The following is a 191,236-nucleotide window of genomic DNA, read 5'->3' on the forward strand; positions in this document are numbered from 1 at the left end:
CTCGTCGGTGGTCATCTGCACGTCGCCACCGTTGCGCAGTCGTGCCACGATCCGATGACCTCGCGTGCCGTCCCCGGCGATGAAGCCAACGTCATCGCCGGGCTGCGGATCTGCGTGGTCGCTCATGGCAGTGAGGGTAGATCTGTTCCTCTCTGCTACTCAACTCAGCGGCGGAACAGCAGTGCTCGCTTGACTTCCTGGATGGCCTTGGTGACCTGGATGCCACGCGGGCACGCGTCCGTGCAGTTGAACGTGGTGCGGCAGCGCCAGACACCCTCGGTGTCGTTGAGGATGTCGAGGCGGTCGCCCGCACCCTCGTCACGGCTGTCGAAGATGAACCGGTGCGCGTTGACGATCGCGGCGGGGCCGAAGTACGAGCCGTCGGTCCAGTACACCGGACATGAGGTCGTGCAGCAGGCGCACAGGATGCACTTGGTCGTGTCGTCGAAGCGCTCGCGGTCGGCCACGGACTGGATCCGCTCACGTGTCGGCTCGTTGCCGTAGGTGATCAGGTACGGCTTCACCGCGCGGAACGCTTCGAAGAACGGCTCCATGTCGACCAGGAGGTCCTTGCGGGCTTCCAGGCCCTTGATCGGCGCGAGCGTGATCGTGGTCTGCTTGCCCTTGCGGGCCAGCAGGTCTTTCACCAGCACCTTGCACGCCAGCCGGTTGATGCCGTTGATCTGCATCGCGTCCGACCCGCAGATGCCGTGTGCGCAGGACCGGCGGAAGGTCAGCGTGCCGTCGATGTACCACTTCACGTAGTGCAGCAGGTTCAGCACGCGATCCGTCGGCAGCGCGGGGATGTCGTACGTCTCCCAGTGCGGCTCGTCGTCGACTTCCGGGTTGTAGCGCAGGATCTTCAGTGCGACCATGACCGCGTCCTTGGGGACGACGGGAACTTCGCCGCGGGTGCCCGAAGTGGACTCAACTGTTGCGGTCATCAGTACTTGCGCTCCATCGGCTTGTACCGGGTAAAGGTCACGGGCTTGTAGTCAAGGCGGATGTCCGCGGTCAGCGAATCGCCCTGCTTGTAGGCCATGGTGTGCCGCATGTAGTTCGTGTCGTCCCGGTTCGGGTAGTCCTCACGGGCGTGTCCGCCGCGGGATTCCTTGCGGTTCAACGCTCCCACGACCAGGATCTCGGCCAGTTCGAGCAGGAAGCCGAGCTCGACCGCTTCGAGCAGGTCGGTGTTGTAGCGCTTGCCCTTGTCCTGCACCGTGATGTGCGCGTACCGGGCCTTCAGCGCCTGTACGTCGTGCAGTGCCTGCTTGAGCGTGTCCTCGGTGCGGTACACCGAGGCGTTGGCGTCCATTGTGGCCTGGAGTTCGGTGCGGATGTCCGCGACGCGCTCGCTGCCGTGCTCGGACAGCACCAGCGCCAGCTGGTCCTCGACGAACCGCGTCGGGGTCTCCGGCAGGTCGATGTGCTCGTGGGCGTTGGCGTACTCCGCCGCCGCGATGCCGGCGCGGCGGCCGAAGACGTTGATGTCCAGCAACGAGTTCGTGCCGAGGCGGTTGGCGCCGTGCACCGAGACGCACGCGCACTCGCCCGCCGCGTACAGGCCGGGGATGACGTGGTCGTTGTCGCGCAGCACTTCCGCGTGGATGTTGGTCGGGATGCCACCCATCGCGTAGTGCGCGGTCGGGTACACCGGCACCGGCTCCTTCACCGGGTCGACCGCCAGGTACGTACGGGCGAACTCGGTGATGTCCGGGAGCTTGGTCTCCAGCACCTCGGCACCGAGGTGCGTGCAGTCCAGCAGCACGTAGTCCTTGTTCGGCCCGGCGCCGCGGCCTTCCAGCACCTCGAGCGCCATCGAACGGGCCACGATGTCACGTGGCGCGAGGTCCTTGATGGTCGGTGCGTAGCGTTCCATGAACCGCTCGCCGGACGCGTTGCGCAGGATCGCGCCCTCACCGCGTGCGCCCTCGGTCAGCAGGATGCCCAGCCCCGCGAGGCCTGTCGGGTGGAACTGGTAGAACTCCATGTCCTCCAGCGGCAGGCCCTTGCGGAAGATGATGCCCATGCCGTCGCCGGTCAGGGTGTGCGCGTTCGACGTGGTCTTGAAGACCTTGCCGAAGCCACCCGTCGCGAACACCACGGACTTGGCGTGGAAGACGTGGATCTCGCCGGTCGCCAGCTCGTAGGCGATCGCACCGGTGCACACCGGGTCGCCGTTGGCGTCCGGGGTCAGGCAGATGTCGAGCACGTAGAACTCGTTGAAGAACTCGATGCCGTGCTTGACGCAGTTCTGGTACAGCGTCTGCAGGATCATGTGACCGGTGCGGTCCGCCGCGTAGCAGGCACGGCGCACGGCGGCCTCACCGTGGTTGCGCGTGTGCCCGCCGAAGCGCCGCTGGTCGATCTTGCCTTCCGGCGTCCGGTTGAACGGCAGACCCATCTTCTCCAGGTCGAGCACGGCGTCGATGGCCTCCTTGGCCATGATCTCCGCCGCGTCCTGATCCACGAGGTAGTCGCCACCCTTGATGGTGTCGAAGGTGTGCCACTCCCAGTTGTCCTCTTCGACGTTGGCCAGCGCGGCGCACATGCCACCCTGGGCGGCGCCCGTGTGCGACCTCGTCGGGTACAGCTTGGTCAGCACAGCGGTCCTGGCCCGCTGGCCGGACTCGATCGCGGCGCGCATGCCGGCGCCACCGGCACCGACGATCACCACGTCGTACTTGTGGAACTGCATTCGTTGATTCGCCTTCGTGGTGGGGGTGGATCAGGCGTCGAAGTTCGGGTCGAACGTGAAGATCACGAACGTGCCGAGCGCGAGGATCAGCACCATCGAGACGTACAGCAGCACCTTCAGCCAGAACCGGGTGGCGTCCTTGCGGGCGTAGTCGTTGATGATCGTGCGCAGGCCGTTGCCGCCGTGGATCTCGGCGAGCCACAGCATGGCCAGGTCCCAGAACTGCCAGAACGGCGACGACCAGCGGCCGGCCACGAAGCCCCAGTTGATCCGGTGCACACCACCGTCGAGGATGTTCATGATCAGCAGGTGGCCGAGCACGAGGACCAGCAGCGCGACGCCGGACACGCGCATGAAGACCCAGCTGGCCAGCTCCCAGTTGTTGCGCCGGGCGGCGGGGCGGCGCGGTGTCCGCGGCTTGTCCAGAGCGAGTGTCATCACGAGCCCCCGAACATCTCGGTGACGGTCCGGACCAGCATGAAGTAGGCGCCGGGCACCATCACCAGCAGCCAGACCACGAGGATGCCCCAGAGCATCTGCTTCTGGTAGCGCGGCCCCTTGGCCCAGAAGTCCACGAGCATCACCCGCACGCCGTTGAGCGCGTGGTAGAGCACCGCGCCGACCAGGCCGACCTCCATCAGGTTGACCAGAGGCGTCTTGTACGTCTCGATGATCTCGTTGTAGGCCTGCGGCGACACCCGGACCAGCGCGGTGTCCAGCACGTGGGCGAACAGGAAGAAGAACGTGAGCACACCGGTGATCCGGTGCGCCACCCAAGACCACATACCCGGGTCACCGCGGTACAGCGTCCCGCGTCGGCTGGGCCGCGACACCTCAGCGGCTTCGGCGGACATCGGCTCTCTAGCCTCCAACATCGCTGGCTCCGGCTGGGATGGGCTGGGAGTCCAACCGGGACGGTTACCCACCGCGCCTTGACCCGAGGGATGCTAGTCCGGTCGTCCGCGGCTGGCCCAACCAGCGGCTGGCGTCTGTGACCCACCGAACACCCCGGTTGCGCCAAATGCCCGCAGGGCCGCCTCCGCGGTGACAGGCTGTCGGCCGTGGTCCCTCTGATCGGTCTCGTCCTCGGCGTCGCCGCCCTCCAGCCCGCTGACGTGCCCAAGCTCGACGTTCCGGCGGCCATCAGGGCGTTGGAGACCCAGCAGGTCTACCGGGCTCCCGGCGTGGTCACGCACATCGACGTCGACGTGGTGAAGCGCGAGATGGGGCCGGACACGAAACTGCTCATCGCGCCGTTCGAACAGGGCTACAAGGACGAGGAGCACTACGAACAGGTGTCCGAGCCGCTGAAGAAATGGGCGGACGCCAGGAAAGTGCGACTGATCACAGTGGAGGGCCTGTACACGAGGTGGGGGCCGTCGACACTGCCCGAGTTGCGCCAGCAGACGGCGTACATGGACATCACCGGCCCGGCTTTGGCTTCGGTCAGGGAGATCAACCGGGTTCCGGTCGGCCGGGCCTACCCGGCGTACCAGGTGCTCGCGCCCACGCAGGCGCAGGTCACGGACCTGGCCGGGAAGTTGCGGCAGGACCGCGTGTACAACGCGCCGGGCCGGGCCGACAGGTTCACGCTGTCGACCAAAACGATTCAGCAGAAGACAGGTCTCACCATCCGGGTCGCGGCGCTGCCGGCGCTCAACCCGGGCGAACCGTTCGTCGACTACGCGCCCGCACTGGCGCGGGAATTCCCTGACGACATCGTCTTGGTAGCCCAAGGCTATTGGGTTGAGGTCGCGGGCAAGGACAAGGAACGCATCGACTCGGCGCGCAACTACGCCTTCGGCCGGTACGAGATCGGCACCTTCAGCAAGGGCGGGACGGTCGACGGCCGCGTGGCCACCATCCTCACGCGACTCGACGAACTCAGCCGTCGCAAGCCTTTCGGCCGCCCGCAACCGGAGACCTACGACCCGGCGCGGACGATCGCCCGCTACACCCCGCTGGCGTGGGGCGGGTCGGCGGTGGTGCTCGGCGGCGGCGCGCTCACCGGGTTCGCACTGCGCCGCAGGCGGCGTCAGCAGCGCGAAGAGGCGGCGTTGCGGAAGGCGAAAGCCAAGGCGTACGCCAGGATCAGCGAACTCGGCACGGCGGTGGCCGGGCACGGGTCACCGGAGGCGGCCGAGCGGTACACGACCGCGCGTGACCTGTTCGAGCAGGCGCACACCGCCGAGGCGATGGCCGAGGTGGAGCGCATCGCGGACGAAGGGCTGGCCCTGCTGTGAACAAGCGCGAACAGGGCCCGGTCGAGCGCTTCCTGTGGCGTGATCGGTACTTCGGCGTACCGAGGTGGGTCGTCGGGGGCGTGCTGGTCGGCGTGATCGTGTGCGTCGCACTGGTACGCGGTCAGGTCACGATCACCGACCGGGTCCGCGCGGTCGTCGAGGGGTTCCGGCACAGCTCGGTGTACGTGGAGCCCGGCGCGCCGCCGACGGTGAACGCGGACCACGTCCGGCAGGTGCTCGGCGACCGCCCGATCGTGGTGGCGATCCTGTCGGAGGAACCGATGCCGCCGTCCGGCAAGCCACTGGTCACCGCCGGGCTGAAGCTGTGCGACGACATCGCGAACCTGGTGCCGACCAACCTGGTGATCGTCTACGGCAACGAGCCGGGCAAGGGCTACAAGCCGGCGTTCTGCGTGGGCCCCAAGTTCACCAACGAGGACCACCCGGTCAACGCGTCCAACTTCGACTTCGTCCTGATCGCCAAGGCGGAAACGGCGTGGAAGTACCGGGCGTCGCCCGCGGACCTGACCCCGCAGGTCGAGGAGTACGTCCTGGCCTACGACGCGCAGGCGGCCAAGGACTACCCCGACAGCGTGCCGCGACGCGGTGCCGTGCCGGACAAGCTGGCGACGGGCGAGATCGTGCTGTCGCTCGGTGGGATAGTCGCGGCCTGTGTCGCGGTGTTCTTCCTGCTGCACCTGGCGGCCAGGGCTGTCGGCAGGCGCACCCCGCGCAACCGCAGGCAGTTGGCGACGGGAGCCCGGCTGAGCAGGATCGGCGAGTACGTGATGTCGGCCGATCCGCAGGGCGCCGAGCAGGCGGAAGTGGCCAGGCAGTACGTGCTCGTGTTGCAGGGGCACGAGTCCGGCGCGAACGTGGAGCGGCAGGTCGAGGAGTTGGAGAGGCGGATCCGGTGACGTGGGTGCTGATCGCGGGCGCGGTCGCCCTGCTGGGTGCGGGCGCGCTGGTACCCGTGTTGCTCGGCAGGCGCGAACACAGCAGCAACGACGAGGCGATCGCGGCGAGATCACGGCACAACCAGCTCGGCGTGCACGTCGAGGTCCTGCCGCCAACTGCTGACGAACGCGCGGTCGCCCTGCTCAAGCAGGCCAGGGAACGCTGGGTCACCGCAGGTGGCGTGCTCGCCGAAGCCCGCACCGAGGAGGAGTTCGACCTGGCGGAGCGGATCTGCCTCGAAGGCCTCGACCTGGTGGCCCGAGCCGGGCGCTGAGCGCGCACCCGGTTCGCCGTCCCCGGAAAGCGCCGACGCGATCGGGTGATCACTGCCAAAGTGGGTGGGGTGGTTCCCCTGATCGGCCTCGCGCTCGGCCTCGCCGTCCTGCAACCCCCGTCGCCACCCGGAAAGCTGGATGTCGCCGCCGCGATCAGCGCGTTGGAGACGCAACCGGTGTACCGAGCGCCCGGGGCCGTCGCCGACGTCGACGTCGCCGCGGTCACCCGTGAGATGAAGCCGAACATGAGGCTGGTCATCGCACCCTTCGCCACCAATGACTGGCAGTACGTCGACAACGTGTACAAGCCGTTGCAGAAATGGGGCGACAGCAAGGGCATACGTGTGATCACGGTGACGGGTTTGCTGGGCTGGCGCCAACCGCCGGGCGTGACGCAGTTGCGGCAACAGACGGCGTACATGGACCTCACTGGGCCCACGCTGAGCTGGATCCGCGAGGAGGCCAAGGCGCCGATCGGCGAAGCGTGGCCGTCCTACCGGGTGATCCCGCCGACTGCGGACCAGGTCGCTGATCTCGCCGAGAAGCTGCGGCGCGATCCTGTCCACAACGCGGAGGGGCTGACGGACAGGGTCACCCGGAGTTACGGCTCCACCCGGGTCGTGGTGTTGCCCCCGCTCAAGGCCGGTGAGCCGTTCGTGGATTACGCGCCCGCACTGGCCAAGGAGTTCCCCGACGACATCGTCCTGGTGGCACAGGGCTATTGGGTCGAGGTGGCGGGTGAGGACCAGGACCGCCTCGTCGCGGCGCGGAACTACGTCTACGCCGAGTCCGAGCGAGGCTTCATGTTCGAAGGGTCGACGGTCGGCAGCCGGGTCGACAGGGTGCTGAGCCGGATCGCCGAACTGAACCACCGCAAGCCTTTCGGCGCGCCGCCCGCGGCGCCCCGCGGCTTGGCGCAGCGGATCGCCGACTACGCGCCGGGGGTGATGGGTGGCGCGGCCGTGATCCTCGGCGCCGGAGCCTTGGCCAGCGCACTCACCCGGCGCAGACGGCGTCGAAGGGCGGACGAAGCCGCGCTGCGCATGGCGAAAGCAACGGCGTACGCCAGAATCACCGAGCTGGCCGCGGCACTGGACCTGATCACCCGTCCCGACGCGGCCGACCAGTACGCCAGGGCACGGGACCACTTCGCGCAGGGGCGTGTGGCCGAGGCGGAACGCGCGGCCGAGAAGGGGCTGGCCCTGCTGTGAAACGCTTTCTGTCGCGCGAGAAGTACTTCGGTGTGCCGCGCTGGCTCGTCGCGGGTCTGCTGGCCGGTGTGATCGCGTGCATCGCCTTGCCGCAGCCCGAGGGTGCCACCGGCCAGGTGAGCGCGATCATCGAGGGGTTCCGGCACGGTCCGGTGTACGTGGAACAGGACGCGCCCGCGGTGGCCCCGGATCGGATCCGGCAGGTGCTCGGTGACCGGCCGATCGTCGTGGCGGTGCTGTCGGAGAAGTCACCGGTACGGCACCAGCTGCCGACCGGTATGGACGCGCTGTGCGGCGAGGTCGCAGCGCTGCTGCCGGGCAATGTGGTGGTCGTCTACGGCTACAGCTGGAACTACTACCGCTTCACTTCGTGCGCTGGCACCGGTTTCCGCGCCGACTTCGGTGCCGACGTCGATGCCGGGGCCAAGAAGGTCCTGGAGTTCCGTGTCCCGCGCCGGGAAACAGCCGACGAGCTCAAGACGATCCGGCCGGATGTGATCACGACGCAGGTGGAGGAGTTCGCCAGGTCCTTCGACGCCGTGGCAGGCAAGGAATTCCCGACCAGCGTGCCACGCCGTGCCGCTGTACCCGAGGAGCCGACGACAGGCGCGTACGTGCTGTCACTCGCCGGGGCCCTCACGGCCTGTGTGGTGCTGTTCTTCCTGCTGCACCTCGTTTTCGTCGCGGTCCGTCACCGGCGTCGGCGCGACCGCGGACACGCGGAGCGGGAGGTCAGACTGCGCAAGCTCGGCGACTACGTGGTGTCGGCCGACCCGGGCGAACCCCACCAGGCCGAACTGGCCAGGCAGTACGTACTCGCTTTGCGGGCGCACGAAACAGGCACGAACGCGCACAGCCACGTCGAGCGGTTGGAGTGGCTGATCGACAACCCGGGCGCCGACCAGGCCGACCGGGTTCTCTGAGTCCGCGGCCCGCCCTGACCAGGGCCGTTCTGGTACGAGCGTGCCAAATGGATCACCCTGTGTGTTCGGGCGGAATCCGAGCGGCGTAGACGGCAAACGATTAGGTTACGCCCGGCCAGTGGTGTGCTGACCTGGTCAACGGGACGGGTACGGTTCGCCAATTCGCAAGTTCCCGGCGAGTAGGGCCGGGGTTCGTCGCCGCTCACCGAGCGGGGAGGGAGACACGTCGTGCGTCGATCGCGCGTTACCACGTTGGCGGCCGTCGCGCTGACCGGTGCTCTCGCACTGGCCGGCTGCGCCAAGGACACCGGGGGAGGCTCCACCCCGCCCGCCGGAGGCGGCAACCAGGCCGCGGGCTGCAAGCTCAGCCCGGTTCCGCAGGGCGGTGGCGCCACATCGGGCAGCGGCACCGCGCCCGGCGCCAAGGTGGACGCCAGCGCGCTGAAGGTCGGCCTCGCCTTCGACATCGGCGGCCGTGGCGACGCGTCGTTCAACGACTCCGCCGCCGCCGGGCTCGACAAGGCCAAGACCGACTTCGGTCTCAAGGAGGCCAAGGAGCTCACCGCCGCGCCGAACGAGACCGAGGACGCCAAGCAGAGCCGTCTTCGCCAGCTCGCGCAGGAAGGCTTCAGCCCGATCATCGCGGTCGGTTTCGCGTACGCCAAGTCGGTCGAGGCGGTCGCCAAGAGCTTCCCGAACGTGAAGTTCGCGGTCGTCGACGACGACACCGTCAAGCTGCCGAACGTCACCGGCCTGGTCTTCGCCGAGGAGCAGGGCTCGTTCCTGGTCGGCGTCGCCGCCGCCCACAAGAGCAAGGGCTGCCACGTCGGCTTCGTCGGCGGCGTGAACGTCCCGCTGATCCAGAAGTTCGAGGCGGGCTTCAAGCAGGGCGTGAAGGCCGCCGCCCCGGACGCCAAGATCGAGTCCGAGTACATCACCCCGGCCGGTGACTTCACCGGCTTCCAGGACCCCGCCAAGGGCAACGTGGTCGCCGCCGGTGAGATCAGCCGTGGCGCCGACGTCGTCTACCAGGCCGCGGGCGCGTCGGGCAAGGGCGTGTTCGAGGCCGCGAAGTCCAAGAACGCGCTGGCCATCGGGGTCGACTCCGACCAGTACAACCAGAAGACGGTCGAGAACTCCAAGGACGTGATCATCACGTCCATGCTCAAGCGTGTAGACGTCGCGGTGTACGACTTCGTCCGCGCCGTCGCGGGCAACACGCTGGACTCGCTGCCCAAGCGCTTCGACCTGAAGGTCGACGGCATCGGCTACGCCACCTCCGGCGGCAAGGTCGACGACATCAAGGCCACGCTGGACGCGTACAAGCAGCAGATCATCGACGGCAAGATCACAGTCTCGGACAAGCCGTCCAACTGAAGTCCGTACAAGCTGGTGAACCTCGTGAGTGTTGTCCCGGGTTAGAACCCGTGGAAACACTCACGAGGTTTTTCCTGGGAGGCGAAGATGGCTGACGACCTGGCCGTTGAGCTGGAGGGAATCACCAAGCGATTCCCCGGGGTGGTCGCCAACAGCGACATCCACCTCGCAGTGCGCACCGGCGAGGTGCACGCGGTCTGCGGCGAGAACGGCGCGGGCAAGTCCACGCTGATGAAGATCCTGTACGGGATGCTCCACCCGGACGAGGGCACCATCAAGGTGAACGGCGAACCGGTGCGGTTCCGCAACCCGTCCGACGCCATCAAGGTCGGCGTCGGCATGGTGCACCAGCACTTCATGCTCGCCGACAACCTGAGCGTGCTGGAGAACATCGTGCTCGGCGCGGAGGGCCTGCACGGCATCGGCGCCAAGGCGCGCAAGCGGGTGGCCGAACTGGCCAAGCGGACCGGGCTGACCGCCGACCTGGACATCGCGCTCGAGTACCTCGGTGTCGCCGACCGGCAGCGGGTCGAGATCGTCAAGGTCCTCTACCGCGGTGCGCGGATCGTGATCCTCGACGAACCGACAGCGGTCCTCGTGCCGCAGGAGGTCGACGACCTGTTCGACACCGTGCGGCAGATGCGCGGGGACGGCTTCACGTTCATCTTCATCTCGCACAAGCTGGACGAGGTGCGCACCATCGCCGACTCGATCACGGTGATCAGGCGTGGCACCACGGTCGGCACCGCGGACCCGAAGACGACCAGCTCGCGTCAGCTCGCCGAGATGATGGTCGGCAGTGAGCTGCCGAGCCCGGAGACCCGCGAGTCCACCGTGACCGACAAGGCCGTGCTCACGGTTTCCGGCCTGCGGCTGGAGGAGGCGGGATCGGCTCGTGCCGTGCTCGACGACATCGGGCTGGTCGTGCACTCCGGTGAGGTGCTCGGCATCGCCGGTGTCGAGGGCAACGGCCAGACCGAGCTGGTCGAGACGATCATGGGCATGCGCCGGGGCAGCGCGGGCACGGTCACGCTGGACGGCAAGGACATCACCAAACTCGGCACGCTCGCCCGCCGGGAAGCCGGGATCGGCTACGTCGCCGAGGACCGCACCCGGCACGGCCTGTTGCTGACACAGCCGTTGTGGGCCAACCGGGTGCTCGGCTACCAGACCCGCAAGCCGGTCTCAAGGGGACAGTGGCTGGACATCGCGGGCGCGAGGCAGGACACGCAGCGCATCGTGGACGCCTACGACGTGCGCACCCCGGGCATCGACGTGGCCGCGGCCGCGTTGTCGGGCGGCAACCAGCAGAAGCTCGTGGTCGGCCGTGAGCTGTCCGGTGACCCGAAGCTGCTGATCGCCTCGCACCCGACCCGCGGCGTCGACGTCGGCGCGCAGGCGCTGATCTGGGAACACATCCGCCGGGCCAGGGCCGACGGTCTCGCGGTGCTGCTGATCTCCGCGGACCTCGACGAGCTGATCGGCCTGTCCGACCGGATCGTGGTGATGCTGCGCGGCCGTCTGGTGTCCGAGGAGGATCCCGCGACGGTCACCGCCGAGGACCTGGGCTCCGCGATGACCGGCTCCGCGGCAAGGGAGGCTAGCTAAAGTGAAGACGACCCTGCGGGGCAAGCTGCTGCCGCCCGCGCTGGCGATCCTGTTCTCGGTCCTGCTGTGCACCATCGCGCTGCTGATCTCGGGCGACAACCCGCTCGACGCGTTCGGCGCGATGCTCGGTCAGCTCTTCCGCGGCACCACCGCGATCGACACGCTCAACAGCGGCGCCGTGTACTACCTGGCCGGTCTGGCCGTGGCCATCGGCTTCCAGATGAACCTGTTCAACATCGGTGTCGAGGGCCAGTACCGGTTCGCCGCGGTGATCGCGGCCATCGTCGGCGGCGGGACAGTGCTGCCGCCCGTGCTGCACACTCTGTTGATCATCATCGTCGCCGTGCTGGCCGGTGCGTTGTACGCGCTGGTCCCGGCGTTGTTGAAGGTCTACCGCGGGGTGTCCGAGGTGATCTCGACGATCATGCTGAACGCCATCGCGATCGGCCTGATCGCGTACCTGGTCAGCACGGACGCGTTCGGTGTGCAGATCGGCAACAACATCGCCACCAAGCCGATTCCGGAGTCGGGCTGGATGCCGGGCATCCCGTTCGGCGAGGGCGGCACGCTGTTCGGGTTCGTGTTCGTCGCCGCGCTCGTCGGCATCGGCTACTGGGTCCTGCTCAACCGGACCAGGTTCGGCTTCGAGCTCAGGGCCAGCGGCGAGTCGCCGACCGCGGCGACTGCCGGGGGTGTGGACGCCCGCAAGATGATCCTGACGGCCATGCTGCTGTCCGGCGGTGTCGCCGGGCTGACGGCGTTGCCGGAACTGCTGGGCCGTGACCACGAGTACCTGCAGACTTCGCCTGCCGGTTACGGGTTCGCCGGTATCGCGGTCGCGTTGCTGGGCCGCAACCACCCGGGCGGTATCGCGCTGGGTGCCGTGCTGTGGGCGTTCCTGGACAAGTCGGCGGTGTCGCTGGACAACGTCGGTGTGCCGCAGGAGATCACGACGATCATGCAGGGAGCGATCGTGCTGTCCGTGGTCATCGCGTACGAGATCGTGCGCCGGATGGAACTGGCCGCCGAGCAACGCCGTGTCGGCCGCCAACTCGGCAGGGACACGAGTGACGTCGCTGCCGGAGGGAGTGTCTGATGGCCGCCGGTATCGCGGACAACCCGGTCACCGGGCCGGTCCACGTCGCCCCGCCGCCGAAGCGCCGCAGGATCCCCGGCTGGCTCACCGGTGTGCTCTGGGCCGTCGGGGCGATCGCCGTGCTGGCCACGGCTTCGTACCTGACCGGCAACGTCGACCTGACGTCGTCGACCACCACGCAGACCGCGCTGCGGCTGGCGCTGCCGATCCTGCTCGCCGCGCTCGGTGGCTTGTGGGCGGAACGCGCGGGCGTGGTGAACATCGGTCTCGAGGGCATGATGATCCTCGGGACGTGGGGTGCCGCGTTCGGTTCGTACTACGGCGGGGTGTGGGTCGGCCTGCTGGCGGCGATCCTGTTCGGCGCGGTCGGCGGTCTGCTGCACGCCATCGCGACCGTGACGTTCGGCGTGAACCACATCGTGTCCGGCGTGGCGATCAACCTGTTGGGCCTCGGTGTCGCGAAATACCTGGCGCACCTGGTCTTCCAGCCGATGTCGGGCAACCCGCGGCAGTCGCCGGTCGTGCCGAAGTTCGACACGTACTCCGCGACCGGGATCACCAGCTGGCTGGCTGATCTGGAATCCGAGCAGCGCGTGGTCGTGTCGGACGTGGCGGGGATCCTGCGCGGCCTGCTGACCCAGGTCGCGCCGCTGACGATGATCGCGATCCTGCTGGTGCCGATCAGCTACCTGATCCTGTGGCGCACCAGGTTCGGCCTGCGGCTGCGGTCGTGCGGTGAGAACCCGACGGCGGCGGAGTCGTTGGGTGTCAACGTGTACGCCTTCAAGTACACGGCGGTGCTGATCTCCGGCGGCCTCGCCGGTATGGGTGGCGCGTCGCTGGTGCTGCTCAAGGACGGCGCCGACTACCTGGAGAACCAGACCAACGGCCGGGGCTACATCGGCCTCGCGGCGATGATCTTCGGCAACTGGCGGCCTGGTGGTCTGCTGGGTGGTTCGGCGTTGTTCGGCTACACGGACGGTTTGCAGCTGTCCGGTCGTGGCCCGGCCGTGTTGGCGTTGCTGTACGCGGCGGTCCTGCTGCTTGTGGTCGTGGTCGTCGTGCAACTGTTCCGCCGCAAGTGGTTCGCTGCGGGCGCGGCTGTGCTGGCCGCCGGGTTGTTGTACGCGATCTACTACTCGGTGGACGAGTTGCCGCGTGACCTCACGCCGTACGCACCGCACTTCGTCACGCTGATCGTGCTTGCCGTTGCCTCGCAACGGTTGCGCATGCCTCAAGCGGACGGGTTCATCTACCGCCGGGGCCAGGGCACATGACCCCGGACTGGGACAAGTTGCGGGCGGCGGCTGTCGAAGCCGCCGCCCAGGCGTACTGCCCGTACTCCGGTCTCCAGGTCGGCGCGGCCGCGTTGGTCTCGGACGGCCGGACCGTGGCCGGGTGCAACGTCGAGAACGCTTCGTACGGCTTGGGTTTGTGTGCCGAGTGCACGATGGCGGGACAGTTGCAGCTGACGGGCGGTGGCCGTTTCGTCGCCGTGGCTTGCCGCAGCGGCACGGGGGAACTGCTGATGCCCTGCGGCCGGTGCCGTCAGATCATCTACGAGTTCGGCGGCCCGGACTGCCTGCTGGACACGCCTCGCGGGATTCTGCCTATGAGCGAAGTGCTTCCGGACGCTTTCGGTCCCGAAGACCTGCCCGGTCGAGGAGGATGACCGGGACGGCGACCAGGGCCATGGCGGCGCCGATCAGGCTCACGGACGTCAGCGCGGCGCCTTGCGTGAGCGACACCGCCGCGAAGACGGGCGTGAGGCTGATCCCCAGTTGGAACGCGGACACAGTGGTGGCCCCGGCGAGCGTCGGCGCGGCGGACGCGATCGCGAAGACCCGCCCGTAGATCGCCGGGTTCAGCAGGAACGCGCCGACACCCAGCAGGAACACCACGGGCACCACCACCAGGACGTGCTCGATCCCGGCCACCAGGACGAGCGACAGCACCACGGTCGACGCCGCGCCGGTGAGCAACGCGAAGTGCGGGCGCCGGTCGGAGATCCTGCCGCCGATCGACAGACCGGCGAAGGCACCGACGCCGAACAGGGCGAGGACGGCCGGGATCCACACCTCGGGCACGCCCGTGATGCCGGCGAGGATGGCCGCGAGGTAGTTGAACGTGATCATGTACGCCGCCGTGGTCAGGATCGTGATCGCGAACATGCCCCAGAGCCGCGGTTCGCGCATCGTGGCCAGCTCACGGGACACGCTCGGCCGTGCCGCGCTCCTGGTCGCGGGAAGCCCGAGCAGGCACCCGGCCATGCCCGCGGCGGTCAGTGCCACCACGACCCAGAAGCCGCCGCGCCAGTCGGTGAAATGGCTGATCAGCGTGCCCACGGGGCCACCGGCGACCATGGCGACGCTCAGGCCGCTGACCACGACTCCGGACGCGCGGGCGTTGCGGTCCGGCGTGACCAGGCTGATCGCGGTCACGGACGCGACGGCGAAGAAGCCGGCGTAGGCGATACCCGAGATCACCCTCGTGACCAGCAGGGTCTGGTAGTCGCCGAGCAGCCCGACGGCGACACTGGCCGCGAACACGGCCTGGCTGGCGACCAGTGCCGTGCGACGCGGCCAGCGCAGGCTCAGCACCGCGAACGGCGGCCCGCCGACCACGACACCCAACGCGAACGCCGTGATCAACATCCCGGCCGACGACAACGTGACCTCCAGGTCCGCCGCGACCGCCGGGAGCACCCCGGCCAGCAGGAACTCCGCCGTGCCCATCGCGAACAGGCTGAACCCCAGCAGGTACACCCCGACCGGCACCCTCTTGTCCATTTCGGATCACCTCCACCGGAAGGATCGGGACAGCGACCGACTTCCGGCAAAGGGCGTTGCCGATTCCGGGATACATTGGTGGCATGGACGGCCAGCCGACAGTCGACGCCGTGATCGAGCAGATCGCCCCGCGCCTGCGCCGCGCCCGGGAGAAGAAGGGCGTCAGCCTCGCCGACCTCACACGGGTGACCGGCATCTCGACCAGCACGCTGTCCAGACTGGAGTCGGGACAGCGCAAACCGAGCCTTGAGCTGCTCCTGCCGGTCACGGCGGCGCTGGGCATCCCGCTCGACGAGATCGTCGCCGCGCCCCGGATCGTGGACCCGCGGATCCCCCAGCAGCCGTCGAAGTCGGGCGGCCGGGTCCTGATCCCGTTGTCACGCCACCAAAGCGAGCCCCGCGCGTACAAACTGACCATCCCCGCGCACGACGAGGAACCGCATCTGCGGGTGCACGCGGGTTACGAATGGCTCTACGTGCTCTCCGGGAAACTCCGGGTGCGGCTGGGCGAGCAGGACTTCGTCATGGGCGCGGGCGAGGCGGCGGAGTTCGACTGCCAGATCCCGCACTGGTTCGGTGCGGCCGGGCGCGGCGGCTGCGAGGTGCTCAGCCTGTTCGGCAAGCAGGGTGAACGCATCCACCTGCGGACACAACGCCGCTGAAGGACAGGTCGGCAGACCTGTCGAAAGCAAAGGGTGACCGGTGCCTTCGGGCAGCGGTGGGGGCAAGGTGATTTCCATAGCGTCGAATGCATGGAGGAAATCGCCAACACTGCCGCCGAGGCGATCATCGGTGGATTCGTTCTGACTTACGCGATTGTCTGGTTCCGTGCACGGCGCCAAGGCCCGGCGCGGATGTCGCTGGCGGTCGTCGCTCCGCTGATGGTCGCGTTCGCGTACCTGGTCAGCGAGGTCCTCAAGGTCCTCGTCAAGGAGGAACGGCCGTGTCGCGGACTCGCGGCCTGCCCGGAGGTCGGCGACTGGTCGTTTCCGAGCAATCACGCCACAATCGCCGGTGCCGCCGCGGTCGGGCTGATATTGGTGCATCGAGTACTCGGCGTTGTTGCCGTCGTCCTGGCGGTTCTGGTTGCTGTGGCCCGTGTTGTCGAGGGCGTGCATTATCCGCACGATGTTCTCGTCGGTTTGCTGTTGGGTGCGGGCGTTGCATTGGTCGCAGGGCCGTTGGCGCGGGTGATGACTCCCGTTGTGGCACGAATGCGGGCGCGGTCAGGCGGCGCGCTGCTGTTGGGGAGATGATGCAGATCGTGCGTGCGTTGAGCCTGTGGGTACTGACCGCCCTGCCGGTCTTGTGGGCCGTGGTGACCTCGTTGCCTGGGCGCATGCCCGTGTGGGAGGCGATCGCGTACTTGGCTGTGCTCGCGGCGTGCGTGGTGCTGGTTCGCCGCAGGCCCGTTGCTGTGGTCGTCGTGGCGCTCGCCGCGTGGCAGGTTTCCTTCTTCTCCCGGGTGTCGGTGGACAGCACCGTGAGCACGTTCACGCTGTCCTTCGGGCTCATCACGCTCAGCTTCCTCGCTGGCAAGCACGCGACAACCGGTCATCAGGGCGTTGTCGCGTTGTCGGCAGCCGTTGCCACCGGGGTGCTCGGCGGCCTTGTGTGGGGTGGGGCGGACACGTCCATCGCCGCTGTGGCGGGTACTGCGGTGTTCGGCGTGGTGCCGTGGTCGATCGGTCGCTATCGACGCCGGTACGCCGAGATGGTCCAGGCAGGCTGGGACCGCGCCGAACAGTGGGAGCGGGAGGCCGACCAGGCGCGTATCCGGGAACGGGCACGGCTCGCCGCGGAGATGCACGACCTGGTCGGCCACGAACTCGCTCGGGCGGCGGTGACGGTCGGGGCGCTCGAGGTCTCGGCCAGCCTTCCCGCTGAACAGCGTGCGGCTGCCGGTGCGGCACGGGCGAGTGTCACCGCGGCTGCGGAACGCCTTGCCGACGTCGTCCGGTTGCTGCGCGCCGAGAGCGACGACGTCGTCGAGTCCGTTGAGGACGTCGTGGACCGCGTACGGAAGTCCGGGGTGGACATCGACCTGACCGTAACCGGCGCAGGACAACCGGATGCCGTGATCGCACGCACGATCCACCGAGTGCTCACCGAAGCACTCACCAACGCGATCAAGCACGCCCCCGGCTCCGCTGTCGACGTGTCCCTGCGGTCCACACGCGACGGCATCGACCTGAACGTCGTTAACGAACCAGCACAACGGTCCGCCGACACGACGGGGAGTGGCTATGGACTGCTCGGGCTCGCGGAGCGAGTCACGCTCGTCGGCGGCCGGTTCGACGCGAGACCCACGTCCAATGGCGGGTTCGCGGTCGTCGTGCACCTGCCGGACGAACCCGTCACAACGATCACGTCGACCAGTCACCGCAGGCTCGTGGAACAACGAGTGCGGCACAGCGCCCGGCGCACGATGTTGCTCGCCGCCGGGATCGCCGGTGCGCTGGTGATCCCGGCGCTGGCCTACCTCGTGTACGACGCGGTGTCCTCGACGCTGGCCCCCGCCGACTTCGAACGCCTGCGGATCGGGCAGCCCGAGGCCGAGGTCCTCGACCTGGTGCCGTCGAGGACCAGGGTGGACGACACAGCCAACCCGACCTGTCGGCACTACGGCACGCACGTCAACCCGTTCGACGAGCGTCGCCTTGACTTGTACAGGCTGTGCTTCCGTGACGGTGTCCTCGTGGACAAGACCCTGCTCGTACGAGGTCCATAGGATGTGAAGATGATCCGAGTCGTGCTCGCCGACGACGAGCCTGTCGTACGCATGGGTGTACGCACGATTCTCGCGTCAGCCGGGGACATCGAGGTCGTCGCCGAGGCGGGCACCGGGCGTGCCGTGGTCGAGCAGGTGCTGGCGCACCGGCCGGACGTGGCCGTGCTCGACATCCGGATGCCCGACCTCGACGGGCTCGATGCCGCCGCCGAGATCCGCGAACGGGACACCGGGACAGCGGCGTTGATCCTCACGACCTTCGCCGATGACGCCAATGTGTCCCGCGCGCTCACCGAGGGCGCGAGCGGGTTCGTGCTGAAAACCGGCGACCCGCACGAGATCATCGCGGGCGTCCGCGCGGTCGCCGCCGGTGCCGCGTACCTGTCGCCGCTGGTCGCCCGGCGTGTCGTCGACCACCTTTCCGGTGGCGGCCCGCGGCTGCGGACGTCCCAGCAGGTCACCAGGCTGACCGAACGGGAACGCGAGGTGCTCGGTCTGATCGGCACCGGCATGTCCAACGCCGAGATCGCCGGGCACATCCACGTGGTGGAGGGGACCGTGAAGGTCTACGTGAGTACGATCTTCAAGCAGCTCAACGTGCGCAACCGGGTACAGGCGGCGATCGTCGCCTACGAGGCGGGACTCATCCCGCCCAGCGTCTAGGGTTGACGGTCATGAGCCGAGAACGACTGTCCGCTGTGGACGTTATCAGGGCCAAGCGGGATGGTCACCGCCTGACCGACGACCAGATCGACTGGGTGGTGGACGCGTACACCCGCGGTGTGGTGGCCGACGAGCAGATGTCCGCGTTGGCGATGGCGATCTTCCTCAACGGGATGGACACCGCGGAGGCCGCGCGGCTGACCCAGGCGATGATCGACTCAGGGGAACGACTCGACCTGCGGGTCGACCGGCCGACGGTGGACAAGCACTCGACCGGCGGCGTCGGTGACAAGATCACACTTCCGCTGGCCCCCTTGGTCGCCGCGTGCGGCGCGGCCGTCCCCCAGCTGTCCGGGCGTGGCCTCGGCCACACCGGCGGAACGCTGGACAAGCTGGAGTCGATCCCGGGCTGGCGCGCCCAGCTGTCGACCGACGAGATCACCAGGCAGCTCACCGAGGTGGGCGCGGTCGTCTGCGCGGCGACCGACGGCCTGGCGCCCGCCGACAAGAAGCTCTACGCGCTGCGGGACGTCACGTCGACGGTGGAGTCGATCCCGCTGATCGCCAGCTCGATCATGAGCAAGAAGATCGCCGAGGGCGCCGACGCGCTCGTGCTGGACGTGAAGGTCGGCTCCGGCGCGTTCATGAAGAACGTCGACGACGCCCGCGCACTGGCCGAAGCCCTTGTCGGAATTGGCAAGCAGCACGGCCGCAAGGTGACGGCGTTGCTGACGGACATGTCGGTGCCGCTCGGCCGCGCGGTCGGCAACGCCGTCGAGGTCGAGGAATCCGTCGAGGTCCTCAAGGGCGGAGGCCCGCAGGACGTCATCGACCTGACGGTGGCTCTGGCAAGGGAAATGCTCACCCTGGCGGGAATCGGCACAGACCCAGCCGAGGTCCTGGCGAACGGCGGGGCATACGAAACGTGGGCGCGAATGATCAGCGCCCAGCGCGGCGATCCTGAAGCCGCGCTCCCGAAAGCGAAACACGTGCACACCGTGACCGCCCCCGAGACAGGTGTCCTGGCGAACCTGAACGCCTACGCCGTCGGCGTAGCGGCGTGGAGACTGGGAGCGGGACGAGCCCGCAAGGAAGACGCCGTGCAGCACGCTGCGGGCGTCATGTGCCTCGCGAAGCCCGGCGACCAGGTCGCCCAGGGCGACCCGCTCCTGGAACTGCGCACGGACACACCTGACGCTGTTTCAGCCGCACTGGAAGCGCTGGAAGGCGCGTACAGCATCGGAAACGCGCCAGCCGAGCGGAAACTCGTGATCGACACTGTCCGCTGAACACCCGGCTCAGCCCTCGTGAGTGTTTCACGGGTTCCAACCCGTTTTCCACTCACGAGAGCTGAGCTGGGGTTTGTCAGTTGTCGTCGCCGGAGTCGGCTTCCTCGAGCTCTTCCATGCGCGGCTTCTCGCCGTTGACCTTCTTGCTGCCACGGGCGCGGCGCTGCTGACGAGGCAGCGTCGAAGGCGGAGCCGCGGGCATGGCCGGGCCACCACCCATCATCAGCTCGGCAAAGGTAGCCATGGCCTCGTCGAGGTGACCGCCGATCCGCCGCTCGGTCTCCTCGTTGCTCTTCTTCACCAGCGAGGTGACCACGGTGGTGTCCGGCTGAGCGGCCAGCGTCCCCTGGACCTTGGTCAGGCTCTGCTCCAAGGTCCCGCCGAGCTCACCGAGGCGGGCCGCGAAGCCGTCCTCCACGGTGTCCAGCCTGGTCGCCATGTCGTCGAGACGGCCGAGAGCCTGCTCCAGGCGCTGCGCGAGGGCTTCGAGCCGGTCGCTGGCGTCCATCGTCTCCTTGGTCTCCTCCAGCGCGGCGTTGAGCGCGGTGCGGGCCTCGTCCAGGGAGTGGGTGATTCCCGCGCGGGTGTCGCCGAGCGAGCTCACCAGCGAGTCGCGAGAGTCGGTGACAGCCGACGAAAGCGAGTCGTGGGAGTCGCTGACGGCCGACGAGAGCGAGTCACGCGACTCGGCGACCGCGGAGTTCAGGGCTTCGCGGGAGTCGGACACGGCCGAAGTGAGCTTGTCGCGGGTCGAGTTGACCGTGTCGCGGGTCTCGTCGAGCTTGTGCGCGAGCCCGTCGTTGACCTCGGTGACATGCCGGTGCAGCGCGTCCTTGGTGCCGTCGAGGTGCTCGTGCACGCCTTCGTCGACCTCGTCAAGACGGCCGCGCAGCGCGGTTTCGAGCGTGTCGATGCGCTCCTTGACCGGCACGTGGACCTGGCCGGGCAGGGTGTCGATCCGGGCGTCCTGCTTGTCGAGGTGCCCGTCGAGGGAGTCGATCCGCCGGTGGATGTTCGCCAGCTTGTCCTCGAGACCGTCCATCCGGCCGACGACGCCCTCCATCTTGCCGACGACGCCGTCGAGGCGGCCGTCGAGCTGGGCGAAGGGGGTGGCCAGTTTGTCGACGATCGACTCGACCGCACGCGCGAGACTGGCGATGGCCGTGTCCTGGGCCTCGAGCTTCGCCATCGCCTCGTCCAGGCGCTCGGCGATCACGCCGACCTCGGTGCGGTCCGGCAGCTCGGACAAGCGTTTGCGCACCGAACCGAGCGAGTCCAGCGGCGAGAGCCGCGCGTGGATCTCGTCCAGTGCGTCGAACACCTGCTGCTGTTCGCTTTCACGGATCTCGGCCGCGCGCGTCAGCATGTTGCGCATCCGGTCGAACGACACCGTGGCGTTGTTGTTCTCGTTCACGGAGGTGACCTTCGTCCTGGGGAGGGGAGACGCAGGGGAGCCTAGCCAGTCCCAAAACGCGTCCATACACCACCCGTTAGTTTCGTGTTAGATGATCTCGGCCGATTGGGCCGTTCGGCGGTACGGCGCCCGGTACGGGCGATGACCGAGTGGACACAGTACGTGGGCACGGTTGGACACGATCGGGTGACGGCAGGGGCGGGTAACGTACTGGCATGTCGAACCCGAACCCGGTCACCCCCGACGCGATCAGACGTGCCCCCAAAGTGTTGCTGCACGACCATCTGGACGGCGGCCTGCGGCCGAGCACGGTGATCGAACTCGCCGACGCGTCAGGCTATGTCGATCTTCCCACGACCGACGAGGCCGAGCTGGGGCAGTGGTTCACCGAAGCGGCCAACGCGGGCACGCTCGAGCGTTACCTGGAGACTTTCGCGCACACGTGCGGGGTGATGCAGAGTGAGGAAGCCCTCGTTCGGGTGGCATCCGAATGCGCACAGGACCTCGCGGACGACGGTGTCGTCTACGCCGAAGTCCGCTACGCCCCCGAGCTGTTCACCGAGAAGGGCCTGAACCTCGACACGGTCATCCAGGCGGTCGAAGCGGGCTTCCGCGAGGGGGAGAAGGCGACCGGCGGCAAGATCAGGATCGGCACGCTGCTGTGCGCGATGCGGCAGAACGCCCGCTCGGCGGAGATCGCGGAAATGGCCGTGCGGTACCGCGACCACGGCGTGGTCGGGTTCGACATCGCCGGGCCGGAAGCCGGGTTCCCCCCCACGCGCAACCTGGACGCCTTCGAGTATTTGCGCCAGCAGAACGCACATTTCACCATCCACGCCGGTGAGTCGTTCGGCCTGCCGTCGATCTGGGAGGCGATCCAGCACTGCGGCGCCGAACGGCTCGGGCACGGCGTGCGGATCATGGACGACATCAAGGTCGACCCCGACGGCACGGCCCACCTCGGCAGGCTGGCCAGCTACGTGCGGGACCGCCGGATCCCGCTGGAGATGTGCCCGTCGTCGAACATCCAGACCGGTGCGGCGGCGTCGATCGCCGAGCACCCGATCGGCCTGCTGACCGAGCTCCGGTTCCGGGTGACGGTCAACACGGACAACCGCCTGATGAGCGGGTGCAGCGTGTCCAGCGAGATGGCCGCGCTGGTGGACACCTTCGGCTACGGCTGGGCCGATCTGCGGTGGTTCACCGTGAACGCGATGAAGTCGGCGTTCATCGGTTTCGACGAGCGGCTCGACCTGATCAACACCGTGATCAAGCCCGGCTACGCGGCACTGGTCGACGAAGCGAGCCGCCACCCCTCCGAGGCCTGACCCCCTGCCAGTTGTGCAACGAAGGCCACATTGGTTGCGTCTGGTGCACCCAATGTGGCCTTCGTTGCTCAAACCTCAGTGGGTTTCGAGGCGGTCCTCGAACGCGTTCACCAGCGCCTGCCACGCCTCGACCTCGGCGTCGAACGGCGGGCTCGGCACCAGCCTGGTCGGGTCGGGCGAGAGCACGAACGACACCAGCCAGCCGAGGGTCTCCGACTCGGCGAGCGCCTCGTCGACGGACTTGTCCTCGGCCCAGTCGGCGGCGTCCCGCAGCAGTTCGACCGCGAGTTCGAGCTGGGTCGGGTCGATCGAGTTCGGGCCTTCGGCCAGGTCGTCGGCCAGGCCCTGGAACACGTAGGTGTTCTCCTCGCCGACCTCGATCTCCAGCGCGCCGTCGGTGGCCTTCGTGACCACGTCGTCCCAGGTCGAGACCTCGGCGAGGTCGTTGTCGCCGATCTCACCGGACGCGATGTACCGGCCGAGTGCCCGTGCGGTCGGGAAGACGTCGATCTTGCCTTCGCTGCCGAGGAAGATCGGCTCGTCGTCGAGGTAGCAGCGCAAGGTGTAGTGCTCGGACCCGTCGGTGACGATCTTGATCGGGTCGATGCCGACCTCGCCCCAGAAGCCGACCGGCTCCGGCTCGGCGTCCTCGTCGTCGACCGCTTCGGCTTCGTCGTCCTCGACGTCCGCTTCCTCGGCCGCCTCGGCCTCGGCCTGGATCTTGGCCAGCTCCTCGGCCGCGACGGCCAGCGTGGCCTCGTCCACCTCGGGCACGGCGACCACGTCGTCGATCGCGTCGAGGACCTCGTCCCAGCGCTCGACGATCGTCTCGGCCAGTTCGGTCCAGCGCCGCTCGCCGTCCCGGCCGGTGAACGCCAGGGTGCCCTGGTCGAGCACGTCGAAGCCCTCGGCGGCGCCCAGGACCTCGTTGACCACGTCGAGTTCGCACACGTCCGCGAGCGAACGCACGATCGCCACGATCCCGGCGAGTTCGTCGAGCGTCCACGTGTCCGGCTCCTGTGCCGCCAGCTCGGGCACGCCGACCAGGTCGTACTGGTGCTCCTCGTCGGGCAGCAGTTCGCCGACAGTCAGCTTCGGCACGACCGGCCACGCGGGGTGGTCGATCAGGTCGTGCTCTTGTGCTGTCCTTACGAACGCCGCGAGGTGAGCCGCGTCTGGGAACCCGTACAGGTCTTCCTCGTCACCGAGGAACGCCTCCCAGTCCTCGCCTTCCTCCCGCCAGCGCGGTGCCCAGAGGGTGACGACGTCGCCCTGGGGCAGCCCGAGCTCGATCGGGACGATGTCCTGAGCCATTGGCCCTCCGCCTTCTCCTGCACGATCCCAGTCGATCCCGCCGGTGCGATTGTGGGCACACCGGTCGCGGGCAGCCTACGGGTTTTGGCAATACCGTCGATCACCGGTCGCTGCGCAGCGACGAAGGATCGAACGTGAACACGTCGTCGTCCTCTTCCTCGACATGGGCGGGCCCAGCAGGCGACCTGGCAGTTGTCCCTGGGTACGACGGGGTGGCCGGGGCTCGGTCGCCGATGACGTCCCAGCCGGCGGCGCGTGCGGGCGCCACGCCCATCGCCCCTTCCAGCTGCGCCGCGGCGTCGTCGCCGAGGACGAGCGCGAGTTGGTTGAGGCTGCGTTGCCTGGCGAACTCGGCGGCCTGGTGCGCTGTCGCCATGATCGTCTCGGACAGCCAGCGGACGCCCCGGTGCAGCGCGGCCTGCTGCAGGCGCAGTGACTTCAACTCGCCGCTTGCCGTAGTGGTCGCCTCGACAAGGCCTTCGGGGTCGCGTGCGGTCGCGACGATCGAGGCGACCCGGCGCTGCAGGTCCGCACTGGCCCTGCGGCGCAGTTCGGCCTGCTGGACGAGTTCGTCGACGGGCGGCTCGGTCACGACAGCACACCGCCGAACTCGTCGGGCTCGTGCTCGTCGTGGGGCAGCGGCTCGTCCGGCATGCCGAGCTCGGCCAGGTTCCGGCTCGCTGCCGGGCTGACCACCTGGCGCATCGACGTGTGCATCCGGTTGTTGGCGATCTTGGTCGCCTGCGCCGCCAGTCGCATCACCTCGCGCGCGACCTCGTCCGCGTGCCTGGCGAGCACGGCGGGCTGCAGGTCGACGGCGCGCAACATCCCGCCAGGGCTGACCGACACGCTGATCGCGTTGTCACCGGAGGCCGCCTTGCCGATGATCGGGCCGGACCGGCCGACGACGGCGGCGACGCGGTCCCCCGTCTCGGCGACGCTGCGGCCGAGCCGGTCCAGTTCGTCCTGGACGTGATCCTCATTCCCCACACGCGGAGTCTATGGCTCGCGGCGTTCCCGGCGCAGGCAAAGCCCCGTTTGCGCTAGCCCGCGCCCGGCTCGGTCCGGTAACCTGGGCGACGCGCTATGACTGCCGCGCGGGGGAGGCGATCCAGCTACTCAGGCAGTCAGAGGAGCCCTTGTGGCGACTTTCACCCTGCTCGTCCTGCTCATCTTCCTTGTGGTGGAACAGATCCTGGCGTTGCCCGGACGCGAGTTCCACGTGCGGATCAGGCTGCTGCCGGTGCCGTCGATCGAGGTCGGCGGTTCCTCACGCGGCCAGGACCGCCTCCAATTGGCCCGGCCGGGCGTTCGCCCCGGTGAGCACGACCGCGACCCGTTCACCGGGGACACCGCCGACGGCTGCGAGGCCTGCGGCGCCCGAGGGTTCGAGGAGGATGCCGAGGCCGCGTAGTGCTTGTCCCATCGCGGTGAGGATCGCGGAATCGTCGACGAGCACCATGTCGTCGACGAGTTCGTGCACCCACCGCACGGATTGCGGCAGCGGGTCGCCGATCGCGATGCCTTCGGCGATCGTGTCGGCCGGGTGCGCGACGGACCTGCCCGCCCGCCAGCTCCGCACCATGGCGGGCGCGCCGGTCGAGCCGACGCCGATGACCTGTGTGGACGGTGAGTGGGCCTTGACCCAGCGGGCGATCCCGTTGATCAGGGCCCCGTCGCCGACCGGAACCACCACTGTGTCCAGTGGCCCGGACCGCAGCAGTTCCACGCCGATGGTCCCGGCGCCTTCGGCGATCAGGGACTCGTTGCCGTCGCGGACCATCAGCCGGTCGGATCGTTGGCCCGCGTACTCGTGGGCGTTCCGCTTGGCGGCGTCCGTGTCCACTCCGGACAGGTGGACTTTCGCGCCGAAGGAGCGGATCGCGGCGAGCTTGGCCGGGTTGACGTTCTCCGGCAGGAACACCTCGATCGGGATTTCCCTTCGGCCGCAGGCGTAGGCCATCGCCTGGCCGAAGTTCCCGCTCGACGCGACGATCACGGTGACGCCCCACTCGACCGAGTCGACGAAGGCGAGCGCACCACGGCCCTTGAAGCAGCGCAACGGGTTCATCGTCTCGACCTTCAGCAGGACGTCTCGTGTCCCGAAGGTGGCGGTGAACTGCGGGCTGTCGCGGAACACCGGGTCGAGGGTCTGGGCGAGGCGTTCGATCTGGTCGAGTCTGAGATCCATGGCCGTGACGCTAGCCAGCGCGGACGTGATCGCGATTGAAAGTTTTCGCGCCGAGACGCAAAATTGTTGCGTGACGCTGGACGACATCGACCGCCACCTGCTGACCCTCCTGCAGCGCGACTCCACCCAGACTCTGCACGACCTCGGCGAGCGGGTCGGGCTCTCGCCGAGTGCGGTGCAACGCAGGATCACGCGTTACCGCAAGGAAGGGCTGATCGCCAGGCAGGTCGAGGTGCTCGACCAGGAACGGGTGGGCGGCATGCTCGCGCTCGTGCTGGTCACGATCGACCGCGAGTCGGTCGAGCACCACGCGGAGATCCGCGACCGGATGACCGCCGACCCGAACGTCCAGCAGTGCTACGCGACCGCGGGCGAATGGGACTACGCGGTCATCCTGGCGTGCGACAGCATGGCGCACTGCCGTGACCTGGTGCGCGGCATGTTCCTCGAGGACCCGAACGTGAAGCGGTTCGACACGATGCCGGTGTTCGACCTGGTCAAGGTCAGTCTCGAGCTGCCGTTGTGAGCAGCTCGCTGCCGACGTCGTAGAGCGCGATCAGCAACGGCCGCAAGGCAAGCCCGCGCTCGGTCAGCCGGTAGCCGGTGTGCGTCGGGAAGCCGGTGGTGCGGGAACGTTCGGCGAGCCCCCGGTCGGCCAGTCCGTGCAGCCGCTCGCTGAGGACCTTGGCGGACAACGAAGGCAGCCGTGATCGCAGCTCGCTGAACGACAGCGGTCCGTGCATCAGCTCACGCAGCACCAGCGTCGTCCACCGGCCGGAGATCGCGTCGAGCGCGACCTCGACCGGGCAGTCCGGTGACGGCCGGTCGGTGCGGCCCCGTGTGTCGGGAACCAGCGCGGAGTCCCAGGTTTCCATTTGGTGACCTGCGTACGCGTTCGCTTCGCTGTCCACATGACCAGTGTCCACGAAGCAGCCGACATGCCGCACGCCTTCGCGCGTGCCTTCAACTCGTTCGACCCCGACGAGGTCGAACGGCTCTACGAACCGGATGGCCTGCTGGTGATGGCGGGCAAACCGTTGACAGGAGCCGCCCGTGCGCTGGCGAACGCCGAGCTGCAGGCGCTGGGCAAGCCGATGACGGTGGCGCCCCGCGACGTCCACGTCCGCGGTGACATCGCACTGCTGATCGTGGACTGGGCGATCCCGGACGCGGGCGTGTCCGGCACCGCGACGGACGTCGTCCGCCGCGGCCCGGACGGGTGCTGGCGTTACGTGATCGACAACCCCGGTGTCGCGACTCAGCCGGTCGGCCGGTAGAAGCCCATGAACGGCATGCCGATGTTGGACGTCCGGATCGGGTTGATCTGCACCGGGTCACCGGCCTCGATCATCTGCCCGTTGCCGATCACCATCGCCACGTGGCCCTTCCAGACCACCAGGTCACCGGGGAGAAGCTGGCTCTGATCCGGTACGGAGGCGCCGATCGCCTGCGCGGACGAGTGCCGTGGCAGCTCCTGGCCCGCCGCGGCGTAGGCCCAGGACGTCAGGCCACTGCAGTCCGTGCCGGATGGCGGGTTCGACGCACCCCAGACGTAAGGCGTGCCCAACGCGGACAACGCCTGCCGGACCGCGGCCGCGGCGACCTCGTTCGGAGCTTCGACCGACGCACCGCCCGGCAGGTTGATGCCGACACCGCTGCCCGGCTGCGGGGGGATCGCGACGGGCAGACGTGGACCGACGGGCGTGCCGCCGCCTCCGCCACCACCGCCGCCTCCGCCACCGCCACCACCGTGGCCGCCGCCGGACCCGGAGCCACCGTGGCTACCGCTTTGCGCGGACTCGATGCCGCTGCGGCCGTCGGAACCCGCGCTGGCGGTGGAGGTGCCGGTGTTCGGCGCGCCGACGCCACCGCCGAGCGAGCCCATCGCGCCGGTGTCCACCTTGGCCAGCCCGTTGAGCTTGCCGACCAGCGGCGTCAGCTGGTCCTTGACGTTCTGCAGCTCCTGCGCGGTCTTCGTGGCGTAGTCGTCGGCCTTCGCCTTGGCGTCGGCGGCCGCCTGGCCCCACGCGGCCTCGTTGCCCGCCTGCTTGGCCACCTCGGCGGCCTGCATGAGCGGGGTCGCCCAGCCGACGAACTCGTCGATCAGGCCCTGGATCTTGGTGCGGCCGCCGGTCACCGCGGTCGTCGCGCTGCTGGCCGCCTGCTGCGCGGCGGTGCAGTTGGCGCTCAACGTGTTCATCGCGTTGGTGAACGCGGCCGACTTGCCCTGGAACGCGTTCGCCTGTTCGCCGTACCAGCCCTGCATGGTCGACTTGGCCTGCGACTCCTGGCGACTGGACATCTCGGTCAACGCGGTCGCGCTGCGGCCGAACGACTCACCGGCCCTGCTGCCGGAGCCGGTGTCGCCGTCCAGTTTGGCCAGGTGCTGCTTCATCGGCTCGACCAGGCTGCCGACGAACCCCGCCGCGCTCATCAGACGTTCTCCGAGCGCCGGATCGACTGCGCGGTGTCCTTCTGCTGGTTCTGGTAGCCGACCAGCGCGTCACCCACGGCCTTCGCCAGGTCGGCGAGACCCGTCGACGCCGCCTTCACGCCGTCCAACTGGGCCGTGGCGGCCTGCTGGAACGCGGCGTTGAGCCCGACCTCGGCGCCGATCTTGCCGAAGCAGTCGCCGGGCAACGCGTTCACGCCGCTCAGCGTGCCCGTGCCGACCGTGCCGATCTCGTTGGACAGTGCGGTCATCGTGGTCTTGTACGCCTCGAGCGCCTCGGGTTCGACCCTGAAGCCGTCCGGCATGTTCTCCCCCCGTGCAGTCCTCTGTGCTGGCCTCACTCTGCCCTACGACGCACGCGGGTGTTGCCCAGTTCCCCCTAATTGAGGTAGTCGGACAGGCCGCGCAACAGCGCCCACGACTTGACCGTACCGCTGCCGCCACCCCAGTCCAGCTCGTCGGCGAACCCGGGAAAATGGTCGGTGACCTGCGCGTTGTTCACCGTCACCTCGGTCGCCTCGACCCCGCAGACCCGGCTGCACGTGGTGAACAACCAGGTGGGGCGTTCGGGTAACCGCCCGCCGGTGGCCAGCCACTCCGCCACGATCATCGTCGGCGGATTCGCGGCGACCCGTTCGTCGAACCCCTCCGGCAGACCGTGGAAGTTGCGGGTGACCACCGGCCCGGCCAGGATCTCGCCGCTCGGCACAGCCCGCCGGACCACGACCCCGGTCAACGGGTGATCGGGCTGCCGCAACGCGATGAACAACGGCAGCACGTAGTGCGTCCAGGCGAGCACGGCCTCGCCGACCGGGTGGCTGCCGTCGCGGCTGACGCCGACCGACCGGTCCCACGCGTATCCGCCCCACTGGGGATCGCCGACGCCGATGAGCACCTCGACGAACGACTCGTCGTGCTGCATCACGCCACCGACCTCGATCCGGTACCCGAGATCGGGGAGTTCGAGCACGTGATCGCGCCGCACGGATTCGGTGGCGATCATGCTCGCGATGAACTGGGCGACCTGTTCCGGTTCGAACTCAGTCACGGCGGCGCAACACCACCCACGACTTCACCGTGCCGCTGGCCTCGCCCCAGTCGAGCACGGCGTCGAATCCGGGGAAGTCGTCCGTTGCCGAGGCGTTGTTGACGGCGACGTCCCTGACCGCTTCGCCGTCCGCCATGCCGGACATGGTGTAGAGCCACGTCGGCTGGCTGGTGAGCTCGGTGTCGCGCAACAGCCGCTCGGCCACCAGCAGACTGGGCGGGTCGTCCGCGAGCACCTGCTGGAACGACTCTCCCGGCTGACCGAACATGCGCATCATCACCGGCGCCGCAAGCAGTTCGGCTTCCGTGCCCGCCGTGTCTTTCGTGTTCATCCGGAAGATCGGGCCTGCCAGCTCGTTGTCCGGGTCCCGCAGGGCGATGAACAGCGGCAGCACGTGGTGTACCCAGGCCAGCAACGCCTGCGCGAGCGGGGGCGTTTCCTCGCCTGCGACACCCACTGCCTGGTCCCAGGCGAGCGTCGACCACGCCGGGTCACCGATCCCGACCGGCAACTGGACGAGTTGGCCGTCGTGGTGCCAGATCGGCTGCCCGACCTCGACCCGTAACGCCAGTTCGGGCAGTTCAACGCCGTCGCCGCGCTGAACCGCCGCGATGCCATGACTTTCGGTCAGCATCGCGGCGATCAGTTCGGCGATTTTCTCAACGGTCGTCATAGCGGCCACAGCGTATCGCCTTGACCGCACCGTTGTTGATCAATCGGTCGGTCAGACGCCCATCGGATGCCAGACCGTCTTGGACTCCAGGTAGGCGCGCAGCCGGGAGATGTCGGGCTGCTTGGTCCAGTCCGGTTCGTCGACCGGTGCGCGCAGCACGCGCTTCACGGTCCCCGCCGCGGCTTTCTCCAGTTCGGCGCGCAGGATCGTGGGTGCGCCGGTCAGGTCGAGCGCGTTCACGTCGGCGTGCGACGCCAGCCACGGCGCCAGTTCGACCGCGCTTCCGGTCAGGATGTTGACCACACCGCCCGGCACGTCCGAGGTCGCGAGCACCTCGGACAGCGTGATCGACGGCAGCGGCCGGTCTTTGCTCGTCACGACGACGGCCGTGTTGCCGCTCGCGATCACCGGCGCCACCACGCTCACCAGCCCGAGCAGTGACGACTCCTGCGGTGCGAAGACGGCCACGACACCGGTCGGCTCGGGGACCGTGAACGAGAAGTACGGCCCCGCAACGGGATTGGCCGCACCGAGCACGGTCGCGATCTTGTCCGTCCAGCCCGCGTACCAGACCCAGCGGTCGATCGCCGCGTCCACGGCGGACTGGGCGCGCTTGACCGGAATCCCTTCACTGGCAGCGACTTCGCCGACGAACTGGTCCCGGCGGCCCTCCATCAGCTCGGCGACCCGGTAGAGCACCTGGCCCCGGTTGTACGCCGTCGCACCCGACCACTTGCCGAACGCCTTGCGCGCGGCGGCGACCGCTTCGCGCGCGTCCTTGCGGGACGCCTGCGCCGCGTTGGCCAGGAACTTGCCCTTGCTGTCGTTCACCGCGTACGAACGACCGGACTCCGAACGTGGGAACGCTCCGCCGATGTAGAGCTTGTAGGTTTTCGCCACACCCAAACGGTTCTCAGACATCGAGGTACGCCTCCAGCCCGGCCCGTCCGCCCTCGCGGCCGAAGCCCGACTCCTGGTAGCCACCGAACGGCGCGGTGGGATCGAAGCGGTTGAACGTGTTGGCCCAGACCACACCGGCCCGCATCCTGTTCGCCATGTGCAGGATCCGGGAGCCCTTCTCGGTCCAGATACCGGCCGACAGCCCGTACGGCGTGTTGTTCGCCTTGGCCACGGCCTCCTCCGGGGTGCGGAACGTCAGCACCGACAGCACCGGGCCGAAGATCTCCTCGCGGGCGATCCGCATCGCCTGGCTGACGTTCGAGAACACCGTGGGGGCGAAGAAGAAACCCTTCTCCGGCAACGGGCACGGGCTGGTCCACCGGGAAGCGCCCTCGTCGTCGCCCGCCTGGGTCAGTTCGCGGATCTTGGCCAGCTGCTCACCGGAGTTGATCGCGCCGACGTCGGTGTTCTTGTCGAGCGGGTCACCGACGCGCAGCGTCGACACGCGGGTGTGCAGCTTCTCGAGCAGTTCGTCCGCGATCGACTCCTGGACCAGCAGCCGTGATCCGGCGCAGCAGACGTGCCCCTGGTTGAAGAAGATCCCGTTGACGATGCCTTCGACGGCCTGGTCGAGCGGCGCGTCGTCGAACACGATGTTCGCGGCCTTGCCGCCGAGCTCCAGGGTGAGCTTCTTGCCGGTTCCGGCCAGCGAGCCCTGGATCAGCTTGCCGACCTCGGTCGACCCGGTGAACGCGACCTTGTCGACCTGCGGGTGGTTCACGAGCTCGGCGCCGATGCCCCCGGCGCCGGGGATGATGTTCACGACACCGGGCGGCAGGTCCGCCTGCTGGATGATCTCGGCGAGCACCAGCGCGGTCAGCGGCGTCGTCTCCGCGGGCTTGAGCACGACCGTGTTGCCGCACGCCAACGCCGGCGCGATCTTCCACGCGGCCATCAGCAGCGGGAAGTTCCACGGGATCACCTGGCCCGCGACGCCCAGCGGCTGCGGCGACGGGCCGTAACCCGCGTACTCCAGCTTGTCCGCCCAACCGGCGTGGTAGAAGAAGTGCGCGGACGCGGTGGGGATGTCGGTGTCGCGCGATTCCTTGATCGGCTTGCCGTTGTCCAGGCTCTCCAGCACCGCGAGCTCACGGCCGCGCTCGGCGATCATCCGCGCGATCCGGAAGATGTACTTGGCCCGTTCGACGCCGGGCATCCTGCCCCAGACCTTGTCGTACGCCCGCCTCGCGGCCTTGACCGCTGTGTCCACATCGGCCGGTGACGCGGTCGAGACCTCGGCGAGCACTTCCTCGGTCGCCGGGTTGATCGACTTCAGCGGTTCGCCGGTGCCCTCGACGAACTTGCCGTCGACGAACATCCGGTAGCTCGGCTTGAGGTTGGCGATGTCCCGTGACTCGGGGGCGGGTGCGTAGTCCCAGGTAATCATTTCTCAGTCCACCGTCACATAGTCCGGGCCGCTGTAGTGGCCTTCGAGTTGGGTCCGCCGCTGCATCAGCAGGTCGTTGAGCAGGCTGGACGCGCCGAACCGGAACAGCTTCGGGTCGAGCCACTGCGGCCCGGCGACCTCGTGCACCGCGACCAGGTAGCGGACCGCCGTCTTCGTGTCCCGGATGCCGCCAGCGGGTTTGACGCCGCGCAGCTCACCGGTGGTGTTGTGCCAGTCGTGCACGGCCTGCAACATCACGTGCGTGACCGGGAGCGTCGCCGCGGGCGAGACCTTGCCGGTCGAGGTCTTGATGAAGTCGCCACCGGCCAGCAGCGCCAGCCAGGACGCGCGGCGCACGTTGTCGTACGTGACCAGCTCGCCCGTCTCCAGGATGACCTTCAGGTGCGCGTCGCCGCACGCCGCCTTGACCGCTTTGATCTCGTCGAACACCTGACCGTAGCGGCCGGACAGGAACGCGCCCCTGTCGATCACCATGTCCACTTCGGACGCACCGGCGTCGACGGCTTCCTTGACGTCGGCCAGTTTGATCGCCGGGGCGACCCGGCCCGCGGGGAACGCGGTGGCCACGCTCGCCACCCCGATCGGCGCACCGGCCAGCGCCTCGACAGCGGTCGCGACGAGGTCGGAGTAGACACACACCGCGGCGACCTGGGGAACGTCCGGGCGCTCGGGGTCGGGGCGCCGAGCCTTCGCGCACAGCGACCGCACCTTGCCCGGGGTGTCCGCGCCTTCCAGCGTGGTCAGGTCGACCATCGCGATGGCCATGTCGATGGCCTGCAGCTTGGCCGCCTTCTTGATGCTCCGCGTGGCCAGGCCCGCCGCCCGCTGCTCGACGCCGACCTGGTCCACACCGGGCAGCCCGTGCAGGAATCTGCGCAGGGACGTCTCGTCACGTGTCGCGTCGGCGAGTTCGGGCGGTAGCCCCGCGTCCGACCTCGCTGTCGTGGGTGTGGCCATGCCAGCGAGTCTATGTGCTCGCAGGTCGGACGCCGGTTGACTCCGGTGCGGCTCAGTCCTCGATCTCGCGGCGGTCGCTGCCCCTGAGGTGCCGCTTCTTGGGTGGCTTGACCTCGACCGCGCCCATCATGGCGAAGCCGGTGATCCGCACGACCGGGCGGCCGGGCGCCTGCGCACCCATCGACTTGTCCTCGAACGCGCCCATGAAGCCGAAACCGTCCACGATGACGTGGATGTCCTCGGGGACGTAGATCTCGATGCCGCCCATGAAGGCGAAGCACTGGATGGTCGTCTCCGGGGCGGTGAACCGGGCGTGCGTCAGGTTGATCTCGACACCGCCCATGACCGCGACGGCGTTGTGGCGCTCCGGCACCACCCAGTCACCCTTGCGTTCGACGCCCGACATCACCGCGATGGAGTTGCCGGGGCCGGGCATCGCGCCGGGCACGATCCGGCTGCCCGAGACCGGGCTGTACACCGGTGCGGGCGCCGACGGCGGCCGTGGCACCGGGGTCGACGTGACCGGCAGGTCGCGGGTGATCGGTTCGAGGTCGGCGAACGTCTTCGCGGCGTACACCGCGTCCAGGCGTTCCTCGAGCTCGGCCACCTCGATGCGGCCCTCGGACATCGCGTTGTGCAGTATCTGCGCCACCCGCTCGCGGTCCTCGTTCGAGATCCGGATGCTCAGGTGGTCCCCCGGCTGGTCTTGGCTCACGTGCTGCAGGGTAGTACTGCGGACCACGCGTGGGGAGCGGCTGCCAAGTACGGTGTGCCGCATGGACGTCGTCGAGGTCGATCACCCGCTTGCGAAAGCCCGTCTCACCACCATGCGGGACGCACGCACCGACAGCGCCGCCTTCCGCGCCGCGTTGCAGGAACTGACACTGATCCTGATCTACGAGGCGTTGCGCGACGCGCCCGTGCGCGTCGAGCGCATCCACACCCCGGTCGCCCGCACCGACGGCTTCTGGCTGGCGAACCCGCCGCTGCTGGTCCCGGTGCTCCGGGCCGGCCTCGGCATGGCCGACCAGGCGCAGAAGCTGATCCCGGACGCGCAGATGGGCTTCGTCGGGATGAGCCGCGACGAGACGACGCTGCAGCCGACGCCGTACATGGAGTCGCTGCCGGACGACCTCGCCGGTCGGCCCGTGTTCGTGCTCGACCCGATGCTGGCCACCGGCGGCTCGATGAAGCACACGATCGAACTGCTGACCACGCGCGGCGCGACCGACGTCACGGCGGTGTGCGTGCTCGCCGCGCCGGAGGGCATCCAGGCGCTGGCCGAGTCCGGGCTCCCGGTCCGGTTGGTCACGTCGAGCGTCGACGAACGGCTCAACGACTCCGGCTTCATCGTGCCCGGCCTCGGCGACGCGGGCGACCGCCAGTACGGCTCGGTCTAGGCCCTCGTGAGTGGTTCGTCCGGTTGGAACCGGCCAAACCACTCACGACAGTCAGCTAGGCGTAAGGACTCGCGGTTCGCTGCATGGCCACCGAAATACTGAAGCCGGCCAGTCCTGCGCGCAGTACGCGCTCGACGTGGCCGGCGTCGGTGAGGTTCCCGTTCAGTTCGAGGGAGACCAACCCGTGCACGAGTCCCCAGACCGTCATGGCGGCGGTCTCGGGGTCGGGTAAGCCCGCCAGGCGGCCGACCTCGACCATCGGCCCCAGCACGTGGGCCGCGGTCTCGTTGTCCGGCTCGAAACCGGCGACCGCCTTGGTGAACATGATCAGGTAGAGGTGGGGCTCGGCCAGCGCGGCGCGGCGGTAGGCCAGGCCGAGTTGGACGAGGTCCTCGGCGGGATCGCCGGAGAGGCTCACTTGCGTGAGTCTGCTGCCGAACCTGTGGAACGCATCGACGTACAGCTCTCGCACGAGCGCGGGCTTTCCCCCGAACAGCGAGTAGACAGCTGTGGTCGACGTTCCGACGTCGGCTGCGAGTCTGCGTAAGCTCAGCGCGTCTGGGCCTTCACCGGACAACAGCTCCCCGGCTCGGTCGAGCAGACGAACGCGCAGAGCGTCGTCATGTGTCTTTGGGCGCGGCACTTGTCGAGATTAGCCCGGTTTCCCGTAGTCGGAACCGACTGTGCACAAAGGGGCAAACTGGAGGGCAACGGCCACAGCCCCTCTGCTTTTCGAGATGGAACCGTTAAGATGCCTCGGTGGCCATGACCTTGCGCCTGAGTGACGAGGAGAGCGAGCAGCTGGAAGCGCTCGCCGAGGCCGAGGGACGCTCCTCCGAGGAGATCCTCCGGCTGGCACTCTCCGAACGATGGTCGAAGCTGCACAAACAGCAGCAGATCGGCGACGTACTTGAACGCATTCTGCCTCGCTACCAGGGGCTGCTGGAGCGACTCGGGACCGGCTGACGATATAAGTCTGCGGTGATCACCTACCTGGACGCCAGCGATTTGCTGGTGCTCGCGGCGGCGGTGACCGGGGGAGATCTGGTGGTTCGCGACCTCGGCCTGCTCGATTCCGCCGCTCACCGGCCCCAGGCGACCGTGCTCGGCGTCGAAGCGTACGGAACCCTCTGGCTGAAGTCGGCCGCGCTGATGGAGTCCATCATCCGGAACAGGCCGCTCGCCGAGGGCAACTGGCGCCTCGGCTGGGTCGCGGCCGTCACGTTGTGCGACATCAACGGCTACTGGGTGGACGCGGACGAGGACGCCGCGCTCGACCTGGTCCGCGAGGTGGACAGGGGCGCGATCGACATCGCCACGATCGGCGCGCGGTTCGAGGGGTGGAGCCACCCACACCAGTGACACCGGGCAATGAACTTGACCTGGAGTGCACTCCAGGTTCTAGCGTCGAAGGGTGACATACGCGATCGCCCAAGCTGCCGAACGCAGTGGGTTGTCGATTGACACCCTGCGTTACTACGAACGGATCGGCCTGGTCGAGCCCCCAGCCAGGGACTCGGGTGGCAGGCGCAGCTACACCGACGAGGACCTGGCCTGGCTGGAGTTCCTCACCAAGCTGCGCACCACCGGCATGCCGATCCGGATGATGCGCGAATACGCGCAGCTGCGGATGCGCGGGCTCGGCACCCGGGCCCGCCGCCAGCAGATCCTCGTCGACCACCGCACGGACGTGCTCAACCGGATCGCCGAGTTGCAGACCTGCGTGGCGGCGCTCAACTACAAGATCGGCATGTACGACGAGCAACTCCAGGAGGAGGCCACCGCATGACACTGCCCACCCGCAAGCTGGGAAACCTCGAGGTGAGCGCCCAGGGCCTCGGCTGCATGGGCATGAGCCAGAGCTACGGACCGGCTGACCGCGACGAATCCGTGGCCACGATCAACGCGGCCCTCGACGCGGGCGTGACGCTGCTGGACACGGCGGACGTCTACGGCCTCGGCCACAACGAACAGCTGGTCGGCGAGGCGATCAGGTCCCGCCGTGACGAAGTCGTCCTGGCCACCAAGTTCGGGTTCAAGCGCGTCCTCGACCCGGAGGACGGCGGCGTCCGCGGGGACGCCGAGTATGTGCGCTCGGCATGTGAAGCCTCGTTGCGACGGCTCGGCGTCGACCACATCGACCTTTACTACGCGCACCGCGTGGACCCGACCGTGCCCGTGGAGGAGACCGTCGGTGCGATGGCCTCGCTGGTCGAGGCGGGCAAGGTCCGCTACATCGGCCTGTCCGAGGTGGGGCCGGAATCCCTTCGCCGGGCGTACGCCGTGCACCCGGTGACCGCGTTGCAGAGCGAATGGTCGCTGTGGACCCGGGACATCGAGGGCGTCATCCTCGGCACGTGCCGCGAACTGGGGATCGGGATCGTGCCGTTCTCCCCGTTGGGACGTGGTTTCCTGACCGGGCGCCTGAGCTCGACCGAGTTCGGCGACGGCGACATGCGCGCGAGCCTGCCGCGGTTCACCGGCGAGAACCGCGACCGCAACCAGGCCATTGTCGACGCGCTGACGTCCGTCGCGGCCAAACTCGACATCACCCCAGGTCAGCTGGCCCTCGCGTGGGTACAGAACCAGGGCGGCGACGTCGTGCCGATCCCCGGCACCAAGCGCCGGACCTACCTGGCCGAGAACGTCGCCGCGGCGACGATCGACCTGAGCGGCGACGACCTCGCCGCGATCACCTCGGTGGCGCAGGACTTCGCAGGTGCGAGGTACACGCCTGAACTGTCCAAACTGGTCGGCAAGTAGCCCGAGAACTACCCGGCGGCGGCGTTGCTCAGCATCGGTGGGCATTCGCCGCCGGGTGTGGTGGCCAGTTCGATGTGCCACATCTCGTTGGAGTAGATCTGGCACAGGCCGTACGCGGCTGCTTTCCGGCTGAACCAGTCGGCGGCGTCGGTCGGTCCGATGTCGACCGCCTTGCCGTTGACATGGGTCGACTTCTCCGGCGTGTTCACGAACTTCCGGGCCTCGTCGAGGCTGCCGTACTTCTCGACGGCCTCGTCGAGCAGCCGCTGCTGGTACTGCCTGCTGCGCCAGCCGGACGTGATCTTGGCGTCGATCCCCCTGGTGGCCTTGGCTTCCTTCGCCGCCTGCCGGACAGCGTCGCGCAGCGCCGGGTCGAGGTTGCGGATGGCCGGGTGGTCGTTGTCGAACGGCGAGATGCCCCCTTTCTCGATTTCACCGTCCGCCTGCGTGGCCGCGGGGGCGGCCTGCGCGCTGCACGCGGCGGAAAGGACGAGGACCAGAACGACGAGAGCCGATTTCACAGCGACGACTCTCGTGTGCTGGTGTCCTCGTCCGATCCGTGGAATGTCCGCGTTCGGTAACAGCTACCTGATGGCGTAGGCCCGGACGACCGTCTCGGTCACCGAGTTGCCCTCGATGTCACGCGCGGTGGCCCGCAGCGACGCGAATCCGGCTTGGCCTGCCGGGAGTTCCACGCGGTCGCCGTGGGCCTTGACGCGCTGCCAGGTCCTGCCGTCGTCGAACGAGATCTCGACCGCCGTGTCGATGATCCATGACTGCCTCGCGCCCGGCTGATGGGTCGCACTGACCTTGCCGGACACCGGTTTGCCCGCCGTGGCGGTGTTGTTGTCGTCGAGCGGCAGGTCGAAGCGGATGTCCAGCAACGGCAGCGCTGTGCGCTCGGTGTTGCCCGCGGGGGCGTTGAACGTCCACTCCGCGCGGGTGCGTGGCGACAGCGGCGGAACCAGCAGTTCCGACTGCGGCCGGTTGGCATCCGCGACCAGCTTGAACCTGCCCGGCCCTGCGGGAACGGCGAACTCGCCCAGCGCCGGGCGGTCGTCGCGCCGCCCGATCTCCTTGCCGTCCTTGAGCAACACCGTGCTGCCCGCGTTGGTCTTGTCGAACTCGGCCGCGTTGCCGGGGTCGCTGTCGGCGAACATCGGAATCGCCAGGGTGACCTTGTCCCCGATCCGGTACGCGGACGGGACAGGCTTGCCGTCCTGGCGGCTGGCCGGAGGCTGCGTCAGCTCCGGGCCGAACGGAGCCGCGAACAGCTCGGACGCCCGCCGCTCACCCGGCTTGAGCTTGACCGGAAGCGTCACCTCACCACCGAAGCCGCCGTGTTCGAAGATCCCGGCCACCGAGAACAACGACAGCTCCGCGCCCGCGGTCACGTAGTCGGTGCGGCGCTGCGGCCACTTCGTCTCCACGTCCATGTTGGCGATCAGCCCGTTCGCGACGAGCGACGCAGGCTGGTAGCGGTACGTGCCCTTCGGCAAGGTGTTGTTGATCTGCCGGTCGATCCGGCCGAGTGAGTCCTTGTGGAACCGGAAGTCGTGCCCGGTCGGCACGACGCCCCGCACCACGTCGCTGACGAAGTACGCGACCGGACTGTTGGGTCGCGTGGTGAGCGTGAGCTCGACCGGGCGCTGTTTCATCAGGTTCTGCAGGGCCTGCATGTCGTCCGGCCGGAACGCGAGCAGCGTGTTCAACGCGGGTGGCGCGGGGTTCTCGATGGCAGGGTTGAAGAACGAGACGACAGCGCGTGCGCCCTTGCTCTTCAACAACTCGATCCCGTCGCGCAACTGGGATTCCGGCGGGTAGACCGGGGCGTTGTAGTCCTTCGGCGTGATCAACGCGATCGCGCCGGTGACATCACCGGCCTTGGCGATCGACTCGGCATCGGCCTCACCGACGTCGGCCACCCGCGCGGTCACCTGCCCCGGCAGGTCGAGGTCGAAGGGGGCGTAGGCGTCGCGGAACTCGTAGCCTCCTTCGCCGTTGGCCGTGATCCTTGCCCACGGGTGGGTCCAGTAGAGCGAGGTGTTCAGGCTCAGGCCCCGCATCCGCTGGTCGCCGAGGGTGTACAAGTTGTGCGGCGGCCCGCCCCACAGCACAGCCGCCCCGAGCCGCGGCCCGGTGTCGTCCACATCGGACAAGATGCCGATACCGCCGCCGAGCTGCGGGCGGGCTTCGGGATCGTCGATGCCCGCGGTGACTGCCTTGCCCTGCTTGGTGTCCACCACGAGTTCGGTGTTGCCCGCGACGTTGACCGGGATTGCGAACATGGTGGTCGCGAACGACGGGTCCACGATCTGCCCGAGCGCGCGGTACTTGCCAGAGGGGAGCTCGAACTTCGCTTCGCCGGTGCGCGTCACGACGGCGTCCGACACGCCGGTTTCTTCGTTCTGCACGATGACGAGAGCGGAGTAGGGCGCGCCTTCCCTCGATGGAACCTTGACCGTCAAGGTGTTCTTGGCACCCTTGAGGTTCGCGGTCAACGGCGTGGTCAGCACGACGTCGTCGGCCTGCGCGCGCAGCACGCCGTGGAGCTCACCACCTGGCTGCTCGGTCGCTTTGGCGGTGACTGCCACCGTCGCGGTTGCCTTGGCGGGAACGATCACGGACTTGTCTGTGGCGAACAGGTTCGTGGACCCGCCGTACTTCTTCTGCGCGTCGATCGTCAGGGTGAGCTGGATGGGCTTCGAGCTTTCGTTGGTGTAGGTGACCTTGCGGGTGGCGTCCTGCTTGCCCCACACGTTGCCGAATGCGAGCAGGCCGTCCGCCCTGACCTGCTGGCTGACGCCTCGGGCGATGTCGAGCCGCCCGGATCCCTGTGCGTGGGTGTCGATGCCTGACAAGCGCCTGGCCGTGCCGATCAGGGCGCTCTTGACCTGCTCGCCGGTCCACTGTGGATGCTGTCCGGCCAGGATCGCGGCAGCCCCGGCGACGTGCGGGGTGGCCATCGAAGTGCCGGAGATCCTGGCGTACTTCTCGTTGACGGAGAACGGGGTGAGGGTGCCTTCGGCGCGTGCGGCGACGATGTCGGTGCCGGGTGCGGAGATCTCGGGCTTGAGCCCGTAGTCCCCGGCCCGTGGGCCTTGGCTGGAGGTGACGCTGAGCTGGTCGGACTTGGTGACGTTGGCAACCGTGAGCGCACGGTCGGCGGCACCGGGAGACCCGACGCTTTCCGGCGCACCGTTGTTGCCCGCCGCGATGACGAACAGGGCGCCGCTGGACGCCGAGAGTTCGTTCACGGTTTGGGACATCAGATCGGTGCCATCGGTGACGCCGCCACCCAGGCTCATGTTCACCACTTTGGCACCGTTCTCGACGGCCCAACGCATGCCGTCGATGATCCACGACTCCCGGCCGCCGTATTCGCCGAGTACCTTGCCGACCATGAGCCGCGCCCCAGGCGCGACGCCGGTGTACTTGCCGTTCGACGCCGCCCCCGTACCCGCGATCGTGCTGGCCACGTGCGTGCCGTGACCCGAGCGGTCCCGGTCGTCCTCGTCGGTGAAGTTCCGCGTGGCGTCGACTTGGGACTTGAGGTCCGGATGGCTGAGGTCGACACCGGTGTCGAGGACGGCGACCTTGACGCCGTCTGCCCGTAAACCCCGCTCCCACGCCTTGGGTGCGCCGACCTGCTTGACACTCTGGTCGAGGGTGGGCTCAACCCTGCCGTTGAGCCAGACCTTCTGTGAATCGGAAGCCCGGTTCAGTGACGCCCACGCCCTGGCGGCATCAGCCTTGGGAACGTCGACGGCCTGCGTACCGCGGTTGGCCCCACCCGTGACGATGGTGGGGACGACGGAAACCCTTGCGTCGTCGTAACCCTGCCGGACAAGCCCGGTGACGTCGAACAACCGCTTGTCCAGGGTGTTCGCGGAAACCCGGAGCATGGCGTCATCGGGAACGGCGTAGTCATGGCCGTTCAACTGGTACCGCCACACCCGGACATGCTCCCGGCCCTTGGCCATCCGCACCCCGGCAGCCCGATCACCCCTCACCCGGACCTGATCCCCGGTGATGAGAGTGACCGTCCCCGACGACTCGGCGGCATCACCCGGCGCGGGCGCGGCGACCCCGGAAACAGGTGAAACCACCAACCCCGCAGCGGTCAACGCGGCTGTCAGGACCGCGCACTGCTTTCTGCCCATGGAAGTCCTCAGCTAGACGTAAGCCGACGCCCACCGCCGGCACACATCTGCTCACGCCCCGTAGCCTCACAGGGTTGCATGGTCAGCGAGCTTCCAGAGCGGTGACGAGACAGCTGCGAAGCTCCCGGACCAGGCCAGTGGCCAGGATCCAACGAGCAGTGGGGCTTTCGAATGTCGTGATCGCCTTGCCGACTGCCCTGGGGAACAGGTCTGCGCCGGTGTGGAGTTGGCCATGGAAGCCGACGAGTGGGTACCCCTGAGCGCGAACGGTGACGGCACCCTTGCGCAAGGCGGGACAGAGCTTGAGCGACAGGGGAACGCAGGCCCGGCAGATCGGAGGTTCGGTGACCGCCATGGCCTCCGGCCAGCCGACCCAGTCCTGCCGGTGGTCCTGGAGCAGCCACAGCACTCCTGCTTCTGTCCGGTCAGCTGGTCCACCGCACACCTGACACAGCAGTTGCCGCATTGCGCGGCGTTGCCGCATCGGATGGACGATTCCGTAATCCGGTTTTCCCTGCCCAGGGCAATACGCCGTTCGCGCCCACAAGTTCCCTCGGGAGTCTCGATCGGTGAGCGTTTCATCCGGATACGCAACACCGCCAAGCGGGTGTGTCACCAGTTTGGGGCAAACAATCGACTCAGCGCTCCACGCCGTGACATACGGCACGGTGAACTGAGGAAGAGGACGTGACTTCTGTGAAACGATCACCTGTCGGTTCTACCGCTTGTGGCCATCACCTATGCTGATTTGAGCGTCCACAAACGTCCACAAAGTCGGTGATCCATGAACGGTCTCGGCGGGGTCATGCGCAGTGCTCGTACGGCTGCGGGCCTGAGTTTGGCCAAAATGGCGGAGCGGGCGCACTACTCCAAGACTCTCCTGGCGTACCTGGAGAGTGGTGAGAGAACCATTCTGCCTGAACACGTCCGGGCGTACCAGCGAGTTCTGGGAGTTGATCTCGAACGTCTGGCAGCCATAGCCGTGAAGCCGACGCGGGTGGACCTCGCCAGTCTGGAACACATCGCCTCGATCCTCGGTGCGACTCGCCGTCTTGAGGACACCGTGGGACCCGCGCTCGTGCGGTCAACTGTGCGTGGCTTGCGTGACCTTTCACTCGCGGCGGTCCATGAGGCAGGCAGCAGGCTGGACAGGTCAACGAAATCACTGGCCAGTGAGGTGAGCCAGTATCTCGGCTGGCTGGAATTGGCCAATGGCAACGGGCACGCTGCTGATCAGAACCTTGATCGAGCGGTCGCACTGGCCGAGCAAGCCCAAGACCCGGACCGCTTGTTTCATGGTTTGAGTTTCAAGGCGTACACGGCGCAGTTTCACAAGAGAGGGTCAGAAGCCTGCGACTACGCCGAGGCTGCTTCTCAGATCAGGGGCGTGCACCCACGTCTGCGCACGTATAACGAATACGACCTTGCCAGGGTGCTTGCGGACAAAGGTGAGCGCGGTGCCGCACAGAGACGCCTCGTTCTTGCTGACCGGACTGCGGATGCGGCATCGGTGGAACAACCACCTTCGTCTGGTTACTGGTATACGGATGGATTCTGGGGTCTGGAGCGAGGCCACGTATTGGGGATCCTCGGATACGAAGAACAAGCTCGCAAGGAAGCCGAGGATGGCTTCTCGGCCTTGCCGAAAGAACATCGCACTACCGATTGGGCGGTCGACCTCGTGAAACGGGTACAGCGGGCCGTCGAAGACCGCTAAGGAGCAACTGTGGCAGACCCAGCGGCCGAGATCGCGGCCTTCGGATACGAGCTCGGCTTGCTGAAGCGGATGCGGCGTACCGGTTGGTGGCACGTGGGAGTCCGGGATCCGGAATCCGTCGCCGAACACAGCATGCGAGTGGCGCAGTTGGCCGGTTTGCTCGCCGCGGAAGAAGGTGCTGATCCAGCGAAAGCGGCCTATCTGGCGTTGTGGCACGACACCCAGGAGACCCGGACGGGCGACGTGCCGCACACCGCGAGGCCATACATGGACAAGCCCGATCCGCGAAGGATCACGGCTGACCAGACAGCGGGTCTGCCAGACCGGGCGCGGGAATCGGTTCGTCGAGCTGTCGACGAGTACGAAACTGGCGAATCGGCGGAAGCGTTGTACGCCAGGGACGCGGACAAGCTGGAGATGTTGCTGCAGGCAGTGGAGTACCGCGATACAGGCGCGCTGCGGGTGGACGGGTGGATCGAATCCGCTCGCAAGAGTCTGCGCACCGACACGGCGAAGCGGGTCGCTGATGCCGCGACCTCGGTGTCGCCTTTGGCGTGGCGCGAACGTTAGAGCAAGGCAGAAGCAGTCACCTGTCTTCGTTCGGTGGGGTGCGTTGCTGCGTGGCCCGTGAAGCCGTGGATCGGTTCAACGGCACGTCCACGTTGCCGTCGACGATATCGGCGCGTAGGCGGTTGGTGGTCTTCCAGCCGTCCAGTGCGCGGTCCGGGTCGGTCGCGGCCACGCCGAGCAGCAGTGCGTCGACGATCAGCAGGTGTCCGATCTGGGTGCTGGGCAGCAGGTCCTCGGTCGATGGGGCGACGAGGACAGCCGCGACCCGGTCGGCGAAGTGGCTGGCCAGCACTTCGGTGATCAGGATGACCGGGCAGCCGATCCTGGCTGCTTCACTGATCGCGACGTCGTGTTCACGTACGTGGCGCAGTGGGGCGACGAGCACCAGTGCGGAGTCGGTGGTGAGCTGGCCGAGTTCGTCGGCGAAGTTGTAGCCCGTCAGGTTGGTCGCGCCCGCGGTTCTGCCGATGCGCCTGAGGCCGAGCGACAACGAGTCGGCAACCGGCCAGGCGGATCCGTAGCCCACGACCAGGGTTCTCTTGGCCTCCACGAGGATTCGTACGGCGGTCTCGAGCGCTTCGGGGGGCAGCGTTGACGGCAGGGTCCTGGCTATGCGTGCCGCGTCCACGCTGATCTTGGCGACGAGTTGGCTGGTGTCGTCGGACTGCGTCAGCCGTTCGGCCAAGGTCTGCTCCGGGTCGCGGACCGGGTTGAGCATCGCTGCCGCTGCGCGGCGCAGTTCGCCGAGGCCGCTGTAGCCCAGCTGTTTGACGGTACGGATGACCGTCGCGTCGCTGACGTCTGTCTGGCGAGCGATCTCCTGCGCGGAGAACACCGACGCGTCCGCGGGGCGCAGGGCGAAGAAGTCGACCACCCGGAGGCCGCCCGCGCTCAGTTGGTCCCTGACCTGGGCGATTCGCTTCATCAACGACGGTTCCATCTAGTCGCCACTAGACTTTCGAGATTTCACGAAGTACACACTACATCACGCAAGCCGATACGACGCCGAGTTGGCGGCGGAGGTGGTGAAATGCGACAAATCCCCCAGATGGTCACGTGGTCGCTGGTGATGGTGATGGTGTTGACCGGATGCGCGTTGAGTGCGACGGACCACGCCGACTCCATGCTGGTGGACCGTCCACAAGGGCGCTGCGATCCGGTTCTGGCCTCGACATTGCCCACGCCGATCCGCCAAAGCACCGTGCTCAAGGTCGCGATGGTGCCGAACACGCCCCCGATGGCGTACCACGCCGAGGACAACACGACCATCGTCGGCTTCGACCGTGACATGAGCCAGGCGATCGCCGACGTCCTCTGCCTTGTCGCGCAACCGATCTCCACCGGGATCGACGCGATCGTCCCCGGCCTGGCCGCCGGGCGCTACGACGTGGCACTCGCGTCGCTCAGCCCGACCGAGGAACGGCAGCGCAACGCCGACTTCGTCACCTACTACAAGGGCGGGCAGGGCTTTCTCACCAGAAGCGGCACGACCTTCCCGGTGACCACCTACCTGGACCTCTGTGACCGCACGGTCGGCGTCATCATGGGGTCCGTCCAACAGGGACAGTTGGAGCAAGCGGCCGGCACCTGCGAACGGGCCAACCGCCCCTCGTGGCGGCTCAACCTCTTCCCCGATGGATCAGCCGCCGTGCTCTCGTTGCGCAGCAGCCGTATCGAAGTGCTGTACGCCTCGATTTCGAGCACGCAGTACGTGGCACACAAGGCGCCCAACCTGTTTCGCCTGGCCGGTCAGTACAAGCGGTCGCTTGTCGCCGTCGCGCTGGCCAAGAACTCACCGTTGACCGTTCCCGTCCACCAGGCCGTCCACGCGCTGATGCAGGACGGCACCTATCGCAAGATCCTTGAGAAATGGGGCCTTCAGGACAATGACCTCGACACCACGGACATTCTGAACGGAAGGTCGTGACAATGACGTCGGACACCGCGACCTCCCGCAACGAGGTCGTCCCAGACCAGATCCTGGCCAGAAAGCGGTACGGGAACTGGATCGCGGGCGCAGCCGTCGCGCTCCTCGTCCTCCTCGCCGTCAGATCGGCACTCACGAACGACAACTTCGCGTGGCCGGTGTTCGGCCGCTACCTGTTCAGCTCCTCCGTGCTGCTCGGCCTCGCCAGGACTGTCGAACTGGCCGTGATCGCGATGGCATTGTCCATTGTGGTCGGCGTGGCCCTTGCCATCATGCGGCAGTCGTCCAACAAGGTGCTGAACGTGGTCTCGGGCGCGTACATCTGGTTGTTCCGGGCAACGCCACTGCTTGTGCTGCTGCTCCTGCTCTACAACATGGCCGCGCTCTACCCGACCATTTCGCTTGGCTTGTTCACCATGGAAACCAACCAGGTCATCACGGTCACCGGTGCGGCCATCATCGGGCTCACGCTGCACGAGTCGGCCTACTGCGCGGAGATCTTCCGAGCCGGGCTGATCTCGGTCGACCACGGCCAGCGGGAAGCGGCGGAGGCGTTGGGCATTCCCGGCGGCCTGATGATCCGGCGGATCGTTCTGCCCCAGGCGATGCGGGCGATCGTGCCGCCGTTGACGAACCAGTTCGTGAGCGTCGTGAAGACGACGTCGATCGTCAGCGTGATCTCGATGCCGGAGCTGCTCTACAGCGTCCAGGCGATCTCGGCGCGGACGTACGACACGATCCCGCTCCTGCTGGTGGTGACGTTCTGGTACCTGGTGCTGACCGCGGTGCTCACCATCGCCCAGCGCTACGTCGAGCAGTACTTCAACCGCGGCAGGGCGGGAGTCTCGTCGGCCGCGTCCCGGAAACTGTCCCGGCTGGCGATGGAGGCGGGCCGATGACCGCGGCGGTCGATGTTCGGGGTGTGCACAAGCTCTACGGGCCGCTGCACGTGCTGCACGGGGTGGATCTCGTGGTCGAACCAGGCGAGGTCGTCTGCCTGATCGGGCCGTCGGGATCCGGCAAGAGCACCCTGCTGCGGTGCATCAACAACCTGGAGAAGATCCAGGCCGGGATCATCCACGTGAACGGCGAACTGGTCGGCTACCGGTGGGTCGGCCACGACCTGGTCGAGGCGACGCCACGGCAGACGCGCATGGCACGCCGGAACATCGGGATGGTCTTCCAGCAGTTCAACCTGTTCGGCCATCTCACGGTTCTGCAGAACATCATCGAGGCGCCGATCCACGTCCTCGGCACGCCGCGTGCCAAGGCAGTGGAGCGTGCCAAGACGTTGCTCGCACGAGTCGGCCTCGCGGACAAGCACGCCGACTACCCCGCACAGCTGTCCGGCGGTCAGCAGCAGCGAGTCGCGATCGCCCGTGCGCTGTGCATGCAACCGAAGTTGATGCTGTTCGACGAGCCGACCAGCGCGTTGGACCCCGAGCTCGTCGGCGAAGTGCTCGACGTCCTGCGCGACCTGGCACGCAACGAGATGACGATGGTGATCGTGACTCACGAGATCGGGTTCGCCCGCCAGGTCGCGGACACCGTCGTGTTCATGGACCAGGGGCGGATCGTCGAGCACGGCCCGGCCGCGCAGGTGCTCGATTCACCCCGGCACGAACGCACCCGACGTTTCCTGGAAAGGGTCAGCTGACATGGTCGAGTACGTGGTCATCGGCGGAGGGGTGGTCGGCGCGGCCACCGCGTGGAGTCTCGCCAGTCGCGGCGCGGAAGTCACGCTGCTGGAAGCGAACGAGCTCGCGTCAGGAGCCTCGGGCGGACCCGGCCGCCGAGGTGTTCGCGCCAACGGGCGTGACCTGCGGGAACTGCCGCTGGCACGCCGGGCCCTTGAGCTGTGGCCGGAGCTGGACGGCATCCTCGGCGCCCCAACGGGTTACCGCCGCAACGGACTGCTGCGGGTCTACGACGTGGAGATCGCAGGGGTTTCCGGTTGGCAGAGCCTGCCCGCGCGGGTCCAGGCGCAGCGGGCGGCCGGTGTGCCGTGCGAGATCGTCGACCGGGCAAGGCTCGACGAGATGCAACCGGGAATCGCCGAACAGGTGCGCTTCGCGCTCTACGCGCCCAACGACGGCACAGCCGACCACCCCGCGACGACAAGGGCGTTCGCCAAGGCGGCGGTGGAACTGGGAGCCATCATCATCGAGCAGTCCATGGTGGACAAACTCGCTGCGGGCCGTGACGGCTCGGTAGTGGTGCACCTGGCCACCGGCGACCGGTTGCGGGCGACTCGCGGGGTGATCCTGGCGGCGAACCGGTCGGCCCCACGCCTGCTGGGTGACTCGGCCGGGCTGAGCCTGCCGATGTGGGAGAAGGCCACGCAGATCACGTTCGTGACGGCACCGCCGGGATTCACGCTCAACCACCAGATCGGCCACAGCCGGCGGTCGCTGTCGGTGAAGATGACCGACGAAGGCCACGTCATGCTCTCCGGCGGACGGCCCGGCGGCTGGGACCCGGTCAGCGGCGTCGGAACCCCCGATCCCGAGGTGCTCCGCAGCACCATGGCCGACGTCGCCGCCACCCTGCCCGCGTTGGCCGACGCGGAAGTCGTCGCCGTGGACAACAGCCGCGCCGACACCAGCACGATCGACCTGATCCCGGTGATCGACACCGTGCCGGGGATGGAGTCCGTGTTCGTGGCGGCTGGTTGGAGCGGGCACGGGTTCGCGCTGGCTCCTGCCGTGGCCGAAGCACTCACCACCTGGGCACTCGACGGCACGCGGCCAGAATCACTTCGGCCGTTCACGCTCGACCGGCTCGGCGCGGCCAGCCGGAACTGAGCCGATTCAGGGCATCAAGCTCGCGGCGACGGTGGCACCGAGTTCCCAGCAGGCCTCGGTGTCCTGTTTCGTCGGTGTGCCAAGGACATTGACCGGTTCGGTGGCCTTCGCCCACCCCAGCGCGGCCGCGATCGACTCGACGGCGCGAACGGCACCCTCCGTGCCTTCGTTGCCGTGGATGTAGAGCGCGTACGGACGACCACGGGTGGAATCGAGGCAGGGGTAGTAGATCTGGTCGAAGAAGTGCTTCAACGCTCCGGACATGTAACCGATGTTGGCCGGAGTTCCGAGGATGTAGCCGTCCGCGTGGAGCGCGTCCGACGCCGAAGCGGCCAAAGCCGCGCGGCGAACCACTTCGACGCCTTCGATCTCCGGCGCGGTCGCGCCGGAGACGGCGGCTTCGAACATCGCTTGTGTGGCTGGTGATGGCGTGTGGTGCACGATCAACAGGCGTGGCATGCTCAAGCTCCCAGCAGTTGTGAGATCTCCGCCCGCAGTTCGCCCATTTTCGCCTGTGCGGCGGATCGCGCGGTGACCAGGTCGGTGTCGACGAGGGTGACGATCTCCAGGTACGCCTTAGAACCAGTCTGATTCATCGGGGTCGGTCCGTTCAGGCATCGGCTGCCACTCGACAGACGTTGGCCGCCGCGCCGTTGCCATGAATTCTTCTGCCGCTTGGCGCACCGCCACGATCGGGATTTCAGAATCAGACGGATATGCGGTGTCTGACCCCATGTAGTAGTAGAGAACGTCCGTCTCGTCTGTTGTCGCCTGGCCCTTGCTGTAACAACCTTCCTGGTGGTCCGTGCCCGTGTAGTACAGGGCGCCTCGGTCGCCGTTCATGCCGACATCAAGGAAGGCCACAGGCTTGTCCTTAGGCGCCGCAAGCTGTGCAAGCACACGACCGTGTGTTGACAGATCGTGCACCTGGTCCAGGATCGTGCGCAACTCGGTTGCGGTCCGGACAACCACCGGTTCATCGTGTTCATCCCGCCAATACGCTTCTAGCGCCACCACGGTTCCGCACCTCCTGTGTATTTTTTGTAAAAAGTCCGGCCGTCTGTATATTGACCATGAACAGTTAGACTATAGCCCGTGGGTAGTATCACCGGAACGAGCGTGTCACAACCCATCCGGCCCTTGCACGGTACATGGTTAATGACAACCGTCGCATGTTTCGTGCCGGTTGTTCGCTGCCAAGCGGCTGTTTTCATTTCAACGTCACTCGCGCGCTGCGGCTTACCAGGGCTACCCATTGAGGCCAGGATGGAAATGACCTTGTCTGACATCGAATCCTTACCGCTCACCAGGTTCCTGACTTTGTCGCCAACAACGAGGCGGCCGTGTGTCTTGCTGCCCACGCCAGAGGTCACAGGCGGAGGGAGCTCTTCGCGAAGCTGTTTGATCTTCTCCGCAGGGACAGGGCCGAAATCGGTGCCCGGCGAAGACGGGGCCGCCGCAGGCTCAGGGGGCGCGCGGCGCGTGGCTTCGGCGGCGGCAGCCCCAGGCCCGAGGCGCTTGACGTAGTCCTCCAAGATCTGTACAACGCGGTCCAGGTGATTCGACACCATGGCCACGATGTCGAGCGCTGCCGTGTGTTGCTCAATGACTTGACCGGCTTCCGGTGCGCTAGCTCCCTGCATTGCCCCCTGAGCAATAGACCGAGCTTCGTCCACGTGCGCCGTCACCTCGGCGAGAGTGGCCCGACCAGCTACGATCTTGTCCTTGATTTCACGCACGTCATTGCGCAATCCGCCAATGGACATTGCCGATCATCCTACGCAGGCCGTCATAGGCGAGCACAATACGCAAACGGAGCGCCCGAACTTCCTCAGGCGCCCCGGTGGCGTCACCGCTCAGGCGTGTGGTGCACGATCAACAGGCGCGGCATGCTCAAGCTCCCAGCAGTTGTGAGATCTCCGCCCGCAGTTCGCCCATTTTCGCCTGTGCAGCGGATCGCGCGGCGGTCAGGTTCGTGTCGACCGGAGCGACGATCTCCAGGTACGCCTTCAGCTTCGGTTCCGTGCCCGACGGGCGCACAACCACCCGTACTCCGTCGCCCTTGAGCCGCAACACGTCCGCCTCGGGAAGCAAGTCCTCGGCGGTGACCGGCACCCCGGCGAGTGTCGAGGGCGGGTCGGCCCGCAGCTTCGCCATCAGACGGCCGATCAGCGGCAATTCGGTCACCCGCAACGAAACCTGGTCAGTCAGGTGCACGCCGTGCGCCAGGGCCAGGTCGTCGAGGACGTCCAGCAGTGTCCGCTCGGACGCCTTCAGGGTCGCCACGAGGTCGCAAGCCACCACGGCCGCTGATATCCCGTCCTTGTCACGCACGTAGGACGGGTCGACGCTGTTGCCGAGGGCTTCCTCGTAGGCGAAGACCAGGCCGTCGCCCGCTCGGACCAGCCATTTGAAGCCGGTGAGGGTTTCGGTGTACCTGGCTCCGTGCGCCGCCGCGATCGCGCCGAGCATCGAGGACGAGACGATGGTGGTCGCGACCAGTGCGTCCGGCACGCCGGCCGCGAGGATGTGCTCTCCAAGCAGGACGCCGGTTTCGTCGCCGCGGAGCATTCGCCATTTGCCGTTCTCCGGCACGCCCAACGCGCACCTGTCCGCGTCCGGGTCCAGTGCGATCGCCAGGTCCGCGCCTGCTTGCTCGGCCGCGGCCAGCAACAGGTCCGCCGCACCTGGTTCTTCCGGGTTCGGGAACGTCACCGTCGGGAACGCGGGATCCGGCTCGGCCTGGGCCGCTACCAGTGTGACGTCGGTGAAACCGGCCTGGTGCAAGGCCTTTGTCGCGGTCTCGCCGCCGACGCCGTGCATCGGCGTCAGGACCACCTTGATGTCCTTGGCGGTTCCGCGTGGCAGTGTGGCCACACGGGACAGATAGGCGTCGACGACGTCCTGGCGGGTCGATGCCGGGGCTTCCGCCCGGGGGATCGACACCGCCGGTGATGCGTCCCGGATCGCCGCTTCGATGATGCGGTCGTCCGGCGGCACGATCTGGGTGCCGTCCGCGTCGTAGAGCTTGTATCCGTTGTCCGCCGGTGGGTTGTGCGACGCCGTGATCTGGATCCCCGCCACCGCACCGAGGTGGCGCACGGCGAACGCCGTGATCGGTGTCGGCAAGGGCCCGTCGAGCTGGCAGACCTGGAATCCGGCCGCCGTCAGGACCCCGACCACGTCGCGGAAGAACTCCGCCGAGCCGGTGCGGGCGTCCCTGCCGACGACGACAAGACCGCCGGTGTGTCCCTTGTGGACGAGCCAGGTCGCCACGCCGTACGTGGTCCGCACGACCACGGACCGGTTCATCCCGTTGACACCGGCGCGGACCGGGCCGCGCAGCCCGGCCGTGCCGAACGTCAGCGGGCCGGACATCCGGTCTTCCAGTTCGGCCAGTGCTTCCGGTGCGCCGCCCATGGCCCGAGCGAGCACTTGCTGCAACTCGGTGCGGGCGGCAGGGTCGACGTCGTCGGCGATCCAGTGGAACGTCCTGTCGCGCAGTTCCGGCGTCAGCCTCACGCGCGGACCACCAGTTCACGCAGCAGCTTGCCGGTCTTCGTCGCGGCCTGCTTGCCCGCTTCCAGCACCTCGAGGTGGTTGAGCGGCTCACCGCTCAGCCCGGCCGCCAGGTTGGTCACCATCGACAGGCCGAACACCTCCATCCCGACGGCACGCGCGGCGATCGCCTCGAGCACGGTCGACATGCCGACCAGGTCCGCGCCGAGCACGCGGAGCATCCGGATCTCCGCCGGGGTCTCGAAGTGCGGACCCGGCAGACCCGCGTACACGCCTTCCTGCAGCGACGAGTCGATGCCGCGGGCCACGTCGCGCAGCCGCGCCGAGTAGAGGTCCGTCAGGTCCACGAACTGGGCGCCCACCAGCGGTGACGCGGCCGTCAGGTTGAGGTGGTCGCTGATCAGCACCGGCTGGCCGACCCGGTAGCCCTCACGGATTCCGCCTGCCGCGTTGGTCAGCACGATCGTCTTGCAGCCTGCCGCCGCCGCGGTGCGCACGCCGTGCACGACCTGGTGCACAGCGTGTCCTTCGTAACGGTGTGTCCGGCCCAGCATCAGCAGGACCCGCTTGTCGCCGACCTCGACCGACCGGATGGTCGCGCCGTGCCCCGCCACCACGGGCGGCAGGAAACCGGGCAGGTCGGCAACCGGTATCTCGGTGTCGTCCGCGCCGATCTCGTCGGCCGCGGGCCGCCAGCCCGAGCCGAGCACCACGGCGACGTCGTGCGCGGCCGAGCCGGTCCGTTCGGCCAGCGCCTCGGCGGCCGATTTCGCGAGGATCTGAGGGTCTTGCTGAGTGCCGGTCACGGCCGCGAGCCTACGTCAATCCGCGGGCGTTCCCTTGCGGACTGGCGCACCGCGACGAAGACGAGGAACCCGATGGGCGCGAGCAGGATCGTCAGCACCAGGATCGGTGCCATCACCAGCGGGTGCACCCGGCCGCGCGACTCGAGGTACATCCACCGGCCCACGAACAGGACATCACACCAGCGCTTTCTCTCTCGTGCGGACGGCTGCCGCGCCCGCGCCCGCGGATCCGATCACCAGTACTGCCAGTGCACCCAGCGTGAGGCCGTCCGGCGCGATCAGTGACTGCCCGCGCAATGCCTGCCACAGCAGCAGAGCGAGCAGACCGGCGTAGCAGACACCGCCGATCAGCACGAGTCGGGTGCGCACCAGGTCCGACTCGAACCGTTGCCGCAGAAGCAGCGCCAGCAACGGAAGTGCCTGCATGGCGTGGATTCCGATGAAGTGCGGGATGCGCAGGTCGCCGCCGACCGTGCTCCAGCCGGTGATCGGCATGCTCGGGCCGCCGTCGGGGACGCCGACCGAGTGCGAGCCGATCATGCCGGGCTCGACGTCGTTGCGCAGCAGTTCGAGTTGCTCCGGCGTCGGCGTGGGCATCAGGAACGCCACCGCCATGCCGATCAGCGCCAGCACGAGTCCGATTCGGATCGCCCAGCGCATCGGCGCGTCCAGGACCCGTTGCGTCATCAGCATCACCGCGATCACGACGTTGGCCACCCACAGCGCCGCGATGGCGCTGCCCATCACCGAGAACACGAACCCGTCGAAGCCCGGCGACGAGTTGAAGTGGCTGGGCACGCCGCGGACGGTCTGCAGGACCAGCGCGACCATCTCGAGCACCATCGCGGCCACGGTCACCCAGATCATCACCGTGGCGACCCGTTTCCCCTTGTGCAGCAGGGAAATCATCCAGGCGAGGGTGGCGGAGTACACCGCGATGGACACGGCGAACTTGAACGGCTTGAGCCAGATCGGGTCACCGATCAGGACTCGGTCGTCGAACAGCAGCCCACCGGTCGACAGCACCAGTTGGACGACCGCCAGGCAGGCGAGCACGAGTAAAGGCCGGTTCCACGTGCGGATTTCCTGTCGTAACGACATCAGGTTCCCCTCAGAACACGAATATGGACAGCGTTTTAGATAGTAAAGCTATCCGCTATCGATATGTACACTATCCATCCTGAGGGGTACCAGCAAGTCCCGGAGGCGCGGATGCGGATGGCCGAACTGAGCAGGCGGACCGGGGTACCGGTTCCGACGATCAAGTACTACCTGCGTGAAGGCCTGCTGCTGCCCGGCGAACGGACCAGTCCCAACCAGGCTTTCTACGACGAGTCCCACATCCGCAGGCTGCGGATGATCCGGGCGCTCGCCGAGGTCGGCGGCCTGCCGATCGCCAAGGTCAGAGACGTGCTCGACGCGGTCGACTCACCCGAGGAGCCGTTCGAGGTGCTCGGCGCGGTCCAGCACAGCATCGAGCCGCCGACCGGGAACCGGGAAGGCGTCCACTGGGAGGCCGCGACGCGGCGGGTCAGCCAGTTGCTGGCCGACCACGGCTGGCGGGCGAACGTCCACAGCCCGCCCGCGCAGACGTTGATCGCGGCACTGGCGTCGCTGCACGAACTGGGCCGTGACGACCTCGCCGACCTGATCGAGCGCTACGCCCCCCACGTCGAGAAGATCGCCGAGGAGGACGTCAAACGGGTGGCACGGGGCCGCGGCATCGAGGACACGGTCGAAGGCGTCGTGATCGGGACCGTCCTCGGCGAGACCATGCTCGGCGCGCTGCGCAGGCTGGCGCACCAGCACGCCACCGCGAACGCGCTCGGCGTCTCCGCCGACTACGAGGACCGCAAGCGGTCAGGGAGCGGTCGTGAATGACGGCGCGACCTGGTCGAACGTGCCCTTGCCTGTGTCTTCCTCGACCGTCGGCACAGTCAGGCTGACCACCCACAGGTCCGTGGTCATCGGGATCATGTCGCTGTAGGTCGTCCGCCGCGACGACCCGGCGTCGACGGTGGCGTACTTCAGGTACTGGCCCTGTTCGGACCCCGACCCGGCTTGGATCGGCTGAGGATCGCTCTGGTTGAAGGCGTCCTTCGGCCAGTTCGACGCCAGCGCGGACACGTAGTCCTTGACGATCTTGCGGGTGGGGTAGAAGCCGGGGTAGCGCTCGACCGAGAGCTGGTACCGGCCGTCCGGCGACAGGTAGATCACGCGGGTGCTCTCCGGGAGCGTCTTGGACGGCTTCTCCTGCACGACGAACTCCTCCCAGCCGGGCGGCACCTTGATGTTGAAGGTCCCGCCCGCCTTGCCCTTCACCGTCGCCGCTTCGCCGGTGCGGACCGCGAGGTCACCGGCGGGCCCCGGCGTCGGCGGTGGCTCGACGACCGGCTGCTCGATCACCGTGGGCTTGGCGGGTAGCAGGGGTTTCCCGTTCGCGTACCTGGCCGCGGCGAACCCACCGCCCGCCGCTGCCACGAACAACACGAACGCCGCGGCGTAGACCAACGGCCGGGGAACGCCGCGGCGGGCCTTGGGCTCGTCGACGTAGGTCATCGGGGTCGGGGTGAACGGCAAGGGCCCGGGGTCCGCGGCCAGCGACGGCCCGGTCCCGTCGTCCGGCTGGACCGCGGGCACCGGAACCGGTTCCGGCTCGGGTTCGGGTTCCGGCTCGGGCTGCTTGTGCTCCGGGACGAAGTTGTCCGCCTGCGCGAGCTGCTCCATCGAGAACGGTGACGTGCCGGGCTCCGGCAGCAGACCGTAGATCCGCCTGCGGACCTCGTTGAGCGGCATCCGCCCGGACGGTTCCCTGGTCATCAGCCCCGAGACGACGTCGGTCATCTCCCCGGCCGACTCGGGCTGCGGGATCTCGCCGTTGACCACTTCGAGCAGGGTGGCGATGACGTCGCCGTTGGGGTCGTACGGCGCGCGGCCCTCGAAGGCCGCGAACAGCGTCGCGCCGAGGCTCCACAGGTCCGCGTTGAACGTCACCTCGCCGCCGGAGGCCACCTCCGGCGCGATGTACGCGGGCGATCCGAGCGTGATCCCGGTCTTGGTCAGCGTGTTCTCGGAGATGTTGCGGGCGATGCCGAAGTCGGCCAGCTTGATCCGGCCGTCCGTGGCGACCAGCACGTTCGCCGGTTTGACGTCCCGGTGTGTGATGCCCGCCTGGTGTGCGGCCTGTAACGCGGCCGCCACCGCGTCGGCGACGGCCGCCGCCTGGGTCATGTCCAACGGCCCCAGCGAACGGATCAGGTGCGCGAGGCTGCTGCCGGGCACGAGCTCCATCACGACATAGGGGTCGCCGTTCTCTTGCGCGATGTCATGCAGGGTGACCACGTTCGGGTGCGAGAGCGAACCGATCGCGCGTGCTTCCCGCAATGTGCGCTCACGGACCTCGTCAGCGTGCTCCTCGGGCATGCCAGGGGGCAGGCGAACCTCCTTGACCGCGACCGGGCGGTGCAGGAACTCGTCGTACGCGCGCCACACCGTGCCCATCGAGCCGTGCCCGATCTCGCTGACCAGGCGATAGCGCCCAGCGATCAGCCGCTCGTCTGGCTGCGTCTGCTGCGCGTCGGTCTCGGACACCACGTCCCCCATTGTGCCGACACCCCAATCCTTGCCCCTGAGATGGTCTGAGTCACATGCTCGTGCACCGAACCGTCGTTAGCATCGCAAGGTATGAGTCAGGCGCCCGAGCTGGAAGAGCTCGTCCTCGCCGCGCAGTTCCCCACGGCCCAGCACGCGCAGTGGCAGGAACTGGTCGCGGGTGTGCTGCGCAAGTCCGGACGCTTGCCCGCCGACTTCGACGGCGACGCTGCCGGGAAGATCGCGACGAAGACCTACGACGACATCCTTGTGCACCCGCTGTATACACGGCAGGACGCGGCGCCCGCGGCAGGCATGCCGGGTCTGGCGCCGTTCGTACGGGGAAGCCGTCCGGAAGGCGCGGTCGACACCGGCTGGGACGTCCGCCAACGGCACGCGCACCCCGACCCGGCGGCTGCGAAGAAAGCCATCCTCGCCGACCTCGAACACGGCGTGACCTCGCTGTGGCTGGTTGTCGGCGACGCTGGGCTGCCCATCAACGCGCTGGCAGACGTGCTCGACGAGGTCTACGTCGACCTGGCCCCGGTCGTGCTCGACGCGGGACCGGACTTCCTGGCGGCCGCCGACGCCCTGCTCGAGGTGCACTCGGACAAGGCTGTCCCGGCCAGCGCGGTCGGCGGGAACCTGGGGGCCGACCCAATTGGCCTCTTCGTGCGCACCGGCGACGACCATCCCGTCGCCGACGCCGTCCAGCTCGCCGTACGCGTGTCCGGTGAGTTCCCGAAACTCCGCACGATCGTCGTGGACGCCCTGCCCTACCACCAGGCAGGCGGATCCGACTCGCAGGAACTGGGGTTGTCCATCGCGACCGGTCTCGTGTACCTGCGGGCGTTGACCGACGCGGGGCTGACCGTCGAGCAAGCCGCCGACCAGTTGGAGTTCCGGTACGCCGCGACCGCGGACCAGTTCCTCACGATCGCCAAACTGCGTGCGGCACGACGCCTGTGGGCGCGGGTGCTTGAGGTTTCCGGGGCCCCTGCCGTGCCGCAACGCCAGCACGTGGTCACGTCGCCGGTGATGATGACCCGCCGTGACCCCTGGGTGAACATGCTGCGGACCACGCTGGCCTGTTTCGGCGCCGGGGTCGGTGGCGCGAACTCCGTGACCGTGTTGCCGTTCGACGACGCGATCGGCCTGCCCGACGCGTTCGCGCGGCGGATCGCCCGCAACACCCAGGCCGTGCTGCTGGACGAGTCCAAGGTGGCGGGGGTGATCGACCCGGCGGGCGGCTCGTACTACGTCGAACGCCTCACCGACGACCTCGCGCACGCCGCGTGGGCGTTCTTCCAGGAGACCGAGCGCATGGGCGGGCTGCTGCCCGCCCTGGTCAACGGCCTGGTGGAGGACCGGCTCGGCGAGACGTGGGCGCGTCGGTCCAAGAACCTGGCCCGTCGCAAGGACCCGCTCACCGGCGTCAGCGAGTTCCCGAACATCACCGAGAAGCTCCCGGTCCGAGAGCAGGCGCCCGCCGGGCCGTCCGGTGGGTTGCCGCAGGTCCGGCTGGCCGAGGCGTACGAGGAACTGCGCGACCTGGCCGACGAGCAGCCGCAGCGCCCGAAGGTCTTCCTCGCCACGCTCGGCCCGGTCGCCGCACACACCGCCCGCGGCACCTTCGCGGCGAACCTGTTCCAGGCGGGTGGGATCGAGACACCGAACGCGGGCGCCACGGCCACAGCCGACGAGGTCGCCGAGGCGTTCGCGGCGAGCGGCACGTCTGTCGCGTGCGTCTGCGGACCGGACACGCTGTACGCCGAGCGCGTACCGGACACCGTGCGAGCGCTGCGAGCAGCGGGCGCGAAGAAGATCCTCCTGGCGGGCAAGGGCGAGTACGAGGGCGTCGACGGGTACATCCACATCGGCTGCGACGTGCTGACCGTGCTGCGGGATACCCTCAGGACGTTGGGAGTGGGCGCATGACGATCCCCGATTTCACGAACGTCTCACTGGGCGAGCCGACGCCGGTCGGCCTGGGCGAGTGGCAGGCCGCGCTGGCCGAGTCCACCGGCAAGGGCGCGGACGCGCTGGTCTGGGAGACGCCGGAGGGCATCGGGATCAAACCCGTGTACACCGCCGAGGACCTCGACGGACTCGACTTCCTCGACACGTATCCGGGCATCGCGCCGTACCTGCGTGGCCCCTACCCGGCGATGTACGTGACCCAGCCGTGGACCATCCGCCAGTACGCGGGTTTCTCCACCGCCGAGGAGTCCAACGCGTTCTACCGGCGTAACCTCGCGGCCGGCCAGAAGGGCCTCTCGGTCGCGTTCGACCTGGCCACGCACCGCGGCTACGACTCCGACCACCCGCGCGTGACCGGCGACGTCGGCATGGCCGGTGTCGCGATCGACTCCATCTACGACATGCGGCAACTGTTCGAGGGCATTCCGCTCGACCAGATGAGCGTGTCGATGACCATGAACGGCGCCGTGCTGCCGGTGCTCGCGCTGTACGTGGTCGCCGCGGAGGAGCAGGGTGTGCCGCCGGAGAAGCTGGCGGGGACCATCCAGAACGACATCCTCAAGGAGTTCATGGTCCGCAACACCTACATCTACCCGCCGGCGAACTCGATGCGGATCATCTCCGACATCTTCGCCTTCACCTCGCAGCACATGCCGAAGTACAACTCGATCTCGATCTCCGGCTACCACATGCAGGAAGCCGGGGCCACGGCCGATCTGGAGCTGGCGTACACGCTGGCCGACGGCGTCGAGTACATCCGGGCGGGCCGGGCGGCCGGACTGGACATCGACAAGTTCGCGCCGAGGCTGTCGTTCTTCTGGGCGATCGGGATGAACTTCTTCATGGAGGTCGCCAAGCTGCGCGCGGCGCGGCTGCTGTGGTCCAAGCTCGTCGCCCGGTTCGACCCGAAATCGCCGAAGTCGTTGTCGCTGCGGACGCACAGCCAGACTTCCGGCTGGTCGCTGACCGCGCAGGACGTCTACAACAACGTCGTGCGCACGTGCGTCGAAGCGATGGCGGCGACCCAGGGCCACACGCAGTCGTTGCACACCAACGCCTTGGATGAGGCGTTGGCGTTGCCGACGGACTTCTCCGCGCGCATCGCGCGCAACACCCAGCTCGTGCTGCAACAGGAGTCCGGAACGACGCGTGTGATCGACCCGTGGGGTGGCAGCGCGTTCGTCGAGCGGTTGACCTACGAGCTGGCCCGCAAGGCGTGGGGGCACATCTCCGAGGTCGAGACCGCGGGCGGGATGGCCAAGGCGATCGACGCGGGGATCCCGAAGTTGCGCATCGAGGAAGCGGCGGCGCGGACCCAGGCGCGGATCGACTCCGGCCGCCAGCCGGTGATCGGCGTCAACAAGTACCGCCTCGACACCGAGGAGCAGATCGACGTCCTCAAAGTGGACAACGCGGGCGTGCGGGCCCAGCAGCTGGCCAAACTCGAACGGCTGCGCGCCGAGCGGGACGCCGGAGCGGTCGACGACGCGTTGCGGCGGCTGAAGTCCGCCGCGGCGGGCGACGGCAACCTGCTGGAGCTGGCGATCGGCGCCGCGCGGGCGAAGGCGACGGTCGGCGAGATCTCCGGGGCGCTCGAGCAGGTCTGGGGCAGGCACTCCGGCCAGATCCGTACGATTTCCGGTGTCTACCGCGAGGAGGTCGGAACCGGCGTGTCCAATGTAGACGCCGCGCGCGGTGTCGTCGACGAGTTCGCCGACGCCGAGGGCCGCAGGCCGCGCATCCTGGTCGCCAAGATGGGCCAGGACGGCCACGACCGCGGCCAGAAGGTGATCGCGACCGCCTTCGCCGACCTCGGCTTCGACGTGGACGTCGGCCCGCTGTTCCAGACCCCGGCCGAGGTCGCCCGCCAGGCGATCGAGGCGGACGTGCACGTCGTCGGCGTGTCCTCGCTGGCCGCCGGTCACCTGACGCTGGTGCCCGCCCTGCGCGAGGAACTGGCCGCGCACGGCAGGCCGGACATCATGGTCGTGGTCGGTGGCGTGATCCCGCCGCAGGACTTCGAGGCGCTGCACGAGGCGGGCGCGGCCGCGATCTTCCCGCCGGGCACCGTGATCGCGGACGCGGTCGTGGACCTGCTGGGCAAGCTGCGGGTGCAACTCGGGCATGCCTGACACCGGTGACTACGCGCGCGCCGTCCTCGCGGGCGAGCGCGCCGTCCTGTCCAGGGCGATCACGCTGGTCGAGTCGACCCGTGCCGACCACCGCCACCAGGCGCAGCAGATGCTGGTCGAGCTGCTGCCGCACGCGGGCGGCGCGCACCGGGTCGGCATCACGGGCGTGCCCGGGGTCGGCAAGTCGACGTTCATCGACATGCTCGGCACACGGCTGACCGAAGCCGGGCACCGCGTGGCGGTGCTGGCTGTCGACCCGTCGTCCAGCCGGACCGGCGGCAGCATCCTCGGCGACAAAACCCGCATGGCCCGGCTCGCGGTCGACGAGAACGCGTTCATCCGGCCGTCGCCGACCTCCGGCACGCTCGGCGGTGTGGCCCGTGCCACCCGCGAGACGATCGTGCTGATGGAGGCGGCCGGGTACGACATCGTGCTGGTCGAGACCGTCGGCGTCGGGCAGTCGGAGATCACCGTGGCCGGGATGGTCGACTGCTTCCTGTTCCTCACGCTGGCCAGGACCGGCGACCAGTTGCAGGGCATCAAGAAGGGCGTACTGGAGCTGGCCGACGTCGTCGCGGTGAACAAGGCCGACGGCGACCACGAGAAGGAAGCGCGCCGCGCGGCCCGTGAGCTCTCCGGCGCGATGCGGCTCCTGCGCAGTGGCGAGGAGCTGTGGACGCCGCCCGTGCTGACGTGCAGCGGCCTGACCGGTTCGGGGCTCGACGAACTGTGGGGCGAGGTCAAGCGGCACCACCAGACGCTCGACGAGGCCGGGGCGCTCGCCGCCAAACGCCGCCAGCAGCAGGTCGACTGGACGTGGGCGATGGTCCGCGACACGCTGATGACCCGATTGCGTGACGCCGCCGAGGTCAGGTCCATCGCTCCCGAGCTGGAACAGGACGTCCGGGACGGGCGGCTGACGCCCACACTGGCCGCTGAGCGGATCCTCAAAGCGTTCGGTGTGCGCTAGCCTCAAGGAATGATGCGAGCTGTGGTCGCTTGTGTGCTCGTTGTGCTGTTCTTCCTGCCCGTCGGGGCAGCAACGGCTGCACCAGCCCAACTTGCTCCGTACGCGCAACAGGCCACGACCGCGCCGTCCGGACCCGACATCAGCCCCGCGCCGACCGAGCAGGACTCCGCCAACTCCAGGCAGCGTCTTGTGATCGGAATCGCCGCTGCGGTGCTGCTCGGCATCGTGATCCTCGGCCACCGGGCGCGCCGCAAGCGGGCGAAGAAGTCGTGATCGGTCGTGGTTCAGCCTGACTGAATTCTGTCAACCGTTTGGCGCAGTCGCGCTACCGGCGACCGGTCTGATCATCTGTTTCACCACCCCCACTTGAGCCCGGTGGTGCAAGATGGTGGTGAGTGGCACTTATGTTGCGCCGACCGTGCACGATGTTCACTCAAGAACCTGAAGCTCAACCCCGGTACCACTGATTCGTTGGTTTGTTTCCGTGGTGCTGCCGCGGAGGTGCGGCATGACTGTTCTGGACTCGCACGCCCAGGAGGGCGATCCTGACGTGCTGCTGGCGGATTCCGGCGTCAGTATGCCCACTGTGGATGACATCGGCGCCGGTCGCGGGCCGTCCTGGTTGGACGGTTGGCTTGCGGGCAACATCGGCGACATCGTCGCCTGGTACCGCCACATCCATGCGCACCCCGAGCTTTCGCGGCAGGAGTTCCAAACGACTCAGCTGCTCGCGACGATGCTGGCGTCGGCGGGTCTCCAGCCGGTCATCGGTCCAACCGGAACGGGCCTGATCTGTGACGTCGGCACGGGTGACCGTTGCGTCGCGCTGCGTGCGGACATCGACGCTTTGCCGTTGCACGAGGCAACTGGACTGCCTTTCGCGTCCAAGGTGGACGGCGTGGCGCACTCGTGTGGACACGACGCGCACACGACGGTGCTGCTGGCAGCGGGACTGGCGCTGGCGTCGGCGCCGGAACTGCCCGGCCGGGTGCGGCTGATCTTCCAGCCCGCCGAGGAAGTCATGCCAGGTGGCGCGCTCGACATGATCGAAGCGGGTGCGCTCAAGGGCGTCGAGCGGATCTTCGGCCTGCACTGCGACCCGCGCGTGGAGGTCGGCAGGGTCGGGACCAGGGTCGGCGCCATCACCTCGGCCGCGGACCTGCTGGAACTGCGCCTGACCTCGCCGGGCGGCCACACGTCCCGCCCCCACCTGACCGCCGACCTGGTGCACGCACTGGGCACGGTCATCACAGGGCTGCCTGCGCTGCTGTCCCGCCGCGTCGACCCCCGCTCCGGAACCGTGCTGGTCTGGGGCGCGGTACACGCAGGTGAGGCGCCCAACGCCGTGCCCGAGGAAGGCGTCCTGCGCGGCACGCTGCGCACAGGCGACCACGAGGTGTGGGAAGACCTGGAGCCGCTGGTCGCGGGCCTGGTCCAGTCCCTGGTGACGCCGCTGGGCGTGGGCTACGAGCTGCACCACCGCCGTGGCGTGCCGCCGGTCGTCAACGACGGCGAAAGCACCGCGATCCTGCGTGCGGGCATCGAGTCCGCGCTGGGTGGCGACGCGCTGGCCGGTACCAAGCAGTCGTCCGGCGGTGAGGACTTCGGCTGGTACCTGGAGCACGTCCCGGGTTCGTTCGCCCGCCTCGGCGTGTGGCCGGGCGACGGAATCATGCGTGACCTGCACCAACCCACGTTCCAATTGGACGAGCGCGCCCTGCTGACGGGGACCAGGGTGATGGTGCACACCGCGCTGACCGCGCTCGCCTCCTGAGTTATCCCCAGGCGGACTACTCTGCGCTAGCTGTCACGCGGCGTACGCGGGACGCAACGAATGCCGCCTTGGTTGCGTTTTTCGCAACGAAGGCCACATTGGTTGCCAATAGTGCAACGAAGGCCACATTGGTTGCGGTGGCCTGCTCGTCGGTGTCTTGGTGTCAGGGGCCTATGCCCTGGCAGGGCCTGATTCGCAGGTCGGCGACATAGTCCGCTGGTGCTCCGGCGGCCTCGGCCGCGTCGGCGACCACGCCCAAGTAGCGAGCGGAAGGGAGACCACCCTCGTACGCGTCGAGAACGTAGAGCCAGGCGACGACCGATCCTTCCAGCGTCTGTACCCGCAGTCGGATCTTCTTGTACAGACCCAGCGCGCCTTCCCAGCGGTCGAGCCGGGATTCGTCACGGGGACTGACGTCGTAGAGCACGCAGAACACCTGCGACTCGTTGTCCTCGACCACGGTGGCGAGCGCGCCCTCCCAGCTGAGGTCTTCGCCCCCGAAGGTCAAACGCCAGCCGACGAGCCACCCTGTACCCGCCATCGGCGAGTAGGGCGCTCGCTCGAGCATCTGGCTGGGATCCATGTTGGACCCGTACGCGGCATAGAGCGGCACCCGGACAGCGTAGCGACCCGACACATCCCGCGACGGGACGCGGGCCGGGGAGTCGCCCCACGAACGTGGTCATGATCCAGGCCGGGGTGGCGTTCGGGGCCTTGCGGTCCTCGGTCGGGAATCTCCCGGCTGTGGGTGCCGGAACGATCCAGCGTACGGTTTACGTGGATCAGATCGTGCGGTACAGGAGGAGCGAGCGCGTTGACCCGGATCGTGATCATGGGTGGTGGCGTCGGCGGTTACGAGGCTGCGCTTGTCGCGGCGCAGCATGGCGCTGACGTCACGATTGTCGAGCGGGACGGGCTCGGTGGCGCGTGCGTGCTGTACGACTGTGTTCCGTCGAAGACGTTCATCGCGTCAGCTGGTGCGCGTTCCGCGTTCCGCAACGCTGATGAGCTGGGGATCCGGACCAACGGTTCGCAGGCCGAGGTCGAGGTGCCGGTGGTGCACGGGCGGGTCCGTGGTCTTGCCCTCGCGCAGTCGGCGGATATCCGGGCGCGGTTGCAGCGGGAGGGCGTGCGGCTGATCGCGGGTTACGGCCGGTTCGTCGACGACCGGCCAGGGATGGCCGAGCACCGCATCGGGGTGACGCCGCACAGCGGTGAGCCCGAGGTGCTCGCGGCGGACGTGACCTTGATCGCGACGGGTGCCACGCCGCGTGTGCTGCCGGGTGCTGTGCCCGATGGCGAGCGGATTCTCGACTGGCGGCAGCTGTACGACCTGACCGAGTTGCCGGAGCACCTGGTCGTGGTCGGTTCCGGTGTCACCGGCGCTGAGTTCGCCTCGGCGTACATCGAGATGGGCGTGAAGGTCAGTGTGGTCTCCAGCCGTGACCGCGTGCTGCCGCACGAGGACGCGGACGCGGCGGCTGTGCTTGAGGACGCCTTCGCCGAGCGTGGCACGACGTTGTACAAGCACGCGCGGGCCGAGAAGGTCGAGCGTGTGACCGACGGGGTCGTCGTGCACCTGCAGGACGGGCGCAAGATCGAGGCCAGTCACGCGCTGATGACGGTCGGCTCGATCCCCAACACCACCGACATCGGCCTGGAGAAGGTCGGGATCGAGCCGGGACCCGGCGGGTTCATCTCGGTCGACCGGGTCTCGCGGACGGGCGTGCCGGGCGTGTACGCGGCCGGTGACTGCACCGGCGTGCTGATGCTCGCCTCGGTCGCGGGCATGCAGGGGCGGATCGCGATGTGGCACGCGCTCGGTGAGGGCGTCGCGCCGATCAGGCTCAAGACTGTCGCGGCGAACGTGTTCACGCACCCGGAGATCGCCACCGTCGGCATCAGCCAGCAGGCGATCGACTCGGGTGAGGTGCCCGCCCGCACGATCATGCTGCCGCTCGCCACCAACGCGCGGGCCAAGATGGTAGGCCTGCGCCGCGGCTTCGTGAAGCTGTTCTGCCGTCCGGCCACCGGTGTGGTGATCGGTGGTGTCGTGGTGGCGCCGACGGCGAGCGAGTTGATCCTGCCGATCGCGATCGCGGTGCAGAACCAGCTCACGGTCGAGCACCTCGCGTTGACGTTCTCGGTGTACCCCTCGCTGTCCGGGTCGATCACCGAGGCAGGCAGGCGGCTGATGAGGCACGACGACCTGGACTGAAACTTCTTCGAAACTCGGGGCAACCCGGAGATCGGCTCGGGCGTGTGTGGTGCGAAGGCATGAACCCGCCTGAACCCATGAAAGGTCTCCGATGCGTATTCGCTCCACTGTGGCCGGTGTCGTGTTCGGCGCAGCCGTCCTGATCCTCGGCGCGCCGATCGCCATGGCGAACAACGACAACGGCTCCACTCAGCCGGCGCCGGGTGCACCGTCGAGCCAGGTCACCACTTCGCCGGGCGCACCGGTCAAGGTGCCGACGACGGCACCGGCGCCGAAGGAAGCCGACATCCAGAAGAAGCGTGAGGCCGAGCAGGCAGGCAAGCCCACGGTCGTCAAGCCGAAGGGTGCCCCCGAGACCGGTGGTGGCATGGAGGACTCGTCGACGAACACCGGTGCGCTGGTGATCGGCGGCTTCGCGCTCGTCGCTGTCGCGGGTGGTGGAACGGTCGCCCTCCGGCGTGCCCGCAAGCAGAACTGATCGCTGATGCGGACATGGCTTGGTGCCGCGGTCCTGGTGTTCGCACTGGCCGGATGCGGCAGCGACGCGGGTGAGCAGAAGCAGGCCGCACCGCCTGCTCAGGTGTCCACAGGGGACTCCGCGTCCGCCGCGCAGGGCGTTGCCTCGTTGCCCGCGTCGACACCGACCGAGATCTCCATTCCGAAGATCGGCGCCCGCTCCTCGCTCGTCCCGCTCGGCCTGAACGCGGACCAGACCATCCAAGTGCCACCGGTCGACCAGCCCATGCAGGCCGGCTGGTACGACAAGGCGCCGACGCCGGGTGAAGCCGGTCCCGCGGTCATCCTCGGCCACGTCGACGGCAACAAGAAGCCGGGGATCTTCTACCGGCTCAAGGAACTGGCCGTCGGCGACGAGATCGCCGTGTCCAGGCAGGACGGCAAGACAGCGCAGTTCAAGGTCACGCACGTCGAGCAGATCGCCAAGCGCGAGTTCCCGACCGACAAGGTGTATGGCGACACCCATGGTTCGGAACTGCGCCTGATCACGTGCGGCGGCCAGTTCGACCACGCGGCCCACAGCTACAAGGACAACATCATCGTCTACGCGACCCTGATCACCTCCAAGTCCTGAGTGGAGCCCGGATCGTGATGATCCGGTGTGGGGCCCCACACCGGATCACGCGACACTGGGCGGCCCTTGGTCGACACGCCGACGGATCGCGTCCGCGTTGTCGAGCAGCTCGCCGAAAGGCATGCGCTCGTCCCACCACGTCACGCCCGCGTCGGCCAACTGCTGGAGCACCGGCCACTTGCCGCCCGGGCTGGACCCGCCGATGATGAAGTCGAACGGCTGGTCGGCCAGCCCGGCCTCTTCACGCGCGGTCTGTAAGAACGTGCCCGCCGCGGTGACCTCGTCGAGCGGCGGCGGTTCCGCCTGCCATGCGCCGGACAACATCGGCATCGCCCCGTCCCACCTGGCCGCGCGGCGCATCGGCGGCAGGTTGGGCCACCTGCCACCCACCCAGATCGGCACACGCGGCCGTTGCACCGGCGTCGGCCGGAAGATCACATCCCGCACTGTCACGTGCTTGCCTTCGAACGTGGTGCGTTCGCCCGACCAGAGCCGGTCGAGCACCGTCAGGCCTTCGTCGAGCCGCTCGGCCAGCACCCGCCGGGACGTCGGTTCGCCGAACGTGCCGTACTCGTCCTCCACCGGCTCGCCGAGGCCGACGCCGAGGACCATCCGACCGCCGGTGAGCCGGTCGAGCGTGGCCACTTCGCGGGCGAGTTTCTGCGGTCTGCGGCGGGCGACCGGGGTGATCATCGTGCCCAGCCTGATCCGGCTGGTGACCATGGCCGCCGCGGTGAGCAGGATCCACGGATCGGCGATCTCCCTGACCAAGCCCTTCTCGTGCACGACGTGGTCCCAGACGAACAGCGCGTCCCACCCGGCGTGCTCGACCGCCTGGGCGAGGACCGCGACGGCCTCCGGGTCGGCGAAGTCGCCGAAGTTGGGGATGTTCACCGAGAATCGCATGCCTCACACCATGCACCCACCCACCGACAAAACTGCGAGACTGGGTCGCATGACCGTCCGCACGCTGCTGATACTCCGGCACGCCAGCGCCGCGAACGCGGTGGGCCTCGCCGACGTGGAGCGGCCGTTGACGCCGATCGGCCGCGAGGAGGCCACGAAGGTGGGCCGCGAGCTGGCGTCGATGCGCCCCGGGCACGTGCTGTGCTCACCGGCGCTGCGGACAAGGCAGACCTGGGACCGCGTGCGTGCCGAGTTGCCGAACCAGCCCGGGGTCACGTTCGACCAGAGCATGTATCTGGCTGGAGTGGACACTCTGCGCGAACTGGTCTGGCAGACCGGCGACGAGGTGACCACGCTGCTGCTGATCGGCCACAACCCCGCTGTGCACGAGCTGGCCTGGGCCCTGCTCGGCGAGCTGGCGCCACAGCGCTTCCCACCTGCCAGTCTCGCGGCGGTCGAGTTCGACGGGGACTGGACGCAGCTCTAGCGCGACGCGCGGCACCGGGCGAGGTTGCTGAGAAATTCCTGCCAATTCTTTTGCCTGCCCCACGCAACGGGGTCACAGCTCGGTACGTCTTCATGAGTGCGAAAAGCAAACAGGCAGAAATCAAAGGGGACTTTCTCATGCGCAAGAACACTCTCGCCGGTGCGGTCGCTTTCGGTATCGCTGGTCTGTTCATTGTCGGCGGCGTCGCGAATGCCGACCAGGGGCCGGGGACGGACGTCGTCGGCAAGGTCAGCGTCGACAAGAAGTCGTACAAGGCGGGCGACGTCGTCGACGTGAGCGGTGAGTGCCACAAGGCCGGTTCCAGGGACTACACGGTCACCTCGCCCGCCTTCGCGTCCGCGGTCAAGGTCGTCGACCCGCAGACCGACTTCTTCGCCGGGAAGACCAAGGTCGGCAAGGACGTCAAGCCCGGCTCCTACGCGGTCAGCTTCCAGTGCGGCGGCCAGGCCATCAGCACGAAGGTGACGGTGGTGGCGACCGAGAAGAAGCAGGTCAAGCCGGTCGAGACGACGAAGAAGGAGAGCGGCCAGGTCGCCGTCAAGCCGAAGGGCTCGGCGAACACCGGCGGGGGTGACGTGGTGGCGGCCCCGGCGCAGGAGTCCGGTTCGAACACCGGCCTGTACGTGCTGGGCGGCGCCGGTCTGCTGGCTGCCGGTGGTGCGGGCGCGTTCATGCTGCGCCGCCGCTCGCGTACCCAGAACTGAAAATCGACCGCACGCTGGGTGGCCCTGTCCCGGGGAAGGGGACAGGGCCACTTTTGTGTGTGCGGCCCGGCCCGAGGTTGCTTCGAAAATCCGACTTTTATGTGTCGATCCTCGGGCAACCGGCAGGCACCCGGGGCGTCTTTATGGGTGAGAAAACGAAATGAAGAACTTCGAACCTGGGGGAACCCGAAATGCGCAAGAACACCTTCTTTGGCTCCATTGCTCTCGGAATCGCCGGCCTGGCGCTGGCCGCGCCCATGGCGAACGCGGCGACCGCGAAGGGCTCGCTCGCCTTCGACGCCGACCCGTTGATGCCCGGTGACAGAGTGACTCTGATCGCCCGCTGCGACGCGCCGGGCTTCACCGGCGCGAAGGTCGACTCGACCGCGCTCGCGCCCAGCGAACTCACCCCCGGCGACCAGTTCGGCAAGGGGTTCTACGCGCTGGCCCAGATCAAGAAGGACATCAAGTTCGGCACCTACCCGGTCTCCTTCACCTGCGGCTCCACGCGTGTCACGGCCAACCTGACCATCAGCGACAAGGGCCGCAAGCCCGCCACGGAGCTGGAGAAGACCACCACCAAGCCCGCTCCGGCGAAGCCCGCCCCGGTCAAGAAGCACGAGCCCGCTCAGGTTGCCGTGAAGCCGAAGGGTGCCGCGGACACGGGCGAGGGTGACGTTGCTCCGGTCAACACCGCTGCGCCGGTGCAGGAGTCGGGTTCGAACACGGGTCTGTACGTGCTGGGTGGTGCGGGTCTGCTGGCTGCTGGTGGTGCGGGTGCGTTCGTGCTCCGTCGCCGCTCGCGTGCCTGATCAGTCAGCACACGCAACGGAACTGCGGCGCACACGTCATAGGAAGTACGGAAGGGAGTGAGCGTCATGCGGAAATGGCTGGGTGGCGCGGTTGTCGCGTTGGCCTTGGTGCTGGGTGCTTGTTCGGGGGAACAGGCAGCGGCGCCGCGACCGGCGGAGACCACGTCCGCTGATCCGTCTCAGGGGGCGCAGACGGACCAGCAGGGAGCGACCGCGCTGTCCGCCTCCACGCCGACGGAGGTCTCGATCCCGAAGATCGGGGCACACTCCACATTGGTGCCGCTCGGCCTCAATCCCGATGAGACAGTGCAGGTCCCGCCTGTGACGCAGCCGATGCAGGCGGGCTGGTACGACAAGGCGCCGACCCCGGGGGAGGTCGGGCCCGCCGTGATCCTCGGCCACGTCGACGGCGACCACAAACCGGGAATCTTCTACAAGCTCAAGGACGTGGCGCCGGGCGACGAAGTCCTGGTGTCCCGCAGCGACGGGGTCAAGGTGCGGTTCGTCGTCGACCGGGTGAAGCAGGTCTCGAAGGACGACTTCCCGACCGACGAGGTGTACGGGGACACCACGAAGCCGGAACTGCGCCTGATCACGTGTGGCGGCGTGTTCGACAAGTCCGCCCGTAGCTACAAGGACAACATCATCGTTTTCGCGACGATGAAGCAAACGGCGCGTTAGCATGCGCGGCATGATCCGTGCATTCGTCGCCGCTGTCGTGGTGATGGTCTCGTCGGCTGTCCCCGCCGCAGCGGCGTCTGCTTCGTATGGCGAATACTCCCTCATGTTCGGCCGCAACGCCGGACAGGTGTGGTCAGGCGACCAGGCCGCGAGCCAGTGGGCGTGGAAACCGCTGGGCCCGAACGAGTCGGAGATCAGTTGGGGGTCACCTGCGGCGTGGCCGCCGGGCGGCGGAGAACACTTCGTCAAGGATGGTGACTGGGTCCTGTTGAACGGGTACTTCGACCACACCAACAACGCCTTCAACACGCAACGCGTCACGGCGGAATATATCGGGGACGCGAATTGCCAGAACCTCAAGCCGATCGAGTCCAACGGCGGCCGCCAGCACTACGTGCGCTGGACGATTCCGGCAACGGGTTACTGCCTCAAGGCGACGGGCACGATCACGGTGGGAGCCAACGGAGTGGTGGTGCGGTTCCAGCACGACCAGATCTGGTCCCCGCCCGCGCCGTGCAGCAATCAGTACTTCGGTGCGCAGACGTGTATCAAGCAGCGCGAGCGCTGGTCCGACGACAACGGGCACCCGTTCTCGTTGTCACTCGAACGTGACCAGTACATAGCGAAGGGCCTCGGCATGGCCTTCAAGATCGACCACTTCTTCGACCGCAAATGGCCTGCGGGCCACCCGGCGTGGCACGCGGCCTTGCGCTACGCGTGGACTTGGTGACCGTCGCGGAAGTTGAAGCCGGTGCCTGATCAGGCACCGGCTTGATCCGGCGGGGTTGCCGGGGTGATTCAGTCGGTCACCCAGTCGAAGGTCTTCGTCACGGCTTTCTTCCACTCGCCGAACAGCGCTTCGCGCTTGGTTCCGTCGAGTGCCGGGTCCCATTGCTTGTCCTTGGCCCAATTGTTGCGGATGTCGTCTTCTCCCGACCAGAAGCCGACTGCCAGGCCTGCCGCGTAGGCCGCGCCCAGTGCCGTCGTCTCCGCCACCACCGGGCGGATCACGGGCACGTCCAGGATGTCCGCCTGGAACTGCATCAGCAGCTCGTTGGCGACCATTCCGCCGTCCACCTTCAGCGCTGTCAGCGGCACGCCGGAGTCCGCGTTCATCGCGTCGATCACCTCACGCGACTGGAACGCCGTCGCCTCCAGCACCGCGCGGGCCAGGTGTCCTTTGTTGACGAACCTGGTCAGGCCGACGATCGCACCACGCGCGTCGGACCGCCAGTACGGCGCGAACAGGCCGGAGAACGCGGGCACGAAGTAGCAGCCGCCGTTGTCCTCGACGCTGCGTGCGTGCTCCTCGATCTCCGCCGCTGACGTGATCATCCCCAGGTTGTCGCGGATCCACTGCACCAGCGAGCCCGTCACGGCGATCGAGCCTTCCAGCGCGTACACCGTGTCGTTGCTGCCGATCTTGTAGCAGACCGTTGTCAGCAGGCCGTTCTCGCTCATCACCTTCTCTGTTCCGGTGTTGAGCAGGACGAAGTTGCCTGTTCCGTAGGTGTTCTTCGCTTCTCCCGGCGACAGGCACGCCTGGCCGAAGGTCGCCGCCTGCTGGTCGCCGAGGATCCCGGCGATCGGCACGCCCGCCAGCGCGCCCTTCTCGCGCACGTTCCCGTAGACTTCCGAGGAGGACCGGATCTCCGGCAGCATCGACAGCGGGATGCCCATCTCACCCGCGATCTCCGCGTCCCACTGGAGGGTGTCCAGGTCCATCAGCATGGTCCTGGACGCGTTCGTCGGGTCCGTGACGTGCACGCCGCCTTCCGGGCCGCCGGTCATGTTCCACAGCACCCAGGTGTCCATGTTGCCGAACAGCAGTTCGCCGCGCTCCGCCCGGTCGCGCGCACCGTCCACATTGTCCAGGATCCAGCGGATCTTCGGCCCGGAGAAGTACGTCGCCAAGGGCAGACCCGTCTTGGCGCGGTAGCGTTCCTGCCCGCCGCCCAAGCCACCCAGTTCGTTGACGATCTTGTCCGTCCTGGTGTCCTGCCAGACGATCGCGTTGTAGACCGGTTTCCCGGTCTTCTTGTCCCACACCACCGCCGTCTCGCGCTGGTTGGTGATCCCGACCGCCGCGATGTCCGACACGTGCAGGTCCGCTTTCGCGACCGCGCCCGCGGCCACTTCGCGGGTGTTGCGCCAGACCTCCTCCGGGTTGTGCTCGACCCACCCCGCCTTGGGGAAGATCTGCTCGTGTTCCATCTGGTCGACCGAGACCACCCGGCCGTCGTGGCTGAAGATCATGCAACGGGTGGACGTCGTGCCCTGGTCGATCGCGGCCACGTACTGGGCCATGTTGAACGTCCTTTCCTGTCAGACGGGCAGTACGAGGTAGAGAAGTCCGGCGAGCAGCGCGCCGATCAGCGGGCCCACGATCGGTACCCACGAGTACCCCCAGTCCGCGCTGCCCTTGCCGCGGATCGGCAGGATCGCGTACGCGATGCGGGGGCCGAGGTCGCGTGCCGGGTTGATGGCGTAGCCCGTCGGCCCGCCGAGTGACGTACCGATCACCAGCACGACGAACGCGACGCCCGCGTAACCCAGTGCCGAGTTGCCGAACTGCGGCACACCGTCCGTGCCCGCGGCCTTGGCCGCCGGGCTCAGCAGGATCCAGCCGACCAGCACGAACGTGCCGATCACCTCGGTCACGGTGTTCCACAGTGGATTGCGCACGGTCGGCGCGGTCGAGAAGATCCCCAGCGTGTTCTGCGGTTCGGGGTGCGTGTCGAACTGCAGCTTGTACGTCAGCCAGCACAGCGTCGCGCCGATGATCGCGCCGACCAGCTGGGCGAGGACGTAGATCGGCACGTCCGCCCACTCGGTCTTGCCGGTGACCGCGAGACCGAGCGTGACCGCCGGGTTGAGGTGCGCACCGCTCGGCGCCGCGATGCTCGCACCGGTGAACACGGCGAACGCCCAGCCGAAGTTCACGAACAGGAATCCGGTCCCACTGCCGAGCGTGTCCCGCAGCACGTGGTTGGCCACCACGCCGGTGCCCAGCAGGATCAGTACCGCGGTGCCCAGCATCTCCCACAGGAATATCTGACCCGCGCCCATCGCCACCTCCAGCGTTCGCCCACACGGACCAGGGCAGACGGCGCGGCCCTGAGAAGGCAACGCTGCCGGACCCTTGGTGACCAGCGACGTTAGTGTGCGCTGACAACGATGTCCATGATCCAATTGGACGCAATCCTTCTCACCTCGGGACACGGCGCGAGTGTCGCCGGTTGGCGGTAGCGTGAGGGACGAAGAGGACTACCGAGCCGGACAGGGAGGCACTTCGTGGCCAGCCGCAAGCCCGGGCAACCGGTCCGCACCGCCGATCCGGTGACCGTCGCCGGTCGCCTCGGACCAGCCGAACGCGAGGATTCATGGCGCAGACTCGGCGAGGAGACGTTCGACCTCGTCGTGATCGGCGGCGGGGTGGTCGGCGCGGGCACCGCGCTCGACGCCGCGACCAGAGGCCTGCGCGTGGCCCTTGTGGAGGCTCGTGACCTGGCGTCCGGGACGTCGAGCCGATCGTCCAAGCTGTTCCACGGCGGGCTGCGCTACCTCGAACAGCTCGAGTTCGGCCTGGTGCGCGAGGCGTTGCGGGAACGCGAACTGATGCTCACGAGGATCGCCCCGCACCTGGTGAAACCGGTGTCCTTCCTCTACCCGCTGACCCATCGCGGCTGGGAACGGCCGTACACCGCGGCCGGGCTGTTGCTCTACGACACGATGGGCGGCGCGCGGTCCGTGCCCGGTCAGAAACACCTGACCAGGGCCGGTGCGCTGCGGATGGTGCCCGCGTTGAAGCGTGACGCGCTCATCGGCGGGATCCGGTACTTCGACGCGCAGTCCGACGACGCGCGGCACACCATGACGGTGGCGCGGACGGCGGCGCACTACGGCGCGGTGGTCCGGACGTCCACGCAGGTCGTCGGCATGGTCAGGGAAGCGGACCGGGTGTCGGGTGTGCGCGTGCGCGACGTCGAGGACGGCAGAGAAATCGAGGTCCAGGCCAACGCCGTGATCAACGCGACCGGCGTGTGGACCGACGAGCTGCAGCGGCTGTCCGGCAGTCGCGGCCGGTTCCGGGTGCGTGCCAGCAAAGGCGTGCACATCGTGGTCCCGCGTGACCGGATCGTGTCGGAATCCGGGCTGATCCTTCGCACAGAGAAGTCGGTTCTGTTCGTGATCCCCTGGGGGAGTCACTGGATCGTGGGAACGACCGACACGGACTGGAATCTCGACCTGGCCCACCCGGCCGCGACCAAGGCGGACATCGACTACATCCTCGACCACGTCAACACGGTCCTCGCGACCCCGCTGACGCACGACGACATCGAAGGCGTCTACGCCGGACTGCGTCCGTTGCTCGCCGGGGAGAGCGAGGAAACCTCGAAGCTGTCCCGGGAACACGCCGTCGCGCGCGTCGCCCCGGGTTTCGTGGCCATCGCCGGTGGCAAGTACACGACGTACCGCGTGATGGCGGCGGACGCCGTCGACGCGGCCGCGGTGGACCTGCCCGGCCGGATCCAACCGTCCATAACGGACAAGGTGCCGCTGCTCGGCGCGGACGGCTACCACGCGCTGGTCAACCAGGCCGATCAGCTCGCCACGAAGGCGGGTGTGCACCCGTACCGCGTGCGGCACCTGCTCAACCGGTACGGCTCGATGGTCCACCAGGTGCTCGCGTTGGCCGAGAACCGGCCGGAGCTGCTCAAGCCGGTCACCGCGGCACCGGACTACCTCCAGGTCGAGGTCGTGTACGCGACCAGCCACGAAGGCGCGCTGCACCTGGAGGACGTGCTGGCCAGGCGGACCCGGATCTCGATCGAGTACGCGCATCGCGGTGTGGACGCGGCCGAGCAGGTGGCGGGGCTGATGGCCGAGATCCTCGGCTGGGACGACGCGACCCGCAAGCGTGAGGTCGAGGTGTACGCCGCGCGTGTCCAGGCCGAACGCGACTCGCAGACACAGCCGAGCGACGAAGCCGCGGACGCGTTGCGGTCCAAGGCGCCTGAGGCCCGTGCGGAGATCGTCGAACCGGTCAGCTGACGTCGTCGGCGTGCAGTTCGGTCAGGTGGTGCAGCAGTCGTTTGTGGTCGGCGGGTGAGATGGTGGTCCACGCCTCCCCGCCGCCGGACTCCTTGCGGACCTGCAGGTACCGGCCTGCCTCGGTGTCGAAGAAGCTGATCACGCGGGGTGTGCGGACGCGGCGGCCCCACTTGTCCCTGGCGGCGCCGCCGAACTGGCCCTGGCGCACCACGTCGCCGATCATCTCGCGCAACGCCTCCGCGTCGTGCTCGCGCAGGCCCCTGCGGCGCAGCGCGGCCTCGAACTCCTTCGGCGCGGCCGACTCCCGCGCGGCGACCTCGAAATCCTTGGTCGGCAACGTGACCGAGTGCCCAGGGCCGGCTTTCTCCTGCGGCAGAACGGACAGCACCTGCCTCGGCAGGCCGAGCCCGTCCGCGCCCCGGAACGTCAGCCGGTCGTCCTCCTGGACCGCGAGCACACCCGCGTCCCCTTCCGATGCCGCGAAGACCCGCACGGAACGGCCGAGCCACAGCCTGCCGTCCAGTTCCCGGTGCGGCCGTGCCACCAGGCGCAGCAGCCCGGCCAGCCGGGGATCGGGGCTGACCCGGTCGGCGAATCCCTTGGCTTCGAGCGACTGCCACGCCCGCGTCACCAGTTCGGCCCGTTCGGCATTGGTCCGGCCCGGTGAGGGGACTTTCAGGATGAGGGGCATGTCGCCGAGGTCGAGGTGCTCCCACAGCACGTCGAACTCCAGCGGCGTCAGGGTGAACGGTTCACCCAGGCCGCCGCCAGCGTCAAGTCCGGTGAACATCGTCATGGACGATACGGCCCGCCGCCGACCACGAAAGAGGCACCTCCCAAGCTCGTGAGTGGTGGGTTCACGCGTCAGGCGACGGCGACCCAATGGAGTAGCCGGACCCCTTGCTGCACGCTCTCCCCGGTGAGCTCGAAGCCGCACTTCTCGGCCACCCGCCGGGACGCGGTGTTGTCCGCGTCGTGCTGGTAGCCGATCCTGTCGAGTTCCAGCGCACCGAATCCGAAGCGCACGGCCGCGGCCAGCGCCGTGCTGGCCACGCCCCGGCCGCGGTGCTCGGGGTGCGTCCAGCACGCCGCCTGCGGATCACCCTCGTCGAGCCCGCGCAGGTCGACCTCGCCGAGTAACGCCCCGGTGGTCGGCTCCGCCACGGCCCATGAGCACCGCGCGCCCCTGTCCCACTCACGCGCGCGCCGCTGGACGTAAGCACCCGCGTCGGCGAGGTCGGCGATCCGGTAGTCCGCGACCCAGCGCCGCATCTCGGCGTCCGCGAAGGCACCGAGGATGGCCGGCCGATCGTCGAGCAGGTCGTCCGCCCGCAACGCACGCAGGTAGAACCCGCCTGCGTTGATCTCGATGGGCTCCATGGCAAGAACGTTAGCGTGCCGCATCGGCCGTCGTGGTCGGCAGAACTCCCCGCAGTGTCCGACTGGTCACGCAGAACCAAGTGGTCTGGACGAAAGGGTCGCCCGGCGTCGCGATTGGGCAACGAAAGAACGGATCGTCGGTTGTTCTCGATAGGTTCGCCAGGTGAGGCTGCCCTGGAGAAGTGCCCCGCGTGCGGCACTGAGCAGCCCTGTGACCGTCGTGGTGGGGGTCGTGACAGGGCTGGTCCTTGCGTTCGTTGCCGCGGCGACCGTGTTCTACGCGTCCGCTTCGGGATCCGCCGCGACGCAGTACGCTGTCGACCACCGGTGCGCGGCGCAGAACGGGCTGCAGCTGACCATGTCGAAGAACGACATGCCCGCCGACGACGCCACCAACGCCGCTGTCCGGCAGATCGCGCAGAGCCACGGCGGTGACGCGCTGCGAACGCGGGTGTACACAGCGCGTGGGCCGGTCGACCCGGTGAACCTGGTCGCCAGGGACGGCGGCTTCGACAACGTCCAGGTGCTCAAGGGCGGCGATCGCGACGGTGTCTGGCTGCCGGACAACGTCGCCAACCAGTTCAAGCTGAATCCCGGTGACACCTTCACGATCGCGCGCAAACCGGTGCCCGTCGGCGCGGTGTACCGCAAACTCTCCGACCCGGTGCCGGAGTTCTGGTGCACCGACCGGGGGTACATGAACCCGCCGTTGCACGGAGGCTCCAACGACCCGCCGTGGCCGGTGCTCGTGTCGCAACCCCTGCTCGACCGGTTGATCGACGCCGGCGGGCTCGCGGTGATCGGCACCCATGTCGACGTGTTCACCAAGACCCTGCCGACGACCAAGACCGAGATGGACGCGTGGGCGGCCGCCACGGCGGCGATGCGGCCGCGACTGGTCGACGCGCTGAAGGCGACACCGGTGGTCGACGACTACGCGGCGTTGAGCGCACGCACGGCGAGTCGCACGCAGGAAACCGTCAGCACAGCGGTGTTGCCGTTGACGTTGATCAGCGTCGTGGCCGGGCTGCTCGGTGTCGTGGGGCTTGCCGCGCAATGGGTGCAACGGCGTGGCGCCGAGGTCCGTCTGTTGTGGACACGCGGCGTCAGCTCCCCGGCCATCGGTGGCAAAGCTGTGCTGGAGATGGGCGGGCCGCTGCTCGCCGGTGCCGTGCTCGGTTGGGCGACGGCTTGGGTCACGAGCCCGATCCTGGCGCCCGCACCGCGATTGGACCCGTGGGCGCCGTGGCGCGCGGCGCTGCTCGCGGCCGCGACCTGGCTGGTTTCCCTGGCAGTGCTGGGAATCGTGACGTCGCTGCGCGTCCGGCGGGAGTTCACGGCGATCGAACGCGAACCGCGGTTCCAGTGGGCCCGCAGGATCCCGTGGGAGGTGCTCGCCGGGGCGGGCGCGGTGGTGGTCTGGCTGACCGGTGGCGATCACGCGGTGCGGGTGGACGCCAGTGACCTGGTTCCCGACGTCGGACTGTCCGCGTTGGCGTTCCCCGTGTTGGTGATGGTGTTCTTCGTCGGCGTCGTGGCGCGGCTGGCCGGATACCTGTCCAGGGCGAGTCACCGGCTGCGCGGCTGGCGCAACCCGACAGTCCTCTGGGCGTTGCGGCGCACGGCCGCGCAACGGAAGGTCGCCGTGGCGCTGCTGGCCGTCGCCGGGCTCGCGATCGGCGTGATCGCCGCCGGTGTCGGTGTGTCAAGCACGGCACGGGAGTCGTTGGAGGACAAGAGCTGGACGCGGATCGGCAGCGACCACGCCATCCCGCTGGTCAGCAGTGCGGCCGAGTCCGAGGCGTTGCCCGAACAGGTGCGCGGCGAGGCGACGAAGATCGCCTTCACCCAGCTGTACGTCGAAGGCAACATCGGCGCCCGGATCATGCTGGTCGACCCGCAGACCTTCGCGGACGGCGCGCGGTGGCGTGACCGGTGGGCCGACAGGGACATCGCGGACCTGATGGCCGCGCTGCGCGCACCGCAGGCGGACGGCACCATCCCCGTGATCGTCGTCGGGCAGCACCCGCTGAACCAGTTCATCAGCCAGGGCGACTACCTCAAGAAGATGAAGACGGTCGCCACCGTGCCGAGCTTCCCCGCCATGGGCCAGTACGAGGGAATGCTGGTCACCTCGTGGCAGTCGCTGTCCCCCGGCCAGCGCCGCGGTTTCATCCAGCAGGTCCTCACCACACGGGATCCCCGGCATACCGTGGACGTCCTGAGCGCGGCGGGCCAGCGAACCGGCCCGGTCGTCGACGCGAAGGGCGCGACCGAGGAACTGCCGTTCCTGGTCGTGGCCTGGATCTTCGCGTTCTTCGTCGTGCTGGGTTTCGCGCTCGCGGCCGTCGCGGTGGTCACGCTGCTCGTGTCCGTCGAGACGCGCAGGAGGTCCACGGCGGTCGCGCACGCGCTGCTGGCCCGAATGGGCTTGCGCGCCAGGGCTTTGCTGGCCACGCACCTGGTCGAGCTGGCGATCCTGGCAGGCACAGCGACCGCGGTCGGTGTCTTCGGCGGCTGGTTCGTCCTCGAGCTGATCACCCGGAAACTCGACCCGTTCCCCATGCTCGCCCCGGTTCCGCAGCCCGCCAGCCTGCAGGGCGTCGGCCTGCTGACGTTGGGGGTGGCGATCACGGGTGTCGTGCTGGTCGCCGGATATGCCGTACGCGCGGCGAGACGCGCCAAAGTGAGGGAGCTGCTCCGTGCCTGACCTGGTGTACTCCGTGCGCGATGTCGTGCACCGTTACCGGACGCCGTCCGGTGACGTCACCGCGGTACGGGAGGCGACGTTCGACATCCCGGCTGACGGGCTGACCGTCCTGGCGGGGCCGTCCGGCTCGGGGAAGTCCACTTTGCTCAGACTGCTCGGCATCCTCGAACGGCCGACCAGCGGGGAACTGGCGTTGCACGGCAACGACACCGTGCGGCTGACCGAGCGGGCGCGCAGGGCGCTCAGGCGCAAGGTGCACCTGGTTTTCCAGAACCCGGTCGACAACCTGTTCGGGTGCCTGGACGTCCGCGACAACCTGCGTGCGGCGGCCCAGCTGTCCGGTGCGGGCGAACCGGACATCGGGATGCTCGACCGGCTCGGCCTGCCCGGTACGGCGGACTGGGCGATCAGTGCGCTGTCGGGCGGGCAGCAGCAGCGCCTGGCGTTCCTGACCGCGTTGGCGGCCAACGCTTCCGTGGTGCTCGCCGACGAGCCGACGTCCCAACTGGACAGCAAGTCGGCCCGGCTGGTCATCGAGACGATGCTGGACCTGGTGGAACTGGGAGTCACCGTGGTGGCCGCGTCCCACGACGACGCCGTGCTGGACGTGGCCGCGCGGGTGTACGACCTGGGGGGAAGATGACCACGCTGCTCAGCGTTTCCGGCCTGTCACGCCGGTTCAGCACCGACGTGCTCAAGGACGTCGGCCTTGAGCTGGCCCGGGGCGAACTGGTCACGCTCGTCGGCCGCTCGGGGTCGGGCAAGAGCGCGTTGCTCGCCCTGCTCGCCGGGTTCGACCAGCCCGACCGGGGATCGGTGCGGATCGCGGACCTGCCGACCGGTACACCACCGCCGTGGTCGACGATGGCGGTGCTGCCGCAGAGCTTCGGCCTGCTCGACGAGCTGACCTTGGAGGAGAACGTCGCCTCGCCGATGCTGTTCGGCGGCGGGGCGGTGGCCGACGCGATGGCCAGGGCCGGTGATCTGCTCGCCCGGTTGGGGATCGGCGACCTCCGGCGCCGCTACCCCGGGGAGATCTCGATCGGCCAGCGCCAGCGGGTGGCCTTGGCGCGGGCCGTGGCGGGGCGGCCGAAGGTGTTGCTGGCGGACGAACCCACCGCGCACCTCGACCACGCCACGATCGACCTGGCGGTGCGGCTGCTGCTCGAGTTCGTCGGCGAAGGCAGCGCGTGCCTCGTCGCCACCCATGACCCGACGCTCACCGCGCGGGCACACCGCCGGTTGGAGCTGGTCGACGGGCGGATCTCGGAGGTTCAGTAACGGCCGCGGTAGCGCCTGTGGTCGTGCTTCCACTGCTCACGGTGGCGGCGCTGGTTGCGTCGCTCCTCGTGCCAGTCCGCGCCCCAGATCCGGGCGCCCGCGATCATCACGAAGACCGGCAGCAGGAAGACGAACGGCACCTTGGTCGCGAAGAACGCGATGACCGCCAGCACCCACACGACGGGGATCAGCGCGGCGTAGGTCTTGAGGGCGGTCCGTGACCCCGACCAGCGCTGTGGCGGCGCGGGAGCGGACATCGCCGGGACGGGCTGCGGCTGGGGCGGCACGACCGGCTGGGCGATGAAGGTGGGTTTCGGCGCGGGCAGGTCCTTGAACAGGTCGAGGAGATCTCCGCGGGTCTTGGAAGCCGCGACACGGGCGGTGCGCTCGCCGTACTCGTCGATGTCGAGCCGCCCGGCACTCATGTGGTCACCCAACGCCCGCAGGGCTTCCTCCCGCTCGGCGTCTCCCACGCGAATCTCCGGATCGTTCACACCCCAATCGTACGGCCGCGAAGCTGAGAGAACCCCTGACATGAGTCCTGTATCTTGCCCCGATCACCCCGAACTTCCGGTGAACCGCGGGCCAACCGGAATCCGCGTCACGAGGCGATGGCCAGCACGACGACGATCAGGAACGCCGGGATCAGCGCCCACCACTCGCCGAGGATCGCGGTCACCGTGACGATCGCGACAACTGAGAAGATCACGAACCCGACGATGATGGCCTTGGCGTTGCCACCGCTCTTCTCCACGAGCGGCGCCGTCTGGGCGGGCACCGGGACAGCGGCGGGCTGGGGAGCCTGCCCGCGCATCGGGTTGGGTTCGGGCAGGTCCTCGAACAGAGCCGCCAGCTCGCCCCGGGTCTTCGCGGCCGCGGCGAAGGCGCAGCGCTGGTCGTACTCCTGGACGTCCAGGCGCCCTTCGCTCATGTGCTCGGCCAACGCCCGGACAGCTTCCTCTCGTTCCGAGGTGCCGATCCGGACGTTGCCGTCACTCTGTGCCATGGGGCAATTGTAGGAACGTCAGTCCTTTATTTCACACAGGACGCTACCTTGTGTGACCGTTTCGCCACTGGTAACGGCGAGGCCCGTGACGGTCCCCGACTTGTGCGCGTTCACCGGGTTCTCCATCTTCATCGCCTCGAGGACGACGATCAGGTCACCGGCCTGGACCTGCTGGCCGTCCTCCACCGCGATCTTGACGATGGTGCCCTGCATCGGCGCGGCCACCGCGTCGCCGGAGACGGCCGCGGCCCCCTTCCCGCCGCCGCGCTTGCGCGGTTTCGCCTTGGCGGCGCCACCGCCACCGCCACCGCCGACGGCGGAAACCGCCAGGTCACCGGGCAGGGAGACCTCCAGCCTGCGGCCACCGACCTCGACGACGACCGTCTGCCGCGGTTCCTCCTCGGTGATCTCACCCGGTGCGGTGAACGGTTCGATCTTGTTGTCGAACTCGGTCTCGATCCACCTCGTGTGCACGGTGAAGTCCTCGGCGAACGCCGGGTCACGCACGATCACGCGGTGGAACGGCAGCACGGTGGCCATGCCTTCGACCACGAGCTCGTCCAGCGCGCGGCGGGCGCGGCGCAGCGCCTCCTCGCGGTTCTCGCCGGACACGATCACCTTCGCGAGCAGCGAGTCGAACTGGCCGCCGATCACCGTGCCGGACTCGACGCCCGCGTCCACGCGGACACCGGGGCCGTCCGGGGCGACCCACCTGGTCACCGTGCCGGGCGCGGGCAGGAAGTTGCGGCCCGCGTCCTCGCCGTTGATCCGGAACTCGAACGAGTGCCCGCGCGGCTCGGGGTCCTCGGTGAAGCGCAGTTCCTCGCCGTCGGCGATCCGGAACTGCTCGCGGACCAGGTCGATGCCCGTGGTCTCCTCGCTGACCGGGTGCTCGACCTGCAGCCGGGTGTTCACTTCGAGGAACGAGATCGTGCCGTCCTGGCCGACGAGGAACTCCACCGTGCCCGCGCCGGAGTACCCGGCCTCCTTGCAGATGTCACGGGCCGCGGTGTGGATGGTCTTGCGCTGCTCGTCGTTGAGGAACGGCGCGGGCGCCTCCTCCACCAGCTTCTGGTGGCGGCGCTGCAGCGAGCAGTCACGGGTGCCGACGACGACCACGTTGCCGTGCTGGTCGGCCAGGACCTGGGCCTCGACGTGCCGCGGCTTGTCCAGGTAGCGCTCGACGAAGCACTCGCCACGGCCGAACGCGGTGACCGCCTCGCGGACCGCCGAGTCGAACAGCTCGGGGATCTCCTCCAGCGTGCGGGCCACTTTCAGGCCGCGCCCACCGCCGCCGAACGCGGCCTTGATGGCCACCGGCAGCCCGTTCTCCTTGGCGAACGCCACGACCTCGTCCGGCCCGCCGACCGGGTCCTTGGTACCCGGTACGAGCGGGGCGCCTGCCCGTGTGGCGATGTGCCGTGCGGTGACCTTGTCGCCGAGGTCCCTGATGGCCTGCGGGGACGGACCGATCCAGACCAGGCCCGCGTCCAGCACGGCCTGCGCGAAGTCGGCGTTCTCGGACAGGAAGCCGTAGCCGGGGTGGACGGAGTCCGCGCCCGAGCGTTTGGCCACGTCGAGCACCTTCTCGAAGGACAGGTACGAGTCACCCGGGGTGGCACCACCCAGCGCGAACGCCTCGTCGGCCAGCCGGACGAAAGGTGCGTCCCGGTCAGGATCCGCGTACACGGCCACACTCGCCAGGCCAGCGTCCTTGCACGCCCGGATGACCCGGACGGCGATCTCGCCGCGGTTGGCGATGAGTACCTTGTGCAGCACGCCCTCTCCTCCTTGTCCGAGAAACCCTGGAGCTTCGTGGCAGTTTACGGCGCGATCTCGTCGCTGAACTGCGAGCAAGGCCACGCTCGGACCCCTACCCTTGTGCCGTGGGGCATGGTCGGTCAGTGCTGCTAACGGTACTGCTTTCGTTACTCGTCGCAGCCGGAGCTGTGGGCACGTCTGCTTATCTGCGCACGCGCGCGGACCAGCCGACACCTGGGTCGACGACGACGTCGAATCCGTCGGCGCCCGCGATCTGCAGGCAGGAGCCCTGTCAGACGATCGCGGCGACCACGCTGGCGGATTCGAGGATCGAGCTCGTCGTGGACGCGAACGGCACGGGGGCGCGCCTGAAGATCGGGGCGGACCGCGTGGTGGAGTCCCGGCTGCCTGGCCGTCGTGCCGTGCTGGGGCCGAAGTCGCTGAGCTGCGTGGCGTCGGCGCTGTCGGCGTGCCTGATCAAGGGCAGCCTGGCCAACGGTGTGGACAGCGGCACGATCGGCGAGGTGATCGTCAGCCGCTCGGGCAAGTGGAGCACGACCTCGCCGATCTACTACACGACGACCGAGCACCAGTCGCTGGTGAACGTGACCGGTGACGGCGCGCCGGAGCTGGTGGCGGTCCAGCGCGGCAACTCCGGCTACTACCTGCAGGCCTTCTCGCTCGACGGCTCCGACCTCGGCTGCACGCCGACGGTGCCGAAGCTGGACCGGCTGCCGGGCTGGCCGGAGCCGAAGCCCGACCAGCACCAGCTCAAAACCTGCCCCTGAGCAAGTCAGACACGTGCCGGTGCGGTGTTGAGCACCTCTTCGTCCAGCAGGTCCTCCTGCCGGGCGACCAGCACGGGCACGGTGATCTGGCCTGCGACGTTGGTCGCGGTCCGGGCCATGTCCAGGATCGGGTCGATGGCGATCACGATCGCCAGACCGGTCGCGGTGACCTCGGGCGGCAGGCCGATCGCGCTCAGCGTGAGCGTGAGCATCGTGAACCACCCGGTCGTCCCGGCGGTCGCCAGTGAGCCGAACACCGCGACCAGCACGATGCCGATGTACTGCACCACGCTCAGCTGGATGCCGGCCAAGTTGGCGATGAAGACCGACGCCAGCGCCGGGTAGAGCGCCGCGCAGCCGTCCATCTTGGTCGTCGTGCCCAGCGGTACCGCGAACCCGGCGTACCCGGGGGAGACGCCGAGGTCGACCGCGCTCTGGCGGCTCAGCGGCAGGGTGGCGCCGGACGAACGGGACACGAACGCGAACTGCAGCGCGTTCCACGACTTGGCGAAGAACTGCCGCGGGTTGATCCTGCCGACGAACCGCAGCAGCAGCGGGTAGACCACGAACGTGATCAGCGCCGTACCCAGGTAGACCGTCCAGACCAGGGAGAACAGCGGTTTGATGAACTGGTTGCCGTAGGTGGCGAACGACTTGCCGATCAGGCCGAGCACGCCGATCGGCGCGAGCAGGATGATCCAGCCGAGCACTTTCTGGATCACGTCGAACACGGCCTGGTTGACCGTGACGAACGGCTGGGCCCGCTCGCCGAGCGCGTACGTGGCCGCGGCGACGATCAGGGCGAGGAAGACGACCTGGAGCACCTTGCCGTCGGCGAAGGCCTCCAGGAAGTTGTCCGGGACAAGGCCTTGCAGGAACGTCCACCAGTTGCCGACCGCGCGGTCCTCGATCTTGGCGATGTTGGCCTTGGACGGTGTGACCTGGACGCCCGCGCCGGGCTGGACGATCAGGCCGATGATGATGCCGAGCAGCACAGCTATCAGCGACGTGATGGCGAACCACATGAGGGTCCTGCCGCCGAGCCGGGTGGCGGTGCGCGGCCCGCCGAGGCCGCGCAGGCTGTTCACGCCGACGACGATCGCGGTGAACACCAGGGGGATGACGGTGAACTGCAACAGGTTCGTGAAGATGGTGGCGATGGTGGTGAGTGCCTCGGACAGCCACTTGATGCCCGAGTCCTTGGCCAAGAAGCCGAGTAAGGCGCCGATGACGAGGGCGCCGAGCGTGATGAGACCGAAGACTTTGGGTTTGGTGTAGGTGCGGACGACGGACATGCGGTGCTCCAGCTGGTGTGGGCGGACAGGACTCGCAGAGCAGTCCGTGCCGTCACATGGAGCTGGCGAGCCGACCCTGGTCGAGGTAACGACGCTGCGTCAGTAACAGGGCACCACGCACAGTGATGACGTCCTTTCCGAAGAAACCAGTGGTCCAGAACAATCCACTGGTGACACATCTTCCGGAACGTCCCACGGTGTGACCAGCCTTACCAGAATGTGGTCACGCTGATCCCGGTCTCCGCGAGCAGCCTGCGGGTCAGCGGCAGGCTGATGCCGATCACGCTGCCGTGGTTGCCGTCGATCCCGTCGACGAACCAGCTGCCCTTGCCGTCGATGGTGAACCCACCGGCGACGGTCAACGGCTCACCGCTGGCGATGTACGCGTCCAGTTCGGCCTCGGTGGGCTTGCCGAACCGGACAACCGTGCTCTCCCAGTCACTCGCGTGCCTGGCCGGTTCGCCGTTCTCGAGCACGATCACCGCGTGGCCGGTGATCAGTTCGCCGCTGTTGCCCGCCATCGAGGCCCACCGCTGCCTCGCGCGTTCGGGCGTGCCCGGCTTGCCGAGGATCTCGCCGTTGATCGACAGCATGGAGTCGCACGCCACGATCACCGCGTCCCGTTCGGCCGTTTGCTCTGCCACGGCTTGCGCTTTGGCACGGGCGAGCGCGGTTACGAGTTCCTGGTGGCTCGCGTCCGGAAGGCCCGCGGTGACGGCGTCCTCGTCCACACCGGACACATGCACGAGCGGGTCGATCCCGGCTTGGCGGAGAACACCGAGGCGGGCTGGTGACTGTGAGGCGAGAATGAAGCGCACACCGCAGCGTAACTAGTGTGCGCCTACTAGCTCGCCGCGCATCCGTGCCGCCGTGAACGCGGCGCCGAGCAGCACGAGCGCGGGCAGCAGCATGGTGATCCGCGCGGCGTCGACCAGGTCGGTGGACGCGACCTGCATGAGCAGTCCGGCGGCGGCGCTGCCGAGGACGTTGCCCACTTGGCGCGCCATGTTGTAGACGCCCGCGCCCGCGCCGATCAGCCGCGGTTCGAGGCCCGAGATGGTGGTGCTGCCGAGCGGCCCGAAGATCGTGCCGATTCCCACGCCGCACAGCACCAGGCCGGGCACCAGCGCCCACGCGTCGAGGCCGGGCTGGGCGATCACCGCGACGCTCCCGATGCCCACGGCGTACGCGACCAGACCGCCGATGACGATGTACTTGCCGTCGACGCGGTCGGACAACCGTCCCGCGAACGGCGCGAGCACGGCCGACACCACGGACATGGGCCCCATGAAAAGCCCGGCCTGCAACGGACTCATGCGGAGCGTGGTCTGCAGGTAGATGATCAGCGGGATGAACATCGCGGCCATCGCGAACCCGATCAGCACGCCGGTGAGGCTGCCGAACGAGAACGTCCGGCTGGAGAACAGCCGCAGCGGCAGCAGCGGCTCGTTCGGATTCCTGCGCTGCCACCACAGGAAGGCCAGGACGAGGACGACGCCGGTGGCGAGGACGGCCGCGACGGTGGTGTGGTCGAACAAGCCGCCGTTCTGGATCCCGAACACCAATGCGAACAACCCGAGGGAACTCAGCACGATCCCGGGAACGTCGAAGCGGTGGCTGTGCCCCGGCCGCCAGTCGGGTACCAGGGCGAGTACGAGCACGAGCGCCATGACCCCGACGGGTACGTTGACGAAGAAGATCCATTCCCAGCCGAGGCTCTGCGTCAGCAGCCCGCCGAGAGCGGGACCGGTGACCGTGGCGAGACCGGCGACCGAGCCCCACACGCCCATCGCGGCACCGCGGTTGGTGGGGAAGAGGTGGCTGATGAACGCCATGGACTGCGGAGTCATCGCGGCCGCACCGAGTCCCTGCACCGCGCGGGCGGCGATCAGGCCGTCGGCCCCGTCGGCGAGCCCGCACCACAGCGAGGCGGCGGTGAAGATCACCAGCCCGGCCAGGTACAGCCTGCGCGGGCCGAACCGGTCACCGAGCCGCCCGGTGAGCAGCAACGGCACCGCGAACGTCAGCAGGTACACGCTGTTGACCCAGAAGACCTCGTTCAAGGTGGCGGGCAGGCCCGTCATCAGGCTGGGCACCGCCACCTGGACGATCGTCGAGTCCACCAGGATCATGAAGAACCCGAAGCACAACGCGAACAACGCCGCCCAGTTCTTCTCCATTTCGCGAACCTACGGGCGCGCCCGCAACGGTCCCGCAACACGCAGGTCAGACCCACCGGACATAGGTGACCGGTCGCCCCGGCCGTCAGCCGTGCCACGCTGGGTTCCAGGCGATCGGGAGGTGGGGAAGACGTGGCAAGCCGGTTCGGCACGCTGTTGCGGCGGCTGCGCCTGGAAACGGGGCTGACGCAGCAGCAACTGGAGGAGCGGTCCGGCGTTTCCGTTCGCGCGATCAGCAGACTCGAAGCCGGTCACGGCGGCAACCCCCGCGTGATCACGGTGCGGCTGCTGGCCGACGCCCTGCCGTTGGAGGCACGGGAGCGGGACAAGCTGCTGGCTGCCGCCACCGGTCCCGGAGCCGTCGAGACCCGCTCAGGCAACGGTGAGACGGCCAGGCAGTTGCCCGCGCCGCCGACTGCGTTCGTCGGACGGGAAGACGCGCTGGCAGCGTTGGACAAGGGGCTCGACGGGACCACCGAGTCGGTCGGGATCTGCACGATCAGCGGCGGCGCGGGGATCGGCAAGACCTGGCTGGCCTTGCGCTGGGCGCACGACAACGCCGACCGTTTCCCGGACGGGCACCTGGTCGTCGACCTGCGCGGGTCCCGTAACGATCCCATGGATCCCGCGGCGGCGGTGCGCGGTTTCCTCGACGCGCTCGGCGTCGACGCGATGCCGGACAGCCAGGAGGCCCAAGTCGGTCTGTACCGCAGCCTCACCGCGGGCAGGCGGATGCTGATCCTGGTGGATGACGCCGCCGACGCCGACCAGGTCGGCCCGTTGTTGCCCGGCAGCCCCACCTGCACAGTGATTGTGACCAGCCGCGACAGCCTCGCCGGGCTGGTCGCCGCGCACGGTGCCCGGCCGATCCTGCTCGGCGCGCTGAACGCCACCGACGCGCGCGAGGTGCTGACGTGTCGTCTCGGCCACCAGCGGGTGGCCGCCGAACCCGCTGCTGTGGAGGACATCCTGGCCCGCTGTGCCGGGCTTCCCCGTGCGCTGAGCGCGGTTGCCGCCCGCGCTGTCCTCCAGCCGGGCGTCTCGTTGGCCGAGTTGATGAATCCCGACGCGCGACCGCGCAGGTCCGACGACCTGCCGGTGCCGCGGCAGTTGCCGCTGACCATCAGGGACTTCACCGGTCGCGCCGAACACCTGGCCGCTCTCGACGCGCTCGCGCTCGGCCGGGGCGACTCGGTGGTGATCACCGCCATCGACGGCACCGCCGGGGTCGGCAAGACCGCTTTGGCGGTGCACTGGGCACATCGGGTGCAGCACAGGTTCCCCGGCGGCACCCTGTACGCCAATCTGCGTGGCTACAGTCCCGGCGTCCCGGCCACACCGGGCGACGTCCTCGCCTGCTTCCTCGGGGCGTTGGGCACACCGCCGGAGCGGATCCCGGCGGATATGGAGGAACGGGCCGGGTTGTTCCGGTCGGTGCTGGCCGACCGGCAGGTGTTGATCGTGCTCGACAACGCGGGCAGCGCCGCGCAGGTCCGCCCGTTGTTGCCGGGCGGAGCCGGATCCGCCGTGGTGGTGACCAGCCGGGCGCACCTGTCCGGGCTGGTGGTCGGAGAAGGCGCGAACCGGATCACGCTGGACCTGTTCACCGAGTGCGAGGCGCTGGATCTGGTGAACGCCCTGCTCCGCCCGCTGCGAGCGGGCACCCAGCCCGGTGCGGTGGCGGAGTTGATCAGGGCGTGCGCCCGGTTGCCGTTGGCGCTCCGGATCGCCGCGGGCCGCGCGGTCGCCCAGCCGCACTCGACGATCGCCGACCTGGTGGCCGACCTGGACAGCGAACAAGGCCGTTGGGAGGCGCTGCGGACCGCGGCCGACGAGCACACCGCGGTGCGGACCGTCTTCGACTGGTCCTACCACCGGCTCACCGGCGATCAGGCGCGGATGTTGCGGCGGCTCGGCCTGAACCCCGGACCGGAGTTCAGTGTCCACGCCGCGGCGGCGGTCGCGGGCACCGATGTGGCCGCCGCACGGCGGTTGCTCGCGGTGCTCGCCGAGGTGCACCTGATCGAACCCGTTGCCAGGGACCGGTACCGCTTCCACGACCTGCTGCACGCCTATGCGGCCGATCGCGCCGAGCGGGACGACAGCCCTGTCGATCGTGACCACGCTCGGCGCACTCTGTTGGGCTGGTACGCCCACCACGCCAAGATGGCGTACCTGACCGTCGTCCCCCGGCTCGCCGACTGGATCGTCGGCGCGGGCGTGGAAACGCACGCCTGTCCCGAGATCGTCCTCTCCGGCCCGGTGGAGGCGTGGGCGTGGGGCGACGCCGAGTTCGGCAACGTGTCCGCCGCGAGTCGTGTCGCCGCCCGCCACGGTCTGCACGGGCTCGCCGTCATACTGGCTGGCACGTCCGCCGCGGCTCTTTCCCTGCAAGGGCTTTGGAATGACGTGTTCGACGTGTTCGATCTCGGCCTTGCCTCCGCCCGGCACACCGGCGACCGGACAGCGGAGTGCCAACTGCTCAACAGCATCGGGTGCGCGCTCCAGTGCATGTCCAGGTATCAGGAGGCCGTCGAGCGCGTTCGTGCCGCGATCGTCCTGGCGGGTGAACTCGGCGACCGGGGGCTGCAGGCGGTGGCGCACAGCCACCTCGGTTGGATATGCGTCGAGCAGGAGCGGTACGCCGACGCGGAAGATCATTTGCGGGCCGCTCTCCGGCTCGGAGACGGCTCGCGGCACGGGTATCTGAGGGGTTTCGTCGAGTACAGCCTCAGCGCGGTGTGCGACCACGACGAAACCCTGTGGCGGACCGACTTCATCCACCGCGCCGTGTCCTGTTGGCGGATCGCGATGGAAACCTACGACAGGCTCACCGATCCCGGTACCGCGGAACTCCGCGTGCGGCTGGCCGAACTGGCGGTGAGAACGGGTCGATGACCCGCCGACCTTACCTTGACTAACCAAGGCAGCACGCCATACCTTGAGTGCTCAAGGTATGGAGGTGCTCATATGGTCGACCTGACGATCTGGCGTGACGACACAACGCTGCGAGGCACGGCCATCGGTGACGGCCCGACCGTTCTCCTGCTCCACGCAGGCGGCGAGCGCCGTGGTGTCTGGGCGCCGGTCGCGGAGGCGCTCAGTCGGTGCGGGCTTCGGACCGTGGCCTACGACTTGCGTGGCCATGGGGACAGCACGGGGCAAGCGACGACACTGCCGTTGGTCGCGGATGACGTCGCTGTGATGATCCACGGAGAACGGGCGCCACTTGTCGTGGTCGGCGCTTCCCTGGGCGGGTTGGCGGCGATCGCGGCCCTCGCCGACCCAAGCGTGGCACAACGCGTCGCCGGACTGGTGCTCGTCGATGTCGTGCCGGATCCCGATCTGCCGGAGGTGCGCGCCTGGCTGGACGAACACGGCCTGCTCGACACCCAGCCCGAACTCGTCGAGGACATCCTCGCGCGTGGGCCCGACCTCCTGGCGGTGACCGCGAAGATCGAGCCACCGATCCTGCTGGTGCGTGCTGGCCCGGACTCGCCGATAGGTGATGCGGAGGTGGAACGGCTCCGCGCCGCCAATCCGGGGGTCACGGTCGACCAGGTGACCTCTGCGGGCCACCTGGTCGCGCGTGATGCACCCGACGAACTCGCCCGCATCCTCGCGGACTACGCGTCGGCGTGTCTTGTTAGCGCAGTTGACCAGGGGTGATGTCGTCCTGGACCCGCGTTGCCTCCAATGCGGGGTGTGTCGTCGCGCCCTTCGGCAGCGTGCCGATGATCGGCACCTGGATCGACGTCTCGGCCAGGTGCACGGTGATCTGGGGCAGTTGCGACGGGCTGGTGGTCGCGGACGAGTCGGTCGGCGCGATCACCAGCGCCAGCCTGTGGTTGCGCGGAACGACGTAGTCCGTGGCGTACAGGCGGAAACTCATCGTGTACTTCGTGCCGGGCGTCAGCGTCCGCGGTGTGCTCAGCGACGAGTAGTTCGCCAGGTCCGCCCAGCCCCTCGCGACGACGGTGGCGTCCACAGTGGACGTCGTCGCTTCCGTTTCCCTGTAGCAGGCGTCATCGCCGGGCCGGTTCTCGCCCCAGCACGTCTCGTTGGTCAGGGTCCGGACGCCCTCGCCCGATGTGCCTCGGATCGTCGCGGGGCCGTAGTCCACAAGGAACGCGGACAGGTGTGCGGTCGGTTTGGACGGCGTCACCGCGACCGTCAGACGCGAAATCCCCGCGATGCGGACGTCGGAGGTCAACGGGCCGGTGCTGTAGAGGACACGCCGTGCCGAAGTGGAGTTCGGCGAGGCGATGAACGACGACGCCGTGCCGGAACCGCTGTCGGTGAAGGACGAAGTCGACGAACCCGGCATCTGGCTCAACGTGCCGACACCCGCGACGGACCCGGGGACCGGGTACAACCGTTGGGACTGCACGCCGGACGGCGGCCAGGTCGGCGAGTCGGCCCACTGGTTCACGCCGCGCTCGACCGACACCTGCGGCTCGTGCTCGATCCCGTTCTGGACGTCCAGCAGCCAGCGGTCGAACCAGCGGTGCAGGGTGCGCACCCACTCGGCGCGGCGGAAGTCGAACGGGTCGACGTGCCCGGTCTGCGACAACCACAGCTTGCGGGGCACCGACGCGGGAATCGACTCGAGCCACTGGCCCCAGTTGATCGGCTTGACGTTCAGGTCCGCGCGGCCGTTGACCGAGAAGACCGCTGCCTTGACGTTGCCCGCGTTGCGCACGAAGTCGCGCTGCTGCCACATCGCGGTGTAGTCGCCGTTCGACGGTGCGCCGTTCGTCATCTCCGTGCGCACCGCGCCGCAACGGGACTTGGCGTTGCTGTTCTCGAAGCCGGACGCGAGGCTCGTCGGCGTCCCGAAGCCGCGCAGCGAGACACCGTCCGATCGGAACCAGTCGTACCATGAGCTGATCCCCGCGATCGGCACGATCGTGCGCAGGCCGTCGACGCCGGTCGCCGCGACACCGTGGGTGATGCTGCCGTCCCACGACTTGCCGATCATCGCCGCCGCGCCGGTCGACCACGACGCGGCTTTGGTCGTCCCGCCCGACGCGGCCGAGTACCCGGTCGCGCGGCCGTTGAGCCAGTCGATCACGGCCTTGCCGGAGGCGATCTCGGAGCGGCCGCCGGTGTCCATGCAGCCGGTCGACCGGTTCGAACCGCTGAAGTCGACCAGCGCCACCGCGTACCCGCGTGGCACGAAGTAGTTGTCGTAGAACAGGGGGAACTTCACCGGCACGCCGTTGGAGTACGTCTTGACCTCGGACTCGTTGCCACGCCCTGCCGTCGCGTAGTACGGACTGGCGTCGATGATCACCGGAACGCGGTCGGTGGTCGCCGGGCGGACGATGTCGGCCGCCACCCGGTCACCGACGCCGTTGTTGTCCAGGTCCAGCCCGATGTCCACCCACACGGTCTCCCGGACGGCGTCCGCGAGCGAGTGGACCGGCTGCGTGACACCCTGTTTCACCACGAACGCCGGTTGCGCCGCACCCGCGGGCGCAACGACCAAACCCGACACCAAGCCGACAAGCCCGGCCGTCAGCCAGCCACGAATCGCCATGCCGATCACGCTAAAACGCGCCGCGGGGAGGCGTCAGGGCCGAAAGGTGGCAAAGGGTTCCCAGTTAAGGTTCACCTGTCGGTCACGCTCGGCACAGGGCACGGCATTCGGTCGGGCTGATCCCGTGGAAGCGCTTGAACGCCGTGCTGAACCCGAACGCGTCCGCGTACCCGACGCGGTGCGCGACCGCCGCGACCGTCGACGTGGACTCGGCCAGCAGGTCCGCGGCCAGCGTCATCCGCCAGTCCTTCAGGTACGTCAGCGGCGGCTTGCCCACGACCTTCACGAACCGTTCGGCCAGCGTCGTACGCGACACACCGGCCTCGCTGGCGAGCGCGGCCAGCGTCCACTGTTTGCCGGGCGCCGCGTGCATCGCCCGCAGCACCGGACCCAGCGTCTCGTCGTGCCACCCCACGGGCGCCGCTGGCTGCTGGTCGAACCAGGCCCGCAACGTGCACACCAGCAGCCATTCGAGCAGGCGGTCCTGCACGACCTGTCGGCCGGGCGCGTTCGCGGTGAACTGGGTGACCAGGTAGTCGCGGATCGACGAGCAGTCGTCCTCGTCCGGCAGGACCAGCATCGGCGGCAACACGTCCAGCAGCCGCCGTTCGACGGCGCCGCGCACGGGATAAGCACCGACCAGCAGCAGGCTGTACTCGTCCGAGCTGGCGGTGAACGGGCCGCGCACGACCGCCGTCTCACCGACGCTGACAACCCCGTCCGGCAGCGTCACCGAGCCCTTCAGCGGTGCGAGCAGGGTCAGGGCCGCGTCGCAGGTGAAACGCCACGGCGCCGCCAGTTCCTCGATGCCGACGTCGGCGCCGTCCGACCGGATACCGCGCAGCAGCTCATCGACCGGATCCATGCACCCAACTCTACGGACGAACGGACATGTCACCCGGACGGCGAACCATGGTCGTCGCACGCAGCGGGCGGTTGACTCGCTGCCATGACGATTCTGGTGCTGGGTGGGACGGGCAAGACCGGGCGTCCGCTGGTGGAGAACCTGCGGGCGCGCGGTGCGGACGTGCGGGTGGCGACCCGCAGGAGCGGAACACGGTTCGACTGGTCCGACCAGGACACATGGGCGGCGGCCGTCGAAGGGGCGTCGACGGTCTACTTGGTCGCGCCGTACGAGCCGGAGTCCGCCGCGATCTTCGTCAAGCAGGCGGTCGAGGCGGGTGTGCGCCGGTTCGTCGCACTGTCCGGACGCGACGTGGACCGGTTCCCCGCCGAGTACTTCCAGGGCATGGCAGCGGGGGAACGGGCCGTGCGCGACTCGGGTGTGGAGTGGACGATCCTGCGGCCGAACAACTTCAACCAGAACTTCGACGACCCGGACATCTGGCTGGCACCGCTGCGGGACGGACGGCTGGCCCTGCCGATCGGGGACACACCCGAGCCGTTCATCGACGCCAGGGACATCGCCGCCGTCGCCGCCGTGGCGTTGACCGAGGACGGCCACCACGAGCAGGTGTACACGTTGTCGGGGCCACAGGCGCTCACGTTCGGCGCGGTCGTGGACACCATCGCCAAGGCATCGGGACGGTCCATCCGCTACGAGGAGCTCACCCCGGAGCAGTACCGGGACGAGCTCCTGGCCCAGGGAGCCCCCGAGGAGGCCGCGGCCGAGATCAACGCGATGTTCACCGAGATGCGCGGCGGCCTCTACGCCGAACCACGCGACGGCGTGCAGCGCGTGCTCGGCCGCGACCCGATCGATTTCGACTCGTACGTCTCCGCCACCGTCACCGCATGGCGCTAGCTTGGCAACCAATGTGGCCTTCGTTGCGGAAAACGCTACGAAGGCCACATTGGTTGCACACAACAGCGTCAGTGGGGGAAGCCGGACGCGCGCCAGGCTCCCGGGCCTGGCCGCACCTGGGCACGCATCCGTGAAGCCGGATCGCCCCAAGCGGAGCGCTGTTCGGGCTCGGCTTCCTCGGCCGGTCCGGGCAGTGAAGCCACGACAGCGGTCAGGGCCGCGAGTTCCGCGTCGTCCGGCGTGCCGCGCACGATCCGCAGCAGAGGCCTGTCGTCCGAGCTCATAGCGGGATGTTCCCGTGCTTCTTGGGCAACGACGTCTCGCGCTTGTCACGCAGCATCCGCAACGCGCGTGCGACATAGCCACGCGTGTACGAGGGCGGGATGACGGAGTCGACGTAACCGCGTTCCGCTGCCGCGTACGGGTTGAGCAACGTGTCCTCGTACTCCTGCACGAGTTCCGCGCGCAACGCTTCGACGTCCTTGCCGTTGTCGGCTGCCTTGGCGAGTGTCTTGCGGTGCACGATGTTCGCGGCGCCCTGTGCTCCCATGACCGCGATCTGGGCGGTCGGCCACGCGAGATTCATGTCCGCGCCGAGGTGCTTGGAGCCCATGACGTCGTACGCGCCACCGAACGCCTTGCGCGTAATGACCGTCACCTTGGGCACGGTCGCTTCGGCGTACGCGTAGATGAGCTTGGCGCCGCGGCGGATGATGCCGTTCCATTCCTGGTCGGTGCCTGGCAGGAAGCCTGGCACGTCCACGAACGTCAGCACCGGCACGTTGAAGGCGTCACACGTGCGCACGAACCGGGCCGCCTTCTCCGACGCGTCGATGTCCAGGCAACCCGCGAACTGGGTCGGCTGGTTGGCCACGACACCGACCGCGCGTCCTTCCACACGGCCGAAGCCGACCAGGATGTTCGGCGCGAACAGTTCCTGCACCTCGAGGAACTCGCCGTCGTCGAGCACGCGCGTGATGACCTCGTGCATGTCGTACGGCTGGTTCGGCGAGTCCGGGATCAGGGTGTCCAGCTCGTGGTCGGTGTCGGTCAGCGTCTCGGCCAGCGAGCCGTCACCGGTGTCCGCACCGGGGAAGACGGGCGGGTCGGACAGGTTGTTCGAAGGCAGGTACGACAGCAGGTCCTTGACGTACGCGATGGCGTCGTCCTCGTCACTGCTCATGTAGTGCGCGACGCCGGACTTCGTGTTGTGCGTGCGCGCCCCGCCGAGTTCCTCGAACGTCACCTCCTCGCCGGTCACCGTCTTGACCACGTCAGGTCCGGTGATGAACATCTGCGAGGTCTGGTCGACCATCACCACGAAATCCGTCAAAGCGGGCGAATAGACGTGCCCGCCCGCGTTCGCGCCCATGATCAGCGAGATCTGCGGGATCACGCCGGACGCCCGGGTGTTGCGCATGAAGATCTCGCCGTAGAGGCCGAGCGAGACCACGCCTTCCTGGATGCGCGCCCCGCCGCCCTCGTTGATGCCGATGATCGGCCGGCCGGTCTTGATCGCCAGGTCCATCACCTTGACGATCTTCTCGCCGTACACCTCGCCGAGGGCGCCGCCGAACACCGTCACGTCCTGGCTGAACACGCACACCGGACGGCCGTCGACGGTGCCGTAACCGGTCACCACGCCGTCGCCGTACGGTCGGTTCTTCTCCAGCCCGAAGTTCGTCGACCGGTGCCTGGCCAGCTCGTCCAGCTCGACGAACGAGCCGGGATCCAGCAGCAGGTCGATCCGCTCACGGGCGGTTTTCTTGCCCTTGGCGTGCTGCTTCTCCACGGCGCGGGCCGAGCCTGCGTGCACGGCCTCGTCGTTGCGGCGGTAGAGATCCGCCAGCTTGCCTGCCGTGGTGTGGATGTCGGCGGACGTGTCTGCACCGGGTGGCGGCCCGAGGGGTTGTGACGCACTGCTCATGAAGAGGCAGCCTAGCCACGCGCGCCCCGGCGCGGTTTCCTCACGTTGCTCACGTCACGCCTTAATGTCATAGGTGTGGACGGCGACTACCTTGCCCAGCGTTTGACGCAGCCGACCGGACCCTATGCGGGGCTCACGGTCGTGGACAGCACCGAGTCGACCAACGCGGATCTGGACCGGCAGCGGCCACCGGACCGCACAGTCCTGATCGCGCGGCAGCAAACCGCTGGTGAGGGCAGGCGTTCGCGGTCGTGGACGTCGCCACCGGGCGGGCTGTACGTCAGCATCTACTACGCACCGGGCGTACCGGGGCACCGGTTGCCGTGGCTGACGCTGCTGGCCGGGGTCGCCCTGGTGAACGTCTCCATGTCGACAGGCGTGCCCGCGGTGTTGAAGTGGCCGAATGACCTGCTGCTCGGCCCCGACCGCAGGAAGGGCGCCGGTGTCCTGGCGACGACCAGCCAGAACGGCGTCGTCCTCGGGATCGGGCTGAACGTCCAGCCGGTGGCGGCCGAACTGGCCCCCGGCGGTCTCCAGCCGACCTCGCTGGCAGCCGAAGGCGCCGACGAGCTCGACCTGACTGTCCTGGCGGAGCGGTTGCTGGTGGAGCTCGACCGCTGGGAGGCGCCGTGGCGTGCGGCGGACGGCGACCCGTTCGCCAGCGGCCTGCACGAGGAGTACCGCAAGCACTGCGTGACCCTCGGCCAGGAGGTGCGCGTCGAGCTGGGCGACGGCTCGTTCGAGGGCACCGCGCGGTACCTGGAAACGGACGGAACGCTCGTGGTCCGCGACGCCGACGGGCACGACCGGTCGGTCCCCGCCGGTGATGTCGTGCACCTGCGGGCGGCTACTTAGGTCGAGATCCGCCGTCCTCGCCACTGGACGGCTCCCTCGCCGGTACGGTAGGCGCGTCATCGTCGGGTACGGGAGGAACACCGTGGCCTATCCAGACGACCTGCTCAGCACGAATGAGCGTGTCGTGATCCACAAGCACCCGCACTGGAAGATGCTGCTGGTGCCGTACATCGTCCTGATCGTCACCCTCGGTGCGGCGATCTGGCTGGCCGTCCTCGCGCAGGACTTGTCGTGGAGCACGATCGCGTTCATCCTGATCGGCGCCGTGGCTCTGATCCTGATCGTGTGGCTGTTCATCGCGCCGTTCGTCCGGTGGCGCACGACGCACTTCATCGTCACCACGGACCGGGTGATGGCGCGCGAGGGCGTGATCAAGCGCACCGGGATCGACATCCCGTTGTCGCGGATCTCGAGTGTCCGGTTCGAGCACGGGCTGGTCGACCGGATCGTCGGCTGCGGCACGCTGATCATCGAGTCGTCCAGTGAGGAGCCGCTCGAGTTCGACGACATCCCCCAGGTCGAGAAGGTGCACTCGCTGCTGTACCGGGAGATCAACGACAACCCGGACGACGACTTCATCCAGCAGCAGCCGACCCAGCAGCACCAGCAGAACCCGCCGACCCAGCAGCTCCCGCCGCAGGGGTACTGACTTGGTCGCCAAGGGCCTGCCGGACACCGTCGCGTCCCGCGCCGACCTCCCGGCCGAGATCACCATCTGGGAGGTCGGGCCGCGCGACGGCCTGCAGAACGAGAAGTCCGTTGTGGACGTCGACGTCAAGCTGGAGTTCATCTCCCGCCTGGCCGACGCGGGCCTGACCACGATCGAGGCGACCAGTTTCGTGCACCCCAAGTGGGTTCCGCAGCTGGCCGACGCCACCGAGTTGCTCGCGGGGATGACCAGGCGCGACGGCGTGCGGTACCCGGTGCTCGTGCCGAACGACCGAGGGCTCGACCGCGCGCTGGAGGCCGGGGTCGGGCACATCGCGATCTTCGCGAGCGCCACCGAGTCGTTCGCGCGCAAGAACCTCAACCGCACGTTCGACAGCCAGTTCGAGATGTTCGAGCCGGTGGTGACCAGGGCGCGGGCCGAGGGCCTCGAGGTGCGCGGCTACCTGTCGATGTGCTTCGGCGACCAGTGGGAGGGCCCGGTGCCCCGCACGCAGGTGGTCGCGGCGGGCAAGCGTTTGCTCGACATGGGCTGCTCGCAGCTGTCCCTTGGCGACACGATCGGCGTCGCCACCCCCGGCCTGGTCGAGGCGCTGATCGCGGACTTCGGCTCGCCGGACCAGCTGGCCGTGCACTTCCACGACACCTACGGGCAGGCGTTGAGCAACACCCTCGCCGCGCTCCGGTGTGGAGTGTCCACCGTGGATTCCTCGGCCGGTGGCCTCGGCGGCTGCCCGTACGCGGAGTCGGCGACGGGCAACCTCGCCACCGAGGACCTGGTCTGGATGCTCGACGGACTGGGCGTCGCGCACGGTGCCGACCTGACCAAACTCGTCGAGACCAGCGCGTGGATGGCCGACCGGCTCGGCCGACCGAGCCCGTCCCGGGTTGTCCAAGCGCTGCGGGGCTGACACGCTTCTCCCACCATGCGTGTCGTCGAACTGACCGAGAGGACTTGGCCCGCCCAGGAACGGCTCTTCGGTCCACGCGGTGCGGTCCAGGGGTGCTGGTGCATGTTCTTCCGGCTGGCAGGCGCCGACTTCCGGCAGGGCAGCGGGGAGGCCAACCGCCACGCGGCGCGGGAACTCGCCCGATCGGGCGAACCTGTCGGGTTGCTCGCGATGGACGACGGCAACGCCGTCGGCTGGGTCGCGGTCGCGCCGCGGTCGGCCTACCAGCGGCTTGAGCGGTCCATGGTCGCCGCGCCGCCGACCCCCGACGAGGACCTCACCGGCGTGTGGTCGGTGACGTGCTTCTACATCCACCGGACCGCGCGGGGCCGGGGGATCGGCGCCGAACTGCTCGACGCGGCCGTGCGGTACGCCACCAAGCGCGGCGCGCGGGTCGTCGAGGCGTACCCGGTCGACACCCGGGGCGCGAAAACCACGTCGGCCGATCTGTACCACGGCACCCTCTCGATGTTCCTGGACGCGGGGTTCGTGCTGGTAGAACGCCGTGGTGTGCGGCGCGCGCTCGTTCGAAAACCCGTCGGATGACAGGTGGAACCAGATCGGCGGGCGCCGCGTCCAACGCGTGACCGGGCTTGTACGCCGAGGGACAACCGGAGGTGGCTGTGGCTTCCGATCATCGGGCGCAGGTCGAGGAACTGCTCGCCGACTACCGGCGCAGCCGCGACCAGCTCGTGTCCATGCAACAGTCTCTCGCGGCCATCAACGAATCCGTCACCAGCCCGGACGGCACGGTCGTCGCCACAGTCAGCGGCCGCGGCACGCTGGCGGACCTGACGCTGTCCGACGACGCCTACCTCCGGCACCGGCCGTCGGACCTGGCGAAGCTCGTCCTCCGGACGGTCACCGCGGCCGTGGCCAAGGCGTCGGAGACCGCCAACCGGACCGTCAGCCCGCTGCTGCCCGTGCAGACCGACCCGGGTGCGCTGCTGGCCGGCGAGGCCGACCTGACACCGGCCGAGCTGGCCCCGGCCCCCTCGCGGCCCAAGCACGCCGCCGACGACGACAGCTACGAAGAAGTGAGCTGGCTGGACAACCCGAGGGGGCGAGCGTGAAAGACGGCTTCCTCACCGACCACGAGCGGCTGGCCCGGCACGCGGGCGAGTTCGGCGGCCTGGCCGACCGGGCCGCGACCATCGCGGCCGAGCTGGCCAGGACGCTCGACTCGCTCGGCCGCCCGTGGGGCGAAGACGAAGTGGGACAGAGCTTCTCGGCCATCTACTCAGGACCGTCGACCGAGACCCGATCCGGGGTGGACGCGGCGTCCGGCAGGCTGCGGGACATGGGCGACCGGTTGACGGCGATGGCGAAGGCCTACCGCGACGTCGAATCGTCCGCGGCCGACGGCTTCGGCAAGGTCTGACATGGGAATCGAACTGCCAGCGGAGCTCGCCGACATCGCGGCGAGAACCGGTGTGAAGTGGCCGTCCGCCGACGAGGACAAGATGCGCGAGGTCGCGCAGGCGTGGCGCGACACCGGCCAGAAGATCAACGCACTGATCAGCGAAGCGGACACCACGGCACGGTCCGCGCTGAACACGACCGAAGGCGCGAGCGCGGACTCGGCGCGGCGGCACTGGAGCACGTTCGTCCAACCGGACACCGGGCACCTGACCAAGCTCGCCAAGGGCTGCGCGTCCCACGCGGACAAGCTCGACCACGCGGCGAACCAGATCGGCCAGGCCAAGGTCGCGATCGTCCGCGAGCTCACCCCGTTGGCCAAGAACGTGAACGTGGCCGAGCACGCGGCACAGGCCGGTGATCCGACCGCTCTGCTCGGCCTGGACACGGCGATCCGGGGCGCGTCGGCCAACCTGGCGGGCCTGCATTCCACTTTGGTCAGCGCGGTCCAGCCGGTCAGCGGCGTGGCCGTGGAGACGGTCGAACCGCTGGTGAACACCAACCCCGGCGCGTCGGGCCCGAGTCTGCTTGCGCCGGTCGCGGGCCTGGTCGACGGTGTCGGCAAAGGCGTGGTCGATCCGGTTGTCAGCGGTACTTCCCATGCGGCGCAGACGATTGCGGGCAGCCCAGGTGGCGTTCCCGGTGTCGCGTCGTCGATTGTGGGCGGTGGCGGCCACGGGCCCGGCGCGCTGCCGCCGGTGGCCGACTCCGTGGCCGGTGCGGTGCCGTCGATCGGCGGCGGTGGCCACGGGCCGGGAGCCCTTCAGCCGGTGGACGGTGTCGCAGGCGGCGGTCACGGGCCAGGCGTCTTTCCCCCGGCCGACGGCGGGCCACCCGGCGGCGGGCACGGGCCGGGTGGGGTTGCCGGTGTCGTCCATCCCGGTGTGGTTCAGCCCGGTGTGGTTCAGCCCGGAATCGGTCCCGACTTCGGACCGGGCACCGGGCACAGCCCAGGTGCGCCGGGTTTGGGTCATTCGGCCGACCCGGTGACCGGTCCGCTGCCCATCCTCGGCGACGCACCCACGCCGCCGTCCGGTTTCCAACGGCCCGACCACAGCGTGCACCTCGCGGGTGCGTCTGCGGTGTTGGACGCACCGCCACCGCCCACGCAAGCGCCTGCGCAGCAAGCACCTTCGGGGATTCCAGCACAGGCTCAGGTCGGCCAGTCACCGGTCGGGCCGCCGCCCGCTCCGGCGGGGGCGTTCGGCGGTGGTGGCCCGGTTCCGCCGCCCCAGGCCACCGCGTCGCCCGTCGGTGCGCCCCAACCGGCGGCGCCGCCCCAACAGCAAGGCCAGCCACAGAACCAACAGCCACAGGCATTGGGGCCAAGGGGGCCGCTGCCGCCCGCGGCGGTCCCGTTGGCCTCCGCTGTCACCGCCGAGCCCGGTCGCCAGCAAGCCGCACCGCCTGTCGCCGTGGCCGGTCCGGCACCGGCGAAGCCGGAGCAGGACCCGGATTCGGTGATCGCACTCTGGCTGGTCCGGATGTTCCCGATCGGCCACATGCCGGTCGCCACCAGCCGCCCCGCACGCCAGTTGCCGCCGCCGTCGGCCGAGTTCGACTACGCGGCGGGCATGCGGTTCGAACCGGGGGACCACCCCCGGTCGGATCTCGTCGACGACTCGGACGCGCTGGCGCTGGCCGGTGGTGACGAGGTCGTGCCGGGACCGTCCATTCCGGCCGGTGACGTGACACTCGGCCACGACCCGTTGGCGGGGCAGAACGAGCGGGACTGGGCACGCCGGTTCGTCGTCCGCGAGGGCAGCGGACGGGACACGGCGGACACCGAGTACGCCTGGCCGCCGAGCGAGTTGTTCCCGGAGGGGGCGACGGCACCGGGCGAACCGGAAGTCCTCGAACCGGGAACGCTCATCGACCGCTTCGGCTCACCGGACGGCCGCGTCTTCGCCGAGGCGGGCACGCCCTTCGCCCAACGGTCGCTGCCGCCGTCGCACGTGACCGCCGAATACCGCCGGTATCAGGTTCTGCGGCCGCTTCCGGTGTGGCGCGGGATCTCGGCCGCGTGGTTCGGCCAGGTCGGTGGCGGCGTGCGCATCCGGACCACACATCCGGCGCTCGACCTGGTCGCGCTCGGGTACATCGCCGAGGAACCAGTACAGGAGACAGGCAATGAAGGCTGAGTCGATCACCGGCTGGCTCGGCGCGGTCGGCATCCCCGCGGAACTCGTGTCGGTCGGCGCGGAAGCCGACAACGCCTGGTGCCTCATCCGGTCCGACGACCCGGACGAGAACGGCGTGATCAGCTGGGAAGTGTTCTGGCGCGAGCAGGGAAACCGCTACGACTGGGCGAGGTTCACCAACGAACAGGTCGCGTGCCACTACCTGTTCGGCCGGTTGACCTGGGCCCAGGTCGCACGTGGCGCGGTTGGCCTGATCAAGGCGGACCAGGACTAGGGCTGGGGCGTCTCCAGTTGCTCCAGCACGGCGTCGTGCAGGTGGCCGTTGGTCGACAGCGCCGAGCCGCCGAGGAAGGTGTCCGTGCCCTTGAGGTCGGTGAACCGGCCGCCCGCCTCCTTGACGATGATCTCGATCGCGGCCACGTCCCACGGGTTCACGATCGCCTCGGCGGCCACGTCGATCACGCCTTCGGCCACCAGGCAGTGCTGCCAGAAGTCACCGAACGCGCGGTTCTCCCAGCACGCGTCCACGAGCCGCAGGTACGCCTCCCTGGAGTGGAACTCCACCCACGACCCGAGGTGTGTCGTCGACAGGTAGGCGTCTTCGAGCGCCGTCACCCCGGACACGGACAGCTTGCGGCCGTCGTCGGTGTACGCGCCCTCGGTCGCCTCGGCGAACCAGCGCTTGCTCAACGCGGGGGCGCTGACCACACCGGCGACCGGGTGGCCGTCGATCACCAGCGAGATCAGCGTCGCCCACGCGGGCACGCCGCGCAGGAAGTTCTTCGTCCCGTCGATCGGGTCGATCACCCAGGTCCGGCCCGTGCCGATGGTTCCGCCGCGCTCCTCCCCGGCGACGTCGTCGTCCGGGAGACGCTCGGCGATCATGGCGCGGATGGTGTCCTCGACGGCCGTGTCGGCGTCGGTCACCGGGGTGCGGTCCGGTTTGCGGGCGACCTTCAGGTCCTGGGCGCGGAAGCGGGCTGAGGTGATCTCGTCGGCCGCGTCGGCGAGGCGCAACGCGAAGTCAAGGTCGGATGACACGGTCCTGATGGTGCCAGGCCTACAGTGGTCCCCGTGAGTGTGGTGCTGCTGGCCGAGGACGACTCGGCGATCGCAGACCCGTTGTCACGCGCTCTGCAGCGTGAGGGCTACGCCGTGGAGGTCGTCACGGACGGGCTGAGTGCGTTGGAGTTCGCCGACGCGGGTCGTGCCGACCTCCTGGTGCTCGATCTCGGGCTGCCGGGGATGGACGGGCTGGAGGTCTGCAGGCGACTGCGCCAGTCGGGGCGTGGCCTGCCGGTGCTGATGCTGACCGCGCGGGCCGACGAGGTGGACTTCGTCGTCGGTCTCGACGCGGGTGCCGACGACTACGTGGCCAAGCCGTTCCGTCTGGCCGAACTGCTCGCCAGGATCAGGGCGCTGATGCGCCGCCAGGCGCCGGGAGCGGTCGAGGTCAACGGCGTGAAGATGGACATGGCGGGCCGTGTGGTCACCGTGGACGGCCAGGAGATCACCCTTGCCAACAAGGAGTTCGAGCTGTTGCGGGTGTTGATCCAGCGCGCGGGCCAGGTGGTCACGCGTGAGGAGATCCTCGCCGAGGTGTGGGACGACGCCCCCGAGCGCAAGACGAGCAAGACTCTGGACATGCACATGTCCTGGCTGCGCCGCAAGCTCGGTGACATCGGCCCGCGCGGGGCGACCGAGCGGCGGATCGCCACGGTCCGCGGTGTCGGCTTCCGGTTCAACTCGGACTAGGGTTTGATCCATGCGCAGGCGGATCCTGCTGGCCATCCTGCTGGCGGTCGCGGTGACCACGCTGGCTCTCGGCATCCCGCTCGGGTACGTCGCGCTGCAGCAGGTCGAGACGCTGACCAGGGAGGAGCTGCAGACCCGGGCGCAGCAGATCGGCGTGGTGCTCGACGACGACCTGGCCAACAACCGCGAGCCGGTCATCGACGACGTGGAGTCCCTTGTCCCGCCGGGCGGCAGGCTGATCGTGACCCTGCCGGGCAGGCCCGCCCAGTCGATCGGCCCCGACCTCGGCGGCGACATGCTGGCCGAGTCGATCAAGATCGTGCGCGACGGCACGGTCATCATCCAGCTGCCCGCAGGCCCGACGAGGACACGCCAGACCCAGGTCGCCGGGCTGGTCGTGCTGGTCGTGGTGATCACGATCGCGATCGCCAGCGGTGTCGCGATCGTGACGGCGAGGCGGCTGGCGCAGCCGCTCGGTCACGTGGCCGACCGCGCGGGAAAGCTGGGAGCCGGTGACTTCAAGCCGGACGCGCGCCGCTACGGCGTCGCCGAACTGGACCGGGTCGCCGAGGCGTTGGACACGTCCGCGGGCGCGTTGGCGGAGTTGGTGCAGCGCGAACGGGATCTGGTCGGTGACGTCTCGCACCAGTTGCGCAGCAGGCTGACCGCGTTGCAGCTGCGGCTGGAAACGTTGCAGCTCACCAGCGACCCGGAGAACGCCGCCGACGCGGCGGCCGCGCTGGAGCAGGCCGAACGGCTGGGTGACGTGCTCGACGAGTTGCTCGCGGCGGCCCGTGAGGCCAGGGCGACCGACGCGGAACCCGTCGACCTGGCCGCCGCCTTGCCCGAGATCGCGAAGGAGTGGCGCGAACCGTTGCGCGCCAACGGTCGTGCGCTTCGCGTCCGGGTACACGGCAGGCCGTTGGCGAAGGCGACGACCGCCCGGCTGCGTGAGGCCATCGGGGTGTTGCTGGACAACGCGATGCGGCACGGCGCCGGTCCGGTCTCGGTGACGGTCCGCAGCAGCGAGGCGACTGTGTCCATTGAGGTCACCGACGGCGGGAACGGTGTGCCGGACGAACTGGTCGCGCACATCTTCGACCGCGGTGTCTCCGGGGTCGGGTCGACCGGTGTGGGGCTCGCGCTGGCCCGCGCGCTCGTGGAGTCCGACGGCGGACGGCTGGAGTTGTCGGTGCCACGGCCCGCGACGTTCACGATCTTCCTGCCAGTGCCCAGGGTGGACGACTTGCGCGGGGTGCGGTGGCCCGCTGAGCGGTCGCCGAGGTAGTCCGTTGCCGTAGGAGCGGTGTTACCGGGAATTCTTCCCGGTTCGGTCGGGTGTCTGCCCTCATCTCGTCGTGCGGTGTACCGACCACGATCGGCTTCGAGCCGGTGGTGACCGGCGATCCGACGGTGCTGGAAGGGCGTTGAGGGGATGCGAAGGAGATTTGCGATCGGGAACGCGGTTCGGTGGAGGGCGGTGAACCGGCTGGTCGGCAGTGGTCTGGTGGTGTCGCTCGTCGTCGGGCTCGTGTCGGCGCCGCCCGCGTCGGCCGCGCCGGTGACCTTGCCGGAAGCCCAGCTGACCGCGACGTTGTTCGGGGCGGCGGTCCGGGTGAAGGACTCCGGGTTCGACTACGACAAGACCGTCGTCGGCAGCGCGGAACTGGTCGACTGGCGGGAGAAGAACCCCGGCGCGACAGCCGCGCAGGCCGCCGCGCACGCGGCCGGGATCACCAAGAGCCTCAACGACAACTTCTCGGCGACCGACGCCCAGCTGCCGGGCAACGAGAAGCAGGCGCGGCTGATCGAGATCGTGCAGAGCACGCCCGGCGCGGTGTTCACCGGCCCGCAGGTCACCAAGCTGATGGCCGTGCTCACCGCGCGGGATCTCGCGCCCGGCACCGTGAGCCTCCACATCGGACAGCGGCTCAGCGGTGCGCAGCAGCGCTTCGGCCTGGACATGCACTACTCGATGGTGTCCGGTGACTTGTGGACCGCGGTGCGCGACAAGGCCCTCACCGACCAGGTGCTCAACGACGCGTGGCGCGGCGAGTTCGGCAAGCCGTCCGAGAAGCACCCGACCGGCCTGTTCGCCAACTGGACCCTCGCGGACTTCAAGAAGTTCGGCGTGCTGAAGGACCTCGTCGACATCGACGCGATCCTGCGCGCGGCCAAGCTCGGCGAGCCGCAGCTGTACGACGAACTGCGCAAGCAGTTCAACAAGATGCGCGACAAGCTGTGGGACGAGAACGACAAGACCTACAAGGGGATCAACGACCTCGCCAAGGCGATCGGCCTGCCGGGCGCGCCGAACGGCGGCCCCACCAAGGAACAGATCGACGCCGCCCGCAAGGCGGAGAAGGAACGCCAGGGCGTCATCGACGGGATCAAGGGAGGGCTGGACGTCGCCGTCGGCATCGCCAAGGTGCTGCACCCGGGGTTCGCCAAGCACCTCAAGTCCTTCGCCGAGTCGATCTACGCGTTCGCCACCGGCGTCAACACCCTGGCGACGTCGTTGATCACCCTGGCGACCGCGACGGGTATCGGTGCGAGCACCTTCGGCGCGATCGGTGCCGCGATCGGCGCGGTGATCGGGATCATCCAGACCTTCAGCGGCCTGATCAGCGGCCCGGACCAGACCGCGGAGATCCAGCTGGCGATGATGAAGGAGATCCGCAACGGCTTCCGCACGCTCAACTCGTACATGGAAACCATGTACGAGACGATGAACAAGCGGTTCGACCGGATCGAGCTGGGGCTGGACACGATCTACAAGTCCATGATCGAGAACTTCAACCTGGTTCTCGTCGAGCTGGACAAGGTCGACAAGAAGCTCGACGTCATCCACGACCGCGTGCTGACGCTCATGTCCGACCTGCAGGGGTTCAGCCTGCAGTTGTTGCAGCAGGGCACCGATCACGACCGGGACGCCTTCTTCGCGGCGGCCGACTTCTACACCGACTACGAGCACGTCAACAAGGTCCCGCTGTCGAACTACGAAGGCGACCCGAGCTTCACGAAGGCTGCGGGCGGGTACGCGCACGCGGCGAACAACGTCAGCCGCTACGCCAGCCTGGTGTTCACCAACCCGAACGAGCGCAACCTGGATCTGGCACTCAAGAACGGCCCGGCAGGCGCGATCGACTACCTCTCCGGGCGCGCGGGACTGCCCGGGTTCGGCGTGGTCGTGCCGAACGCCGACTTCTGGGCGGAGGCGGCGCGCGCGTACGCGATCCTTTCCATGCAGAACCCGGCGCACGCGACCAAGGAGACCGGCGCGACCGGCAGCGAGCGGATCAGGAAGATGCTGGCCAACGCCGACCTGATCCAGCAGGCCGCCGCCAGGATCAGCCAGCCGCTCAGCGACCCGGACAAGGCGACGAATCCGATCTTCCAGAACCTGCTGGCCGACTACCAGAACAAGGTCAACGCCTTCGTCGAAGAGCTGAAGACCATGCAGAAGCGGCCGGAGACGATGTCGCAGGGCCACCAGTTCGACCTCTTCGGCAACTACGACCAGCCGGTGGACGTCAACACGCTGCCGGCCCCGCCGGACACCGTGCCCAGTTGCGCGGGCCCGCAGGAGAAGGTGATCAAACGGCCGGACTTCCTCACCGGCAAGAACCTGCCGCCGGGCGCGCGGTTCGGGCTGTACGCGACCGCCGACTACACGTCGCGGTGGACCTATCAGCCGTGCTGGACCTCACCCCGCTGGGACCGCGATCCGTACAACAAGATGATCAGGTCCCGGACGGTGAACCCCGGCACGGAGGACGTCTACATCGAGTACACGATGCAGCGCCTCGCGCCGCACCGCGCGAACTTCGTCGAACAGGTGCGGCTGCCGAACGGCGACTTCGTCAGCACCCAGACCACTTCGGGGCTGCGCGACATCCCGCTGTGCACGTGGAAGAGCATCGACACCATCGACCTCAACACACCGGCGGGCTGCCCGGAACGCGGCGACGCCAAAGCCGCGATGAGCGACACGTGGGGCAGCCCCAGACTGGAAGCGTGGGGCGACCCGACATGGGCCGCCATGCAGCTGCTCAACGAGCGCAGGGCCATCTACTACGACCTGGTCGCCGCCCAGTTCAGCCAGCCGGGCGGCATCCAGTCGGCGAAGGACCTCAGGGACAGCGCCCGGCTGCTGGACGCCTACACCAGGGTCGGCTTCGCCCGGTCCTACGAGTCCGACGACCAGCTGCGCGCCTTGCTCGCCGGGGCGAACTCGGTCACCAACCTCGCGGCGATCTACACCGAGGAAGCGAAGAACCTCCGAGCGGACAAGCGACCGGCACTGGACAACCCGTTGCTGGACAACGAACAGCCCGACGGGTGCGAGCAGAACCGGTTGCCGGAACGAGACACCATCGCCCGATGCGTGCAGGCCGACCTGACCGGCCGCAAGGACCGGCTCGCGGGCCGCTACGAGATCCACTCGCGCAACCTCAGGGAAGGCAAAGCCAAGCAGGACCTGCCGTTGGTCGCTGAGGCGGCACGCAACCTCAGGATCATCGACGCCTACTACCGGGCGCGGTTCACCGGCTAGGAGTGCCCCAGATCCTCGTCCCCCGGGTCGGTGCGCACGATCCGGGGGCGGGCGTTCGCCTGGGGGAACACCCAGCGGCGGAAGCCCCAGAACCGGAAGAACATCGCCAGCAGCATGCCGATCACCGACCCGGACATGAAGTCGGCGACCTCCTGCACCCAGCGGTCGACGTGCGGCACCTGAAGGTCGAGCACGTACCGCGAGATGTACGGCGGCACCAGGTTGATCGCCACACCGCCGCCGCTGATCAGGAAGAAGAGGGCGGCCTCGTGGTGGCGTTCGCGCCCGCCGCGGGTCCGGAACGACCATTCCCGGTTGAGGATGTACGACACGATCGTCGCGATGATGATCGCGATGGCCTTCGCCGTGATCGGCTTGCTCTCCAGGACGGTGAGCTTCATGAAGAACCAGATGCCGTTGTCGATGACGAACGTGGTGCCGCCGACGATCGCGAACTTCAACAGCTCGCGGTGTTTGATCAGGATCGAACGCAGCGGCTCGGGGACCTGAGCCAGCACGCTCTCGACGATCGACACTTTCGCAGTCTACGGAATACCGGTCAGGCCGCCTTGCGGTCTTCGTCGTCATCGACCGCGTGCAGTGTGCGTCCGGTCTTCGTGGTCCGGCCGCGGACACCCGCCTCCGGGAACACCCACTTCTTGAAGGCCCACCAGCGGAACACCATCGCGATGAGGGTGCCGAGGATCATGCCGCTGAAGAAGTCGGCGACCTCCTGGGTGACCAGGCTCACATTCGGCACCATTAGGTGGAAGAAGTAGCGGCTGATGAACAGCGGGGTCGAGTTCAGCGCCACGCCGATCCCGCTGATCAGGAAGAACAGCGCGGCCTCGTGGTGGCGTTCGCGCCCGCCGCGGGTGTGGAACGACCACTCGCGGTTGAGGATGTAGGACACGATCGTCGCGATGATCACCGCGACGGAGAGGGCGGTGACGGGGTGCGCGTTCAAGATCGTAAGCTTGAGCGTGTAGTTCACGGCGGTCGTCACGGCGAAGCAGATGCCGCCGACAACGGCGAATCTGAGCAGCTCGCGGTGCTTGAGCATGATCCGGCGTACCGGTTCAGGGAGGCGCTTGAGAACGCTCTGCACGACGGCCATGGCGGCAAAGCCTACTGATCCACTGGTGGGGCCTTGACAGCAGTGCCGCGCAGTGTGCGCCCGGCCACGCCCATACCCGGAGCTTCGCCTCATACCAGACATATCTCACGCCGAAACCGGTGGTCCGGCGTGAGCTACGGCGGGCAGCGGCCGGTGAGCACGGCCAGCAGCCGTTCCACCGCTCCCAGTCGTGAGCAGTAGTCGCTCGGCGGCGGACGCTCCTCCGAACGCGGCGGGGTCGTGGTCTTGGGTGTGGTCGTCTTCGGTGTGGTCGTCGTGCCGGGCTTCGACGTCTCCTTGGCCGGGGGCGTGGTGGTCGTGGTCGGCTTCGTCCCCGTGTTCGGCGGTGTGGTCTTCGTCGTCTTCGGTGGCGTCGTCGTGGTGGTCGGGGGTTTCGTCGTGGTGGGCTTCGGTGGCACCGGCCAGCTCCACCACGGCAGCTTCACCGTCGTACTGGCGCTCGCGGTTCCGAGCGACGCGGTCACCAGGACCTTGCTGTGCTGCCAGAACGGCTGGTGCCCCCGGTCGGCGGGCGGCTCGACCTCGCCGGTCGGCTTGGTCAGCCGGACCCGCAGGTAGAAACGGTCACCCGGGTTCAGCGCCGCCGACGTCACACAGCTCGTGGTCGCGCCGTTGGACGTGCAGGACGCCGCTGGCCATGCCGTCAGCAGCTTGGCCGGCTGGTCGAACGTGACCGTCACCTGCTTGGTGCTCTCACCGGTGTTCTTGGCCACGGCCTGCAGGCTGGGGTAGTGCCAACGGCCGGGTGCGGGGATGCCGAGCCAGTCCTGGAAGGCGTAGATGGACACGCCGTCCTTCTTCGGCGGCGGCTGGACCTCCACGTTCACCGAGATCTTCACGCTGACCGCGGTCCCGGCGCTGACGGTGCCGGTGATGGTCCCGCCGGTGCTGGTCGGCGCGGCGACGATGTGGAACACCAGTGTCACCGACTGACCGGGCTGCAGACCCGACTCGGTGCTGCACGTGACGGTTCCCGTGCCACCAGGGCACGTCACCGTGCTGGGCTGACGCGCGCCGTTGAGCCGTAGGAGACCGGGGCCTGCCATCTTGTCCGCGCCGATCGCGCTCACGCCAGGAGGCAGGTTGAGCGCCGCGATCACGGCCTCCGAGACGCTTCCGCCGTTGTTGGTCACCGTCAACGGCAGGTTCACGGGGCCACTGCCGGGCACCAGCGTGATCGGCGGCGGCGACGGCACCGTCAGGTTCGGCGGCTGAGGTGCGGGTGGCGCTGGTGTGCTCGGCGCTGTGCTCGGCGCTGGGCTCGACGGCGCCGGACCAGGCGTCGGCGCCGGGGGAGGCGGCGGTGGCTCCTGCGTCGGTGGTGCGCTCTGCGGCGGAGGTGGAATCGGTGGTGGCGGCGCCGGCGGGTTCGGTGGGTTCGGCGGCTGCCGAGTCGGCTGGGTCGGCGTCGTCGGCAACGGCTGGGCCGCGGGGAGGTCGGGGGCCTCGGCGGCCGTCAACGCAAGCGCGACCGCGGCCGCCACCGCCGTGACGGACGCGGCGACACCGATGAACTGCCGTGGCAACGACGACGCGGCACCACCAGCACCTGCCGCTGTTCCACCCGCGGCCCCCGCGGCGACACCGGCGACGACCGCCGATCCCGCCTTCGCGGTCGTGGCGAGGTACCCGACGGCGCCGACACCGAGCACGAGCGGCGCGACGAACACGCGCATGCCGCTGTTGACGTCGGCCAGTTCGGCGGCGAGCGCACGGCAGCGTTCGCACTCGTCGAGGTGGGACTCGACCTGCGCGGTCTCGCGCTTGGACAGGCCGCCACGGGTCCACGCACCGAGCCGTTCCGCGGTGGCTTTGCAGCGCTCGCCCGTCGACTCCGCCAGGTGCACCTGCAGATACGCCTGCCGCAAGCCTTCCCTCGCGCGGTAGGCGAGCGCGCTCACGCCGTTGGGCGTCAGCCCGAGCAGGGGCGCGACCTCCGCGGGCGTCTGGCCCTCCACCTCGGTGTGCCACAGCACGGCCTGCCACCGCTCCGGCAGCCGCGCGAACGCCCGCGCGGCGAGCGACCGTTCCAGGCCCGCCACGGCTGTGTCGGAGAACGGGACAGCCGTGTCCGCGCCGGAGACGGTGGTGACGTCGTCGGACAGTTCGACGCGCTTGTCCCGCCGGGTCTTGTCGTAGGCGGTGTGCCGCAACGTGGTGAGCAGGTACGCCCGAAAGGCTGAATCTGGGCCGCGACCGGCCCGCAGGGTGTCGAGGACCTTGGCGAAGGCCTCGGACACCAGGTCGTCGGCCTCGGCCTGGGAACGGGACAGCTGACGGGCGAGGTTGTACGCGGCTCCGACATGCCGCTCGTAGAGCGACCCGTACGCCGCGACTGTGCCCTTGCGTACCGAGTCGATCAGTTCGGCGTCGCTCGGGCCGTGCACCTCAGCGGGAACTGTGGACACGTGCCTCCCTCGTCGCTGCCCGTGATGCGGGTAAGTGTGACGGACCCGCGTTGCGGAGTCATCTCCCCGGTCAGGATGTTCGTTAGCTCAGCGTGAGCGGGTAACCCTTTCGCATGACAATTCGGCTTGAACCGCGTCACACCTGAGGCCCAGCGACGTTTCAGATCCGGATCTTTCAAACCGGCGGAGAGGAACTGGTAACTGTGGCGGTTCGCGAAGCGGGTTCACGGTCACCCCGTGGCGACGCCGACGGCGCTGAGGCCGCCCTTCGGGCTCTGCGTGCCAGGTGGCGTACCGCGAGCATCGCGGCAGGCTGGCGGTACCCGAGCGACTGGGCATTGCCCGAGGTCGACGCGGTGTGCGCGTCCGCGCTGGTCAAAGCCGATCTGGCTGACCCGCTGACGGACCTCGGCCGGGCGCGTGCGCTGTCGGGAGCGGGGCTGGACGAGACCCTCACGGACGTCGCGGCGCTGCACGCGGTGCTCAGCGATCCCCGGCTGGTGATGGCCAACCCGGACGCCACCCCGGCGCGGTTGCTGCGCCTGACGGCGTTGGCGTGGGCGGACGTGTCGACGACGGAGATCGCCCGCAGCGAGGTCAGGGAAGGCCTGACTGGCCTGTCCACCGCCGCCTACCTGCGGACGAGGCTCGGCGAGATCTACCGGCAGTCGGCGCGCGACGACCAGCTGCCCGGTCACGTGTTGCTCACGGTGAGTATCGATCTCTCCGCTGTGGTCGGCTGGTCCCGGCTGATGGCGATGGTGCTGGCCGCCGACGTGCTCAGGCAGGTCTTCGACGGCGGCGAGAGCCTGGCGCTGCTCGGCCCGTCGGTGGCCGTCGTGCTCACCGAACGCGAGCCCGACCTGGCCAAGCGCTGCTCGGACACCCAGCTGATCCTGGCCGAACGGCTGGCGGTCGACCCGCAGCTGCACGCCATCGGCCCGGTCCGGGTCCGCCTGCACAGGCTGCCCCCGACGCACGAGAAGGCATGCGACCTGATCGACGCCCTGGGCCGCATGTAACCAAAACCCCAGGTCACCCTTCGTGAGTGATGGGCCGGGTCAGAACCCGGCCCAACCGCTCACGAGGGCCATTCGGGGGCTCAGACCACCATCGGGTGGTCTTCGTGATTTGCTGTCCGCGTGAACGACGGTGACGAGCGCATTGGGGGTGCGCCCGTGCGGGCGGCAGGTCGGGTCACGGCGTGGGTCGAGTGGTTCGTCGGGTCGTGGCGCGCGATGTGGGTCGTGCTGGCGGTCCCCGCCGGGTTCCTGATCACGGGAATCGTCGTCTGGCTGGCACACGGCCGGATGGGCGTGGACTCGGCGGTGTACCGGGCGGGCGGTATCGCCCTGCTCACCGGTGAGCCGCTGTACGACAAGATGACGTTGCTGGCTGAGCCGTGGTGGGCGCAGTTGCCGTTCACCTACGCGCCGCCGGGTGCGCTGTTCTTCGTGCCGCTGGCGCCGTTCCCGACGACGGTCGCGTGGGGCCTGCTGTCCGTGGTGTCCGTGCTGTCGATGAGCGTGGTCATCCGGATCACCCTGGACAAGGTGCCCAACCGGCCGAGCTGGTTGTCACCGACGAAGGCCACGGTCTGGTTCTCGGTGCTGATGCTGGGCATGGAGCCGGTCTGGCGGTCGCTGTTCCTCGGTCAGATCAACCTGATCCTGATGGTCGTCGTCGTGGTCGACGTGCTGGTGATCTGCGACGCGGGCGGCAGGCTCGGCAAGTGGGGCGGTGTGCTCATCGGCATCGCCGCCGCGATCAAGCTGACCCCGTTGATCTTCGTGGCGCACCTGGTGCTGGTCGGCAAACGGGCCGCGGCGATCCGCGCGTTCGCCACCTTCGTCGGGCTGCAGGGCCTGTTGTTCCTGATCTCCGCCCATGACACGTGGACGTACTGGACGGTCACGGTCCTCGGCGACCCGATGCGGATCGGCCCGGTGTTCTGGAACGGCAACCAGTCGCTCAACGGCCTGGTCAACCGGATCACGCTGCTGGACCCGCACTCGACCACGATCGCGCTGGCGATCGGCGCGGTGCTGGCGATCCCGGCGATGCTGCTGGTCCGCCGGTTCCACCGGCACGGCCGAGCGGTGACGGCGTTGCTGGTCAGCGCGTTCTTCGGGTTGCTGTTCAGCCCGGTCACCTGGACGCACCACTACGTGTGGGTGGTGCCGCTGCTGATCATGCTGATCGCCCGGATGCCCGACCCGCTGCCGCAGGGCTTCTGGCGGGTCACGCGGGCCGCGATCGCGCCGTTGGCGGTGTTCGCGGTGTTCGTCAGCTGCGTGCTGTTGTGGATGCGCGGCGGGCACAGCAAGGAGTTGTTGTGGCACTGGTGGGAGTTCATCCCCGGCAGCGCGTACATGATCGTTCCGGTCGGTGCCGGGATCGCGATCGCGATCCGGGTGCTGCGCCGCCGGATGCGGGCTCGTGACGAGTCAGGTGACGACCAGCCGAGGATCGCGGCCGGTCACTCGTCGTGAGGCGGTCGCTGGCCGTCGACGCCGCCTTCTACCTGGGGTTCGGCATCGACGCGGTGTACACGGCGGTGTTCTCGGAGTTCTACGGCTTCCGGGTGTGGGGAAATTTCGCGCTCGTCGGGTACGCGTTCGCGTTCCTGCACACGGTGGTCCTGCTGCTGTCCGGACGGCAGGGGTCGCGGTGGATGCCGGTGGGGTACGTGGTCGTGCTCGGCGTGCTCGTGCCGATGCTCGTGCTGGTGTTCAAGCGGATGACCGGCCGTGACTGGGGTTCGCCCGCGCACTCGATGACCGCGCAGCCCGAGGTGTGGGTGATCGAACGCGCCGGGCGGCTGCTGCTGTCCACCGGATCGCCCTATGTCGATTTGTCGACGCTGGCTCGGCCGCCGGTGGTCGACGACTACACGCCCTACAGCCCGGCGATGGCGTTGCTCGGCCTGCCGAACGCGCTGTTCGGCCGGTCCGTGGTCACCGACGCCCGGATCGTGGCGTTCGTCATGACGCTCGTGATCTTCCTGCTGGTGCTCAAAGCCCTGGACTGGCCGTCGCTGTCGATCCGGCCCGTGCAGTTCATCACGCTGACGACGTTCACCACGCTGTCAGCCGCTGTCGCTGGCAATGACATGCCCGTGGTCGCGTTGCTCATCCTCGGCGCAGTGCTGGCCACGCGGTCCAGCCCAGTCGCCGCGGGTGTGGTGTTGGCCTTGGCGTCGAGCATGAAGCTCACGGCGTTGCCCGCGGCCGCGGTTGTCGCCGTGGCGCTGGCGTTCTCGTGGCGGTTTCTGGCCGCGTTCGTCGGCGGGCTCGTGGTGTTCACCGGGGTGTGGGCCGCGGCGAACTGGGAAGCGTTCGTGGACAACGTGATCCGGTTCCCGGCGAACATGGCCGAGGTCCGTTCGCCCGCGGGCAGTCCGCTGCCGGGGCACCTGTTGGAACAGACCGGACCGCTCGGGCACACGGCGGTGCTGGTGTTGCTCGGGCTCGCCGCCGTCGGCATGGTGTGGTGGCTGCTGGCCCGCCCGCCGCGCACGTGCGCGGAGATCCTGCTGCGTACCGGCGTCGGTCTCGGCGTGGCGATGCTGCTGATGCCCGCGACCAGGTGGGGGTATTTGATCTACCCGATCGCCCTGCTCGGGGCCGCGCTGCACTCCTGGCGTCCGGCTCGCGAGTTGACGCAGGTAGGGTGACCTGCTCGTGGACCCTGTTACCGGCTTTCCCGTTGTCGGCATGGTTGGCGGCGGCCAGCTCAGCCGGATGACCCAGCAGGCCGCGATCGCACTCGGCCAGTCGTTGCGTGTGCTCGCCGTCTCCCCGACCGACTCGGCGGCGCTGGTGACGCCGAACGTGACGATCGGCCACCACACGGACCTGGAAGCGTTGCGCGGCTTCGCATCCGCCGTCGACGTGATGACGTTCGACCACGAGCACGTGCCGACCGAGCACCTGCGCACCCTGGTGGCGGAGGGCTTCGCGGTCCACCCGGGACCGGACGCGTTGGTCCACGCGCAGGACAAGCTCGTGATGCGCAACCGCCTGGCCGAGATGGACGTGCCGATCCCGGCGTACACCGAGGTCAAGACCGTGTCGGACGTCACGGAGTTCGGCGAGAAGCACGGCTGGCCGGTCGTGCTGAAGGCCGCGCGCGGCGGTTACGACGGCCGTGGCGTGTGGATGGTGCCGTCCTCGGGCGGGGAGCTCGTTGCCGAGCTTCTCGAAGCCGGAACGCCGCTGCTGGTCGAGGAACGCGTGGAGATGAAACGCGAACTGGCGGCCGTGGTCGCGCGTTCGCCGTTCGGTCAGGGAGCGGCGTGGCCGACCGTGCAGACCGTGCAGTCGAACGGGATCTGCGTGGAAGTCCTCGCCCCGGCGCCGGACCTGTCCGAGCGGCTGGCTGACGAGGCCCAGGAGCTGGCGCTGCGGATCGCGTCGACGCTGGGAGTGGTGGGCGTGCTGGCCGTCGAGCTGTTCGAGACCGCGTCCGGGCTCGTGGTGAACGAGCTGGCGATGCGTCCGCACAACTCCGGCCACTGGACGATCGAAGGCGCGGGAACCTCGCAGTTCGAGCAGCACCTGCGCGCGGTGCTCGACTACCCGCTCGGCTCGACCGAGCCGACGGCGCCGGTGGTCGTGATGGCGAACGTCCTGGGTGCACGGTCCACACCGGACATGGGAACCGACGAGCGCCTGCACCACGTGTTCGCCAGGTACAAGGACGTGCACGTGCACCACTACGGCAAGGAAGAACGGCCGGGACGCAAGATCGGCCACGTGACGGTGCTGGGCACGAACCTCGCGGAGGTCCGGCAACGCGCCCGGTTCGCCGCGGACTGGCTGTCGACGGCCACATGGCCGGACGGCTACGACGTTCACGGAGGGAAGTAGTGGTGGTCGACGTTGGCGTGATCATGGGCAGCGACTCGGACTGGCCGGTGATGTCGGCGGCGGCGACGGCACTGGACGAGTTCGGAGTGTCCTATGAGGTCGGTGTGTACTCCGCACACCGCACCCCGGCCCGAATGCTGGACTACGCGAACACGGCGGCGTCCCGGGGCGTGAAGGTCATCATCGCGGGCGCGGGCGGCGCGGCGCATCTCCCCGGCATGGTCGCGTCGGCGACAGTGTTGCCGGTCATCGGAGTCCCGGTGCCGCTGAAGTACTTGGACGGCATGGATTCGCTGCTGTCCATCGTGCAGATGCCCGCAGGCGTGCCCGTCGCGACCGTGTCGATCGGCGGCGCGCGCAACGCGGGCCTGCTGGCCGTGCGGATCCTGGCCGCGACCGACCAGGGCCTACAGGCCAAGATGGCGGAATTCCAGGCGGGCCTGGAGGCGATGGTCCTCGAGAAGGACGAGAACCTCCGCAAAACCGCCGCCACGAGCTGAACCCCCGTGCAACCAATGTGGCCTTCGTTGCGTTTCGTGCAACGAAGGCCACATTGGTTGCCAAGGGTGTCAGCTGAAGCGCACCGAGCGCAGCAGGAGCTTGTCCGAGCCGTGTCCGCCGTCGGGTCGAAGTGAGAAGGTGTCTCCTTGGCACTCGCTGTCTTTGAACACGACGGCACGTGAGTTGGTGTTGTTGCGCGGACGGAACGCGTGCACGTCCTCCAGGTCCGCGACCTCCGGGATTTCGATGCACTCGCCGCTCGGCGGATCGATCAGCGAACCCTCCTGGAGGTCCCCGTCCTCGTCGTAGTAGCGGTAGGTGAACTCGCCGTCGGCGGCTGACGCGGTGGCGGGAATCGCGAGGGACAAGGCGAAAGCACTGCTGACAGCGAGCAGGACGGAGCGTACGCGCATCGGAGCGGATCCTTTCGGCGGCGGACCTGACACCTCCACAGTGCCGGTCACCCGCGCGCGGCGCGCCGTCACTACCCGATCAAGCGACACCAGTTCACCGACAGGGGTGGAATCGCGCGATTTCGCTTGGTGCTGAATTTCCTCTCCAGGCGCCGGAAATTCAACAACCGTCAGATTAATCTATCTGAAAATGAGGTTAATCAGACCGCAACGAAGAGACGCTGGAATTACCTCCACAGTGTGAACCGGCAACCCGTACGGAGGAATTCATGAGCATCATCGGTCAGCTGGTCACCGCCTTGTCCGCGCTTCTGCACGCCATCGGGATCGGCTGAATCGGGCCACCCCGCCCGGCGTGTTGTTCATCCGAACAGGAGAAATCCATGGATCAACGAACCAGTATTCTCGGCAGTCTCGTCGACGCACTGCTCGCCCTGCTGAAAGCCGTCGGAATAGGCTGAGTCCAACCTTCGCGGGTGTTTTCGCGGGCCTACGCCCGCGAAAACACCGGCACCAAGCTATCAGCCCCTGAGCAGGGAACGGGCCATCACCTGACGCTGGATCTGGTTGGTGCCCTCGTAGATCTGGGTGATCTTGGCGTCGCGCATCATCCGTTCGACCGGGAAGTCCCGCGTGTACCCCGCGCCGCCGAAGAGCTGAACGGCATCGGTCGTCACGGCCATGGCGACGTCGGAGGCGAAGCACTTCGCCGCCGCGGCAACGAAGCCGGTGTCCGCGTCACCGCGCTCGGCCTTGGCCGCTGCCACGTACACCATGTGACGGGCCGCCTCGGTCTTCATGGCCATCTCCGCGAGCATGAACTGCACGCCCTGGAAGTCCGCGATGGCCTTGCCGAACTGCTTGCGGTCCTTCACGTACGCGATCGCCGCGTCGATCGCGCCCTGGGCGATGCCGACTGCCTGTGCGCCGATCGTGGGCCGGGTGTGGTCGAGGGTGCGCAGTGCTGTCTTGAGACCGGTTCCCGGTTCGCCGATGATGCGGTCGCCAGGGATCACGCAGTTCTCGAAGTAGATCTCCCTGGTCGGCGAGCCCTTGATGCCGTGCTTGCGCTCCTTCGGCCCCACGGAGAAGCCCGGGTCGTCGGCGTGCACGACGAAGGCCGAGATGCCCTGTGACGGCTTCGGCGCGTCGGGGTTGGTCACGGCCATCACCGTGTACCAGGTCGATTCACCCGCGTTGGTGATCCAGCACTTGGTGCCGTTGAGCACCCAGGTGTCGCCTTCCTGGCGTGCGCGGGTCTTCATGGCCGCCGTGTCCGAGCCTGCCTCACGCTCCGACAGCGCGTACGAGATCGACGTCTGGCCGGACGCGAGCGACGGCAGCACCTGCTTCTTCAGCTCTTCCGAGCCGGCCAGGATGATCGGCATCGAGCCGAGTTTGTTGACCGCCGGGATCAGCGACGAGGACGCGCACACCCGCGCCACCTCCTCGATCACGATGCACGTGGCGACCGCGTCGGCGCCCTGGCCGTCGTACGCCTCGCCGATGTGCGGCGCGTTGAAGCCGGAGCGCACGAGCGCGTCACGGGCTTCCGAGGGGTATCGCTCGTTCTCGTCGCAGTCGGCGGCGTAGGGCGCGATCTCCTTCTCCGACAGCGCGCGAACTGCCTCGCGCACGGCCTCGTGCTCCTCTGACAGTTGGTATACGCCCGCGTTCACCGTGCTCCGCCTTCCGACCGACCAGTAACAACGATCCGATGTTAGCCCTCGTTCACTGCTTCGAGCTTGTGTCGTGGCACGCACTTGAGTTCCATTCTTCGAATGAGCCTTACTTGGCCCCCACACGTCAGCCGGGTGACCGGGTGGCTCTGCTGATGCCGAACTGCCTGCCGTTCCCGGTGGCTTTCATCGTGCCGAGCAGGCCGGACGTGCGTGCCGACGACGTGCCGGCCGCGGTCAACGACCAGGTCGTGCCCTACAAGCGGCTTCGCGAGGTGATCGTCGTCGACCGGATCCCCGTGTCGGCCGCGGGCAAGATCCTCAAACGGGAACTGCGGGAACGCCTGGACCCATGACCGTGCAACCCGGTAGTCCGGTGGTTACGTCCTGTGCACATGAGGCGTGTTGTGATTGTCGGAGCATTGGGAGTGCTTGCCGCCGGCTGTGGCTCCACGGCCGCTCCCGGCGGCAACGCACCGGGTAGCGACATCAGCGGCCAGGTCTTCCTGTCGAAGTCGGTGACGGAGAACGGCAAACCCCGGCAGCTGGTGGACGGGACGCGGATCAAGCTCGAGTTCACCCCACAGGGTGAAATCCGGGCTCGCGCCGGGTGCAACCACATGTCCGGTCCGGTGAACACGAGCAACTCGCGGCTGTCCACCGACGGCCTCGCGGTCACCGACATGGGGTGCGACAAGGCGCGCCACGAGCAGGACACGTGGCTGAGCGGCCTGCTCGGCAGCAAACCCGAGTGGCGCTACGACGGGACCACCCTGACCCTGAAGTCCGGGCAGACCGAGATCCAGCTAGCCACGAAGCAGCCCGCGGACCTGGAAGGCCCGACGTGGGTCGCCGAGACCGTTGTCGACGGGAACACGGCCACGACGCTGCAGGCGCCCGCGTGGGTCACGTTCAAGGAAGGCACTGTGTCGGCCGGGAACCAGTGCAACGTGCTCGGCGGCCGCTACCAGGCGACGCCCGAGAAGATCACGTTCAGCGAGGTGACCACGACCGCGGTCGGCTGCCCGCAGGCCGACGAGATCCTGCCGTTGCTGGACGGCGAGATGACCTACCGCATCGACGACGAGTCGCTCATCCTCACGAAACCGTCGGGCAAGGGTCTCCAGCTCAAGGCCGGGTCGACCGACGACGGCCTTGGTGGCAAGCAGTTCGTCGCCGCGGACGGCAAGACCCAGCTGAAGTTCGCCGATGGCGGCGTGACCGCCACCGTCGGCTGCAACGACATGACCGGTTCGGCGGTCGTCGCGGGCGGCAAGCTCGTCGTGCAGCAGCTCGGCAAGACGCGCAAGGCGTGCGAGCCCGCGATCTCCGAGCAGGAGGACAAGTTCGCCCAGCTGCTCAAGAGCTTCCCCGACGTTGAGATCACCGGAACCGGGCTGCGGCTCAGGTCCAGCCTCGGCGAGATGACCTTCAGGACGCGGTGATCGGTGTGGCCCGTTCCGATTCGAGGTGGGCGTCCGCCGTGCTGGGGTTGGAGACCTGGACGAGCGAACCGCCCCCGGCGAGCACCGAGAGCAACCCGGAGACCACCCCGTCGGGTACCGTCCACTCCAATGTGGACAGCACCCGGCCGGTGACGGCCTTCTCCCGTGCCGACGCGACGACTTCGGCGACCGTCAACGTGCCGAGTGCGGGCGTCGAGCCGGGAACGTCCTGCGACGGGAAGAAGTCGTCGCCGAACATCCGGGACTCCGAGATGTAGTCCACCGCCCCGTCGGGCGGCGAGCCGCGCAGGCCCATGCCCATCGGGTCCAGCGACACCACGGCCCACGCCGCGCCGGACGGTGGCACACCGTCCACTGTGGTCAGTGCTACTTCCGGTGCGGACGCCGTGATGTGCGCGCCGCACCACCATGCGCCGAGCAGCACGCCCGCGGTCTGCCAGTGCGCGGGCAGGTCGACCATGACCGGTGTGCCCGGTTCGACGTCGAACTCCTCGCTCAGCCAGTTCGCCGTCTTGGCCGCCCAGTTCGCCAGTGTCGCAACGGAAAGCTCGACACGTGTGCCCGCCGCGTCGTCGTAGTGCGTGATCAACGGGCGGGATCGGTCACCGGCGAGCAGCGGCCGGAACAACGCTTCTGTGACTGACATCAGTCGACGCACCTCACACCGTCTATTATGGTCGGTTGCTGCTGGCTGTTGAGGACCAACGGCCGTTGCGCCCCGGCGAAGCGGGACGGTGCCTGCCTGCCGAGCAACTGGGCCACGAACTGCCTGACCTGCGGCACGTCCACCTTGATGATGCTCTGGCCGCGTTCGTTGCGCGCGCCGACCGCGACGACGGGGATCGTCACGAACTCGACCGCGCCCGAGGACATCGCCCCGAGGTGGCGGGCCAGTTGCAGAATGTCCAGACCGGGGGACACCACGACCGACTTGGACGCCGCGTCGGTCAACGCCGTCATTTTCGCCGGGTCGGTCAAGGTGCCCGCGCTGAGCAACTGCTGCATCGCGGACCCGAGGAACGCCTGCTGGCGCACGATCCGGTCCAGGTCGCCACGGGGCAGGCCGTCGCGCTGCCGCACGAACGACAGCGCCGAGCCGCCGGAGACCTTCTGCACGCCCCTGCGGAAGTTCGCGCCGGAGTTCGGGTCGCTCGTCGCGTGGTTCAGGCAGACCTTCACACCGCCGATGGCCTCGGTGAGCAGGTAGAACCCGTACAGGTTCACCTCGGCGAAGTGGTCGACGCGCACACCCGTCAGATCGTGGATGACCTGGGTCAGCGCGGACCGCCCTGCTGTGTCCGACAGCCGCTCGATCTCCGCGCGGTCCGTCTTGCCCTCGGCGCGCAGCTTCTGCGCGGTCCGGTACTTGATCACGCCGTACGCGGCGTTGATCTTGTCGTCCTGGTAGCCCGGGATCGTCACGTACGTGTCGCGCGGGAAGGAGATCGCGTAGCCCTTGCTGCCGTCCTTGGGGATGCGCAGCAGGATGATCGTGTCGGTGTTCAGGCCGTCGCTCGCCTCGGTCCGCAACAGCCGCAACACCTTGTCGGGCAACGGGTTGCCCTTGGCGTCGTTGCGCGAGTCACTGCCGATGACCAAGTAGTCCTCGGCGCCGTCGTCCGCGGGCGGCGCGGTCCGCTCGACCTCCTCGGTGAAGACGTCCGATGTGGGGACGTTCTCCCGCACATTCTGGACGGTGTCCCTCGCCATCCCCGCTGCCACCAGTGAGGCGGCTGACGCCAACGCCACCAGAACCCGGCCGGTCATCCACGCGACGCGTGCCACGCGCCCTTTCGACTTCCGATCCGGCTCGTGCGAAATCGCTTCGTCACTCACCGAAGTCTCTCCTCCCACCCCTCCAACCCCATGAAGGGTAACGAGAGGTGCCGCCTAATTTACGCAGGTCACCCCATCGGCGTTGATGGTCGATGCGGTAGACGACGGCTGCCCGGACGGCGAGCCCGGCTGGGTGGACGGCTTCGCCGGGCTGCCCTGCGCCGCGGGTGGCTGGCCGGTCTGGCCCGCGAGGGTCCGGCCGAGCGCGACCGGGTAGTCGTCCCCGAGCACCGCGCGGACCTGGCCCTTCTTCAGCGCCGTGTCCGGGGTCAGCTTGAACTGGCCACCGAGTTCGGTGCTGACGCGCTGGGCGCTGCTCTCCTCGCCCGGGCGGAAGAACAGCGTTGACGTGCGCTGGCGGGTCGCGTCACTGGCCGTGCCCGCCAGGAACCCCTTGCCGACGAGGATGTTCTGCACGGCGACGGCGAGGCCCTTCTCACTCGATGCGTTGCGCACATCGACGGTGACCTTGGTGTCCGTGCCTGGCGGGGTCGTCGTCGGGGTCGACGTGGCCGATGGCTTGTCTGACGAAGGCGGCTGGGGCTTGCGCTCGTCCTTCGTCAGCCCGGTGATGAACTGGTTGACCTGCTGGGGGTCGACTTTGATCACGTCGGCGCCGCCGATCTTGGCCGGGCCGAGCGTGGGGATGGTGTGGAAGTCGATCGCGCCGCTGGACAGGCCCTGCATCTGCTGGGCGAACGTGGTGACGTCCCAGCCCGAGCTGAGTACGACGGACTTCTTGATCGCGTCGACCAGCGCGTTCAGCTTGCCTAAGTCGGTCAGCACGCCGGTGGACAACACCTTGTGCGCGAGCGCGCCGATGAACACCTGCTGGCGCACGATCCGGTCGAGGTCGCCGTTGGGCAGCTCGTGGCGTTGGCGCACGAACGACAACGCGGCCGCGCCCTCGATGGTCTGCTTGCCCGCGGGGAACTGGGCGCCGGAGTACTTCGTCTCGTCGACCGGGTTGTTCAGGCAGACCTCGACGCCGCCGATCGCCTTGGTGATCTCGTAGAAGCTGAGCAGGTTGACCTCGGCGTAGCGGTCGATGGTGACCGACTTGCCGATCAGGGTCTCGATCGTGGCGATCAGGTTCTTGCGGCCCTGCTTCTTGGCCTCGTCCACCGCCTGCTTGCGCGGCACGTTCGCCTGCGACTTCATCGTGTTGTTGAACTGGTACACGAACGCCGAGTTGAGCTTGTGCTTGCCGAACCCGCCGGACAGCTCGACCCACGCGTCGCGCGGGAACGAGATGGCCACCGCGCGGCGGCCGTCCACCGGGATGTGCACGAGGATCATCGTGTCGGTGTTGCGCTCGCCGTCGCTGACGCCGCCGTGCAGCATCTGCAGGACTTCCTTGGGCAACGGGTTGCCGAAGTTGTCCTCCCGGCTGTCCATGCCCACGAGCAGGATGTCGACGGCACCGTCCAGCGGCTTCACGCCCGCCTTCTGCACCTCGGGCTCGAACACGTCGGTGGTGACCACGCCGTCGTTAACGTCGTTGAACTTGGCGTATACGATCCCGGACGCACCGAGCACGGCGACAGACACCAGTGCCACTGTGCACCGGGACAGATACAGCGCCAGACGCGCGCCGCTCCCCAAGTGTCCCTCCCGTGTTCGAATCCCCGTCGGACCTACATTACTGGTAAACCGATATCTTCCGCTGCGCCTCCGGCGTACCTCTAATACGCCTTACGGGGGTGGATGGTTGAGTGGACGTGTCAGACTTGCGGCCGACATCACGTTCTTTGGAGGCGAGCGAATGCGGGTACTGGTCACCGGGGGTGCGGGTTTCATCGGCTCGCACTATGTCCGGCAGGTTCTCGGCGGCGCGTATCCCGAGCTCGCCGGCGCCGAGGTCGTGGTGCTGGACAAGTTGACCTACGCGGGCAACCGGGCGAATCTCGACCCGGTGGCCGATTCACCGAGGCTGGAGTTCGTGCGCGGTGACATCTGCGACGCCGGGCTGGTCAGCGGGCTGATGAAGGGCACGGACCTGGTCGTCCACTTCGCGGCGGAGTCGCATGTGGACCGGTCCATCGAGTCGGCGGCGGACTTCGTGCTGACCAACGTGCTCGGCACGCAGTACCTGCTGCAGGCGGCGCTGGACGCGTCGGTTGGCAAGTTTGTGCACGTTTCGACCGACGAGGTGTACGGCTCGATCGCCGAGGGCTCGTGGCCGGAGGATCACCCTCTGTTGCCGAATTCGCCTTACTCGGCGTCGAAAGCCTCGTCGGATCTGATCGCGCGCTCGTTCCACCGGACGTACGGGCTGCCGGTGTGCATCACCCGGTGTTCGAACAATTACGGGCCGTACCAGTTCCCCGAGAAAGTCATCCCGCTGTTCGTCTCGAATCTGCTGGACGGGCACAAAGTGCCGCTTTACGGCGACGGCATGAACGTCCGCGACTGGCTGCACGTGGACGACCACTGCCGGGGGATCCAGCTGGTCGCGGCGAACGGCAGGCCGGGAGAGGTCTACAACATCGGCGGGGGCACGGAACTGACCAACCGCGAGCTGACCGAGCTGCTGCTCGCGGCGGTGGGCGCGGACTTCTCGATGGTCCAGCCGGTGGAGGACAGGAAAGGCCACGACCGCCGCTACTCGGTGGACATCACCAAGATCAGCACGGAACTCGGCTACCAGCCGCAGGTGCCGTTCGACGAAGGCCTGCGGGGGACGGTGGAGTGGTACCGCGACAACCGCGCGTGGTGGGAGCCGCTGAAGAAGCGCGCGGCGTTGGCCACAGCCCGATGACGGCACTGGCACTGCTGGTCCCCGGCGGAAACGGACAGCTCGGCCACGACCTCGTAGCCCAAGCACCGCAAGGCTCGGTGGTGCACAACCCGGGCTCCCGCGACCTGGACGTGACCCAGGCAGGCGACGTGGTCCGAGCCATCGATGCGTTGCTGGCGGCCGCGGGCGACTTGCCGCCGGTAGTGATCAACGCGGCCGCGTACACCGCGGTCGACGCGGCGGAGACGGATCGGAACGGCGCGTACTCGGTGAATGCCGATGGACCGCGCCTGCTCGCGGCGGTGTGCGCGTCACGCCAGGTGCCTTTGATCCAGGTGTCGACGGATTACGTGTTCCCCGGCGACAAGGCCGAACCGTATGAAGTGGACGATCCGGTAGGCCCGCAGTCCGTCTACGGCATCACGAAACTGGCCGGTGAGTCCTCGGTGCTGCGCTCCGGTGCCGAGGCTTGGGTTGTCCGCACGGCTTGGGTTTACGGTGCATCCGGCAGCGTGAACTTCGTGAAGTCGATCCTGCGCCTTGAGGGTGAGCGGGATTCGCTGTCCGTTGTGGATGATCAGCGCGGGTCGCCGACGTGGAGTGCTGACCTGGCAACGGGTTTGCTTGAGCTCGCCGATCGGATCGTTTCGGGTGATGGGCCGAAGTCGCGTGTGTTGCACTGCACTGGGGGTGGCGAGACTACGTGGTACGGGTTTGCTCGGGCGATTTTCGAGGAGCTGGGGGCGGATCCTGAGCGTGTGAAGCCTTGTACTACGGCGGATTTTCCTCGTCCCGCTCCGCGTCCGGCCAATTCGGTGTTGTCCCCGGCGGCTTGGGTTGATGCCGGGTTGACGCCTTTGCGGCCGTGGCGGGAGGCGTTGAGCGAGGCTTTCTCGGGGTTCGTCAGCCCTGCTCGGGGGTGACCTGGTTGGCCATCGCCTCTTCGGACGAGGGGTACTCGATGTCCTTGAGCGAGCCGACCAGCCATCCATTGTGGTAGTCGTCGGCTTCGACGTGTGAGCCGACGACTGAGCGGATGAAGAAGTCGTCGATCGCTTCCTCGAGGTCAGCCGGTTGGAGGATGTGCGCGGTGTCCGCCCAAAGATCGACCGTGTCGGTGGTCCTCGTCTGGAGTTCGACGTTGCTGAAATCGAAGTCGAGACGGGATCCGGACAGTTCGACTTCCACTCCGGCGGGCAGTTCGTCGATGACGTAGTGAGCGTGGTTGTCCAGTCCGGTGCAGCCGGTCAGGTCCACGTCTTCGATGAACTGCAGCCCGCTGAGCCCGGTGACGTCCGTCAACGAAGTGCTACCGGCGAGATTGATACTGCGCAGTTGGACCAGTTCGTTCAGCCCGTCGAGGCTGACGATGTCGTCGCTGCCGGTGATCCGGAGGAACTCGATGGCGGGGCAGCCCGCCAGTGCGGTGAAATTCTCGTTCGTCCATTCGGAAAGCGTCAGCGTGCGCAGCTCGGGCAGTTCCAGCTGAACATCTGTCAGCTCCAACTGACCGCGCAGTTCGAGCAGTCGCAGGTTCTTCAGCCGGCTCAACGCATTGAGGTTGACCAGTCTCATCTCATAGGCGTTGAGTTGCAACTCGGTCAAGTTCGGGAATGCCAGGAAGATGCGACAGTCCAGTTCGTCGAACTGGTCGGAACCGATCCTGAGTGCGAGCGCCGTCAGCGTCGGTTGCGCCTCGAACTGCGGGAGCCCTTCCTCCAGAACGACGCCTACGCTGATGCCTGTGATTCCCTCGACCTCCGCCAACGAGGCGAGGCCCTGCTCCGTCAAAGTCAGGTCGAGCTCGGCGTAGTGCAGTCGAGCGTTGCCGAAGTGCACTGTCTCGTTCGGCGCCCATGTGAAGTCGTCCAGGGCAAGCCGGACGAGGTAGTCGGGCGGCAGGAGCCGCGTGAACGGAACTCGGGTGGTGTCGTACAACGTCACCGCCACCTGAGTCCCGAGTGGACGGAGGACTCGTTGCGCGTACTCGCCCGGTTGGAAGTGTGACCACGTCTCTGCCAGCACCTGGACCAGGCGTTTGCGCAGTCCGTCAGGGAGTTCCTCAAGGACTCTGAGCGCTTCCGGTGATCCGATCCGGCCCAGTGTCCTGACCGAACGCTCCATTCCGACCACCTTGGTGGCGGCGTTCGATTCGCTCAGGAATCGTTCGAGGAGCACGACCGACAGGTCACCGCCGGTAGTGAGGAGCAACACGTCGTCGCTGTTGGCTGGGGGAACGAGTGTGGCGTAGTACTGCTGGAGCCTGCTGACGGTCTCCGGCTCCACCCTCAGACACGTGTCGACGCAGTTGGCCGCCAGTGCGTACAGCGCGTTGTCCGACCGCTTCGACTTGTCGATCAACTTGTTGATCAGCTCTTCGGCTTCCTTCGGCCGGGCCAGCCCGGCAGCCAGCACGATCACTTCGTTGAACGCCGGATCGCCTGCCTTGTCGAGCAACGCACCGATGTCGCCTTGGTCGTTCATCCAGCGAGCGGCGAGGTACTCCTCGAACGTCCGGTGGGCGAAATCCAACACGTCGGTGGCTGGTTCGCGCAGGACCGACCGCTCGATGAGATCTCGTAGCGCGTCTTCGGCTGAGATGGACAGCCGTAGCGCGCGGAGCGTTCGTTCGATGTGCCGGAGGGCCTTGTCCTTCGGGATTTCGGACTCGCCGTTGCGGATCAACCATTGGGCCAGGCTCTCCAGCAACGCCATTCGCTCGGTCGAGTCGAGGGGCGACGCGGTGATCCGGCGTTCGGAGTCCCGTCGCCCGGTGAGCATGTCCAGGGCTGCCTTGTACAGTTCGACTCGACGCCTTGGCAGGCTGCCCACACCCTTGCGGGCGTAAGCCAGCGCGCACAACACGGCGCACAGCAACGGCGTCCTGGCCAGATCGAGCAATGCGGGAGTGGTCAGGATGTGCTTGCCCAGCAGGGCGCCTTTGGCCCGATGATCATCCAGCTCCTCTGCGGGCAGGTTCCGCCCTGTTGACTCGTGCCAGTGCCGGACGAATGCCGTGATCTGGGGTGGGCCCATCGGCAAGAGGCTTGCCGCGTCGAACGCGGCGAGTTTGAAGCTGTTGTCCCGTAACGCCGCGGGGCGGCTGGTGATGACGTAGGTGTTGTCCGGACAGGCGGCCATCAGGTCGTCGAGCCATGCCTGAACGGCGGGGCGCCGTGTGGCGGGCAGTTCGTCCAACCCGTCGATCAGCACGATTGCCTCACCGCTGACCAGGATGTTCGAGCACCAGTGCGCCGGCTTGCGGCTGGCCAGCGTGGTGGCGACCTCGGTCGCGAAGTCGTCGGCGTCAGGCAGCGGTTCGTGCACGTACCGGCGCAGTCGCACCAGCAACGGGACTTTGTTGGCCCAGTGGGTCAGCTGCGGGGGCAGTTGGTCGCGGGCGAGCGTCACCGCGATCCATTGCAGGAGCGTGGTTTTGCCTGATCCTGCTTCGCCGACGAGTAGCAGCCGTTGGGAAGTGGCCAGCACGTTGGCCACGTCGTGATCCGAACCTGCCGCCAGTGACACATACGCTGTGGTCAAGGAGTACCGTTCGACCGCCCTGACCAGGTCGATGCCGAGGATCTGCAACGTGTCCAGCTGGTGGCCCACCGCGCGCAGGTAGTCCGTCCGATAGGTCGACTCGGCCACGCCCTCGCCGGTCCTCGTGACTCGGTTCGGCATGCTCACGAGCGCTTGTTCGAGGCGTTTGCGCAGCTCGGCCGCCCGGTCGTGCAACCCCGTCGCCATGTCCGGCTTCAGTTCGGGCAGGGCCAGGTAGGCTTCGACCAGCAACGCGGAGACGTCGGAAACGAACTGGTCAAGCGATCCTTCCGGCGACAGTCGGCTGCTGACCGTGCCGATGTCGACCTTGTGCGGCGGATCGCGGGTGAACTCCAGCAGACCGGTGACGGCGGCCTGGCAGGCGGTGGCGTTCGGCGCCAACGGCTGCAGTCGCTCGACAAGGAGGTCCTGCAGTTCGTCCAGAAGCCGCTGGGTTCTGCGGCGGCTGAGTCTGTCCGTGATGTTGCTGGTCGGGTCGTCGGGCCAGCCCCGCAGGCGCAGCCAGGCGGCCAGCATGTGTTCGCCGACAGTGTCGATCGACGCTGGCTCCGCCGTGTGCATGAGGTCCAGCAGGCGCAACGTGAAGTGAGCGGCGTTGCGGGCGGCCGTGTCCTGCCAGCCGTCCGCATCCGATTGCGACTTGCCGACTCGCATGTCACTGATGCCGCGGACCACTCCGGTTGCGACATCGGAACGCGCGTATCCGGCCTTCAGAAACCCGAGGCCTTCTGTCTCGACGGCGACGACCTGGCTGTAGTGGTCCTTGATCAGCTTGGCTGTTGCCGCTTCGTCGTCGGCGCTGATCTTCCCACCGGCCGCGATCGGCTCGATGACGACCGAGTAGTCGATCTCGTCCCGCAACTCGTGCCGGAGTTGTCGAGCGGCTGCGACCAGCTTGAACGACGAAACGGCGACCTGCCCACGGGGCAGGAACACGCCGCCGGTTTCCTTGCCGTAGTCGTATCCGTGGACTTCGTTGCCGAACACGACATCGCCGCGGGCAACGTCCTTGACCCCGCCCGCGACACCCACGAACATCGCAATCGAGGGCCGGAAGTACTCCAGTGCGCGCTCTGTCGAATGAGCGGCTTCCTCGTTGCCCCTGCCGATCTCGATGAGGGCGATCGACCAGTCGTGGTAGTCGCCCACGTAGAAGCGGGTACCGCTGTGGTGCTCCTGCCATCGCGCGCCGGTCAGGTGGTTGGCGACTGCGGTGAACTCGACTTCGAGGGCGGTGAGCACTACCGCGGTCTGTTTCACTGGCCCGGGATGGCCGGGTTGCGCAGTCGGCCCCAGTCCTCGCTGTCCTTTGCCACTACTTCGTTGAGCTTGGCGAAGAACTTGTCGACTTCGGCTCGGTCCGGTTCGTTCGCGCCGAGGCTGCTTTCGTAGTACGCCAGTTCGCGGGAGAGGGATTCGAGCTCGCGGACCGTCCTGGTACGCAGGATCCACAGTTCCCGGTGCGAGTAGAACGCGTCCGCCGCCGCGAGCACGGTGATCAGGGCGCCCAGGCCGAGTGCGATGTTCGCGAACCACGCCTCGAACGCGGTGAAGTTTCGCAGTCCCAACAGGATGCTGATTGTCGCCGACAGCGTCACCGTGGCCATCTGCAGGCTGAACGCCTTGCGCTTGTCGCGCTTACGCCGCCCTTTGTAGTTCTGTAACAGCGTGCGCACTTCGGATTTGACGAACTCGAATCTGCCCTTGTCGCCACCGGCGTCCATCGGATGAACTTAGCACCGCAGTCAGGACCGCGTCTCCAGGTCGGCCATCAAACGCGCGATCCGTGCTTCCCTGGCCTGGTGCAGGTCTGGCCGTCGTTGCTGCTGCGGGACCCACTCTCCTGGGTCTTCGCCGCGCGCCTCCGCCGCGCACCGGCGGGCGCTGTACGCAATCTCTTCGGTCCACTCCTCGACGAGACCTCGTTTGTGGTCGTCCGCTGCCAATTCCTCCGCGCGTTGCGCCAGTCGGAATTCGTAGAAGTCGGCCCACTCGTCGTAGCCTTCCGCGACTTCCTTGGATGGCAGCTTCGCCCGCCCACGGGTGAAGAACCACTGCTGGAACTCGTCGTCGATTGCTTCTGTCGTAGGATTCACGCGTAGCCATGGCCGGATGTTCGGCCACCGCTTCGACATCTGACGTGCGGTCAACTCCATCGTGTCTCCTGTCGGTGTGGCGACTTCTTGATTCTGTTTAGGACAGTAGACTTGCTTTCCCTCAGGCGCTTGACTTTTCATAGGTGGGAAAGGAGCGCGATGCCGAACAAGCGGCAGCCACCCAGACCTCGGGACCGGATCATCGGCGCCCGCCTGCGAGCGATCCGCCTTGAACGCACGACTTACCGCCTTCAACAAGCGGCGGACGTGCTGGGGTGGGGCTTGGCGACGATGTCGAGAATCGAGAACGGCAAGCGGCATATCAGCACGGAAGAGGTGGCGATGATCCTTACCGCCTACCGGATTCCGGCGGCCGAGCGTGAGGAGATCATCAAGGAGGCGAGGGCCGAGAACGCATCAGGATGGTGGGACCGCCCGCTGCCCGGAATTCCAGCGGAGATGGGCACTATCGCCAGCTATGAAGCCGATGCCATCAGCCTCACCGACTGGTCAGTGTCATTGGTGCCGGGACTGCTCCAGATCGAGGACTACACCACGGCATTGTGTCGCTCCGACGGCCTTTCAACAGATGTCGCCAAGCTGTACTGCTTGGCCAGACGCAGGCGACAGAAGATCCTCGGCACTGTGGACTACACGGCCTATATCAGCGAGACCGCACTGCGGACGCGGTTTGGTTCTCATGAGGCACATCGCGCGCAGATCGGGCACCTCCTGCAGGCGCGCGAGCGCGGAATTCCGATCAGGGTCGTTCCGGAACACCTACCAGTCGCACTGATCAGCCACTCATGGCTCTACATGACGTTCCCGCACACCACACCTGTAGTGAACGTCGAGATAGCGGGAGGCGGCGTCTATTTGCACGATGAGCAGGCAGAACCCTACGTGGCATCGCTTGCGAGGCTGGACCACATCGCCCTTTCCACCGCAGAAAGTCAGACTAGACTGCGGATGATCCTTAAGGAGGTGTGAGCATGGAGTGGCGCAAGTCGAGCTTCAGTGGCACCGGCGGCAACTGTGTGGAGGTCAGGAGCGATCTGGCCGCGATTCGGGACAGCAAGGTTCCTGATGGTTCAGAGTTGGTCGTGGACGTGACCAGCCTGCTGTCCATCATCAAGACCCAGTGATCACCACATCGCGCGGCGATACGCAGCGATCGTCGTCTCCGCGCAACGCCGCCAAGTGAACTCCGCCGCGTGCGTACGACGAGCGGTCAAGGTCGCGGGCGTCGGAGGCTCCTGCAGCGCGGCGCTCAACGCGACCCGCAAAGCTTCCAGGTCCCCGAACGGCACAAGCGTCGCGTGCCCGCCCGCGACCTCGCGCAACGCAGGCACATCTGTGCAGATCACCGGCACATCAGAGGCCATCGCCTCCAGCACTGGCAGCCCGAAACCCTCGTCACGCGACGGCAGCACGAGCGCGGAAGCCCCGGCCACCACCGTCCGCAAGTCCACGTCGGCCAGGTAGCCGAGTGGCCGAACCCGCTCTGACACGGCCGTATGGCCCGGCCCAGCCAACACGAGCGGCGGCAGATCCGGCGCGGCGTCGTGGGCCTTCAGCAGCCAGTCGAGACGTTTGCGTGGCCCGGCCGCGCCCACGAACAGCAGGTACTCCTCAGGCAGACCAAGGCGTTTGCGCACATGGTCACCCGGAGGCCGCGCGGTGAACCACGCCGGGTCCACGCCCAACGGCGTCACCGCGACCCGCTCTTCCGGCACACCAAGGCGTTCCATCACCACATTCGCCACAGCCTGGCTCGGCGTGCACACCATCGCCGCCCTGTGCGCGGAACGCTTCACCAGCTCGGGCAGTTCACGGTCACTCGGCGCCAGCTCGTCCGGCGCGTCGAGGAAGGCCAGGTCATGAATGGTCAGCACACCGGCGGCCCGCAGCGACGGCGGCAGCACGAAGTTCGTGCCGTGCATGACATCCGTGAACCCGGCGAACACCTCGATCGGCGGCAACGGCGCACGTAGCCAGCACTTACGCAACAAGCGCGCCGACACGGGCATACCGCGCGCACGGGCACCGTGTGGCAACACGCGGCGCAGCTGTCGCCAGCCGCGCAACGTAAAGGCCACCGCGCGCATATCGACTTCGGGCATGGAGGCGAGTTCCTCGGCCAGGGCAGCGGTGTACCTGCCCACTCCGGTCCGGGCCCCCAACAACGGGGTCCCGTCCAACAACACTCGCAACCTGCCCTTTGCCAACGTGCGCTACCTCCCTTGTCCCAACACCCGCCGGAGGCGTCCCCCGGCTCGCCTGGCGAGCTCACGCGGCCCGCCCGCGTTCAGATATTCCTTCATCAACGCCACGTCACGCCGGACCGAGGCGACCGCGCCGAGCGGCTTCGTGCCGACCATCGGTCCCGCGCCGGGCAGCCGGTCCGCCGCTGGCCGTGGGTCACGGCAGAACTCCACCAACGGCGCCAACGCCGTCTCCCACGTGTACCGGTCACGGACGGCTTCGATGCGTCCGCTGCATGCCCGCGCGAACTCCTTGTCGTACAGGACCTTTTCCAACGCGTCGGCCAGCGCCTGCGGGTCCTCAGCCGGGACGACCACGCCGAGGTTCTCCCGCTCGATCAGGTCCGCGAACGCGTCACCGGTCGTGGTCACGATCGGCAGCCCCGACCACAGGTAGTCCAGGACGCGGGTGCGGAACGCGAACGTGGTCTCGACGTGCTCGTAGTGCGTGGTCACGCCGCAGTCGGCGTCCAGCAGCCAGTTCTGGCGCTCCTCGAACGGCACCCACGTCTCGTTGAAGACCACGTTGTCGCCGAGGTCGAGACGTGTGGCCAAGGCGCGGGCCCTGGTGGCCATGTCCATCTCGCCGACGTCCGGGTTCGGGTGCTTCATCCCCAGGAACAACAGCTTCACGTCCGGGTGCGTGCCCCGCATCCGGTCGATCGCGTGCAACAGCGTCAGCGGGTCGAACCAGTTGTAGATCCCACCCGCCCAGATGACGAGCTTGTCGTCCTGCCCGATCTTGCCGAGACGGTCGCGCGGGCCTGGACCTGTGCGCTGCGGCGGCTTCGCCGACAGGCCGAACGGCGCGACCGCGAGCAGCGAGCGCACGGACGGGTCGCTGTCGTACAGCGTGGGCGACAGACGGCCGATCGCGCCGAGGTGCCCGAGCCAGAAGTGCCGCTGCCGTTCCGACGCGCACAGGAAGAAGTCCCCGCGCAGCAACTGGTTGCTCAGCACCTCGGTGACCACCTCGACCACGTGCGCGCGGCGCGAGTCGGTCAGGTCCTTGCCCTGTTCCAGCTGTTCGAGGTGCATCGGGTCGTAGATATCACAGACCACGATCTTGCTGCTGGTTTTCAGCTGCGGAACCTGCTCGAGCACGTGACCCTGAAGGATCACGATGTGCGCCCAGTCGACGTGCTGGCCCATGTCCGTCGGCGCCTCGTAGCGCACGTCGAACGGCGCGGGCGGCGGGCTGGAGTGCGCGTTCATCGTGACCAGCCGGACGTCGTGCTCACCGCCGAGCACGTCCGCCATGTTCCACGCCCGGATCGCGGGCCCGGCCATCCGCTCGGTGATCGCGTCGGACGTGACGATCAGGACGTTGCGGCGCAGCGTGTACAACTCGTCCAGGCCCATGGCCGCGACGAGTTTCTGGTGCGCCTCCAGATACGCCTGCTCCGGACAGGCGGGTTCGAGCGCGCTGTGCATCAACGGCAACAGGTCGGCGTCCGAGCGCACCCTGGCGGCCTGCTCGACCGCGCGGGACTCCTTGAGCGACGGGATCATCTCGACGAACCGGTCGATCGCGAGCATCGCGGCGGCCGAGACACGCGGGATCTCGATCGGATCCGTCAGGTCCGGGCCGGTCGCGGGCCGGTTGGTGATCTCCAGCTGGGTCGGGTCGATGTTGCCGCGCGCGGTCGCCCGGCGGACCGACAGCGCCAGCGCGGCCGGGAGCACCTTGCCGAGCGCTTCGTCCGACACGTTCTTGTACAACGCCGCCAGCGCGTTGCGCTCCAGCAGGTAGGTCTCGCGTGAGTTGTCCAACGTGGACATCGAACGGTGGTGCCGGTGGTAGGCGACCGACTTCGGCTCGTAGCGCACCCGCCAGCCGCGCAGGTTCAGCCGCCAGCCCAGGTCCACGTCCTCGTAGAACATGAAGAACCGCTCGTCGAACCCGCCGAGCCGCTTGAACGTCGACGCACGGACGAACAGCGCCGACCCCGTGCCGAACAGGACGTCACGCGGAGTGTCGAACCGGCCGTCGTCGAGCTCACCCTGATGGGTTTTGTAGCCCATGCCGAACCAGGTCAGGCCGCCTTCGACGAAGTCGATCCGCTTGCCGTCCCAGTCGAGCACCTTGCTGGCCACGGCCGCCACCGTCGGCTCGGTCATCAGCACCTTGACCGCGGCGTCGACCCAGTCCGCGTGCGGCCGGGCGTCGTTGTTCAGGAAAGCGACCACGCTGCCGTCGGCGTGCTGAACGCCCAGGTTGCAGCCGCCCGCGAAGCCGAGGTTGGTCTTGGACTCGACCAGCTCGACGCCGGGGGCGTTGGCCTTGATCCGCTCGACGCTGCCGTCCCCGGAGGCGTTGTCCACGCAGATCACCTGGAGCCGGTCGGCCGGGTACGCCAGGTCGTCGGCCAGCGCGCGCAGGCACGTGATCGTGTCTTCCGCGCCGCGGTAGTTGACCACGACCACCGACACGATCGGTAGCAGCGAGTCGTCGGGCACGACACCTCCTGGATCTCTCACGTACCCCTTAAGACTGCCTCATCGTGCGTGGCGGCCGCGCAGTGGTTAGCCTGCGGCGGTGTTGGCCCGCGTGATCACAGCTGTACTGCTCGTAGTCCCGCCCGGTCCGGCCGCCGCCGACGAGCAGCCGACCTGCGCGGGCGGATTCGCGCCGAACCCGAGCGTGGAAGAGATCGCGGCCAACGGCCAACCCGCTGGTTACACGTTCGAACCCACGTGGTCCGTGCCGCCGGGAACACCGGCCGCCGAGCATCCCCGGTTGTCCGTGGACAAATCCAACCCGGTCTCCGGTGAGCACAACGCGACGATCTCGACTCCGGCAGGCCGAGTGAGCACGGCATACGAGACAATTCCGACAGTCATCCCCAATGGGACATATCACCTCGTCGTGGGGGCGGGAACGCACGACGTGTCGCAGAACCAACCGATCGGGTTGCGCTTCTACGACAAGGACGGCACGCAGGTGGCCGAACGATCCGTCCAGGCCGACCACGACATCGACACGGACAACAAGCTCGGCCGGTTCGACCTGGGCCCGACAATCGCCCCCGCGAGCACGACGATGGTCAGGTTCTTCGCCGCGACCAACGCGAACTGGCTCAAGTGGGACTGCGTCCACCTGACCATCTCCCCACCCAACTCCCGCTGACTTGTGCAACCAATGTGGCCTTCGTTGCACTTTTGGCAACCAATGTGGCCTTCGTTGCACCCCTGCGGAGCACTTCGCGGAGGACGCGTAGGCGTAGGCCCACTTCGAAGTTCGCGGCGTCCGGGACCTCGCGTTTCAGCGGGATCAACGCCGTGATCACGGCGAACCTGGCCAACTCGCGGACGGCGATCCGAAGCGGTGCGTTGCGCAGCAGCGTCAGCAGGCGGTTGCGTTCGTTCCACCGGTGGAAGTCGACCGAGCCGGGATGGGCCGTGGCGCCGTGCAGGTGCACGACCTCGGCGGCCGGGACCGACACGATCCGCCAGCCCGCGCGGCGCAGCCGCCACGACGTGTCGGTGTCCTCGTAATAACAAAAGAACTCCACCGGCACGCCACCGATCGCGCGCAGTGCGTCGACACGGGTCAGCGCCGCACCGCCGCAGAAACCGAAGATCGGCCCCTCGGTCAGGTCGATGCCGTGGCCGTCACGGGTCAGCCCGACACCGACCGACTGGACCTCGCCCGTGCTCGTGAGCAGCTTCGCGCTGGCCGCCGCGACTCGCGGGTCGGCGTCCAGCGCGTCCTCCAGAGCGCTCAGCCAGCCGGGGAGGGGCATAGCGTCGTCGTTGAGCCACGCCATGTACGGCGTGCCGCACACGTCCAACGCGGCCTGGATCCCGCCCGCGTAGCCGGTGTTGCGCGGCAACCGGAGGACCTCGGGGCTGGTGGGGTGGTCACGTGCCAGCTCGCCGGAGCCGTCGTCGGAGGCGTTGTCCACCACCAGGATCCGATGTGGACGGTCTTGCTTGGCCAGCGCGTCCAGACACGCCTCGATGTGCGCACGGCCGCGCCAGGTCACGACCACCACGGTTGTCCGCACGGGCAGCAACCCTACCCGCGACCACATAGGCTGACGCGATGCCCGAACTGGTCGTGCTGACCGAACAACTGCTGGCCCCGGTCCCCGGTGGAACCGGCCGGTACACCAGCGAACTGCTGCACGCCATGGTCAAACAGGTGCCGTCGGGCTGGACGGTCGTCGGTGTCACGGCGAAGCACAAGAACCCCGCCGCCGCGATGGTCTCCGGGATCAGCGGCTCGCGGATGATGCCGTTGCCGCGCCGGGCGTTGACCTTGGCCTGGGAACGCGGGGTGCGGCTGTGGCCAGGCGGCGACGCCGTCCACGCGCCCACGCCGTTCGCGCCACCCGCGCCACGCCGAGGCCGCAGCCTTGTCGTGACCATCCACGACACCGTGCCGTTCACGCACCCCGAGACGCTCACCCGTCGCGGCGCCGCCTGGCACCAGGCGATGATCAGGCGCGCGACCCGGCTGGCGTCGGCCATCGTCGTGCCAACCGCGGCCGTCGCCTCCGAACTGGCCAGTTACGCACCGGGTCCCGCGCGCGTGCACGTCGTCGGGCATGGCGTGCCGGACGTGCTCACGCGTCTTCCCGCGCCGGACGTTGCCGAACGCATCGTGGAGCGCCTGCGGCTGCCTGAGCGGTATGTGCTCGCGGTCGGCACGGTCGAGCCACGCAAAGGCCTGGATGTCCTGGTGGAAGCCATGGCCAGGCCGGTGGCTCCGGACCTGCCGCTGGTGGTCGCCGGGCCGCCCGGGTGGGGCGGGGTCGACCTGGCCGGGATCGCCGCCGAGAGCGGACTGCCGCCGGGACGGCTGCACCTGCTCGGCAAGCTGACCGACAGGGAGCTCGCGGTCGTGCTGCAACGGGCGTCCGTGCTGGCCGCGCCCAGCATGGCGGAGGGATTCGGGCTGCCCGTGCTCGAGGCCATGGCCACCGGTGTGCCCGTCGTGCACTCCGACGCCCCGGCACTGGTCGAAGTGGCAGGCGGCACAGGTGTCGTGGCCAGGCGCAACGACCCCACGGCGCTGGCTGACGCGTTGCACAACGTGATCGACTTCCCCGAGCACACGGCTGGGCTCGTGCGTGCGGCCAAGGCCCGTGCGGCCAGGTTCACGTGGGCCAAGGCCGCCGACTCGCTGTGGCGACTCCATGTCGAGCTTCATAACGCTGCGCATCGCGGGCCAGTGTGAGTTACCCGGTTCGGCCCATACGCCCTTTCGTGGGGACGTAGTCTGCATGCGTGGTCAGTCCTGAACCCTCCGTGTTGATCGACGCCACGGCCGTTCCAGCGGACCGCGGCGGGGTCGGCCGCTACGTCGATTCGCTGGTGTCCGCATTGGACGGCGACGGCGCACGGATCTCAGTGGCCTGCCAGCTCAGGGACGCGGAGCTGTACTCGGCGCTCGCCCCGAACTCACGCATCGTGACCACGCGCGAATCGATCGAGACCAGGACAGCGCGGCTGGCGTGGGAACAGACGACCCTGCCGGGGCTGGTCCGGCGGCTGGGCGCGGACGTGCTGCACTCGCCGCACTACACGACACCGCTGGCCAACTCGGCGGCCTCGGTCGTCACGCTGCACGACGCCACTTTCTTCACCGACGCGGTGCTGCACTCGTCGGTCAAAGCACGGTTCTTCCGCGGTTGGACCCGCGTGGCCCTCAACCGCGCCACGCTGTGCGTCGTCCCCAGCGACGCGACCGCCGCCGAGCTGATCAGGGTCGCCCGTGCCAACCCGCGATCGATGGAGGTCGTACGGCACGGCGTCGACGTGGACCGCTTCCACCAGCCAACCCCCGAAGAGATCGACGCCGCGCGAGCCACCATCGGCCTGCCACGCATGCCGTACGTGGCGTTCCTCGGCGCGTTGGAGCCACGCAAGAACGTTCCCGCGCTGATCCGTGGCTTCGCCAAGGCGTGTGAAGGCCGCGCCAACCCGCCCGCGCTCGTCCTCGCAGGCCAACCAGGCTGGGACGGACAGGTCGAGCGCGCGCTGGACGCATTGCCGCACCGGCTGCGCGTGATCCGCGCGGGTTACCTGCCGTTCTCGCAGCTGTCCGGATTCCTCGGCGGCGCGGAACTGGTCGCGTACCCCAGCCTCGGCGAGGGGTTCGGACTGCCGGTGCTCGAGGCCATGGCCTGCGGTGCGTGCGTACTGACCACAAGCAGGCTGTCGTTGCCCGAGGTCGGCGGCGACGCGGTCGCGTACTGCGGTGTCGGCGCGGGCGACATCGGGGCAGCGCTGGCCGAGCTCCTCGACGACCCAGCACGGCGGTCCACGCTGTCGTCGGCGGCGCAACTGCGGTCGAAGGAGTTCACATGGGCCCAGTCCGCGGCGCAGCACCGGGCCGTCTACAGCCGGGCGATGGCCATCCACAGACGCGGATTGTGACTGTGACAGAATCCACGGCCGTGACCGAACCGAAACGTTATGGCGACGAGCTGGCGGTGGTCACCGTCACCTACTCGCCGGGCGAGACGATCGAACGTTTCCTCGACACCCTGGCCACAGCGACCGAGCGCCCGATCCAGGTGGTCATGGCCGACAACGGGTCGACCGACGGCGCCCCGGAGAAAGCGGCGCAACGCGACGGCGTGCGCCTGCTGAACACCGGCGAGAACCTCGGGTACGGCACAGCGGCCAACCGCGGCGCGGCCGAGTTCGGTGACGAGTTCGGCTGGATCATCGTGGCCAACCCCGACATCGAATGGGCCCCCGGCTCCATCGACGAACTGCTCAAGGCGGCGTCCCGCTGGCCGCGCGGTGGCGCGTTCGGCCCCCTGATCCGCGAGACCAACGGCGAGATCTACCCGTCCGCGCGGCTGCTGCCATCGCTGGGCAAGGGCGTGGGCCACGCGATCGTCGGACGCGTGTGGCGGGACAACCCGTGGACCAAGGCGTACCGGCAGTCCGACACCGAGGTTCGTGAACGCACCGCAGGGTGGCTGTCCGGATCGTGCCAACTGCTGCGCCGGGAGGCGTTCGACTCGGTGGACGGGTTCGACCCGCGCTACTTCATGTACTTCGAGGACGTCGACCTCGGCGACCGCCTCGGCAAGGCCGGGTGGCAGAACGTCTACGTGCCCACGGCCGAAGTCACCCACATCGGCGGGCACTCCACGTCCAAGGCGTCGGCGAAGATGCTCGCCGCGCACCACGCCAGCGCTTACCGGTACCTGGCCGACCGGCACCAGGGGCCGGAGTGGAAGCCCGTTCTGGCCGCCATCAAGGCCGGGCTGAAGCTCCGGCTCAAGATGGAGACCCGCAGCTGAAGCCTCGTGAGTGTTTGTCGGGGTTCCAACCCTGACAAACACTCACGACCAGGTTCAGGGGATGCCGGGGCGGGGGCGCGGTGGCTAGAACTTGCCGTCCAGCCGCTGCGACAGAGACGGGCGGGGGCTCGGCTTCTTCACCGTCGGCACCATGCCCTCCGGCTGGGGTTCGGGCTGCTGGGGCTCGGGCGCCGGTGTCTGCCGTGGCAGGCCGTGCGGCGGGGTTTCGATCTGGCCCTGGCTCGCCGGGAACGGCTGCGGACGACGCGGCGAAGGTTGCCGCTGCGTCGGCTGGGGTTCGGTCAGCGGATGCCCGACCACCATCGTGGCCTCGCTGTCCTGGTGGTTCTCGTCAAGGGAAGCCACGACCACCCGAGGGATCTGCAGCGTGTTCGCCGCGTCCATCGGGGAGATCGCGTCCTCCGGCGTCACCACGAAGGCACCGCGCGCGCGGGCGCGGGCCAGAGCGGCATCGGCTCGCTCCCGGGGATCCATGCTCCGGCCTCTCCCGCGTTGCCTCGAGCCGGCACCCACACCGGCTGTCCCGTTGCCATCAGAGTATCCCTAGTCAGGGCAGGCGTCAGGGAAGAACTGAAAACAGTATGTTGATCTTAGACGTACTCGGTCCTGCCGGTGTCACGCAGGATCTCGGTGAGGCGTTTGATGTCCTGTGCCCGATTGCGGTCGCACACGAGCACCGCGTCCGGTGTGTCCACCACGATCAGGTCCCGCACGCCGAGGGTCGCGACCAGGCGCCCGCCCGCCGGAACGGCGATCACTCCGGCGCTGTCGACCGTCACGACCTCGCTCGCCGCCGGTGTGCTCACGACTCGGGCGCCGTCCCTGGTGTCGGCCAGGAGCTCGCCGAGCGTTTCGAAGTCGCCGATGTCACTCCAGCCGAAGTCGCCGGGCACGGTCGCGACGAGACCGTCCGCCGCGGCGGGCTCCATCACGGCGTATTCGACAGCGACCTTGGGAATCGTGGCCCACAGCGCCTCGACCACGGCCACGCGCTCGTCGGTGTCCCATGCCTGCGCGATCTCGTCGACCGGTTCGAACACGTCCGGCCTGCGCTGGGCGAGCTCACGCAGGAACACGTCGGTCCGCCAGACGAACATGCTCGCGTTCCACAGGTACCGGCCGGATTCCAGGTACTCGGTCGCGGTCGCCAGGTCCGGCTTCTCCTTGAACTCCAGCACCTGCTGCTGCACGCCGAGTTCGGCGGTCCGGCTGCACTGGAGGTAGCCGTAGCCGGTCTCCGGCCGGGTGGGGGCGATGCCGATTGTCATCAACTTGCCATCGGCGGCACCCCGGGCGGCCTCCTCGACGGTCCGCGCGAACGCCTCGGTGTCCTTGATCAGGTGGTCCGCGGCGAACGACGCCATCACCGCGCCAGGGCTGCGCCGCTCGATCACCGCGGCGGCCAGCGCGATCGCAGCGCACGAGTCACGCGCCAGCGGCTCGATGAGGATGTTGCGCTCCGGGACCTCCGGCAGCTGTCTCGCCACGGCCGTCGCGTGCGCGGTGCCGGTGACGATGTGCACCCGCTCGGCCGAGGCCAGCGGTGCCAGCCGGTCGAAGGTCGCCTGCAGCAGTGAGCGCTCGGTGCCGGTCAGCGGGTGCAGGAACTTGGGGTTCGCAGCTCGGGATAGCGGCCACAACCTGGTTCCACTGCCACCTGCGGGCACAACCACATGGAGGTCCACGCGGTGAACCTTAACGTCGTGCCAATAGACCAAACGCACCACCGTAGGGTGACGGCCATGTCCGTCCGTGTCTGGCGGCCCGGGTACGAGCTCGACCTGGGGTCCGTCCTGCGTCCGCTGCGGCGAGGCGGTGGTGATCCCACATACGGGCGGACGCCGGGCGGCGCTGTGTTCCGTGCCACGAACACGCCCTGCGGACCGGGCACATTGGCCGTTCGCCGAGTCGGTGACGAAGTGCACGCCGAAGCCTGGGGAGAAGGCGCCGAGTGGCTGCTGGACGGCCTGCCCGCGCTGCTGGGCGCCGCGGACGACCCGACCGACTTCCACGCGCACCACGACATCGTCGCCGAGGCGCGCCGCGCGATGCCGGGGCTGCGGCTGGGCAGCACGGGCCAGGTCTGGGACCTGCTGGTGCCGTCGATCCTGGAGCAGAAGGTCACCGGCATGGAGGCGTTCCGGTCGTTCCGGGAGCTGTGCCTGCGGTTCGGTGTGGCCGCACCCGGACCCTTACCGCTGCGTGTCCCGCCGACACCGAAAGCCCTGATGTCCATCACCGACTGGCAATGGCACAAGGCCGGAGTGGACGGTGCGCGGCGGCGTGCGCTGATCGCGGCGGCACAGGTCGCCGGGCGCCTGGAGAAGGCAGCCGAGCTCAAAGGCGCGGAAGGTCGTGCGCTGCTGCGCAAGGTGCCGGGGGTCGGCGTGTGGACGGCGGCGGAGGTCGCCCAACGGGCATGGGGAGACCCGGACGCGGTCAGCTTCGGCGACTACCACATCCCCGGCAACGTCGGATACGCCTTGGTGGGCAAGCCCTTGGACGACGCGGGCATGCACGAGGTGCTCGCACCTTATGCGCCGCAACGGCAACGGGCCGTGCGGTACATCGAGGCAGCCGGGATCACCAAACCCCGGCGCGGACCACGGTTCTCGCCACGCGACTACCGCGCTATGTAACCAGATCCAGCATCGGCCGCAGCTCGTCGTTGGGCACGTCTCCGATCGGCCACCAGCGCAGGTCGTCGGACTCGTCACTGCGCACCGGCTGCGCCCCCGCCGGAGCGCGGACGGCGAACCGCACGTCGAAATGCCGCGTCGGCACACCGAGCGAGCACGTGATCGGGTGGACCTCGATGTGGATCGGGGTCGGGTCGATCGTCAGGCCGTCGATCCCGGACTCCTCGGCCGCCTCCCGCAGCGCGGCACCGGCCAGCGTCTCGTCCTCCGGCTCGCAGTGCCCGCCGAGCTGCACCCACTTGCCCACACGGGGATGCAGCGTCAGCAGGACGTTGTCACCGTCGAGCACCACGGCAGAGGCCGTGATGTGCCCGGCGACGCACGAACGGTCGCAGGCGTCATCCCGTGCCGCGAGGAAACCCAGGTACGCCTGCCGCAACGACTCCTGGTTCGGGTCGTTCGGCGTCCAGTTGTCCAGCACGGCCATCGCATCGGCATGTACACCCACAGCCGGAAACCTTAATTCACGTGACCCCGTGCCTATCGTGGGTGTTGTGACGTTGCTGAAGAAAGGCTCACGAGTCCTTGACGTCGACGGTGTGACGTACCGCTGGCGATTGCGTGGCCGCCCGACCTATGTCCAGGGAATGGGTTGGGGTCCGATGTACTTCGCGGCCGAACTGGCCGACGAGCCGGGCGCGACGCTGATCGTGGAGACCAGCCACACGCACCCGAGCAACTGGGTGGGCGAGCCCGCCACGCCGATCCTGCCCGCCGAGGTCACCAAGGCGATCAGGACCGCGCTGGCCGGTGGCTGGCGACCGGCCGAGCGCGGCAAACCGTTCCTCCTGGACCTGTCAGCGGGTTTCAAACCTGCATGAAGGCGTCCCCCGGTTCACGGGGCGGGCGCGGCGCGAGCGGGCCGTCTGTCGGGTAGCCGACCGCGACCGCGCCGAGCGGCTCCCAATCGTCAGGCAGACCAAGGACTTCACGCACGACAGGCGCGCAGAAGATGGTCGACGAGACCCAGCACGACCCGATGCCCTCGGCCGCCAACGCGACCAGCAGGCCCTGCACGGCTGCGCCACCGGCGATGGTGAACATCGTCCGTTCGGCCTCCGCGCGCTGCGGATCCGGGTACGTGTGCGCCCCTTCCCTGACGAGGAAAGGCAGGACGATTTCCTTTGCCCCGTACAGCAGATCACCGCGCTTGACGCGCCGGTCGATCCGTTCCTCCGACCAGCCGTCGGCCGCGAGGTCGGACCGCCACTGAGCACGCATCGCGTCGAGGAGCTCCTTGCGGCGCTCCTTGACGTGCACGAACCGCACTGGTTTCGTGTGGTGCGGCGCGGGCGCGGTCAACGCCACGCCGACCGCCTTGCGGATCGCGTCCTGCGGGATCGGCTCGTCGGTGTAGAACCGGACCGAGCGGCGCACGAGCACAGCCTCGGCGCGGCCCTGGGCCAGTGCTTCTTCCGTGCCCAGCCGGAAGAGGTCCTCTTCGGTCGCGCGCACCAGATCCCTGGCGGTCGAGCCGTCGTCGGTGACCGCGAAGCCGCGCACGACCGCGACCGGCATGCCGCCGGTCTTGCCCTTCACCAGGTCCGCGGCGCCCGCGAGCTCGTCGGCCACCGCGACCTCGGTGACCACCAGCTCGTTGCCCTGGCGGTCGACCTGGCCCGCGTACTTGTGCAGGACGCGCAAGCCGGACGAGCCGATCGCGGCGTCGGTCTGGCCCACCCGCCACGCACGGCCCATGGTGTCCGTGATCAGCACCGCGACGTCGGCACCGAGCCGCTCCCGCAACCCGGCGCGCAACGCGGCCGCCGACGCGTCCGGGTCCTCCGGCAGCAGAGCGAGTTCGTCACCAGCCACATTGGACGCGTCGATCCCCGAGGCCGCCTGCACGATCCCGAGCTTGTTCTCGGTGATCAGGGTGCGGTTCTTGCGCGCGATGACGCGCACCGCCTCGGCCTCGACCAGCCGCCTGCGCTCGGTGTCCCGTTCCTCGGCGTCGCTCGGCACAGTGACCAGCCGACCCTCGACTTTGGACACGACCTTGCTCGTCACTACGACGATGTCGCCGTTCTCCAGCCAGGGCGCGGCGTCGGCGATGGCTCCGGCCAGATCGTCACCGGGGCGGAACTCCGGCAACCCGGTCACGCCCATCACCGTGATGTTTCCGGCGCTCGCGTGATCGCTCATGGCTCGAGCCCTGCCATTTCCAGTGCGGCACGGACCATCTCGGCAGTGGCGTCCACATCCGACATCAACAGCGGAACCGCTCGTACGGCGACACCCGGCACGTCGGCGGCCTCGCCGGTGTGCACCAGCCATGCGTCGAGCACGCCGTCGTCGGAGCACTGGCGTGAGCCGTAGTACTGGCCGACAGCCTGCGAGCTCGTCTCGACACCGATCGCCGTCAGGCAGGCGTCCGCCATGCCCCGCAACGGTTTCCCGCCGATGATCGGGGAGATGCCGACCACCATCCCGTCGGTCTTGCGCAGCGCGTCCCGCAAACCGGGGACGGCCAGCACGGTGCCGACGCTGACAACGGGATTGGACGGGGCGAACAGGACGACGTCCGCCTCACCGATCGCGTCGAGCACGCCGGGCGCGGGCGCGGCCTCGTCCGCACCGACCGGGACGATGGAGTGCGCGGGCAGTTTGGCCTGGTAGCGCACCCACCACTCCTGGAAGTGCACGGCCTTGCGCTCACCCTCCGGGGTGTCGACGACGACGTGGGTCTCCACCCGGTCGTCGGTCATCGGCAGCAACCGGACACCCGGCTGCCACCGGTCGCACAACGCCTCGGTGACCGCGGAGAGCGGGTACCCGGCACGCAGCATCCGCGTCCGCACCAGGTGGGTGGCGATGTCCTTGTCACCGAGCCCGAACCAGTCGGGGTCGGCGCCGTACGCGGCGAGCTGCTCCTTGACCACCCACGTCTCGCCCCGCTGCCCCCACCCCCGCTCGGTGTCGATCCCGCCGCCCAAGGTGTACATGCACGTGTCGAGATCAGGGCAGATCCGCAGCCCGTGCATCCACACATCGTCACCGGTGTTCACCACAGCGGTGATCTCGTGCGGGGACTCGCCGGGACCCACCGCGGGCAGCCCGAGCAGTGCCTTCACACCAAGCAGGAACCGGGCTCCGCCGACCCCGCCGACAACAACGACGACCTTCACGGAATCGATCCTTGCACGGACCACCGACATCGCGCCGAAGGCCCTGCTCGGTGCGGGGCTCAGTACTGGGTGGTCGGCATGGTCACCATGTGCCGGATGTTGACGTGGGCGGGACGGCTGACCGTGAACGCGACGATGTCCGCGAAGTCCTCGGCGGAGAGGATGCCTGCCTCGGCGATCCAGCCCGTCAGGAACGCCGCCGCGTCGCCGGTGATGTCGTCGCGCAGTTCGCTCCGCACGAGACCGGGCTCGATGTTCGTCACCCGCACCCCAGCCGGGCCGAGTTCGGCGCGCAGCGACTGCGACAGGTACGTCACAGCCGCCTTCGTCGCGCCGTAGACGGCGTAGTCCTTGAAGTACTCGTGTGCGCCGATCGACGAGATGTTCACCAGGTCAGCGTGCCCGTCGGCGGTCAGGTCCGGGGTGAAGGCCCGCAACACCCGGAGCACGCCCGTCAGGTTCGTGTCGATCATCTTCTGCCAGTCGTCGAACGGCGCCGTGCCGATCGGGTCGGGGATCATCACACCTGCGCTGTTCACGACGAGGTCCACGCGGCCGAACGCCGCGTGGATCCGCGCGACGGCGTCGGCGATCGAGGCGTCCGACGTCACGTCGGCGGTCACCGCGATCGCTTCGCCGCCGTTGGCGTTGAGCTTCGCCGCGAGGTCGTCGATCCGGTCGCCGCGGCGGGCCAGCAGCGCCACGCGTGCGCCGTTCTCGGCCAGTGCGGTCGCGACTGCCGCACCGATTCCGCTCGCCGCGCCGGTGATCACCGCGGTACGTCCTGTCAGGTTCTCGTAGGTCATGGCGACAACGCTGCCGCCGCGGGTGGCCCGGTACGAGGCCCGCGTTTGACTGGTTCTGGCAGGGCCACCCTTGTCCGCCCATGCCGTTGCACACTGGTGGACGTGAGCAACGAGCTGGGTGAGTTCCTCAGGACGCGCAGGGCCCGGATCACGCCGGAGGACGTCGGGCTGCCGCGGATCGGCCGCAGGCGGGTGGCCGGGCTGCGGCGGGACGAACTCGCGCGGCTCGCGGGCGTCAGCGTCGAGTACTACACCCGGCTTGAGCAGGGCCGTAGCCCGAACGTGTCCGAGCATGTACTGGATGCCATCGGCAACGCGTTGTCCCTGAACGAAACCGAACAGGAGCACTTGCGTATCCTTGTGCGCCCCACGCGGCGCGCGCGCCCGTCGCCGCGCGGGGCCAAAGTCCGGCCGACCGTGCAGCTGATGCTCGACCAGATGGACCGGCTGCCCGCGTTCGTCTTCGGGCCGACGCTCGACGTGCTGGCGTGGAACCGGCTCAGCGACGCCGTCAGCGGGTTCTCGGCGGACGAGCGGCCCAACCTCTGCCGGGCGGTGTTCCTCGACCCGGCCGCGCGGGATTTCTATCCACAGTGGGCCTGCGCCGCCGAGGACACCGTCGCGGTGTTGCGCTGGATGGCCACCCGCAACCCCGACGCCCCCGGCCTGGCCACCCTGATCGGCGAGTTGTCGCTGGGCAGCCAGGCGTTCCGGGAACTGTGGGCCAGGCACGACGTCAGGGAGAAGACCGCGGGCACCAAGCGGATGAACCATCCGATCGTGGGCGAGCTCGACGTCGCCTACGAAAGCTTCCCGGTGCCCGGCCAGGCCGTGGACATGGTGCTCGTCACCTACGTGCCTGAGCCGGGCTCACCCACTGCGGAGAAGCTCGCGGTGCTGGCCAGTTGGGCCGCGTCCGAAGGCTCAGCGCCAGAACATGAAGGTCCCGTAGCCGAGCGCGGCGCTGTACCGCGATCCGCCGACCGCGTCGAAGATCGAGTACGCGATGTCGAAGAAGGCGCTGCCGACGGCGGGTAGGCCGATCAGGACCGCGAACAGGATCAGCGGCGCCCACTGCCTGGCCTTCTGCCCGAACACCTGCGCCTTGTACGACAGGTAGGGCTCGATCGCGCCCCAGCCGTCGAGGCCCGGCACCGGCAGGATGTTCAGCAGGAACGCCATGAACTGCAGCAAGGCCAAAAAGGACAGTCCGGCGGACAGCGGGGTGATCTCGCCGTCCGGGAAGAACAGTTGGACGGCGATCGTCAGCAACGCGCCGAGCACCAGGTTGGTCAGCGGGCCCGCCAGCGAAACCCACGACTCCACGCGCTTGTTCCGCAACGCGTGGTGGTTGATCCAGACCGCGCCGCCCGGCAACGGGATCCCGCCGATCAACAGGAAGATCAGCGGCAGCACGAAACTCAGCAGCGGGTCGGTGTACCGCCGGATGTCGAGTGTCAGGTAGCCCTTCCACTTCACCTCGCGGTCTCCGCCGCGGTACGCCACAATGGCGTGGCCGAACTCATGCAGGCAGAGTGAGACCGCCCACCCACCGAGAACGAGGATGACCACACCGGCGGTGAGGGCGAACTCACTTTCGACGATGGTCAGCACGCCGCCGCCGACGGTCACCGCGAGCAACGCGAGGAACAGCGGGCTGGGCCGAGTGTGTTGTGTCCGCACGACTCCAGTGTGGCAAGGACCCGGGGCCGGCGGTGAGCGGCCTCCTGCCGGATGCATGCCGAGCCTCTTCACCCGATCGGTCAAAGAACCGGACTTTCCTCGGCAAATACCGTCACCCACGTGGGTACTTAGCTTGACCGGCCGGGACTACACGGGTGTAATCACAGAGATGTCATTCGCCGAATGGGAGGGCGGGTGGCGTCCGCCAACCGGGGAGTGGAAGGCGGGGAGGTGGACGGATCATGATGGCCGACGAAGGGGACCGAGTCGTGGAATGGGGGGACGCGCCGACAGAGGATCTGGGCGTCCTTGTACATCTCTTCGACACGGCGGAGGACGAGCAGGAGTGGCAGGAGCGCGCGCTGTGCGCCCAGACCGATCCTGAGGCGTTCTTCCCGGAGAAGGGCGGCTCGACCAGAGAGGCCAAGCGGATCTGCCAGGGCTGCGAGGTGCGTTCCGAGTGCCTCGAGTACGCACTCGGGCACGACGAGCGCTTCGGCATCTGGGGCGGCCTGTCCGAGCGGGAACGCCGCAAGCTGAAGAAACGCGCGATCTAGCCCGCGATTCGGGGTCCGGTTTCGCGGCGGGTGTCCGTACGGTGTCTACTCGCGAGTAGGAGTAGAGCCCGACGGAGGTAGCCGGTGCGTCCCCAGCTCAGGACTGTGCCCGTGTTCGCGGTCCTGGTCTGCCACGACGGCGAGGAGTGGCTGCGCCTGGCGCTGTCCGCGTTGCGGCGCAGCACGCCACGGCCGCGGCACGTGGTCGCGGTCGACACGGGTTCGGTGGACGGCACCGCGAAACTGCTGGCAGCGAGCCCGGACGTGATCGACGGCGTGATCACGCTCGACCGTTCGGTGAGCTTCGGTGACGCTGTCGCGAAAGCGCTTGCGCACGGCGTCGAACGCTGGGGAGACCCCGGCGGCTGGTTGTGGCTCCTGCACGACGACAGCGCGCCCGACCAGCACTGTCTCGGCACTTTGCTGACGGCGGCGGACCTGTCGCCGTCGGCGGGTGTGCTCGGACCGGTCGCGGTCGACTGGCACGAGCCGAGGCTGATCGTCGAAGCCGGGTTGTCGACCGACGCCTCCGGCCACCGGCAGACCGGCATCGGCTCGGGTGAGGCGGTCAGGGCCAACCAGATCGAGCAGAGCAGCGAGGTGCTCGCGGTCCCGTCCGCCGGCCTGCTGGTGCGCCGTGAGCTGTGGGAACGGCTCGGCGGTTTCGATTCGGCCGTTCCCGGTCAGTTCGATGACGTCGATTTCGGATGGCGGGCCAATCGGTCCGGAGCTGTCGCATTGTGCGTGCCCGCCGCCCGGATTCGACACGCCCGGGCGCGACGCGCCGAGAATGTGCGGTCAAGGGCGAACGGGATACGCACTTTCCTGGCGAATTCCGGGTTGATTTCGTTTCTGATCGGCGTTCCGCGGCTCGTTGTGCTGAGCCTGCTGCGCGGGCTCGGATTCCTGCTGATCCGCCGGATTTCCCGGGCGCGTGCCGAATTCGTCGCGGCAGGCAGGCTGCTCGGCGGCCGGATGAAGCTCGTGCGCGCCCGGCGTGACCGGCGGGAACTCGGTCCCAACAGCAGTGTGCGCGGCTTGTTCACCAGTCGCTTCACCCGGCTGCGCAACACGTTCCGCGGTGCTGTCACGGTCCTCGTCCGCCGCAGGGTCGAAGCCGACGCGGCGCTCGGCGAGGAACCGGCGAACGTCTGGGTGCCACCGGAGGAGGCGCACCGCCCGGTCGGTCCGGACGCGCTCCCGGCGGGAGCGTTGAGCCGGACCAAGGTGCGCCGCACGGCGGGCCTGCGCCGCCCGCCGGCTGCGGTCGCCGTAGCGGTACCCGTCGTACCGAAGTTCGGTACCGGACCGAAGCAACGGCGGCCCAGCCCCCGGCCGCGGCCGTCGCCCGTGCCGCGCGACGGCACGGCCGCGCCGCAACCGGAAGTGTTCCTGGTCCAGGTCGACCGCGGCCGTGTGCTCAAGCAGATCCTGCTGGCGCCGCCACTGCTGCTCGTGCTCGTGCTCGTCGTGGTCGGGCTTGCGGTCAACTGGAACCGGCTCGGCCTGTCGATGAGCGGCGGCAGGCTGCTGCCGATCACCGCGCTCAGCGGGTTGTGGACGGAGTACCTGGCCGGATGGCACGCCGGATCAGGCGGAACGGCGTCCCCGGCGCCCGCGGCCCTTGCGGTGCTGGGGATCCTGGGCGGCAAGGCGGGCCTGTTGCTGCTCGGCGACCTGCCGCTGGCCGGGTTGAGCGCCTATCTCGCGACTCGGCGAATGCCTGTCCGGCGCGGTGTTCGAGCCGTCATCGCCGGGGTGTACGCGTTGCTGCCGCCCGCCGTCGCCGCTGTCTCGCAAGGCAGACTGGACGCTGTTGTCGTGCACATCCTGGTGCCGCTGGTGGTTGCCGGAATCGCTTCCGTGCTGTCCGGGGCTTCGCGGTCCTGGTTGTCCGTCGCCGCCGGGTCTTCGCTCGGCCTCGCCGTGATCGGCGCGTTCTCCCCGCTGGTACACGTGGTGGTGCTGGCGTGTGCGCTCGGCGGGTTCGTCCTGGTCGGCGGGCAGCGCGGGGACGGCGGCCGCCGTGCGGCCGCGTTGTTCGCGATCGTGTTGCTGCCACTGGCATTGCTGCTGCCATGGCCCGCCGTGCTGATCCAGTACCCCGGCATCGTCGTGCACGGTGTCGGGGCGTGGGTGCCCGCGGGAGCGAGTTCCGGCTCGGTCGTGCTGATGATCGTCGTCGCTGGTGCCGTGCTGACGGGGCTGGCCGTCCGGCCGGGGCGCGGATCGTTGCCGGGGTTGGGGCTGCTCGTCCTCGGGCTCGGTGCCGTCGCGGTGGTCCGGTTCATGCCGATGGCGCCGGTCAGTGGTGGTGAGCCCCAACAAGGTTGGCTGGGCACGCCGATGATCGTCGCCGGGTGGGGCCTGCTGTGGGCGCTCGCCGGGTCGGCGCCCCGGCCGCGTCCGGCGGTGACCGTCGGCGCCGTCGTGCTCGTTGTCCTGGCAGGCGGCGCGTTCCTGCTCGGCCGTGGCGGTCCGCTGACCGACGGCGACGGTGTCCAGCTGGGAACGACGCCCGCACGCGAACTGGCCGAGTCCGGGCGAGGGGTGCTGGTGCTGGCACGCGGCGACGAGCCGGTGCGTCAGTCCGCCGGCCGGATGCCTCAGTACGGCGACGACGACCTGGTCCCGGTCGCGTCGGCAAGAGCACGGATCCAGCGCTGGGACAACGACTTCCGCTCGGCCGCGCCGGACGTCGCGAAGGCCGCCGTCGCCTCGGCGGCCGCCGCGGGCGTGCTGTTCGTCGTCATGCCCGACCAGGACACCGGCAACCGGTTGCGGACCGCGGCAGGCGACCTGGTGTCCCCGACGACGTCCACTTCGGACGGACGGCCGGTGCTCCGGCTCCAGCCCGCGGCGGGCCGTGCCGTCCTGCTCGCCCCCGAACTGGCCAAACAAGCGGTCACCGGCGGCAACCCGCCGACCACGCTCGGCGCGGGCGGGATCGTCCCGGTCGACGCCGGACCGCCCGAGGTGGCCGTGCGCGTCTCGGACGGGTCGGAGGGCCGTCTGCTGGTCATCGCCGCAGCCGAAGAGCCGGGCTGGCGCGCGGAGGTCAACGGACGCCAGGTGCCGGTGGTCCGGGCGTGGGGCAACCTCGTCGGCGTCGCCGTGCCCGCCCGGTCGGCGGACGTCCGGGTGGAGTACTCGTCCAGCCTGCGGGCCTTCCTGCTGCTGATCCAGGGGGCGGCGCTGCTGTTCACACTCCTGACCGCCATCCCCAGCCGCCGGAAGACCTCGTGAGTGGTTAAGCCGGTTCCAACCGGCCCAAAACACTCACGAGCCGCCCTCGATGGCGTCCGGGTCGACGCTCAGGTAGTTGGCGACCTGCTCGACCAACACGTCGTGCACGAGGTCCGCCAGTTCGGCGCTGTCCTTCGCACGGGCCTCCAGCGGGCGCCGGTAGAGCACGATCCGGGCACTCGTGGGGTTCCCGCGCCGGTCCATGCCCGCTGGCACCAGGCGGGCCAGCGGCACGCCCCCGTCGGCCAGCACGCCGTCCTGCGGCGGCGTGCCCGGTGCCTCGATCTCCGGGACGTCGTCGACCGCGACATCCAGCTTGGTCAGCTCGGTGCGCCAGCGGGCCTCGATCGGCTCGAGCGCGTCCAGCACGAGCGCGTCGAACTTCTCCGCGCGGGTGCTTGCGGCGGGCAGCGTCGAGGGGTAGAGCGGCCCGCGCATGCCACGGCCATGCCGATCCCGTCCGCGACGCGACGACGACCGGCGACGGGGCGTGACCACCTTCGAAGCACCTCCAACGCATACGTCTAGGGCATTCAGGGTACTGGGGGCGTGTCGCCGGTGTGCCTGGCTGCCTGCCGAGGAGAAACGCGCTATCGTCCACGATCGTGCGGAATGTGCGGCGTTGTTCGCGGACCGGGTGTGTGAATCCGGCCGTCGCGACGCTGACCTACGCCTACGCGGACTCCACCGCGGTCGTCGGCCCGCTCGCGACGTACTCCGAACCGCACAGCTACGACCTGTGCGAAGAGCACGCGATGCGGCTGACCGCCCCCCGGGGCTGGGACGTGGTCAGGTACGACGGCGAATTCGCCGCGCCTGAGCCATCCCATGACGACCTGACGGCGCTGGCCGAGGCGGTCCGCGAGGCCGGACGGCCCGATCGGCCCGTCGACGGCCCCGACCCGAACGCGGCCGCCGGGCGCCGCGGCCACCTGCGGGTCCTGCCCGATCCCGTCGCGGAATAAGGGACCTAATAGGCTCCCTGGCAGGACGATCCGACCCCGGGAGAGCTTGTGCGCGACCTGTCCGCCATCTTCAAGGCATACGACATCCGCGGCTTGGTGGGCGAACAGCTCGACGCCGACGTGGTCCGTGAGATCGGTGCCGCGTTCGCGCGGCTGGTCGGCGGCCCCGCCGTCGTCATCGGTCACGACATGCGTGACTCGTCGCCAGGCCTGTCCGGCGCGTTCGCCGAGGGCGTGACGCGCGAGGGCGTCGACGTCGTCAGCATCGGCCTGGCGAGCACCGACATGCTGTACTTCGCCTCCGGCAACCTCAACCTGTCCGGCGCGATGTTCACCGCGAGCCACAACCCGGCCGCGTACAACGGGATCAAGCTCTGCCGCGCGGGTGCCGCGCCGGTCGGCCAGGACAGCGGCCTCGCCGACATCCAGCGCGACGTCGAACTCGGCATGCCCGAGAACGGTGCCGCCCCGGGTGAGGTCGAGCAGCGCGACATGCTCGACGCGTACGCCGGGTACCTGCGCCAGCTCGTGGACCTCTCGACCAGCCGTCCGCTCAAGCTCGTGGTGGACGCGGGCAACGGCATGGGCGGCTACACCGTGCCGAAGGTCTTCGACGGCCTGCCGTTCGAGATCATCCCGATGTACTTCGAGCTGGACGGCTCGTTCCCGAACCACGAGGCCAACCCGCTGGATCCGAAGAACATCGTCGACCTGCAGGCCAAGGTCCGCGAGGTCGGCGCGGACGCCGGGCTCGCGTTCGACGGCGACGCCGACCGTTGTTTCGTGGTCGACGAGAACGGCGACCCGGTCTCGCCGAGCGCCATCACGGCCCTGGTGGCCACCCGTGAGCTGGCCAAGGAGCCGGGCTCGACGGTCATCTACAACCTGATCACCTCGAAGGCCGTGCCGGAGATCGTCACCGAGAACGGCGGCAAGCCGGTCCGCACCCGCGTCGGGCACTCGTTCATCAAGCAGGAGATGGCCAAGACCGACGCCATCTTCGGCGGCGAGCACTCGGCCCACTACTACTTCCGCGACTTCTGGCGCGCCGACACCGGCATGCTGGCCGCGATGCACGTACTGGCCGCGCTGGGCGAGCAGGACCGGTCGTTGGCAGAGATCACGGCGGTGTATGCGCGTTATGCCGCCTCCGGCGAGATCAACTCCACGGTCGACGACCAGAAGGCCAGGTTGGCGGCGGTCAAGGAGACCTACTCGGCCCAGGACGGCGTCACGATCGACGAGCTCGACGGTCTCACCGTCGAGCTGCCTTCCGGCGCGTGGTTCAACCTCCGGCCGTCGAACACCGAACCGCTGCTCCGGCTCAACGTCGAAGCCGCGGACGACGCCGCGGTGGCCGCGTTGCGTGACGAGGTGCTCACCATCGTCCGCGGTTAGGCCACACTGGAAGCAGGAAAAGGGAGGACCCGTGGCCGTACAGCTCGATCCGCAGTTGCTCGACATCCTCGCGTGCCCGTCGGACGACCACGCGGCGCTGCGCCCCGGCACCCCGGACGACCCGGACGCCGACGCGCTCACCTGCACCTCGTGCGGTCGCCAGTACCCGGTGACCGACGGCATCCCGGTGCTGCTGCTCGACGAGGCCACGCGACCGGAATCACAGACCGCGAACGAGTGAGTCCGGTGACTGACGACACCTTGCTCGACGACCCCGCCCGGCTGTCCGAGGCCGACAGCGAGGGGCTGCTGCGCGCCTCGGCGCAGGCCGGTGCCCAGGTGCGGTCGGTCGTCGAAACCGCCGCGGAGATCGGCGTCGAACGCGCGCTGGCCGACGTCCGCCCGCGTGCCCTGCTGCTCGTGACCAGACCGGGGCACGGCGGCGCACTGGCGGACCTGCTGGTCGCGTTGCTCGGTCCGGCGTGCCCGGTGCCGATCGTGGTCACCGACGAGGTGCCCAGCTGGGTCGGCCCGCTGGACGTGGTGATCACGCACACAGAGGACCCGGGTGACCGCGTGCTCGCCGAGTCCATCGGCCGTGCCACGCGCTACGGCGCGACGGTCGTGGTCACGGCTCCCCAGGACGGTCCGGTGGCGGCCGCGGGTGCGGGGCGTGCGCTGTTGCTGCCGCCACGCGTGCCCGTCCCGCCCGGATTCGCGTTCCCCCGGGCGCTCACGGCCGCTCTGCTCGCCCTGACGACCATGGGCCTGCTGCGCGTCGACATGGACCGGTTCGCCGACGAGCTCGACAAGGAGGCCGAGAAGGGCCATCCCGCGCACGAGTCGTTCGTCAACCCGGCGAAATCCCTGGCTCTGCGCCTGTTCGACCGGGTCCCGCTACTGTGGGGACTGGACCCGGCGGCGACAGCGGTGGCGGCACACGCTCGTCACGTCCTCGCCGCGCATGCCGGGTTTGTCTGCGATGTCGGCTCCTACGCCGACGCGCAGACCCGGTTCGCGCTGCACCGGGCGGCGGTCAGGTCGACGTCCGGTCAGGGTATCTTCGACGACCCGGACGACTTCGTCGGCGACCCGACAGCGATGCTGCGGGTGCAGTTGCTGGCGATCAGCTCCGGACCGGCGGCGGACGCGGCACGCACCATGGCCGCGGACACGCTGCCGGGTGCGGACGTACTGGTGCCCGCTGAGGAGGTCGGCGCGGACGAGCCGACCAGAGCGGCAGTGCTCGCGCTGCGCTTCGAGCTCGCGGCGCTGTATCTCGGCCTCGCGGCCGGGACGATCGGCGGGTCGGGCCGGTACGCCTCCGCTGGCGTCTGACTAGGGAGAGTTTGAGAGTGGAGTTGCTGCGCAACGCTGTGCGGCCCTACGCGTGGGGGTCGCGCACGACCATCGCCGAGCTGCTGGGGCGGCCGGTACCGGCACCGCACCCCGAGGCGGAGCTGTGGATGGGCGCGCACCCCGGCGACCCGTCACGCGTCGACGGCGACCGGTCGCTGCTCGACCTCGTCGACGCCGATCCAATTGGCCAGCTCGGCACCCGGTGCGCGGACCGCTGGGGCAACCGGCTGCCGTTCCTGCTCAAGATCCTCGCCGCCGAAGAGGCGCTGAGCATGCAGGCCCACCCGTCGGCCGAGCAGGCCCGTGAGGGCTACGAGCGCGAGGAAGCCGCCGGGATCCCGAGGGACGCCAACCACCGCAACTACCCGGACCCCACGGCCAAACCCGAGCTGATCTGCGCGCTGACCGAGTTCCACGCGCTCGCGGGCTTCCGCGACCCGCACGAGACCGTTCGGCTGCTGCGCACGCTGGAGACGCCCGGCCTGGCGCCGTACACCTCGTTGCTGGAGGGCCAGCCGGACTCCGACGGGCTGCGCGCCCTGTTCACGACGTGGATCACGCTGCCGCAGACGTCACTGGACGTGCTGCTGCCGGAACTGCTCGACGCCTGCGTGTTGCACGTGAAGGAACACGGCGAGTACGACCTGGTCTGCCGCACGATCCTGGAACTGGGCGAGGCCCACGAGGGCGACGCGGGCGTACTGGCCGCGTTGCTGCTCAACCGGATCGTGCTCGCGCCGGGCGACGCGATCTACCTGCCCGCCGGGAACCTGCACACGTACCTGCACGGCACCGGCGTGGAGATCCTGGCCAATTCGGACAACATCCTGCGCGGCGGCCTGACACCCAAGCACGTCGACGTGCCGGAGTTGTTGCGCGTGCTGGACTTCAGCTGCGGCGAGATGCCGGTACTGAGCGGTTCGCCGGTCGCGCCCCGGATGTGGCTGTACCCGACGCCCGCGCCGGAGTTCGAGCTGTCCCGGCTGGAATGGGGCAAGGACGAGCGCGAGCCCGTCGAACTCGTCGCCGAGGGCCCGCAGATCCTGGTGTGCACGGCCGGTGCGGTGCGGCTGCTGGGCGCGGACGGCACCAAGGTCGAACTGGCCAGGGGGCAGTCGGCGTGGCTGCCCGCGTGCAATCCCGACGTCCAGGTCGTCCCGGTCGAGGGCGCCCCGGCCCAGGTGTTCCGGGCCACCGCAGGCGACTGAACTGCTCGTGAGTGGTTACCGGGGTGAGAACCCGGATAACCGCTCACGAGGTCTTTCCGGTCGTGGTCTAGGGTTCGACCGGACAATCCGGACGCATCTGGGAGGGCACGTGTCTGCAGGGGGCGGGACGAAGGCCATCATCGCCGCGTTGCTGGCGAACGCGGGCATCGCCGTGGCGAAGTTCGTGGGATACCTCATCACGGGGTCGTCGTCGATGCTCGCGGAGTCCGTGCACTCGCTCGCCGACACGTCCAACCAGGGCCTGCTGCTGCTCGGGCAGAAGACCGCGAAACGCAAAGCCAACGTCGAGCACCCGTTCGGCTACGGCCGTGACCGGTACTTCTACTCGTTCATCGTCGCGCTGATGCTGTTCACGCTCGGCTCGGCGTTCGCGCTCTACGAGGGCATCCACAAGCTCCAGCACCCCGAGCCGCTGTCGTCGCCGCTGGTGGCCGTGATCATCCTGGTCGTCGCGATCGGCCTGGAGACCTACAGCTTCCGCACCGCGATCGTGGAGTCCCGGCTGATCAAGGGCGACGCGACCTGGTGGCAGTTCATCCGCCAGTCCCGCACCCCGGAACTGCCCGTGGTGCTGCTCGAGGACGCGGGCGCGCTGTTCGGCCTGGTGTTCGCGCTGATCGGCGTCGGCCTCGCGACCATCACCGGCGACCCGGTCTGGGACTCGATCGGCACCCTGACGATCGGCGTGCTGCTCGGCGTGATCGCGATCATCCTGATCATCGAGATGAAGAGCCTGCTGATCGGCGAAGGCGCGACACCAACCGAACTGGACACGATCGTCGACGAGCTCGCGGCCGGCCGGATCGAGCGCGTGATCCACATCAAGACCCAGTACATCGGCCCGGACGAGCTCCTGGTGGCCGCGAAGGTCGCGATGACGTCCGGCCTGCCGGTCGAGGACGTCGCGCAGGCGATCGACGACGCCGAACAGCGCGTGCGCGCCAAAGTCCCCGCCGCGCGGTTGATCTACATCGAACCGGACCTGGACCGCAGCACCGCGCCGACTTCGTGAGACCCCTCCCGGGCCTGTTCCCGACAGTGACACCGTAGGCTCCTTCCCACGCACTGTCGGGGCGCGTGGTTAGGAGGCAACGGTGCCTGGAACAGGCTTGTGGCGGACGAAATCCGTCGAACAGTCGATCTCGGACACGGACGAACCGGATACCAAACTCCGCAAGAACCTCACCGCTTGGGACCTCACGGTTTTCGGTGTCGCCGTCGTCATCGGGGCGGGAATCTTCACACTGACCGCGCGGACTGCCGGTGACCTCGCTGGTCCGTCGGTGGCGTTGGCGTTCGTCCTGGCGGCGATCGCGTGCGGGTTGGCGGCCTTGTGCTACGCCGAGTTCGCGTCGACCGTCCCGGTGGCCGGGAGCGCTTACACGTTCTCGTACGCCACTTTCGGCGAGTTCGTCGCGTGGATCATCGGATGGGACCTCGTGCTGGAGTTCGCGGTCGGCGCGGCCGCGGTCGGCAAGGGGTGGTCGGAGTACCTGCAGATAGTGCTCGGCTACGTCTTCGGCAAGGGCTTCTCGACCACTGCAACCGTTTTCGGCCTGCACGTGGATTGGGGCGCGCTGCTGCTCATCGTCGTGCTGGCCACGCTGCTCACCGCCGGGACGAAGCTCTCCTCCCGTGTCAGCCTGGTGATCACGGGCGTCAAGGTCGCGATCGTGCTGTTCGTCATCATCTACGGCCTGTCGTTCGTCAAAGCCGAGAACTACTCGCCGTTCATCCCGGATCCCGCGCCGCCGACCGCGACCAGCGCGACCGGGGTGGACCAGTCGCTGTTCTCCGTGTTGGCCGGAGGCGCGACGAGCACGTACGGCGTCTTCGGTCTGCTCGCCGCCGCCAGCCTCGTCTTCTTCGCGTTCATCGGGTTCGACGTGGTCGCGACGACCGCGGAGGAGACCAGGAACCCGCAGCGTGCCGTGCCGCGTGGGATCTTCGGTTCGCTGGCGATCGTGACGGTCCTGTATGTCGCGGTTTCCCTTGTTGTGGTCGGTATGCAGCCGTACACGCAGTTGGCGACGAACGCGCCTCCCGCCGGTGGCAAGACTTTGGCGTCGGCGTTTGCCGTCAACGGCGCGGACTGGGCGGCCACGATCATCTCGATCGGTGCGCTCGCCGGCCTGACCACGGTCGTGATGGTGCTGATGCTCGGCCAGACACGTGTGCTGTTCGCGATGTCGCGTGACGGCTTGTTGCCGCGCAGCCTCGCCAAGACGAACAAGTTCGGAACGCCGGGCCGTACGACCATCTTCGTGGCGATCCTGGTGGGGTTCGCGGCCACGTTCTTCGAGGCAGGCCAACTCCTCGAGATGGTGAACGTCGGCACGTTGTTCGCGTTCATCCTGGTGTCGGCCGGTGTGTGGGTGCTGCGCAAGAGGCGCCCAGACCTGCCGCGCGGCTTCAAGGTGCCGTGGGTGCCGGTGATCCCGATCCTGGCGATCCTCGCGTGCCTGTGGCTGATGCTGAACCTGTCCGTGCTGACCTGGGTCCGGTTCCTGGCGTGGATGGTGCTCGGCGTGGTCGTGTACTTCGTGTACAGCCGCAGGAACTCTCTGCTGGGCAAGCGAATGAAGGACGATGCCGAGAATAGCGTGTCTTGACGTCGGTTCGACGTGGACCAAGGGCGCGCTCGTCGGCGACGACGGCACGCTCCTGGCCACGGCACAACACGCGACGACCCCGCCGGAAGTTCTCGACGGGGTCGTCGCCGTGCTCAACCAGTTGGGCCACGCCGACGAGGTCCTGGTCTGCTCGTCGGCGGGAGGTGGGCTGAGGCTCGCGGTCGTCGGGCATGAACGGCTGATCAGCGCCGAAGCCGGGCACAGGGTCGCGCTGTCCGCGGGCGCGAAGGTCGTGCACGTGTCGGCCGGTGAACTGGACGGCGCGGGTATTCGCGCGTTGCGCGCTGTCGAACCGGATGTGGTGCTGTTGGTCGGCGGAACCGACGGCGGTGACGCGAGAGTGTTGTTGCACAACGCGGCGGCGTTGGCCCGCAACCGGATCCGGCCGCCGATCGTGCTCGCGGGCAACCAGCACGCCCGGCTCGAAGCGCTCGAAGTGCTCGCCGGACGCACGGTGGTGCCGACCGCGAACGTGCTGCCGGATGTGGGTGAGCTCGAACCGGGACCGGCGCGCGCGGCGATCCGCGAGGTGTTCCTGAACCACGTGATCGGCGGCAAAGGCCTGTCGCGTGGTCGGAAGTTCCGCGACATGGTCCGTGCGGTCACCCCGGACGCCGTGCTCGCGGGCGTGTCCCAGTTGGCCAGTGAGGACGCGGTTCTCGTGGTCGACGTCGGCGGCGCGACGACGGACGTCTACTCCGCAGTGTCCATACAGGATGAACAGGACCGTGCGGTCGGCCTGTCGAACGACCGGCGGACGGTCGAAGGCGACATCGGGATGCGGTGGTCCGCCTTGGGCATCGTCGCGGAGGCCGAGGCGGAGCGGCTGCCTTCCGACGGTCTCGCGGAGTTCGCGCGGCGCAGGTCGTCGGCGGTCGGCTTCGTACCGGAAACGCCGGAAGAGTCCGCTGTGGACATGCGACTGGCCGGGCTGGCCGCGATCATCGCGGTCCGCCGTCACCTCCGGCTCGTCGACGGCAAACTCGGTCCACGCGGAGCCGGTCTGCTCGTGCTGTCGGGCGGGGTCTTCCGGCACGCGGGCGACATCGGCCCGGTCGTCGACGCGCTGCGCGCGGATCCCGTGCTGCGGCCCGCGATCCGGGAAGCGCGGATCGTGGTGGACCGTGACTACGTGCTGGCGCCCGCCGGACTGCTCGTGGGGGACCGGAAGGACGCTGCCGCGTGGAAGCTGTTGACCACGTTGGACAGCGCTGAGTAGTTCCGGCCTGCTCACGGGGTGGGCGCGCAAGCCGCGATGAACCGCAGCACGCGTTCGTTGACCTCGTCGGGAGACTCGGCCGAGATCGAGTGCGTGGCGTCTGGCCACAGTTCGGCCTGGATGCCTGGTATCAGCCGTTGGGCCCGTGCGTGTGCCGCGGCGGGGTGGTGGATGACACTGCGTCCCGCGATCAGCGCCAGCATCGGTACGGAGATGGACCGCAGCTGCTCGTCGCTGAAGTACGCGGGCATGGCGGTGCGGACCCGGTGGTGGTGCAGACCCGCCTCGATCACCTCGGAGACCGGATCCTTCTCGGGCACCTGGTCGCTGCCCGAGATCCACCGCAGGAACGCCGGACGAGCCCAACGCGAGACCACGGGCAGCATGCTGAGCACCGAGCGGATGATCAGCCCGGCCGGGAACCGGCCGAACGTGTTCGCCGGATCCAGCACGCTCACCGAAGCCAGCCGGTCGGGCCTGCGCACGGCGAGGTTGCACGTCAGCCACCCGCCGAAGGAGACGCCGACCAGGTGAACCCGGTCCAGTCCGAGGCCGTCGAGCGTCTGGTCCAGCCACACCGCCTGGTCCTGGGCGGTGTCGATGGGCGCGGTCTGGGTGCTGCGCCCGGCCTCGCCGATCGGATCGACCGCGTACACCGGGTGCCGCGCCATCAGCCCGGAAACGTTGGCGCTCCACATGATCGGTGTACCTGCCCGGCCGGGCAGCAACGCGATCGGCTCGCCATCGGCGTCGCCGAAGCGGTACACCTTGGCTGTGCCGTAGCCGGTCCTGACGTCGTGCTCGCCTGCCGGCGTCGGCATCGTGCGCAGTCCGGCGTCGTAGACCCGGTAGTAGTCGGCTTGTCCTTGCGGCGAGGTGAACCGGCTTGTCCCCATGCGATCGGATCGTAAAAGCAGCTCGCGATTTTTGCAATCCGATCGTATGATGAAAACGTGCCGAAGATCGTCGACCACGACCAGCGCCGCAGGCAGCTCATCGACGCGCTCTGGCGGATCGCCGGCCGCGACGGCCTCGAAGCGGTCAGCCTCGGCCAGGTCGCCGCCGAGGCCGGGGTGTCGAAAGGCCTTGTCCAGCACTACTTCCGCAGCAAGGACGAGATGCTCACGCACGCGACGACGTCCCTGCGTGAGCGCGTCGAGCAGCGGATCGTCGCGCGAGCGGCGTCCGGCCAGTTGCGTGCCATCCTGTTGGCGTTCCTGCCGATCGACCAGGACAGCCGGACGGAGATGTTGGTGGCCAACGCCTTCTTCTTCCGCGCGTTGCGCGACCCCGCGCTGGCCGAGCGGTTCGAGACCGGCAACGCCGGGCTGCGCAGGGCCGTCAGCGAGCAGATCGCCGCCGCCCAGGACCGCGGCGAGATGGCCTCGGACCTCGATCCCGACCAGGAAGCCACCATCCTGCTCGCGTTGGTCGACGGCCTGGCCTCGAGCGTCCTCATGGGACACCACACACCGGAGTCGGCCGAAGCGGCGCTGAACCACCAACTGGCCAGGCTCGAAGCCTAAGTGGTCACGACCGGAAGTCTGTCGAGATCCCCAACGAACTTCCGATCGCACCCACTAAGCCAGGCCCGCGGCGATCGCGACAGCCTCGTCCCACTCCGGGTCGGCGTAATAGTCGGAATGCCGCCGGACACCCGGCGACCAGCGCAAACCAGGGACAGCCTGTAGCTGCGGATCCGGTAGCCAATGATCGCTGCCCAGGACGAGCGCACCGGACTCACCGACCTTGGCCGGGCTGAGCGGACCGGAACTGCCGTCCGGCCGGAACCCCATGCCGATCATCTTCGAGTCGTACACCTGGCGGCGCCACGTGGTCACGGCACCGCCCAAAGGATCCGTGCCACGGCACAACGCGCGCCAGCGACCGTCGAGTTCGCCGTGCAGTTCCGCCAACGACCGGTGTGGCACGACACTGGGGAACGCGCGCGGATACGCCCACTGCAAAGGAGATCCGGCAGTGATGAGACCAACGCGCTCACGGTCCTGCGGCGGCAGCGTCTCCATCAGCCGTGCCACGGTGACGATCGCGATCAGGCTGCCGTGGCTGTGCCCGGTGATCACGACACGCGTGTTGCGGTCCGCCAAGTGCGTCGCGGCCCGTGCGGTCAGCTCCGGAATCACCTTCAGCGCGTAGCACGGCGGCACGAACGGGTGCGACTCCCGCGGCCAGAAGCACGCCAGGTCGGCGAGGATGCCCAGCGTCCTGGCCAGGTCCGGGCGTCTGATCGCCTGGTACACGGCACGCATCAGCGCCACCGCAAGGAAACCCAAGCTGAACACGCCGACCGCGGCGAACGGGCCCATCCACTCCGGCGGCCCGAAGTCGCGCAACCGCATCCAGATCGACACGGCCGCACCGGCCGCCAACGCGGTTCCACACGCGATCAGCACGTGGTGCAGGTGATTGCGTTGGAAACGGCCGTTGCGCCAGGCGCGAGTCGCCGTCGCCTGCTCCGCGGGTGGCGAATCCGCGTGCAGCAGCCCACTTTCCGGGGGTTGGGCGCCGCGCCGGTCGTTGCGCCACCGGTGCACGCCGGTGATCGACCCGAGCAGCAAGCCGATCGCGAGCGCGAACGCCGCCGAGACGCCCCACAACAGCGTTACCGGCTCATAGCCGCCCGGCAGCTCCAAATCTCCGCTGCCCAGCAGTTTCCGGACGGCGATCGCGATCCCCGCGCCGAACCCGCCGCCCAGCAGCGCGGCGATGACCAGCACGATCGGTGACATCCAGCCGCCTGCCCACGGCCGCAGCTCGCGCGGCTGCTCCGCCCAGAACTCCCGCCGCGCGATCCACGCCGCGGGGATCAGCACCAGGCCGAACAGCACGCACACCACCACGAGCGCCGCCGCCGTGCCCTCGATGGTGATGTCGGTGCCGGTGAGCCGGGTGGGCAGCGGGTCCTGCGTGACGGCCGTGCTGAGCACCAGCAGCAAGCTGATGATCAACAGCACCCGGCGCGTGACCTTGCCCAACGCGATCCGCAGCCAGCGGCCCGCGCGATGCGGGGACGCACCGGTCGGATCGTCCAACAGCAGCACACCGAGCGCGGCGAGCACCACAATGGACAGTGCGACCAGCCACTGCGTGGTCACCACCGGCGAAGCCGCGAACGGCCCACCGGCCGGGAGCAACGCCAGCACCGCGAGCCCGGCCACGGTGTGCAGCGCGCGCAACGTGGGCGTGTCCGGGTCGGCGACCAGGTTCGCGCCGGGCATCCGCCGCGGCCGGTTGCCCGGCACCGGGCTGGGCAACGGCGGCGCGTTCACCCGCCACGCGACCGAGGAGACCCGGCCGAGCACCAGCACGACCAGCGTCGCGGGCAGCAGACCGGCGATCGCTCGAAAACCGCGCAACTCCCGTAGCCAGTCCGGCACGACCGACGACAGGCACGGCGACCCGGGTGCGAGGCATTGCGCGGCCAGCAGATCAAGACTGACCACGGCGACCTGAGTGACGAAGAGCACAGTGAGCAGCAGCGCCGCGAGTCGCAGCAACGAGCGCCCGACCAGGCCCAACGCCGCCGCGGCCCGGTTGTCGTGCGGCACCGGCGGCAACATCCAGTGCGCCATGTTGGCGAGGACGAACGGGAACATCAGTGCCCAGGTGGACTTGCCGACACCGCCGGAGGTCATCCCACTCCAGAGGTAACCCTCGACGGTTCGGGGCACCGACCGTGCGCTCGCGTGCAGCATCGGACCGGGTCCCGGGCGGCGCAACCGGTCGGCAGGGCGCACGATCCGGCCGACGCCGTCACCGGCGACGTCCACCGCGGCGACCGCTCCGACCAGGGATTCCGCGGTCGTGCCCATGATGCCGTGCACGCGCAACTCCACGACCCGCGTGTCGGATCCAGGCATCAGCAAGGCGACTCCGTTGAGTGTCGAGGCTCCACCGCGTGCACGACGGTACTGTTCGGCGTGACGAGTTTGGAGGGAACAGGGCGATGACCGCTGAAGACACGCGGAACGTGACCGGAGCCCGGTACGCCGGAAAGATCGGCGACATCGACTTCGCCGTGGCCGATCTTTCGCTGGCCGAGTTCGGGCGCAAGGAGATCCGGCTGGCCGAGCACGAGATGCCGGGTTTGATGGCGCTGCGGCGTGAGTACTCCGAGGTCTACCCGTTGCGTGGCGCCCGGGTCTCCGGCTCGCTGCACATGACGGTGCAGACCGCGGTGCTGATCGAGACGCTGGTGGCGTTGGGCGCGGAGGTCCGTTGGGCCTCGTGCAACATCTTCTCCACGCAGGACCACGCGGCGGCCGCGGTCGTGGTGGGGCCGCACGGCACCGTGGAAGAGCCCAAGGGCGTGCCGGTGTACGCCTGGAAGGGCGAGACGCTGCCGGAGTACTGGTGGTGCACCGAGCAGATGCTGACCTGGCCGGACGGCAAGCAGCCGAACATGCTCCTCGACGACGGTGGCGACGCGACGCTGTTGGTGCACAAGGGCAAGGCCTACGAGGCCGCCGGTGTGGTGCCCAACGCGGAGGAGGACGACCCGGAGGAGTGGCAGGTCATCCTCGAGACCCTGCGCGCCTCGCTCTCGGCGGACCCGGCCAAGTGGACCCAGGTCGCGAACGAGATCAAGGGTGTCACCGAGGAGACCACCACCGGCGTGCTGCGGCTGTACCAGCTGGCGGCGGCGGGTGAGCTGCTGTTCCCGGCGATCAACGTCAACGACGCGGTGACCAAGTCGAAGTTCGACAACCGCTACGGCATCCGGCACTCGTTGATCGACGGGATCAACCGGGGCACGGATGTCCTGATCGGCGGCAAGGTCGCGGTGGTCTGCGGGTACGGCGACGTCGGCAAGGGCGCGGCGGAGTCGCTGCGCGGCCAGGGCGCGCGGGTGATCGTGACCGAGATCGACCCGATCTGCGCGTTGCAGGCCGCGATGGACGGCTACGCGGTGCGCAAGCTGGAGACGGTGATCGGTGAGGCGGACATCGTGATCACCACCACGGGCAACAAGGACGTGGTGACCGTGGATCACATGTCGCAGATGAAGCACCAGGCGATCCTCGGCAACATCGGGCACTTCGACAACGAGCTCGACATGGCCGGTCTGGCGCGGTACCCGGGCATCCGGCGGGTCAACATCAAGCCGCAGGTCGACGAGTGGGTGTTCCCGTCCGGCCGGACGATCATCGTGCTGTCCGAGGGACGCCTGCTCAACCTGGGCAACGCGACCGGGCACCCGTCGTTCGTGATGTCGAACTCGTTCTCCAACCAGGTGATCGCCCAGATCGAGCTGTTCACCAAGAACGAGGAGTACGACAAAGAGGTCTACCGGCTGCCGAAGAAGCTCGACGAGTACGTGGCCAAGATCCACCTCGAGGCCCTCGGCGGCGAGCTGACCAAGCTCTCCAAGGAGCAGGCCGAGTACATCGACGTCGACGTCGAAGGCCCGTTCAAGCCGGAGCACTACCGGTACTGACGTGTTGGCAACCAATGTGGCCTTCGTAGCGGAAAACGCAACGAAGGCCACATTGGTTGCACACCGAAGCGGGGCGGCTAAGTCCACTCGATGAGGATTTCCGCGAGGCCGGCCGGGAGATTGGTGAAGTAACCACTGGTCACCCGGCCGATCCCGCACACCAGGCCCTCGGTGCCGATCGGTTCGGCGCCCTCGCCCCTGCGGTACTGCCGCGTCACCCGCGCGGGCATCGCCTTGCGGTGGAACGCGTGCTGCACCAGGTAAGTGCCCACACCACGCAGGAACGTCCGCTCCATGCCCGGCGACGGGCCACCGGAGCCGTCGACGATCGTGAAGCAGAAGACGTGCGTCTCGCCCTCCGCGAGCCTGCGGTCGAACAACAACTCCATCGCCATCACCCCGGACTCGGCGCTGCGCCGGACCCGGCCGAGCCTGCACCCCTCCGCCGTGGTGATCTCGGCGCGGTCGATCATGCAGCCCGCGTCGCCGCCGTTCGTGGCGAAGTACCGGTCCGGCCCCGACCGCGCCGCCGTCACGACGAACCGCGTGGTCTGTGAACGCTGCTCGCGGTGCGGCCCGAGCTGGATGTAGTCGTGCACCGAGTCGATCCGCAGGTCGGCGTTCGTCTTCGTCTCCGGTGCCGCGTCGAACTCCGCGAGCAACGCGGGCGCGTCCTGCCAGATCCGGCTGACCTCGGTGAACTTCGGCACGACCTCGTCGGCCTTGCCCGACCGCGGCCGCGGCCCGATCAACACGACCAACGAGTCCGACGGCAGCCGCAGCACGGTCTCCAGCGCGCGGACGGTGTCGATCGACCGGGGCACCTCGGGGTGCCGCAGGCCGCGTTGCCAGTAGCTGAGGGTGGACTGGCCGATCTTCACGCCGAGCCGGTCGAGGTGGGCCGTGATCCTCGTCAACGACAGGCCGCGGTACTCGATCGCCTCTCTGAGCGCACGGTGGAAGGGCCCGTAACGCAGCGCGTCGCCGAGTCGCTCAGGCAGTGGCCCGTTGTCCAACCTTGCTCCAATCGAACCAGCGTTCACGGGGTGTGAATGAACCGTGAACGTTCACAGTAGTTCCTCGTGGGAACGAGAGATAGGGGCGAACGATCCCCCTGCGTGCCAGGTGGGGTTGCCCTGAGGGATCACCCGATCGCACTGTGTTGTTCATCAAGCCGTGCCGGGGAGATCCAACCGGACCCTGCAACCGGAGAAGAGCTCCCAGGCCGGCACGTTGAGGGCGAGAAGGGACCCAAGCCCATGTCGGCACTCGGGATCACGCGGCGTCTGCCCGCGACCGCGACCCTGGGTGTCGTCCTCGCCCTCGGCACGGCCCAGCCGGCCGTTGCCGAACCGGCGCCGATGGCAAAAGTGATCGCCAGGGGTGAACGTGAGGTGGTAGCCGATCAGGCGTCCGCCGCGCGGGATCTGCTGCTCCTCATGGCGGCTATGGGCGGTCTTGTCATCGGCGCCGGAGGCGTGCTCATGGCACGCGGTACACGCCAGTGAAGGCGTGATCTCGTAAAGCCGGACCGAGGGGTGGTGTGTTGGGACGGCGTCCCGCCCCAACACAGCCGGAGTCCCTGACCGTCCTATTCGGACATAAAGGTGCCAGGCTAGGGTTGCGCCTGTGGGTCGACTCGTTGTCATCGAAGGTCTGGACGGATCAGGCAAACGCACGCTCGGCGCCGCGCTGACCGAAGCGTTCCAACGGCGTGGTGCCAAGGTCACGCAGCACGCCTTCCCGCGCTACGGCGACAGCGTGCACGCGGACCTGGTGAGCGACGCGCTGCACGGGCGTCTCGGCGACGTGGCCGACTCCGTGCACGGCATGGCTGTCCTGTTCGCACTCGACCGGCACGGCGCGCGGGACGCGCTGCTGCGTGACATCGAGGACTTCGACGTCGTGCTCGTCGACCGGTACATCGCGTCGAACGCGGCCTACCAGGCGGCACGGCTGCACCAGGACGAGCACGGCGAGATCGTCGAGTGGATCCGCGTGCTCGAGGTCGAGCGGTTCGGCCTGCCCGTGCCGGACCGCCAGCTGCTGCTGCGGGTGCCCGTCGACCTCGCCGCGACTCGCGCCGAGACCCGCGACCGGGTCCGGGACACGTACGAAAAGGACGGCGGCCTGCAGGCCCGCTGTGCCGCCGTCTACGACGGACTGGCTCGCGTCGGCTGGCTCGCGCCGTGGCAGGTCCTCGACGGCAGCACTGACCAGGACTTCGACCAGCTCAGCGGCGCCCTGTTGGTCGACGAGTAACACACTGGGCCGCAGATTCGGATAGGTCATCATCCAAGGCCGCACAGACGAGCGCAGCGTGGCGATCGAATGGAGTGAACGGGTGATACAACCGCAAGATCAGCGGGTTGTGCACGTCACCGTCAGTGAGAGTGCGACGATGGGGGGCATGAAGGCACGCGTGCTGGTTGTGGACGACGACCCGGCCCTCGCCGAGATGCTGACGATCGTGCTCCGCGGTGAGGGTTTCGACACCGCGGTCGTGGCCGACGGCTCCCGCGCGCTCCCCGCGCTGCGCGAGCTCAAGCCCGACCTGGTGCTGCTCGACCTGATGCTGCCCGGCATGAACGGCATCGACGTCTGCAAGGCGATCAGAGCGGAGTCGGGCGTCCCGATCGTCATGCTGACCGCCAAGAGCGACACCGTCGACATCGTGCTCGGGCTGGAGTCCGGCGCCGACGACTACGTGGTGAAACCGTTCAAGCCCAAGGAGTTGGTGGCCAGGGTGCGGGCGCGGATGCGCCGCACCGAGTCCGAGCCCGCCGAGGTGCTCGCGATCGGCGACCTGACCATCGACGTCCCCGGCCACGAGGTGACCCGCGAGGGCAAGGCGATCCAGCTGACCCCGCTCGAGTTCGACCTGCTGGTGGCGCTGGCCCGCAAGCCGCGCCAGGTGTTCACCCGCGAGGTCCTGCTCGAGCAGGTGTGGGGCTACCGCCACGCTGCGGACACCAGGCTGGTGAACGTGCACGTCCAGCGGTTGCGCTCGAAGGTCGAGAAGGACCCGGAGCACCCCGAGGTCGTGCTGACGGTGAGGGGCGTCGGATACAAGGCGGGCCCTCCGTGATACTGGGTAGATGAAGCGTTTCTTCGCGCGGTCCAGCAGGCTGGTGATCCGGCAGCTGGGCCGCGCGGTGGCGTTCTGCCGCGAGCGTGCCAAGGCGTTCAGCGAGCTGTGGCGGCGGTCGCTGCAGGTCCGTGTCGTGGTGAGCACGCTCGCGCTCTCGTCTGCCGTGGTGTTCGTGCTGGGCCTGGTGCTGCAGAACCAGATCAGCGACCGGCTGCTGTCCAGCAAGCAGGAAGCCGCGATCGCGCAGACGCACATCGCCGTCGGCATCGCCAACAGCGAACTGCTCGGCGTGAACGTGCTGTCCGACGGTTTCCGCGAACGCCTCAGCGGCGCCGTCAACAGGTTGTCCAGCACAGCGGCGGACGAGGAAGGCGGCGACTCGGTCGCGGGCGCGTTCGACCCGATCATCGCCTACGACGGCGAGGACGTGGCGGACCCGATCAACGCGGGCCCGAACTACGCCGACGTCCCGCAGTCGCTGCGCGCGTACGTGCAGAAGGGCCAGGTCGCGCGGCAGATCGCCACGGTCGACCGCAACAGCGTGCGCACCACGTTCCTGTTCATCGGCGCCCCGGTGACCAGTGCGAACCGGCCGCTGCAGCTGTACCTGCTGTTCCCGCTGACCACCGAGCAGAACACGGTCGACGTCGTGCAGAGCACGCTGATGGTGGGCGGTCTTGTACTGCTCCTGCTGCTCGCGGGCATCGCCAACCTCGTGACCAGGCAGGTCGTCCGGCCGGTGCGGCGCGCCGCGGAGGCCTCGGAACGGTTCGCCGCCGGTGAGCTCGACGAACGCATGGCCGTCATCGGCGAGGACGACGTGGCCAAACTGGCCGACTCGTACAACCAGATGGCCGAGAGCATCAAGTACCAGATCCGGCAGCTGGAGGAGTTCGGCCAGCTGCAGCGCAGGTTCACCTCGGACGTCTCGCACGAGCTGCGCACGCCGTTGACGACCGTGCGGATGGCCGCGGACGTGCTGCACGCCTCCCGCGCCCAGTTCCCCGCCGGGCTGGCGCGGTCGACCGAACTGCTGGTCGACGAGCTCGACCGGTTCGAGTCGCTGCTCGGCGACCTGCTGGAGATCTCCCGGCTCGACGCGGGCGTGGAGGAACTGGTCGCCGAGATCACCGACGTCCGCGCGATCGCCAAGCGCGCGCTGGACGCCGTGCGGGTGGTCGCCGACAACGCGGGCAGCCGGATCGAACTGGAGCTGCCCGCCGCGCCCGCGACCGCCGAGGTCGACGCGCGGCGGATCGAACGCGTCCTGCGCAACCTCCTGGCCAACGCGGTCGACCACGGCGAAGGCCACCCGGTCCGGCTGCGGCTGGCGTTCGACGACACCACGCTGGCGGTTGCCGTCCGCGACTACGGCGTCGGGCTGCGGCAGGGCGAGGCCGACCTGGTGTTCAACAGGTTCTGGCGGGCCGACCCGTCCCGCAACAGGCACACCGGCGGCACCGGGCTCGGCCTGGCGATCAGCGTCGAGGACGCCCGGTTGCACGGCGGACGCCTCGAAGCGTGGGGTGAGCCGGGCCGCGGCGCGAACTTCCGGTTGCTGCTGCCGCGTCACCAGGACGTCGAGATGGGCGAGAGCCCGTTGCCGCTGCGGCCGGAGGACGACGTGCCCGCCGAGCCATCGCTGGAGGAGGTCCGGTGATCCGCCGGTTGGTTCTCGTACTCGGCTGCCTGCTGGTGGTGGCCTCCTGCGCCAACATCCCCAAGCAGACGAACGCGCAGGTGATCCCGAACCCCGCGTCGCAGCCCCAGCAGAAGATCGAGCTGCCGGACAAGGACGCCAGCCCGATCACCGTGGTCCGCCGGTTCGTCGAGGCCAGCGGCGAGACCGCGGTCGCCGAGGCGTACCTGACCGAGGACGCCAGACGGCTGTGGCGCCCGGACAACCAGCTGACCATCATCGAGAACGAGTTCAGCACGGTGCCCCAGCCGCAGGGAAAGGACGGCGACCCCAACCGCACCACCGTCGAGGTGAAAGCGACCTCCAAGGGCTGGCTGGACTCCCGCAAGTCGTTCGTGGCGCAGACCGGGGCGCAGACCGCGACGGTCAAGCTGACCAAGCAGGAAGGCCAGTGGCGCATCAGCGAGGCGCCCGGCAACGTGCTCATCCCGATCTCGGTGTTCAACAACCACTACCGCGCGGTCAAGCTCTACTTCTACGACAGCGCCTCCCGTGAGGTGCCAGTCCCCGACCAGCGCTACCTGCCCGGTGCGCCGCAGCCCGCGGCGAGCGAGATCGTCGGCCTGCTCCTGCAAGGCCCGGCTTCGGCGTTGCAGGGCGCGGTCCGCAGTGCCCTGCCGTCCTCGGCCGTGCAACGCACGAACGTCACGCCGTCGAGAGACGGCGCGACCGTCGTGAACCTGGGCCAACTGGGCAACGTGTCCACCGAGGAGAAACGGGCGATCGCGATCCAGATCGTGCTGTCCCTGCAGGACGTGGCGGCCACGACCGTCCGGCTGCAGGTCGAGGGCCTGCCGCTGGTGCCGGACCAGCCGGACTGGAAAGTCAGCGACATCCTGCCCGACAGCGACCGGACCACCCCGAAAGCCCAGCTCACCGGCATGATGGTGGTCGGCAACCGGATCAAGGAGCTGCGAGACGGCAAGCAGATCAACAACCCGGCGGGTGACGGCTCGTACCACGTCGAGAGCGCGGCCCAGTCCGTCGACGGATCGCAGCTGGCCGTGGTCGAACGGCTGAACTCCGGCGACCTGCAGCTGCGCGTCGGCGCCCTCACCGAGGGCCTGCGCCAGACCAACGTCACCGGCAAGGAGATGACCCGCCCGACCTGGCAGTTCGCCGTGGCGTCGAACGAGATCGGCAACGAGGTCTGGGTGGTCGTCGACGGCACCATCACCCGCGCGGTCCGCACCCGTGAAGGGCCGTGGCTGTCGTTGCCGGTGAACGGATCGGAGCTGGAACGCTTCGGCAAGATCACCGAGCTGCGGCTGTCGCGCGACGGCGTCCGGGTGGCGGTGGTGGCGGGCGGCAAGCTCTACGTCGGCTCGGTCGGCCGCACCCAGGGCACCACCAACGTCGCCATCACCTCGCCGAAGCCGCTGCTGCCGTCGGTGACGAACGTCGTCAGCGTGGACTGGTTGGACCCGAGCCGTGTCGTCGCCGCGACGAACACGCCGAACGGCCTGGTCTGGCAGGTCCCGGTGGACGGGATCGAGGCGCAGCGCTACAGCCTCGCGAACCTGACGGCCCCGCTGACGTCGGTCACGGCGGCTCCGAGCCGTCAGGTCGTCGTGACGGACGCCGTGGGGATGTGGACAGTGTCGGAGGTCGGCCAGGTCTGGCTGCCCCACCCGCAGAGCCAGGGCCCCACTGCCCGCCCCTTCTACCCAGGCTGAGCACCTGGAGTGTCGGTGGTCGCTGCCATGCTGCGCCGGTGTTCAAGGCGTTGGCTGAGCTGCTGGTTCCGTCGTGCTGCGCGGGTTGTGACACGCCTGGCGACGCGCTCTGCGGCGACTGCAAGACAAGCATGTCCGGCCTCCGGGTGATCCACCGAAGCGAGGACATGCCCCCGGTGTATGCCCTGGGCCGGTACACCGGCGTCGCCCGGCGAGCGGTGATCGCGTACAAGGAGCGCGGCAGGCGGGAGCTCGCGGCAACTTTCGGCGGCCTGCTCACCGACGCGCTCCGGAAGCTCCCCCCGGCTGATCTCGTGCCGGTGCCGTCCCGGCCGCGGGCGGTGCGTGCCAGGGGTTTCGAGCACATGGCTTTGGTCGCCGCGCACACCACGGCTGCCGTCCGGCCGGTGCTGCGGCTGGATCGCCGGGTGCGGGACTCGGTCGGTCTCGACGCGGACCAACGGGCGGGCAACCTCGCCGGGAGGCTCACGTGCGTGCCCACTCGTGCGAAGGTCATCTTGATCGATGACGTTGTTACCACGGGCGCCACGGCTACAGCCTGTTGCAGTGCCCTCACCAGGGCGGGAGCCGTCGTTCTCGCCGTTGTTGCGCTGACTGCTACCTAGATCCGATTCATACCCCCACATGGGTGATTACCCATCGGGAACCAAGATCGGTATTCGGCCGTTGAAACGGTATGGAAAGCCGGGATGAACGGCCGGTGGGTCCGTTGGAGGGACAACGCGACCCATCCGAGTCAGCCCGGACAGCGACCGTGCTGGGCCGGTCGATCCTCCACAAGGGTGAAAACCACCCTCTTCGAGTGGACTCTCCGCCGACACTGGAGTACAGCGGGGCACGTTTTCCTGTGGTCGGCGTCACTCTCCGTCGTTGCGAGAGTTCGCCCGCCATGGGGACTGTTGCTCAACCGCAACCAGGGCTAACGTGCTGCGCTATCAGCCCCGGCATGAGGGAGGAGGCGATCAGCCCATGACCCTGGCGCCGGCGGGGAGCTGAACCCAACAGAGGCAACGGTTCGGCTCGGCAGGACCCCGAGCGCCACGTTTTCGCCGATCAGATGGCTCGCAGAAAACAGCGAGGAGGTCGTGTATGGACATCGTCGTCAAGGGGCGAAACGTCGAAGTACCCGATCACTACCGGGTGCACGTGACGGACAAGCTCGCCCGACTGGAGCGGTACGACAAGAAAGTCATCCGCTTCGATGTTGAGTTGTTCCACGAGCCCAACCGCAGGCAGATGAAGAACTGCCAGCGCGTGGAGATCACCGCCAAGGTCAGGGGACCTGTGGTCCGTTCCGAGGCGTGCGCGGGCGACTTCTACGCCGCGCTCGACTCAGCGGTGAACAAGCTCGAGAACAGGTTGCGCAGACTGCATGACCGCAGGCGTGTGCACTACGGGCGACGCAGCCCGACCTCGATGGCGGAGGCGACAGCCACGTCAGCGCTCGGCTCCGTTGACGCTGCGCCGGAACTGCGCGCGCGCAACATGACCAACAGCCAGCGTGCCGCACAGACCGCGGTGCTGGAAGCGCCGGAGTACGAGGGTGTCGTACCCGAGCAGCGTTGGGACGACGGTCTGGAAGACCCCAGGCCAGGACGCGTGGTGCGGGAGAAGGAGCATCCCGCGACTCCCATGAGTGTCGACCAGGCTCTGTACCAGATGGAGCTGGTCGGGCACGACTTCTTCCTCTTCTTCGACGTCGAAGCGGGCCGGCCGAGCGTGGTCTACCGCCGCAAGGGCTTCGACTACGGCGTCATCAGAATGTCCTAGACCTCACCTCTCCACGACCGAGTGAACGCCCCCGGGAACCCTTGCGGATCCCGGGGCGTTCTTTTTGGTGGAGCACGGTCGTACGACGCACGGCCGTGCACCGTGTCATGCCCGTTCCCTACGATGGGGGAGAGGTGCCCTGTCGGCGGGCGCACAGTCGATCACGTAATGAGGTCAGGGCAACATGGTGCTGGCTCGGATACTCCGTGCGGGCGAAGGCAAGACGCTCAAGCGCTTGCGCAACATCACTGCGCACATCAACGCCCTCGAAGAGGACGTCGTCAACCTCACCGACGAGGAACTGCGCGCCAAAACCGCCGAGTTCAAGAGTCGCTACCAAGAGGGCGAAGACCTCGACGACCTGCTGCCCGAGGCGTTCGCCGTGGTCAGGGAGGGCGCCAAGCGGGTGCTCAACCAGCGGCACTACGACGTGCAGATCATGGGTGGCGCCGCGCTGCACCTCGGCATGGTCGCCGAGATGAAGACCGGTGAGGGCAAGACCCTGACCTGCGTGCTGCCCGCGTACCTCAACGCGCTGGCCGGCCGCGGCGTGCACGTCGTCACCGTGAACGACTACCTGGTCGAACGCGACGCGGAGTGGATGGGCCGCATCCACCGCTTCCTCGGCCTGACGGTGGGCACGATCCTCTCGGAGAAGACCCCCGAGCAGCGCCGCGAGGCGTACCAGTCGGACATCACGTACGGCACGAACAACGAGTTCGGCTTCGACTACCTGCGCGACAACATGGCGTGGACGATGGACGAGCTCGTCCAGCGCGAGCACTACTACGCCATCGTCGACGAGGTCGACTCGATCCTGATCGACGAGGCCCGCACGCCGCTGATCATCTCCGGCCCGGCCGACCAGTCGTCGCGCTGGTACCAGGAGTTCGCCAGGATGGCGCCGCTGATGCGCCGCGACATCCACTACGAGGTCGACGACCGCAAGCGCACGGTCGGCGTGACCGAGGCCGGTGTCGCGCTGGTCGAGGACCAGCTGGGCATCGAGAACCTGTACGAGTCGGCGAACACGCCGCTGGTCGGGTACCTCAACAACGCGCTGAAGGCCAAGGAGCTGTTCAAGCGCGACAAGGACTACATCGTCCGCAACGAAGAGGTCCTCATCGTCGACGAGTTCACCGGGCGTGTGCTGTCCGGCCGTCGCTACAACGAGGGCATGCACCAGGCCATCGAGGCCAAGGAGCGCGTGGAGATCAAGGCCGAGAACCAGACGCTGGCCACGATCACCCTGCAGAACTACTTCCGGCTCTACGAGAAGCTGTCCGGGATGACCGGTACCGCCCAGACCGAGGCGGCCGAGCTGCACCAGACGTACAAGCTCACTGTGGTGCCGATCCCGCCGAACAAGCCGATGATCCGCAAGGACCAGTCGGACCTGATCTACAAGACCGAACAGGCCAAGTTCGATGCCGTCGCCGAGGACATCGCCGAGCGGCACGAGAAGGGCCAGCCGGTGCTGGTCGGTACCACGAGCGTCGAGCGCTCGGAGTACCTGTCGAAGCTGCTGCTCAAGATGGGCATCCCGCACGAGGTCCTGAACGCGAAGAACCACAAGCGCGAGGCCGCGATCATCGCCCAGGCCGGCCAGAAGGGCGCGGTCACCATCGCGACCAACATGGCCGGTCGTGGTACCGACATCGTGCTCGGCGGTGGCGAGATCCACGTCGACGAGGACGCCGAGTCGGAGGTGCCGGAGGAGGAGCGCGAAGGCGACCTCGCCGGTGACCCGGCGCACGTGCAGGCACACCGCATCGCGACCGAGCGCGCCGAGGAGAAGGCCCGCTCCACTGCGGAGCGCAACACCAAACCGGTCGCGACGGCCGCGCAGGAGGAAGCGCTCGGCAACCTCGGCAAGGTGCTGCGTGAGGTGCTGACCGCGACCGACGCCGTGGCTGAGCAGAAGGTCCTGGTCGCGCGGGTCGGCGGCTCGCAGAAGGTCGAGGAGATCTACTTCAAGCGCCGCGACACGGCCTTCGACCAGTTGGTCATCAAGGTCCGCGACGGCGTGGACCGCGTGCTGCGCCAGCACCGCGACGTCGTCACCGACGGCCTGGCCGAGAAGGCCGCCGACGAGGCGCTGACCGTGGTGAAGAAGCAGACCGAGCGTTCGTCGAAGCGTGACCGTGGCGCTGACGAGGCCAAGCGCGAGGCGAAGCTGGAAGAGGCCGTCGGCTCGGCCGTGTACGACGTCGTGCACAGCTCGCTGTACGACAAGCAGTTCCAGGCCGTCCGCACGTCGATGTTCGACCAGAGCATCTACGACGCGACGTACGACGAGGCGTACGCGACCGCCAGCGCGTCCCGCAACGAGATCGCGGAGCTCGGCGGCCTGTACGTGCTCGGCACGGAACGGCACGAGTCACGCCGTATCGACAACCAGCTGCGCGGTCGTTCAGGCCGTCAGGGCGACCCGGGCGAGTCGCGGTTCTACCTGTCGCTGGGTGACGAGCTCATGCGGCGCTTCAACGCCGTGATGGTCGAGCGCGTGATGACGACCCTGCGCGTGCCGGACGACATGCCGATCGAGGCCAAGATGGTCACGCGCGCGATCAAGAGCGCGCAGACCCAGGTCGAGCAGCAGAACTTCGAGATCCGCAAGAACGTCCTGAAGTACGACGACGTGATGAACGAGCAGCGCAAGGTGATCTACGCCGAGCGCCGCAAGGTCCTCGAGGGCGAGGACGTCCGGCCCGAGATCGAGCAGATGATGCGCGACGTGGTCTCGGACTACATCGACCAGGAGACCTCGGAGGGCTACGCCGAGGACTGGGACCACAAGCGGCTGTGGACGGCGTTCAAGCAGCTCTACCCCGTGAAGGTGACGTGGGAGGACCTGGCCGAGGACGACGAGATGGACCTCGACGCCGAGCACCTGAAGAAGGCGCTCGGTGAGGACATCACAAGCGCGTACCTCGCCCGCGAAGCGGACATCGACGGTCAGTTCGGCGAAGGCACCATGCGGGACCTGGAGCGCCGGATCCTGCTGTCGGTGCTGGACCGCAAGTGGCGTGAACACCTCTACGAGATGGATTACCTGAAGGAAGGCATCGGCCTGCGTGCGATGGCGCAGCGCGACCCGCTGATCGAATACCAGCGGGAAGGCTACGACATGTTCCAGTCGATGCTGGACGGACTGAAAGAGGACACGGTCCAGCACCTCTTCAGCGTCCGGATCGAAGCGGAAGCGCCGCCCCAGCAGATCCAGCAGGCGGAAGTACCCGAAGCCTTCGCCAGGGCGGCACAGGCAGCGCAACAAGTCGCGGCAGCGAACGGCGCGGCCAACGGCCAGGGCCGCCACCGCCTGCAGGACCCGGAGCCCGAGTCCCAGATCCCCCCGGCCCTGCGCGGAGGAGGAGGCGGAGCCCCCCAGCGCCTGAACTACAGCGGCCCAGCGGAAGACGGCGGAGTGGAGTCCCACACGGACGACACAGGAGAAGCCGGAGAAGGCGGCCAGTCCGGAACCCGCCGCGAACGCCGAGCGGCAGCAAGGGCAAACGCGAAGAAGGGCCGAAAAGGCCCCCGCCGCTGACAAGGAAACACAGAACAACACCCCGCTGGGGCGGCCGAACCGGCCGCCCCAGCGGCGTGTCGAGGCATCGACGGCCGCACGCGGTTCGGATCGTGGCCGGGTTCTGCGGCACGGTGGTCTCCGATCGGACAACCTGACCCGACTCACTCGCGATCCCGGCGTATCGCTTTGGCCCGGTGATCATCCGTGCTTGGTGATCAGTGAGCGGGGATGCCGTCCTGTGGACAACCCGGTTGTTCTTGATCTTCACCGGGCTCCGCTGTCGGTGTCGCCTCCTAGGCTGGATTCCGGGGGCCGGAGGCTGGGCCGGAGCCGCCGACACGGCACCGACCGCAGCATCCGGCCTCCGAAGAGCCCCCGGGTTTCCGCTGGTCAGCAATGGATTATTCGGAAGTACACGCAGATCCAGCTGCCCTTCCGGAACTCGAATCTGCACGCGAGGGCTTCCGCGCGGCGCGCTCTTGTCCCGTGGCGTGTCGTCTCCACCAGTCCACAGGTTTCCACTGCGTCCACAGCCGGGCGGCAGCTGTGGATGGATGACAGCTGGTAGCGGATTCCCACCGGCGGTCTGGTGCGCAGGCGGGTGAGGGTCGCTCGGTGGACCGGCGGCGCCACCAGCGTCTCCAGGTGCCCTGGTGGCCTGCGGCCATCGAGGACTTCGAGGATCTTGGTCGCGATCAGCGTGAACCGCGCGTTGTCCGCGGTCACTGGTAGTTCGTGCGCCTGCGCGGCGGGTTCCGGCTGTCTCGTCGCCGGGATCAGGATTTGCCCGTCGATGGGCTCGTAGGTGGTCAGCGGGCGCAGTGTCGGTGTCGTCAAAGCTGTGGCTCCCCGTCGGATCGGTCACCGAACAGAGAGTCCGGGTTGTCCGATCCGGACAGAGTTCCCTCGAACGGATGACACGGCCGCCACGCCCGTAATCATGCGTGTGGAGCAGCGGGGGTCACCGCGTGCGTTTCTAAAATGCCGCCGGGTCGCGGCGGAGGTGTTCGAAACACAGCACTGCCGCCGCGCTCGCCACGTTGAGCGATTCCACGCCGCCGCGCATCGGGATCGACAACCAGGACGTCACGTGCTCCCGCACCTCCGGGCTGACCCCGGCCGTCTCGCTACCAAGCACGAACGCGGCGCGTGCGGGCAACTCGGCGGAGAACAGTGATGTCGGCGCGTCCGCAGCCAACGCGTACAGCGGATACCCCGATGAGCGCAGCTGGGAAGCAGCCTCCGCGGCCGTCGCGCACCGCAGCACAGGCGCGTGGAACGCGACCCCGGCGGACGCCTTCACGACCAGCGGGTCGATCGACGCGACCCCACGCCGCGGCACCACGATCCCGCCCATCCCGGCGGCAGTCGCGGTCCGCAGGATCATGCCCACGTTCGCGGGCGTCGTGATCCCGTCCAGCAGCAACACGCCCCGGGGAGGCCGTGGCCCGGACAACGCGTCCGCCAGCAGCTTCATCCGCGGCGCGACGACGTCCGCCAGCACACCCTGGTCCTGCTTGCCGTTGCCTGCGAGCACCTTCACCCGCTGGGCCGTCGCGCGCTGCACGTCGACGCCCCGCGCGGCGGCGGCGTCCAGGATCTCGCGCGCGGCCGGTCCGCGTGCCGTGTCGGCGAGGACGACCTTGTCCACTTCCAGCGCCGCGTCGCCGAGCGCCTCCAACACCGGCTTGCGGCCGTACACGGTGACGAACCTGTCCTTGGGTGAAGCCATGTGCGCAGAATCCCACGGCGTGCAGATGTGCGACGACCGGGCCACGGTCCGCGATTAAGCTCAGGGTATGCCCGATCGCCTGTCCGCGGTGGACGCCTCGTTCATCTACCTGGAGGACCAGGCGACGCCGATGCACGTCGGCGGGGTCGCCGTGTTCCGCAGTCCTAGGGGCGGGTTCGACTACGACGAACTGGTCGGGATGATCGAGCAGCGCCTCGACCTGATCCCGCGCTACCGCCAGAAGGTCCAGTCCGTGCCCGGTCACCTGGCCAGACCGGTGTGGGTGGACGACCGCGACTTCGACCTGACCTACCACGTGCGGCGGTCCGCGTTGCCCCGTCCGGGCAGCGACGACCAGTTGCACGACCTGGTCGCGCGGCTGATGTCGCGCCCGCTGGACCCGACAAGGCCGCTGTGGGAGACGTACCTGGTCGAGGGGTTGGCACGGGGCCGGTTCGCGATCGTCACCAAGACGCACCTCGCGCTGGTCGACGGGATCGGCACGATCGACATCGGCCAGCTCATCCTGGACACGTCCCCGCAGGTGGGGCACAACAGCGACGGCGCGTGGATCCCGCAGCGCCCGCCGACACAGACCCGGCTCGTGCTCGACGCGCTCACCGACGTCGTCCAGCGGCCGCGTGAGCTGGTCGAGAACGCCCGCGCGGCAGCCGGGGACCTGTTCTCCAGTGCGCTCGTGCAGCGGCTCGCGGACACGGCAGGAGGGCTGGTCACGGCGATCGGCACGGCCAGCACGGCGCCGAGCGGCCCGCTGAACGTCCGGATCTCGCCGCAGCGGCGGTTCGCGGTCGCCAGGACGAGCCTGGACGACTTCAAAGCCATCAGCAGCGAGCACGAGGGCACGGTCAACGACGTCGTGCTGGCCACGCTGGCAGGCGCCTTGCGCACGTGGCTGCTGTCGCGTGGGCAGACGGTCACCTCATCGACGACGCTGCGCGCGTTGGTGCCGTTGGCCGTCCGCGATGACGAGTCCGACGAGACCGTGCCAGGAATGTTGGGCAACACGGTGACGGCCAAGTTGGTGGACCTCCCCGTCGGCGAGCCCAACGCGGTCGTACGGCTGCACCACGTCAGCCACGCGATGCGCGGGCACAACGACTCGGCTCGCAAGGTCGCGGCGGGCGCGTTGCGCAGGATGAGCGGGTTCGCCCCGCCGACGCTGCACTCGCTCGGCGCCCGCGCGGCCGGGTCGTTCTCCCGGAAGATCTTCAACGTGGTGATCACCAACGTGCCGGGCCCGCAGGAGCCGCTGTACGCGGGCAGCGCCAAGATGATCGAGATGTTCCCGGTCGTCCCGCTCGTGCGCAACCAGGCGCTGGCGATCGGGGTGACGTCGTACGACGGTGGCGTCTACTTCGGCCTCAACGGGGACCGGGGTGCCATGTCTGATGTGGACACACTGGCCAGAATGGTCGAGGAGTCCTTGGAAGAACTGCTTTCGACGGTAAGGGTGTGAGGGCGTGCGGGTCTATCTTCCTGCGACGGTCACGATGCTGCACGAGCTCAACACGGCCGGTGAGTTCAAGCCGTTGAACGGCACCGCGTTCGCGCTGACCCCGGCGCTGCGCGAGATGTACACCGAGGGAACCGCCGAGGACCTCGAGTACGTCGCGATGGCCGACGCGGCGAGGGCGTCGCTGCGCCTGTTGAGCTCGGACCCCGAGTCGATGCGCCGCAGGGTGGTCATCGCGGCCGATGTGGACGGTGTGACGGTGCGGCCGGACCTCGACCACTCGGTCGTCCGGCTGTCCGGGCCGGTCGCGCTCAAGGACGTCGCGTCGATCCACATGGACAACTCCGAGGCCGAAGATGCCGTAGCCAAGGCCGTTTCGGTGATTGACGCTGCGGACATGGGTGACGAGGACGCAGAATTCGTGTTGGGTGACGCCGAGGACCACGAACTGGCCTGGTACGCCACCCAGGAACTGCCGTTCCTGCTGGAGCTGATGTAGAGGAGAGCGCTAGATGGACGCCGTCTCGGCCGTGCCACAAGCCCGCAACGAGCCGATCAGGTCATACGCGCCGGGGACACCGGAACGCGAGTCGCTCCAAGCCGCGATCACGGCGTTGGAAGGCGAACAGACGGACTTCACCATGACGATCGGCGGCGACGAACGGATGGCGGGCGGCGACCGCGTCGACGTGGTCCAGCCGCACGACAGGGCACACGTGCTGGGACAGACCGCGCAGGCCACCCCGGAGGACGTGCGCGCGGCCGTCGCCGCCGCGAAAGCCGCCGCGCCCGCATGGCGCGACCTGCCTTTCGAGGAGCGCGCGACGGTCCTGCTGCGCGCGGCGGACCTGCTCGCCGGGCCCTGGCGTGACAAGCTGAACGCGGCGACTGTGCTCGGCCAGTCGAAGTCCGCGCAGCAGGCGGAGATCGACAGCGCCTGCGAACTGATCGACTTCTGGCGCTTCAACGTCTCCTTCGCCCGCCGGATACTGGCCGAACAGCCGGAATCGAGCCCGGGTCTGTGGAACAGGTTCGACCACCGCCCGCTCGACGGCTTCGTCGTGGCGATCACCCCGTTCAACTTCACCGCGATCGCGGGAAACCTGCCGACAGCACCGGCCCTGATGGGCAACACGGTGGTCTGGAAGCCGTCGCCGACGCAGTCGCTGGCAGCGCACCACACCATGCGCCTGCTCGAGGCGGCGGGCCTCCCACCCGGGGTGATCAACCTGGTGACAGGAGACGGCCCGGCGGTCAGCGAAGCCGCGTTGACCGACCCGGACTTCGCCGGACTGCACTTCACCGGCTCGACGAAGACGTTCAAGTACCTGTGGCGCACCATCGGGGAGAACCTGGACACCTACCGCGCCTACCCCCGGATCGTCGGCGAGACCGGCGGCAAGGACTTCGTGGTGGCACACAGCTCGGCAGACCCGGCGAGCCTGACCACAGGCCTGGTCCGAGGCGCGTTCGAGTACCAGGGCCAGAAGTGCTCGGCTGCTTCCCGCGCGTACATCGCCCGCTCGTTGTGGGACGGCGGCGTCCGCGACGCGCTGGCCGACGTGACGAAGTCCCTGTCGTACGGCGATGTCACGGACTTCTCACACTTCGGCGGTGCGGTGATCGACTCCCGCGCGTTCGCCAAGCACTCTGCGTTGTTCGAGCAGGTGCGTGCGGAGGGCAAGCTCGAGGTGCTGACCGGGGCCACGGCGGACGACAGCGTCGGCTTCTTCGTACAGCCGACGATCCTGGTCGGCGACGATCCCACGCACGACGTGTTCCGCACGGAGTACTTCGGCCCGATCCTCTCGGTGCACGTATATGACGACGCCGACTACCCCAAGGTCCTTGACGCCGTCGACACGGCCTCGCCTTACGGCCTGACCGGCGCGGTTTTCGCGACCGACCGGCATGCGGTGGAGGAAGCGCAGCGCGCCTTGCGTTTCACCGCAGGCAATTTCTACGTGAACGACAAACCAACCGGGGCCGTTGTCGGGCAGCAGCCGTTCGGTGGCAGTCGTGCGTCGGGTACGAACGACAAGGCTGGCTCGATCTTCAACCTGCAGCGGTGGATCAGCCCGAGGTCGATCAAGGAGACATTCGTCCCGCCGACCGACCACACCTATCCCCACATGGCCTGAAACGGCCGGTGCCCCTCGTGAGAACGCACGAGGGGCACCGGACCGATGGGACTACCGTCAAATCCAGTTGTCCACAACCAACCAGTAACCCTCTGACCAGGACCTGTCACCGGTAGACTGGAGCAGGGACGCCCCCCGGGTTGGGTGGGGGACTGTTCTGGGTGGTTTTGGCGGACGAACCGGGTTTGGTCAGTTGGCGACCTGGGAAGCGGGCGGAGCCTTGATGTCCACCGGCTTGCCCCAGTCCTTGTAGGTCGCGACCAGATCGACCGACTGGCCCTGTGCGGTGATCTTGCTGGTGATCTTCACCGGCAGGTTGTCCGAGTTGATCCACCACTCCATCGGGAACGACTTCACGCCTGCCGAGCTGAGCTGCTTCGCCGAGTCCTTGGTGGTCTGGTCCTCGGCGCTCTGGGCCATCTTGGCGGTGTCGATCGTGATCTTGTAGTGCGTGACCTCTTCGCCGTCCAAGGTCGTCTTTTCCTGCTTGTCGATCGTGCCGGCCGACTTGATCTGGTCGAGCTGCTTGTCGATGTCGAAGCTGTCGTCGATCTTGTCGAGCATCGGGCCCATCTGCTTGGACAGCGGGTCGCTTCCGCCCGGGGTGATCTTCATCCACGGCTTGGCCGACGAGGTGCCGCCCATTCCGCCAGGGGCCTTCATGTAGAGGGTCTTGTCGATGAGGACCATTTCCATCTTGGCGCTGCCCATGTCCATGGTCATCTGCATGGACGGGCTGGCACCCTCGGCGCTGAACGCGCCGTCGCCCTTGATCGCCCCGCCCGCCGCGGCGCCGAGCGACATGTCGAACGTGATCTTGGCGCTCTTCTTGGAGTCGCCTTTGCTGTTGATCGCCTCGGCCAGGTCGAGCGCGCTGTTGATGCTGTCCTTCTTCTCACCGCCAGCGCTGCCCGTCGCCGACGTGTTGCCGGAGCCGGAGCTGACCGGCGTGCCCGACTCCTTGCTGCCACAGCCGACCACGGTCAGCGCGAGCACGACGCTCGCAGCCACAATCCCGGTCTTGCGCATACCTCTGTCCTAACCCCAGCTAGTCCGTAGGAACCAAACGGTGCGAACGCTAGCATTATTCGCCCGAACGGGTGGTACCGATTGGCATAATTCCTGGTCACACCTATTCAACGCCCTGTTCGCGCTGTGATTCTTCGAGTCCGGCGCGTGACGACAGCAAGCGGCGCAGGGATTCCAGCCTGCCTGTGGATGCGCTCCCATCCGCCACCACCGTGTCAAGCATGCAGTCGGGGTCTTCAGGCGTGCCCAAATGTCCACAGCCGGACGGGCATTCTTCCGCGGCTTCGACGAATTCGGGAAAGGCCGCGACGATGTCGTCCGGTTCGATGTGCGCCAGGCCGAAGGACCTGATTCCGGGAGTGTCGACGACCCAGCCCCCGGTCGGCAGCGGCAGCGCGACCGCCGTGACCGACGTGTGCCTGCCTTTGCCGACCGCGCTGACCACTCCTGTCTCGCGGTCGGCGTCCGGCACGAGCTTGTTCACCAAAGTGGACTTGCCGACGCCGGAGTGCCCGATCAGGGCCGTCACCTGGTCGCGCAGCCGTTCGGCGATCCGCTCCGGGTGCTCGTCCTGCCTGGTGACCAGGATCGGCATGGCCAGGTCGGCGTAGGCGGCGATGATCTCGTCCGGCGTGGCCAGGTCCGATTTCGTGAGGCACAACACGGGCTCCAGGCCGCCCGCGTACGCCGCGACGAGCGCGCGGTCGATGAAACCCGTCCGCGGCGGCGGGTCGGCCAACGCGACCACGATCAACAACTGCGAAGCGTTCGCGACGACCACGCGCTCGAACGGGTCGGTGTCGTCAGCGGTCCGCCGCAGGACGCTTGTCCGGTCGGCGACGCGCACGATCCGCGCGAGCGTGTCGGGTTTTCCACTCGTGTCACCGACCAGGTCCACGCTGTCGCCGACGACGACCGGTGTCCGGCCGAGCTCACGTGCGCGCATCGCGACCACGATCTGCTTCGGGTCCCCTTCGAGCGCGCAGGTCCACCGGCCGCGGTCCTTGCCGACAACCATCGCCATGACCGCGTCGGCGTGTTCCGGGCGGCGTTTGGTCCGGGGTCTGGTGCCGCGGCCGGGGCGGACGCGCACGTCCGACTCGTCGAGCCTGCTCCAGTCCGCGCCGCGTCCTGCGCCCCGCGGGCTCACGTCACTGGCCCCCGCCGAGCATCCGTGCCCACAACCCTGGGAAGTCCGGGATGGTCTTGCTCGTCGTGGCGATGTCGTCCACCTCGACTCCCGCGACGACCAGCCCGAGGATCGCGCCCGCGGTCGCCATCCGGTGGTCGGCGTACGCCCGCCACGGCCCGCCGTGTAGCGCACGCGGCCGGATCACCAGGCCGTCGTCGGTTTCCTCGACGTCGCCGCCGAGCCCGTTGAGGTCGTCGGCCAACGCGGCCAGCCGGTCGGTCTCGTGGCCACGCAGGTGCGCGATGCCCCGCAGCACGGACTGCCCGTCCGCCAACGCGGCCAACGCGGCGATGGTCGGCGTCAGCTCGCCGACGTCGTGCAGGTCTATGTCCACACCGGACAGCCGGTCGGGTCCGGTCACGGTGAGCCCGTTGGCATCCAGCTCCACGCCGCATCCCATCCGGGCGAGGATGCCACGGATGTCGTCGCCCGGCTGGGTGGTGCTCGTCGGCCAGCCGCTGACCGTGACGCGCCCGCCCGTGACCGCCGCCGCGGCCAGGAACGGCGTCGCGTTCGACAGGTCGGGCTCGACGACCCACTCGCGGCCATGGATCGGCCCGGGGCGCACCTGCCAGGTGTTCGCCTCCGAGTCGTTCACGTCCACGCCCGCCGCGCGCAGCATCTGAACGGTCATTTCGATGTGCGGCATGGACGGGACCGGTTTGCCGTCGTGCTCGACGGTCAACCCCTTGTCGTATCGGGGACCGGAGAGCAACAGGCCGGACACGAACTGCGACGACGCGGACGCGTCGATCGTCACGTCACCGCCGGGGAGTGTGCCTTTTCCGTGCAGCGTGAAGGGAAGCCGGTCGCCGGTGATGTCGGCGCCGAGGCCGCGCAACGCGTCCAGGATCGTCCCCATCGGACGTTCGCGGGCCTGTTCGTCGCCGTCGAACCGGATCTCGCCGCTGCCGACGGCCGCGGCGGGCGGGAGGAAACGCATGACGGTGCCCGCCAGACCGCAGTCGACGTCGGCGGGGCCGTGCAGCACGGCGGGGGTGACGAGCCAGTCTTCGCCGTCGTCGGTGATCTCGGCGCCGAGCGCGCGCAGCGCGGCGACCATGAGGTTCGTGTCACGGCTGCGCAACGGGGCACGCACAGCGGACGGCCCGTCGGCGAGCGCGGCGAGTACGAGGGCGCGGTTGGTGATCGACTTCGAGCCGGGGATGGACACGGTGGCACGGACCGGTGTGGCCGAGACTGGGGCGACCCAGGGCTGCGTCATGGGTCGATGATCCCCCATGCACTCGCCAGGCCAGCGCGCACGTGTCACGATTCGGGTCGGAGGTGTTGTCAAAGTGTGCGGTAGGTACGCGTCCACCAAGAACCCGGCGACGCTCGCGGCCGAGTTCGACGCCGTGGACGCGACAGAGGACGCGATCGGCGGCCCGGACTACAACGTGGCCCCGACCCGCAACGTGGTGGCGGTGGTGCAGCGGCATCCCCGCGACGAGGACGGCGAGCCCGACATGTCGACGACGGAGCGCACGCTCCGCGTGATGAAGTGGGGCCTGGTCCCGGCATGGGCGAAGGACGCGAAGGGCGGCGCGAAGATGATCAACGCCCGCTCGGAGAGCGCGGCGGAGAAACCGGCCTTCCGAACCTCGTGGACGAAGCGCAGGTGCCTGATGCCCGCCGACGGCTGGTACGAGTGGCAGCGCGACGGGAAGGTCAAGCAGCCGTACTTCACGACCCGCAAGGACGGTCTGAGCCTGGCGATGGCCGGCCTGTGGACGGTGTGGCGTGACAAGGAGCAACCGGACAGCCCACCGCTGGTGACGTGCTCGGTGCTGACCATGCCCGCGGTCGACAAGTTGGCGGAGATCCACGACCGGATGCCGGTGCTGATGGCGCCGGAGAACTGGGCGACCTGGCTGGATCCCGACAACGCGGACCCGTCGGCCCTCATCGCGCCGCCGTCGGAGGAGTTCCTGGCGGCGCTCGAACTGCGCCCGGTGTCCCAGGCGGTGAACAGCGTGAAGAACAACGGCCCGGACCTGATGCGACCGGCGACGGAACAGGACGACTCTGCCCTGTTCGACCTGGGCCGATGACAACCGCCGAGATAGCGACGCCCCGCGGCCCGGCCCGCGCGGAACTGCACTGCGCCCCGGAAGGCCGGGCAGCCCTGCTGCTCGGCCACGGCGCTGGCGGTGGGATAGGAGCCCCGGACCTGGTCGCGGCGACTCGTGGCGCGACGGCAGCGGGCGTCCACGTGGCTCTCATCGAGCAGCCGTACCGCGTAGCGGGCCGACGCGCCCCGGCCCCGGCCGGCCAGTTGGACGAGGCCTGGCTGGCGGTGGCCGACGACCTGGCGGAGCGCTGGTTCGCGGACCTGCCGATGGTCTTCGGGGGAAGGTCGTCCGGTGCGCGCGTGGCGTGCCGGACAGCGGCGGAAGGTGAAGCGGTGGCGGTGCTCTGCCTGGCCTTCCCGCTGTACCCGCCGGGGAAGCCGGACAAGACCCGCCAACCGGAACTGGACGGCGTGGACGTGCCGGTCCTGGTGGTGCAAGGCGAAAAAGACACCTTCGGCAGGCCGGAACCGGCCCACCACAGGGAAGTGGTGCTGATGGCGGGAGACCACAGCCTGAAGGCCGACCCGAAGGCGATCAGCCAGACCGTGCAGGAATGGCTGTCCAGAGTGCTGCGACCGTTGGACTGAGACGCGATGAGCCGACAATTCCAAGTCACCTTCGACGCACACGACCCACGCGCACTGTCGACCTTCTGGCGTGACGCACTGGGTTACGTCCATCCGGGCCCACCCGGAGTCGACGTGCCGGAAGGCACGGACCCCTTGGCGGCATGGGACGAGTTCCTGAGCAAGGCGGGCGTCCCGGAGAACGAGCGCAACACGCGTTCGGCCATCGAGGACCCGGACGGCGACGGTCCCAGGGTCTTCTTCCAGCAGGTTCCGGAGTCGAAGGCGGGCAAGAACCGCGTGCACCTCGATGTCCGAGCGGCGCCGGGGCTGGACGGCGACGAACGGATGGCCGCGCTGGAAGCCGAATGCGGCCGACTCGTGGCGTTGGGCGCCACGCGGGTGCAGCGCCACGATCCCGCCCCGCCGATGAGCATGGGGTTCATCGTGATGACCGACCCCGAGGGCAACGAGTTCTGCCTGGACTGAGAAGTCCGTTCATCGAGGTGGCCGGGAGCCGCCCGGGGGCTGCTGACTCGCAACGGGCTCGCGGGGTGACCAGGCTATGTGCGGCTCGCGCGCCAGCGCAGAAGTGGGCGGCCCTGCGCGCCAGCGCAGGGTTTGCGGCTTGCGCGCAAGCGCAGAGTGGTGCTTCGGGGGTGTCTCCTGCCCGTCGGCCTGGGCGAAGCCAACCACGGGCTGTCAAGAGGTCGGCCCACGACAACCGGCGCCAGCGATAGCGGTACCGATCCTCTTGACAGTCCGTGGTTCCCTGGGGCAGGTCGACGGGCAGGGGACGCCCGCGCCCTCCAACCCCGGGTCATGAAAATTATGCGCGGAGAGAAACACCACCAGGAAACCTCCTGCCCGGAGGTCTGCTCCCGGCGAGGGACTCTTGTGTCTTTTCAGACCCGGGATCTCA

186 protein-coding genes and 1 pseudogene (1 of these 187 only partly in view) are annotated in these 191,236 nt (G+C 68.5%); 106 read left to right on the plus strand and 81 right to left on the minus strand.

Features of this window, described 5'->3' with window-relative positions; all coding sequences use genetic code 11:
* The 5 genes in view from ALI144C_RS57375 to sdhC are tightly spaced (at most 38 nt apart) and all read right to left on the minus strand, a layout consistent with a single transcriptional unit that may run on beyond the window.
* Positions 1 to 126: the 5' portion of a hypothetical protein gene (locus tag ALI144C_RS57375; protein WP_237774106.1), read on the minus strand. Its footprint begins 27 nt before the window's first position; 126 of the gene's 153 nt are visible here — the first part of the coding sequence; the start codon lies at positions 124 to 126; its stop codon lies off the left edge, out of view.
* A 38-nt stretch (positions 127 to 164) separates the two neighbouring features.
* Positions 165 to 944 (minus strand): succinate dehydrogenase iron-sulfur subunit, encoded by a 780-nt coding sequence (locus ALI144C_RS11950; RefSeq protein WP_076987148.1) that lies wholly within the window; start codon positions 942 to 944, stop codon positions 165 to 167.
* Positions 944 to 2,698, minus strand: coding sequence for a succinate dehydrogenase flavoprotein subunit (sdhA, locus tag ALI144C_RS11955; protein ID WP_076987149.1), 1,755 nt, complete (start codon positions 2,696 to 2,698; stop codon positions 944 to 946). The genes ALI144C_RS11950 and sdhA overlap by 1 nt, the downstream gene beginning before the upstream one ends.
* A gap of 30 nt (positions 2,699 to 2,728) precedes the next feature.
* On the minus strand, positions 2,729 to 3,139 hold the full coding sequence (locus ALI144C_RS11960) for a succinate dehydrogenase (protein ID WP_143230597.1): 411 nt from the start codon (positions 3,137 to 3,139) through the stop codon (positions 2,729 to 2,731).
* A complete protein-coding gene (sdhC, locus tag ALI144C_RS11965; protein WP_076987151.1) occupies positions 3,136 to 3,552 on the minus strand; it encodes a succinate dehydrogenase, cytochrome b556 subunit in 417 nt (138 codons plus the stop codon). The genes ALI144C_RS11960 and sdhC overlap by 4 nt, the downstream gene beginning before the upstream one ends.
* 207 nt (positions 3,553 to 3,759) lie before the next feature.
* Here sdhC and ALI144C_RS11970 point away from each other — a divergent pair, with 207 nt between their 5' ends.
* The 10 genes from ALI144C_RS11970 (at position 3,760) to ALI144C_RS12015 (ending at position 14,060) form a co-directional block, all read left to right on the plus strand.
* On the plus strand, positions 3,760 to 4,941 hold the full coding sequence (locus ALI144C_RS11970) for a hypothetical protein (RefSeq protein ID WP_083752967.1): 1,182 nt from the start codon (positions 3,760 to 3,762) through the stop codon (positions 4,939 to 4,941).
* Positions 4,938 to 5,858: a hypothetical protein gene (locus ALI144C_RS11975; RefSeq protein WP_083752968.1), complete on the plus strand. Its 921-nt coding sequence runs from the start codon at positions 4,938 to 4,940 to the stop codon at positions 5,856 to 5,858. Before ALI144C_RS11970 ends, ALI144C_RS11975 begins: the two co-directional genes overlap by 4 nt.
* Positions 5,855 to 6,172 carry a hypothetical protein gene (locus ALI144C_RS11980; protein ID WP_076987153.1) on the plus strand — a complete coding sequence of 106 codons (318 nt, stop codon included), beginning with the start codon at positions 5,855 to 5,857 and terminating at the stop codon, positions 6,170 to 6,172. The genes ALI144C_RS11975 and ALI144C_RS11980 overlap by 4 nt, the downstream gene beginning before the upstream one ends.
* 69 nt (positions 6,173 to 6,241) lie before the next feature.
* Complete coding sequence (locus ALI144C_RS11985) at positions 6,242 to 7,384, plus strand: hypothetical protein (RefSeq protein ID WP_143230598.1); 1,143 nt, start codon at positions 6,242 to 6,244, stop codon at positions 7,382 to 7,384.
* Positions 7,381 to 8,307, plus strand: coding sequence for a hypothetical protein (locus ALI144C_RS11990; RefSeq protein ID WP_076987155.1), 927 nt, complete (start codon positions 7,381 to 7,383; stop codon positions 8,305 to 8,307). Before ALI144C_RS11985 ends, ALI144C_RS11990 begins: the two co-directional genes overlap by 4 nt.
* Before the next feature lie 228 nt (positions 8,308 to 8,535).
* Positions 8,536 to 9,684 (plus strand): BMP family lipoprotein, encoded by a 1,149-nt coding sequence (locus ALI144C_RS11995; RefSeq protein WP_076987156.1) that lies wholly within the window; start codon positions 8,536 to 8,538, stop codon positions 9,682 to 9,684.
* 87 nt (positions 9,685 to 9,771) lie between these two features.
* Positions 9,772 to 11,292, plus strand: coding sequence for an ABC transporter ATP-binding protein (locus ALI144C_RS12000; RefSeq protein ID WP_076987157.1), 1,521 nt, complete (start codon positions 9,772 to 9,774; stop codon positions 11,290 to 11,292).
* A gap of 1 nt (position 11,293) precedes the next feature.
* The gene (locus ALI144C_RS12005; protein ID WP_076987158.1) at positions 11,294 to 12,388 is read left to right on the plus strand and encodes an ABC transporter permease; all 1,095 of its coding nucleotides are present in this window, start codon (positions 11,294 to 11,296) and stop codon (positions 12,386 to 12,388) included.
* Entirely contained in the window at positions 12,388 to 13,665 is a 1,278-nt protein-coding gene (locus ALI144C_RS12010; RefSeq protein ID WP_076987159.1) for an ABC transporter permease, read from the plus strand. The genes ALI144C_RS12005 and ALI144C_RS12010 overlap by 1 nt, the downstream gene beginning before the upstream one ends.
* Positions 13,662 to 14,060 (plus strand): cytidine deaminase, encoded by a 399-nt coding sequence (locus ALI144C_RS12015; protein WP_076987160.1) that lies wholly within the window; start codon positions 13,662 to 13,664, stop codon positions 14,058 to 14,060. Before ALI144C_RS12010 ends, ALI144C_RS12015 begins: the two co-directional genes overlap by 4 nt.
* Here ALI144C_RS12015 and ALI144C_RS12020 read toward each other — a convergent pair.
* Positions 13,999 to 15,177 (minus strand): MFS transporter, encoded by a 1,179-nt coding sequence (locus ALI144C_RS12020; protein WP_076987161.1) that lies wholly within the window; start codon positions 15,175 to 15,177, stop codon positions 13,999 to 14,001. The two genes, ALI144C_RS12015 and ALI144C_RS12020, sit on opposite strands and share 62 nt — an antisense overlap.
* 83 nt (positions 15,178 to 15,260) lie before the next feature.
* On the opposite strand from ALI144C_RS12020, the gene ALI144C_RS12025 reads away from it, so the two are divergent.
* The 5 genes from ALI144C_RS12025 to ALI144C_RS12045 all read left to right on the plus strand — a co-directional run bounded on the left by ALI144C_RS12025 (position 15,261) and on the right by ALI144C_RS12045 (position 19,860).
* A complete protein-coding gene (locus tag ALI144C_RS12025; RefSeq protein ID WP_076987162.1) occupies positions 15,261 to 15,839 on the plus strand; it encodes a helix-turn-helix domain-containing protein in 579 nt (192 codons plus the stop codon).
* A gap of 90 nt (positions 15,840 to 15,929) precedes the next feature.
* Complete coding sequence (locus tag ALI144C_RS12030) at positions 15,930 to 16,433, plus strand: phosphatase PAP2 family protein (protein WP_076987163.1); 504 nt, start codon at positions 15,930 to 15,932, stop codon at positions 16,431 to 16,433.
* Positions 16,430 to 17,908, plus strand: a complete 1,479-nt coding sequence (locus ALI144C_RS12035; protein WP_076987164.1) for a sensor histidine kinase — start codon at positions 16,430 to 16,432, stop codon at positions 17,906 to 17,908. Before ALI144C_RS12030 ends, ALI144C_RS12035 begins: the two co-directional genes overlap by 4 nt.
* A gap of 9 nt (positions 17,909 to 17,917) precedes the next feature.
* A complete protein-coding gene (locus ALI144C_RS12040) occupies positions 17,918 to 18,571 on the plus strand; it encodes a response regulator transcription factor (RefSeq protein WP_076987310.1) in 654 nt (217 codons plus the stop codon).
* Between the two features lie 11 nt (positions 18,572 to 18,582).
* Positions 18,583 to 19,860 carry a thymidine phosphorylase gene (locus ALI144C_RS12045; protein WP_076987165.1) on the plus strand — a complete coding sequence of 426 codons (1,278 nt, stop codon included), beginning with the start codon at positions 18,583 to 18,585 and terminating at the stop codon, positions 19,858 to 19,860.
* Between the two features lie 76 nt (positions 19,861 to 19,936).
* Here ALI144C_RS12045 and ALI144C_RS12050 read toward each other — a convergent pair whose 3' ends face one another.
* A complete protein-coding gene (locus ALI144C_RS12050) occupies positions 19,937 to 21,235 on the minus strand; it encodes an apolipoprotein A1/A4/E domain-containing protein (RefSeq protein WP_076987311.1) in 1,299 nt (432 codons plus the stop codon).
* Between the two features lie 254 nt (positions 21,236 to 21,489).
* Here ALI144C_RS12050 and ALI144C_RS12055 point away from each other — a divergent pair, with 254 nt between their 5' ends.
* On the plus strand, positions 21,490 to 22,602 hold the full coding sequence (locus ALI144C_RS12055) for an adenosine deaminase (protein ID WP_076987166.1): 1,113 nt from the start codon (positions 21,490 to 21,492) through the stop codon (positions 22,600 to 22,602).
* A gap of 75 nt (positions 22,603 to 22,677) precedes the next feature.
* Here the strand turns inward: ALI144C_RS12055 and ALI144C_RS12060 are convergent, their stop codons facing one another.
* The 4 genes from ALI144C_RS12060 to ALI144C_RS12075 form a co-directional block, all read right to left on the minus strand.
* Entirely contained in the window at positions 22,678 to 23,916 is a 1,239-nt protein-coding gene (locus ALI144C_RS12060; protein ID WP_076987167.1) for a primosomal protein, read from the minus strand.
* Between the two features lie 100 nt (positions 23,917 to 24,016).
* A complete protein-coding gene (locus ALI144C_RS12065; protein WP_076987168.1) occupies positions 24,017 to 24,508 on the minus strand; it encodes a YbaB/EbfC family nucleoid-associated protein in 492 nt (163 codons plus the stop codon).
* Positions 24,505 to 24,906: a hypothetical protein gene (locus ALI144C_RS12070; RefSeq protein ID WP_076987169.1), complete on the minus strand. Its 402-nt coding sequence runs from the start codon at positions 24,904 to 24,906 to the stop codon at positions 24,505 to 24,507. The genes ALI144C_RS12065 and ALI144C_RS12070 overlap by 4 nt, the downstream gene beginning before the upstream one ends.
* A gap of 280 nt (positions 24,907 to 25,186) precedes the next feature.
* Positions 25,187 to 26,107 carry a threonine ammonia-lyase gene (locus ALI144C_RS12075; protein WP_076987170.1) on the minus strand — a complete coding sequence of 307 codons (921 nt, stop codon included), beginning with the start codon at positions 26,105 to 26,107 and terminating at the stop codon, positions 25,187 to 25,189.
* A gap of 70 nt (positions 26,108 to 26,177) precedes the next feature.
* On the opposite strand from ALI144C_RS12075, the gene ALI144C_RS12080 reads away from it, so the two are divergent.
* Positions 26,178 to 26,633 carry an Lrp/AsnC family transcriptional regulator gene (locus ALI144C_RS12080; protein WP_076987171.1) on the plus strand — a complete coding sequence of 152 codons (456 nt, stop codon included), beginning with the start codon at positions 26,178 to 26,180 and terminating at the stop codon, positions 26,631 to 26,633.
* Here ALI144C_RS12080 and ALI144C_RS12085 read toward each other — a convergent pair.
* Positions 26,611 to 26,982, minus strand: a complete 372-nt coding sequence (locus ALI144C_RS12085) for a winged helix-turn-helix transcriptional regulator (RefSeq protein ID WP_076987312.1) — start codon at positions 26,980 to 26,982, stop codon at positions 26,611 to 26,613. The two genes, ALI144C_RS12080 and ALI144C_RS12085, sit on opposite strands and share 23 nt — an antisense overlap.
* Positions 26,983 to 27,018: 36 nt before the next feature.
* Between ALI144C_RS12085 and ALI144C_RS12090 the strand changes: the two genes are divergently transcribed.
* Positions 27,019 to 27,384 carry a YybH family protein gene (locus tag ALI144C_RS12090; protein ID WP_076987172.1) on the plus strand — a complete coding sequence of 122 codons (366 nt, stop codon included), beginning with the start codon at positions 27,019 to 27,021 and terminating at the stop codon, positions 27,382 to 27,384.
* On the opposite strand, the gene ALI144C_RS12095 is transcribed toward ALI144C_RS12090, so the two are convergent.
* The 8 genes from ALI144C_RS12095 to ALI144C_RS12130 form a co-directional block, all read right to left on the minus strand.
* Positions 27,366 to 28,541: a C40 family peptidase gene (locus ALI144C_RS12095; protein ID WP_076987173.1), complete on the minus strand. Its 1,176-nt coding sequence runs from the start codon at positions 28,539 to 28,541 to the stop codon at positions 27,366 to 27,368. The two genes, ALI144C_RS12090 and ALI144C_RS12095, sit on opposite strands and share 19 nt — an antisense overlap.
* The gene (locus tag ALI144C_RS12100; RefSeq protein ID WP_076987174.1) at positions 28,541 to 28,864 is read right to left on the minus strand and encodes a type VII secretion target; all 324 of its coding nucleotides are present in this window, start codon (positions 28,862 to 28,864) and stop codon (positions 28,541 to 28,543) included. The genes ALI144C_RS12095 and ALI144C_RS12100 overlap by 1 nt, the downstream gene beginning before the upstream one ends.
* A gap of 74 nt (positions 28,865 to 28,938) precedes the next feature.
* Positions 28,939 to 29,607, minus strand: coding sequence for a hypothetical protein (locus tag ALI144C_RS12105; protein WP_076987175.1), 669 nt, complete (start codon positions 29,605 to 29,607; stop codon positions 28,939 to 28,941).
* Positions 29,600 to 30,280 carry a hypothetical protein gene (locus ALI144C_RS12110; RefSeq protein WP_076987176.1) on the minus strand — a complete coding sequence of 227 codons (681 nt, stop codon included), beginning with the start codon at positions 30,278 to 30,280 and terminating at the stop codon, positions 29,600 to 29,602. The genes ALI144C_RS12105 and ALI144C_RS12110 overlap by 8 nt, the downstream gene beginning before the upstream one ends.
* Positions 30,281 to 30,331: 51 nt before the next feature.
* Positions 30,332 to 31,201 carry an aldehyde dehydrogenase family protein gene (locus tag ALI144C_RS12115; RefSeq protein ID WP_076987177.1) on the minus strand — a complete coding sequence of 290 codons (870 nt, stop codon included), beginning with the start codon at positions 31,199 to 31,201 and terminating at the stop codon, positions 30,332 to 30,334.
* Entirely contained in the window at positions 31,194 to 32,627 is a 1,434-nt protein-coding gene (locus ALI144C_RS12120; protein WP_076987178.1) for an aldehyde dehydrogenase family protein, read from the minus strand. Before ALI144C_RS12120 ends, ALI144C_RS12115 begins: the two co-directional genes overlap by 8 nt.
* 3 nt (positions 32,628 to 32,630) lie before the next feature.
* The gene (gene deoC / locus ALI144C_RS12125) at positions 32,631 to 33,605 is read right to left on the minus strand and encodes a deoxyribose-phosphate aldolase (protein WP_076987179.1); all 975 of its coding nucleotides are present in this window, start codon (positions 33,603 to 33,605) and stop codon (positions 32,631 to 32,633) included.
* 52 nt (positions 33,606 to 33,657) lie between these two features.
* A complete protein-coding gene (locus tag ALI144C_RS12130; RefSeq protein ID WP_076987180.1) occupies positions 33,658 to 34,320 on the minus strand; it encodes a DUF1707 SHOCT-like domain-containing protein in 663 nt (220 codons plus the stop codon).
* Positions 34,321 to 34,381: 61 nt separating this feature from the next.
* Here ALI144C_RS12130 and upp point away from each other — a divergent pair, with 61 nt between their 5' ends.
* Entirely contained in the window at positions 34,382 to 35,005 is a 624-nt protein-coding gene (gene upp, locus ALI144C_RS12135) for a uracil phosphoribosyltransferase (protein WP_076987181.1), read from the plus strand.
* A gap of 55 nt (positions 35,006 to 35,060) precedes the next feature.
* On the opposite strand, the gene ALI144C_RS12140 is transcribed toward upp, so the two are convergent.
* A complete protein-coding gene (locus tag ALI144C_RS12140) occupies positions 35,061 to 35,648 on the minus strand; it encodes a TetR/AcrR family transcriptional regulator (RefSeq protein WP_076987182.1) in 588 nt (195 codons plus the stop codon).
* A 122-nt stretch (positions 35,649 to 35,770) separates the two neighbouring features.
* Between ALI144C_RS12140 and ALI144C_RS12145 the strand changes: the two genes are divergently transcribed.
* The 4 genes from ALI144C_RS12145 to ALI144C_RS12160 are packed head-to-tail and all read left to right on the plus strand — an operon-like array spanning position 35,771 to position 37,768.
* A complete protein-coding gene (locus tag ALI144C_RS12145) occupies positions 35,771 to 35,971 on the plus strand; it encodes a CopG family transcriptional regulator (protein ID WP_225954149.1) in 201 nt (66 codons plus the stop codon).
* Between the two features lie 15 nt (positions 35,972 to 35,986).
* Positions 35,987 to 36,367, plus strand: coding sequence for a type II toxin-antitoxin system death-on-curing family toxin (locus ALI144C_RS12150; RefSeq protein WP_054295577.1), 381 nt, complete (start codon positions 35,987 to 35,989; stop codon positions 36,365 to 36,367).
* A 52-nt stretch (positions 36,368 to 36,419) separates the two neighbouring features.
* The gene (locus ALI144C_RS12155; RefSeq protein WP_076987183.1) at positions 36,420 to 36,794 is read left to right on the plus strand and encodes a MerR family transcriptional regulator; all 375 of its coding nucleotides are present in this window, start codon (positions 36,420 to 36,422) and stop codon (positions 36,792 to 36,794) included.
* The gene (locus ALI144C_RS12160; RefSeq protein WP_076987184.1) at positions 36,791 to 37,768 is read left to right on the plus strand and encodes an aldo/keto reductase; all 978 of its coding nucleotides are present in this window, start codon (positions 36,791 to 36,793) and stop codon (positions 37,766 to 37,768) included. The genes ALI144C_RS12155 and ALI144C_RS12160 overlap by 4 nt, the downstream gene beginning before the upstream one ends.
* Positions 37,769 to 37,776: 8 nt before the next feature.
* Here ALI144C_RS12160 and ALI144C_RS12165 read toward each other — a convergent pair whose 3' ends face one another.
* From ALI144C_RS12165 to ALI144C_RS54270, 3 genes are all read right to left on the minus strand, one after another.
* Entirely contained in the window at positions 37,777 to 38,289 is a 513-nt protein-coding gene (locus ALI144C_RS12165; RefSeq protein ID WP_193441178.1) for a M15 family metallopeptidase, read from the minus strand.
* Between the two features lie 63 nt (positions 38,290 to 38,352).
* On the minus strand, positions 38,353 to 41,931 hold the full coding sequence (locus tag ALI144C_RS12170; RefSeq protein WP_076987186.1) for a S8 family peptidase: 3,579 nt from the start codon (positions 41,929 to 41,931) through the stop codon (positions 38,353 to 38,355).
* A gap of 82 nt (positions 41,932 to 42,013) precedes the next feature.
* Positions 42,014 to 42,640 carry a hypothetical protein gene (locus ALI144C_RS54270; RefSeq protein WP_143230600.1) on the minus strand — a complete coding sequence of 209 codons (627 nt, stop codon included), beginning with the start codon at positions 42,638 to 42,640 and terminating at the stop codon, positions 42,014 to 42,016.
* A 75-nt stretch (positions 42,641 to 42,715) separates the two neighbouring features.
* Between ALI144C_RS54270 and ALI144C_RS12180 the strand changes: the two genes are divergently transcribed.
* Together ALI144C_RS12180 and ALI144C_RS12185 are read left to right on the plus strand one after the other, a co-directional pair.
* The gene (locus tag ALI144C_RS12180) at positions 42,716 to 43,648 is read left to right on the plus strand and encodes a helix-turn-helix domain-containing protein (protein ID WP_076987187.1); all 933 of its coding nucleotides are present in this window, start codon (positions 42,716 to 42,718) and stop codon (positions 43,646 to 43,648) included.
* 9 nt (positions 43,649 to 43,657) lie between these two features.
* Positions 43,658 to 44,218 carry an HD domain-containing protein gene (locus ALI144C_RS12185; RefSeq protein ID WP_269086670.1) on the plus strand — a complete coding sequence of 187 codons (561 nt, stop codon included), beginning with the start codon at positions 43,658 to 43,660 and terminating at the stop codon, positions 44,216 to 44,218.
* A 16-nt stretch (positions 44,219 to 44,234) separates the two neighbouring features.
* Here the strand turns inward: ALI144C_RS12185 and ALI144C_RS12190 are convergent, their stop codons facing one another.
* A complete protein-coding gene (locus ALI144C_RS12190; protein WP_168211233.1) occupies positions 44,235 to 45,143 on the minus strand; it encodes a MurR/RpiR family transcriptional regulator in 909 nt (302 codons plus the stop codon).
* A 105-nt stretch (positions 45,144 to 45,248) separates the two neighbouring features.
* Here ALI144C_RS12190 and ALI144C_RS12195 point away from each other — a divergent pair, with 105 nt between their 5' ends.
* From ALI144C_RS12195 to ALI144C_RS12210, 4 genes are read left to right on the plus strand one after another with little or no spacing between them, the layout of a single operon-like run.
* Positions 45,249 to 46,145: a transporter substrate-binding domain-containing protein gene (locus tag ALI144C_RS12195; RefSeq protein ID WP_083752971.1), complete on the plus strand. Its 897-nt coding sequence runs from the start codon at positions 45,249 to 45,251 to the stop codon at positions 46,143 to 46,145.
* Positions 46,146 to 46,147: 2 nt separating this feature from the next.
* Positions 46,148 to 47,044, plus strand: coding sequence for an amino acid ABC transporter permease (locus ALI144C_RS12200; RefSeq protein WP_076987190.1), 897 nt, complete (start codon positions 46,148 to 46,150; stop codon positions 47,042 to 47,044).
* Positions 47,041 to 47,802, plus strand: a complete 762-nt coding sequence (locus tag ALI144C_RS12205) for an amino acid ABC transporter ATP-binding protein (protein ID WP_076987191.1) — start codon at positions 47,041 to 47,043, stop codon at positions 47,800 to 47,802. Before ALI144C_RS12200 ends, ALI144C_RS12205 begins: the two co-directional genes overlap by 4 nt.
* Position 47,803: 1 nt before the next feature.
* Complete coding sequence (locus ALI144C_RS12210; protein ID WP_076987192.1) at positions 47,804 to 48,949, plus strand: NAD(P)/FAD-dependent oxidoreductase; 1,146 nt, start codon at positions 47,804 to 47,806, stop codon at positions 48,947 to 48,949.
* Positions 48,950 to 48,955: 6 nt separating this feature from the next.
* Here the strand turns inward: ALI144C_RS12210 and ALI144C_RS12215 are convergent, their stop codons facing one another.
* From ALI144C_RS12215 to ALI144C_RS12245, 8 genes are all read right to left on the minus strand, one after another.
* Positions 48,956 to 49,408 (minus strand): flavodoxin family protein, encoded by a 453-nt coding sequence (locus ALI144C_RS12215; protein WP_076987193.1) that lies wholly within the window; start codon positions 49,406 to 49,408, stop codon positions 48,956 to 48,958.
* 2 nt (positions 49,409 to 49,410) lie between these two features.
* Complete coding sequence (locus ALI144C_RS58385; RefSeq protein WP_269086671.1) at positions 49,411 to 49,545, minus strand: hypothetical protein; 135 nt, start codon at positions 49,543 to 49,545, stop codon at positions 49,411 to 49,413.
* Positions 49,526 to 49,966, minus strand: a complete 441-nt coding sequence (locus ALI144C_RS12220; RefSeq protein ID WP_076987194.1) for an Imm1 family immunity protein — start codon at positions 49,964 to 49,966, stop codon at positions 49,526 to 49,528. Before ALI144C_RS12220 ends, ALI144C_RS58385 begins: the two co-directional genes overlap by 20 nt.
* Positions 49,954 to 50,715: a DddA-like double-stranded DNA deaminase toxin gene (locus ALI144C_RS12225; RefSeq protein WP_076987195.1), complete on the minus strand. Its 762-nt coding sequence runs from the start codon at positions 50,713 to 50,715 to the stop codon at positions 49,954 to 49,956. Before ALI144C_RS12225 ends, ALI144C_RS12220 begins: the two co-directional genes overlap by 13 nt.
* Positions 50,716 to 50,842: 127 nt before the next feature.
* Entirely contained in the window at positions 50,843 to 52,471 is a 1,629-nt protein-coding gene (locus tag ALI144C_RS12230) for a phospho-sugar mutase (protein ID WP_076987196.1), read from the minus strand.
* Positions 52,468 to 53,274: a purine-nucleoside phosphorylase gene (locus ALI144C_RS12235; RefSeq protein WP_441297550.1), complete on the minus strand. Its 807-nt coding sequence runs from the start codon at positions 53,272 to 53,274 to the stop codon at positions 52,468 to 52,470. The genes ALI144C_RS12230 and ALI144C_RS12235 overlap by 4 nt, the downstream gene beginning before the upstream one ends.
* Complete coding sequence (locus ALI144C_RS12240) at positions 53,271 to 53,438, minus strand: abscisic acid-deficient protein Aba4 family protein (protein WP_269086672.1); 168 nt, start codon at positions 53,436 to 53,438, stop codon at positions 53,271 to 53,273. The genes ALI144C_RS12235 and ALI144C_RS12240 overlap by 4 nt, the downstream gene beginning before the upstream one ends.
* 10 nt (positions 53,439 to 53,448) lie before the next feature.
* Positions 53,449 to 54,375: a hypothetical protein gene (locus ALI144C_RS12245; RefSeq protein WP_076987197.1), complete on the minus strand. Its 927-nt coding sequence runs from the start codon at positions 54,373 to 54,375 to the stop codon at positions 53,449 to 53,451.
* 63 nt (positions 54,376 to 54,438) lie between these two features.
* Here ALI144C_RS12245 and ALI144C_RS12250 point away from each other — a divergent pair, with 63 nt between their 5' ends.
* A complete protein-coding gene (locus ALI144C_RS12250; protein ID WP_237774107.1) occupies positions 54,439 to 55,155 on the plus strand; it encodes a MerR family transcriptional regulator in 717 nt (238 codons plus the stop codon).
* Here the strand turns inward: ALI144C_RS12250 and ALI144C_RS12255 are convergent.
* Positions 55,135 to 56,868 carry a serine/threonine-protein kinase gene (locus ALI144C_RS12255; protein WP_441297551.1) on the minus strand — a complete coding sequence of 578 codons (1,734 nt, stop codon included), beginning with the start codon at positions 56,866 to 56,868 and terminating at the stop codon, positions 55,135 to 55,137. The genes ALI144C_RS12250 and ALI144C_RS12255 overlap by 21 nt on opposite strands.
* A 90-nt stretch (positions 56,869 to 56,958) precedes the next feature.
* Between ALI144C_RS12255 and ALI144C_RS12260 the strand changes: the two genes are divergently transcribed.
* The 5 genes from ALI144C_RS12260 to ALI144C_RS12280 all read left to right on the plus strand — a co-directional run bounded on the left by ALI144C_RS12260 (position 56,959) and on the right by ALI144C_RS12280 (position 63,721).
* Positions 56,959 to 58,803: a methylmalonyl-CoA mutase family protein gene (locus ALI144C_RS12260; RefSeq protein ID WP_076987199.1), complete on the plus strand. Its 1,845-nt coding sequence runs from the start codon at positions 56,959 to 56,961 to the stop codon at positions 58,801 to 58,803.
* The gene (scpA, locus tag ALI144C_RS12265) at positions 58,800 to 60,977 is read left to right on the plus strand and encodes a methylmalonyl-CoA mutase (protein WP_076987200.1); all 2,178 of its coding nucleotides are present in this window, start codon (positions 58,800 to 58,802) and stop codon (positions 60,975 to 60,977) included. The genes ALI144C_RS12260 and scpA overlap by 4 nt, the downstream gene beginning before the upstream one ends.
* Positions 60,970 to 61,947 (plus strand): methylmalonyl Co-A mutase-associated GTPase MeaB, encoded by a 978-nt coding sequence (gene meaB / locus ALI144C_RS12270; RefSeq protein ID WP_076987201.1) that lies wholly within the window; start codon positions 60,970 to 60,972, stop codon positions 61,945 to 61,947. The genes scpA and meaB overlap by 8 nt, the downstream gene beginning before the upstream one ends.
* Before the next feature lie 9 nt (positions 61,948 to 61,956).
* Complete coding sequence (locus ALI144C_RS12275; RefSeq protein ID WP_143230602.1) at positions 61,957 to 62,220, plus strand: hypothetical protein; 264 nt, start codon at positions 61,957 to 61,959, stop codon at positions 62,218 to 62,220.
* A gap of 235 nt (positions 62,221 to 62,455) precedes the next feature.
* Positions 62,456 to 63,721 (plus strand): M20 family metallopeptidase, encoded by a 1,266-nt coding sequence (locus ALI144C_RS12280; RefSeq protein WP_076987203.1) that lies wholly within the window; start codon positions 62,456 to 62,458, stop codon positions 63,719 to 63,721.
* A gap of 163 nt (positions 63,722 to 63,884) precedes the next feature.
* Here the strand turns inward: ALI144C_RS12280 and ALI144C_RS12285 are convergent, their stop codons facing one another.
* Positions 63,885 to 64,334 carry a gamma-glutamylcyclotransferase family protein gene (locus ALI144C_RS12285; RefSeq protein WP_042195735.1) on the minus strand — a complete coding sequence of 150 codons (450 nt, stop codon included), beginning with the start codon at positions 64,332 to 64,334 and terminating at the stop codon, positions 63,885 to 63,887.
* A gap of 201 nt (positions 64,335 to 64,535) precedes the next feature.
* Between ALI144C_RS12285 and ALI144C_RS12290 the strand changes: the two genes are divergently transcribed.
* The 3 genes from ALI144C_RS12290 to ALI144C_RS12300 all read left to right on the plus strand — a co-directional run bounded on the left by ALI144C_RS12290 (position 64,536) and on the right by ALI144C_RS12300 (position 67,029).
* Entirely contained in the window at positions 64,536 to 65,939 is a 1,404-nt protein-coding gene (locus ALI144C_RS12290) for an NAD(P)H-quinone dehydrogenase (protein ID WP_076987204.1), read from the plus strand.
* A 91-nt stretch (positions 65,940 to 66,030) separates the two neighbouring features.
* Positions 66,031 to 66,417 carry a hypothetical protein gene (locus tag ALI144C_RS12295; protein WP_143230603.1) on the plus strand — a complete coding sequence of 129 codons (387 nt, stop codon included), beginning with the start codon at positions 66,031 to 66,033 and terminating at the stop codon, positions 66,415 to 66,417.
* Positions 66,418 to 66,423: 6 nt separating this feature from the next.
* A complete protein-coding gene (locus ALI144C_RS12300) occupies positions 66,424 to 67,029 on the plus strand; it encodes a class F sortase (protein WP_076987205.1) in 606 nt (201 codons plus the stop codon).
* 45 nt (positions 67,030 to 67,074) lie between these two features.
* Here ALI144C_RS12300 and ALI144C_RS12305 read toward each other — a convergent pair whose 3' ends face one another.
* On the minus strand, positions 67,075 to 67,935 hold the full coding sequence (locus ALI144C_RS12305; RefSeq protein WP_076987206.1) for an LLM class flavin-dependent oxidoreductase: 861 nt from the start codon (positions 67,933 to 67,935) through the stop codon (positions 67,075 to 67,077).
* Between the two features lie 49 nt (positions 67,936 to 67,984).
* On the opposite strand from ALI144C_RS12305, the gene ALI144C_RS12310 reads away from it, so the two are divergent.
* From ALI144C_RS12310 to ALI144C_RS12330, 5 genes are all read left to right on the plus strand, one after another.
* Positions 67,985 to 68,422: a SixA phosphatase family protein gene (locus tag ALI144C_RS12310; RefSeq protein ID WP_076987207.1), complete on the plus strand. Its 438-nt coding sequence runs from the start codon at positions 67,985 to 67,987 to the stop codon at positions 68,420 to 68,422.
* Between the two features lie 137 nt (positions 68,423 to 68,559).
* Positions 68,560 to 69,147 carry a hypothetical protein gene (locus tag ALI144C_RS12315; protein WP_076987208.1) on the plus strand — a complete coding sequence of 196 codons (588 nt, stop codon included), beginning with the start codon at positions 68,560 to 68,562 and terminating at the stop codon, positions 69,145 to 69,147.
* A 191-nt stretch (positions 69,148 to 69,338) separates the two neighbouring features.
* Complete coding sequence (locus tag ALI144C_RS12320; RefSeq protein WP_076987209.1) at positions 69,339 to 69,959, plus strand: hypothetical protein; 621 nt, start codon at positions 69,339 to 69,341, stop codon at positions 69,957 to 69,959.
* Between the two features lie 66 nt (positions 69,960 to 70,025).
* Complete coding sequence (locus ALI144C_RS12325; protein ID WP_076987210.1) at positions 70,026 to 70,640, plus strand: class F sortase; 615 nt, start codon at positions 70,026 to 70,028, stop codon at positions 70,638 to 70,640.
* A gap of 10 nt (positions 70,641 to 70,650) precedes the next feature.
* The gene (locus ALI144C_RS12330; protein ID WP_193441179.1) at positions 70,651 to 71,370 is read left to right on the plus strand and encodes a hypothetical protein; all 720 of its coding nucleotides are present in this window, start codon (positions 70,651 to 70,653) and stop codon (positions 71,368 to 71,370) included.
* Between the two features lie 68 nt (positions 71,371 to 71,438).
* Here ALI144C_RS12330 and glpK read toward each other — a convergent pair whose 3' ends face one another.
* Both glpK and ALI144C_RS12340 read right to left on the minus strand, forming a co-directional pair.
* Positions 71,439 to 72,947, minus strand: a complete 1,509-nt coding sequence (gene glpK, locus ALI144C_RS12335) for a glycerol kinase GlpK (protein ID WP_076987212.1) — start codon at positions 72,945 to 72,947, stop codon at positions 71,439 to 71,441.
* An 18-nt stretch (positions 72,948 to 72,965) separates the two neighbouring features.
* Positions 72,966 to 73,709 carry an MIP/aquaporin family protein gene (locus ALI144C_RS12340; RefSeq protein WP_076987213.1) on the minus strand — a complete coding sequence of 248 codons (744 nt, stop codon included), beginning with the start codon at positions 73,707 to 73,709 and terminating at the stop codon, positions 72,966 to 72,968.
* 225 nt (positions 73,710 to 73,934) lie between these two features.
* On the opposite strand from ALI144C_RS12340, the gene ALI144C_RS12345 reads away from it, so the two are divergent.
* Positions 73,935 to 75,695 (plus strand): glycerol-3-phosphate dehydrogenase/oxidase, encoded by a 1,761-nt coding sequence (locus ALI144C_RS12345; RefSeq protein WP_441297552.1) that lies wholly within the window; start codon positions 73,935 to 73,937, stop codon positions 75,693 to 75,695.
* On the opposite strand, the gene ALI144C_RS12350 is transcribed toward ALI144C_RS12345, so the two are convergent.
* Positions 75,688 to 76,485, minus strand: a complete 798-nt coding sequence (locus ALI144C_RS12350) for an ESX secretion-associated protein EspG (protein ID WP_330359584.1) — start codon at positions 76,483 to 76,485, stop codon at positions 75,688 to 75,690. The genes ALI144C_RS12345 and ALI144C_RS12350 overlap by 8 nt on opposite strands.
* Before the next feature lie 74 nt (positions 76,486 to 76,559).
* Positions 76,560 to 77,075 (minus strand): GNAT family N-acetyltransferase, encoded by a 516-nt coding sequence (locus ALI144C_RS12355; RefSeq protein WP_076987215.1) that lies wholly within the window; start codon positions 77,073 to 77,075, stop codon positions 76,560 to 76,562.
* A gap of 232 nt (positions 77,076 to 77,307) precedes the next feature.
* On the opposite strand from ALI144C_RS12355, the gene ALI144C_RS12360 reads away from it, so the two are divergent.
* Genes ALI144C_RS12360 through ALI144C_RS12370 form a run of 3 tightly spaced genes read left to right on the plus strand, consistent with a single transcriptional unit; the run spans position 77,308 to position 81,066 of the window.
* Positions 77,308 to 79,785 carry a hypothetical protein gene (locus tag ALI144C_RS12360; RefSeq protein WP_143230604.1) on the plus strand — a complete coding sequence of 826 codons (2,478 nt, stop codon included), beginning with the start codon at positions 77,308 to 77,310 and terminating at the stop codon, positions 79,783 to 79,785.
* On the plus strand, positions 79,778 to 80,428 hold the full coding sequence (locus tag ALI144C_RS12365) for an ABC transporter ATP-binding protein (RefSeq protein WP_076987217.1): 651 nt from the start codon (positions 79,778 to 79,780) through the stop codon (positions 80,426 to 80,428). The genes ALI144C_RS12360 and ALI144C_RS12365 overlap by 8 nt, the downstream gene beginning before the upstream one ends.
* Complete coding sequence (locus tag ALI144C_RS12370) at positions 80,425 to 81,066, plus strand: ABC transporter ATP-binding protein (RefSeq protein WP_076987218.1); 642 nt, start codon at positions 80,425 to 80,427, stop codon at positions 81,064 to 81,066. The genes ALI144C_RS12365 and ALI144C_RS12370 overlap by 4 nt, the downstream gene beginning before the upstream one ends.
* On the opposite strand, the gene ALI144C_RS12375 is transcribed toward ALI144C_RS12370, so the two are convergent.
* The 3 genes from ALI144C_RS12375 to ALI144C_RS12385 all read right to left on the minus strand — a co-directional run bounded on the left by ALI144C_RS12375 (position 81,060) and on the right by ALI144C_RS12385 (position 83,851).
* Positions 81,060 to 81,560, minus strand: a complete 501-nt coding sequence (locus ALI144C_RS12375) for a DUF1707 SHOCT-like domain-containing protein (RefSeq protein WP_143230605.1) — start codon at positions 81,558 to 81,560, stop codon at positions 81,060 to 81,062. The genes ALI144C_RS12370 and ALI144C_RS12375 overlap by 7 nt on opposite strands.
* A 107-nt stretch (positions 81,561 to 81,667) precedes the next feature.
* A complete protein-coding gene (locus ALI144C_RS12380; RefSeq protein ID WP_076987220.1) occupies positions 81,668 to 82,072 on the minus strand; it encodes a DUF1707 SHOCT-like domain-containing protein in 405 nt (134 codons plus the stop codon).
* 18 nt (positions 82,073 to 82,090) lie between these two features.
* Complete coding sequence (locus ALI144C_RS12385) at positions 82,091 to 83,851, minus strand: acetyl/propionyl/methylcrotonyl-CoA carboxylase subunit alpha (RefSeq protein ID WP_076987221.1); 1,761 nt, start codon at positions 83,849 to 83,851, stop codon at positions 82,091 to 82,093.
* Positions 83,852 to 83,976: 125 nt separating this feature from the next.
* On the opposite strand from ALI144C_RS12385, the gene ALI144C_RS12390 reads away from it, so the two are divergent.
* The gene (locus ALI144C_RS12390; protein WP_143230606.1) at positions 83,977 to 84,621 is read left to right on the plus strand and encodes a hypothetical protein; all 645 of its coding nucleotides are present in this window, start codon (positions 83,977 to 83,979) and stop codon (positions 84,619 to 84,621) included.
* A 5-nt stretch (positions 84,622 to 84,626) separates the two neighbouring features.
* On the opposite strand, the gene ALI144C_RS12395 is transcribed toward ALI144C_RS12390, so the two are convergent.
* From ALI144C_RS12395 to ALI144C_RS12405, 3 genes are all read right to left on the minus strand, one after another.
* Positions 84,627 to 85,916 carry a dicarboxylate/amino acid:cation symporter gene (locus tag ALI144C_RS12395; protein WP_076987223.1) on the minus strand — a complete coding sequence of 430 codons (1,290 nt, stop codon included), beginning with the start codon at positions 85,914 to 85,916 and terminating at the stop codon, positions 84,627 to 84,629.
* Positions 85,917 to 86,125: 209 nt separating this feature from the next.
* A complete protein-coding gene (locus ALI144C_RS12400; protein ID WP_076987224.1) occupies positions 86,126 to 86,734 on the minus strand; it encodes a Maf family protein in 609 nt (202 codons plus the stop codon).
* 12 nt (positions 86,735 to 86,746) lie between these two features.
* Complete coding sequence (locus tag ALI144C_RS12405) at positions 86,747 to 88,096, minus strand: DHA2 family efflux MFS transporter permease subunit (RefSeq protein ID WP_076987225.1); 1,350 nt, start codon at positions 88,094 to 88,096, stop codon at positions 86,747 to 86,749.
* Positions 88,097 to 88,228: 132 nt separating this feature from the next.
* Between ALI144C_RS12405 and ALI144C_RS12410 the strand changes: the two genes are divergently transcribed.
* Together ALI144C_RS12410 and ALI144C_RS12415 are read left to right on the plus strand one after the other, a co-directional pair.
* Positions 88,229 to 90,994 carry an NB-ARC domain-containing protein gene (locus ALI144C_RS12410; RefSeq protein WP_076987226.1) on the plus strand — a complete coding sequence of 922 codons (2,766 nt, stop codon included), beginning with the start codon at positions 88,229 to 88,231 and terminating at the stop codon, positions 90,992 to 90,994.
* A 72-nt stretch (positions 90,995 to 91,066) separates the two neighbouring features.
* A complete protein-coding gene (locus ALI144C_RS12415) occupies positions 91,067 to 91,765 on the plus strand; it encodes an alpha/beta fold hydrolase (RefSeq protein WP_076987227.1) in 699 nt (232 codons plus the stop codon).
* Here ALI144C_RS12415 and ALI144C_RS12420 read toward each other — a convergent pair.
* Positions 91,743 to 93,638: a Xaa-Pro dipeptidyl-peptidase gene (locus ALI144C_RS12420; protein WP_237774108.1), complete on the minus strand. Its 1,896-nt coding sequence runs from the start codon at positions 93,636 to 93,638 to the stop codon at positions 91,743 to 91,745. The two genes, ALI144C_RS12415 and ALI144C_RS12420, sit on opposite strands and share 23 nt — an antisense overlap.
* Positions 93,639 to 93,720: 82 nt before the next feature.
* Entirely contained in the window at positions 93,721 to 94,503 is a 783-nt protein-coding gene (locus ALI144C_RS12425) for an AraC family transcriptional regulator (protein WP_076987228.1), read from the minus strand.
* Between the two features lie 84 nt (positions 94,504 to 94,587).
* Here ALI144C_RS12425 and ALI144C_RS12430 point away from each other — a divergent pair, with 84 nt between their 5' ends.
* Complete coding sequence (locus tag ALI144C_RS12430) at positions 94,588 to 95,403, plus strand: NmrA family NAD(P)-binding protein (protein WP_076987229.1); 816 nt, start codon at positions 94,588 to 94,590, stop codon at positions 95,401 to 95,403.
* Between the two features lie 68 nt (positions 95,404 to 95,471).
* On the opposite strand, the gene ALI144C_RS12435 is transcribed toward ALI144C_RS12430, so the two are convergent.
* Together ALI144C_RS12435 and ALI144C_RS12440 are read right to left on the minus strand one after the other, a co-directional pair.
* The gene (locus ALI144C_RS12435; RefSeq protein ID WP_076987230.1) at positions 95,472 to 95,687 is read right to left on the minus strand and encodes an acyl-CoA carboxylase subunit epsilon; all 216 of its coding nucleotides are present in this window, start codon (positions 95,685 to 95,687) and stop codon (positions 95,472 to 95,474) included.
* Positions 95,684 to 97,330 carry an acyl-CoA carboxylase subunit beta gene (locus ALI144C_RS12440; RefSeq protein WP_076987231.1) on the minus strand — a complete coding sequence of 549 codons (1,647 nt, stop codon included), beginning with the start codon at positions 97,328 to 97,330 and terminating at the stop codon, positions 95,684 to 95,686. Before ALI144C_RS12440 ends, ALI144C_RS12435 begins: the two co-directional genes overlap by 4 nt.
* Before the next feature lie 75 nt (positions 97,331 to 97,405).
* On the opposite strand from ALI144C_RS12440, the gene ALI144C_RS12445 reads away from it, so the two are divergent.
* The 8 genes from ALI144C_RS12445 to ALI144C_RS12480 all read left to right on the plus strand — a co-directional run bounded on the left by ALI144C_RS12445 (position 97,406) and on the right by ALI144C_RS12480 (position 103,635).
* Positions 97,406 to 98,185 carry a biotin--[acetyl-CoA-carboxylase] ligase gene (locus ALI144C_RS12445; protein ID WP_237774109.1) on the plus strand — a complete coding sequence of 260 codons (780 nt, stop codon included), beginning with the start codon at positions 97,406 to 97,408 and terminating at the stop codon, positions 98,183 to 98,185.
* 82 nt (positions 98,186 to 98,267) lie between these two features.
* On the plus strand, positions 98,268 to 98,834 hold the full coding sequence (locus tag ALI144C_RS12450; RefSeq protein ID WP_076987232.1) for a PH domain-containing protein: 567 nt from the start codon (positions 98,268 to 98,270) through the stop codon (positions 98,832 to 98,834).
* Between the two features lies 1 nt (position 98,835).
* Positions 98,836 to 99,762 carry a hydroxymethylglutaryl-CoA lyase gene (locus ALI144C_RS12455; RefSeq protein WP_076987233.1) on the plus strand — a complete coding sequence of 309 codons (927 nt, stop codon included), beginning with the start codon at positions 98,836 to 98,838 and terminating at the stop codon, positions 99,760 to 99,762.
* A gap of 15 nt (positions 99,763 to 99,777) precedes the next feature.
* Positions 99,778 to 100,347 carry a GNAT family N-acetyltransferase gene (locus ALI144C_RS12460; protein WP_076987234.1) on the plus strand — a complete coding sequence of 190 codons (570 nt, stop codon included), beginning with the start codon at positions 99,778 to 99,780 and terminating at the stop codon, positions 100,345 to 100,347.
* A gap of 77 nt (positions 100,348 to 100,424) precedes the next feature.
* On the plus strand, positions 100,425 to 100,874 hold the full coding sequence (locus tag ALI144C_RS12465) for a YbaB/EbfC family nucleoid-associated protein (protein WP_076987321.1): 450 nt from the start codon (positions 100,425 to 100,427) through the stop codon (positions 100,872 to 100,874).
* Complete coding sequence (locus ALI144C_RS12470; protein WP_076987235.1) at positions 100,871 to 101,182, plus strand: WXG100 family type VII secretion target; 312 nt, start codon at positions 100,871 to 100,873, stop codon at positions 101,180 to 101,182. Before ALI144C_RS12465 ends, ALI144C_RS12470 begins: the two co-directional genes overlap by 4 nt.
* Position 101,183: 1 nt before the next feature.
* A complete protein-coding gene (locus tag ALI144C_RS12475) occupies positions 101,184 to 103,361 on the plus strand; it encodes a TNT domain-containing protein (RefSeq protein ID WP_076987236.1) in 2,178 nt (725 codons plus the stop codon).
* The gene (locus tag ALI144C_RS12480; protein WP_076987237.1) at positions 103,351 to 103,635 is read left to right on the plus strand and encodes a hypothetical protein; all 285 of its coding nucleotides are present in this window, start codon (positions 103,351 to 103,353) and stop codon (positions 103,633 to 103,635) included. Before ALI144C_RS12475 ends, ALI144C_RS12480 begins: the two co-directional genes overlap by 11 nt.
* Here ALI144C_RS12480 and hisN read toward each other — a convergent pair.
* A complete protein-coding gene (gene hisN / locus ALI144C_RS12485; RefSeq protein ID WP_441297553.1) occupies positions 103,632 to 104,402 on the minus strand; it encodes a histidinol-phosphatase in 771 nt (256 codons plus the stop codon). The genes ALI144C_RS12480 and hisN overlap by 4 nt on opposite strands.
* A gap of 33 nt (positions 104,403 to 104,435) precedes the next feature.
* On the opposite strand from hisN, the gene ALI144C_RS12490 reads away from it, so the two are divergent.
* The 3 genes from ALI144C_RS12490 to ALI144C_RS12500 all read left to right on the plus strand — a co-directional run bounded on the left by ALI144C_RS12490 (position 104,436) and on the right by ALI144C_RS12500 (position 109,671).
* The gene (locus ALI144C_RS12490; protein WP_054297468.1) at positions 104,436 to 105,116 is read left to right on the plus strand and encodes a response regulator transcription factor; all 681 of its coding nucleotides are present in this window, start codon (positions 104,436 to 104,438) and stop codon (positions 105,114 to 105,116) included.
* 10 nt (positions 105,117 to 105,126) lie between these two features.
* Positions 105,127 to 106,404: an ATP-binding protein gene (locus tag ALI144C_RS12495; RefSeq protein WP_076987239.1), complete on the plus strand. Its 1,278-nt coding sequence runs from the start codon at positions 105,127 to 105,129 to the stop codon at positions 106,402 to 106,404.
* Positions 106,405 to 106,596: 192 nt separating this feature from the next.
* Positions 106,597 to 109,671 carry a hypothetical protein gene (locus ALI144C_RS12500; protein ID WP_076987240.1) on the plus strand — a complete coding sequence of 1,025 codons (3,075 nt, stop codon included), beginning with the start codon at positions 106,597 to 106,599 and terminating at the stop codon, positions 109,669 to 109,671.
* On the opposite strand, the gene ALI144C_RS12505 is transcribed toward ALI144C_RS12500, so the two are convergent.
* The 3 genes from ALI144C_RS12505 to ALI144C_RS12515 all read right to left on the minus strand — a co-directional run bounded on the left by ALI144C_RS12505 (position 109,668) and on the right by ALI144C_RS12515 (position 113,217).
* Positions 109,668 to 110,207: a GtrA family protein gene (locus tag ALI144C_RS12505; RefSeq protein WP_076987241.1), complete on the minus strand. Its 540-nt coding sequence runs from the start codon at positions 110,205 to 110,207 to the stop codon at positions 109,668 to 109,670. The genes ALI144C_RS12500 and ALI144C_RS12505 overlap by 4 nt on opposite strands.
* Before the next feature lie 23 nt (positions 110,208 to 110,230).
* Positions 110,231 to 110,788, minus strand: coding sequence for a GtrA family protein (locus ALI144C_RS12510; RefSeq protein ID WP_076987242.1), 558 nt, complete (start codon positions 110,786 to 110,788; stop codon positions 110,231 to 110,233).
* A 134-nt stretch (positions 110,789 to 110,922) separates the two neighbouring features.
* Positions 110,923 to 113,217 carry a sigma-70 family RNA polymerase sigma factor gene (locus ALI144C_RS12515; RefSeq protein WP_076987243.1) on the minus strand — a complete coding sequence of 765 codons (2,295 nt, stop codon included), beginning with the start codon at positions 113,215 to 113,217 and terminating at the stop codon, positions 110,923 to 110,925.
* 203 nt (positions 113,218 to 113,420) lie between these two features.
* Between ALI144C_RS12515 and ALI144C_RS12520 the strand changes: the two genes are divergently transcribed.
* From ALI144C_RS12520 to purE, 5 genes are all read left to right on the plus strand, one after another.
* A complete protein-coding gene (locus ALI144C_RS12520) occupies positions 113,421 to 114,239 on the plus strand; it encodes a hypothetical protein (RefSeq protein WP_076987244.1) in 819 nt (272 codons plus the stop codon).
* Between the two features lie 156 nt (positions 114,240 to 114,395).
* The gene (locus ALI144C_RS12525) at positions 114,396 to 115,709 is read left to right on the plus strand and encodes a glycosyltransferase 87 family protein (RefSeq protein WP_076987245.1); all 1,314 of its coding nucleotides are present in this window, start codon (positions 114,396 to 114,398) and stop codon (positions 115,707 to 115,709) included.
* Complete coding sequence (locus ALI144C_RS12530; RefSeq protein WP_076987246.1) at positions 115,706 to 116,893, plus strand: glycosyltransferase family 87 protein; 1,188 nt, start codon at positions 115,706 to 115,708, stop codon at positions 116,891 to 116,893. Before ALI144C_RS12525 ends, ALI144C_RS12530 begins: the two co-directional genes overlap by 4 nt.
* Before the next feature lie 7 nt (positions 116,894 to 116,900).
* Complete coding sequence (locus ALI144C_RS12535) at positions 116,901 to 118,088, plus strand: 5-(carboxyamino)imidazole ribonucleotide synthase (RefSeq protein ID WP_076987247.1); 1,188 nt, start codon at positions 116,901 to 116,903, stop codon at positions 118,086 to 118,088.
* Between the two features lie 23 nt (positions 118,089 to 118,111).
* Positions 118,112 to 118,588 (plus strand): 5-(carboxyamino)imidazole ribonucleotide mutase, encoded by a 477-nt coding sequence (gene purE / locus ALI144C_RS12540; RefSeq protein WP_441297554.1) that lies wholly within the window; start codon positions 118,112 to 118,114, stop codon positions 118,586 to 118,588.
* Between the two features lie 69 nt (positions 118,589 to 118,657).
* Here the strand turns inward: purE and ALI144C_RS12545 are convergent, their stop codons facing one another.
* Together ALI144C_RS12545 and ALI144C_RS12550 are read right to left on the minus strand one after the other, a co-directional pair.
* Positions 118,658 to 119,002, minus strand: a complete 345-nt coding sequence (locus tag ALI144C_RS12545; protein WP_076987249.1) for a hypothetical protein — start codon at positions 119,000 to 119,002, stop codon at positions 118,658 to 118,660.
* Positions 119,003 to 119,523: 521 nt separating this feature from the next.
* Entirely contained in the window at positions 119,524 to 120,681 is a 1,158-nt protein-coding gene (locus ALI144C_RS12550; protein WP_076987250.1) for an acyl-CoA dehydrogenase family protein, read from the minus strand.
* A 176-nt stretch (positions 120,682 to 120,857) separates the two neighbouring features.
* Here ALI144C_RS12550 and ALI144C_RS57380 point away from each other — a divergent pair.
* A pseudogene (locus ALI144C_RS57380) lies at positions 120,858 to 121,037 on the plus strand (AMP-binding enzyme); the annotation flags it as partial.
* A gap of 39 nt (positions 121,038 to 121,076) precedes the next feature.
* Positions 121,077 to 122,126 carry an META domain-containing protein gene (locus tag ALI144C_RS12560; protein WP_083752974.1) on the plus strand — a complete coding sequence of 350 codons (1,050 nt, stop codon included), beginning with the start codon at positions 121,077 to 121,079 and terminating at the stop codon, positions 122,124 to 122,126.
* Here the strand turns inward: ALI144C_RS12560 and ALI144C_RS12565 are convergent.
* Genes ALI144C_RS12565 through ALI144C_RS12575 form a run of 3 tightly spaced genes read right to left on the minus strand, consistent with a single transcriptional unit; the run spans position 122,113 to position 125,534 of the window.
* On the minus strand, positions 122,113 to 122,793 hold the full coding sequence (locus tag ALI144C_RS12565) for a TIGR03089 family protein (protein WP_076987253.1): 681 nt from the start codon (positions 122,791 to 122,793) through the stop codon (positions 122,113 to 122,115). The two genes, ALI144C_RS12560 and ALI144C_RS12565, sit on opposite strands and share 14 nt — an antisense overlap.
* Positions 122,793 to 123,983: an LCP family protein gene (locus ALI144C_RS12570; RefSeq protein WP_237774110.1), complete on the minus strand. Its 1,191-nt coding sequence runs from the start codon at positions 123,981 to 123,983 to the stop codon at positions 122,793 to 122,795. Before ALI144C_RS12570 ends, ALI144C_RS12565 begins: the two co-directional genes overlap by 1 nt.
* Before the next feature lie 54 nt (positions 123,984 to 124,037).
* Positions 124,038 to 125,534, minus strand: a complete 1,497-nt coding sequence (locus ALI144C_RS12575; protein WP_237774111.1) for an LCP family protein — start codon at positions 125,532 to 125,534, stop codon at positions 124,038 to 124,040.
* Positions 125,535 to 125,748: 214 nt separating this feature from the next.
* Here ALI144C_RS12575 and rfbB point away from each other — a divergent pair, with 214 nt between their 5' ends.
* Positions 125,749 to 126,744, plus strand: a complete 996-nt coding sequence (rfbB, locus tag ALI144C_RS12580; protein WP_076987255.1) for a dTDP-glucose 4,6-dehydratase — start codon at positions 125,749 to 125,751, stop codon at positions 126,742 to 126,744.
* A complete protein-coding gene (gene rfbD, locus ALI144C_RS12585) occupies positions 126,741 to 127,646 on the plus strand; it encodes a dTDP-4-dehydrorhamnose reductase (RefSeq protein WP_076987256.1) in 906 nt (301 codons plus the stop codon). Before rfbB ends, rfbD begins: the two co-directional genes overlap by 4 nt.
* On the opposite strand, the gene ALI144C_RS12590 is transcribed toward rfbD, so the two are convergent.
* The 3 genes from ALI144C_RS12590 to ALI144C_RS12600 are packed head-to-tail and all read right to left on the minus strand — an operon-like array spanning position 127,627 to position 132,443.
* A complete protein-coding gene (locus tag ALI144C_RS12590) occupies positions 127,627 to 131,547 on the minus strand; it encodes a phosphorylase family protein (protein ID WP_076987257.1) in 3,921 nt (1,306 codons plus the stop codon). The genes rfbD and ALI144C_RS12590 overlap by 20 nt on opposite strands.
* Positions 131,544 to 132,011 (minus strand): SLATT domain-containing protein, encoded by a 468-nt coding sequence (locus ALI144C_RS12595; protein ID WP_076987258.1) that lies wholly within the window; start codon positions 132,009 to 132,011, stop codon positions 131,544 to 131,546. The genes ALI144C_RS12590 and ALI144C_RS12595 overlap by 4 nt, the downstream gene beginning before the upstream one ends.
* Before the next feature lie 21 nt (positions 132,012 to 132,032).
* Positions 132,033 to 132,443, minus strand: a complete 411-nt coding sequence (locus ALI144C_RS12600) for a hypothetical protein (protein WP_076987259.1) — start codon at positions 132,441 to 132,443, stop codon at positions 132,033 to 132,035.
* Between the two features lie 99 nt (positions 132,444 to 132,542).
* On the opposite strand from ALI144C_RS12600, the gene ALI144C_RS12605 reads away from it, so the two are divergent.
* Together ALI144C_RS12605 and ALI144C_RS12610 are read left to right on the plus strand one after the other, a co-directional pair.
* Positions 132,543 to 133,373 (plus strand): helix-turn-helix domain-containing protein, encoded by an 831-nt coding sequence (locus ALI144C_RS12605; RefSeq protein WP_076987260.1) that lies wholly within the window; start codon positions 132,543 to 132,545, stop codon positions 133,371 to 133,373.
* A 2-nt stretch (positions 133,374 to 133,375) separates the two neighbouring features.
* Positions 133,376 to 133,528 (plus strand): DUF397 domain-containing protein, encoded by a 153-nt coding sequence (locus ALI144C_RS12610; protein WP_076987261.1) that lies wholly within the window; start codon positions 133,376 to 133,378, stop codon positions 133,526 to 133,528.
* Here the strand turns inward: ALI144C_RS12610 and ALI144C_RS12615 are convergent, their stop codons facing one another.
* A complete protein-coding gene (locus tag ALI144C_RS12615) occupies positions 133,529 to 134,611 on the minus strand; it encodes a glycosyltransferase family 4 protein (RefSeq protein ID WP_076987262.1) in 1,083 nt (360 codons plus the stop codon). It lies immediately after the preceding gene.
* A 6-nt stretch (positions 134,612 to 134,617) separates the two neighbouring features.
* Positions 134,618 to 137,107 carry a glycosyltransferase gene (locus tag ALI144C_RS12620; protein ID WP_237774112.1) on the minus strand — a complete coding sequence of 830 codons (2,490 nt, stop codon included), beginning with the start codon at positions 137,105 to 137,107 and terminating at the stop codon, positions 134,618 to 134,620.
* A gap of 91 nt (positions 137,108 to 137,198) precedes the next feature.
* Here ALI144C_RS12620 and ALI144C_RS12625 point away from each other — a divergent pair, with 91 nt between their 5' ends.
* The gene (locus tag ALI144C_RS12625; RefSeq protein WP_143230609.1) at positions 137,199 to 137,777 is read left to right on the plus strand and encodes a DUF7850 domain-containing protein; all 579 of its coding nucleotides are present in this window, start codon (positions 137,199 to 137,201) and stop codon (positions 137,775 to 137,777) included.
* Here ALI144C_RS12625 and ALI144C_RS12630 read toward each other — a convergent pair.
* A complete protein-coding gene (locus ALI144C_RS12630) occupies positions 137,728 to 138,684 on the minus strand; it encodes a glycosyltransferase family 2 protein (RefSeq protein ID WP_076987264.1) in 957 nt (318 codons plus the stop codon). The genes ALI144C_RS12625 and ALI144C_RS12630 overlap by 50 nt on opposite strands.
* An 11-nt stretch (positions 138,685 to 138,695) precedes the next feature.
* Between ALI144C_RS12630 and ALI144C_RS12635 the strand changes: the two genes are divergently transcribed.
* The 3 genes from ALI144C_RS12635 (at position 138,696) to ALI144C_RS12645 (ending at position 141,915) form a co-directional block, all read left to right on the plus strand.
* Positions 138,696 to 139,832, plus strand: coding sequence for a glycosyltransferase family 4 protein (locus ALI144C_RS12635; RefSeq protein WP_076987265.1), 1,137 nt, complete (start codon positions 138,696 to 138,698; stop codon positions 139,830 to 139,832).
* 71 nt (positions 139,833 to 139,903) lie between these two features.
* The gene (locus tag ALI144C_RS12640; protein ID WP_076987266.1) at positions 139,904 to 141,034 is read left to right on the plus strand and encodes a glycosyltransferase family 4 protein; all 1,131 of its coding nucleotides are present in this window, start codon (positions 139,904 to 139,906) and stop codon (positions 141,032 to 141,034) included.
* Between the two features lie 20 nt (positions 141,035 to 141,054).
* Complete coding sequence (locus tag ALI144C_RS12645) at positions 141,055 to 141,915, plus strand: glycosyltransferase family 2 protein (RefSeq protein WP_076987324.1); 861 nt, start codon at positions 141,055 to 141,057, stop codon at positions 141,913 to 141,915.
* A gap of 84 nt (positions 141,916 to 141,999) precedes the next feature.
* Here the strand turns inward: ALI144C_RS12645 and ALI144C_RS12650 are convergent, their stop codons facing one another.
* Both ALI144C_RS12650 and ALI144C_RS12655 read right to left on the minus strand, forming a co-directional pair.
* A complete protein-coding gene (locus ALI144C_RS12650) occupies positions 142,000 to 142,410 on the minus strand; it encodes a hypothetical protein (protein WP_076987267.1) in 411 nt (136 codons plus the stop codon).
* 116 nt (positions 142,411 to 142,526) lie between these two features.
* Positions 142,527 to 143,621, minus strand: a complete 1,095-nt coding sequence (locus tag ALI144C_RS12655) for a mannose-1-phosphate guanylyltransferase (protein ID WP_076987268.1) — start codon at positions 143,619 to 143,621, stop codon at positions 142,527 to 142,529.
* Positions 143,622 to 143,678: 57 nt separating this feature from the next.
* Between ALI144C_RS12655 and ALI144C_RS12660 the strand changes: the two genes are divergently transcribed.
* On the plus strand, positions 143,679 to 144,575 hold the full coding sequence (locus ALI144C_RS12660) for a DNA-3-methyladenine glycosylase family protein (protein WP_076987325.1): 897 nt from the start codon (positions 143,679 to 143,681) through the stop codon (positions 144,573 to 144,575).
* Here the strand turns inward: ALI144C_RS12660 and ALI144C_RS12665 are convergent.
* Positions 144,568 to 145,062 (minus strand): NUDIX hydrolase, encoded by a 495-nt coding sequence (locus ALI144C_RS12665; RefSeq protein ID WP_076987269.1) that lies wholly within the window; start codon positions 145,060 to 145,062, stop codon positions 144,568 to 144,570. The two genes, ALI144C_RS12660 and ALI144C_RS12665, sit on opposite strands and share 8 nt — an antisense overlap.
* Before the next feature lie 67 nt (positions 145,063 to 145,129).
* On the opposite strand from ALI144C_RS12665, the gene ALI144C_RS12670 reads away from it, so the two are divergent.
* The gene (locus ALI144C_RS12670) at positions 145,130 to 145,456 is read left to right on the plus strand and encodes a hypothetical protein (RefSeq protein WP_076987270.1); all 327 of its coding nucleotides are present in this window, start codon (positions 145,130 to 145,132) and stop codon (positions 145,454 to 145,456) included.
* Here the strand turns inward: ALI144C_RS12670 and ALI144C_RS12675 are convergent.
* The 3 genes from ALI144C_RS12675 to ALI144C_RS12685 are packed head-to-tail and all read right to left on the minus strand — an operon-like array spanning position 145,443 to position 148,569.
* A complete protein-coding gene (locus tag ALI144C_RS12675; protein ID WP_076987271.1) occupies positions 145,443 to 146,780 on the minus strand; it encodes a coenzyme F420-0:L-glutamate ligase in 1,338 nt (445 codons plus the stop codon). The two genes, ALI144C_RS12670 and ALI144C_RS12675, sit on opposite strands and share 14 nt — an antisense overlap.
* The gene (cofD, locus tag ALI144C_RS12680; RefSeq protein ID WP_076987272.1) at positions 146,777 to 147,763 is read right to left on the minus strand and encodes a 2-phospho-L-lactate transferase; all 987 of its coding nucleotides are present in this window, start codon (positions 147,761 to 147,763) and stop codon (positions 146,777 to 146,779) included. Before cofD ends, ALI144C_RS12675 begins: the two co-directional genes overlap by 4 nt.
* A 59-nt stretch (positions 147,764 to 147,822) precedes the next feature.
* Positions 147,823 to 148,569: an SDR family oxidoreductase gene (locus ALI144C_RS12685; RefSeq protein ID WP_076987273.1), complete on the minus strand. Its 747-nt coding sequence runs from the start codon at positions 148,567 to 148,569 to the stop codon at positions 147,823 to 147,825.
* Positions 148,570 to 148,671: 102 nt separating this feature from the next.
* Here ALI144C_RS12685 and ALI144C_RS12690 point away from each other — a divergent pair, with 102 nt between their 5' ends.
* Positions 148,672 to 149,607 (plus strand): helix-turn-helix transcriptional regulator, encoded by a 936-nt coding sequence (locus ALI144C_RS12690; protein ID WP_076987274.1) that lies wholly within the window; start codon positions 148,672 to 148,674, stop codon positions 149,605 to 149,607.
* Here the strand turns inward: ALI144C_RS12690 and ALI144C_RS12695 are convergent.
* Positions 149,494 to 150,252: a site-2 protease family protein gene (locus ALI144C_RS12695; RefSeq protein ID WP_076987275.1), complete on the minus strand. Its 759-nt coding sequence runs from the start codon at positions 150,250 to 150,252 to the stop codon at positions 149,494 to 149,496. The two genes, ALI144C_RS12690 and ALI144C_RS12695, sit on opposite strands and share 114 nt — an antisense overlap.
* Before the next feature lie 242 nt (positions 150,253 to 150,494).
* On the opposite strand from ALI144C_RS12695, the gene ALI144C_RS12700 reads away from it, so the two are divergent.
* A complete protein-coding gene (locus ALI144C_RS12700) occupies positions 150,495 to 150,809 on the plus strand; it encodes a WhiB family transcriptional regulator (RefSeq protein ID WP_076987276.1) in 315 nt (104 codons plus the stop codon).
* An 84-nt stretch (positions 150,810 to 150,893) separates the two neighbouring features.
* A complete protein-coding gene (locus tag ALI144C_RS12705; protein WP_076987277.1) occupies positions 150,894 to 154,055 on the plus strand; it encodes a glycosyltransferase family 2 protein in 3,162 nt (1,053 codons plus the stop codon).
* 33 nt (positions 154,056 to 154,088) lie between these two features.
* Here ALI144C_RS12705 and ALI144C_RS12710 read toward each other — a convergent pair whose 3' ends face one another.
* Positions 154,089 to 154,493, minus strand: coding sequence for a metallopeptidase family protein (locus ALI144C_RS12710; RefSeq protein ID WP_076987278.1), 405 nt, complete (start codon positions 154,491 to 154,493; stop codon positions 154,089 to 154,091).
* Positions 154,494 to 154,669: 176 nt separating this feature from the next.
* Between ALI144C_RS12710 and ALI144C_RS12715 the strand changes: the two genes are divergently transcribed.
* The 8 genes from ALI144C_RS12715 to ALI144C_RS12750 all read left to right on the plus strand — a co-directional run bounded on the left by ALI144C_RS12715 (position 154,670) and on the right by ALI144C_RS12750 (position 162,858).
* On the plus strand, positions 154,670 to 155,020 hold the full coding sequence (locus ALI144C_RS12715; protein WP_076987279.1) for a DUF3499 domain-containing protein: 351 nt from the start codon (positions 154,670 to 154,672) through the stop codon (positions 155,018 to 155,020).
* A gap of 48 nt (positions 155,021 to 155,068) precedes the next feature.
* A complete protein-coding gene (locus tag ALI144C_RS12720) occupies positions 155,069 to 156,418 on the plus strand; it encodes a phosphomannomutase/phosphoglucomutase (protein WP_076987280.1) in 1,350 nt (449 codons plus the stop codon).
* 31 nt (positions 156,419 to 156,449) lie between these two features.
* The gene (locus tag ALI144C_RS12725; protein ID WP_076987281.1) at positions 156,450 to 156,659 is read left to right on the plus strand and encodes a Trm112 family protein; all 210 of its coding nucleotides are present in this window, start codon (positions 156,450 to 156,452) and stop codon (positions 156,657 to 156,659) included.
* Between the two features lie 5 nt (positions 156,660 to 156,664).
* The gene (locus tag ALI144C_RS12730) at positions 156,665 to 157,756 is read left to right on the plus strand and encodes an SIS domain-containing protein (RefSeq protein ID WP_076987326.1); all 1,092 of its coding nucleotides are present in this window, start codon (positions 156,665 to 156,667) and stop codon (positions 157,754 to 157,756) included.
* Between the two features lie 17 nt (positions 157,757 to 157,773).
* Complete coding sequence (gene manA, locus ALI144C_RS12735; RefSeq protein ID WP_193441180.1) at positions 157,774 to 158,985, plus strand: mannose-6-phosphate isomerase, class I; 1,212 nt, start codon at positions 157,774 to 157,776, stop codon at positions 158,983 to 158,985.
* Positions 158,986 to 159,094: 109 nt separating this feature from the next.
* A complete protein-coding gene (locus ALI144C_RS12740) occupies positions 159,095 to 160,018 on the plus strand; it encodes a cation diffusion facilitator family transporter (RefSeq protein ID WP_076987283.1) in 924 nt (307 codons plus the stop codon).
* An 82-nt stretch (positions 160,019 to 160,100) separates the two neighbouring features.
* Entirely contained in the window at positions 160,101 to 161,618 is a 1,518-nt protein-coding gene (locus tag ALI144C_RS12745) for an amino acid permease (RefSeq protein WP_076987327.1), read from the plus strand.
* Entirely contained in the window at positions 161,596 to 162,858 is a 1,263-nt protein-coding gene (locus ALI144C_RS12750; protein ID WP_076987284.1) for a glutamate mutase L, read from the plus strand. Before ALI144C_RS12745 ends, ALI144C_RS12750 begins: the two co-directional genes overlap by 23 nt.
* Before the next feature lie 11 nt (positions 162,859 to 162,869).
* On the opposite strand, the gene ALI144C_RS12755 is transcribed toward ALI144C_RS12750, so the two are convergent.
* The gene (locus ALI144C_RS12755; protein ID WP_076987285.1) at positions 162,870 to 163,754 is read right to left on the minus strand and encodes an alpha/beta fold hydrolase; all 885 of its coding nucleotides are present in this window, start codon (positions 163,752 to 163,754) and stop codon (positions 162,870 to 162,872) included.
* A gap of 57 nt (positions 163,755 to 163,811) precedes the next feature.
* On the opposite strand from ALI144C_RS12755, the gene ALI144C_RS12760 reads away from it, so the two are divergent.
* The gene (locus ALI144C_RS12760) at positions 163,812 to 164,384 is read left to right on the plus strand and encodes a TetR/AcrR family transcriptional regulator (protein ID WP_076987286.1); all 573 of its coding nucleotides are present in this window, start codon (positions 163,812 to 163,814) and stop codon (positions 164,382 to 164,384) included.
* A gap of 54 nt (positions 164,385 to 164,438) precedes the next feature.
* Here ALI144C_RS12760 and ALI144C_RS12765 read toward each other — a convergent pair whose 3' ends face one another.
* A complete protein-coding gene (locus tag ALI144C_RS12765; protein WP_202818932.1) occupies positions 164,439 to 166,739 on the minus strand; it encodes a lipase family protein in 2,301 nt (766 codons plus the stop codon).
* A gap of 86 nt (positions 166,740 to 166,825) precedes the next feature.
* On the opposite strand from ALI144C_RS12765, the gene ahcY reads away from it, so the two are divergent.
* On the plus strand, positions 166,826 to 168,316 hold the full coding sequence (gene ahcY, locus ALI144C_RS12770) for an adenosylhomocysteinase (protein WP_076987288.1): 1,491 nt from the start codon (positions 166,826 to 166,828) through the stop codon (positions 168,314 to 168,316).
* Positions 168,317 to 168,393: 77 nt separating this feature from the next.
* Here ahcY and ALI144C_RS12775 read toward each other — a convergent pair whose 3' ends face one another.
* Positions 168,394 to 169,332 (minus strand): helix-turn-helix domain-containing protein, encoded by a 939-nt coding sequence (locus ALI144C_RS12775; RefSeq protein ID WP_237774114.1) that lies wholly within the window; start codon positions 169,330 to 169,332, stop codon positions 168,394 to 168,396.
* Positions 169,333 to 169,575: 243 nt separating this feature from the next.
* On the opposite strand from ALI144C_RS12775, the gene ALI144C_RS12780 reads away from it, so the two are divergent.
* The 8 genes from ALI144C_RS12780 (at position 169,576) to secA (ending at position 180,123) form a co-directional block, all read left to right on the plus strand.
* Positions 169,576 to 169,824 carry a hypothetical protein gene (locus ALI144C_RS12780; RefSeq protein ID WP_076987290.1) on the plus strand — a complete coding sequence of 83 codons (249 nt, stop codon included), beginning with the start codon at positions 169,576 to 169,578 and terminating at the stop codon, positions 169,822 to 169,824.
* A gap of 121 nt (positions 169,825 to 169,945) precedes the next feature.
* On the plus strand, positions 169,946 to 170,578 hold the full coding sequence (locus tag ALI144C_RS12785) for a dTMP kinase (RefSeq protein WP_076987291.1): 633 nt from the start codon (positions 169,946 to 169,948) through the stop codon (positions 170,576 to 170,578).
* Between the two features lie 148 nt (positions 170,579 to 170,726).
* Positions 170,727 to 171,404, plus strand: coding sequence for an MtrAB system response regulator MtrA (gene mtrA, locus ALI144C_RS12790; RefSeq protein ID WP_033392556.1), 678 nt, complete (start codon positions 170,727 to 170,729; stop codon positions 171,402 to 171,404).
* Between the two features lie 10 nt (positions 171,405 to 171,414).
* Positions 171,415 to 173,067, plus strand: coding sequence for an MtrAB system histidine kinase MtrB (gene mtrB, locus ALI144C_RS12795; RefSeq protein WP_143230610.1), 1,653 nt, complete (start codon positions 171,415 to 171,417; stop codon positions 173,065 to 173,067).
* Positions 173,064 to 174,782, plus strand: a complete 1,719-nt coding sequence (locus ALI144C_RS12800) for an LpqB family beta-propeller domain-containing protein (RefSeq protein ID WP_076987292.1) — start codon at positions 173,064 to 173,066, stop codon at positions 174,780 to 174,782. The genes mtrB and ALI144C_RS12800 overlap by 4 nt, the downstream gene beginning before the upstream one ends.
* A gap of 38 nt (positions 174,783 to 174,820) precedes the next feature.
* A complete protein-coding gene (locus ALI144C_RS12805; RefSeq protein ID WP_193441181.1) occupies positions 174,821 to 175,408 on the plus strand; it encodes a ComF family protein in 588 nt (195 codons plus the stop codon).
* A 484-nt stretch (positions 175,409 to 175,892) separates the two neighbouring features.
* Complete coding sequence (gene hpf / locus ALI144C_RS12810) at positions 175,893 to 176,573, plus strand: ribosome hibernation-promoting factor, HPF/YfiA family (protein ID WP_076987293.1); 681 nt, start codon at positions 175,893 to 175,895, stop codon at positions 176,571 to 176,573.
* 184 nt (positions 176,574 to 176,757) lie between these two features.
* Positions 176,758 to 180,123: a preprotein translocase subunit SecA gene (gene secA, locus ALI144C_RS53115; RefSeq protein ID WP_083752979.1), complete on the plus strand. Its 3,366-nt coding sequence runs from the start codon at positions 176,758 to 176,760 to the stop codon at positions 180,121 to 180,123.
* A gap of 372 nt (positions 180,124 to 180,495) precedes the next feature.
* Here secA and ALI144C_RS12825 read toward each other — a convergent pair whose 3' ends face one another.
* Positions 180,496 to 180,942: an Rv3235 family protein gene (locus ALI144C_RS12825; protein WP_076987294.1), complete on the minus strand. Its 447-nt coding sequence runs from the start codon at positions 180,940 to 180,942 to the stop codon at positions 180,496 to 180,498.
* A 139-nt stretch (positions 180,943 to 181,081) separates the two neighbouring features.
* The gene (locus ALI144C_RS12830) at positions 181,082 to 181,837 is read right to left on the minus strand and encodes a TrmH family RNA methyltransferase (RefSeq protein ID WP_076987295.1); all 756 of its coding nucleotides are present in this window, start codon (positions 181,835 to 181,837) and stop codon (positions 181,082 to 181,084) included.
* A gap of 67 nt (positions 181,838 to 181,904) precedes the next feature.
* On the opposite strand from ALI144C_RS12830, the gene ALI144C_RS12835 reads away from it, so the two are divergent.
* Genes ALI144C_RS12835 through pruA form a run of 3 tightly spaced genes read left to right on the plus strand, consistent with a single transcriptional unit; the run spans position 181,905 to position 185,452 of the window.
* Positions 181,905 to 183,314 carry a WS/DGAT/MGAT family O-acyltransferase gene (locus ALI144C_RS12835; RefSeq protein ID WP_076987296.1) on the plus strand — a complete coding sequence of 470 codons (1,410 nt, stop codon included), beginning with the start codon at positions 181,905 to 181,907 and terminating at the stop codon, positions 183,312 to 183,314.
* A gap of 4 nt (positions 183,315 to 183,318) precedes the next feature.
* Positions 183,319 to 183,810, plus strand: a complete 492-nt coding sequence (locus ALI144C_RS12840) for a DUF6912 family protein (protein ID WP_076987297.1) — start codon at positions 183,319 to 183,321, stop codon at positions 183,808 to 183,810.
* A gap of 13 nt (positions 183,811 to 183,823) precedes the next feature.
* Positions 183,824 to 185,452 (plus strand): L-glutamate gamma-semialdehyde dehydrogenase, encoded by a 1,629-nt coding sequence (gene pruA / locus ALI144C_RS12845; RefSeq protein WP_076987298.1) that lies wholly within the window; start codon positions 183,824 to 183,826, stop codon positions 185,450 to 185,452.
* A 189-nt stretch (positions 185,453 to 185,641) separates the two neighbouring features.
* Here pruA and ALI144C_RS12850 read toward each other — a convergent pair whose 3' ends face one another.
* The 3 genes from ALI144C_RS12850 to aroA all read right to left on the minus strand — a co-directional run bounded on the left by ALI144C_RS12850 (position 185,642) and on the right by aroA (position 188,898).
* Positions 185,642 to 186,481, minus strand: coding sequence for a hypothetical protein (locus ALI144C_RS12850; RefSeq protein WP_076987299.1), 840 nt, complete (start codon positions 186,479 to 186,481; stop codon positions 185,642 to 185,644).
* 103 nt (positions 186,482 to 186,584) lie between these two features.
* The gene (gene rsgA, locus ALI144C_RS12855; RefSeq protein WP_076987300.1) at positions 186,585 to 187,631 is read right to left on the minus strand and encodes a ribosome small subunit-dependent GTPase A; all 1,047 of its coding nucleotides are present in this window, start codon (positions 187,629 to 187,631) and stop codon (positions 186,585 to 186,587) included.
* A 1-nt stretch (position 187,632) separates the two neighbouring features.
* On the minus strand, positions 187,633 to 188,898 hold the full coding sequence (gene aroA / locus ALI144C_RS12860; protein ID WP_076987301.1) for a 3-phosphoshikimate 1-carboxyvinyltransferase: 1,266 nt from the start codon (positions 188,896 to 188,898) through the stop codon (positions 187,633 to 187,635).
* 73 nt (positions 188,899 to 188,971) lie between these two features.
* On the opposite strand from aroA, the gene ALI144C_RS12865 reads away from it, so the two are divergent.
* From ALI144C_RS12865 to ALI144C_RS12875, 3 genes are read left to right on the plus strand one after another with little or no spacing between them, the layout of a single operon-like run.
* Positions 188,972 to 189,727, plus strand: a complete 756-nt coding sequence (locus ALI144C_RS12865) for an SOS response-associated peptidase (RefSeq protein ID WP_076987330.1) — start codon at positions 188,972 to 188,974, stop codon at positions 189,725 to 189,727.
* Positions 189,724 to 190,335: an alpha/beta hydrolase family protein gene (locus tag ALI144C_RS12870; RefSeq protein ID WP_076987302.1), complete on the plus strand. Its 612-nt coding sequence runs from the start codon at positions 189,724 to 189,726 to the stop codon at positions 190,333 to 190,335. The genes ALI144C_RS12865 and ALI144C_RS12870 overlap by 4 nt, the downstream gene beginning before the upstream one ends.
* Positions 190,336 to 190,341: 6 nt before the next feature.
* Positions 190,342 to 190,803 (plus strand): VOC family protein, encoded by a 462-nt coding sequence (locus ALI144C_RS12875; protein ID WP_076987303.1) that lies wholly within the window; start codon positions 190,342 to 190,344, stop codon positions 190,801 to 190,803.
* Positions 190,804 to 191,236: the final 433 nt, after the last annotated feature.

It is taken from the genome of Actinosynnema sp. ALI-1.44 (genome assembly GCF_001984155.1).
Lineage (GTDB): Bacteria > Actinomycetota > Actinomycetes > Mycobacteriales > Pseudonocardiaceae > Kibdelosporangium.

Bases quoted from the DNA above. Each gene is read 5' to 3' on its own strand.
- sdhA (WP_076987149.1), bottom strand. From the start codon at position 2,698: ATGCAGTTCCACAAGTACGACGTGGTGATCGTCGGTGCCGGTGGCGCC.
- ALI144C_RS12480 (WP_076987237.1), top strand. From the start codon at position 103,351: ATGAAGGCTGAGTCGATCACCGGCTGGCTCGGCGCGGTCGGCATCCCC.
- ALI144C_RS12160 (WP_076987184.1), top strand. From the start codon at position 36,791: ATGACACTGCCCACCCGCAAGCTGGGAAACCTCGAGGTGAGCGCCCAG.
- ALI144C_RS12420 (WP_237774108.1), bottom strand. From the start codon at position 93,638: ATGGCGATTCGTGGCTGGCTGACGGCCGGGCTTGTCGGCTTGGTGTCG.
- ALI144C_RS12850 (WP_076987299.1), bottom strand. From the start codon at position 186,481: ATGCGCAAGACCGGGATTGTGGCTGCGAGCGTCGTGCTCGCGCTGACC.
- ALI144C_RS58385 (WP_269086671.1), bottom strand. From the start codon at position 49,545: ATGAATCAGACTGGTTCTAAGGCGTACCTGGAGATCGTCACCCTCGTC.
- ALI144C_RS12340 (WP_076987213.1), bottom strand. From the start codon at position 73,709: ATGGGCGCGGGTCAGATATTCCTGTGGGAGATGCTGGGCACCGCGGTA.
- secA (WP_083752979.1), top strand. From the start codon at position 176,758: ATGGTGCTGGCTCGGATACTCCGTGCGGGCGAAGGCAAGACGCTCAAG.
- ALI144C_RS12310 (WP_076987207.1), top strand. From the start codon at position 67,985: ATGACCGTCCGCACGCTGCTGATACTCCGGCACGCCAGCGCCGCGAAC.
- rfbD (WP_076987256.1), top strand. From the start codon at position 126,741: ATGACGGCACTGGCACTGCTGGTCCCCGGCGGAAACGGACAGCTCGGC.
- ALI144C_RS11950 (WP_076987148.1), bottom strand. From the start codon at position 944: ATGACCGCAACAGTTGAGTCCACTTCGGGCACCCGCGGCGAAGTTCCC.
- ALI144C_RS12440 (WP_076987231.1), bottom strand. From the start codon at position 97,330: ATGAGCAGTGCGTCACAACCCCTCGGGCCGCCACCCGGTGCAGACACG.
- ALI144C_RS12320 (WP_076987209.1), top strand. From the start codon at position 69,339: ATGCGCAAGAACACCTTCTTTGGCTCCATTGCTCTCGGAATCGCCGGC.
- ALI144C_RS12605 (WP_076987260.1), top strand. From the start codon at position 132,543: ATGCCGAACAAGCGGCAGCCACCCAGACCTCGGGACCGGATCATCGGC.
- ALI144C_RS12045 (WP_076987165.1), top strand. From the start codon at position 18,583: ATGAGCCGAGAACGACTGTCCGCTGTGGACGTTATCAGGGCCAAGCGG.
- ALI144C_RS12600 (WP_076987259.1), bottom strand. From the start codon at position 132,443: ATGGAGTTGACCGCACGTCAGATGTCGAAGCGGTGGCCGAACATCCGG.
- ALI144C_RS12245 (WP_076987197.1), bottom strand. From the start codon at position 54,375: ATGTCGTTACGACAGGAAATCCGCACGTGGAACCGGCCTTTACTCGTG.
- ALI144C_RS12380 (WP_076987220.1), bottom strand. From the start codon at position 82,072: ATGGCACAGAGTGACGGCAACGTCCGGATCGGCACCTCGGAACGAGAG.
- ALI144C_RS12460 (WP_076987234.1), top strand. From the start codon at position 99,778: ATGCGTGTCGTCGAACTGACCGAGAGGACTTGGCCCGCCCAGGAACGG.
- ALI144C_RS12495 (WP_076987239.1), top strand. From the start codon at position 105,127: ATGCGCAGGCGGATCCTGCTGGCCATCCTGCTGGCGGTCGCGGTGACC.
- ALI144C_RS12195 (WP_083752971.1), top strand. From the start codon at position 45,249: ATGCGACAAATCCCCCAGATGGTCACGTGGTCGCTGGTGATGGTGATG.
- ALI144C_RS12870 (WP_076987302.1), top strand. From the start codon at position 189,724: ATGACAACCGCCGAGATAGCGACGCCCCGCGGCCCGGCCCGCGCGGAA.
- ALI144C_RS12020 (WP_076987161.1), bottom strand. From the start codon at position 15,177: ATGGACAAGAGGGTGCCGGTCGGGGTGTACCTGCTGGGGTTCAGCCTG.
- ALI144C_RS12225 (WP_076987195.1), bottom strand. From the start codon at position 50,715: ATGTCCATTGGCGGATTGCGCAATGACGTGCGTGAAATCAAGGACAAG.
- ALI144C_RS12180 (WP_076987187.1), top strand. From the start codon at position 42,716: ATGAACGGTCTCGGCGGGGTCATGCGCAGTGCTCGTACGGCTGCGGGC.
- ALI144C_RS12835 (WP_076987296.1), top strand. From the start codon at position 181,905: ATGCCCGATCGCCTGTCCGCGGTGGACGCCTCGTTCATCTACCTGGAG.
- ALI144C_RS12280 (WP_076987203.1), top strand. From the start codon at position 62,456: ATGACTGTTCTGGACTCGCACGCCCAGGAGGGCGATCCTGACGTGCTG.
- ALI144C_RS12205 (WP_076987191.1), top strand. From the start codon at position 47,041: ATGACCGCGGCGGTCGATGTTCGGGGTGTGCACAAGCTCTACGGGCCG.
- rfbB (WP_076987255.1), top strand. From the start codon at position 125,749: ATGCGGGTACTGGTCACCGGGGGTGCGGGTTTCATCGGCTCGCACTAT.
- ALI144C_RS12050 (WP_076987311.1), bottom strand. From the start codon at position 21,235: ATGCGCAACATGCTGACGCGCGCGGCCGAGATCCGTGAAAGCGAACAG.
- ALI144C_RS12040 (WP_076987310.1), top strand. From the start codon at position 17,918: ATGATCCGAGTCGTGCTCGCCGACGACGAGCCTGTCGTACGCATGGGT.
- ALI144C_RS12765 (WP_202818932.1), bottom strand. From the start codon at position 166,739: ATGCCTGGATCCGACACGCGGGTCGTGGAGTTGCGCGTGCACGGCATC.
- ALI144C_RS12425 (WP_076987228.1), bottom strand. From the start codon at position 94,503: ATGGATCCGGTCGATGAGCTGCTGCGCGGTATCCGGTCGGACGGCGCC.
- ALI144C_RS12010 (WP_076987159.1), top strand. From the start codon at position 12,388: ATGGCCGCCGGTATCGCGGACAACCCGGTCACCGGGCCGGTCCACGTC.
- mtrA (WP_033392556.1), top strand. From the start codon at position 170,727: ATGAAGGCACGCGTGCTGGTTGTGGACGACGACCCGGCCCTCGCCGAG.
- hpf (WP_076987293.1), top strand. From the start codon at position 175,893: ATGGACATCGTCGTCAAGGGGCGAAACGTCGAAGTACCCGATCACTAC.
- ALI144C_RS12190 (WP_168211233.1), bottom strand. From the start codon at position 45,143: ATGAAGCGAATCGCCCAGGTCAGGGACCAACTGAGCGCGGGCGGCCTC.
- ALI144C_RS12660 (WP_076987325.1), top strand. From the start codon at position 143,679: ATGTCCGTCCGTGTCTGGCGGCCCGGGTACGAGCTCGACCTGGGGTCC.
- ALI144C_RS12675 (WP_076987271.1), bottom strand. From the start codon at position 146,780: ATGAGCGATCACGCGAGCGCCGGAAACATCACGGTGATGGGCGTGACC.
- ALI144C_RS12300 (WP_076987205.1), top strand. From the start codon at position 66,424: ATGCGGACATGGCTTGGTGCCGCGGTCCTGGTGTTCGCACTGGCCGGA.
- ALI144C_RS12030 (WP_076987163.1), top strand. From the start codon at position 15,930: ATGGAGGAAATCGCCAACACTGCCGCCGAGGCGATCATCGGTGGATTC.
- ALI144C_RS12035 (WP_076987164.1), top strand. From the start codon at position 16,430: ATGATGCAGATCGTGCGTGCGTTGAGCCTGTGGGTACTGACCGCCCTG.
- ALI144C_RS12015 (WP_076987160.1), top strand. From the start codon at position 13,662: ATGACCCCGGACTGGGACAAGTTGCGGGCGGCGGCTGTCGAAGCCGCC.
- ALI144C_RS12665 (WP_076987269.1), bottom strand. From the start codon at position 145,062: ATGGCCGTGCTGGACAACTGGACGCCGAACGACCCGAACCAGGAGTCG.
- ALI144C_RS12095 (WP_076987173.1), bottom strand. From the start codon at position 28,541: ATGAGCGCGGCGGGGTTCGTCGGCAGCCTGGTCGAGCCGATGAAGCAG.
- sdhC (WP_076987151.1), bottom strand. From the start codon at position 3,552: ATGTCCGCCGAAGCCGCTGAGGTGTCGCGGCCCAGCCGACGCGGGACG.
- ALI144C_RS12315 (WP_076987208.1), top strand. From the start codon at position 68,560: ATGCGCAAGAACACTCTCGCCGGTGCGGTCGCTTTCGGTATCGCTGGT.
- pruA (WP_076987298.1), top strand. From the start codon at position 183,824: ATGGACGCCGTCTCGGCCGTGCCACAAGCCCGCAACGAGCCGATCAGG.
- aroA (WP_076987301.1), bottom strand. From the start codon at position 188,898: ATGACGCAGCCCTGGGTCGCCCCAGTCTCGGCCACACCGGTCCGTGCC.
- ALI144C_RS12115 (WP_076987177.1), bottom strand. From the start codon at position 31,201: ATGTCTGAGAACCGTTTGGGTGTGGCGAAAACCTACAAGCTCTACATC.
- ALI144C_RS12215 (WP_076987193.1), bottom strand. From the start codon at position 49,408: ATGCCACGCCTGTTGATCGTGCACCACACGCCATCACCAGCCACACAA.
- ALI144C_RS12330 (WP_193441179.1), top strand. From the start codon at position 70,651: ATGATCCGTGCATTCGTCGCCGCTGTCGTGGTGATGGTCTCGTCGGCT.
- ALI144C_RS12650 (WP_076987267.1), bottom strand. From the start codon at position 142,410: ATGGATCCCCGGGAGCGAGCCGATGCCGCTCTGGCCCGCGCCCGCGCG.
- ALI144C_RS12430 (WP_076987229.1), top strand. From the start codon at position 94,588: ATGACGATTCTGGTGCTGGGTGGGACGGGCAAGACCGGGCGTCCGCTG.
- ALI144C_RS12325 (WP_076987210.1), top strand. From the start codon at position 70,026: ATGCGGAAATGGCTGGGTGGCGCGGTTGTCGCGTTGGCCTTGGTGCTG.
- ALI144C_RS12475 (WP_076987236.1), top strand. From the start codon at position 101,184: ATGGGAATCGAACTGCCAGCGGAGCTCGCCGACATCGCGGCGAGAACC.
- ALI144C_RS12145 (WP_225954149.1), top strand. From the start codon at position 35,771: ATGACCTTGCGCCTGAGTGACGAGGAGAGCGAGCAGCTGGAAGCGCTC.
- ALI144C_RS12595 (WP_076987258.1), bottom strand. From the start codon at position 132,011: ATGGACGCCGGTGGCGACAAGGGCAGATTCGAGTTCGTCAAATCCGAA.
- upp (WP_076987181.1), top strand. From the start codon at position 34,382: ATGGACGTCGTCGAGGTCGATCACCCGCTTGCGAAAGCCCGTCTCACC.
- ALI144C_RS12100 (WP_076987174.1), bottom strand. From the start codon at position 28,864: ATGCCGGACGGCTTCAGGGTCGAACCCGAGGCGCTCGAGGCGTACAAG.
- ALI144C_RS12635 (WP_076987265.1), top strand. From the start codon at position 138,696: ATGCCCGAACTGGTCGTGCTGACCGAACAACTGCTGGCCCCGGTCCCC.
- ALI144C_RS12305 (WP_076987206.1), bottom strand. From the start codon at position 67,935: ATGCGATTCTCGGTGAACATCCCCAACTTCGGCGACTTCGCCGACCCG.
- ALI144C_RS12630 (WP_076987264.1), bottom strand. From the start codon at position 138,684: ATGTGGTCGCGGGTAGGGTTGCTGCCCGTGCGGACAACCGTGGTGGTC.
- ALI144C_RS12545 (WP_076987249.1), bottom strand. From the start codon at position 119,002: ATGCGCGTACGCTCCGTCCTGCTCGCTGTCAGCAGTGCTTTCGCCTTG.
- ALI144C_RS12275 (WP_143230602.1), top strand. From the start codon at position 61,957: ATGATGCGAGCTGTGGTCGCTTGTGTGCTCGTTGTGCTGTTCTTCCTG.
- ALI144C_RS12250 (WP_237774107.1), top strand. From the start codon at position 54,439: ATGTACACTATCCATCCTGAGGGGTACCAGCAAGTCCCGGAGGCGCGG.
- ALI144C_RS12565 (WP_076987253.1), bottom strand. From the start codon at position 122,793: ATGTCAGTCACAGAAGCGTTGTTCCGGCCGCTGCTCGCCGGTGACCGA.
- ALI144C_RS12700 (WP_076987276.1), top strand. From the start codon at position 150,495: ATGATGGCCGACGAAGGGGACCGAGTCGTGGAATGGGGGGACGCGCCG.
- ALI144C_RS12405 (WP_076987225.1), bottom strand. From the start codon at position 88,096: ATGGAGAAGAACTGGGCGGCGTTGTTCGCGTTGTGCTTCGGGTTCTTC.
- ALI144C_RS12295 (WP_143230603.1), top strand. From the start codon at position 66,031: ATGCGTATTCGCTCCACTGTGGCCGGTGTCGTGTTCGGCGCAGCCGTC.
- ALI144C_RS12210 (WP_076987192.1), top strand. From the start codon at position 47,804: ATGGTCGAGTACGTGGTCATCGGCGGAGGGGTGGTCGGCGCGGCCACC.
- ALI144C_RS12170 (WP_076987186.1), bottom strand. From the start codon at position 41,931: ATGGGCAGAAAGCAGTGCGCGGTCCTGACAGCCGCGTTGACCGCTGCG.
- scpA (WP_076987200.1), top strand. From the start codon at position 58,800: ATGACGATCCCCGATTTCACGAACGTCTCACTGGGCGAGCCGACGCCG.
- ALI144C_RS12685 (WP_076987273.1), bottom strand. From the start codon at position 148,569: ATGACCTACGAGAACCTGACAGGACGTACCGCGGTGATCACCGGCGCG.
- ALI144C_RS12260 (WP_076987199.1), top strand. From the start codon at position 56,959: ATGAGTCAGGCGCCCGAGCTGGAAGAGCTCGTCCTCGCCGCGCAGTTC.
- ALI144C_RS12350 (WP_330359584.1), bottom strand. From the start codon at position 76,485: ATGTTCACCGGACTTGACGCTGGCGGCGGCCTGGGTGAACCGTTCACC.
- ALI144C_RS12750 (WP_076987284.1), top strand. From the start codon at position 161,596: ATGCCGAGAATAGCGTGTCTTGACGTCGGTTCGACGTGGACCAAGGGC.
- ALI144C_RS12755 (WP_076987285.1), bottom strand. From the start codon at position 163,754: ATGGGGACAAGCCGGTTCACCTCGCCGCAAGGACAAGCCGACTACTAC.
- ALI144C_RS12395 (WP_076987223.1), bottom strand. From the start codon at position 85,916: ATGTCCGTCGTCCGCACCTACACCAAACCCAAAGTCTTCGGTCTCATC.
- mtrB (WP_143230610.1), top strand. From the start codon at position 171,415: ATGAAGCGTTTCTTCGCGCGGTCCAGCAGGCTGGTGATCCGGCAGCTG.
- ALI144C_RS12000 (WP_076987157.1), top strand. From the start codon at position 9,772: ATGGCTGACGACCTGGCCGTTGAGCTGGAGGGAATCACCAAGCGATTC.
- ALI144C_RS12200 (WP_076987190.1), top strand. From the start codon at position 46,148: ATGACGTCGGACACCGCGACCTCCCGCAACGAGGTCGTCCCAGACCAG.
- ALI144C_RS12560 (WP_083752974.1), top strand. From the start codon at position 121,077: ATGAGGCGTGTTGTGATTGTCGGAGCATTGGGAGTGCTTGCCGCCGGC.
- ALI144C_RS12510 (WP_076987242.1), bottom strand. From the start codon at position 110,788: ATGGCCGTCGTGCAGAGCGTTCTCAAGCGCCTCCCTGAACCGGTACGC.
- purE (WP_441297554.1), top strand. From the start codon at position 118,112: ATGGGCAGCGACTCGGACTGGCCGGTGATGTCGGCGGCGGCGACGGCA.
- ALI144C_RS12025 (WP_076987162.1), top strand. From the start codon at position 15,261: ATGGACGGCCAGCCGACAGTCGACGCCGTGATCGAGCAGATCGCCCCG.
- ALI144C_RS12610 (WP_076987261.1), top strand. From the start codon at position 133,376: ATGGAGTGGCGCAAGTCGAGCTTCAGTGGCACCGGCGGCAACTGTGTG.
- ALI144C_RS12780 (WP_076987290.1), top strand. From the start codon at position 169,576: ATGTCGGCACTCGGGATCACGCGGCGTCTGCCCGCGACCGCGACCCTG.
- ALI144C_RS12120 (WP_076987178.1), bottom strand. From the start codon at position 32,627: ATGATTACCTGGGACTACGCACCCGCCCCCGAGTCACGGGACATCGCC.
- ALI144C_RS12435 (WP_076987230.1), bottom strand. From the start codon at position 95,687: ATGAGCTCGGACGACAGGCCTCTGCTGCGGATCGTGCGCGGCACGCCG.
- ALI144C_RS12830 (WP_076987295.1), bottom strand. From the start codon at position 181,837: ATGGCTTCACCCAAGGACAGGTTCGTCACCGTGTACGGCCGCAAGCCG.
- ALI144C_RS12875 (WP_076987303.1), top strand. From the start codon at position 190,342: ATGAGCCGACAATTCCAAGTCACCTTCGACGCACACGACCCACGCGCA.
- glpK (WP_076987212.1), bottom strand. From the start codon at position 72,947: ATGGCCCAGTACGTGGCCGCGATCGACCAGGGCACGACGTCCACCCGT.
- ALI144C_RS12055 (WP_076987166.1), top strand. From the start codon at position 21,490: ATGTCGAACCCGAACCCGGTCACCCCCGACGCGATCAGACGTGCCCCC.
- ALI144C_RS12355 (WP_076987215.1), bottom strand. From the start codon at position 77,075: ATGGAGCCCATCGAGATCAACGCAGGCGGGTTCTACCTGCGTGCGTTG.
- ahcY (WP_076987288.1), top strand. From the start codon at position 166,826: ATGACCGCTGAAGACACGCGGAACGTGACCGGAGCCCGGTACGCCGGA.
- ALI144C_RS12090 (WP_076987172.1), top strand. From the start codon at position 27,019: ATGACCAGTGTCCACGAAGCAGCCGACATGCCGCACGCCTTCGCGCGT.
- ALI144C_RS12710 (WP_076987278.1), bottom strand. From the start codon at position 154,493: ATGCGCGGGCCGCTCTACCCCTCGACGCTGCCCGCCGCAAGCACCCGC.
- ALI144C_RS12370 (WP_076987218.1), top strand. From the start codon at position 80,425: ATGACCACGCTGCTCAGCGTTTCCGGCCTGTCACGCCGGTTCAGCACC.
- ALI144C_RS12110 (WP_076987176.1), bottom strand. From the start codon at position 30,280: ATGACGACCGTTGAGAAAATCGCCGAACTGATCGCCGCGATGCTGACC.
- ALI144C_RS12075 (WP_076987170.1), bottom strand. From the start codon at position 26,107: ATGGATCTCAGACTCGACCAGATCGAACGCCTCGCCCAGACCCTCGAC.
- ALI144C_RS12415 (WP_076987227.1), top strand. From the start codon at position 91,067: ATGGTCGACCTGACGATCTGGCGTGACGACACAACGCTGCGAGGCACG.
- deoC (WP_076987179.1), bottom strand. From the start codon at position 33,605: ATGGCCACACCCACGACAGCGAGGTCGGACGCGGGGCTACCGCCCGAA.
- ALI144C_RS12085 (WP_076987312.1), bottom strand. From the start codon at position 26,982: ATGGAAACCTGGGACTCCGCGCTGGTTCCCGACACACGGGGCCGCACC.
- ALI144C_RS12060 (WP_076987167.1), bottom strand. From the start codon at position 23,916: ATGGCTCAGGACATCGTCCCGATCGAGCTCGGGCTGCCCCAGGGCGAC.
- meaB (WP_076987201.1), top strand. From the start codon at position 60,970: ATGCCTGACACCGGTGACTACGCGCGCGCCGTCCTCGCGGGCGAGCGC.